General features: G+C 62.3%; 203 protein-coding genes and 11 pseudogenes (2 of these 214 only partly in view). 130 read left to right on the top strand and 84 right to left on the bottom strand.

Going from position 1 to position 230178, the window contains the following annotated elements:
* The 8 genes and pseudogenes from SKA58_RS17735 to SKA58_RS19955 form a co-directional block, all read left to right on the top strand.
* A protein-coding gene (locus SKA58_RS17735) for a nitrate/nitrite transporter (RefSeq protein WP_009823872.1) crosses the window boundary here: on the top strand, positions 1-313 show its 3' end. It extends 932 nt beyond the left edge of the window; 313 of the gene's 1245 nt are visible here — the last part of the coding sequence; its start codon lies off the left edge, out of view; it ends in the stop codon at positions 311-313.
* 79 nt (positions 314-392) lie between these two features.
* Positions 393-1600: pseudogene (locus tag SKA58_RS17730) on the top strand (hypothetical protein).
* Positions 1601-1812: 212 nt separating this feature from the next.
* A complete protein-coding gene (gene nirB, locus SKA58_RS17725) occupies positions 1813-4335 on the top strand; it encodes a nitrite reductase large subunit NirB (RefSeq protein ID WP_009823869.1) in 2523 nt (840 codons plus the stop codon).
* Positions 4336-4340: 5 nt separating this feature from the next.
* Entirely contained in the window at positions 4341-4664 is a 324-nt protein-coding gene (gene nirD, locus SKA58_RS17720; protein ID WP_037544073.1) for a nitrite reductase small subunit NirD, read from the top strand.
* Positions 4665-4677: 13 nt separating this feature from the next.
* Positions 4678-7287, top strand: a complete 2610-nt coding sequence (locus SKA58_RS17715) for a nitrate reductase (protein WP_009823867.1) — start codon at positions 4678-4680, stop codon at positions 7285-7287.
* Complete coding sequence (cobA, locus tag SKA58_RS17710; RefSeq protein ID WP_009823866.1) at positions 7274-8062, top strand: uroporphyrinogen-III C-methyltransferase; 789 nt, start codon at positions 7274-7276, stop codon at positions 8060-8062. Before SKA58_RS17715 ends, cobA begins: the two co-directional genes overlap by 14 nt.
* Positions 8063-8070: 8 nt before the next feature.
* Complete coding sequence (locus tag SKA58_RS17705; protein ID WP_009823865.1) at positions 8071-8832, top strand: molybdenum cofactor biosynthesis protein; 762 nt, start codon at positions 8071-8073, stop codon at positions 8830-8832.
* Positions 8833-8863: 31 nt separating this feature from the next.
* Positions 8864-10034, top strand: a pseudogene (locus SKA58_RS19955) (IS3 family transposase).
* A 141-nt stretch (positions 10035-10175) separates the two neighbouring features.
* Here the strand turns inward: SKA58_RS19955 and SKA58_RS17690 are convergent.
* Complete coding sequence (locus SKA58_RS17690; protein WP_009823861.1) at positions 10176-10910, bottom strand: histidine phosphatase family protein; 735 nt, start codon at positions 10908-10910, stop codon at positions 10176-10178.
* A gap of 112 nt (positions 10911-11022) precedes the next feature.
* Here SKA58_RS17690 and SKA58_RS20590 point away from each other — a divergent pair.
* The 3 genes and pseudogenes from SKA58_RS20590 to SKA58_RS17675 all read left to right on the top strand — a co-directional run.
* Positions 11023-11659, top strand: a pseudogene (locus tag SKA58_RS20590) (TCP-1/cpn60 chaperonin family protein); the annotation flags it as partial.
* Between the two features lie 162 nt (positions 11660-11821).
* Positions 11822-12460 (top strand): PAS domain-containing protein, encoded by a 639-nt coding sequence (locus SKA58_RS17680; RefSeq protein ID WP_156784259.1) that lies wholly within the window; start codon positions 11822-11824, stop codon positions 12458-12460.
* A gap of 98 nt (positions 12461-12558) precedes the next feature.
* Positions 12559-14499, top strand: coding sequence for a hybrid sensor histidine kinase/response regulator (locus tag SKA58_RS17675; protein WP_232209491.1), 1941 nt, complete (start codon positions 12559-12561; stop codon positions 14497-14499).
* Positions 14500-14637: 138 nt separating this feature from the next.
* Here the strand turns inward: SKA58_RS17675 and SKA58_RS17670 are convergent.
* A pseudogene (locus tag SKA58_RS17670) lies at positions 14638-15240 on the bottom strand (IS630 family transposase); the annotation flags it as partial.
* A gap of 73 nt (positions 15241-15313) precedes the next feature.
* Between SKA58_RS17670 and SKA58_RS17665 the strand changes: the two are divergent.
* Entirely contained in the window at positions 15314-16345 is a 1032-nt protein-coding gene (locus SKA58_RS17665; protein ID WP_009823918.1) for an IS110 family transposase, read from the top strand.
* A 309-nt stretch (positions 16346-16654) separates the two neighbouring features.
* On the opposite strand, the gene tnpC is transcribed toward SKA58_RS17665, so the two are convergent.
* The 4 genes and pseudogenes from tnpC to SKA58_RS17645 all read right to left on the bottom strand — a co-directional run.
* Positions 16655-18208 (bottom strand): IS66 family transposase, encoded by a 1554-nt coding sequence (gene tnpC, locus SKA58_RS17660; RefSeq protein ID WP_009823855.1) that lies wholly within the window; start codon positions 18206-18208, stop codon positions 16655-16657.
* 60 nt (positions 18209-18268) lie between these two features.
* Positions 18269-18616 (bottom strand): IS66 family insertion sequence element accessory protein TnpB, encoded by a 348-nt coding sequence (gene tnpB / locus SKA58_RS17655; RefSeq protein WP_006957496.1) that lies wholly within the window; start codon positions 18614-18616, stop codon positions 18269-18271.
* Positions 18613-18993: a transposase gene (locus SKA58_RS17650; RefSeq protein WP_050763066.1), complete on the bottom strand. Its 381-nt coding sequence runs from the start codon at positions 18991-18993 to the stop codon at positions 18613-18615. Before SKA58_RS17650 ends, tnpB begins: the two co-directional genes overlap by 4 nt.
* A 127-nt stretch (positions 18994-19120) precedes the next feature.
* A pseudogene (locus SKA58_RS17645) lies at positions 19121-19450 on the bottom strand (helix-turn-helix domain-containing protein); the annotation flags it as partial.
* 283 nt (positions 19451-19733) lie between these two features.
* Here SKA58_RS17645 and SKA58_RS19620 point away from each other — a divergent pair.
* Positions 19734-20515, top strand: a pseudogene (locus tag SKA58_RS19620) (IS5 family transposase).
* On the opposite strand, the gene SKA58_RS19615 reads toward SKA58_RS19620, so the two are convergent.
* The 3 genes from SKA58_RS19615 to istA (SKA58_RS17625) form a co-directional block, all read right to left on the bottom strand.
* Entirely contained in the window at positions 20512-21138 is a 627-nt protein-coding gene (locus SKA58_RS19615) for a glycosyltransferase family 2 protein (protein WP_232209488.1), read from the bottom strand. The pseudogene SKA58_RS19620 and the gene SKA58_RS19615 sit on opposite strands and share 4 nt — an antisense overlap.
* A 188-nt stretch (positions 21139-21326) precedes the next feature.
* Positions 21327-22133: an IS21-like element helper ATPase IstB gene (gene istB, locus SKA58_RS17630; RefSeq protein WP_009821099.1), complete on the bottom strand. Its 807-nt coding sequence runs from the start codon at positions 22131-22133 to the stop codon at positions 21327-21329.
* The gene (gene istA / locus SKA58_RS17625) at positions 22123-23646 is read right to left on the bottom strand and encodes an IS21 family transposase (RefSeq protein ID WP_009823850.1); all 1524 of its coding nucleotides are present in this window, start codon (positions 23644-23646) and stop codon (positions 22123-22125) included. The genes istB (SKA58_RS17630) and istA (SKA58_RS17625) overlap by 11 nt, the downstream gene beginning before the upstream one ends.
* A gap of 181 nt (positions 23647-23827) precedes the next feature.
* On the opposite strand from istA (SKA58_RS17625), the gene SKA58_RS17620 reads away from it, so the two are divergent.
* From SKA58_RS17620 to SKA58_RS17605, 4 genes are read left to right on the top strand one after another with little or no spacing between them, the layout of a single operon-like run.
* Positions 23828-24052: a hypothetical protein gene (locus tag SKA58_RS17620; protein WP_232209487.1), complete on the top strand. Its 225-nt coding sequence runs from the start codon at positions 23828-23830 to the stop codon at positions 24050-24052.
* Positions 24053-24073: 21 nt separating this feature from the next.
* Positions 24074-24916: a hypothetical protein gene (locus SKA58_RS17615; RefSeq protein WP_009823848.1), complete on the top strand. Its 843-nt coding sequence runs from the start codon at positions 24074-24076 to the stop codon at positions 24914-24916.
* Between the two features lie 60 nt (positions 24917-24976).
* Positions 24977-25231 carry an antitoxin gene (locus SKA58_RS17610; protein ID WP_009823847.1) on the top strand — a complete coding sequence of 85 codons (255 nt, stop codon included), beginning with the start codon at positions 24977-24979 and terminating at the stop codon, positions 25229-25231.
* Positions 25228-25539, top strand: coding sequence for a type II toxin-antitoxin system RelE/ParE family toxin (locus SKA58_RS17605; RefSeq protein WP_009823846.1), 312 nt, complete (start codon positions 25228-25230; stop codon positions 25537-25539). The genes SKA58_RS17610 and SKA58_RS17605 overlap by 4 nt, the downstream gene beginning before the upstream one ends.
* A 173-nt stretch (positions 25540-25712) precedes the next feature.
* On the opposite strand, the gene SKA58_RS17600 is transcribed toward SKA58_RS17605, so the two are convergent.
* From SKA58_RS17600 to SKA58_RS17590, 3 genes are all read right to left on the bottom strand, one after another.
* Positions 25713-26066: a DUF4186 domain-containing protein gene (locus tag SKA58_RS17600; protein WP_009823845.1), complete on the bottom strand. Its 354-nt coding sequence runs from the start codon at positions 26064-26066 to the stop codon at positions 25713-25715.
* A 156-nt stretch (positions 26067-26222) separates the two neighbouring features.
* Positions 26223-26498, bottom strand: a complete 276-nt coding sequence (locus tag SKA58_RS17595; RefSeq protein ID WP_009823844.1) for an HU family DNA-binding protein — start codon at positions 26496-26498, stop codon at positions 26223-26225.
* Positions 26499-26589: 91 nt separating this feature from the next.
* Positions 26590-26997: an HIRAN domain-containing protein gene (locus tag SKA58_RS17590; RefSeq protein WP_037543861.1), complete on the bottom strand. Its 408-nt coding sequence runs from the start codon at positions 26995-26997 to the stop codon at positions 26590-26592.
* A gap of 101 nt (positions 26998-27098) precedes the next feature.
* Here SKA58_RS17590 and SKA58_RS17585 point away from each other — a divergent pair, with 101 nt between their 5' ends.
* The 6 genes from SKA58_RS17585 (at position 27099) to SKA58_RS17560 (ending at position 32069) form a co-directional block, all read left to right on the top strand.
* Positions 27099-28262: a winged helix-turn-helix domain-containing protein gene (locus SKA58_RS17585; RefSeq protein WP_009823841.1), complete on the top strand. Its 1164-nt coding sequence runs from the start codon at positions 27099-27101 to the stop codon at positions 28260-28262.
* Positions 28263-28383: 121 nt separating this feature from the next.
* Complete coding sequence (locus tag SKA58_RS17580; protein ID WP_009823840.1) at positions 28384-28596, top strand: hypothetical protein; 213 nt, start codon at positions 28384-28386, stop codon at positions 28594-28596.
* A 323-nt stretch (positions 28597-28919) separates the two neighbouring features.
* Positions 28920-29381, top strand: coding sequence for a DUF736 domain-containing protein (locus tag SKA58_RS17575; RefSeq protein WP_037544061.1), 462 nt, complete (start codon positions 28920-28922; stop codon positions 29379-29381).
* A 95-nt stretch (positions 29382-29476) separates the two neighbouring features.
* Positions 29477-30529: a DUF2493 domain-containing protein gene (locus tag SKA58_RS17570; protein ID WP_009823838.1), complete on the top strand. Its 1053-nt coding sequence runs from the start codon at positions 29477-29479 to the stop codon at positions 30527-30529.
* The gene (locus tag SKA58_RS17565; protein ID WP_037543859.1) at positions 30501-30716 is read left to right on the top strand and encodes a DUF6117 family protein; all 216 of its coding nucleotides are present in this window, start codon (positions 30501-30503) and stop codon (positions 30714-30716) included. The genes SKA58_RS17570 and SKA58_RS17565 overlap by 29 nt, the downstream gene beginning before the upstream one ends.
* Before the next feature lie 414 nt (positions 30717-31130).
* Positions 31131-32069 (top strand): DUF2493 domain-containing protein, encoded by a 939-nt coding sequence (locus SKA58_RS17560; protein ID WP_371388888.1) that lies wholly within the window; start codon positions 31131-31133, stop codon positions 32067-32069.
* A gap of 151 nt (positions 32070-32220) precedes the next feature.
* On the opposite strand, the gene SKA58_RS19610 is transcribed toward SKA58_RS17560, so the two are convergent.
* Positions 32221-32550 carry a hypothetical protein gene (locus SKA58_RS19610; RefSeq protein ID WP_083784934.1) on the bottom strand — a complete coding sequence of 110 codons (330 nt, stop codon included), beginning with the start codon at positions 32548-32550 and terminating at the stop codon, positions 32221-32223.
* A 382-nt stretch (positions 32551-32932) separates the two neighbouring features.
* On the opposite strand from SKA58_RS19610, the gene SKA58_RS17550 reads away from it, so the two are divergent.
* The 5 genes from SKA58_RS17550 to SKA58_RS17530 all read left to right on the top strand — a co-directional run bounded on the left by SKA58_RS17550 (position 32933) and on the right by SKA58_RS17530 (position 39353).
* Positions 32933-33163 (top strand): hypothetical protein, encoded by a 231-nt coding sequence (locus SKA58_RS17550; RefSeq protein ID WP_009823834.1) that lies wholly within the window; start codon positions 32933-32935, stop codon positions 33161-33163.
* Positions 33164-33585: 422 nt separating this feature from the next.
* Entirely contained in the window at positions 33586-33888 is a 303-nt protein-coding gene (locus tag SKA58_RS17545) for a hypothetical protein (protein ID WP_009823833.1), read from the top strand.
* A complete protein-coding gene (locus tag SKA58_RS17540; RefSeq protein ID WP_009823832.1) occupies positions 33885-35891 on the top strand; it encodes a type IV secretion system DNA-binding domain-containing protein in 2007 nt (668 codons plus the stop codon). Before SKA58_RS17545 ends, SKA58_RS17540 begins: the two co-directional genes overlap by 4 nt.
* Positions 35888-38833 carry a MobF family relaxase gene (mobF, locus tag SKA58_RS17535; RefSeq protein WP_009823831.1) on the top strand — a complete coding sequence of 982 codons (2946 nt, stop codon included), beginning with the start codon at positions 35888-35890 and terminating at the stop codon, positions 38831-38833. The genes SKA58_RS17540 and mobF overlap by 4 nt, the downstream gene beginning before the upstream one ends.
* 151 nt (positions 38834-38984) lie before the next feature.
* A complete protein-coding gene (locus SKA58_RS17530) occupies positions 38985-39353 on the top strand; it encodes a lytic transglycosylase domain-containing protein (RefSeq protein ID WP_232209486.1) in 369 nt (122 codons plus the stop codon).
* A 130-nt stretch (positions 39354-39483) separates the two neighbouring features.
* Here the strand turns inward: SKA58_RS17530 and SKA58_RS20130 are convergent, their stop codons facing one another.
* Together SKA58_RS20130 and SKA58_RS17525 are read right to left on the bottom strand one after the other, a co-directional pair.
* Positions 39484-39645, bottom strand: coding sequence for a hypothetical protein (locus SKA58_RS20130; protein ID WP_017183519.1), 162 nt, complete (start codon positions 39643-39645; stop codon positions 39484-39486).
* A gap of 203 nt (positions 39646-39848) precedes the next feature.
* Positions 39849-41048, bottom strand: a pseudogene (locus SKA58_RS17525) (IS3 family transposase).
* A 618-nt stretch (positions 41049-41666) separates the two neighbouring features.
* Here SKA58_RS17525 and SKA58_RS20400 point away from each other — a divergent pair.
* From SKA58_RS20400 to SKA58_RS17500, 4 genes are all read left to right on the top strand, one after another.
* The gene (locus SKA58_RS20400; protein ID WP_232209485.1) at positions 41667-42560 is read left to right on the top strand and encodes a helix-turn-helix transcriptional regulator; all 894 of its coding nucleotides are present in this window, start codon (positions 41667-41669) and stop codon (positions 42558-42560) included.
* A 130-nt stretch (positions 42561-42690) separates the two neighbouring features.
* Positions 42691-43842 (top strand): sulfotransferase family protein, encoded by a 1152-nt coding sequence (locus SKA58_RS17510; protein ID WP_009823827.1) that lies wholly within the window; start codon positions 42691-42693, stop codon positions 43840-43842.
* Positions 43829-45004: a hypothetical protein gene (locus SKA58_RS17505; protein ID WP_232209484.1), complete on the top strand. Its 1176-nt coding sequence runs from the start codon at positions 43829-43831 to the stop codon at positions 45002-45004. The genes SKA58_RS17510 and SKA58_RS17505 overlap by 14 nt, the downstream gene beginning before the upstream one ends.
* A gap of 112 nt (positions 45005-45116) precedes the next feature.
* Positions 45117-45866 carry an SDR family NAD(P)-dependent oxidoreductase gene (locus tag SKA58_RS17500; protein WP_009823825.1) on the top strand — a complete coding sequence of 250 codons (750 nt, stop codon included), beginning with the start codon at positions 45117-45119 and terminating at the stop codon, positions 45864-45866.
* Positions 45867-45875: 9 nt separating this feature from the next.
* Here the strand turns inward: SKA58_RS17500 and SKA58_RS17495 are convergent, their stop codons facing one another.
* The 3 genes from SKA58_RS17495 to SKA58_RS17485 all read right to left on the bottom strand — a co-directional run bounded on the left by SKA58_RS17495 (position 45876) and on the right by SKA58_RS17485 (position 49991).
* The gene (locus tag SKA58_RS17495; protein ID WP_009823824.1) at positions 45876-47366 is read right to left on the bottom strand and encodes an aldehyde dehydrogenase family protein; all 1491 of its coding nucleotides are present in this window, start codon (positions 47364-47366) and stop codon (positions 45876-45878) included.
* Complete coding sequence (locus tag SKA58_RS17490; protein ID WP_009823823.1) at positions 47363-48985, bottom strand: GMC family oxidoreductase; 1623 nt, start codon at positions 48983-48985, stop codon at positions 47363-47365. The genes SKA58_RS17495 and SKA58_RS17490 overlap by 4 nt, the downstream gene beginning before the upstream one ends.
* Before the next feature lie 94 nt (positions 48986-49079).
* Positions 49080-49991, bottom strand: coding sequence for an SMP-30/gluconolactonase/LRE family protein (locus SKA58_RS17485; protein WP_009823822.1), 912 nt, complete (start codon positions 49989-49991; stop codon positions 49080-49082).
* Positions 49992-50339: 348 nt separating this feature from the next.
* Here SKA58_RS17485 and SKA58_RS17480 point away from each other — a divergent pair, with 348 nt between their 5' ends.
* From SKA58_RS17480 to SKA58_RS17440, 9 genes are all read left to right on the top strand, one after another.
* Positions 50340-52712, top strand: coding sequence for a TonB-dependent receptor (locus SKA58_RS17480; RefSeq protein ID WP_009823821.1), 2373 nt, complete (start codon positions 50340-50342; stop codon positions 52710-52712).
* 118 nt (positions 52713-52830) lie between these two features.
* The gene (locus tag SKA58_RS17475; protein ID WP_009823820.1) at positions 52831-54225 is read left to right on the top strand and encodes a phosphotransferase; all 1395 of its coding nucleotides are present in this window, start codon (positions 52831-52833) and stop codon (positions 54223-54225) included.
* A gap of 296 nt (positions 54226-54521) precedes the next feature.
* Positions 54522-56954, top strand: a complete 2433-nt coding sequence (locus SKA58_RS17470; RefSeq protein ID WP_009823819.1) for a TonB-dependent receptor — start codon at positions 54522-54524, stop codon at positions 56952-56954.
* 163 nt (positions 56955-57117) lie between these two features.
* Positions 57118-57366, top strand: coding sequence for a hypothetical protein (locus tag SKA58_RS17465; protein WP_009823818.1), 249 nt, complete (start codon positions 57118-57120; stop codon positions 57364-57366).
* A 377-nt stretch (positions 57367-57743) separates the two neighbouring features.
* Positions 57744-59027 (top strand): spinster family MFS transporter, encoded by a 1284-nt coding sequence (locus tag SKA58_RS17460; protein ID WP_009823817.1) that lies wholly within the window; start codon positions 57744-57746, stop codon positions 59025-59027.
* Between the two features lie 84 nt (positions 59028-59111).
* Positions 59112-59999 carry a helix-turn-helix domain-containing protein gene (locus SKA58_RS17455; protein ID WP_009823816.1) on the top strand — a complete coding sequence of 296 codons (888 nt, stop codon included), beginning with the start codon at positions 59112-59114 and terminating at the stop codon, positions 59997-59999.
* 152 nt (positions 60000-60151) lie between these two features.
* Positions 60152-61567, top strand: a complete 1416-nt coding sequence (locus SKA58_RS17450) for a hypothetical protein (RefSeq protein WP_009823815.1) — start codon at positions 60152-60154, stop codon at positions 61565-61567.
* Between the two features lie 8 nt (positions 61568-61575).
* Entirely contained in the window at positions 61576-63033 is a 1458-nt protein-coding gene (locus SKA58_RS17445; RefSeq protein WP_009823814.1) for an acyl-CoA reductase, read from the top strand.
* Between the two features lie 14 nt (positions 63034-63047).
* Positions 63048-64760, top strand: coding sequence for an N-acyl-D-amino-acid deacylase family protein (locus tag SKA58_RS17440; protein ID WP_009823813.1), 1713 nt, complete (start codon positions 63048-63050; stop codon positions 64758-64760).
* On the opposite strand, the gene SKA58_RS17435 is transcribed toward SKA58_RS17440, so the two are convergent.
* From SKA58_RS17435 to SKA58_RS17425, 3 genes are read right to left on the bottom strand one after another with little or no spacing between them, the layout of a single operon-like run.
* Positions 64761-65828, bottom strand: a complete 1068-nt coding sequence (locus tag SKA58_RS17435; RefSeq protein ID WP_232209483.1) for an aldo/keto reductase — start codon at positions 65826-65828, stop codon at positions 64761-64763.
* A gap of 8 nt (positions 65829-65836) precedes the next feature.
* Complete coding sequence (locus SKA58_RS17430) at positions 65837-67249, bottom strand: acyl-CoA reductase (RefSeq protein WP_009823811.1); 1413 nt, start codon at positions 67247-67249, stop codon at positions 65837-65839.
* A gap of 16 nt (positions 67250-67265) precedes the next feature.
* Positions 67266-68642: a hypothetical protein gene (locus SKA58_RS17425; protein ID WP_009823810.1), complete on the bottom strand. Its 1377-nt coding sequence runs from the start codon at positions 68640-68642 to the stop codon at positions 67266-67268.
* A gap of 242 nt (positions 68643-68884) precedes the next feature.
* Between SKA58_RS17425 and SKA58_RS17420 the strand changes: the two genes are divergently transcribed.
* From SKA58_RS17420 to SKA58_RS17400, 5 genes are all read left to right on the top strand, one after another.
* Positions 68885-69235 carry a limonene-1,2-epoxide hydrolase family protein gene (locus SKA58_RS17420; RefSeq protein ID WP_232209482.1) on the top strand — a complete coding sequence of 117 codons (351 nt, stop codon included), beginning with the start codon at positions 68885-68887 and terminating at the stop codon, positions 69233-69235.
* Positions 69236-69247: 12 nt separating this feature from the next.
* On the top strand, positions 69248-70270 hold the full coding sequence (locus SKA58_RS17415; protein WP_037543856.1) for an LLM class flavin-dependent oxidoreductase: 1023 nt from the start codon (positions 69248-69250) through the stop codon (positions 70268-70270).
* Positions 70263-71315 carry a hypothetical protein gene (locus SKA58_RS17410; RefSeq protein WP_009823807.1) on the top strand — a complete coding sequence of 351 codons (1053 nt, stop codon included), beginning with the start codon at positions 70263-70265 and terminating at the stop codon, positions 71313-71315. The genes SKA58_RS17415 and SKA58_RS17410 overlap by 8 nt, the downstream gene beginning before the upstream one ends.
* A gap of 71 nt (positions 71316-71386) precedes the next feature.
* The gene (locus SKA58_RS17405) at positions 71387-72193 is read left to right on the top strand and encodes an SDR family NAD(P)-dependent oxidoreductase (protein WP_009823806.1); all 807 of its coding nucleotides are present in this window, start codon (positions 71387-71389) and stop codon (positions 72191-72193) included.
* Positions 72194-72236: 43 nt separating this feature from the next.
* A complete protein-coding gene (locus tag SKA58_RS17400) occupies positions 72237-72674 on the top strand; it encodes a nuclear transport factor 2 family protein (protein ID WP_037544051.1) in 438 nt (145 codons plus the stop codon).
* 5 nt (positions 72675-72679) lie between these two features.
* On the opposite strand, the gene SKA58_RS17395 is transcribed toward SKA58_RS17400, so the two are convergent.
* From SKA58_RS17395 to SKA58_RS17385, 3 genes are read right to left on the bottom strand one after another with little or no spacing between them, the layout of a single operon-like run.
* Positions 72680-72931, bottom strand: a complete 252-nt coding sequence (locus SKA58_RS17395) for a cytochrome C oxidase subunit IV family protein (protein WP_332249914.1) — start codon at positions 72929-72931, stop codon at positions 72680-72682.
* Positions 72932-72949: 18 nt separating this feature from the next.
* Positions 72950-73531 carry a cytochrome c oxidase subunit 3 gene (locus SKA58_RS17390; RefSeq protein ID WP_009823803.1) on the bottom strand — a complete coding sequence of 194 codons (582 nt, stop codon included), beginning with the start codon at positions 73529-73531 and terminating at the stop codon, positions 72950-72952.
* The gene (locus SKA58_RS17385; protein ID WP_009823802.1) at positions 73531-74232 is read right to left on the bottom strand and encodes a hypothetical protein; all 702 of its coding nucleotides are present in this window, start codon (positions 74230-74232) and stop codon (positions 73531-73533) included. The genes SKA58_RS17390 and SKA58_RS17385 overlap by 1 nt, the downstream gene beginning before the upstream one ends.
* 161 nt (positions 74233-74393) lie before the next feature.
* Between SKA58_RS17385 and SKA58_RS17380 the strand changes: the two genes are divergently transcribed.
* From SKA58_RS17380 to SKA58_RS17365, 4 genes are all read left to right on the top strand, one after another.
* The gene (locus SKA58_RS17380) at positions 74394-74786 is read left to right on the top strand and encodes a nuclear transport factor 2 family protein (protein WP_009823801.1); all 393 of its coding nucleotides are present in this window, start codon (positions 74394-74396) and stop codon (positions 74784-74786) included.
* Positions 74783-76156: a phosphotransferase gene (locus SKA58_RS17375; protein WP_009823800.1), complete on the top strand. Its 1374-nt coding sequence runs from the start codon at positions 74783-74785 to the stop codon at positions 76154-76156. The genes SKA58_RS17380 and SKA58_RS17375 overlap by 4 nt, the downstream gene beginning before the upstream one ends.
* 79 nt (positions 76157-76235) lie before the next feature.
* Entirely contained in the window at positions 76236-77078 is an 843-nt protein-coding gene (locus SKA58_RS17370; protein ID WP_009823799.1) for a dehydrogenase/reductase SDR family member 1, read from the top strand.
* Between the two features lie 34 nt (positions 77079-77112).
* Complete coding sequence (locus tag SKA58_RS17365; RefSeq protein WP_009823798.1) at positions 77113-77868, top strand: hypothetical protein; 756 nt, start codon at positions 77113-77115, stop codon at positions 77866-77868.
* Positions 77869-77872: 4 nt separating this feature from the next.
* Here SKA58_RS17365 and SKA58_RS17360 read toward each other — a convergent pair whose 3' ends face one another.
* Positions 77873-78505, bottom strand: coding sequence for a glutathione S-transferase family protein (locus SKA58_RS17360; RefSeq protein WP_009823797.1), 633 nt, complete (start codon positions 78503-78505; stop codon positions 77873-77875).
* A 153-nt stretch (positions 78506-78658) separates the two neighbouring features.
* Between SKA58_RS17360 and SKA58_RS17355 the strand changes: the two genes are divergently transcribed.
* The 3 genes from SKA58_RS17355 to SKA58_RS17345 are packed head-to-tail and all read left to right on the top strand — an operon-like array spanning position 78659 to position 80760.
* Positions 78659-79477, top strand: a complete 819-nt coding sequence (locus SKA58_RS17355) for an SDR family NAD(P)-dependent oxidoreductase (protein WP_009823796.1) — start codon at positions 78659-78661, stop codon at positions 79475-79477.
* A gap of 16 nt (positions 79478-79493) precedes the next feature.
* A complete protein-coding gene (locus tag SKA58_RS17350) occupies positions 79494-79874 on the top strand; it encodes a VOC family protein (protein ID WP_009823795.1) in 381 nt (126 codons plus the stop codon).
* Between the two features lie 58 nt (positions 79875-79932).
* Positions 79933-80760 (top strand): SDR family NAD(P)-dependent oxidoreductase, encoded by an 828-nt coding sequence (locus tag SKA58_RS17345; protein ID WP_009823794.1) that lies wholly within the window; start codon positions 79933-79935, stop codon positions 80758-80760.
* 13 nt (positions 80761-80773) lie between these two features.
* Here the strand turns inward: SKA58_RS17345 and SKA58_RS17340 are convergent, their stop codons facing one another.
* Positions 80774-81880: an ecdysteroid 22-kinase family protein gene (locus SKA58_RS17340; RefSeq protein ID WP_232209480.1), complete on the bottom strand. Its 1107-nt coding sequence runs from the start codon at positions 81878-81880 to the stop codon at positions 80774-80776.
* Between the two features lie 127 nt (positions 81881-82007).
* On the opposite strand from SKA58_RS17340, the gene SKA58_RS17335 reads away from it, so the two are divergent.
* Positions 82008-83222: an aromatic ring-hydroxylating oxygenase subunit alpha gene (locus tag SKA58_RS17335; protein ID WP_009823792.1), complete on the top strand. Its 1215-nt coding sequence runs from the start codon at positions 82008-82010 to the stop codon at positions 83220-83222.
* A 67-nt stretch (positions 83223-83289) separates the two neighbouring features.
* On the opposite strand, the gene SKA58_RS17330 is transcribed toward SKA58_RS17335, so the two are convergent.
* From SKA58_RS17330 to SKA58_RS17310, 5 genes and pseudogenes are all read right to left on the bottom strand, one after another.
* Positions 83290-84438 carry a phosphotransferase gene (locus SKA58_RS17330; RefSeq protein WP_009823791.1) on the bottom strand — a complete coding sequence of 383 codons (1149 nt, stop codon included), beginning with the start codon at positions 84436-84438 and terminating at the stop codon, positions 83290-83292.
* Positions 84439-84575: 137 nt separating this feature from the next.
* Positions 84576-85718 (bottom strand): annotated as a pseudogene (locus SKA58_RS17325) (epoxide hydrolase family protein).
* A 15-nt stretch (positions 85719-85733) separates the two neighbouring features.
* Complete coding sequence (locus SKA58_RS17320; RefSeq protein WP_009823788.1) at positions 85734-86828, bottom strand: phosphotransferase; 1095 nt, start codon at positions 86826-86828, stop codon at positions 85734-85736.
* 3 nt (positions 86829-86831) lie between these two features.
* Positions 86832-88409: a phytoene desaturase family protein gene (locus SKA58_RS17315; protein ID WP_009823787.1), complete on the bottom strand. Its 1578-nt coding sequence runs from the start codon at positions 88407-88409 to the stop codon at positions 86832-86834.
* Positions 88410-88433: 24 nt separating this feature from the next.
* Complete coding sequence (locus tag SKA58_RS17310) at positions 88434-89270, bottom strand: SDR family NAD(P)-dependent oxidoreductase (RefSeq protein ID WP_009823786.1); 837 nt, start codon at positions 89268-89270, stop codon at positions 88434-88436.
* Positions 89271-89547: 277 nt separating this feature from the next.
* Here SKA58_RS17310 and SKA58_RS17305 point away from each other — a divergent pair, with 277 nt between their 5' ends.
* From SKA58_RS17305 to SKA58_RS17295, 3 genes are read left to right on the top strand one after another with little or no spacing between them, the layout of a single operon-like run.
* Complete coding sequence (locus SKA58_RS17305) at positions 89548-90744, top strand: acyl-CoA dehydrogenase family protein (protein WP_232209479.1); 1197 nt, start codon at positions 89548-89550, stop codon at positions 90742-90744.
* A gap of 17 nt (positions 90745-90761) precedes the next feature.
* Positions 90762-91127 carry a hypothetical protein gene (locus SKA58_RS17300; RefSeq protein WP_009823784.1) on the top strand — a complete coding sequence of 122 codons (366 nt, stop codon included), beginning with the start codon at positions 90762-90764 and terminating at the stop codon, positions 91125-91127.
* A 7-nt stretch (positions 91128-91134) separates the two neighbouring features.
* A complete protein-coding gene (locus tag SKA58_RS17295; protein ID WP_009823783.1) occupies positions 91135-91842 on the top strand; it encodes a TetR/AcrR family transcriptional regulator in 708 nt (235 codons plus the stop codon).
* A 53-nt stretch (positions 91843-91895) separates the two neighbouring features.
* On the opposite strand, the gene SKA58_RS17290 is transcribed toward SKA58_RS17295, so the two are convergent.
* Entirely contained in the window at positions 91896-92252 is a 357-nt protein-coding gene (locus SKA58_RS17290; protein WP_009823782.1) for a hypothetical protein, read from the bottom strand.
* 196 nt (positions 92253-92448) lie between these two features.
* Here SKA58_RS17290 and SKA58_RS17285 point away from each other — a divergent pair, with 196 nt between their 5' ends.
* The 3 genes from SKA58_RS17285 to SKA58_RS17275 all read left to right on the top strand — a co-directional run bounded on the left by SKA58_RS17285 (position 92449) and on the right by SKA58_RS17275 (position 95638).
* Entirely contained in the window at positions 92449-93168 is a 720-nt protein-coding gene (locus SKA58_RS17285) for a GntR family transcriptional regulator (protein ID WP_232209478.1), read from the top strand.
* 2 nt (positions 93169-93170) lie between these two features.
* The gene (locus SKA58_RS17280) at positions 93171-94334 is read left to right on the top strand and encodes an acyl-CoA dehydrogenase family protein (RefSeq protein WP_009823780.1); all 1164 of its coding nucleotides are present in this window, start codon (positions 93171-93173) and stop codon (positions 94332-94334) included.
* An 80-nt stretch (positions 94335-94414) separates the two neighbouring features.
* The gene (locus tag SKA58_RS17275) at positions 94415-95638 is read left to right on the top strand and encodes a cytochrome P450 (RefSeq protein WP_009823779.1); all 1224 of its coding nucleotides are present in this window, start codon (positions 94415-94417) and stop codon (positions 95636-95638) included.
* A gap of 43 nt (positions 95639-95681) precedes the next feature.
* Here SKA58_RS17275 and SKA58_RS17270 read toward each other — a convergent pair whose 3' ends face one another.
* From SKA58_RS17270 to SKA58_RS17230, 9 genes are all read right to left on the bottom strand, one after another.
* Positions 95682-96281, bottom strand: a complete 600-nt coding sequence (locus SKA58_RS17270; protein WP_050763065.1) for a malonic semialdehyde reductase — start codon at positions 96279-96281, stop codon at positions 95682-95684.
* Between the two features lie 10 nt (positions 96282-96291).
* Positions 96292-96876, bottom strand: a complete 585-nt coding sequence (locus SKA58_RS17265) for a gamma carbonic anhydrase family protein (RefSeq protein ID WP_009823777.1) — start codon at positions 96874-96876, stop codon at positions 96292-96294.
* Positions 96877-96880: 4 nt separating this feature from the next.
* A complete protein-coding gene (locus SKA58_RS17260) occupies positions 96881-97801 on the bottom strand; it encodes a quinone oxidoreductase family protein (RefSeq protein ID WP_009823776.1) in 921 nt (306 codons plus the stop codon).
* Between the two features lie 88 nt (positions 97802-97889).
* Positions 97890-99116, bottom strand: coding sequence for an acyl-CoA dehydrogenase family protein (locus tag SKA58_RS17255; RefSeq protein ID WP_232209477.1), 1227 nt, complete (start codon positions 99114-99116; stop codon positions 97890-97892).
* A gap of 4 nt (positions 99117-99120) precedes the next feature.
* On the bottom strand, positions 99121-99753 hold the full coding sequence (locus SKA58_RS17250) for a TetR/AcrR family transcriptional regulator (RefSeq protein WP_009823774.1): 633 nt from the start codon (positions 99751-99753) through the stop codon (positions 99121-99123).
* The gene (locus tag SKA58_RS17245; RefSeq protein WP_009823773.1) at positions 99750-100562 is read right to left on the bottom strand and encodes an SDR family NAD(P)-dependent oxidoreductase; all 813 of its coding nucleotides are present in this window, start codon (positions 100560-100562) and stop codon (positions 99750-99752) included. The genes SKA58_RS17250 and SKA58_RS17245 overlap by 4 nt, the downstream gene beginning before the upstream one ends.
* Positions 100559-101728 carry an NAD(P)/FAD-dependent oxidoreductase gene (locus tag SKA58_RS17240; protein ID WP_009823772.1) on the bottom strand — a complete coding sequence of 390 codons (1170 nt, stop codon included), beginning with the start codon at positions 101726-101728 and terminating at the stop codon, positions 100559-100561. The genes SKA58_RS17245 and SKA58_RS17240 overlap by 4 nt, the downstream gene beginning before the upstream one ends.
* Positions 101729-101742: 14 nt before the next feature.
* A complete protein-coding gene (locus SKA58_RS17235; protein ID WP_009823771.1) occupies positions 101743-102318 on the bottom strand; it encodes an aromatic-ring-hydroxylating dioxygenase subunit beta in 576 nt (191 codons plus the stop codon).
* Positions 102319-102346: 28 nt separating this feature from the next.
* Entirely contained in the window at positions 102347-103732 is a 1386-nt protein-coding gene (locus SKA58_RS17230; protein WP_009823770.1) for an aromatic ring-hydroxylating dioxygenase subunit alpha, read from the bottom strand.
* 99 nt (positions 103733-103831) lie between these two features.
* On the opposite strand from SKA58_RS17230, the gene SKA58_RS17225 reads away from it, so the two are divergent.
* Positions 103832-104038 carry a ferredoxin gene (locus SKA58_RS17225; RefSeq protein WP_009823769.1) on the top strand — a complete coding sequence of 69 codons (207 nt, stop codon included), beginning with the start codon at positions 103832-103834 and terminating at the stop codon, positions 104036-104038.
* 113 nt (positions 104039-104151) lie between these two features.
* Positions 104152-105300, top strand: a complete 1149-nt coding sequence (locus SKA58_RS17220) for an NADH:flavin oxidoreductase (RefSeq protein WP_082733537.1) — start codon at positions 104152-104154, stop codon at positions 105298-105300.
* 30 nt (positions 105301-105330) lie between these two features.
* On the opposite strand, the gene SKA58_RS17215 is transcribed toward SKA58_RS17220, so the two are convergent.
* The 5 genes from SKA58_RS17215 to SKA58_RS17195 all read right to left on the bottom strand — a co-directional run bounded on the left by SKA58_RS17215 (position 105331) and on the right by SKA58_RS17195 (position 110501).
* Positions 105331-106056, bottom strand: coding sequence for an SDR family oxidoreductase (locus tag SKA58_RS17215; RefSeq protein ID WP_009823767.1), 726 nt, complete (start codon positions 106054-106056; stop codon positions 105331-105333).
* Between the two features lie 22 nt (positions 106057-106078).
* Entirely contained in the window at positions 106079-107080 is a 1002-nt protein-coding gene (locus SKA58_RS17210; protein ID WP_009823766.1) for an NADP-dependent oxidoreductase, read from the bottom strand.
* A complete protein-coding gene (locus tag SKA58_RS17205) occupies positions 107073-107516 on the bottom strand; it encodes a nuclear transport factor 2 family protein (protein ID WP_009823765.1) in 444 nt (147 codons plus the stop codon). The genes SKA58_RS17210 and SKA58_RS17205 overlap by 8 nt, the downstream gene beginning before the upstream one ends.
* Before the next feature lie 141 nt (positions 107517-107657).
* Positions 107658-110006 (bottom strand): membrane-bound PQQ-dependent dehydrogenase, glucose/quinate/shikimate family, encoded by a 2349-nt coding sequence (locus SKA58_RS17200; protein WP_009823764.1) that lies wholly within the window; start codon positions 110004-110006, stop codon positions 107658-107660.
* A 39-nt stretch (positions 110007-110045) separates the two neighbouring features.
* The gene (locus SKA58_RS17195; protein WP_009823763.1) at positions 110046-110501 is read right to left on the bottom strand and encodes a nuclear transport factor 2 family protein; all 456 of its coding nucleotides are present in this window, start codon (positions 110499-110501) and stop codon (positions 110046-110048) included.
* 161 nt (positions 110502-110662) lie between these two features.
* On the opposite strand from SKA58_RS17195, the gene SKA58_RS17190 reads away from it, so the two are divergent.
* Entirely contained in the window at positions 110663-111187 is a 525-nt protein-coding gene (locus SKA58_RS17190) for an ester cyclase (RefSeq protein ID WP_009823762.1), read from the top strand.
* Between the two features lie 85 nt (positions 111188-111272).
* Entirely contained in the window at positions 111273-112331 is a 1059-nt protein-coding gene (locus SKA58_RS17185; protein ID WP_232209476.1) for a hypothetical protein, read from the top strand.
* Between the two features lie 15 nt (positions 112332-112346).
* On the opposite strand, the gene SKA58_RS17180 is transcribed toward SKA58_RS17185, so the two are convergent.
* The 11 genes from SKA58_RS17180 to SKA58_RS17130 form a co-directional block, all read right to left on the bottom strand.
* Positions 112347-113102, bottom strand: coding sequence for an SDR family NAD(P)-dependent oxidoreductase (locus SKA58_RS17180; RefSeq protein WP_009823760.1), 756 nt, complete (start codon positions 113100-113102; stop codon positions 112347-112349).
* The gene (locus SKA58_RS17175; protein WP_231736690.1) at positions 113099-113938 is read right to left on the bottom strand and encodes an alpha/beta fold hydrolase; all 840 of its coding nucleotides are present in this window, start codon (positions 113936-113938) and stop codon (positions 113099-113101) included. Before SKA58_RS17175 ends, SKA58_RS17180 begins: the two co-directional genes overlap by 4 nt.
* Before the next feature lie 14 nt (positions 113939-113952).
* On the bottom strand, positions 113953-114507 hold the full coding sequence (locus SKA58_RS17170; protein WP_228227159.1) for a VOC family protein: 555 nt from the start codon (positions 114505-114507) through the stop codon (positions 113953-113955).
* 20 nt (positions 114508-114527) lie between these two features.
* Complete coding sequence (locus SKA58_RS17165) at positions 114528-114917, bottom strand: MaoC family dehydratase (RefSeq protein ID WP_009823757.1); 390 nt, start codon at positions 114915-114917, stop codon at positions 114528-114530.
* The gene (locus tag SKA58_RS17160; protein ID WP_009823756.1) at positions 114914-115372 is read right to left on the bottom strand and encodes a hypothetical protein; all 459 of its coding nucleotides are present in this window, start codon (positions 115370-115372) and stop codon (positions 114914-114916) included. The genes SKA58_RS17165 and SKA58_RS17160 overlap by 4 nt, the downstream gene beginning before the upstream one ends.
* 9 nt (positions 115373-115381) lie before the next feature.
* Positions 115382-116545 (bottom strand): acyl-CoA dehydrogenase family protein, encoded by a 1164-nt coding sequence (locus SKA58_RS17155; RefSeq protein ID WP_009823755.1) that lies wholly within the window; start codon positions 116543-116545, stop codon positions 115382-115384.
* 62 nt (positions 116546-116607) lie between these two features.
* Positions 116608-117162 carry an NADPH-dependent FMN reductase gene (locus SKA58_RS17150; RefSeq protein ID WP_009823754.1) on the bottom strand — a complete coding sequence of 185 codons (555 nt, stop codon included), beginning with the start codon at positions 117160-117162 and terminating at the stop codon, positions 116608-116610.
* 1 nt (position 117163) lies between these two features.
* Entirely contained in the window at positions 117164-117940 is a 777-nt protein-coding gene (locus SKA58_RS17145; RefSeq protein ID WP_009823753.1) for an SDR family oxidoreductase, read from the bottom strand.
* Positions 117937-118677 carry an alpha/beta fold hydrolase gene (locus SKA58_RS17140; RefSeq protein ID WP_009823752.1) on the bottom strand — a complete coding sequence of 247 codons (741 nt, stop codon included), beginning with the start codon at positions 118675-118677 and terminating at the stop codon, positions 117937-117939. The genes SKA58_RS17145 and SKA58_RS17140 overlap by 4 nt, the downstream gene beginning before the upstream one ends.
* Before the next feature lie 5 nt (positions 118678-118682).
* Entirely contained in the window at positions 118683-119639 is a 957-nt protein-coding gene (locus SKA58_RS17135; RefSeq protein WP_009823751.1) for a VOC family protein, read from the bottom strand.
* A gap of 52 nt (positions 119640-119691) precedes the next feature.
* Positions 119692-120543, bottom strand: coding sequence for a fumarylacetoacetate hydrolase family protein (locus SKA58_RS17130; protein WP_009823750.1), 852 nt, complete (start codon positions 120541-120543; stop codon positions 119692-119694).
* Between the two features lie 128 nt (positions 120544-120671).
* On the opposite strand from SKA58_RS17130, the gene SKA58_RS17125 reads away from it, so the two are divergent.
* On the top strand, positions 120672-121382 hold the full coding sequence (locus SKA58_RS17125) for a GntR family transcriptional regulator (RefSeq protein WP_232209475.1): 711 nt from the start codon (positions 120672-120674) through the stop codon (positions 121380-121382).
* 7 nt (positions 121383-121389) lie between these two features.
* On the opposite strand, the gene SKA58_RS17120 is transcribed toward SKA58_RS17125, so the two are convergent.
* Positions 121390-122172: an SDR family NAD(P)-dependent oxidoreductase gene (locus SKA58_RS17120; protein ID WP_009823748.1), complete on the bottom strand. Its 783-nt coding sequence runs from the start codon at positions 122170-122172 to the stop codon at positions 121390-121392.
* A gap of 41 nt (positions 122173-122213) precedes the next feature.
* Complete coding sequence (locus tag SKA58_RS17115; RefSeq protein ID WP_009823747.1) at positions 122214-123884, bottom strand: class I adenylate-forming enzyme family protein; 1671 nt, start codon at positions 123882-123884, stop codon at positions 122214-122216.
* A 152-nt stretch (positions 123885-124036) separates the two neighbouring features.
* Here SKA58_RS17115 and SKA58_RS17110 point away from each other — a divergent pair, with 152 nt between their 5' ends.
* The 5 genes from SKA58_RS17110 to SKA58_RS17090 are packed head-to-tail and all read left to right on the top strand — an operon-like array spanning position 124037 to position 130321.
* Positions 124037-125239, top strand: coding sequence for an acetyl-CoA C-acetyltransferase (locus SKA58_RS17110; RefSeq protein ID WP_009823746.1), 1203 nt, complete (start codon positions 124037-124039; stop codon positions 125237-125239).
* Between the two features lie 33 nt (positions 125240-125272).
* On the top strand, positions 125273-127441 hold the full coding sequence (locus tag SKA58_RS17105; RefSeq protein ID WP_009823745.1) for a 3-hydroxyacyl-CoA dehydrogenase NAD-binding domain-containing protein: 2169 nt from the start codon (positions 125273-125275) through the stop codon (positions 127439-127441).
* Positions 127438-128595: an acyl-CoA dehydrogenase family protein gene (locus tag SKA58_RS17100; RefSeq protein WP_009823744.1), complete on the top strand. Its 1158-nt coding sequence runs from the start codon at positions 127438-127440 to the stop codon at positions 128593-128595. Before SKA58_RS17105 ends, SKA58_RS17100 begins: the two co-directional genes overlap by 4 nt.
* Positions 128596-128609: 14 nt before the next feature.
* Entirely contained in the window at positions 128610-129497 is an 888-nt protein-coding gene (locus SKA58_RS17095) for a MaoC/PaaZ C-terminal domain-containing protein (RefSeq protein ID WP_232209474.1), read from the top strand.
* The gene (locus SKA58_RS17090; RefSeq protein WP_009823742.1) at positions 129494-130321 is read left to right on the top strand and encodes an SDR family NAD(P)-dependent oxidoreductase; all 828 of its coding nucleotides are present in this window, start codon (positions 129494-129496) and stop codon (positions 130319-130321) included. The genes SKA58_RS17095 and SKA58_RS17090 overlap by 4 nt, the downstream gene beginning before the upstream one ends.
* A 35-nt stretch (positions 130322-130356) precedes the next feature.
* On the opposite strand, the gene SKA58_RS17085 is transcribed toward SKA58_RS17090, so the two are convergent.
* Genes SKA58_RS17085 through SKA58_RS17075 form a run of 3 tightly spaced genes read right to left on the bottom strand, consistent with a single transcriptional unit; the run spans position 130357 to position 132682 of the window.
* Positions 130357-130863 carry a nuclear transport factor 2 family protein gene (locus SKA58_RS17085; protein ID WP_009823741.1) on the bottom strand — a complete coding sequence of 169 codons (507 nt, stop codon included), beginning with the start codon at positions 130861-130863 and terminating at the stop codon, positions 130357-130359.
* Positions 130864-130907: 44 nt separating this feature from the next.
* Entirely contained in the window at positions 130908-131684 is a 777-nt protein-coding gene (locus tag SKA58_RS17080) for an SDR family oxidoreductase (RefSeq protein ID WP_009823740.1), read from the bottom strand.
* A complete protein-coding gene (locus tag SKA58_RS17075; protein ID WP_009823739.1) occupies positions 131681-132682 on the bottom strand; it encodes a quinone oxidoreductase family protein in 1002 nt (333 codons plus the stop codon). The genes SKA58_RS17080 and SKA58_RS17075 overlap by 4 nt, the downstream gene beginning before the upstream one ends.
* Before the next feature lie 215 nt (positions 132683-132897).
* Between SKA58_RS17075 and SKA58_RS17070 the strand changes: the two genes are divergently transcribed.
* From SKA58_RS17070 to SKA58_RS17015, 12 genes are all read left to right on the top strand, one after another.
* Complete coding sequence (locus SKA58_RS17070) at positions 132898-135579, top strand: LuxR C-terminal-related transcriptional regulator (protein WP_009823738.1); 2682 nt, start codon at positions 132898-132900, stop codon at positions 135577-135579.
* 83 nt (positions 135580-135662) lie between these two features.
* Positions 135663-136592 carry a 3-keto-5-aminohexanoate cleavage protein gene (locus SKA58_RS17065; RefSeq protein ID WP_037544045.1) on the top strand — a complete coding sequence of 310 codons (930 nt, stop codon included), beginning with the start codon at positions 135663-135665 and terminating at the stop codon, positions 136590-136592.
* The gene (locus tag SKA58_RS17060) at positions 136592-137686 is read left to right on the top strand and encodes a CaiB/BaiF CoA transferase family protein (RefSeq protein ID WP_009823736.1); all 1095 of its coding nucleotides are present in this window, start codon (positions 136592-136594) and stop codon (positions 137684-137686) included. Before SKA58_RS17065 ends, SKA58_RS17060 begins: the two co-directional genes overlap by 1 nt.
* Before the next feature lie 288 nt (positions 137687-137974).
* The gene (locus SKA58_RS17055) at positions 137975-140356 is read left to right on the top strand and encodes a TonB-dependent receptor (protein ID WP_009823735.1); all 2382 of its coding nucleotides are present in this window, start codon (positions 137975-137977) and stop codon (positions 140354-140356) included.
* A gap of 101 nt (positions 140357-140457) precedes the next feature.
* Entirely contained in the window at positions 140458-141465 is a 1008-nt protein-coding gene (locus SKA58_RS17050) for an LLM class flavin-dependent oxidoreductase (RefSeq protein ID WP_009823734.1), read from the top strand.
* Entirely contained in the window at positions 141462-143801 is a 2340-nt protein-coding gene (gene cofH, locus SKA58_RS17045) for a 5-amino-6-(D-ribitylamino)uracil--L-tyrosine 4-hydroxyphenyl transferase CofH (protein ID WP_009823733.1), read from the top strand. Before SKA58_RS17050 ends, cofH begins: the two co-directional genes overlap by 4 nt.
* 43 nt (positions 143802-143844) lie before the next feature.
* Positions 143845-144501, top strand: coding sequence for an NADPH-dependent F420 reductase (npdG, locus tag SKA58_RS17040; RefSeq protein WP_009823732.1), 657 nt, complete (start codon positions 143845-143847; stop codon positions 144499-144501).
* 10 nt (positions 144502-144511) lie between these two features.
* Complete coding sequence (cofE, locus tag SKA58_RS17035) at positions 144512-145249, top strand: coenzyme F420-0:L-glutamate ligase (RefSeq protein ID WP_037544043.1); 738 nt, start codon at positions 144512-144514, stop codon at positions 145247-145249.
* On the top strand, positions 145246-146172 hold the full coding sequence (cofD, locus tag SKA58_RS17030; RefSeq protein ID WP_009823730.1) for a 2-phospho-L-lactate transferase: 927 nt from the start codon (positions 145246-145248) through the stop codon (positions 146170-146172). Before cofE ends, cofD begins: the two co-directional genes overlap by 4 nt.
* Positions 146169-146744 carry a 2-phospho-L-lactate guanylyltransferase gene (gene cofC, locus SKA58_RS17025; RefSeq protein ID WP_082733356.1) on the top strand — a complete coding sequence of 192 codons (576 nt, stop codon included), beginning with the start codon at positions 146169-146171 and terminating at the stop codon, positions 146742-146744. The genes cofD and cofC overlap by 4 nt, the downstream gene beginning before the upstream one ends.
* Positions 146745-146771: 27 nt before the next feature.
* A complete protein-coding gene (locus tag SKA58_RS17020; RefSeq protein ID WP_009823728.1) occupies positions 146772-147752 on the top strand; it encodes a TIGR03619 family F420-dependent LLM class oxidoreductase in 981 nt (326 codons plus the stop codon).
* 75 nt (positions 147753-147827) lie between these two features.
* Positions 147828-149483, top strand: coding sequence for an FAD-dependent oxidoreductase (locus tag SKA58_RS17015; RefSeq protein WP_009823727.1), 1656 nt, complete (start codon positions 147828-147830; stop codon positions 149481-149483).
* 92 nt (positions 149484-149575) lie between these two features.
* Here SKA58_RS17015 and SKA58_RS17010 read toward each other — a convergent pair whose 3' ends face one another.
* The 3 genes from SKA58_RS17010 to SKA58_RS17000 are packed head-to-tail and all read right to left on the bottom strand — an operon-like array spanning position 149576 to position 152738.
* Positions 149576-150652: an LLM class flavin-dependent oxidoreductase gene (locus SKA58_RS17010; protein WP_037544038.1), complete on the bottom strand. Its 1077-nt coding sequence runs from the start codon at positions 150650-150652 to the stop codon at positions 149576-149578.
* 59 nt (positions 150653-150711) lie between these two features.
* On the bottom strand, positions 150712-151785 hold the full coding sequence (locus tag SKA58_RS17005; protein ID WP_009823725.1) for an oxygenase: 1074 nt from the start codon (positions 151783-151785) through the stop codon (positions 150712-150714).
* A 14-nt stretch (positions 151786-151799) separates the two neighbouring features.
* Positions 151800-152738 (bottom strand): Rieske (2Fe-2S) protein, encoded by a 939-nt coding sequence (locus SKA58_RS17000; protein WP_009823724.1) that lies wholly within the window; start codon positions 152736-152738, stop codon positions 151800-151802.
* Positions 152739-152816: 78 nt separating this feature from the next.
* Here SKA58_RS17000 and SKA58_RS16995 point away from each other — a divergent pair, with 78 nt between their 5' ends.
* Positions 152817-153470 (top strand): TetR/AcrR family transcriptional regulator, encoded by a 654-nt coding sequence (locus tag SKA58_RS16995; protein ID WP_231736431.1) that lies wholly within the window; start codon positions 152817-152819, stop codon positions 153468-153470.
* Between the two features lie 35 nt (positions 153471-153505).
* Here the strand turns inward: SKA58_RS16995 and SKA58_RS16990 are convergent, their stop codons facing one another.
* From SKA58_RS16990 to SKA58_RS16980, 3 genes are all read right to left on the bottom strand, one after another.
* Positions 153506-154009: an ester cyclase gene (locus SKA58_RS16990; protein ID WP_009823722.1), complete on the bottom strand. Its 504-nt coding sequence runs from the start codon at positions 154007-154009 to the stop codon at positions 153506-153508.
* A 38-nt stretch (positions 154010-154047) separates the two neighbouring features.
* Positions 154048-154365: a 2Fe-2S iron-sulfur cluster-binding protein gene (locus tag SKA58_RS16985; RefSeq protein WP_009823721.1), complete on the bottom strand. Its 318-nt coding sequence runs from the start codon at positions 154363-154365 to the stop codon at positions 154048-154050.
* Between the two features lie 90 nt (positions 154366-154455).
* On the bottom strand, positions 154456-155745 hold the full coding sequence (locus tag SKA58_RS16980) for a sulfotransferase family protein (RefSeq protein ID WP_037543846.1): 1290 nt from the start codon (positions 155743-155745) through the stop codon (positions 154456-154458).
* 151 nt (positions 155746-155896) lie between these two features.
* Here SKA58_RS16980 and SKA58_RS16975 point away from each other — a divergent pair, with 151 nt between their 5' ends.
* The 12 genes from SKA58_RS16975 (at position 155897) to SKA58_RS16920 (ending at position 166985) form a co-directional block, all read left to right on the top strand.
* Positions 155897-156775: a helix-turn-helix domain-containing protein gene (locus SKA58_RS16975; RefSeq protein WP_009823719.1), complete on the top strand. Its 879-nt coding sequence runs from the start codon at positions 155897-155899 to the stop codon at positions 156773-156775.
* A gap of 121 nt (positions 156776-156896) precedes the next feature.
* Positions 156897-157688 carry an SDR family NAD(P)-dependent oxidoreductase gene (locus SKA58_RS16970; RefSeq protein ID WP_009823718.1) on the top strand — a complete coding sequence of 264 codons (792 nt, stop codon included), beginning with the start codon at positions 156897-156899 and terminating at the stop codon, positions 157686-157688.
* 63 nt (positions 157689-157751) lie between these two features.
* Positions 157752-158264 (top strand): VOC family protein, encoded by a 513-nt coding sequence (locus SKA58_RS16965; protein WP_009823717.1) that lies wholly within the window; start codon positions 157752-157754, stop codon positions 158262-158264.
* Positions 158265-158268: 4 nt separating this feature from the next.
* Positions 158269-159033, top strand: a complete 765-nt coding sequence (locus SKA58_RS16960) for a tyrosine-protein phosphatase (protein ID WP_009823716.1) — start codon at positions 158269-158271, stop codon at positions 159031-159033.
* A gap of 106 nt (positions 159034-159139) precedes the next feature.
* On the top strand, positions 159140-160333 hold the full coding sequence (locus SKA58_RS16955) for a DUF1214 domain-containing protein (protein ID WP_037544032.1): 1194 nt from the start codon (positions 159140-159142) through the stop codon (positions 160331-160333).
* Between the two features lie 11 nt (positions 160334-160344).
* On the top strand, positions 160345-160800 hold the full coding sequence (locus SKA58_RS16950; protein WP_009823714.1) for a nuclear transport factor 2 family protein: 456 nt from the start codon (positions 160345-160347) through the stop codon (positions 160798-160800).
* A gap of 54 nt (positions 160801-160854) precedes the next feature.
* A complete protein-coding gene (locus SKA58_RS16945) occupies positions 160855-161943 on the top strand; it encodes a TIGR03857 family LLM class F420-dependent oxidoreductase (protein WP_232209472.1) in 1089 nt (362 codons plus the stop codon).
* Between the two features lie 2 nt (positions 161944-161945).
* The gene (locus SKA58_RS16940) at positions 161946-163076 is read left to right on the top strand and encodes a phosphotransferase family protein (protein WP_009823712.1); all 1131 of its coding nucleotides are present in this window, start codon (positions 161946-161948) and stop codon (positions 163074-163076) included.
* A gap of 124 nt (positions 163077-163200) precedes the next feature.
* Positions 163201-164388 carry a sulfotransferase family protein gene (locus tag SKA58_RS16935; RefSeq protein ID WP_009823711.1) on the top strand — a complete coding sequence of 396 codons (1188 nt, stop codon included), beginning with the start codon at positions 163201-163203 and terminating at the stop codon, positions 164386-164388.
* Positions 164389-164413: 25 nt separating this feature from the next.
* Positions 164414-165190 (top strand): SDR family NAD(P)-dependent oxidoreductase, encoded by a 777-nt coding sequence (locus SKA58_RS16930; RefSeq protein WP_009823710.1) that lies wholly within the window; start codon positions 164414-164416, stop codon positions 165188-165190.
* Positions 165187-166455: a hypothetical protein gene (locus SKA58_RS16925; RefSeq protein ID WP_009823709.1), complete on the top strand. Its 1269-nt coding sequence runs from the start codon at positions 165187-165189 to the stop codon at positions 166453-166455. Before SKA58_RS16930 ends, SKA58_RS16925 begins: the two co-directional genes overlap by 4 nt.
* Entirely contained in the window at positions 166452-166985 is a 534-nt protein-coding gene (locus tag SKA58_RS16920) for a VOC family protein (protein ID WP_009823708.1), read from the top strand. Before SKA58_RS16925 ends, SKA58_RS16920 begins: the two co-directional genes overlap by 4 nt.
* Positions 166986-167012: 27 nt before the next feature.
* Here SKA58_RS16920 and SKA58_RS16915 read toward each other — a convergent pair whose 3' ends face one another.
* Positions 167013-167642 (bottom strand): TetR/AcrR family transcriptional regulator, encoded by a 630-nt coding sequence (locus SKA58_RS16915; RefSeq protein WP_037543843.1) that lies wholly within the window; start codon positions 167640-167642, stop codon positions 167013-167015.
* Between the two features lie 70 nt (positions 167643-167712).
* Positions 167713-167985 carry a PRC-barrel domain-containing protein gene (locus SKA58_RS16910; RefSeq protein ID WP_009823706.1) on the bottom strand — a complete coding sequence of 91 codons (273 nt, stop codon included), beginning with the start codon at positions 167983-167985 and terminating at the stop codon, positions 167713-167715.
* A 143-nt stretch (positions 167986-168128) separates the two neighbouring features.
* Between SKA58_RS16910 and SKA58_RS16905 the strand changes: the two genes are divergently transcribed.
* The 3 genes from SKA58_RS16905 to SKA58_RS16895 all read left to right on the top strand — a co-directional run bounded on the left by SKA58_RS16905 (position 168129) and on the right by SKA58_RS16895 (position 170826).
* On the top strand, positions 168129-169457 hold the full coding sequence (locus SKA58_RS16905; RefSeq protein ID WP_009823705.1) for a spinster family MFS transporter: 1329 nt from the start codon (positions 168129-168131) through the stop codon (positions 169455-169457).
* Positions 169458-169585: 128 nt separating this feature from the next.
* Entirely contained in the window at positions 169586-170437 is an 852-nt protein-coding gene (locus SKA58_RS16900) for an NAD(P)-dependent oxidoreductase (protein ID WP_009823704.1), read from the top strand.
* Entirely contained in the window at positions 170434-170826 is a 393-nt protein-coding gene (locus tag SKA58_RS16895) for a carboxymuconolactone decarboxylase family protein (protein ID WP_009823703.1), read from the top strand. The genes SKA58_RS16900 and SKA58_RS16895 overlap by 4 nt, the downstream gene beginning before the upstream one ends.
* 53 nt (positions 170827-170879) lie before the next feature.
* On the opposite strand, the gene SKA58_RS16890 is transcribed toward SKA58_RS16895, so the two are convergent.
* Positions 170880-172226 carry an MFS transporter gene (locus tag SKA58_RS16890; protein WP_009823702.1) on the bottom strand — a complete coding sequence of 449 codons (1347 nt, stop codon included), beginning with the start codon at positions 172224-172226 and terminating at the stop codon, positions 170880-170882.
* 175 nt (positions 172227-172401) lie between these two features.
* Between SKA58_RS16890 and SKA58_RS16885 the strand changes: the two genes are divergently transcribed.
* The 3 genes from SKA58_RS16885 (at position 172402) to SKA58_RS16875 (ending at position 176699) form a co-directional block, all read left to right on the top strand.
* Positions 172402-173280: an AraC family transcriptional regulator gene (locus SKA58_RS16885; RefSeq protein ID WP_009823701.1), complete on the top strand. Its 879-nt coding sequence runs from the start codon at positions 172402-172404 to the stop codon at positions 173278-173280.
* 147 nt (positions 173281-173427) lie between these two features.
* A complete protein-coding gene (locus SKA58_RS16880; RefSeq protein ID WP_009823700.1) occupies positions 173428-175821 on the top strand; it encodes a TonB-dependent receptor in 2394 nt (797 codons plus the stop codon).
* A gap of 74 nt (positions 175822-175895) precedes the next feature.
* Positions 175896-176699 (top strand): SDR family NAD(P)-dependent oxidoreductase, encoded by an 804-nt coding sequence (locus SKA58_RS16875; protein ID WP_009823699.1) that lies wholly within the window; start codon positions 175896-175898, stop codon positions 176697-176699.
* 36 nt (positions 176700-176735) lie between these two features.
* Here SKA58_RS16875 and SKA58_RS16870 read toward each other — a convergent pair whose 3' ends face one another.
* Positions 176736-177101 carry a hypothetical protein gene (locus SKA58_RS16870; protein WP_009823698.1) on the bottom strand — a complete coding sequence of 122 codons (366 nt, stop codon included), beginning with the start codon at positions 177099-177101 and terminating at the stop codon, positions 176736-176738.
* Positions 177102-177217: 116 nt separating this feature from the next.
* Between SKA58_RS16870 and SKA58_RS16865 the strand changes: the two genes are divergently transcribed.
* Positions 177218-178441 (top strand): cytochrome P450, encoded by a 1224-nt coding sequence (locus SKA58_RS16865; RefSeq protein WP_009823697.1) that lies wholly within the window; start codon positions 177218-177220, stop codon positions 178439-178441.
* Positions 178442-178540: 99 nt separating this feature from the next.
* Here SKA58_RS16865 and SKA58_RS16860 read toward each other — a convergent pair whose 3' ends face one another.
* Positions 178541-179449: a helix-turn-helix domain-containing protein gene (locus SKA58_RS16860; RefSeq protein ID WP_009823696.1), complete on the bottom strand. Its 909-nt coding sequence runs from the start codon at positions 179447-179449 to the stop codon at positions 178541-178543.
* Positions 179450-179762: 313 nt separating this feature from the next.
* Between SKA58_RS16860 and SKA58_RS16855 the strand changes: the two genes are divergently transcribed.
* From SKA58_RS16855 to SKA58_RS20585, 12 genes and pseudogenes are all read left to right on the top strand, one after another.
* Positions 179763-182225 (top strand): TonB-dependent receptor, encoded by a 2463-nt coding sequence (locus tag SKA58_RS16855; protein ID WP_198006001.1) that lies wholly within the window; start codon positions 179763-179765, stop codon positions 182223-182225.
* 128 nt (positions 182226-182353) lie between these two features.
* A complete protein-coding gene (locus SKA58_RS16850; RefSeq protein ID WP_037543842.1) occupies positions 182354-183196 on the top strand; it encodes an NAD(P)-dependent oxidoreductase in 843 nt (280 codons plus the stop codon).
* 125 nt (positions 183197-183321) lie between these two features.
* Positions 183322-183960 (top strand): TetR/AcrR family transcriptional regulator, encoded by a 639-nt coding sequence (locus SKA58_RS19605; protein WP_083784931.1) that lies wholly within the window; start codon positions 183322-183324, stop codon positions 183958-183960.
* A 248-nt stretch (positions 183961-184208) separates the two neighbouring features.
* A pseudogene (locus SKA58_RS20395) lies at positions 184209-184481 on the top strand (transposase); the annotation flags it as partial.
* Positions 184482-184704: 223 nt separating this feature from the next.
* Positions 184705-185556 (top strand): TorF family putative porin, encoded by an 852-nt coding sequence (locus tag SKA58_RS16835; RefSeq protein WP_009823690.1) that lies wholly within the window; start codon positions 184705-184707, stop codon positions 185554-185556.
* Between the two features lie 105 nt (positions 185557-185661).
* On the top strand, positions 185662-185751 hold the full coding sequence (gene kdpF, locus SKA58_RS16830) for a K(+)-transporting ATPase subunit F (protein ID WP_009823688.1): 90 nt from the start codon (positions 185662-185664) through the stop codon (positions 185749-185751).
* A 17-nt stretch (positions 185752-185768) separates the two neighbouring features.
* The gene (gene kdpA / locus SKA58_RS16825) at positions 185769-187472 is read left to right on the top strand and encodes a potassium-transporting ATPase subunit KdpA (RefSeq protein ID WP_009823687.1); all 1704 of its coding nucleotides are present in this window, start codon (positions 185769-185771) and stop codon (positions 187470-187472) included.
* 12 nt (positions 187473-187484) lie between these two features.
* Positions 187485-189530 carry a potassium-transporting ATPase subunit KdpB gene (gene kdpB, locus SKA58_RS16820; protein WP_009823686.1) on the top strand — a complete coding sequence of 682 codons (2046 nt, stop codon included), beginning with the start codon at positions 187485-187487 and terminating at the stop codon, positions 189528-189530.
* Between the two features lie 12 nt (positions 189531-189542).
* Entirely contained in the window at positions 189543-190145 is a 603-nt protein-coding gene (gene kdpC / locus SKA58_RS16815; RefSeq protein ID WP_009823685.1) for a potassium-transporting ATPase subunit KdpC, read from the top strand.
* On the top strand, positions 190142-192820 hold the full coding sequence (locus tag SKA58_RS16810; protein WP_009823684.1) for a sensor histidine kinase: 2679 nt from the start codon (positions 190142-190144) through the stop codon (positions 192818-192820). Before kdpC ends, SKA58_RS16810 begins: the two co-directional genes overlap by 4 nt.
* Positions 192817-193506 carry a response regulator gene (locus SKA58_RS16805; protein ID WP_009823683.1) on the top strand — a complete coding sequence of 230 codons (690 nt, stop codon included), beginning with the start codon at positions 192817-192819 and terminating at the stop codon, positions 193504-193506. Before SKA58_RS16810 ends, SKA58_RS16805 begins: the two co-directional genes overlap by 4 nt.
* A 225-nt stretch (positions 193507-193731) precedes the next feature.
* Complete coding sequence (locus SKA58_RS20585) at positions 193732-193902, top strand: twin-arginine translocation signal domain-containing protein (RefSeq protein ID WP_083784930.1); 171 nt, start codon at positions 193732-193734, stop codon at positions 193900-193902.
* Here SKA58_RS20585 and SKA58_RS16800 read toward each other — a convergent pair.
* The 3 genes from SKA58_RS16800 to SKA58_RS16790 form a co-directional block, all read right to left on the bottom strand.
* The gene (locus tag SKA58_RS16800) at positions 193844-194119 is read right to left on the bottom strand and encodes a hypothetical protein (protein WP_009823681.1); all 276 of its coding nucleotides are present in this window, start codon (positions 194117-194119) and stop codon (positions 193844-193846) included. The genes SKA58_RS20585 and SKA58_RS16800 overlap by 59 nt on opposite strands.
* A 101-nt stretch (positions 194120-194220) precedes the next feature.
* On the bottom strand, positions 194221-195516 hold the full coding sequence (locus SKA58_RS16795) for a PQQ-dependent sugar dehydrogenase (protein ID WP_009823680.1): 1296 nt from the start codon (positions 195514-195516) through the stop codon (positions 194221-194223).
* Positions 195513-195941 (bottom strand): DUF2231 domain-containing protein, encoded by a 429-nt coding sequence (locus tag SKA58_RS16790; protein WP_037543840.1) that lies wholly within the window; start codon positions 195939-195941, stop codon positions 195513-195515. The genes SKA58_RS16795 and SKA58_RS16790 overlap by 4 nt, the downstream gene beginning before the upstream one ends.
* A 181-nt stretch (positions 195942-196122) precedes the next feature.
* Between SKA58_RS16790 and coxB the strand changes: the two genes are divergently transcribed.
* The 5 genes from coxB to SKA58_RS16765 are packed head-to-tail and all read left to right on the top strand — an operon-like array spanning position 196123 to position 201644.
* Positions 196123-197091 carry a cytochrome c oxidase subunit II gene (gene coxB / locus SKA58_RS16785; protein ID WP_009823678.1) on the top strand — a complete coding sequence of 323 codons (969 nt, stop codon included), beginning with the start codon at positions 196123-196125 and terminating at the stop codon, positions 197089-197091.
* Positions 197088-199610, top strand: coding sequence for a cytochrome c oxidase subunit I (ctaD, locus tag SKA58_RS16780; RefSeq protein WP_009823677.1), 2523 nt, complete (start codon positions 197088-197090; stop codon positions 199608-199610). The genes coxB and ctaD overlap by 4 nt, the downstream gene beginning before the upstream one ends.
* Positions 199607-199984, top strand: a complete 378-nt coding sequence (locus SKA58_RS16775) for a hypothetical protein (protein ID WP_009823676.1) — start codon at positions 199607-199609, stop codon at positions 199982-199984. Before ctaD ends, SKA58_RS16775 begins: the two co-directional genes overlap by 4 nt.
* The gene (locus SKA58_RS16770) at positions 199981-200571 is read left to right on the top strand and encodes a cytochrome c oxidase assembly protein (RefSeq protein WP_009823675.1); all 591 of its coding nucleotides are present in this window, start codon (positions 199981-199983) and stop codon (positions 200569-200571) included. Before SKA58_RS16775 ends, SKA58_RS16770 begins: the two co-directional genes overlap by 4 nt.
* On the top strand, positions 200568-201644 hold the full coding sequence (locus SKA58_RS16765) for a c-type cytochrome (RefSeq protein WP_009823674.1): 1077 nt from the start codon (positions 200568-200570) through the stop codon (positions 201642-201644). The genes SKA58_RS16770 and SKA58_RS16765 overlap by 4 nt, the downstream gene beginning before the upstream one ends.
* Before the next feature lie 268 nt (positions 201645-201912).
* Here SKA58_RS16765 and SKA58_RS16760 read toward each other — a convergent pair whose 3' ends face one another.
* The gene (locus SKA58_RS16760) at positions 201913-205143 is read right to left on the bottom strand and encodes a glycoside hydrolase family 2 TIM barrel-domain containing protein (protein WP_037544018.1); all 3231 of its coding nucleotides are present in this window, start codon (positions 205141-205143) and stop codon (positions 201913-201915) included.
* Positions 205144-205278: 135 nt separating this feature from the next.
* A complete protein-coding gene (locus SKA58_RS16755; RefSeq protein ID WP_037544016.1) occupies positions 205279-205746 on the bottom strand; it encodes a MarR family winged helix-turn-helix transcriptional regulator in 468 nt (155 codons plus the stop codon).
* Between the two features lie 72 nt (positions 205747-205818).
* On the opposite strand from SKA58_RS16755, the gene hmgA reads away from it, so the two are divergent.
* The 10 genes and pseudogenes from hmgA (at position 205819) to SKA58_RS16705 (ending at position 218754) form a co-directional block, all read left to right on the top strand.
* The gene (gene hmgA, locus SKA58_RS16750; protein WP_009823670.1) at positions 205819-207147 is read left to right on the top strand and encodes a homogentisate 1,2-dioxygenase; all 1329 of its coding nucleotides are present in this window, start codon (positions 205819-205821) and stop codon (positions 207145-207147) included.
* Positions 207147-208439, top strand: a complete 1293-nt coding sequence (gene fahA / locus SKA58_RS16745; protein WP_009823669.1) for a fumarylacetoacetase — start codon at positions 207147-207149, stop codon at positions 208437-208439. The genes hmgA and fahA overlap by 1 nt, the downstream gene beginning before the upstream one ends.
* A 208-nt stretch (positions 208440-208647) precedes the next feature.
* Positions 208648-208875, top strand: a pseudogene (locus tag SKA58_RS16740) (Ku protein); the annotation flags it as partial.
* A gap of 217 nt (positions 208876-209092) precedes the next feature.
* A complete protein-coding gene (gene istA / locus SKA58_RS16735) occupies positions 209093-210598 on the top strand; it encodes an IS21 family transposase (RefSeq protein ID WP_009823667.1) in 1506 nt (501 codons plus the stop codon).
* Entirely contained in the window at positions 210598-211407 is an 810-nt protein-coding gene (gene istB / locus SKA58_RS16730) for an IS21-like element helper ATPase IstB (RefSeq protein ID WP_009823666.1), read from the top strand. Before istA (SKA58_RS16735) ends, istB (SKA58_RS16730) begins: the two co-directional genes overlap by 1 nt.
* Before the next feature lie 260 nt (positions 211408-211667).
* Positions 211668-212342: pseudogene (gene ku, locus SKA58_RS16725) on the top strand (non-homologous end joining protein Ku); the annotation flags it as partial.
* A gap of 4 nt (positions 212343-212346) precedes the next feature.
* Positions 212347-212826, top strand: coding sequence for an MgtC/SapB family protein (locus tag SKA58_RS16720; RefSeq protein WP_009823664.1), 480 nt, complete (start codon positions 212347-212349; stop codon positions 212824-212826).
* Entirely contained in the window at positions 212823-215330 is a 2508-nt protein-coding gene (ligD, locus tag SKA58_RS16715; RefSeq protein WP_009823663.1) for a DNA ligase D, read from the top strand. The genes SKA58_RS16720 and ligD overlap by 4 nt, the downstream gene beginning before the upstream one ends.
* A gap of 108 nt (positions 215331-215438) precedes the next feature.
* A complete protein-coding gene (locus tag SKA58_RS16710; protein ID WP_009823662.1) occupies positions 215439-216527 on the top strand; it encodes a glycosyltransferase family 4 protein in 1089 nt (362 codons plus the stop codon).
* A 10-nt stretch (positions 216528-216537) separates the two neighbouring features.
* A complete protein-coding gene (locus SKA58_RS16705) occupies positions 216538-218754 on the top strand; it encodes an amylo-alpha-1,6-glucosidase (protein ID WP_037543837.1) in 2217 nt (738 codons plus the stop codon).
* Positions 218755-218778: 24 nt separating this feature from the next.
* On the opposite strand, the gene gloA2 is transcribed toward SKA58_RS16705, so the two are convergent.
* The 6 genes from gloA2 to SKA58_RS16675 form a co-directional block, all read right to left on the bottom strand.
* Entirely contained in the window at positions 218779-219156 is a 378-nt protein-coding gene (gene gloA2, locus SKA58_RS16700; protein ID WP_156784271.1) for an SMU1112c/YaeR family gloxylase I-like metalloprotein, read from the bottom strand.
* Positions 219157-219166: 10 nt separating this feature from the next.
* Complete coding sequence (gene ilvD / locus SKA58_RS16695) at positions 219167-221017, bottom strand: dihydroxy-acid dehydratase (protein ID WP_009823659.1); 1851 nt, start codon at positions 221015-221017, stop codon at positions 219167-219169.
* 196 nt (positions 221018-221213) lie between these two features.
* Entirely contained in the window at positions 221214-223268 is a 2055-nt protein-coding gene (locus tag SKA58_RS16690) for a glycoside hydrolase family 97 protein (RefSeq protein WP_009823658.1), read from the bottom strand.
* A 10-nt stretch (positions 223269-223278) separates the two neighbouring features.
* Positions 223279-224886, bottom strand: coding sequence for an alpha-glucosidase (locus SKA58_RS16685; RefSeq protein WP_037544009.1), 1608 nt, complete (start codon positions 224884-224886; stop codon positions 223279-223281).
* Between the two features lie 16 nt (positions 224887-224902).
* A complete protein-coding gene (locus tag SKA58_RS16680; RefSeq protein ID WP_009823656.1) occupies positions 224903-226729 on the bottom strand; it encodes an alpha-amylase family glycosyl hydrolase in 1827 nt (608 codons plus the stop codon).
* Between the two features lie 72 nt (positions 226730-226801).
* The gene (locus SKA58_RS16675; RefSeq protein ID WP_009823655.1) at positions 226802-229510 is read right to left on the bottom strand and encodes a TonB-dependent receptor; all 2709 of its coding nucleotides are present in this window, start codon (positions 229508-229510) and stop codon (positions 226802-226804) included.
* A 267-nt stretch (positions 229511-229777) separates the two neighbouring features.
* Here SKA58_RS16675 and SKA58_RS16670 point away from each other — a divergent pair, with 267 nt between their 5' ends.
* On the top strand, positions 229778-230178 hold the beginning of the coding sequence (locus tag SKA58_RS16670) for a LacI family DNA-binding transcriptional regulator (RefSeq protein WP_009823654.1). The gene runs 634 nt beyond the window's last position; only the first 401 of its 1035 coding nucleotides appear in the window; the start codon lies at positions 229778-229780; its stop codon lies off the right edge, out of view.

Genomic DNA, 230178 nt, shown 5'->3' with positions numbered 1-230178 from the left:
AACGACGCTGGCGGCGGCTCTGGCCTGTTTCGTGGTCGCGATGCTGGCACTGGGCACCGGCAATGGTTCGGTGTTCCAGCTGGTGCCCCAGCGTTTTCAGGCTGAAATCGGCATCATGACCGGCCTTGTAGGCATGGCGGGCGGCATTGGCGGCTTCTACCTCGCCAGTTCGCTGGGCCTTGCCAAGCAACTAGCCGGCAGCTTTGCACCCGGCTTCCTGATCTTTGCCGGGCTGGCGATCGTCGCCCTGCTGGGGGTGGTGCTGGTCAAGGCCAAGTGGCGCGCAACCTGGAAGACGGGCGCCCGCATCTGATCCGGAGAGGAGGGCGGCGGCAATGATCGCCGCCCCATTCGGGTCGCATCTATCTCGTCCGAGGGGGGACGTGCTTTCCATGAAATATCTTCTCGCGTCGGCGGCTGTGCTGGCCGTCGCAGGGCCCGCTTGTGCCCAGACCATCAGCCTGAAACCCGTTGCCGAGGGGCGGTTGCGCTACGAACATGCCGATCAGGAAGGATTGCCGGAGGAAAAAGCCGATGCGCTGACCGTCCGCGCCCGCGCCGGACTGACGGCCAGCAGCGGGGCGCTGTCCGCGACGATCGTGGGGCAGGGGACGCTGGCGCTGGTCGACGATTATTATGACGGCGTAAATGGTGCGGCCACCCGGCCGATCGTGGCCGACCCTGAAAATATAGCCCTCTATATCGCCCAGCTGCAATATAAGACGAAGGTGCTGACCCTGACCAGCGGGCGGCAGAAGATCGTGCTCGATGACGAGCGTTTCGTTGGCAACGTCGCCTTTCGCGATAACGGCCAGACCTTCGACGCCGTGCGCGCCGAAATTACGCCGGCCAAGGGCCTGAAGTTAGATATAGCCTATGCCTGGTCCGTGCGAACCATCTGGGGGTTTCAGGGCAAGGGGGTGCGGCAGCAGGCGGTGAGCGGCGACAATATCCTTGCCAATCTGTCTTATGCCACGCCTGTCGGCACGCTGAACGGCTTTGCCTATCTGGTCGATCAGGATGAAGCGGCGGTGCAGGCGTTTCGCCTGTCCAGCCAGAATTACGGGGTGCGACTGGGGGGGCGCAGCCTTTGTCGAAAGTGGCGAAGTTCAGCTACCAGTTCAGCTATGCCCGTCAGTCGGACTATCATCGTAATCCCAACGCTTACAGCGCCGATTACTGGCTGGCGGACGGCACGCTGGACATGAAGGGATGGAAGCTGAACGCCGGCTATGAAGTGCTGGGCGCCAGCAGCGGGGCGCCTTTCACCAGCTTTCAGACGCCATTGGGCACCAATTTCAAATTTCAGGGCTGGGCCGACAAATTCCTGACCACGCCAGTCAATGGCATTCGCGACCTCTATGTTGGTGGCGGCTATGGCTGGAAGCAGTTGGGGCCGCTGTCGGGCGTAGCACTGTCGGCCAGCTGGCATCGGTTCGACAGCGACCGGCTCGATCAGCATTATGGCAATGAGATCGATTTTCTTGCGTCCGCGAGAGTGAAGAAGATGAGCCTGTCGATCCGGTACGCCCATTATGACGCCAGGGCGATGGCGACCAACACGGAAAAGCTGTGGCTTCAGGCCGACTGGGCCATCTGATTGAAAATCTATCAGAAGAATCGCTTGAGCCATCAGGCTATTCTCCATATGCTGCACTGCAAAGGACAAGGATGTCCTCCTTCACATTGCCGGGGCGGTTCAGGGTAGAACCGGCAAGGCGCGACATGATGGCAAAGCCGCCATCCTGACTCTCGGAAGCGAAAAGCTCCGGGGGCCAGGATGGCGGCTTTTTCTTTTCTGGAGTAACGGGGATGGAATTTCAGGACGGATTGGCGCCGGCGGCAGAGTGCGAAGGGGATATGCTCGTCCCCGCCGACGACGTACGGGAACATCTGGTGGTCGTAGGCAACGGCATGGCCGGTTGCCGCGCGGTCGAGGAACTGCTGGCGCGGGATGCGGGACGCTATCGCGTCACCATCTTCGGGGCTGAGCCTTATGTGAACTATAACCGCATCATGCTCTCGCCGGTGCTGGCGGGGGAAAAGACTTTCGAGCAGATCGTCATTAACGACCGCGCCTGGTACGACGACAACAGCATTGAACTAATCGCTGGTGATCCGGTGGCGTCGATTGATCGTGACGCCAAATGCGTGACCGCACAGAGCGGTCGCACGGTTCATTATGACAAGCTGCTGATCGCGACCGGTTCCGATCCGTTCATCATTCCGGTGCCAGGCAAGGATCTGCCCGGCGTCATCAGCTTCCGCGACATGAAGGATGTCGACGCGATGCTGGCGGCGGCGGAAGCGGGCAAGGCCGCAGGCGGCGGCAGCGCGGTGGTGATCGGCGGCGGCCTGCTGGGGCTGGAGGCCGCGCATGGGCTGACGCTGCGCGGCATGAAGGTGACGGTGATCCACCTGATGGACACGCTGATGGAGCGGCAGTTGGACGAGGCCGCCGGCTGGCTGCTCAAGAGCGCGCTGGAAGGGCGTGGCCAGACCATCCTGACCGGCGCCGATACAGAAGCCATCTATGGCGACGGCAAGGTCGAGGGCGTACGCCTGAAAGATGGCCGCGAAATCCCGGCAAGCCTGGTCGTCATGGCGGTGGGCATCCGTCCTTCAACGGCTCTGGCGCGCGAGGCGGGGCTGGAGGTCAATCGCGGCATCAAGGTCGATGACCATATGGTCACCAGCGACCCCGATGTTCTGGCCGTGGGCGAATGCGTCGAGCATGACGGCAATGTCTACGGCCTTGTCGCGCCGCTGTGGGACATGTGCCGCAGCCTCGCCGATGGCCTGACGGATCAGCATAGCGGCTATATAGGGTCCGTTACTTCTACCAAGCTGAAGGTTGCCGGGCTAGACGTTTTCTCGGCCGGTGATTTTTCCGGCGGTGAAGGCTGTGAGGATATCGTGCTGCGCGATGCGTCGCGCGGCGTCTACAAGCGCGTCATCGTCAAGGACGACAGGATCGTCGGCGCGGTGCTTTATGGCGATACCGTTGATGGCGGCTGGTATTTCGACATGCTGAAGCGTGAAGAGAATGTCGCCGACATCCGCGACCTGCTGATCTTCGGTCATGCCTTCGCCTCAGGAGGAGGCGCGCTAGACCCTAAGGCGGCCGTTGCGGCGCTCTCGGACGATGCCGAGATTTGCGGCTGCAACGGCGTCAGCAAGGGTCAGGTCGTGTCTTGCATCGAAGCGGGCAATTGCAGCCTCGACGCGGTGCGCGCCACCTGCAAGGCGTCGGCCAGTTGCGGCAGTTGTACCGGTGTCGTCGAAAATCTGCTGGCGGTAGTCCTGGGTGACGACGTCAAGTCTGGGCCGAAGACGATGTGCAAATGCACCAGCTTCACCCATGACGATGTCCGTCGGGAGATTGTCGCGCAGAATATGCGCTCCATCCCCGAAGTGATGCAGTTGCTGCACTGGTCGACGCCGGATGGCTGTTCCTCCTGCCGCCCTGCGCTCAATTACTATCTGCTCTGCGCGCTACCGGGCGAATATCAGGACGACCAGCACAGCCGCTTCGTCAATGAGCGGATGCACGCCAATATCCAGAAGGACGGCACCTATTCGGTCGTCCCGCGCATGTGGGGTGGCCTCACCAACCCGCGTGAATTGCGCGCGATTGCTGACGTGGTCGAGAAGTTCAATGCGCCGATGGTAAAGGTGACGGGCGGCCAGCGGCTCGACATTTTCGGGATCAAAAAGGAAGATCTGCCCGCCGTCTGGGCCGACCTGAATGCCGCGGGCATGGTATCTGGCCACGCTTACGGCAAATCGCTGCGTACGGTGAAGACCTGCGTGGGGTCCGAATGGTGTCGCTTCGGCACGCAGGATTCCACCGGCCTTGGCGTCAAGATCGAGCGGATGACCTGGGGATCGTGGATGCCCCACAAGTTCAAGATCGCGGTGTCGGGTTGCCCCCGCAATTGCGCGGAGGCGACGATCAAGGATTTCGGCGTGGTTTGCGTGGACTCCGGCTATGAACTGCATGTCGGCGGCAATGGCGGCATCCATGTCCGCGCCACCGACCTGCTGTGCAAGGTCGCGACCGAGCAGGAGGCAATGGATCATTGCGCCGCCTTCACCCAGCTCTATCGCGAGGAAGCGCGCTATCTGGAGCGCACAGCGCCCTGGATCGAGCGGGTAGGCGTCGATTATATCAAGAGCCGAATAGTGGAGGACGATGCAGGTCGGGAAGCGCTGCGTGCCCGCTTCCTCTATTCGCAGAGCTTCTCCCAGGAAGACCCATGGGCAGAGCGTGTCGCGGGCGCACAGGCTGACCTGCACCAGCCGCTCGCCCCTATTGCCATCGCTGCGGAGTGAACGACATGACCGACTGGATCGACATCGGAACGCTGGCCGACATTCCGCAGCGCGGCGCCCGCACGGTACAGATTGGCGGGGACAAAGAAATTGCGGTGTTCCGCACCGGCGACGATCAGGTCTTCGCGCTGGTGAACGAATGTCCGCACAAGAAGGGGCCGCTCAGCCAAGGCATCGTCCATGGGCATAGCGTGGCCTGCCCGCTGCATAACTGGAACATAGCGCTCAAGACCGGCGAGGCGCAGGGCGCGGATAGCGGCTGCACGCCGACAATCGCGGTCAGGCAGGAAGGCGCACGCATCTGGATGGCGCGGCCGGTGGCGGCGTGAGGGGTGGACTATAATGTCCGAGGCGATCCGCACCACCTGTGCCTATTGCGGCGTAGGCTGTGGGATATCCGCGACGCCCAGCGGGCCGCGATCCGTTGTCATCAAAGGCGACGACGCGCATCCTGCCAATGCGGGTAAGCTCTGTTCCAAAGGCACGCATCTGGGCGAGACGGTAGGGCTGACAGGCCGCCTGCTCCACCCGATGATCGGTAGCAAGCGCGCCAGTTGGGACAAAGCGCTGGATCTGGTCGCGCGGAAATTTCGCGAGACGATCGCGCAACACGGTCCGGACAGCGTCGCCTTCTACGTATCGGGCCAGTTGCTGACCGAGGACTATTACGTCGCCAACAAGCTGATGAAGGGCTTCATCGGGTCGGCGAATATCGACACCAACAGCCGCCTGTGCATGTCGAGCGCGGTGGCGGGGCATATGCGCGCCTTTGGCGAGGACGTGGTGCCGGCCAGCTATGATGATTTGGACGCGGCGGACCTGATCATACTGGTCGGGTCGAACACCGCCTGGTGCCACCCGATCGTCTATCAGCGCATCCAGACGGCCCGCGCGGCGCGCGGTACGAAGCTGGTGGTGATCGATCCGCGCCGCACCGAAACCTGCGAGGGTGCCGACCTGCATTTGGCCGTAAAGCCGGGCACCGACGTCGCGCTGATGAACGGACTGCTGGCCTGGTGTGCGGCGGAGGGGATCACCGATCCCGCCTTCATCGCGGACCATGTGAGCGCGCCCGAAGGCTTTTGGAAGCATATCGCCACCGGCCATGACCTTTGGACGACGGCCAAGACCTGCGACATCGCGCCCGCTTTGCTGGAGCAATTCTACCGGCTGTTCGCCGCCACCCCGCGCACCGTCACCCTTTTCAGCCAGGGCATCAACCAGTCGATCCGCGGCACCGATCAGGTCAATGCGATCATCAACGTGCATCTGGCGACGGGCCGCATCGGCAAGCCGGGCGCGGCGCCTTTCTCGATCACCGGTCAGCCCAACGCCATGGGCGGGCGGGAAGTGGGTGGCCTCGCCTCGACGCTGGCGGCGCATATGGACTTTGAGCCCGAGAATGTCGCACGGGTCGGCCGTTTCTGGGCCGCGCCGACCATGGCGACCAGGCCGGGGTTGAAGGCCGTCGACCTATTCCGCGCGATCCATGAAGGGCGGATTAAGGCGCTGTGGATCATGGCGACAAACCCGGCAGTCTCGCTGCCCGACGCGGGCCGCGTGCGCGAGGCTCTGGAAGCAATCCCCTTCCTCGTCGTGTCGGACATCATGGCCGATACCGACAGCAGCACCCATGCCCATGTGCGCCTGCCCGCCGCCGGATGGGGTGAGAAGAACGGCACCGTCACCAACAGCGACCGCACGGTCAGCCGGCAGCGCCCCTTTCTGGCTCCGCCGGGAGAGGCAAAGCCCGACTGGTGGATCGTCAAGGAAGTTGGCCGCCGCATGGGATGGCGCAATGCCTTCGCCTATGATCGGCCGGCCGACATCTGGCGCGAACATGCACGCCTGACCGCCTATCAGAATGACGGGCAGCGGATGCTGAACCTGCGCGCGCAGGCGACCATGGGCAATGACGCCTATGACGCAATGCAGCCCTTCCGCTGGGGCGACCGGCCCATTGCCGATGGCCGCTTCCCCACGCCGGATGGCAAGGCGCGGTTGGTGCTGACGAAGCAGATGGACATTCAGGCGCCGCTGAAGCAATGGCCGATGACGCTTAACACCGGCCGCTATCGCGACCAGTGGCACACGATGAGCCGCACCGGCCTGTCGCCGAGACTGGCGCGCCATCGCGAGGAGCCGCTGGTTGAAATCCATCCCGCCGATGCCGCTGCACTCGGCATCGTCGATCGCGACCTCGCCCGCGTCCAGACCGCGCAGGGCAACAGCATCTTCCGCGCGAGCTTGAGCGAGGAGCAGCGTCCGGGCGAAATCTTCACGCCGATCCACTGGACCGACCAGATGTCGAGCGGCGGCCGCACCGGCCTACTGCCCCGGCCGCTGGTCGATCCCCATTCGGGTCAGCCGGGCTTCAAATCGACCCCCGCCAGCGTTGAGCGGGTCGCGGCCGAATGGAAGGGATTCCTGATCCTGCGTGGGCAAGATGCGGTGAAGCTGCCCTGTCTGTGGGCGACGAAGATCAGCGTGCCGGGTGGCGCGCTCTACGAGCTTGCGGGAAATGGCGATCCGACCCGGCTCGATGCTTTCCTGCCCAAGGGCGACCGGGTCGAGGCGATGGACATGTCGCGCGGCACTCGTCGCATTGCCACGATCAGTGGGGGCAGGCTGAACGGGGTGCTGTTCGTCACCCGCACCGGCCTGTTGCCGTCACGTGATTGGCTGATCCGCCAGTTGGAGGCCGACAATGTCGGTGGTTCTGTTCTTGCTGCGCGCGGCCCCGGCAGCCAGCCGGACAAGGGCGCGACCATCTGCGTCTGTTTCGACATCGGCCTGAACCAGATCGTTGCCGCCATTCGCGACCGGCAACTGGTCGATGTGCCCGCCGTCGGCAAAACACTAGGCGCGGGGACCAATTGCGGATCGTGCCGCCCCGCCATCGCCAATATTCTTGCTCAAACCACGCAGGAGACACTGCATGCAGCCGAATGATCTTATCGCGCCGGGCGAAGTCTGGCTGGTCGGCGCTGGTCCGGGCGACCCGGACCTGCTGACGCGAAAGGCAGAAAGGCTGATCGCGGCCGCCGACATCATCTTTTACGATGCACTGGTCGGACCGGGCGTGTTGGACCTGATCCCCCTCCACGTCGAGGCGGTGAGCGTCGGCAAGCGGTCCGGTCGGCATTCAAGGGATCAGCAGACGATCGACCAGATGCTGGTCGCCGCGTCCCTGGCAGGAAAGCGTATCGTCCGGCTGAAAGGGGGCGACCCGGCGATGTTCGCCCGCGCGACCGAGGAGATGACGGCCCTGCGTGCGATCGGCGCACATGTGCGTATCTGCCCCGGCGTGACGGCCGCCAGCGCCGTCGCAGCGTCAGCGGGTATCTCCCTCTCGCTCCGTGGCATTGCGCGCCGCGTCCAGTTCGTCACCGCGCATAGTCGGCGGGGGCAGGCGCTTGATCTCGACTGGAATGCGCTCGCCGATCCGGCCTGCACGCTTGCGGTCTATATGGGGCGGGATGCAGCGCTTGAGCTCAGTCGCGCGCTAATCGTGGCCGGCTTGCCCGGAAGGACGCCGACGCTCATTACTTGCGACGCCTCCCTGCCGCATGAACAGATGCTGCGGACCCGACTGGACCTGTTGCCCCTGGTCATCCAGTCCTTTGCTCAGGATCGCCCGACATTGATCCTGATCGGTGAGGCGGTCGCTCAGCCCGATCTGGGCATCGCCATCGGCACGATGGCCGACGCTGCACTGACGGACTGACCCGCATCATGGCATCCGCTCCGAGCATCCCCTGTGCCGCGACGATCGGCTTCGACGAAGCGCAGGACATCATTCGGGAAAGTAGCGTGCCATTGGGGACGCAGTTCGTGCCGCTGGGCGATGCGGGCCGACGTGTCCTTGCCAGAAATGTCGTCGCTAGGATTGATTCCCCCCGGCGGGACTGCGCGGCGATGGACAGATATGCCGTGCGTTCTGGCGATCTTGCGCAAGGAATCGTCCGCTTTCGCCTGTTTGGCGAAAGCTGTGCCGGTAGCGCGTCTCCGGGTCTGTTGCCTGCCGGCATGGCAGTCGGGGTATCGACGGGTGCGCCGATGCCCGCAGGCGCGGACTGCGTCGTCATGCGTGAATATGCGACGGTCGACGAGGGATATGTGATCCTGACGCACAAGGGCGGCAAGGCCCATGTCCGGCAGCGCGGCGACGATTTCGCGCAGGGGCAGATACTTCTGACAAAGGGCACGCGCATCGATGCGCGCGTCATGGTCGTCGCGGCCGCCGCCGACGTAGACGGCGTGACCGTCTGGCGCCGACCACGTGTGCACATCCTGACCAATGGTGATGAACTGGTCGAACCGGGTAAGGCCGCGATGGACGTCGATGCCGTTCCCGACAGTCTGAGCGAATCGTTGATGCTCATGGCACGGCAATGGGGAGGGAAGCCAACCGGTATGTCCCGAGCGCCCGACCTGATCGACATGGTGCGCGATGCAGCAAGTGAGGTGGTGCCAGAAATTCGGACAGGGTGTTAAGCTGGTCCCGACCTGATGGATTGGTACGGGAATGAAGACGACGAAGAAGCGCTACAGCGCGGATTTCAAGGCGAAGGTAGCGCTGGAGGCGATCCGTGGTGACCTGACGCTGGCGGAGCTGGCGGCCAAGCACGGCGTCCACCATACGATGATCGCGGCCTGGAAGCGCCAGGCGATCGAGGGGATGACGAGCACGTTCTCCGGGGCCGGTGATGCGGCCAAGGCCGTCAGCGAGAGCGAGGTGGAAAAGCTGCACGCCAAGATCGGGCAATTGGTCGTGGAGCGGGATTTTTTAGCGAAAGCCTTCGGTCGATGAGCGTGGACCGGAGGCGGGCGATGATCGAGCCTGCTCACCACCGTCTGTCGATCTCGGCGCAGTGCCGTCTTCTGGGGATCAGTCGCTCGTCGTATTACTACGCGCCGGTGCCGGAAACGCACGAGACGCTGGCGCTGATGACGGTGATCGACGCGACGTTCCTGGACTGCCCGTGGTATGGCAGCCGCCAGATGGCGCGGCACCTGCGGCGTGCTGGCCACGAAGTCGGGCGACGGCGGGCACGGCGCCTGATGGCGAAGATGGGCCTGTCACCGATCTACCAGCGGCCCCGCACCAGTGATCCACACCCGAGCACCGGGTCTATCCCTATCTGCTACGCAAGCTGGCGATCGAACGGCCCAATCATGTCTGGTGCGCCGACGTGACCTATATCCCGATGCGTCGCGGGTTCCTTTACCTGGTTGCGATCATGGACTGGGCAACCCGCAAGGTCCTGGCCTGGCGGCTGTCGAACACCATGGACGCCGGGTTCTGCGTCGCGGCGCTGGATGAAGCACTGGCGCGCTTCGGCAAGCCGGAGATCTTCAACACCGACCAAGGCAGCCAGTTCACGTCGCGGGCCTTCACCACTGTGCTGCGCGAGGCCGAGGTTCGCATCAGCATGGACGGGCGGGGCCGGTGGATGGACAATATCTTCATCGAACGCCTTTGGCGATCCCTGAAGTACGAATGCGTTTATCTCCACGCCTTCGAGACCGGCTCGGGGTTGAAAGCTGGCCTGGCCCGCTGGATCACCTATTACAATACCCAGCGTCCGCACTCGAGCCTGGCCGGAAAAACCCCGGCCGAGGCCTATCGGCGGATCGGGCAATCAGATCATGGGGGGCATGCCCCCCATGATCTGATGATCAAACAGGCGGCATGAACGACAACCGGGATTAGCTTAACTCAGCCGCCAAACTGTCCAAGAAGGCGGGACCACCTCATGTGGGACGCGCACCGCTTAGCGTGGAGAGGTGTTATTTGGATCATCCCCGAGCAACAGCAGGTAAATCCGGGGCGTCGGTCATTGGCACAGCCTGAGTATCTCCCGGCGCCACGTCATTATAGCGCTGAAGGACCAGATTGCCGCGCCGCCCCGCTTGCGGATCGAACGATATTCTGTGACCGAGCAGTTGGCGACGTCCCCGTCTTGGTCGATATCCAGAATCTGGGCTTCATCCATATTTTCGATGATGTAGCGCAGGCAGAGGACGACTACCTGATGCGCGAAGATGATGACCCTCTGCCCCGAATTATGGAGGGACACCGTGTCCATCAAAGCCCGGAGGCGGAAGATGACATCGCACCAGCTCTCGCCACCGGGCGGGCGGTGATAGAATTTCCCAAGCGTCTGGCGGAAGGCGGCTTGCTGCGGCTCAAGCTTCGCGACCCCACCCGTCGTTAGCCCGTCAAGGATGCCGAACTCCTTCTCGCGCAACCGCTCGTCAATGCAAACGGGCTCCTCCATCGCAGCGCCGCCTTCCCCCCTGAACAGCTTGGCCGTCTCCACGGCCCGGCGATAGGGTGAGGAGAGGATCACATCGGGTAGCTGGCCCATCCCGCCATGGGCGACCCAACGACCAAGCGCTCTCGCCTGCGCCTTGCCCAAGGCACTGAGCGGGACATCGACGTCCCTTCCCTCCAGTGCGATGCGATCGAGCGCAGCTTCATGCGCTGCGTCGCGGGCGACATTCCCAGCACTTTGTCCATGACGGACGATCCAGAGTTGCGAAGGCCAAGGTGCATGCTCATTATCCATAGAGGGATCAATGCCGCTCGGCATCTTGCGGTTCCTGCGATATCGCTAGCGGCGCGATCAAGCACGCCACCGCGCAGTCGCGAAAGGTCTTGCGCGGGTGTCGAGGGCGAGGCTCTGGCTGAACAAGCTGCGGTGCGGACTAAAGATCGCAGCATTAAAGGCTCCGGGCTTCGGCGATCGCCGCAAGGATATGCTCGAAGATATAGCCATAATCACCGGAGGCAACGTCACCAGCGAGGACCTTGGCGCCAAGCTCGATAACCTAATGATTCACATGCTTGCCGAGCCAAGGACGTCACTATCGACAAGGGCAACGCCACGGTCATCGACGACGTCGGCAACAAGGGCGATATAGACGCACGCGTTGCGCAGATTCGCCAGCAGATCGATGAGACGACCTCCAACTATGACCGAGGGAAGCTCCAAGAGGGGCTTGCCAAGCTCGCCGGTGGTATAGCGGTGATCCGCGCCGGCGACGCGGCCGAGGTCGAGGTGAAGGAGAAGGATGTGGCTAATAATGCGCTCCATGCCACCCGCGCCGCGGTCGAAAAGGCCATCCTGCCCGGCGGAGGCATCTCGTTGCTGCGCGCGCTCAAGGCACGGGATGGCATCAAGGCGGCCAACGACCACCAGCAGTCGGGCTCAACATCGTCCGCTGCGCACTTCGCGCCTTCGCTCACAAGATCGCCGAGAATGCCGGCGAGCATGGTGCTTGGATCGTTGGGAAGCTGCTCGAAGCCGAGGACTATATTGAGCGTGGACATAATGACTCTGTTGTTCGCTATGTGATATGAAGGCCGCCGAAAGTGCGGCCCGCCCGCCTAGCTCCTATTCGGATCGGAATGCTCTTGCCTATCGAGACTATTGACGGATGCGGCTACCATCTTGTGGCGTTTTCGTGAGCGCACCGGGTGACGACGCCCCTTGATCAGATGACAAACCCTGCGCAATCCGTTTTGCAGGGGCAACGACTGCGCGACGAGTTGATACAGTCGAGCCGGCACTCGCCCCTTGCTACTATCGTAACGGACGCAAGAGCCGAAAATGTCATCATCGCTGCCAACGAAGCTTTCGAACGGCTGAGCGGCTATGCTGAGTCGGATGTCATCGGCCAAAACTGCCGCTTGCTTTCCGGGGTTGCGACCTGCCCAACATCTCGAGCCCTGTTGCGCCAGGCTATCGAAGCTGGCCGACCGGCATTTGTCACTCTGGTCAACTATCGTAAAGACGGTCACGCATTCCACAATGCCGTGATGATTGCGCCTGTTTATGACGAAGGTGGTCTTCTTTCCTTTTTCATTGGGACCCAATTGAAGGTAGATGGCGAACTCAAAGATGTCGGAACCGCAAAGGCAAAGTTGGCTGTCTTAACCCCCCAGCAGTTGAAGGTTCTCGCGCATATGGCGCGCGGCATGCGCCACGCCGAGATCGCAAAGAACCTTTGCCTTTCCATCAAAACCATCAAGATGCATCGCGGCGCATTGGTGCATCGCCTGGGTGTGCAGACTTCGACCGAGGCGATCAGGATCGCTGTAGAAGCGGGCCTTTAACCTAGAGCAAGGCGGTTCTGAATGACCTTGCCAACCTTTCAAGATTCGATATGGACTTAAGTCCGGGGCAAGCCGGGGGGGCTTGTTGAGGATGTCGCGTGACTAATTCTGATATGCCCGACAAAGCCGGAGCAAAATTCGAGCTGCTCGTCGACGCAGTTATGGACTATGCGCTCTACATGCTGGATCCGGAAGGCCGGATCACGACATGGAATAGCGGCGCTCAGAGAGCCAAGGGCTATACTGCTGACGAAATCGTAGGGCGGCATTTTTCATGCTTCTTCACCCAGGAGGATCGCGATTCCGGTCTACCGGAAACTGCCTTGCGCGTCGCAGCGCAAGAGGGGCGTTTTGAAGCCGAGGGCTGGCGGATCAGGAAGGATGGCAGCCGTTTTTTCGCCAATTCCGTTATAGATCCCATCAGGAACGAAACCGGAGAACTGATCGGCTTTGCAAAGATCAGCCGCGACATCACCGAACGCTGTGAACGAGAACTCGCTCTCTTTCAGGCGGAACAGCGCTTTCGGCTCCTCGTCCAAGGGGTCAAGGATTGCGCGATCTACATGCTGGATACCGACGGTATCATCACCAATTGGAACACCGGGGCCGCCGCGATCAAGGGCTATGGTTCCGACGAGGTCGTGGGTAAGCATTTCTCCATTTTCTACACGCAGAATGACCGGGACGCGGGCGCACCCGAACGAGCGTTGGCGACGGCCCTCGCGGAAGGAAAATATGAGACAGAGGCCTGGCGCGTTCGCAAGGACGGCACGCTGTTTTGGGCAAATGTGCTGGTCGATCCGATTTATGACGAAGAGGGAAAGCATGTCGGCTTCGCTAAGATCACCCGTGACGCGACAGACAAACGCCAGGCACAGGAGGAGCTGGAAGAAACCCGCAGCGCGCTGCTTCAGGCGCAAAAGCTGCAGGCAATTGGCGAACTAACTGGCGGTGTGGCCCATGACTTCAACAATCTGCTGACAGTCATAGGCGGGGCGGCCGAAATGCTCCGAAAAGTCGATCTGCCGGAGGAGAAGCGGGCGCGCTATATCGACAACATAGCAGCAACCGTTGAGCGGGCTTCCACCCTTACCGGTCACCTTCTCGCATTCAGTCGGCGTCGCGCCATCCGTCCCGAGGTTATCGACCTCAATATCCATCTCGATGCCTGGGCTGAAATTCTATCCCGGTCCCTCGGGAGCGGCATCGCCCTGTCGGTGAAGGCATCGGCGAAGAACGCCCGCGTGGAAGTGGACCCGACTGAACTGGAAACAGCCGTCCTGAACGCTGCAGTAAATGCCCGCGACGCGATGCCGGGGGGTGGAGACCTCCTCATAGAGACCCGGGACGACGTCTACGAAAGGCAAGTCGCGGTGGCCATCGATATTACCGATAGCGGCACTGGTATGTCGGAGGAAACACTCGCCCGCGTATTCGAACCGTTCTTCACGACCAAACCGATCGGCGAGGGAACAGGACTGGGATTATCCCAGATTCATGGCTTTGCGGCTCAAGCAGGCGGCATCGCCCGGATAAGTTCACGCGTCGGATCGGGCACCACGCTCACCATCATCCTTCCCAGGGTCGACAAGACGCCGGCGGCGATCCAGCAGAAAGGTGAACTTGCCTCAATACCACCGGGGATAAAGGTCCTTCTGGTCGAAGATAATATTCAAGTTCTCCAATTCGCGGAGCAATTGTTAGACGATCTGGGGTGCCAGACGGTGTGCGCAAGTAACGCGACTGAAGCACTTGCGCTTATCCAGGAGCAATCGTTCGATCTCGTCTTCACAGATATCGTTATGCCAGGACTGAGCGGCATCGATCTCGCGCGACAACTGCACATTCGGGCGCCTGGCCTGCCGGTCCTCCTCGCGACAGGGCATAGTGATCAGCTTGTTGGGGAAGGAGAGGCGCATCTTTCTGTATTATCAAAACCCTATGGCGCCGAGACACTGAGCGCAGCGATTGGTCAGCTTATCGCTGCATCCGTTCTTTCGTCAGGATCGAATGTTGGAGCCAGCACCTGCGACCCGTGAGGCGCGGGTTTCGCCCACCGTGGGGGGAGTTTCACGGATTGTAAATCGGCGCGCCGAACGGCCGAGGCGCAGTGCGTCATTTTTAAGTTTCAAGCAGCCGTCCGGTTTGACGTGAGCCGACATTAGAGCGTTTTTCTTTCAGTCTGGGTCATATCCACATGAGCTGAAATAGTTCGCGCATTCCTGCGGTTGGAAGAGGTCGACCAGCTTGCCGATGAGGGACCACAGCCCGGCAACGGTCCGCTCGCCGGCCTTTCGTAGCATCGCCTTGAGACGGGCGAACGCCTTCTCGATCGGGTTGAAGTCGGGACTGTAGGGCGGAAGGAATATGAGCCGGGCGCCAGCCGCCTCGATCAGGTCGCGGACGCTGGCGCGCTTGTGGCTGGACAGGTTATCCATGATCACGACATCGCCGCGCCTGAGGTCGGGCACGAGCACTTGGTCGACATAGGCCTCGAACCAGTCACCGTTGATCGGCCCATCGAGCACCATGGGCGCGACCATGCCGGTCATGCGCAGGCCCGCGACCAGCGTCGTCGTCTTGCGATGGCCATGCGGGTAGCCCATCCTTAACCGCTCGCCACGTTGGCAGCGGCCGTGGCTGCGGGTCATGTTGGTCGCCGTCCAGGTTTCGTCGATGAACACCAGTCGCGCAGGATCGAGGTCGAGTTGGCCGTCGAACCACGCCTCGCGCTGGCTCAGGACGTCGGCACGGTCCTGCTCGATCGCGTGGCCGGTCTTTATAGGATGGCCCGCCCCTTTTCCCCGGCAGCGGGTATGATGCCGGTGCTTGAGAAGGGAAAGGAACGGACCGATGTCTATTGTGATCCTTGGCGTTGATCTGGGCAAGAACGCTTGCAGCATCGTCGGTGTGGATGCGACCGGGGCGGTTGTCCTGCGCCGGTCGATGCGCCGACAAACATTGATCGATTACGTCTCGAAGCTACCAGCATGCATTGTAGCGATGGAGGCGTGTTGCGGCGCTCATCATATGGGCCGTCTCTTCGCCGGTCATGGGCACGAGATCCGGCTGATGTCACCGGAATACGTTCGCCCTTACGTGAAAGCGCAGAAAAATGACGACCGGGATGCCGAAGGCATCGCTGAGGCAGCATCACGCCCGACGATGCGCTTCGTAGAACTCAAAAGCCAGGATCAGTTAGATATCCAGACCCTTCACCGCGTCCGGTCCCGTTTGGTGGCTGAGCGCAGGAGCCTGATCAACCAGTTGCGCGCCATCATGCTGGAGCGCGGCACGATTTTTCCGGTTGGTCGCCGCAAGCTGGAACTCGGTGTTGATGCTTTGCTCCTTCAGGGGGAGGCAGGGTTGTCCCCTCGAATTCGCCGGCTCATCGGCGATCTTCGTACAGAATGGCGACACCTCGACGAGAAAATCGAGAGCCTGAACGCCGAGTTTGTTGAACTTGCCCGCAATGATGCCGCCGCCCGGCGTCTGACATCCATCCCCGGAATCGGGGTGCTCAACGCCACCGCGCTGATCGCAGCGGTCGGCAATGCCGGTAGCTTCGCCAAGGCCCGAGATCTGGGGGCATGGCTTGGTCTTGTCCCACGCCAGCATACCACCGGAGGCAAACCACGACTGCTGGGCATCTCGAAACGCGGCAACACCTACTTGCGAACCCTGCTGATCCATGGTGCCAGGGCCAGCCTGCCCTCGATCTCTCGAAGTGACACACCGCTCGGGCGATGGCTCAAAGCGATGCTGGAACGAGGTGTTCACCGCAATGCTGCCGTGGTCGCCCTGGCCAATAAGCTGGCGCGGATCGCCTGGGCCGCTTTGCGCAAGGGCGCAACCTTCGAACGCAGCTACCCCGTCGCCGTTTGAACCGATCGGCCTGATGCTCATCTGGGCATAGGCCAACGTTGTTTGCAGGAAGGATTGGAAAGATGGCCTGACAGTCGACCAGCATCTGGAAAGCCCGGTCAAAAAAATGGCACTTGCTGCCGACGTCTTTATTGCGGCTCCAGATGCGCGGATCTCCATCTTGGCCACGGGCTTGCTCGTGAGACCGTATACGTTGACGCAGACTGATCAGATCACCTCAAAATCATGCTTGCAAACGGGGCGGGCCATACGTTTTTTGCGCGTAATCCCGTGCCGGGCGAAGAGTAAGCGTGGCCTGAGGACCGCAGTTCAGGCGGCTTCGGCGATTGCCTGATTATCGGGCTGCCAGTTCCACGGCATGAGTTCATCCCAGCGGGTAGCAGGCCAGTTGCCAGCGATCCTGGCGATGACGTCGGCGATATAGGCCTGTGGTTCGAGGCCATTGAGCTTGGCGGTCTCGATGACCGAATAGATGGCAGCGGCGCGATCGCCGCCTGCTTTTGAACCTGCGAACAACCAGTTTTTGCGACCCAGGGCCACGCAGCGCATGGCGCGCTCGGCTATGTTGTTATCGATTTCCAGACGTCCATCATCGAGAAAGCGCGTCAGAGCGACCCAGCGCTTGCGACCATAGGCAATGGCCTTGGCCATCTCGGATTTGGGCGAAAGGCGGCGCAGGGCATCGTCGAGCGCCTGGCGCAGTTCGTCGATCAGCGGCTTGGTGCGGTCCTGTCGGCTTCGTCGTCGGATATCGGGCTGGTGGCCGCGAACCTCCGCCTCGATCTCATAGAGCTGACCGATGCGTTCAAGCAGATCAGTGGTGAGCGGTGTCGGCTTGGTCGCATGAATGTCGAATATCTTGCGCCGGAAATGCGCCCAGCAGGCGACCTCGGTGACGCGGTTGGTGTCGTAGAGCTTGTCGTATCCGGCATAGCCGTCCGCCTGAAGATAGCCGGTGAAACTGGCCAGCTGCCGTTGGGGATGTGCGCCTGTCCGGTCGGTGGTGAACTCATACCAGACCAGCGGCGGGGTCATGGCACCGCAGCCCCGATCGTCGACGGCATAGGCCCAGAGCCTGCCGGTTGCCGTCTTGCCACGTCCCGGATCGAGCATGGGGACCGGTGTATCGTCGGTATGGATCTTTGAAGCGGTCAGTCCGACCTCGCGGATGCGGTTGATGATCGGATCGAGCAGGACAGATGCCTGGCCGACCCAGCCTGCCAGCGTCGAGCGGTTGATCTCGATGCCCTGCGCGGCCATAATCTCGGCCTGGCGGTATAACGGAAGGTGATGGTCGAACTTGGAGACGACGACATGGGCCAGGGTACCGAATGTCGCCTTGCCCCGCGCTATCGCCTTTACTGGTGCGGGCGCCTGCACGATCTTCTCGCAGGACCGGCAGCTATACTTGGGCCGGATGGTTCGAACGACGCGCCACTGCACCGGCACGGCATCGAGCATCTCGTCGCTATCCTGTCCCAGCGGCCGCAGTGCGCCGCCACAGTCGGGACAGCTGCAGTTGCCCTGCTCGGGCTCGATCCGCTGTTCCTCGCGCGGCAGATGAGCGGGCAGCGCGCGAACAGGCGATGGCCGATCGACGGCTGCCGGATCGGCCCGGCGCGCGGCGGCGACGATGGCCTCGCCTTCGAGTTCTTCAAGGGCCAGTTCAAGCTGGGCGATCTGGGTATCGAGCTTCTCGGACGACTTACCGAACTGCATCCGCTTGAGGCGGGCAATCTGCACGCGCAGCGTGTCGATCAGGATGTCGCGGGCGGAAATATCGGCGTGGGCAACCGCCAATGCAGCTTCAAGCTCGGCGATCCGAGCGTCTTTATCAGGGGTGAAAAGGCCTGCGTCCGACACCGGATTTACATAGCAGATCGGTAGTCACAACGCTAATGAAAGCGCCAGAAAATGGGCGTTTTACCCCGCAAGCGAAGGGGTAAAAGTGCGCTCCGGTCGCCGCCAGTCAATGCCTTCCAAGAGCATCGAAAGCTGGGCTGCAGTCATCACCACCGATCCCGTCTTGGTCGACGGCCACACAAAGCGCCCCCGGTCCATACGCTTGGAAAACAGGCACATGCCCTGGCCGTCATACCAGAGCAGCTTCACCAGATCGCCGCGCTTGCCCCTGAAGGCAAACAGCGCACCGGAATGTGGGCTCTGCTCCAGAACCTGCTGCGTCATCACCGCCAGGCCGTCGAAACCCTTACGCATGTCCGTCGCGCCGCAAGCCAGGAATATCCGCGTCGATGGCGGCAGCGGGATCATCGCGTCAGGACGCCGATCACCCGCGACAGAGCATCGGCATCGATCGCGGCATCCACCGTCACCCTGATGCCCGATGGCAGCTCGATCCCAATCAAGCCAGTGGCGAGCGATACAATCGGAGCAGGCAAAGCGGGCGGCTCGCCGATCTGGACCTCAGCGAAGGCCGGCTCGGCCAGCTTGCGAACCCCGGCAAGCTCACCGGACATCGCTTGCCGCCGCCAAGTATAGATCGAGCCGCTGCCGACGTCATGGCGCTCACAGGCCGTCCGCACGCAACCCTCAGGCCCAAATGCATCCCGCAATACGGCCAGCTTCTGTTCCACCGTCCAGCGCCGACGACCCGATACCCGGCTAACGACCTCGATCCGACTACTCATACGATTACTCGTATGACTACTCGCCCGTTCGCTTGCTGTATCCTCGATCTCGTCCGACACCCGCCACCTCGCTCAAAGAGCGACAATCATCCCGGCGAAGGGGCACCGCACAAGGCGGCCCTCAGGCCCCGCTTACGGCGAAGAAGCGGTGCAGGGTCGAAATCGCCACGCTCACGCCCGCCTTGCCCAGTTCCCGGCGCAACTCGTCCAGCGTGATGTCCCGCCGCGCCTCATGCAGCGCCAGGATCGTGTGGGCATGCGCCTCGATCCGCCGCGACCGCGTGTCTCCACCTTGCGCCTTCGCCGCATAGTCGCCCGTCCTGCGGCGCTGATCGTGCCAGCGGATCACCGTCGCATCCGCCACCCCGAACCGCCTCGCCGCAGCCCGGCAACTCATTCCCTCATCCACCGCCGCGAGCGCTCGCGACCGTAGGTCCATCGACAACGGCTTGCCCATCCATGCCGGCCTCCATCCCAGCCAGCACCGTGAATCAGATCAGCGCACCCGTGTGAATCCCTTTTGACTCACGTCGGCCGGAAATCGCTCTAAATCGTTACTGCAGACGACGTATGTTGGTCGCGAGATCCTGGAACCGGAACGTCCGCGGCTGGGGGCCTTGAAATCGAGGCTGAACGGCAAAGATGGGTCGGGACCGGAAAGCAGGGCCTAGGTCGTGTTGACAAAAGGGATTCCCAAACCGGTCGTGTTTTGATTCAAGGCTGCTCTTTGGGGAGCAGTTATGGGCCGAGGGGACTTGTCGGATGCTGAGTGGGAACTGATCGGCCCTCTGCTACCATCTAAGCGGGGGCGTTGGGCGCGACCCGCCGGCGATAACCGGCGTTTTCTCAACGGTATGCTTCATGTGCTGCGGGTAGGTTGCCCATGGCGGGACATGCATGAGCGCTACGGCAAGTGGAACTCGGTCTATGTCCGGTTTCGGCGTTGGGCCGAGCAAGGCGTCTGGGATGCCCTCCTGCAAACGCTGGTCGATCTGGGCCTGACCGACGACTGGCAGCACATGATCGACAGCACCACGGTTCGCGGCCACGTCTCGGCAGTGGGCGGAAAAGGGGGGCTTGTGCGCAGGCTCTTGGTCGATCACGCGGCGGCTTTACGAGCAAAGTCCACGCCCGCTGCGACAATCAAGGACTACCTATCGGGTTCATCCTGACCGGCGGCGAGGCTTCGGATTATGCAGCGGTCGATGACCTGATGGCCCTACGGTTGCCCAAGCCCAAGGCGCTGCTCGCGGACAAGGGCTACGACGGCGACCGATTTCGCGAGAACCTGCTCATGCGCGGCATCCTGCCCATCATCCCGCCCCGGTCGAACCGGAGAACGCCAGTCCATCCCGACTATCGGCGCTACAAGGATCGCAACCGCATTGAGCGAATGTTCGGCAAGCTGAAGCAACAGCGCCGCATCGCCACTCGATACGACAAAACCGTCCTCTCGTTCGAGAGCTTCCTCAACCTCGCCGCCGCAAGGCTGTGGTTGAAGTCTTTTGTCAACGCGACCTAGCACAAACCCGTCGTTTCATTGCGACCGCTTGAACGTCTACTTTCGTCAGAAGCTAACGTTTGGCCTTGGCTCCTGCCTGATGGTTGAGATAGGCATTGGCTAAGTGTTCGGTGTTTTTTTCTGCCGCGCACTTCTATGGTCCCGGTATCGTCACCTAGCTTGCTCCAACCTGCCGGCTCGACGCGAGAGGCAGCCATTTCGCAGTCTGTCGGCAAACGCACGAGATCCAGAGCGTTCCCCTGCCAGCGCACGAGCCCGAGCCGTTCGAAGTCTGCAAGCCAGCCTTCCATCGGCCACCGTTCCCAGCGCGCCTGGAACACCCGTGCATTACGCACAATGTCAGCGACGTGCTGCACGGGTGGCTCGTAGCTGTCATGATACTGATGACAGGCAATCGCCTGTCCGACGAATAGCAGCTTCAATCCGGCAGCAGCAGCCCGGAAACCAAAATCGGTATCTTCGGCGCCGTAACCGGTGAATCCTTCATCAAACCCGCCCAGGGCCACGAATGTCGATCGACGCAGCGCGAAGGCAAGCGACCAGAAAAGCCCGGCATTCGTTTCCTCACGCACGCCTTGGGTAGGAAACGTCCGCACGGGATGCGCCCGGCCATGCTTGAGCAAGTCGGTTTCTTCCCAAGATCCGCGCGCATCATCGGGGCCAAGATAGCGAATATCCGCGCAGAGCAGGCTGTCATGCTCGGTGAGTGTCTTGGCCAGGAGGCCAACGCAATCACGCAGTGGAATGCAATCTGTTGATTTCCACTGAGAAGTGACCCGGGTTTTCCATCGAGAAGTGACCCGTCTGCGGATTATGTTTCGGGTGTCACGGGTGGGTCAACCCGTGGTTTTCTCTTTTGGGTTCTGGCCTGCTTGGCAGAGCTGTTTTTGAAGCGGAAGCTATCGTTGCCGGTCTCCAGGATGTGGCAGTGATGGGTAAGCCGATCGAGGAGCGCCGTGGTCATTTTGGCGTCGCCGAACACGGTGGCCCATTCGCTGAAGCTCAGGTTTGTGGTGATGATGACGCTGGTGCGCTCGTAGAGTTTGCTCAGCAGGTGGAAGAGCAGCGCGCCACCTGAAGCACTGAACGGCAGATATCCAAGCTCATCCAGGATAACGAGATCGGAGTGCAGGAGGCGATTGGCGATCTGACCGGCCTTGCCCTGTGCTTTTTCCTGCTCGAGCGCATTGACCAGTTCGACCGTCGAGAAGAAGCGGACGCGCTTTCGATGATGTTCGATGGCCTGGATGCCCAGCGCCGTTGCCACATGGCTCTTGCCGGTGCCAGGACCGCCGACCAGCACGATATTGTCGGCGATGTCGATGAAGTCGCAGCGATGCAACTGACGCACCAGAGCTTCATTGACCTCGCTACTGGTAAAGTCGAAGCCGGCCAGATCGCGATAGACAGGGAAGCGCGCGATCTTGAGCTGATAGGCCACAGACCGAACCTCCCGTTCTGCTGTCTCGGCTTTGAGTAACTGGGAGAGGATCGGGATGGCGGCTTCGAACGCTGGAGATCCCTGTTCCATGAGATCGGTGACGGCCTGCGCCATGCCATGCATCTTGAGGCTGCGGAGCATGACGACGATGGCGCCGCTGGCAGGGTCATGACGCATGACGCTTCTCCTTGCGCAGATCATCATAGCGTTCGACATTGGCCATCGGTTCGCTGACCAGCTTGAGCGCCTGGGGCGCCGTCACCGGCGGCGTGGAGATCGGTTTTCCGTCGACCAGCCTATAGAGCAGATTGAGGATATGGGTCTTGGTCGGAACGCCAGCCTCCAGCGCCATGGTGACCGCCGTCAGCACCAGTTGCTCATCATGATGAAGAACCAGCGCCAGTATTTCGACCATTTCCCTGTCGCCGCCGGGATTGCGCAACAGATGTCGCTGCAGACGCTGGAACGCATCGGGTAGCTCAAGGAAGGGCGCACCGTTGCGCAGGGCGCCGGGCTTGCGCTGCACGACCGCCAGATAATGGCGCCAGTCATAAACCGTATGACCTGGACCGTCGTGAGAGCGGTTGATGATGCGCTGATGTGCGCAGATTGGCTGCCCCTCGGCGACGACCTGGAAGCGATCAGGATAGACGCGCAGGCTGACAGTGCGATTGGCGAAAGAGGCCGGTACGCTGTAGCGATTGCGCTCAAAGTGGATGAGGCACGTCGGCGATACCCGTTTGCGATATTCCACAAAACCATCGAAGGGCCTGCCCGCAACCATCAGACACTCAGATTCATCGGCCCAGGCATTGGCAACCGATCCGGGTTCGATCCCGTGAGGGATGTCCTCCCATAACGCCTTGCAGCGCTCCTCCAGCCACAGGTTCAGCGCATCAAGGCTTTCGACCTGCGGCGTGGGTTGCCACAGACGGTGCCGCGCATCCTGGACATTCTTCTCGACCTGCCCCTTTTCCCATCCCGCAGCCGGGTTACAGAACTCAGCTTCGAACAGATAGTGGCTGACCATCGTCAGGAAGCGTGCGTTGACGGTGCGTTCCTTGCCACGCCCGACCTTGTCGACGGCCGTGCGCATATTGTCATAGATACCCCGGCGCGGCACGCCGCCCAGCACGCGGAAGGCGTGATTATGGGCGTCGAACAGCATCTCATGGGTTTGCAGCAGGTAGGCGCGCACGATGAATGCCCGGCTGTAACTGAGCTTGAAATGCGCGACCTGCAGCTTGGTCCGAACCCCGGCGATGATTGCCCAGTCCTCACTCCAATCAAACTGGAAAGCTTCCCCCGGCGCGAACGACAGGGGCACGAATGTCCCACGCCCGCCAATCTGTTGCTGGCGCCGATAATCTTCGCGCCAGTCCCGAGCAAAAGCGGCAACCCGGTTGTAGGATCCTTCATAACCCAGGCTCACCAAATCGGCGTGAAACTGCTTGATCGTGCGCTTCTGCTTGCGCGATCGGCCCATATCGCGCCGCAGCCAGGCCGCCAGATGCTCAGCAAATGGGTCCAGTTTGCTTGGTCGATCAGGCACCTTGAACCGCGGATCGATCGTCTCGGACCGCAAATATTTGCGGATCGTGTTGCGTGATAGTCCGGTGCGCCGCGCTATCTCCCGGATCGGTAGATGATCGCGAAAATGCCAGCGCCGGATAACGCTCAATAACGCCATGTCCAACACTCCATATACCCTCGCTTGTCAAAGCCAGGGACGAGTTCAACATGGGTCAATTCTCAGTGGAAATTTACGCCCTACCCGGGTCACTTCTCAGTGGAAATCAACAACCATTCCCGACGATCCGCTCGTCGAGCGCTTCAATGCACGCCTCATGCAGCTCAATTCCTCCGCTCGCGTGGCCCTCACGCGCATCGCCGGGCACACCGGCATGCTGGAGCTGCGCGATGACGCGGAGAATTTCCTTGAGTTCATCCCGGCCGAGGCGTCGCCCGGAATGGCCGCGATCGCCTTCCGCCTCTATGCCCGCGGCCTCAACCGGGGCGTCCGGGCGGGCGAGGATGCCGCATGGGCGAAGCTGCGCTATCTCATCGGCGCAGCGGCCGCTCCCTCCCATTTCTGACCCTCAAGAAAGGTAGACGCCATGGCTGAGACCTATTTTTCCGCCTGCTTCACCTTCTGCTGCACCAACGCCGAAATGGCGTTGCTGGAGGAAGCGTTCAACGCGGCCGAAGATCTGAACTGTGAACTGGAACCGCCCGCACCGAGCGGCGAATTGCTGGCTGCCTTCCCGCCGACGCAGAGCAGTGACCCATGGTGCGGTTTCCTCGCCATATTCGACGATGCGAAATTTCCGATCCTGGGGGCTGTTCTCACCGGAGGGAACAGTTTCGAGGAGCCGACCGTCTCGACCCCCATGATTTCTGGCACGGTCGATTTCCAGCCCTGGCCCATCGCCGAGCTTGTCCGGCGATGCTGTCAGGCCTCGCTCGCGAAGGCGCCAGTCTGCTTTGAATGGGCGGTCACCTGTCCGCGGGCGCGGCCGGGTGAATTTGGCGGCGGCCGCTGCGTCATCTTTGCTGACCGGATCGATATCCAGTCCACCGGCGAGGCCCTGAGGGTGGCGCTGGAGCGCCCGATCAGCAGGACAGGTTTACCCGCAGCTCTGCCTGCGCCCGATCCAGCGGATCGGCCGCTGGTCGGCCGGAGCCTGCTCATCAATGCGCCGGAATATTTCCGCGATCCCGCGTTCATGGACTGGCTCGGCAATGCCCAGCCCAAATTCACATGGCATCGCGGCGGCGAGCCGGATGAATGGTCGGATGTGATCGTCATGGTCGATCCGAGCCTCAGCGGCGAAGGAAGCGACTCGGATATACCTGCACCCATCTGGGAGCGGATCCTCGATGCCTGCCGAACCCATCTCGGCTCCGACCAAGGATCTGCGCCGCATTATATGGTGCGCCTGACCAACCTCAGAGAGTGAGGTAACCACAAACCCACATTTGTGCTAACGTGGGTTTGTGGTGAAAATTGCGAGGTTCCCATGAGTCGCCTGACGATAGACATTACCGAGCAGCAGCATCAGAGCCTGAAGGCTCTGGCGGCGTTGCAGGGCAAAACGATCAAGCAATATGCGATCGAGCGCCTCTTCCCTGTCGATGCGGGCGATGATGAACCCTGGCAGGCGCTCAAGGCGCTTCTGGGCGAGCGGATCGCGCAAGGGTTGGCGGGCGGCATTTCCGACAAGGATTTCGGTTCGATTGTTGACGAGGAACTCGGAAAGGCTAGCCACGCTTGACCGCCCCCTATGTCCTGACCGTGGCAGCTGCGGACGATTTGCGCGCCATCGTCCGGTACACAAAAAAGCAGTGGGGCGACACGCAGGTGCGCTCCTATATGACCAAGCTGGAACGCGGCATCGTACGTCTTGCGATGGGCCAGGCCGCGTCCAGGGATATGAGCGATCTTCATCCGGGGCTTCGCATGTCCCATTGCGAACATCATTATGTCTTTTGCTTGCCCAGGGGAGATGAACCGGCGCTCATCGTCGCCATCTTCCATGAGCGCATGGATTTGATGGTGCAGTTGGAAAACAGGCTGACTTAGGCGGCTGCGAGGCGGAGATCGCGCGACGGTCTGCCAATGTGATCACCCCAACAGGGTATGACAGGGCCAGAGCGGGGACATACAGCGAGTCTGCGACCCGAAGGCTCGTGGCTCTGGCTGACGAGACTTCTTCCTGGCCCGATCATCCCCGCGATGATTGGGCCATTTTTCTGTCACGTATGGCGATCGCTCAGCCAGCGCCTGATGACCGCCACGATATAGCGCTGGTGCTGGGCACTGAGCCTCTGACCGGCAGCGATTCCATGCCATTTGGAGAGGCAGGTTCGGCAGCAGGTCGCCGTCGCATGCTGGGCGACAAAGACCGGATGCCCGCGCATCGGTGTCTGTTTGCCGTCATTGAGCGGCAGCGCGGGCGCCAGCCGCTGGGCGATGAACTCTTCCCCATGCGCCAGAATCGTATCGAGGCCCCGCTCGGCCAGATAGGTCTGTTCATTCGCATTCAGCCGAAAACGTGAGCGAAATGCCGATCGGCCAAGGCGGGCGAAGAGCGGGGTGAAGTCGTCCATGCCGATGGCATATAGGCAGCCTCCACGACGTTGCATCGATTCTCGATGCCGTGGGCTGCTATTTCTTGCTGGCGCTGGGCATGGTGCCGTTGGCGGTGGCGAAGGCGCGCTGGTCGAGGAGGCGCCCCGCGCTTCACGCGCGGAGCGCCGGATCGATCAGCCGTTCAATTGATCCTTGACCGCCTTGGCGGGCGTGAAGGCGAGCTTCTTCGACGCGGCGATCTGGATCGTTGCGCTGGTCGAGGGATTGCGGCCTTCGCGGGCGGGCTGATCCTTGACTTTGAACTTGCCGAACCCGTTCAGCGAAATCTCTTCGCCCTTCGCTGCTGCGTCGGCGATATTCGCGAAGACTGCGTCGACCAGCTTGCGGGCATCGGCCTTGGTGACGTCATGCTCGGCGGCCAGTGCTTCAGCCAGATCGCTATTGTTCATTGGATATCCCTCTCAGAAGTGAGGCGCCCGCAATAGCGGCGGAAAAAGCGCTGGAACAACCATTTTCATGGTTATTCCTGCAGCCAGCGCGCTAATCGTCAGGCGGGATATAGTCTGGGTAGAAGCCGCTCTCATCATCATGGGGACACGGCTGTAGTTCGCGCGGGCGCGCAGGGGGCAGGACCGGATCAATCCCTGAGAAGCTGATGCGGATGATGGCGCCGCCTTTGGTCGCTTCCTGGAAGATAGCGCGAATCTCCTCGCCCTGGGCCATGCGCGACCCGATCCAGCCGCAGCGCTCGGCCGACAGATAGCTGATCTGAACGCCGCGCATGCTCCAGACCGCGATGGCTGACGGATCGAACGGGTTCTTTGGCTCGGGTATGAGATCGACAGCTTCGCCCGGCACACAGAGCCTGATCTCGAACAGCCGATTGCTGCGGTCCTTATTCTCATGGATGGCGCCAACGACGGCGAGGTTCATGTCGGGACGACTCATGCGAGCTTCGATAGGTCGATGATCTCCTCCCGCCAAGCACCGGTGATAGCTTGCCGATCGCTGATGTCATTGTCTCCTTCGTTGGTCTAGCAACGGGCGACATGACGAACAGCATATCGCTTCGCGAGGCCCGGCGCATTGCCCTTGCCGCCCAGGGTTTCGGCCGATCCCGGCCCGCGAGCGTCGGTAAGGCGCATTTGCGGCGGACGACCGAACGCCTTGGGCTCCACCAGAACGACAGCGTCAATGTTTTGGCGCGGGCCCACTATATGCCGGCCTATTCGCGTCTGGGCGATTATGATCCAGGCTGGCTTGACCAGGCCGCCTGGGGCAAAGGCCGCGACCGTCGGCTGTTTGAATATTGGGCGCATGAAGCTTCGCTTCTACCGATGGACTATCACCCGTTGCTTCGCTGGCGGATGGCGCGCGCCGATCGGGGGGAGGCGGGATGGAAGGGCCTGCGCCTGTTTGCCGGCGAACGTCGGATTGAAGCCGAAGCGCTGCTCGCCCGGTTCAGGAGCGACGGTCCACTGGCAGCTTCCGACTTTGAGGGTTCGTGCAATCGATCGGGATGGTGGGAATGGGGCGAAGCCAAGCAGATGCTCGAATGGCTCTTCTGGGCTGGACACATCACCACGGCGACCCGCCGCGGCAGCTTCGAGCGCGTCTATGATCTGACCGAGCGGGTCATTCCGCCCGACATCCTGGCCGTCCCGACACCGGAGCCTCGCGACGCCCAGCGGGCGCTCATCGAGCGATCCGCCCGCGCGCTCGGCATCGCCACCGCCGGTGACCTGCGGGACTATTTTCGGTTGAAGCCCGATGAGGCCCGCGATGCCATCCAGGATCTGAAGGACGAAGGAACGCTCATTCCTGTGTTGGTGGACGGTATCTCGCAGGCGGTGTTCCTGCATCGCGATGCCCAGGCACCACGCCGGATAGCTGCGCGGGCGCTCCTCTCGCCCTTCGATCCCCTGATCCGGGAGCGATCCCGGACCGAAAAACTGTTCGATTTCCATTATCGGATCGGCATCTACACCCCGGCGCACAAGCGGTCCCACGGCTATTATGATCTCCCCTTCCTGCTTGGTGACCGGATCGTAGCCCGGACCGACCTCAAAGCCGACAGAAAAACCGGACGACTGCTGGTGCAGTCCGTCCATCTGGAACCGAAGGCCCCGGCGGACACGCGCGATGCGCTGGACGCGGAACTGCGACATCTCGCGCAGTGGCTCAAGCTGGAGCCGGTGTTGCCGACGATCTGACCCCGCAAGTTCTGAGCAATTTTCGGACCGGCGCGGATCGTTCGTGCCCGCGTGAAAGGCGTCGAAAGGCTGGCTGGAAAGGTTTATGAAGTGCCACGCGGGTGGGGCGGAGAAGTGCTTCATGGCTGAATTTCAAGGACGCGATCTGCACCTGGTCAAGAAGGCGCTGTGCATCGGCATTCTCACGATCGAGAGCCAGGACGACGGACCGTTCAAGGCCGGCTCGGACCTCACCGACATGAAGGCGCTGGCGGACGACCTGATGCCGGGCGGCGTTGAGCTTCATCACTATATGCGCTCGGCGCATATCGCCCTCACCGGCAGACCGGACTGACAGGCGGCCTATTCCTCTCCCGGGGTAACGTTGCCTGGCTCGGTTCCTGAATGGTTCGCCTTTTGAAAACGCGACACAGGCAATCGCCCGCCTTTGCGGCGCATGGCGCCGCGACTTCGACTTCAGATCTTGCGCCAACGGTCGATCCGTCGGTCACCCGTTCCGCGCGCTGGCGCGGAGGCGGGTGGGCGCGGCGTCGGTGAAGGCGTGCCCTCATGCGCGGGCAGCGCGAGGGGGCGCGGGAAGGGACCAGAGGGGAGGAGGATTTTGGAGGGTGTCGCTTTCGAATGGTCGAGAGCGGCATCATCCAAGGAGTTGAAGTCATGAATATCGGTGAAATCAAGCCCGTGAACGGCCGCCTGGAAGGACATATCGCGACCCGTCTGCTGGACTTGCCGAAGTTGGGATTGCGTCCCGTCCAGAGCACCAATGAGCGTGCGCCCGTCTTCGAAGTCGTCGCGCGCAATGTGGGCGGGCGCTGGGTCCAGATCGGCGCCCTTTGGGAAGCGACCGCCAATGTGAGCGGGGAGAGCTTCCTCCAGGGTTCGCTGGACGATCCGAGCCTCCCCGAACCGCTGCCGATCGCCCTGTTCGGTTCGGATCAGGAAGGCTATCGGGTCGCCTGGCGCCGGCGGGAAAACCGCGACGACTTCGGCGGCAGCCAGCGCAGCCCGCGTCGCGAAATGAGTGGCGGCGGGATGTCCGGCGGCTTTGGCGACAGCACCGCCGGCGCCGATGGTTCGCTGATGGGCAGGAATGATCTCGACGACGAGGTTCCATACTGAGAATCCAGCGAAGCCAATATGGGCCGGGAGAGCATCCGCTTTCCCGGCCTTTTTTGCGTCCAGTTTCCCTCTCTCAACCGTGAAAGGACCGTGCCATGGCCAGTGCCCCGCGCAGCAGCATCGATCGCTTTGCCGATCTGCCGACCCTCTATGCCCAGATGACCGCCACCCCTGAATTCCAGGCAGCGTTCGGCGACCCGCTTGGTCTCTCGATTTTCTCGCCGGGCGAGGAACCGGCCGAATTTGAGATGCCCGAACCCATCGCCGCGCAGGCGGAATGCGGCGGGATTGTCGCCGCCATCTTCGACCTGTTCTGCGATACCCGGCTCGAGACGCTCGCCCCGGAAATTGCCTGGGGCATCGTCAACAGCTTCCACTTCGTCGCCGGGAAGCTCGAACGGCAGGAGGACCGGCTTGCCGAGGAGATGGGTGACCTGGCCCGTCAGCCCGACGTCAGCGAGGTGTACACGACCTCTCTGGAGGAAAAGCAACTTCTCTGCCAGTCCGTCGCGGAACAGCGCCATGCGATCGAGTGCATGCGCGACTATGCCGCCGAAATGTATCGTGCCCTGTCGGGATGGCCATGGTCGCCCGCGCGCGGCACCAGGGCGTCGACCGCATCAAGCGCGAGCCAGATCGCGGCGCTCGATTTCCTGCGCGCACGCACCCTCGCCACGCGCGAGAAGCATATGCCGCAGGGACCGATCGTCGTCGTGACTGGACCTGCCGACTGGCACGACTGGAAACTCATCTGGGATCGTCTTGACCTCATCAAGGCGCGGATTCCGCACATGACCCTCATCACCACCGGACAAAGGCGGGGCGTTGACCAGATTGCGGCGGCCTGGGCGGCGCGAACGGAGATAGGCGTCCCGGTCGTGGTCTACGGCCTGTATGGCTCGGGGCGGAAAACGGCTTTCAAACGGAACCGGAAAATTCTCGAACTGAACCCCGTCGAGGCGCTGCTTTGCGAAGGATCGGGCGTGCAGGCGAACCTCTACCAGTTGCTGCGGGAGGCTGCCGTGCCAATCCACGCCTTCCACCGGGCGGACCAAGCTGTCGACACCCCCGTGCTGGCGCGGGAACGCGGTCAGGCGAGCAATCGAGGGGAGGCGGCACATGGCTATTCCCGACTATCTGCGCACTAATTTCCAGACCCTCCTGCGCGCGGCGGGGGACGGCAATCTCGCCCTCATGGAATGTCAGGATGCGCAAACGGGTGAACCGCGTTTCGTCATCTGTGCCGTCGGCCGGGATGGTCCCGAGTATGTGATGACCCCCTTCGGTCATCTGGCCGAAGGCGATCCTTATGACGCCTATGTCCCGCCGATCTGATGGGCCAGGCGCGAAACAAATATCCTCCAGGGATCGGCAGCACCCCAGCTGTCGGTCCCTTTTTTTATCCAATGGGAGAGGGCATCCCGCCCGTTACGAGCCTGTTGGGCGAGCGCCGCGCCTGGACCCAGCCTCCATGGGGCATCGAGCCCCCATGGAGGCTGCCTCTCTTCTTCTCTCAACAAGCGGGATAAGTTTACACGGGAAACCCCGGCGGCCTCAAGGACGACGGGGCCCCACCATTTTTTCTCGCGGGCGGGCGTCGGTACGCCCGTGCCACCTTCTCGCGCGCAAGAAAAAATCGTGACCCCCATCGCCGCTTCGCGGTCGTGGCTGCGCCACGATCCTTGACCCCGCCGAGGCGAGCCCGTGTCGAAGAGGAAACCTCTTGAAGAGCGAATGAAGGAGGTTCCGATGACTGACATGACCGACCGCGACGCTGCGCTGGATCGCTTCGCCAACGCCTTTATCGAAACGATTGACGGCTACCGCATCACGCCCGGGGACGACGTGACGAGCGCGCCGATGCCCGACGCCGAACTGGTCGCCCGCGCCACCGAATTGCTGGTCACGACCCTGTTCGACGCCCTGCGCGATACCCGGCTGGAGGCCATGGCGGACCGGATCGCATGGGGGATCGTGCACAGCTTTCACAAGGTCGCCGGCCAGATTGAGGGGGAAGCGGACAAGGCGGCGATGGCCGTCCGTCGGCTCATCGAACAGAATGACGGGAGCGAGATTGGCAGCGTCGAACTGGAAGAGGCACAGATGCTCTGCCAGTCACTCGACGAGACCCAGGACGCGCTGGCGTGCATGCGGGACTATGCCGCCGCGACCTATCATGCCGAAACCGGACGGCCCTGGTCAGCCCCGCGCGCTTCGCTGGTCTCCTCCAAGCGGACGGCATCGGTGCTGGCGGCGACCGACTTCCTGGCGGCGCGACGCAAGCGGCATATTGATGCGCGCGCGCCCAAGGGGCCGGTCGTGATCTTCTCCGGCGGACAGGTCTGGGAGGATCACCGGCTTCTCTATGCAGCGCTCGATAGCATCAAGGTGCGGGTGCCCACGATGGTTCTCGCGACAACAGGGCAGGATAAGGGGTGCGATGCCATCGCGGCGGCCTGGGCGGCGCGCAGCGGCTGTCACCTCATTCCCTTCAGCCTCGACCGGAAACTCGGAAATCGGGCGGGGTTCGCGCGCAATGAACAGCTGCTCCGGCTCCGTCCGGTAGAGGCGGTGGTGTGTCAGGGGTCGGGGCTGCAGAGCCATCTTGCGCGCGAGGTGCGCAGGCTCGGGGTTCCGGCGCATTTCTTCGCCCTCGCAGATCAGCACCAAAATCGCGCAACCCGATAGGAGAGGTCGCGCAAAGGAAAAAGAGGCGGTGGAGCGCGCGGCTCTGCCGCCTCTTTTTTTTTGTCGAGTGGGGGAAAGGTCGTCGCGCTCAGGGACCCGGACGGCGGTCGCAAGCGCCCTCCGTTCGCGCCCGTCGCGCAACGATGCAGGGTCAGCCAGGCTGACCCTGGCCAGCTGCGCGCGGCTCCGCCGTGCTCGCTGCCGGGACAACCCTTCGGGTTGGTTTGGCGGTGGGTTTATTGCCGGGTTCAACCGCGTCGATCGCACGCAAGGCTTCCATTGCCCGGTCGCCGCCGATGCGAATCGCGTGACCCAAAATATCGCGAAAGGCGCGCTCGCTCAGTTGCTCGACGGCGATATCTTCGATCATTGTAGCATATCTGCCGCGCAGAGCGCGGCGGGCATCCAGAACTTCTTGCGCGAGTTTGCGCTCCCTTGCTTCGAGATCGGCAAGGCGTTCACGCTCGTTCATCTTGGGCATGCGTCATCCTTCACTATTCGGAAGGTCTGCCCGCCAGGCAGGATGATCGACGAAAGACGCTGGGAAGGCAAGGGGCATGATCGCTTCTATGTCGTAGCGCAGCGCTTGGAGGCCCGGTCCTAAGAAGCCTCCTGGCGCCCATCGAGGGCGCCCGAAGGCTGCTGCCGCGATATGGAAACTCTCTCTTATGAGTCCCAACATGGCGGACGAAGCAGAGAGCCTCAAGGATCGACGGTACCCCCAATTTTGCCGATCCCGGCGCTGCGCTTGGGCGTCGACAAAATCGGCACCCCCGTCGCCCGCTGCGCGGTCGCTGCGCGATCCTTGACCCTCTCTGCTTCGCCCACCCGCGAGCGCCTTCATTGCAAGAAGGAGCCGCAAGATGAACATCGTCGACATGACCATCCAGGAACTGGAGCGCCGCTGCTCGCATCTCGAAATGATCCTCGCCAGACGCGACATGTATGCCGAGATGATCGATTGGAGCGCGATGACGCTGCAGGAACGGGAATGGGACCGATGGGAGTATAGCTTCGAAATATACACGGAACTGTGGGAGCTCGAGAACCGTCTCGAGACCTTGGTCGAACGCGAGAGCTGGATACCGCTCTGAGGGGGCTTGCCCCCCTCTTTTTTCTGGTCGCGGCGTTTGCGGCCGGGTAGAAAATCCCCTTGCGGGGAAGCCACGCCCGTACCCGGTCGAGGCTGGCGCAGCGGCAAGCCGCAGCGAAGGCAGGACGCACGGCACGAGGCCGTTTTGTAATGCACCGTACGCACGGGTGCTGCGGGCGCGAATCGCCAGCATTTGCGGGATTTTCGGGGCGAATACGCGTCGTCGCCTGATGGCACTGATTGACGCCGCCCGGCACGCTTTGGCTGCCGTTTGGCGTGGGCGCGCGGCTAAGTCCTTGTTCTGCCTTGGCACCGTTTGGCTGCCGCTCTGCTTGCATGTAATCAATTGAGAACAGGCTGAAATTCGATTATAAGGGCCGTGCTTCATCACGATTGGCCAGGCGACGAACAGGAGTTCGGCGCTTGCCCAGAATTACCATCAGGTTCAAGGACGCGCTCTTCGGGCGTCTTGTCGTCGGCGCTCAGGCGGCCGGCGCGACCGTTCCCGACTATGTCCGGGATATCCTCAATCGCTATGAAGGCATGGACGCGGCGGGCTATCATGGCCGCTTCGATGAGGTGCAGGCGACCCTCATCCAGGTCTTCGCTATCCTCGCCGCATCGGTCGGCACGCGCCGGCCCGATATCCTCCAGAAGGGGATGGAAGATGCGCGCGCCCTGCTCCTGGAGCGGGGCCTTCTCGATCCCGAGGAGGTGCGCTCATGAGCATCTTCCGAAACGACACGCTGGGTTCCTGGACGAGGGGCGGGCAGGCCATCGTCCATAATGTCCGCATGACCACGCAGGTCTTCTTCCAGACCCTGCTGGCGGGAATCGCCGTCTGGGTCGGTGGCACCATCTGGTATGTACTGGAGAACTCTACCGACTATCAGCGCTTCGTCGCGGTCAAGATCGTCGAAGCGACGCTCAAGAGCGACGTGCCCGGCGGCGCGCCGGTGCTTTTTCGAACCCCATCGGGTCGGCAATATTGGACGACGTCGGATGCTTTGCTCGGCTCCCGCATCGCCAAGAAGACCCTTCAGGCAATGGAGCATCATCTGGTTTATGGCGCGGCGCTGGCAGGCGCCTTTGCCCTGCTGATGCTCGCCTGGGCCTGGTTCTATTTTACCCGCACGGGGAGGGGTCTCGGCTCCAACCAGTTCCTGCGCGGCGCCCGTTTCGGCACGGCCCGGCAGTTGCGGCGGCTGTTGTGGCGCAGCCGAAATGGAAGCTTTGCGATCGGCGGCGTTCCCGTTCCCGATGCCTTCGAGCCCGAGCATATCCTCATCTGCGGTGCGCCCGGAACCGGCAAGACCAACATCATCGTCAAGATGCTGGATGGCATGCGCAAGCAGGGGAAGAGGGCGATCGTCTATGATACGGCCGGCACCTTCGTCGAGAAATTCTACCGACCCAATCACGACATTCTGCTGAACCCTCTCGACGCGCGCGCCGACTGCTGGTCGCCATGGGTCGATGTCCCGCGCGATTATCATTATGACCAGATCGCGGAGTCGACGATTCCCGAAAAGGGCGGCGATCCCTTCTGGGCAAAGGCGGCGCGGGGCACCCTGGTCGCGGTCCTCCGTAAGCTTGCCCGGCATGAGCGGACGCTCATCTCGGTGTTGCTGGAGACTGTGCTGCGCACCCCCCTGAAGACGCTGGCGAGCTTTGCCGAGGGGACGGATGCCGCCGCGTTCATCTCGATGGAAGGGGATCGGACGTCGGCCGGTATTCGCGCGGAGCTGGCATCGGTGATGCGCAGCTTTTCCTATCTCGACGATACCGCCGACGGCTTCTCGATCCGGGACTGGGTCGCGAACGAGGAAGATGACAGCTGGCTCTTCATTACCGTGAAGGCGGACCAGCTACCTTCCCTGCGTCCCCTTGTGACCGTCTGGCTCGATATCGCGATCAGCGCCATCATGAGCCTGCCGCCAGACCGCAAGCGGCGGCTCTACTGTGTCATTGATGAGCTACCCACCCTCCAGAAACTGCCGTCCTTGAGCGATTTCCTTGCCCGCGCGCGCAAATATGGTGGCTGCGGCATATTGGGGTTCCAGTCCTATCCGCAGCTTGAGGCGACCTATGGCATTCAGGATGCCGCGGCGATCACCGGCTATTGCTCGACCTGGGTGGCACTGCGCGCCAACGACACCCCCACCGCCAAGCATGTTTCGGAAAATCTCGGTCAGGTCGAACAGGTCGAAGCCAATGAGGGCATGTCCTATGGCGTCAACGACATGCGGGATGGGGTCAATCTTTCCCGAACGCAGGTGACCCGTCCGCTGGTGATGCATACCGAGGTCACCAACCTTCCTAATCTCGCGGGTTTCCTCCGGTTCGGCCGGAACCTCCCCGTGGTGCGCTTCACCGATCGCTACAATGTTTTGCCGAGCCCGCAGGCCGCGTTTGTCGAGCGGCTGGTGCCGCCCGTTCGACTGGACCCGGAAGCTGAAGGGGAGTCCGCCTCCAAGCCTTCTGGATCGCCACCCAAGCGGCGTCGACCGAAGAAAATGGAAGCCCCCGAACTCCCTCTTGAAGTGGACGATAGTCGCTCGCCCGCGCAGGACGAGGTCAGCCCGCAAGGTCCATCATCCGGTCCTGCGGAGGGTGACATTGGAAACGCGGACAGGGGTCTTCCCAAGCTGCTGGGACGGGCGAGCGGCTTTCGCCTCCGGCAGCATGGCCGCGCATCGGGTGACCGCAACGATGCGAGGCCGGCATGATGCATCCGCGCCGCCTGAAGGGCTCACCGGGCAATATCGCCCGCTATTATGCCATCGGGGATTATTATACGAAGGGCGAGGCCGAGCATTCCTCCTGGGGCGGCAGCCTGGCGGGCGAACTCGACCTTTCGGGCGATGTCGATCCTGAAACCTTTCGGTCCCTGTTGGCCGGCAAGGTCGCGGGCCAGCAGCTCGGCCGCCATCGCGCCGAGGGCATCGAGCATCATCCCGGCTGGGACTTCGCGATCAGCGCGCCCAAGTCCGTTTCGATGATGGCGCTGGCCATGGGCGACGAGCGGATCGTCCAGCTCCATGAACGAGCGGTCGATGTGACGCTCGCCTATCTTGAGGAGCATGCCCAGCGGAGGAAACGGGACGAGGGCAAGATCGTTCATGAGACGACCGGCCGGCTGCTCTGGGCACGGTTCACCGAACATGCCAGCCGCGAACTCGATCCCCATCTCCACACCCATGTCGTCGTCCTCAACATGACCAGTGGGCAAGAGGGCGATCCCATGGCGAGCCTTGAGACCCGGGCCATGTATGCCGTGCAGATGACCAGCGGGCAGATCTATCGCAATGAACTCGCCCATGGTCTGCGCGAGCTCGGCTATGAGATCGACTTCGATCCGCGCCGGGGTCTTTTCGAAATCAGGGGCGTTCCCAAGGCCCTCATTGAGGAAATGTCGCAGCGAGCCCAACAGATCAACGAACATGCCCAGCAGCATGGCCTTTCCGGGCAGGCGGCGCGTCGGCAATCCTTCTATGCCACCCGTGGCGCGAAGGTGAAGATCGGGATCGACGAACTGCTCATCCAATGGCGTGGACGTCTGGGCCCTCACGAAAAGCCGCTCGAAGCCGTGCGGGGAGGCGCCGAACAGGTGGGCGAACATGCTGTCCCGGTCGACCGGGTCGATGCCGCGCGTGCCGCCTTGTTCGGGATCAGGCAGTCTGAGGGAAAGGAGGCGGTCAACGCGCTTGACCGACTTTTTACCACTGGGCTGGCGTCCCATGTCGGGGAGGTTCGATTTCAGGATCTCCGGCCTCTGATCGAGGCCCATGAGGAAAGGCGCAAGCTCCTCGCGACCCGCGGGCAAACAGGGGACGAGATACTGACGCGGGGCCGGACGAGCCGCCGGACGGTGCGTCTGGAGCAGTCGCTTGCCATGCATCTTGCCCTTGCCGTTGGGGATGGTCGGCCTGTGGCGAGCGCCGATCGTCTGCTTCCTGTGCTCGAACAGGCGGGGCTTTCCCCGGAGCAGGAACGGGCGCTGGTGGACATGGCGACATCGAGGGACCGGGTTACGGGTCTTCACGGCGTTGCGGGAGCGGGCAAATCGACGCTTGTCCGTTCGCTCAAGGACGCTGCGCTGCCGGGCACCACCCTCATCGCCCTGGCGCCCACATCCGCCGCGGCGGCGGAACTGGGCGAGAAGGCGCAGATTGAGTCGCGCACCGTGGCGAGCCTTCTGGCCGGCGGCGGTTATGGGATCAGCGGCAACCATGTGCTGGTGCTCGATGAGGCAGGGCAGCTCGGAAACCGCCAGGCCTTGCGGGTCCTGGAAATCAGCCGGGCCACGGGCGCGCGCGTCATTCTCCTTGGTGACAACAAGCAAACGGGCGCAATCGAGCAGGGAAAGGCCTTCTGGCTCATGCAGAAATTGGGAATGCAGACTGCTGAGCTTACCGAGTCGCGGAGGCAGCAAACAGAGGCAATGCAGGAAGCTGTCGCGCATGCTCGGGCAGAAAATTATGCCGCCTCAATCGGTCGGCTCGATAAGGTGGTGAGCGGCGAGGATGCCGCCACGCTTGCCAAGGGCGTGGTCGCGGAGTGGACACGGCTCAGCCCCAGGAGCCGCGCTGCGACCAATATTCTCGTTCTCGACAATGCGTCCCGCCTCATCGTCAACAGCAAGATCCGGGAGGTCCTCCAGCGCGAAGGCGTCGTCGCGGCCGAGGAGACCCGTTTGTCGGTCCTGACACCGGGCGGACATAGCGGCCAGGAGAAGCGGCTGGCGCGCTTCTATTCGGGCGGCCAGGTGGTGACCTTCAGCCGCAATCAGACAGGGGCGGGCCTCGAGCGGGATGCCGAATATCGCGTTGTCGGGGTGGTGCGGGACGCGCAGGGGCGGCAACGCGTCCGATTGGTGGACGAGCAGGGACGCACTCATCTCTGGGATCCCCGCATGGCCAAATCCTCGCAGGTCAATGTGTTCGTAGACGAGCAAAGGGACCTGAGCGAAGGCGATCGCATCCAGTGGCGCCTCGCCTCAAGAGAGCTCAAGCTCAAAAATGCGGAGCGGGGGACGGTCGAGAAGATCGAGGGCAGCCTGGCGACGATCCGTTGGGATCGCGGCAAGCGGGTGCAGACGGTCGATCTGTCGAAGCACAAGACATGGGATCATGGCTATAGCGAAACCGTCTATTCGGCGCAGTCCAAGACCTATGACCGGGTTTATGTGCTGGCGCCGGTCGGGTCGCCGCTGGTGAACGGGCAGAATTTTTACACCGCGATCACCCGCGCCCGATACGGCGTAAAGCTATGGACCCAGGATCCCGAGAAACTGGTCGAGAAGCTTGAACTGCGATCGGGAGAGAAGACGTCGGGCCTCGAAGGGCTCGGACGCCTGGAGCGGGACCATCGTGATCGCCTCGCCACTCGTCATATGCGCCATCTCCAGCAGCTCAAGGAAGACCAGGAACGGGAAAGGCGTTTGCGGGCTGACCGCCAGCTTGAACGGCAGCTTCGCGCCCAAGGCTCCAGGGAACGGGGTGTGGCCGATCGCCTAGCCGATAGAGCGCAAAAGGCGTTCGAGGCGTTAGACCGCCATCTGCAATCCTTTTTGAAAGGCAGAGAGAGCGAAAGAGCCGACGCCGTCCACGCGGTCGAGCAGCGAGCAGGCGATCGGGGACAGGGGGGTGGCCGTGGCCTGGATCGCTGATCGGCGCCGCGCCTGTTTGGTCCCGCTTCTCCTGATGCTGTTGTCATGGTGCGAGCCGGCGTCAGCGGCACGGCCCCCAGAACCTGAGGTCGCACGCTGCATCCGACAAGCGGCGCGTGGGCAGCTATGGCTTGAAAAGACGCTCTGGGGATTGCGCGATCAGGAAGCCGGCTGGATCGGCGCCGAAATCCTCAACAAGGATGGAAGCCATGACCTGGGGGCCCTTCAGATCAACAGCTGGTGGGTGCCAAGGATCGCCGCGTTGCTGTCACGTCGCGAGGGCGACATCCGGCGCTGGCTGCAATTTGATCCCTGTTTCAACGCCGAGGTGGCGCGCTGGATCTTTCTCGACGCACTCAAGATGAGCGGCAATTATTGGAAGGCGGTGGGCATCTATCACAGCCCAAACGGCATTCGCCAACGCAGGTATGCAGCGTTGGTTGCGGTTCATCTGCAAAGGCGGTTTGGGACCGATGTGTTCGGGAGGCGGGCCGTCACGCTGGCGCGGCCAGTTCCCTGATTTGCCTCCTGGGGAGAGCCTCCTTGGGAACGGAGGCTGAATGTCGCAATGTGAGGCCGTGCCTTGGCGGAGAGGCAGGCGCGGTAATCTCAACGGTACGCGGCCCCCATGAGACAAGGAGGTGTCCCGCTTATTCCTCCTGATTCGCGGCGGTTCCGTTGGCAAGCGCGTCGCTGATCATCGCCGCCAATGTTTCCTCGGCGCGACCGCGAGCGGCTGCATCCCTGGATCCCAGATCGTGACGCAGCCATTGCGGCGTGCGCTCGATAACTCTTAAGATCGTAGCGTTCATTTTTTCGTTCATCCGCGAAACCTATGACGGTGGAGCGACGGCTGTGCAATGGAGCAAAGCTTGCTAGTTCCGAAGGGGCTGCTGGGGTGCTTTGGCGCTTTTGGAAAGGCGTGGGTCGTACAGGCACAGTCATTTCACCGATCTGCACACCTTTTCGTATGGATCGGCCTGATCTGCCCCCACCGAGTGGACCGATTGGTTTGTTAGTTCATTAAGCTCATCGCCGCCATATCCGGACGGAGGTGGAGCGAAGCGGAACCGGAGGCCGGATATGGCGGTGTCGCCGTTTCCGGTGCCGGCGGCCGGTAGCCCAGGCTGCTATGGGGCCGAACGGTGTTGTAATGCCGCCGCCATGCCTCGATCAGCACCCTGGCCTCGGCGAGGCTGTAGAAGATCTCGCCATTGAGCAGTTCGTCGCGAAGCGACCCGTTGAGCCGCAGGCCGGGCGAAGCCCAACCTTTCGTTATAGCCATTTTCCCATGGTGATCCCGGCGCGATGTAGAGGGTCTTCACGCCTATCTGCCCCAGCCACTTCTGGACGGCGGTCGCGATAAACTCGCTACCATTATCGGATCGTATATGCGCTGGCGGCCCACGCGAGATGAACAGGTAGGCCAGGGCCGCCAGAACATCCTCGTGTTTGAGCTTCCGTGCGACGATGAGCGCCAGACATTCCCTGCTGGCCTCGTCGATGATCGTCAGGATGCGGAACTTGCGGCCGTCATGCGTGCGCCCCTCGACGAAGTCGTAGGCCCACACGTGCCCCGGATACTCGGGCCGCAGCCGGATGCACGATCCGTCATTGAGCCATAGACGCCCGCGCTTTGGCTGGCGCTGCGGGACTTTCAGTCCTTCACGCCGCCATATCCGCTCGACCCGCTTATGGTTCACCGTCCACCCCGCATGGCACAGCAACGCTGTAACCCGGCGGTAGCCGTAACGACCATATTGCTTCGCCAATGCAATGATGTCCTCGGTCAGTGCCTGTTCGTCATCCGCCCCGCGCGGTATCTTGCGCTGCGTCGATCGATGCTGACCCAGCACCCGGCATATCCGTCGCTCGGATACACGGACTGGCAGATCCCGTCGCACCTGATCGATGCAGCGCCGCCGCCGCGCGGGGCTCAGAAGTTTCCCCGTGCAGCCTCCTGCAGGATCAGCTTGTCTAGCGTCAGGTCCGAGATCGCCCGGCGCAGCCGCTGGTTCTCCTTCTCCAGATCCTTCATCCGCCGCGCCTGATCGGTCTTCAGGCCGCCATACTCCTTGCGCCACCGATAATAGGTCTGCTCGCTGACCGCGATCCGCCGGCACGCCTCGGCAGTCGAGGCTCCCTGCGCCAGCACAATCTCAACCTCACGCAGCTTGCCGATGATCTCTTCTGGCTTGTGCTTCTTGCTCGGCATTCAATGTCCCCTTCACGGTCCAGACTATCATAGTCTCTGGGCCACTCAGCGGGGGGCAGATCAGGCCGCTGGCAGCGGCCGAGCTTTTGACTCAGTGTGTACCGCTGGACATCCATGAGCAGGAGGTCTCGTTTCACTGGGTCCCTTTTCGCTATTCACTTGGTATTCACTCAGTTTTTTTGCGCGTTAGGCAGCCGACTATCACTGGAAACTAACATTTCAAGGCTTGTGCCAAGAATTGCTGACTTAGCTTTCGCTCAGTCCTATTGCCGTGACCAGCATGACGCAGATGTCGATTTCGTTTCAGTGAGCCAATAGTCATGAAGCAGCTAATCGATCACTGACGCACCAACCCTACGATGTCGCAATCGTAGATCGCAAAAACGCAACCAAAATTATTCTTGACGCAGGTTTGGTTAAACGACTGGGAAAGGTCCGTCACCTCACCCACCGCTGGCCCTTCATCGCTTCAATCCGATGATCACGCGCCGAACCGCAAGATATTGCTCGAATTGAAGAACTTCTGAATCGGACACTAATAAATTAGCTTCTCTCGATATGATCGATATATTATTCTCGCGATCGGCTGGGAGAAAGTGAGGGGGAGCAACAGCTGATATGCTTACAAGACATTATGATTCTGACCGTCATCCTGAGGGTACAAGCCTGGACTTCATATTCCCGCAGGAATTCGAAACGTCTCTCGAAGCGGCGAGGGCTACAGTTGGTGCGCGCTTTGAAGTCCGGCGGTTTTTCTGGCGAGAACGAAACGAGATCGTCTTCACGCCGCCCTGCAGCTATTTCGAATTGACCCGCTTCCCGTCTATGGGCAGATATCTGGCATCTGCTCGCGACTTTTGCGAGCAGGGCGAGGTACGCTTTTATCCCGCCGCGTGTCCGTTCCAAATGCATTGGCAGGAACGCGAGCAAAGATCGCTATTTTGCAGAATAGATATTCCCGCGATCACTGGGTTGCCCATGGAACTTTCCAATCAACAATTGCGCGACACCATAGACATGCGCAATCCCCATGTCAGAGCACTGCTTCTAAGGGCCCAGCAGGAACTGGTGGCGCCGGGGCTGTGTTCGCAACTCATTCTGGATTCGATCAGCGTCGGCCTCGCAGCCGAAATGGTGCAGCAATTCGGTCCAGAAAGCCAACCAGAGTTCACCAGTCGCCGGACGTTCGACCAGCGCTATCTGGCTGGCCTTGCTGCACATATCCGGGAGCAGCCCGGCAGGGTCGAGATCGGGCAGTTGGCGGCGGAACGCGGCATCAGCGTCCGTCATTATGAACGCCTGTTCCGCACCGCGACGGGCGAAAGTCCCGCGGCCTTTTGTCGCCGTCATATGCTCGCTCTGGCGAAGGACCTACTGATGGACCGATCGCTTCTGGTCAAGGAGATCGCCTATCGCTGTGGTTTTGCCAATACGGCAAGCTTCAGTGTGGCGTTCCGCCAGATAGAAGGGTGTTCGCCGCGGCAGTTCCGTGACCGGCTTTTGATCCACTGAGCTTCCACTGATGTAGCCGCAATTTTCGACATCTGTTTCCGATAGGCGACATCGATGACACCTGGGCTTTTCATCGGTGTCCGGACCAGTCATCCTGCCCAAAATGGTCGTCAGACCGGTTTGAGAGAGGATGGCAATGACATTTGGATTTCCGGACGCGGATGCACTGTTGGCGCAATATCCGCTGCCCGATTATTTACGCGACAATGTGCGGCCAGGGCTGGAGCAACTGCTTGCCTCAATGGCGGAAGACCGGGCACTTAACGCCAATGGCCATGCGCGTGCGCTGCATATCATTGCCGATGACTTGTCCCGGCTGAAGGCGATCGCCGACGACCGATCGCGCTATCCTGACATTGCCGATGTCGAAATCAGGCAGCCGCTTTTCATCCTCGGCCTCCCCCGGTGCGGCACCAGTTTCCTGCACGCCCTGATGGAAGGCGACCCGCAGATCCGCACGCCGCTGATGTGGGAAGTGGCCGAACCATCGCCCCCTCCCGAAGCGGCAACCGCCGACACGGACCCGCGCATCTCCCGGTTCGACGAACATTTGCGCGCGCAATTGGGCGGTGATGCCGACGAATTGCTCAAAGCCCATCCGCTGGGCGCCAAAATCCCGCAGGAATGCGGATCGTTCATGACGACCTCCTTTCAGAGCAGCAATCCGTGCATGTTCCAGCATCTCCCGCGCTTCTACGACTGGTTCAAGGGCATCGACGCGACTTTTCGCTACGAGGTCCACAAGATGTGGCTTCAGCATCTGGGTTGGCGGCATCCCGGCAGGCATTGGGTGCTCAAGATTCAGGAGCATATGTATAAGCTCCCCGCGCTGCGTAGCGTCTATCCCGATGCGATCTTCATTCAGCCCCATCGCGACCCGACCACCGTCATCGCCTCGATCTCCCAACTGATCAGCGTCATTCGTGGGCCGTCCTACGACCAACTCGATCTGCATGCGCTGGGCGCCGAGTTCCTGCAACTCTGGTGGGATGGGGTGAAGTTCTGCATGGATTACCGCAGGGCGCATCCGGACCTGCCGATTTACGACATGCGATACAAGGACCTCGTCGCCGACCCGGTCTCGACCATCCGGGCCGCCTATGACCATTTTGGCTGGGATTTCACGCCGGAGTCGGAAAAGGGCATGCTGGGCTGGCTGCGGGAGAATCCGGCGGGCAAGCATGGGCCGCGCAGCTATAGTCTGGCCGATTACGGTCTGACCGCCGAACAGGTGAGCGACAGGTTCGCCGAATATATCGAGACCTACCATGCCTATCTCTGAAACGTCCCAGTGGCGCGCCTGGCTGGAGCGGATGGTGGGGGCGGAAGGCATGCTGGACAGGCTGGCCGATCCCGATGATCCACAGGCCCGGGCCGAGGCGCACCGCCTGTTGTTCGCTATCCTCGCCACCGGCTATCAGACGGCCTTCGCCGATCCCGATCATCCCGATTTCGTACCCTCGGTCAGCAGCATCCTCAACACGGTCGGGGTCAATCCCGATTTCATCTATGGCGCGGCGCGGATCGACGGCAGCGGCGTCTACAGGCTGTCGGGCACGCGGGGGGACGGGGTTTTCGTGTTCCTTGATCTGGTCGCGGGCGGTCTGGGACCGATGGAGGATCTCGGGCCTTCGGTGGGCATGATCGATCTGGATGCCTGCACATTGGGACCGGACGGGGCGTTCGACATCGTGTTGGGCGGGGAGCGGCCGGATCATGCGGGCGACTGGTTTCCGCTAGACCCGCGCGCGGTCACGATCGGCTTGCGCCATGCCTATTATGACTGGGGCGTGGGGCGCGATCTACGCATCGCGATCGAACGGGTCGACCGGCGCGTGGGCGGCGGTCCGGTGCCCGCAGCCGAGATCGTCCATCGGCTCGATAGCCTGTCAGCGTTCGTCGAACGCTATGCCGCATTCGCCCTGAGTTATGGCCAACGGCAGCGGGCGCAGGGCTTCGTCAACAGGCTGGAATATGATGACTGGGCCGGTCGCGGCGGCGTGGCCGGGCAGCATTATTATCAGGGCATCTTCCGGTTGGAGCCGGGGGAGGCGATGATCATCGACACGGCGGTGCCCGATCAGGTGCGTTACTGGAACGTCCAGCTCAACGATCCGCTGTGGAACACGATCGATTGGATGAACCATCAGAGCAGCCTCAACGCGGCGCAGGCGCGTCTGGACGGCGACGGCCGCTTCCGGGCCGTCATCGCACTGGACGATCCGGGCGTGCCCAACTGGCTTGATCCGGCCGGACGCAATGAAGGATCGCTGATGCTGCGCTGGACCGGCGCGAGTTCCGGGCCGGAGCCGACGCTCAGGATCGTGCCGGCTGCGGAACTCCGTTCGCATCTTCCTGCCGACACGCCGCTTGTCACGCCGGAGCAGCGGGATGAGATGATCCGTAACCGTCGGCGCGGCGCGCAATGGCGACGGCGCTGGTGAGGGGATCAACCCCATCCGGGGAAAGGTTGGCCACGCCGTAATCACCCTTATGGCAGGCATCAGCGTGGCATTCTAACCCCGCCGACGGCCCGTTTTGGAAGAGGATATGCGGATGGACTTTGCAGGCAAGGTCGTACTGGTCACCGGCGCCGGGTCGGGCCTGGGCCGCGCGGCGAGCCTCGCCTTCGCGCGGGAAGGCGCGGCACTGTGCCTTGTCGGGCGCAGCCGAGCCAAGCTGGAAGAGACCGGGCGGTTGATCCGCGACGCGGGTGGCCGGTGTGTCGAGCTGGCTTGCCATCTTGGCGAGCCGCATGGCTGTAGGGAGGCTATCGAAGGGGCGATGACGGCATTCGGCCGGCTGGATGTGCTGTGCAATATCGCCGCCGATGTCATGTTTCACCGATTGGCGGACATCAAGGAGGAGGAATGGAACCGGACCATTGCCTCCAACCTGTCCGGCCCCTTCTTTCTCATGCAGGCGGCCATGCCGCACCTGATCGAGAGCGGCGGGAATATCATCTGCGTGGCCTCCACCGCCGGTTTCATGGGGCAGGCCTATCTGGCGCCGTATACCGCCTCCAAATTCGGACTGGTCGGTTTGACGTTGTCGCTCGCGATGGAGATGATGGACAGTCCCGTGCGGATCAACATCCTCTCGCCTGGCCCGATGCGGACGGAAATGACACAGGGCATGTCCTTCCCCGATTTCGCCGATCCCCGGCTCCTCGCGCGCTACACCGGCATGCGGCCGCCCTGTCCGCCCGAGGATGTGGCCGAGCCGCTTCTGTTCCTGGCTTCCGATCGGGCGCGTCATGTGCATGGCGCCTGCTGGGCGGTCGACGGCGGCATTACCGCAGGTTAGGCAGCGGCTCTATCCGCCGATAGGATAGAAGACCGACTTCTGATTTTGATATTCGTGCAGCCAGTCGGGACCATATTCCCGGCCCACGCCCGAGCGTTTGTAGCCGCCGATGGGCGCATAGGTCATACGCCCAGTGCCACCATTGAGCATGACGCTGCCCGCACGGATATGCATCGCCATCTCATAGCCTTTGGCAGCGTCTGCGGTTTCGATGCCACCATTCAGGCCATAACGGCTGTCGTTGGCGATGCGGATCGCCTCTTCGTCGGTATCGAAGCCGATGACGCAGTCGACCGGACCGAACACCTCTTCCTGGGCGATCGTCATCTTGTTGTCGACATCGTCGAAGATCGTGATGTCGGTGAAGAAGCCCTTGTCGAGACCGGCCGGACGCCCGCCGCCATGCACGATCCGCGCGCCCTCGTCGCGGCCGATGGTGATCAGTCTTTCGACCTTTTCCCGCTGGGATTCGCGGATCAGCGGCCCCATCGCCACGGTGGGATCGGCAGGATCGCCGATTTTGAACTGGCTGGCGATGGCACAGGCGGTTTCGACGAACGCTTTCCTGATGCTGTTATGGACGACGAGGCGCGTGAGCAGGGCGCAGCCCTGGCCCGCATTGACCGAGAGCACTCCAACCGCCATGCCCGCGGCGCGGGCGATGTCGGCATCCTGGCGGACGATCAGTGCGGACTTTCCACCGAGTTCCAGATGCACGCGCTTCAATGTGGGGGCGGCCTGCGCCATGATAGCGGCGCCTACGCCTTCGGATCCGGTGAAGGTGACGAGGTCGACGCGCGGATCGCAGGTCAGGGTCGTGCCAACCTCCGGTCCGCCGGTAACGATGTTCAGCACGCCTTTGGGCAGGCCGATCTCTTCGGCGATCTCCCCGAACAGCAGCGCGGAAAAGGGTGTGAAGGGCGATGGCTTCAGCACCATCGTATTGCCGGCCAGCAGCGCGGGAACGATCTTCGCCAGATTGATGAGAAAGGGGAAATTATAGCCGGTGATGGCCGCGACCACGCCCACCGGTTCGCGCACCACGGTCGTCCCGCCTATTTTCTTCGGCCCGTCGGGATTGAAGGGATCGGGGGTGATGTCGATGGGCAGGCGAACGCTGTCGTCGCGCGTCGAATGTTCGACCGCGGCCAGCAGATGGTCGAGCGGATTGGCGACCTGCATGCCTTGGGTGATGCCCTGTGAACAGCCGACTTCCGCGATGATCAGCGCCGCGATCTGCTGCCTGCGCGCATCCAGTGCGGCATGCATCCGGCGCAGACAGGTCGCGCGTTCGGACATGGCCATGCGTGGCCAGATGCCCGTGTCGAACGCATCGCGCGCGGCTGCGATCGCAGCGTCCACGGCAGCGGCGTTACCCACCGGCGCGTGGCCGATCACCGCTTCGGTGGCGGGATTGATGATGGCGTCGCGTTCGCTCCCGCCATCGACCCAGGCGCCATCGATATAAAGCTTGTCGAACGTCGTGAACGGCACGGTCATGGCATGGTTTCCTGTCTGGGCCGCAGGATCATGTCCGCGGCGTTGAGCGCGATGGCCATGGCCGGCGCATTGGTGTTGCCCGATACGATCGTCGGCATGATGGAGGTATCGACGACGCGCGGGCCGGTGACGCCGCGCACGCGAAGCTGGGGGTCGACGACGGAGGTTTCATCCGCGCCCATGCGGCATGTCCCGCAAATGTGAAAGGATGTGCCGCCAAGGGCCATCGCGTTGGCAAGAATGTCCTCGTCCGCCTCTATGTCGACGGTCTTGCCTGTTTCCTCGACGATCCAGTCCTTGAGCGCGGGCTGTTGCGCCAGGCGACGGAGCCAGCGAAACAGGGCAACGAAATGGCTCCTGTCGGCATCGGTCGCCAGATGATTGGCGTCGATGACCGGCGGGACGTCCGGATCGGCCGAACTTATCCTGACATGGCCCTGGCTGTCGGGCCGCATATAATAAGCAATGACGGTCATGCCGGGATAGGGGTCGAGCGCCACCGCGCCCCTGTCGTCCGTGTGGAAGGAGTAGAGGCCCATGCCGACCTGCGCGTCGGGCCGGTCGAGCGTGGCATCGGTCTTGACGAAGCCGCCCACTTCATGCGCTGCATGGGTCAGCGGCCCTGTCGACCCGAAGGCATAGCGCAAAGCTGACAGGATAAGGCCGACACCGGACAGTTTCTGGTTCAGGCTGTTCCCCCGGACCCTGTAGTTGAAACCCAAATAGCGATGTTCGCGAAGGTTGGTGCCGACACCCGGCGCATCAACGACGATCGGGATGCCAAGCGATTCGAGCAAGGCGCGGGGACCGATGCCCGACAATTGCAGCAGCTTGGGGCTCTGCACCGCGCCTGCGGAAAGAATGATCTCCCGCCGGGCGGCGACCTCCTGCACGCCATCCTTGTTGCGCAGCAGGATGCCGCCCGCTCGCTGTCCGTCGAACAGGATACGCAGGGCGTCAGTCTGCGGCAAAACATCCAGATTCGGGCGGCCGCGCACGGGCTTCAGAAAGGCGCGGGAGGCGGAGAAGCGCTTGCCGCGATAGGTGGATGTCGGCTGATAGCCCATGCCGCCCTGGGTCACGGCCGGCATGTCGTTCATGTCGTCCACCCGTTGCGTGCCGGCCTGCTCGGCGGCTGTCAGGAAGGCTTCGCACAGCGGGTCGCCGGAAGGGTGGACGCTGACCTTGAGGGGGCCGCCGGCACCGCGCCACGCCTTGGCGCCCAGCGCATGGTCCTCCAGAGAGACGAAATATCGGCCTATATTCTGCCAGCCCCAGCCTGTGCAGCCTGCCGCTTCCCAGCCATCATAATCGGCCGGAGCGCCCCGCACATAGACCATGCCGTTGACCGAACTGGACCCGCCAACCGCGCGGCCCTTCAGCCATATTTCCTGGGGTGCGCTGCCGCCGGGCGATACGGCGTAATCCCACACATGGGGATTGCCCGGCGCCAGCAGTTTGCCGATACCGCGCGGCATGGCGATCAACGGACTGCTGTCGTCCGGTCCCGCCTCCACCAGCAGTACCTTGACGGTCGGGTCTGCCGACAGTCGATTGGCCAGCACGCAGCCGGAAGACCCCGCCCCGACGATGATATAGTCATAACAATCAGCTGACATGGTCGCTCTTTTCCGGGGCATGGCGCGAGAGAACAACAATGGCTGCCTTGCTTGACCTGTCGGCGGGCAGGGCGGCGCTGTTGACGATGAGAGCTCAGCCGAATGCGAGGGGCAGGCCGGGGACGTCCCAGTCGATACATATGACCTTGCCGGAACTGCCCAGCGTGACGAAGGCCACCCGCCCGTCCTTGCCGCCAAAGCAGATATTGGTCGTGAGGAAATCGCCCGTTTCGATCTGCTGAGGCGTTCCGCCCTCGGGTGGAAAAATCAATATGGCGCCTTGGCCGGGCGAGGCGCAACAGATGCGTCCGGCGCTATCGACAGCCAGGCTGTCGAGAAATTGACCAGGCCCGGCCCGACCGACGATGCTGTGCCCGTCCGGGGTCAGCGACGCCGTCGTGTCGATCATACCGGGCGCTGACAATCGATAGCGCAGCAGATGCGCTTCATAGGTGAGGGCGACGTAGAGGGTGCGTCCATCTGGCGATAGGCCGACGCCATTCGCCCCGTCCAATGGTCCGGCGGCGCGCCGAATTTCCGACCCGTCGGTCTTGGCATAATAAAGCCCACCCCGCATTCGCGCCGCGCCGCGATCCCTGCCGAAATCGGTGAACCAAAATCCGCCCGTTTCGTCGAAGATGAGGTCGTTCGGTCCCCAGAAGGGGGTCGCTTCGGTCGATGCATATAAGGTTTCGAAAGCGCCGCTGGCGGGATCGACGACCTGAATTATGCCGGGCGGCGTGTCGAGAGGCGCCTCGACCGGCAGGAGGTCGCCGTTCGGCAGGATCATCTTTTCGAAACCGCCATTGTTGCAGACATAAATCCGCCCGTCGGGACCGATCGCCGCGCCATTGGGACCGCCGCCCAGATCGGCGAGGGTGGTGCGCGCACCGTCCGGGCCAAGGCGGGACAGGCGACCGCCGAGCACCTCCACCAGCAGCAGGCCGCCATCCGGCCGCGCAATCGGTCCCTCAGGCATCAACAGCCCGTTTGCAAAGCAGGTCATCTCGTCCTCTCCCCATATGACCGAAGGTATCTGCGGACCGTCCTTATCCTCATATCTGGTGGATATTGGCGTGATCGGACATCGGACCCACCTTTCGACAGGTAATTGAAAGCGCGGATTGGCGTCTAATCCGCCGCACACCCGATCCATCGGGGAAATGCGGAGGGGATGGCGGCATATTGTCCAGACAGATCGGCATATTCAACTGCCAGAAAAGCGCGATCGTCGAGCATTGGCGCGCGGGGCAGGGCGTCAGCTATCCATCGTTGATCTCATGAACAGGACAGGCCGGCGACAGACCGGCTTTCAAAGGCAATGGTCATCCTTTGACCGCCAGGGAGAAGAAAAATGAAGATAACCGGTTTCATGCTGCCGATAGGGTTGCTGCTGACGACATCGCAAATGGCATTGGCGCAGTCGTCGAACGCCGCGCCGCAGCAGGGTGCTACCAGCGACATCGTGGTGACGGCGCGCCGCACCGCTGAGAATATTCAGGAGACGCCGGTTTCGGTCGTGGCTTTCGGCGCGGACTCGCTGCGGCAGGCCAATATCCGTGATACGCAGGATTTACTGGTCAAGACGCCGGGCGTGTTCCTAGCGGGTTCAGGCGGGCGCGAAAACACCAATTTCTCCATCCGGGGTCAGTCCAAGGCGCTGGCCGGCAACAGCGCGCCCGGCGTCATCAGCTATTTCGCGGAAGTGCCGTCTCCTACGGTCGGGTCCAGCATTCCGACCTATGATCTTTCGTCCGTTCAAGTACTCAAGGGACCGCAAGGGACGTTGTTCGGCCGCAACACGACCGGTGGCGCGATCCTCTATTATCCGGCGGCGCCGGACTATAAGCTGGGAGGATATGCCAAGGCGTCCTACGGCAATTACGACGCCCGGTTGCTGGAAGCCGCAGTCAATATACCGCTGACGTCCGACACGTTGGCCATCCGCATCGCCGGTCAGATCCAGAAGCGCGACGGCTGGACGAAGAATATCGGCATCGGCGGCGACCCGGACGATCTTAATTCGCGCGCGATTCGCGGTTCGATCCTGTTCGAGCCGAGCGCCGCGTTCCGCAACACGCTTATTGTCGATTATTATCACAATGACGCGGTCGGCGGCGCATCGGTGCTGACCGATGTGCTGCCCGGTCCCAATGGACTGACGGCGACGGGCACGGCGGCGGCGGCTCTGGCGCAGTTGGCATTGCAGCGCGCGCGCGGGCCGCGCGTGATCAATTCGGACGTCGATGCGTTTGAAAAGGTCGAGCGTTTCGGTATTACCAACCGCACGGAGTTCGATCTGTCCGATGACATCACCTTCATCAATATCTTCGGTTATCGGCGCACCAAGATCGATTATTATTCCAGTGTCGATGGACTGCCCACCTTGATCGCTGATGGAAGCGGCGCGATACCTGCCGGGCTTCCGGTGACGATCGTGGGTGGGCGCCAGACATCCGACGTCCAGCAGATCAGCGACGAAGTGCAATTGAAGGGATCGGCACTCGGCAATCGTCTCGACTGGCTGGTCGGGGCCTTCTACCTGGACAGCAAGCCGCTCGGGCCGTCGGGTACCTATATTCCGGTCTTCACCCTACCCGGTATTACCGATGCTCGCTTCAACTATAGTTTTTACAGCGAAAAGAGTCGGGCGTTGTTCGGCAATGTCAATTATGAAATCGCCGACGGCCTGCACGTCAATCTGGGCGTACGTCACACCTGGGACAAGATCGAGGCCTGCGTTGGCGGCGGCCTGAGCAATCAGCCTGTCGTTTCACCGGAAGAATGCGCGGACGGCGCGGCAACGATCCGCAATTCGAGCGTCAACAAGACCTCGTCCAAGGCGCTGACCTGGCAACTGGGCGTCGACTGGAAGGCGTCGGATGCGATCTTCCTCTATGCGATCACGCGTCGGGGCTATCGCGCTGGTGGCATTAACAGCCCGACGCTGGCCGGGCGGCTGGCGCCCTTCCAGTCCTTCGCCCCGGAAAAGGTGACGGATGTGGAGGTCGGTATCCGCTCCGACTTCACCGTGGGCGACGTCAAGCTGCAGTTTAACGCATCACCCTTTGTCGGCTGGTATAATAATGTGCAGGTGCCGATTTCGGGCCTCAACACCCAGGCGAGTTGCAGCACGATCACACCAGGCGGGACCAATCCGCCAAAATCACCGGACGGCGATTGCGACGCCAGCAACGATCCAAGCGGCGGGACGCTGCTGGTCAACGCCGGCAAGACCCGGGTAGCGGGCATCGACCTTTCGACCCGCATCCAGCCGACATCGACCTTGTCCCTCGACGCCGGTGCGACCTTCCTGGACCTCAAATCGCGGTCGCTGACGGTACCTGCGGATCTCCAATCCTATCTTGCAGCGCTCAAGGTGCCGTTCAATCTGGTTGCAAAGACGACGGTCACGGCTGGCGTGCGCTGGACGTTGCCAGTGCCGCCATCGCTGGCGGAAACCGTGTTCAGCCTGGACTATTATCATTCCAGCAAGGTACGCTCTTCCGACCAGGTCCTGCCTGCCTATGACCTAGTCAACGGACGGCTGGACCTGAACGGCGTTGGCGGCAGCAATGCCGACATCAGCTTTTTCGTGCGTAATCTGTTCGATAAGAAATATCTGGCGTCGAGCAATGTCGGATCGGCGGCGCTCGGGATATTCAGTGGTTTCTACGGCGCGCCGAGGACCTATGGCGTGGAGGTTCGCTATCGGTTTGGTGATTGAGGGCAGTCACTAAAAACGGTGCGTTAGCCCGATCTTTCCGCAACGGCCGCCCGGCCCATAAAAGGCGGATGGCGCACCGGCCATAATGGACAGAAAAAGACTATGGAGAGGACCGTCGATGGCGCAGACCGAAGCCGATCAGGATCAGGCCGAAAGCCGCGAACAGCTCAGCCGATGGCTTGAGGATGTCTTGGGTTGTTCTGAAGTCGTGCTCGAAAAACAGCGGCGCTGGCGCCCGGTCTGGCGCGCCAGCGCGCAGCAAAATGGTGTGAAGCGCGACTTTCTGCTCAAGGGCGACCGCACCTGGCCGACCCATCCCTATCCGCTTGTGTATGAAATGCGCATGCAGCGCGCACTGCATGAAAATGGCATTCCCATTCCCGCCATATTGGGCATGTGCGACCAACCCAACACCATCGTGATGGAATGGATAGAAGGCGGCCGGGATCCCGGCCTGGTCCAGGAGGCGATCGAAAGCGCGTCGGTGATGACCGAGGATCGGTGGGCCGCATCGCTGCGCTATATGGAGATATTGGCTGACATCCACAGCCTGCCAAGTCAGGCTTTCATCGAAGGCGGAGCCCATTTGCCGCAGGGTGCGCGCGAGATCGCCCTGCATAATTTCGAACGCTTTCATGCCATGACGGTCGAGCAGGGCATCACCGATCCGCTGCTGGAATTTTGCGCGCGATGGCTGCGCCGAAACTATCCCCGACATCGAGAATCCATCTCCTTCGTCACGGGCGATTGCGGCCAGTTCCTTTCGGACGGTGCCCAGGTTACCGGCATATTGGATGTGGAAATCGGTCATCTAGGCGATCCCATGCGCGATCTCGCGTGCTTCCGGGGGCGCCACCCGATCGAGAATATGGGCGACGTCGCCGCTCTGTTCCGTCACTATGAAACGGCGATCGGCGTACCGCTCGATTTTGACGCGATCGCCTATCACACCGTGTCCTTCCTCGCCGAAGCCATTTACGGCCCCCTGTTCGGGATGCACGGAAAGGGGCGCGGCGGCGATTGGGTCGAGGCAGCGGTACAGGTGTCGATGATCGGACGGCGATGTATGGAGGCGTTGGCCGAGATATTGGGCGTGGCGCTCGACAACATTGCGCTTCCGCCGCCCGCCGCCGTCGACCAGAATGATCTGGCACTTCATAAATTGCAGGCGGAGATCGAACGTCTGCCGGAAAGCGGATCGCTACAGGGCTGGCAACGTAATATCCTTGCCTCGATCCCTCACTATCTGCGGAACCAGCTGCGCTATCGCGATTGGCTGCGGGAAGAGGATGGCAAGGACGTCGAGGCGCTGCTGGGTACGGCCTATGCCGATGCCGCCGCGGGTGAGGCCGCATTGATTCGCTTCATCGAAAAGAGCACGCCTGCCGACCATGCCGCCCTGACGCGCTTCTTTCACCGGCGGATGCTGCGACAATGCCTGGTGATCGCAGGTCCCGATGCGCCTGCCGATCATCTTGTTCTGGTGCCCATGGAGCCCTTGCTACGGGGGTAAGTGCGTGGGCCTCTGGGTCAGGATACCTATCCGACGGTATGTGTCTTCTGCGTATGAAACGATAAAATTCGGAGGGTGGAATAACCGGCCACGGCGAAACAGTAAAGTACTTAATATACTGCCCAATATCGCACTGATTTAGTTTTCAAGGTCATATTCGCGGCCTTAGATCGGTGATATAATATAAGTATATAATATTTCCTCTCTTAGTACCATTAATATAAATGCATAAAAATAATAATATATATGGTAATTAAATTCCGTTATTTAATAATATTAATAGTGGAGGGGATGAAATGGTTAAAATATTCCGCGCAATCCTGATGGCCGGCACGGTATTGGGTGTCGGTGGTGCAGGCGTAAGCCACGCGGCAGAAGCGGTCGAGCAAAGTGCGAGCGGTGATGACAATAGCGGCGTGCGCGACATCATCGTGACGGCTCGCCGCACGTCGGAAAATCTTCAGACGGTTCCCGTTGCCGTCACGGCGCTCGATCCGACTGCGCTGCTTGAACGGCAGATTGTCGAAGTGGCGGATGTGGGCCGGGCGGCGCCGGGTTTGTCGGTGCAATCCGGTGGCACCGGCAACGCATCGCTCATATATCTCGCCATCCGTGGCAATGCGCAGAATAGCCCTAACTCATTTTCCGATCCTGCGGTCGGCATCTATGTCGATGGCGTCTATTATGGGCGACCTATCGCCGGGAATCTCGGACTTCTCGATCTGGCTTCGGTCGAGGTCTTGCGCGGAACCCAGGGAACCTTGTTCGGACGCAACACGACGGGTGGCGCCCTCAACATGACAACTGTGCAGCCGGACGGAAATTTCGGCGGCTATGTAACCGGACGTATCGGTAACTATGAAAGCTGGTCCATCGAATCCGCGCTGACCTTGCCGATTTCGGGCGATGAATTGTCCTTGCGCCTGGCTGGCCGCTATGGCGAGAGGGGCAAGGGTTTTGGCGACAATCCGATAAGAGGGGTCGATGCGGCCCGTATCGATCACGACATCGCGGGCCGTGCCACGCTGAACTGGGAGCCGTCCGCGATCCCGATGACTGTGTCCCTGTCGGCCGACTATGCCAATATCAAAGATACATACAATAACGTCGCTCTGCGCGGTATCAACCCGACCGGACCGGCGCTCGCACTATATTCCGGTCAATTCGACATCGCCAGCTTCCTTCAGAGCGAGAGCCGCTTTTACAGAACATATAATGATCCCGACACGGGCAACGCCAACATCGATACGCCATATAATTATAACAAGACGTGGGGTGTCCGTGCGACCATTGAATATGATCTGGGCGACGTTAAGATCAAATCGATAACGGCCTATCGCGAGGCGGATACCGGGGATGGTACCGATCTTGACGGCACGCCCGCCAAGATCGCATCTTATGCGAGCGACTATTCGCAAAAGCAGCGTAGCGAGGAACTGCAATTCTCCGGTAACCTGGGGAAGCTGGAGTTCATTTTCGGCGGTTTCTATTTCAAGGAAACGGGCGATGAGCAGTCCCAGTCGCTCGTCTTCCAGGATACCGACTTCGGTTTCAACCTGGCCCCGGCCAATACCAACCTGGCCACATACAAGTCGGAATCGAAGGCCTTGTTCGCCCAAGTCAACTACAGCCTGACCGAACGGCTGCGCGTGACCGGCGGATTCCGCTATACCTGGGACAAGCGTTCGATCAACCGCATGGGGTATATCGGAGGGATTCCGGGCTTTTCCGGTTCGTTCGTCTCCAACGGCCGACTGATCACGTTGCCCGCTACGGGGCTATGCGCCGTGGGTGCCAATGCAAATCTGGTCGCCCCCGGTCCGGATTGCACGGATCCTGTGACGGCCAAATTTGATTATCCCGCCTGGCTCGCCAGCATCGACTACGAACTGGGAGACGGCAAGCTCATCTATGCAAAGACGGGTGGCGCCGCACTGGCCGGCGGTCTCAATTCGCGTCCGACCCCGCCCGATGCGAGTTCCTTTGCGCCGGAAAAGGTGAAGGATGCCGAGATCGGCTTCAAGGGCGACTTTTTCGATCGGCATCTGCGAACTAATTTTGCTGGATTCTACATTTGGCGCAACGGCGCCCAGAATGTCGTCAATGCCCTGGTCGGCGGTAATCTGACCCAGTTCGTTCAGAATGCAGGCGATGTGAAGGCCTATGGTGTCGAGTTTGAAGGCACGCTCATTCCGTGGCAGGGCATGGAGTTGAGCGGCGCCTTGTCCTGGCTTAAGGCGAAATATGCTGCGGGATCATTCACCGCGGCGGGCTTGGGCGGTACGGTGGATCGTAGCGGGGAGGTTGTTCCGCGCGCGCCGCGCTGGACCTGGAACATCGGCGCGACGCAGCGTTTTCCGGTCAAAGGGGGGGAAATTGCGCTGCATGCCGACTATGCCTACACTTCTGCCGTTTACCAGGACTATGCCACTGCGGATTTGACGACACCGGCGCTCAACGATGGTGTCAACGACGCGGCGGAGCGTGCGGCGGCTATCAGCTTCATCGATACGCAGAACAGCTTCAGTCGGCTCAAGGCCTATGGGGTGCTGAACGGAAGCCTGAATTTCAAGCTCGACGGCGGAATGGAGTTCACCCTTTGGGGGCGCAACCTGACGCAGGCAAAATATTATAACGCCATATTCAACGGTTATGGCACCTTCGGCACCGCGATCGGCTTTACCGCAGCGCCGCGCACATGGGGCGCAACGGTTTCCTATCGATTCTGACATTGGGGCATGAGTGAAGTGGCTTCGTCCACTTCACTCATGGACCCGATCCGGCCTGCGTGAACGATCCTACCTTTCGTCAGGAGTTCCATCGCTGATCTGCTGCATAACTGCTCGGTCAAGAACGAGCAGTTATGCCGTATTTCAAGGTACAGGGTCGAAAATGGATATCAGTCAATCGGTGGACAGTGGCGACAAGGCTTTGATCATATTGCAGAGCCTGGTCTGCTATTTGCGTGAAAAGAACATTCTTTCACGATGCGATATCGAAGAATTATGCGAGCGCGTCGAGGCGCGTGAAAAGGAATTTCCCTGCGAGCAACAACAGGCCGCGGCAGCGGCGAAGGATATGCGCGATCTGGGCGAATATTGCGGGAAGAGATATGGCGGGAAACGGCGTCGCTGCCTGTAAGATACCGATCGACTGGATCATGATGCGGTCCTGCATGGCGCGACTTTGCCAAGCGATGGCCTGCAAATCGACATGGCGGGCGCGCGGAGTGCGATTATCGTAAATCCTCCCTTTGCCTGTGTTTGTTGTGCAATAACCGGGGAATCGACGGGGGAGCCATAGGGGAAGGAACATGTCTCCGGCGCGACATTTGTCGTCCCGGCGATAGTCGTGGCGGGGGCGTAGGGTGCGGTGTTGGCATAGCCTTCATCACAGTCGATAAAGATGAAATAGGATGAGTGATGCGCAATCCGTCAATAGTGGATGCAGGTCCGCAATCGATAGCGGAAAACGCATCGCTTTCCGCCGGCAGGCGATCACTGTTATCGTGGACAATTGTGGCGCTGTTTCTACTCAATTGCCTCAATTATATTGATCGACTGCTCTTCTCGGTCGCCCAGGAAATGATCAAGGTCGATCTCCATCTCAGCGATTTTCAGCTTGGCCTGATTGGCGGACCCGCATTCGCCATACTCTACACGGTCTTCAGTTTCCCGATCGCGCGCGCGGCTGACCGCGGTCGCCGGGTCAGGATCATCGCAATTTCGCTGACATTGTGGAGTGCAATGACGGCCTTTTGCGGAATTGCGGCCAATTTCGTTCAGATGCTCGTCGGGCGCGCTGCCGTCAGCATTGGCGAAGCGGGATGCACGCCGGCCTCGCATTCTCTGATCTCCGACGCATTCCCCGCGCAACGTCGAACGACCGCCATCGCCATCTTCGCGGTCGCTGGCCCCTTCGGCGCCATCGTCGCAGCGGTGGGCGGGGGCGCTCTGATCGCCGCTTATGGGTGGCGCACGGCTTTCCTCATCTGCGGGATGGCAGGCATCGTCATGGCTCTGCTGTTCCGCGCCACCGTACCGGAACCGCTGCGGAGCGAGCCCCGACCGCACCATGCCGCGTCTTTCATCGACACCGGCCGCCAGCTGCTGGCCCGGCGCAGCTTCGCCCTGGTGGCCGTCGCGGGGGGCGTCGCCGGGATCGGCAGCTATGCCAATCAACAATATATGGTGTCCTTTCTGATGCGCGGACATGGTCTGTCCCTGGCCAATGCTTCAGCACTGATGGGGTTGGTGATCGGTGGCGTCGGCATCGTCTTCACGCTGCTGGGCGGCCCGATGATGGACCTGGGCGCGCGTCGCTACCCGCGAATCAAGGCCTGGTTGCCTTCCTTCGGATTGCTCTGGTGTGGGGCGCTATATGCCTTCGCTTTTCAGATTCCGACGGTTGGCCTTGCTGTGGCGTTGATGGTGCTCGGATCCATGGGGCAGCACTTCTACATGCCTGCCATGTATGCGCACGGACAGGACGTGGCGCCCCCGCATATGCGCGCCATGGCCTCCGCCGTGATTATCGCCACAAGTTCCATATTAGGCTATGGATTGGGTCCGCCGCTGATCGGTCTTGCCAGCGACATATTGGGGGAAAGCGCGCGGGTGTCGGCAGGCATCAGCCTTGCCGAGTGCGCCAAGCGGGCAGTCGCGGCCTGTGAGGCGGCAAGCGCGCAGGGGCTGCGCCTGTCGCTCAGCCTGGGATCCTGCTTCTTCATACTGGCCGCCGGTCTGTTTGCATTGGCGAGCCGATGGGTAGTCGCGGACGTGCACGATCATGATCGACACTGACTTGCCATTCGCGATCTACAGGGAAATAATGATCCTGCGCTTTAGGATCGAGCCAAGATTTGATCGATGGCGAGGAGGTTGAGGATGCGACATGAAGCCGATCTTGGTCTGCCGCTTTGTGCCCCGCACACTGCGTCGCATTTCCATGTGGAACGGCGGTTCCATACCAATGGCATTTTCGCCGATATCCGTCACTTCGGATGGACTCAAAGCAGCCGATCGGTTTTTCAACCCGATTCCTACTATCTGGATTTTTCCATCGGCCCGCGCTGCCCCACTGCTCGTTTCTTCAACAGCGAACGCCAACTGGCAGATCCGCCAGGCGATGTCGTCTTCCTGCCCAAGGGTGGCGCATTTGCGACCCTGAGCGAACCGGGCGAACACAGCCTGCTGTGTCTGACATTTGAAAACGACCGGGCGATGCAACTGTTCGAGGATGACAGCGTCGCCGATCTGGCTGCATGTCAGGATGTTCAGATCGGTCGGGTGCGTCAGGGGCTTGCCCGTTTGGTGGAGGAATTGCGCAACCCGGGCTTTGGGCAGGATATATTGCTCGAAAGTATGGCGCTGATGCTCGTCGTCGAACTGTGCCGGCATTTTCGCCACGCCCCATATGATGATCGTAGCGCACATGGACAGATGCCCGGCTGGCGTTTGCGTCGCATCAAGGATAAGATAGAGGCCGATCTGGCCGAGATGCTTTCGGTCGCCGATCTGGCCGCCGAAATTCGTACCAGCCCGCGTCACTTGATTCGGACTTTCCGGGCCACCACCGGCATAACCCTGACCGATTATATCGCCAGCCGCCGGATCGCGCGTGCGCAAGACCTGCTTGTCCGCGACGAGGCGATGATCAAGGTAATCGCCGGCAAATGCGGCTTCCAGAGCGCCGCCGCTTTCTCGGCGGCCTTCCGGAAGGCGACCGGCATGACGCCACGCGAATATCGCGAAGAGCGTGGCGCATCGCGTTGAGCCCGCCTCTCAACCAATAGTCCATCCTCAACCCATCTAACGCGTCATGTCCGCCTGACGATGTTTGGGCGCTCCGGCTGTAGGCATCGGCATTGCGGGGAGCGCCCCGCCGCCGCCACAATCCGTCCCCGACAGAAAGGCGGATTTTCTCCATGACCAGCTATCTCGATCGACTGATCGCCGATCCCACCAGTTTCCATGACGCGCCCTATGCGCAGGCTTTCACGCTCAGCCGCGAGGAGATCGACAGGCTGCATTTGGAAGGCGCGCGCAAGCGCTTTGCCGAATTGCGGCCGGGCCTGTCGGTGCTGGACAAGCTGGCGCGAGAGCAGGGCATCGAGACCATCGAGACGATCGACGATCTGGCGCCGCTGCTGTTTCCGCACACCGTCTACAAATCCTATCCGATCAGCTATCTGGAGCGCAGCCGCTTCGACAAGCTCACCAAATGGCTCGCTGGCCTGACGACCAGCGACATTTCTCATGTCGATGCCAGCGGTATCGAGACGATCGACGACTGGATCGACCTGCTCGATGCGGAAACAAACCTGACCGTCCAGCATACGTCGGGCACCACCGGTAAGCTGAGCTTCGTCCCGCGCAGCAAGAAGCAGTGGCGCGAGACGATCGTCCATTCCGGGGTCATCATCCGCGACTGGTGGCCGGACCGAGGTCGGGACATTGTGAAGGACGGGATGCCGATCATCATTCCGGGCTATCGCTACGGCGCAGCCGCGATGCAGCGCGGTAACGGCATCCAGGTCGATCTCTATGCCAAGGGCGAGGAAAACACCTTGTTCCTCTATCCCAACGTCCGGTTCAGCGCGGACATCGCCTCGCTGGGCGGCCGCCTGCGCGCGGCGGAGGCGCGGGGTGAGGCCGGCATGATCGACATTCCGCCGGTCCTGCTGGAACGACGGGAGGCGCTGCTGGAGCTGGAGCGCCGCCGGCCCGACGATCTCAAACATTTCTTCAGCGAGGCGCAGCGGCGCTTCGGGGGGCGCGACGTCTATGTGACGGCGATGTGGGCGATCCTCTACGACTGGGCGGAGGAAGGGCTTAAGCGTGGCCTCAAGAACGTCTTCGGCAAGGGCAGCGTGCTGCTGACCGGCGGTGGCAATAAGGGCAAGGAACTGCCCGACGACTGGCGCGAGCGCGTGCTCGAGTTTCTGGGTTTCGATACCATCTATGAAATGTACGCCACATCCGAACAGATGGGTCTGTCGATGATGTGCGAGCATGGCTATTATCACATCCCGCCGATCCAGATCCCATTCCTGCTCGACCCAGCGACCGGCAAGCCCTTGCCGCGCAAGGACGGCCTGACCGGCCGCTTCGCCTCGTTCGACCTGATGCCCAATACCTATTGGGCCGGGCTGGTGACGGGGGATGAGATCACGCTGGCGGGCTGGGAAAAGCCCTGCGCCTGCGGCCGCACCGGACCACACGTCATTCCGCCGGTGCGTCGTTACAGCGAGAAAGAGGGCGGCGACGACCGCATCGTCTGCGCCGGTGCGCCCGAAGCGCATGATCGCGCCCTCGAATTTCTTGCCGAACTGTCGATGTGAGTAGAGCCATGACTGATCCATTCCGCGTGCCCCTGATCATCCGGGGCCAGATTATCGACGATGCCGACATCGACTATGGCGGCCGCCGGGGCGGTGTCAGCTTTTCGGCGCCCGACATCGCCAAGCATGTCGCGCGATTGCCGTTGCGCACGCCTTCAGCCATGGCCGATCTCTATGCACTGAGCTTCAAGGAGATACTCGATTTCCTCGTTGCCTTGGGGGAGCGGCTCGATTTCGGTCAGAACCGGCATTTGCAGGAGGCGTTTCGCCTGTCCTGCCTGACCTCCGGTCTGTCGGAGAGCATATTGCGCGTCCATTTCCAACATATCGGCGCGGCTTTCGATCGGACCGAAATGCGGCGGATGATGGAACGCTCCTGCGGCATCGACTATCTGGAAGGCTGGGTGGATCAGGGGGCTGGCAGATTTCCGGGTCTCACCGCCCGCACGCGCGCCTTCGGTGCGCGGACCGTGCACGTCATTGCCGGCAATGCGCCGATCGTGTCGATCCTGACGGTGATCCGCAATGCGCTGACCCGGTCCGACGCGATCATCAAGCTGCCGTCCAACGATCCGCTGACGGCCGCCGCGCTGGTGCGCACCATGGTCGAGATGGACCCCGACCATCCGCTGTCGAAACATGTCTCCGTCGCCTATTGGAAAGGCGGCGACGATCAGGTGGAGTCGGCAATCTACGATCCGCGCGGCGTTGAGAAGATCGTTGCCTGGGGCGGGTTCGATTCGGTCAAGCATATCACGCGCTATCTGCAACCGGGCATCGACCTCATCACCCAGGACCCCAAGCTGTCGGGGACGATCATCGGTCGCGAAGCCTTCGCCGACGAGGAGACGCTGGAGCAGGTGGCGCGCCGTCTGGCGCTCGATATCGGCGCGCAAAATCAGGAAGGCTGCGTGTCCGCACGCGTCATCTATGTCGAATGCGGCACGGACGAAGCCGGGCTGGAGTGTGCCAATCGGCTGGGGCAGATGACCTTCGACGCTCTCCAGCGCCTGCCCGATCATCTGAGCACGCCGCACAAGGCGTTTGACGGTGCGCTCAAGGCCGAGATCGACGGCATCCGCCTCAACGACGAGGATTATCGCATCTTCGGCGGCCGCACCAACGAAGGCGCGGTGATCGTGAGCCAGGAAGAATATCCGGTCGATTTTTCGCGCACGCTCGCCTGCCGGGTGGGCAATATCGTGCCCATCGACAGCCGGGAAACGGCCGTCAGTGCGGTCAACGCCTATACCCAGACGATCGGCATCTTTCCCGAAAGTCTCAAGGACGAGCTGCGCGACCGCCTCGCCTTTCAGGGCGCGCAGCGGATCGTATCGCTGGGCGGGGCTGCGACGATGCAGCATAATATGGAAAGGCAGGACGCGATCGAGCCGGTCCGCCGCATGGTGAAGTGGGTCACGGAAGAACAGGCATCGGGCGAGATGCTGGCTGCGCTGGCAGGCTGAGAGGAGCCAGGGACATGGTGAAAGCTGATCTGGTGATCCGGGGCGGCACGATCGTCGACGGGCAGGGCGGCGATCCGTTCGAGGCGGACATTGCCATCGTTGATGGACGTATCGCGAGGATCGGCGTTGACGTCGAGCGGGGGCGAGAGGAGATCGACGCCCGCGACCTCCTCGTCACGCCCGGCTTCGTCGATGTTCATACCCATTATGACGGACAGGTCACATGGACGGACAGTCTGGTGCCGTCCACCGACCATGGTGTCACCACCGTCGTTATCGGCAATTGCGGTGTCGGCTTCGCGCCGTGCCGGCCGAAGGACCGCGAAGCGCTGGTCAACGTCATGGAGGGGGTGGAGGACATTCCCGAAGCGGTGATGGCCAAGGGCCTGCCCTGGAACTGGGAGAGCTTCCCAGACTATCTGAAATCCCTGGAAGCGCGCGCATGGGACGCCGATGTCGGCGCCTATATTCCCCATTCGCCCCTGCGGGTCTATGCGATGGGCCAGCGCGGGCTGGATCGCGAGCCGGCGACGGCAGCGGATGTCGCGCGGATGGCGCAACTGGTGGCGGAGGGGATGGCGGCCGGGGCGCTTGGCTTTGCCACATCCCGTTCGCTGGTGCACCGGCGCGGCGACGGCGCGTTCATCCCGTCCTTTCAAGCGGACAGCGACGAACTGGTGGCGATCGCCCGATCGGTCGGGGATGCGGGGCGCGGCGTGCTGCAGATGATCCCCAATCTCGATACCGCCGACTGGGCCAGCGATCTCGACCTCATGAAGCGCATGACCAGCACGTCGGGGCGTCCGTTGACCTATTCGCTCGCCCAATGGTCGACCGATCCGCAGGGTTGGCGGCGCACCATGGATGCGCTCGCCGAACATAATCGCAGCGGCGCGGCGCCAGTGCTGGCGCAGGTTTTCCCCCGGCCGATGGGTGCGATGTGCGGGTTATCGACGTCGGCCAACGCGTTCAGCCATTGTGCAAGCTATCGTGCGATCGCCGACCGGCCGCTGGCGGAAAAGGTCGCCATCATGCGTGATCCCGCCTTCCGCGCCCTGCTGATCGCGGAGGAGCCCGACGAGACGCCGACGCCGCTGCATCGCTTGCTGCGGACATGGGACAATATCTATCCGCTGGGAGCCGAGCCCGATTATGAGCCGTCACCAGACCAGAGCATCGCCGCGCTGGCCGGACAGCGCGGCGTCAGCCCGGTCGAACTGGTCTATGATCTGATGCTGGAGCAGGATGGCCATGCGCTGATCCTGATGCCCTTTTCCAATTATGCGGAAAGGTCGCTCAACCCTGCCCTGGCCATGATGCGCGATCCCTACAGCATCGTGGGACTGGGCGACGGCGGCGCGCATTATGGCATCATCTGTGATGCCAGCTATCCGACCACGATGCTGGCCTATTGGACCCGCGATCGGGCTGGCGAGCAACTAACGATCCCGGCGGCGGTCAAGGTTCTGAGCGCGGACAATGCCGACTTCCTGGGACTGCGGGACCGGGGGCGGCTGAAGCCGGGATTGAAGGCCGACATCAACCTGATCGATCATGGTGCGCTGCACTTGCATGCCCCCCATGTCGTGCATGATCTGCCCGGCGGCGGGCGCCGTCTGGCGCAGCAGGCCACCGGTTATCGCGCCACGATGGTCAGCGGGGTCATCACCCGGCGGGACGGCGCCGATACCGGCGCGCGTCCCGGAAGGCTCATCCGCGCCGCCTGATCAAGCGCGCGGCCGGATATTTGTGCCGCCCGTCAGCCCATGGCGGATGAAGGGTGAGGCGAGGAAATCATGCGGAAAGCCGAGCGGCGTGCGGCTCACCGTATCCAGCCGTTCCAGTTGCGCGGGCTCCAGCCTGACGCTAAGCGCGGCGACATTGTCCGCATATTGCCGCATTGTCCGCGCGCCTAGCAGCGGCGAGACGACTGCCGGATTGGCAAGGGTCCAGGCGATCGCCACTTGCGCCGAGGTGACGCCCATCTCGTCGGCGACGGCCTTCACCGCGTCCGCAATGGCCACCACGCGCGCATCGACGCGGCCTGCCGCTTCGAGCAGGGAGCCACGGCCGCCAGCCTCGCCGGCATGGGCGCTGCCACCAGTCGCATATTTGCCCGACAACATGCCGCTCGCCAGCGGCGACCAGGGCATGACGCCGATACCCAGCGCCTTGGCGGCGGGGATAAGGTCGCGCTCGGCCGTGCGCTCAACCAGATTATATTCGGACTGCAAGGCCACCAGCTGGCTCCAGCCACGCAATTCCGACATGGTCTGCAACCGGGCCATCTGCCAGGCGGGAGTATCCGACAGTCCAAGATAGAGGATTTTCCCCTGCGTCACCAGATCGTCGAACGCGCGCAATATCTCGTCCGCCGGCGTCATGTCGTCCCAGACATGCAGGAAGAACAGGTCGATCCGGTCCGTCTTCAGTCGCTTGAGGCTGGTTTCGACCGTCTGCACCATGTTGCGGCGGCTGTTGCCGGCGGCATTGGGATCGCCGACTGAGCGGGTCAGCGAATATTTGGTGGAAAGAACCAGCCGTTCGCGCTTTGCCTCTGCGAACTTGCCCGCCAATATCTCCGACGCGCCGTCGGCATAATAGCCCGCCGTGTCGATGAAGTTGCCGCCCTGATCGACATAGCTGTCGAAGATACGGCGGGATTCCTGCTCGTCCGCACCCCATTCTTCGCCAAAGGTCATGGTTCCCAGCGCCAGCGGAGAAACGCGCAGGCCCGAGCGGCCGAGCAGGCGATAGCTGTCGAGCGACAGCGCCTGAATAGTCGTCTGTGTCATGATCTGGTTCAATCTTTCGCTGCTTCCGTGACGACCCAATGCATCATCTTGTGCACGGGCCATCCCCCATCGTGCGGCAGGCCGCCGAATTTTCCGGTGTTGATGTTGCCCAGGCCGACGATGCGCTGGGCGCCCGCCGAGGCAAGCCCGTCGCGCACCTCGGCAATGCGGGAGGGGGGATAGACGCCGACCGACTGGGTCGCGACGGTGACATGCTGGATCGCGTCCGCAAGCCGATCGACGGTGACGACATTGACGAGCTTGCCGCCCGGATTGAACGACACCGGTTCGCTGGAGCGGATGACCATGCCCCGGCCGTCGGGCCGCCCGAACAGGCGATAGATGGGCTCCAGATTGCCCAGCATGTTCAGTTCCTCGATCAGCATGGCGGGCGGCAGCGGGCCGTCGGACCCCGCGCCATAGCGGATGTCCTGGCCCATCGCCTCCACCAGCGCTTCGCAATAGCGGTCGACCTGATCGTCCGATCCCTCGATGAACTGGAAGCGGGCGCAACTGCACGCATCCTGGTTGAAGGCGATGATGTCGGCCGCGCTTCTTTCGGCGACGGTCGAGAGGGGGACGCCGTCAAAGGCTTCGCGACCGATCAGCGAGATGGACACCTTCGGATCGAAGGACATGATCTCGAAGCCCGGCGCGGCATATTGCATGGCATGGCGCACCGCCGCCTCGCCGCCCCAAACGGCGAGCTTGTCGAAATATTGCGAGCGCAGGATGTGATTTTCGATGCTGGCATCGCCGCCGCGCCAGTAAGCGGCGGAAAAGGACCGCGTCACCGGATGGTTGGGGCCGACATCCGCCATCGTCCGCAGCAGGGCGGTCGCCGTGAACATGTCGTTGGACGGCATTTTCAGCAGGTGGACGCCCTTGCTGATCGCCCCTCGGACGATCGTGACCGGCGGCACGATCGGGGCGTTGCCGGCCAGAATATGCACCATACGCGGCGGGAAGGCGCGGATGTCGAAGGCCGTGCCCTGAATGTCGCGTCGCGCCCATCCATCCAGCAGGTCAAGCGATCCCAGCGACTGTTCGGCCTCCGCCTCGACCGAGTCGCGGGTGAAGAACCAGGCGATGTCGCGGTAGCAATTCTCGAGAATGCGCGCGCCCAGGCTGTTACAGCGCAGATTATAGGCCGCGGCCTCCTGAAGATGGATATTCCGGTCGAAATCGAGCGCCTTGCCGACCTCGACGAGGAAATCCACGATCTCCGCAAGCTGCGTGTCGAAGGCGGGACCGGGCTGGCTGCGTTGCCAGATCAGCGAGTCCAGATCGATCGACGGGGTCATGACCGTCGAGCCGCTGGTCCGCGAACGATGCTCCACGGCGGCGTCGAGTTGAACCACACCCTTTATCACATGGGGAACGAGCAGCCGATCATTATCAGCGATGATTTCATGCAGCATGTCTGCCTCCTGTCGTTCAGGCCGCGACCGGCTGGGGCGCGGTGATCGATCCGCGCACGTAGGAATCGATCGATCCGGCGCAACTAAGCTTGTCCTCGCCCTCCTCCAGATCGGCGTAGCGGGCGATGGCATGGGCGACCGGCGTCTTCACGCCTTCCAGGCCGGAGCCGAATTCCACCTGCACCTTGTCGCCGGAAATGATGCCGCCCCACCGGCCGTCCGCCAATATGTCGAAGAACGCCATGCGGCCTTCCACCCGGCCCGTATCCTTGGTCGTGCCCAGCAGCGTTTCGCCAGGCTTGTCGAGGATGAGGGGGATGATCCATGGCGGCACTGCATAGGATTCGGTCGGCTGGATCTTGGCGCAGAAGCCGCTCATTTCGACCATGGCATAGGAACTGGTGATGCGGTCCGGCGTGACGCCGAAAAAGCCCATAATCTGTTCCTTATAGTCGGCTGGGACCGCTGCCCCCTTGGTGCCTCCGCCAAAGCTCATCAGCGTGTCGGGATGGAAATCGCCATCCTCGATCCCGCGTGCGCGCAGAGCCTGCACGATCTGCCAGGCGACGCCATACATGACGCCGATATAGAGCGGGCGATCCCGGCGGCTGACAAGCAGGTCCATCCAGGCGTCGAACTCGCCGGCGCGCGCCTGCTGACGGGCCTCGATCTCCGCCTCGTAGGCGGCGATCTCACCGGGACCGACCTTGCCGGCCGCCAGCAGGCGGCGCAGCTGCGCGGGGCGCATGGCGTCGAAGGCGCGCATCGGATAGTCGCTCAGGCGATGAAATTCGCCGGGCGCGGCCCAGCGCGGGAAATGGACGTTGCAGAATTCGATCATCTTATGGGTGCCGCGCGGCGGCATCATGGTGAAGACCGAGCGGCCATGATCGGGGGCATAGGCCGGTGTCGACAGGTCGGCCGCGGCCAGACAGGCGGCGAGCGACAGGTCGCGGTCCTGCGTCGACTGATTTAGGAAAGAGGATTTGCCCGACGTCCCGCTCGACGCGAAGACATGGTGGCCCGCCGCCCTGGCGCGATCCAGCCATTCGTCGATGTCGCGCACGTCCGCAACGTCGATATTGTCGGTGGCATGGCTGCTCAGCGTACCGAGCCACATGTTCATATGCTTCCACTGGCCATTGTCGACGAACGCTTCGGGATAGCTCTTATAATTGGTGTGGGCGAACAGGAGCGGGACGAGATCGGCCAGGCTGTCGATCCTGCCGATGCCAGCTTCCTTCGCCCGCTTGTCGAGCACCCTGATCTGCTGGCGGCGCTCAGCGAAGCGCTCGCGCGCCGCTTCCAGTTGCAGGTCGGCCAGATTGTCCGGGGCGTTACGGAACGGATCGGGCGACCGGGCAAGGGCGATCAATTCGTCAACGGCGCTCATCAGTGAAAACTCCTCTCAGCTTTGCCGGGAAGTATAGGCGACGCCCGATATTTGGCCGCTCGATTCACTGTTATGGGGAGGACATACTATTCTCAGCATGACCTTTCCGCCCGATGGCGTGCCGATCCCTCCATCAAAATCCAATGGCTATCTTTCGGCAGGGCAGAAGGGGGCCGCCTCGCGCCATGATGCCCGCGCAACACAGGAGCAGGGGGTGACATGCCCGGTCCACTGACGAAGCATTGGCGTTTTTTCGGGAAAGCAGCGGCTCGCGCGACGACATGCTGTCCGCCATGGAGCGCCGGTTTACGGCGGATACGCGTTGGGAAAATGTCGGCGTGGCGACGACTGTCGGGATCGATCAGGCGAGGCAGTTCGTCGAGGGCTTTTTGGGCCGGATTCCTTTCGAACGCTGCGAGGTCGTGGTCCATCATGCGGCGGCCGCTGGCAACGTGGTCCTGACCGAGCGCAGCGATATTTTCTACGGACCGGATGGGCAGGAAATGCTCTCGCTGCGGCTGATGGGTGCGCTGGAAATGGATGGGTCCCATATCGTCGCCTGGCGTGACTATTTCGACACAAGCGGCTTTTAAAGGGGGATGGGGATGACCGATCGCAAGGCTGTCTGGGCGCAGATCGTCCCGATGCCGGGCGCCGATCTGTCGGCGCTGGCACAGAGCTACGAAGCGGCGGGCGTGGAAGGGGTGTGGGCGCCCCAGATGTTCGGCGCGCCCTTTACGACGCTGGCTACCGTCGCCCCGGCTACGCAGCGCATCAAGCTGGGGACCGGCATCGCGCTGGCGTTCGTGCGCAGTCCGCTGGAAACCGCCTGCAGCGCCATCGACCTGGACCTCATCAGCAACGGCCGGGTGGTGCTGGGACTGGGATCCAGCGCGCAGAGCCAGATCGAGGGATCGTTCGGCAGCGCCTATGGCAAGCCGCTCGCCCATATGCGTGAGATCGTGGGCATGATCCGCGCCATCGTCGCACGCGGGCATACGGGCGAACTCACCGAATTGGCGGGCGACTATCATCGTCTCGACCTTTCGCACTTCCGCCTGCTGCACAAGCCGGTGCGCGGCGACATTCCCATCGTTCTGCCGGCGGTGTTTCAGAAGGCCTGCGCACAGGCGGCGGAAATCGCCGACGGGCTGCTCGGGCACCCACTGTGGAACGATGCCTGGATCGAGCGGGAAGTGGCCGCTCAAATCAAGGCCGGGCTGGATCGGGCCAGGCGGGCGCGCAAGGACTTCTCGCTCAACATCTCGATATTCACGGCGATTTCGGATGACAGGCGCGAAGCGATCGAAGATTGTCGGGGGACCGTGGCCTATTACAGCCAGTCACCCCAATATCTGCGCTATTTCGAGGAAATCGGTTTCGGCCGCGAGGCATCGGCGATCCAGGCCGCCTTCGCGCAGGGCGACATGGCGGGTATGGCGGCGGCCTGCTCCGACGAAATGGTGGAGAGCATCGCCGTGGTTGGAACGGTTGATGAGGTGCGCAGCCGGGTCGCGCGGCGCGCCGCTTTGGCCGACGCGATTACGCCGGTGATCCCCCATTATGGCCTGTCACCCGAAAAAAGCGCGATCTACACGCAGCGCATCGCGGAGACATTTTATGGCTGATCCCGCCGCTGTCGCGGCCATGGCGGGGGACGGGCTCTACAACCGCCATTCGGGTCTGCAACAGGCCAATCTGCAATCCGCGCTTCCCCTGCTGGAGGCAGCGGCGCGGGCCATTGGGGACGGTTCTGTCGGTCCCGTCACCATTGTCGATTATGGCGCGTCGCAAGGACGCAATTCGATGGCGCCGATGGCGACAGCTATCGATCTGGTTCGCGCGCACGACGCGCAGCGGCCGGTGCAGGTCGTGCATACGGATCTGCCCTCGAACGATTTCACCTCGCTGTTTGGCCTGCTGGACCGGGATCCGGCCAGCTATCTGAATGGCCGACAGGGCGTCTTTCCATCCGCGATCGGCCGATCCTATTTCGATGCGATATTGCCGCCCGGCAGCGTCGACCTGGGCTGGTCCTCCAACGCGCTGCACTGGATGAGCCGCAATCCGGTCGATGTCGCGGATCATGGCTGGGCGATCTTCAGTCGGTCCGCGCAGGCGCGTGCCGCCGTCGAGGCCGTGCTGGCGGAGGATTGGCTGGCCTTCCTGAAGGCGCGCGCTGTCGAATTGCGGCCGGGAGGACGCCTGATCTGTCAGTTCATGGGCAGGGGACCCGACAGCCACGGCTTCGAATGGATGGCCGGAAATTTCTGGCAGTCGATCGTCGACATGGAAGGCGAAGGCCTGCTCAACGCCGAGGAGACGCTAAGGATGACGGCGCCCTCCGCGGGGCGTTCGCCCGATCAGATACAAGCGCCTTTCGATGCCGGCCTGGTGCCCGAACTGGAACTGGAGCATCTCGCCGCGATCCCGTCCCCTGATCCCTATTGGGATGCTTATCAGCTATCCGGCGATGCGGCCGAACTGGGGCGGCTGTGGGCAGCCATGATGGGTGCGGCCAACGGCCCCAACTTCCTGACGCGGGTCGATGCGTCCCGCGACCGGGACGCGTTGTTGGCCAGTCTGGTGCAGCGGGTCGCGACCCGTGTCGAGGCCGATCCTCAGCGCAGCCGTGCCTTTATCCTGATCCTGTCGATCCGGAAGGCGGTTTGAAGCGCGAAGGGCGCTTATCGAAGCGGCGGGATCGCCAAAGAGCCAATGAATCATAAGGGAGAGGACGCCACATGACCCGCCTTGCCGACAAAATCTGCATCATCACCGGCAGCGGGAGCGGCATCGGACGCGCCAGCGCGCTGATGTTCGCGCGGGAAGGCGCGACGGTGATCGTCGCGGACATTCGCGCCGAAGCCGCCGAGATGACCGCGCAGGCCGTTGTCGACGCCGGCGGATCGGCGCGTGCGATGACCGTCGATGTCGGCGAACAGGCCGATCTGGAGAAGATGGTCAGCCAGACGATCGCCGACTTCGGCCGCATCGACGTGCTGTTCAACAATGCGCTATACGTCAATCAGGACCACGCCATGCGCGACATGGATTTCCTGGCCTTCGATCCCGACATCTTCCTCGCCAATCTGAGGGTGAATGTATTGGGCGCCGTTCTGGCGAGCAAGCTCGCCATTCCGCACATGCTGGAGCGCGGCGCAGGGTCGATCATCTCCACCTCATCGGGCAGTTCCATGGGCGGGGATATCACAGCCTATAGCTATGGATCGTCCAAAGCTGCGCTCAACTGGTTCGTGCAGGCGATCGCCGCCACCTATGGCAAGCGGGGCATCCGCAGCAATGCGATCTTACCCGGTCCAACGCAGACGCCGGCAAAGATGCAATGGTCCACGCCCGAGATGGATCGGCTGTTTCTGGAGGTGCTCAACACGCCATTTATTGGCGAGCCGGAAGACATTGCCGCCATGGCGCTGTTCCTCGCGTCCGACGAATCCCGCTACGTCAACGGCATGTTGTATCCGGTGGATGGCGGTCAGAGCTGCACCGTGCCGTTCATCAGCGTCACGCGGGCCTTGTCCCCCGGATGAACGGCAAAATAAGGCAGGATGAAATCAGAAAAAGGAGAGGATGATGAGCGTGGAACTGGAACGGAAGGTCGGGGAATTTTGCGATGCCTGGGGCGACGGCAGCGATGCCAGCAGGCCCGATGTCGAGAAGATCCTGTCGATGATGGCGGAGGACGCCGAATGGCAGCTCTGGGTTCCCGGCGGTCCCGTGGTGAAGGGCAAGACGGCATTGCGCGCTGAGATCGAGCGGCAAATGGCCTTCGCCACGAACAACAAGTGCAATGAGGTGAACATCCTCTCCAACGACCGGATGGTGATGCAGGAGCGGTCGGATACCGCCATCATCATGGGACGGCCGTGTCCGCACCAGATGGTCGCCATCTATGAGTTTGACGACGCCGGGCTGATTTCGCGTTGGCGCGAATATCTCGATATGGCTGACCTCACGCGCAAGATGGGCATTGACGAAGCCGCGGCAGGCGGGACGGAAGTGCCGGTCTGATCGCGTCAGGTGCGGAACAGGGCGATCAGGACCAGGCAGGTCAGGATCGCCCAGCTCTGGAATCCCCAGAGCAGCCAGCGCGGCGCGTGCCGCAAGTCCATGAACTCGCGGCCGACGAGCAGAACTTTCGTGAAGGCGATGACGAGGATCACGGAGCGAAGCAGAAAGGCATTGCCCAACGCCATCGTTTCGAATGACAGAAAGGTTGCGGCGATCAGCATCGCCCAGACCCATGTGATGCGGCTACGCCAGATCATGGCCATGAAACAGCTTTCCTAGAGCAGGTAGAGGAGCGCGAAGAGGATGATCCAGAGCAGGTCCACCAGATGCCAGAAGGCGCCGCTTCCCTCGATCAGGGCGACGCCCCCCTGCATCCGGCCGGCCCGGTCGAAGCGCGACAAGGTGAAGCACAGCACGCCTAGCCCGATCAGCACATGCACCAGATGGATGCCGGTAAACATATAATAATAAATCGAAAAACTGTTGCTGTTGAGCGTGAAGCCTTGCGCGATCTTGGCCGAATATTCGAACGCTTTGACGATGACGAAGCCGCTGCCGAGCAGGATCGCGCCTAGCAGCAACCGGCGCGCCCTGTCGTCGCCCCGGCGGACCGCCGCGACGGCCTGCGCGACGAACAGGCTGCTGGTCAGCAGCAGCAGCGTGTTGAGCAGGCCAAGGCGCCGGTCGAGCAGCGCCTGCGCACTTTCGAATAGCGCCAGTTCCTGCTGCCGGGCGAGCGCATAGGTGACGAAGAAGACGGCAAAGACGATGAGGTCGCCGCCGATGAACACCCATACGCCTTCCTCGCCCGGCACATGGCCGCGCGGAGACGAGGCAACCGCTTGCGACGCCGCCATTATTCGCCACCCAGCGCGTCGCGCTTGATCGCGCCGAGCATGGCGACAATCATCAGGTTGAACCAGATGCCGAACACGACCGCAGGCAGCCAGAAGGCCAGGGCGCCATTCCACGCGAAGGGACCGGTCTTGAACAGGCCGATCGCAAGTCCGGGCAGCAGCAGCACGCCGGTCCACAGGTTCATATAGCCCAGCCAGCGCGGCAGGATGGGTTGCGCGCGGCGATCGCCCAGAATGACGAAGCCGGTCAGCAGATTCTGTACGAAGGCAGGTACGGCCGGCATGACGAACAGCAGAAAGGCGATATCGCTCAGCGTGCTGACGACGGCGTCCGGCCGGTCGAGCCGATAGGCGGCCGCCGTGAAGATCAACCCGGCGAAGAATAGGGTGACGAAGCCGAAGGCCACGACCATCACGAAGGCCCAGGTCAAGGGCGCAATCGGCCCTTCGATCTTCTTCATGAAGGTGGCGATCGCGGCGAGGAAGGGGAAAAACAGCACGGAAGAAGAGGCGATCAGGATGGCGCCCGCCAATATGCCGATCTGGTGGCTGCGATAATAAGCTGCGACCTCTGCTGCGGGCATGGACGGGTCGAGCGGCGGGAACATGTGCGCGACCGGCCATATGCCAACGAACATCATCGTCCCGGCTATTGCGCCCATATAGGTACATAGCTTCATCGTCATGCTCTTGGTCGTCATGCGCTTTCCCCCTCCACTTTCTTGTACGAGCGAGATTGTGGAGCGATCGCGCCAGGGCCACCCGCCCATGGATAGGGTTCCTGACGGCGGTTGCGCCTGCACAAGGGCAATAGTCCGCCACGACCGTCGGCGAATTCGGCATAGAAGCATCGGAGAGGGTGATGAGCGATATCGAGGCGAACAAGGCAGTGGCCCGCCGCTATATGCGGGCCGTGGAAGAGGGCGATGTCGAGACGATCGAAGCGCTTCAGCATCCCGATTGCCAGTGGTGGATATTGGGTCACGGCGACATGAGCCGGGCCGACTTCATCGCCAGCGTGAAGGGCGGACTGCTGAGCGCGCAGAAGCGCACGGCCGAGGTGATCGCGATCACCGCTGAAGGGGATCGGGTGGCTGTGGAAGTCCGGGGCGAGATGGTCTTTCCGGACCGGGTCTATCGCAACGACTATCATAATCTGCTGATCATCCGGGACGGGCAGATCGTATCCGGCAAGGAATATATGGACACCCGCGCCGTGGCCGAGGCCTTTTCCGCCGGGGAGAGCGGGCAGTGACGACTGCCGCGCCGCTCAACAATTATGACGATGCCGGGGTCGGCCGAATCACCGCCTTTGTCGAGCAACTGACCGGCGGCAAGGTCGTCGGGCTTGAACGCCTCGTCCGCTGGCGCCCGTCCTGGTTCATCGACGTCGAAAGGGAAGGGACGGTCCGCCGCCTGCACCTGCGCGGCGACCGGGGCGGCGACGTATCGATCTTCCCCGACCTCAAGCGCGAGGCGGATGTTATCGCCGTGCTGCACGGCCAGGGGCTGCCGGTGCCGGAGATTTACGGCTATCTCGCCGATCCGCCCTGCATCGTGATGGAGGCGATCGAAGGGACGCGCGATTTCTCGGCGCTCGATGCCGCGACGAAAAGCGCTACCGGCCGCGTTTATATGCAGGCCGTCGCCGCGATGCACCGGTTGCCGGTCGAACCCTTTATGGCCGCTGGCGTGCATCGGCCCGAGGGCGCAGAGGCGATCGCGCTGGTCGGTCTGGATGCCTATATGCCGCATTATCGGCGGACGAAGAGTCGACCCGAGCCGTTGCTGGAATTCGTCATCGGCTGGCTGCGCCGCAATGTACCGCGGCACCGCGATCGCGCCAGCTTCATCCAGTTCGATTCGGGCCAATATCTGGTCGATCAGGGGGCGATGACCAAGCTCTACGATTTCGAATTTTCGATGATCGGCGATCCGCTGGTCGACATCGCCACCATGGGGATGCGCAACAGCTATGAGCCGCTGGGTGCGCCGCTGCCGGAACTGGTCCGCTATTATGAGGAAGCGACGGGCGAGCCGGTCGATCATGACGCGGTGGTTTTCCACGTCCTGCAATTCTCGCTGCTCGGCACGATGCAGTTCACCGGGACGGTCGGCAAGCCATGCCCCGGCGATCCGCATTCGGTCTATCTCATGTTCGATCTCGCGCTGCGCCGCTCCATCTTGCTGGCGCTGTCGCACCTGACCGGCGATGCGCTGCCCGAACTGCGGCCGCTGGAACAGCGCACGGGCGACAATGCGCCGCTGCTGGCCAAGCTGGTCGATACGCTCGGGACGTTGCCGGTGACGGGGGAGGCGGCGGAGACGCACAAGGCGCAGGTCGCCGAACTGATCGAATGGGTACAGCGCGCCGATGATCATGGGGCGGTCATGGTGGCGCGCAACATCGCCGATGTGTCCGCCCTGCTCGGCCGCCGCTTCGACCGCTGGGCCGACGCCGCCGAGGCGCTGGAAGCGTATATCCTTGAAGCGGGACCGGAGGAGGACGCCGCGCTCATCGCTCTGCTCGCGACCATCGAGGGTCGGCGGCTGCAACTGTTCGGACTGACCGCGCTGGGCGAGGCCGCCCGCCATGTCGTCCTGCCGGCGACGCGCTCCGACTGAAGGCGGTCGCGCCTTTGCCATTGGACAGGTCAGTCCCTGTCCCTCATGGCGACGTCAATATTGAGGAAAGGAGCAGGACATGAGCGAAAAGATAGTGCTGGTGACAGGTGCGACGCGCGGGCTGGGGCGCGGCATGGCGCGGGGCCTGGCTTCACGCGGTCATGTGGTGGCGATCACGGGACGCGATCAGGTGCAGCTTGCCGCGGTCGTGGAAGAAATCGAACAGTCGGGCGGCAAGGGCATCTCGCTGTTATGCGATCACCGGGATGATGATGCGGTCGAAAGAGCGTTCGCGCAACTGGCCGAGCGGACGGATGGTAGGCTAGACCTGCTCGTCAACAATGCCACCGCCGTTTACGGGCTCGATCTGGTCGCGCCGGGCGGCTTCTGGGAAAAGCCGCTGAGGCTCGCGGACATGATCACCATCGGCCTGCGCTCCAGCTATGTCGCGGCCTATCATGCCGCGCCGTTGATGGTGACGGCGGGCAGGGGTCTGATCGCCAGCATTTCCTTCTATGGCGCGGTATCCTATTTCCACGGGCCGGCTTATGGCGCGGCCAAGGCGGGAACGGACAAGATGACCGCCGACATGGCGGTCGATCTTGCGCCGCACGGTGTATCCGTCGTGTCTCTCTGGCCGGGCTTCATCCTGACCGACGCGGTGAAGGCCATGCCGCCCGACATGATCCCCGAAGACCTACGCGCCGCCATGCCCCATTGGGAAACGCCGGAATTTTCAGGCCTTGTCCTCGATCGCTTGGCGCAGGACCCGGACCTTGCCGCCCTTTCGGGCCAGGCGCTGATCGGCGCGGAACTGGGGGAGCGGTACGGCATCAGGGATACGGACGGGAAGCAGCCCCTGTCCTATCGGGCGACGATGGGGGCGCCGACGCCTTTCGCGCCGCCCGTCCGGCAGGACTGAGAGAACAGAAATCAGGAGAGGAAAGGCAAAAGCGATGATCGATGCCGTGCTGGTCGTGCTGACCAAAGCCGTTCCGAGCCGGGAGGCCGATATGGAGGATTGGTACAGCAACATCCATATTCGCGATGCGCTGCGTTTCCGGCTTGCCGGGGAGCAACCCTGTCGGCCCGAAGGCTTCGACTGGCAATATCTCGCCCTCTACGACGTATTCGATCCGGTGCGCTTCAGTCGCGAACATCTGGACAATGCGCTGACGTCGCGGATGCAGGTATCGGACGCCATCGATGACAGCCTGCTCTATGACTTTCATTATTATCCGCTGCTCTTTCAGGACAATGATCCGGACGTCGGGCATTCCGGCGGCGTCATCCTGGAGGAACTGAACCCGCCTGCGGACAGCGACGACCATTTCAGACGATTTTATGCGGAAAACTATTTTCGTGAAGCGGCCGTTCGACCCGGCGTCAAATCGGCTGCTTTCCTGACCTTTCGCACCTTTGGCCAGATGATCCCGATGACGCCCGACCATCGCTATGTCGCGATCTACAGGATCAACGATCCGGCGGCGGCCCTGGAAGCGTGGCGAGGCGCCGACACCCTGCTGGCGACCAACGGCCTGCTCCAGCCTGATGGGATACGCATCACTCAATGGGATCCTGCGACACCCCGCCTTACCAAGGACGATGTCCAGCATCCGACCGCCGTTGGCCTGGCGGAGGAGGAGCGTGCCCGTGCGCATATGGGAGATCGGGTACGCACGGGCGGCGCGGAAAAGCTGGCGATGCGCTGATCCGTCAGGTGATCGGGGGATGGTCGACAATGGCGCGCATCCGGCAATAGGCCGGACGCGCCGTCATCCGCCCGACATAGGCCGCGATGTTCTTATGCCCTTCCACGTCGACGGACATGAACAATCGCGTGGTGGTGAATGGAAAGGTCATCATGATGTCGGCCGCCGTGAACCGGTCGCCCGCCATATAGGGGGCATGCGTCAGCCGGTCGTCGACAAGTTTCAGCAGGCGCGCCGAATGAGCCCGACCTGCGACGCGGGAGGGATGATCCTGCGCGATGCCTGCCCGTTCTGCCATGATCTCCGTCACCAGCGCGGGCATCAGGGAGGATTCGGCGAAATGGAACCAGAAAAGATAGTCAGCATAGTCGGAGTCGCCGGGATTGGCGCGGAGCGCACCGTTCCCCTGCGTCGTGGCGAGATAGTCCATGACCGCCCCGCTTTCGGCGATGCGTTGTCCGTCGGCCTCGATCACTGGCGAAGAACCCAGCGGATGCAAAGCCTTGTAGGCCGGCTCCGCCGCGAGCATTTCCAGCCGCGCAAAGAAGCGAATGTCATAGGGACACTCCACTTCCTCCATCAACCAGACCGCACGTTCAGAGCGGGACCGGTCGAGTTGAAAGATGGTGACGCTCATAAAGGGCTCTCCGCTTGAGGAGCGCCATAGATGCGCGGCTTATCAATTCCGCCAAACCTATCTTTGTCTAGGTATCGCCGGGCACCTGCCGTGGCAGCGTCCCGCTGCGGCGGAAGCCCGATGGTGCCGCGCCCATGACAGACAGGAGAGAAGATGCCCATGACGGATTTATCGGGACGGATCGCTATCGTCACCGGATCGGGGGCCAATATCGGGGAGGCCTGCGCACGGGCCCTGGCAAGGGCCGGCGCGACGGTGATCCTGGCGGATATTGCGGCTGAACGGGCGCAAGCCGTCGCCCAGTCTATTCGGGCCTCGGGCGGGCAGGCACATGGGATGGCCCTCGATCTCGCACAGGAGGACAGCATCACGGCGCTGGTCGTAGATGTGATGCGGCAGCATCAGCGCATCGACATCCTCCACAACAATGCCGCCGACACGCGGCTGGAGCAGATGGCGGCCGATGGCTCGCTTCTCGATCTCGACGCCGCGACCTGGGATCGCGCCTTTCATGTCAATGCGCGGGGCACGATGCTGATGATCAAGGCGGTCGCGCCGCACATGATTGCGGGCGGCGGCGGCTCCATCATCAACACCTCGACCGGGGTGGCGCTGACCGGCGACATCAACAATCCGTCCTATTCCGCGTCCAAGGCAGCCGTGAACGCGCTGACCCGCAATGCGGCGGTGCAGTTCGGCCGGTTTAACATCCGGGTCAACGCGGTCGCGCCGGGCCTCGTGCTCTCCCCGCTGGCCCGGGAGATGATGACCCCTGAGCAGATCGCCATGATCCAGCGGCATGTCCTGCTCCCGCGCGAGAGCGTGCCGGAGGATATTGCCGGTGCGGTGCTGTTCCTGGCGTCGGATGGCGCGGCCTTCATCACCGGGCAGGTGATCGGCGTGGATGGCGGGATCGTTCATCATACGCCCTATGTCGCCGATATGCTGGAAGGCATGAGCCGGGCGCACTGAGCAGATAGAGGGCGGGATGGGCATCTTCACGCATATCTGCCTTGGCAGCAACGACTTGGAAAGGTCCGCCCGTTTCTTCGATGCGGTGCTTGCGCCGCTGGGGATCGTCAATCTCGGTCCGTTTCTGGATCAGGGCGTCGGCTATGGGCGACGGGTGCCCGAATTGCTGATCCTGCGCCCGCTTCAGGGCCCGGCGACATGGGGCAATGGTGCGACTTTGGGATTGAAGGCGCCGGATCGCCGCGCGGTCGATGATTTTCATCGCGCTGGTCTGGCTGCGGGCGGCGAGGATGCCGGGCCGCCGGGGCCCCGCGGCGCCGTGCCCCACGCCTATGGCGCCTATCTGCTGGACCCCGACGGCAACAAGATCTGCGCCTATTGTTTCGATCCGCCCTAGGCGGTTAGGTATCGCTGGTTGGCGCTCAGCGTTTGTCACGTGGATAGAAGGAAGCGAAATGGTGGGATCCTTGGTTGGTCGCGTAGCGATCGTGACGGGCGCGGCGCAGGGCATCGGCCTGGAGGTGGCGACCGTGCTGGCCGAGAGGGGGGCGACCGTGATCCTTTCCGACATATTGGCGGATCGGGTGGAGGCGGCGGCGGATTCGTTGCGCGGCAAGAATCTCCGTGCCGAAGCGGAGACGTTCGACCTGACCGACGAGGACAGCGTTTCCGCTGCGGTTGCGCGGATCGCGGGCCGGCACGGGCGGATCGACATACTCCACAATAATGCCGCCTATCAGACGACCGAGCAGCGCCGGCTCGATCGCGATGTCGTCCATCTCGACACCGGCGCCTGGGACAAGGCCTTTGCCGTCAATGCCCGGGGACCGATGCTGCTGTGCAAACATGCGCTGCCGGTTATGATCGCGGGGGGCGGCGGGTCGCTCATCCATTCCGCGTCCGGTTTCGGCCTGCTGGGGGAAATGACGCTCACGGCCTACGGCGCGTCCAAGGCGGCGCTCATCAACCTCAGCCGCTTCCTTGCGACCCAATATGGCAAGCAGGGCATCCGCTCCAATGTCATCGCCATCGGCTTCGTCCTCAGCGAGACGGCCGTCGAAACGACGCCGCAAGCGGTCAAGGATGTATTGCTCGACCATCATCTCAACCCGGAGCTGGGCAGCCCGCGCGACATCGCCCATGTCGTCGCCTTCCTGGCGTCGGACGAGTCCCGCTTCATCAACGGCGCAATGATCCCGGTGGACGGCGGTTTTACCGCGCATCAGCCCACGATGGTCGATTTTCAGCGACTGTTTACCGCATCGGGGAGCAATCAGTTATAGTCGGTCAGCGCCGTCAAAACAGCGCGTCGACAAGCTTTGCGGTTTCGAGATCCTCATAGGCGGTGGTCAGCCGGAGATGGTTCATGACGTTGATCTCCCAGCCATAATTGACGACGGGGGTCGTCAGCCAGCCGATATAGACGCCCCATATCAGGGTTCGCCGATATTCAGCCCAGGCATCGTCGAAGGCAGGAGGGCGTGCGACGCCTTCCTGCCCCAGGCGATCCAGATAATAGCCCAGAAGATCGCGCTCATGCGCCCGCCGGTCCGCAATGGAAAGGCCGGTGGTCACGATATAGTTGACGTCGTGCATCGCGTAGCCGCGCACCATGAGCTGCCAGTCGAGCAGGCCCGCCGTTCCGTCGGGCAGGCGGTAGCTGTTGCCGAGATGGGTGTCGCCATGCAGCAGCGTCTGAGGCAGGGTCGACTGATGTCGTTGCACCGCCTGCACCCCTGCAAGCAGCCTGTCGGGCGTCGTGCGCAACCGCTGCACCATTTCCCGTTTGAAATTTTCCGTCTCGACCTCATGCGCGATATAGGCGGGCGCGAGTTCATTCATCATCGTTGCGACCGCGCCTTCGACATGGGTTTCGACCCAGGTCAGATCCGCGCCGAAGCGGGGTGATTCCCAGAAGCGCGCGTGCAGCCGGGCCAGCTGATCCAGCAAGGCCCGCACATCGTCCGGCCCGGTCCGCATGGTGGTATTGGGGAAGGTCGCGCCCCGCACGCCCAGATCTTCGAGCAGCAGCCCGAAATGCGTGGTGGAGGCATTGAAGTCGCCACCGAAACAGCGCGGCGCCTCGATCGCGAGTTCCGGCCGAATGCCCCGGTAGAAGGCCACTTCATTGGCGTAGAAGGGGGCCATGATCTCATCGACCGCCCGGGTCAGCTTGAGCACCAGGCGGTTGGGCAGGTCAGGGGCCGTGTCATCGCTATAATCGACCTCGATTGCCACGCGCCCCGCCGTCGACACCATCTGCTCGCCATAGGTTTTGGCGTCGATGATGCGCATGTCGGTGACGGTTGCGCCCGTGCCCGCCGTGGCCAGTAGCTGATTGATATAATGGACGGTGATTCCGTCCGTGGATGTAGGATGTTTCAAGGCCATAAGCATACTCATCGGAGCAGAGGGCTATCAGCTTGCCGGGACTATGACAGTGATGACCCTATCCAATTGCAGGTTCCTTGAACCGTGATGTGGCCAGTCTGATTGAAACGGAGCCTGCGGGCTTTTACAGGAGAGAGCTATGCGTGAAGCTGCGTTGGAATTGCTCAACCGGACGATGGAGGAGCAGTTGAAGCGATCCGAGCATCCCAGCGATTTTCCGGCCCTTCCTCCGATTCCAGCCGGCCGCTACACCGACCCGCGTTTCGAAGCGTTGGAAAAAGACAGGCTTTGGAATCGCACCTGGCTGCTGGCCGGCATTGCATCCGACCTGCCGGCACCCGGTTCCTACCGCCTGTTCCAGCATCTGGACCGCTCGGTCATTCTCTCCCACGGCAAGGACGGTCGAATCCGGGCCTTTCACAATGCCTGCCGGCACCGCGGTTCCCCGCTTCTGCTTGAGCCACAGGGGCGCGCCATGCGCTTCATCTGCCCCTATCACGCCTGGGGCTACGACCTTGAAGGCACCCTCAAATCGGTTCCCAGCCAGCATGATTTCGCTTGTCTCGACAAGGCGGAAAACGGTCTGATCGAAGTGAAGTGCGATACCTATCGCGGCTTCATCTTCATCAATTTCGATGATGACGCTGAGCCGTTGCAGAATTTCCTGGGAGAATTCGTGGCGCTGACGGAAGGATATCCGCTGGAACGCATGGTGGTGAAGGATCATTTCTTCGTCGAAATGGCGTGCAACTGGAAGATTGCCTATCATAATTTCCTTGAGATCTATCATGTCAACACCGTCCATCCCACGACATTAGCGCCGCATCTGGATTCGCGCAGTTTCGTGATCGCGCTTTATGAAGGCGGTCATATGCGGTTCGGAACGCGGAAGAAGGGCGGGGAGTCGCTGTTCAAGACCCCGCCGGTCAAACCGGACGACATCGCGCCGGTTTTCCTCGAAAATACGGTTGCGCTGCCGACCTTTCCCAACACATTTTTCTCGCTCGATCCGGTAGGGTTCAACCTGCAATGCTTCTGGCCGATGGGGTCCGATCGGTCTGTCATGGAAGTGCGCCAGATGGGATGGGCGACCGACAGCGAGGAGGACAAGCTCTACTGGCAGGGGATGCGCGCGGCGACCGAGCATATCCTGTCCGAGGATTTGTGCCTGTTCGAAAATATCCAGCAATCGCTGCGCAACGGGACGATCCCTTCGATCTGGGCCGGCTATCAGGAGCGCGCGCTTTACTGGTTCGAGGAGGAAATCGATCGGCGCATCGGGCCGGACCATGTGCCGGCCGACTTGCGCGTTCAGCCGCGCATCGCGTCCTTCATGGCGCCGCGCAGCGCCTGACCGCGCCTAAACGCCGCCGTTAAATCGATGCCCCTGCCGCGGTTCGAGCGCGGCAGGGGCATGATCGTCATTGGCCCAACAATTTCCAGCTGCCCAGATCTTCGCCCGCAGCGAAGAACCGCTCGTTCATCGGAAGGCCGTTCTGGCCCCAATAGTCCATGTTCGCCACCCACGCCTGGATGCCGTACATCACCCAGCGCGGCACCTGTTCCTTCCAGATGGTGTCGAGGTCGATGACATTGGTCGCGCCTTCCCGGATCAGGCAGTCGCGGTAATGGGCGATCAGGTCGCGATGATTTTGGCGACGCTCCTCGATCGTCAGCGATCCGACGGTGAAATAGGTGAGGTCGCGCCATGGCCGCCCGCGCCGGCCCAGTTGCCAGTCGACCCACATGCGCTCGCCATTGGGCAGGATGTAAGTGTTGCCCTGATGGCAGTCGCCCAGGATGATGCAATAGGGCGCGTCGAAGGCGCGCTCGAAGGCGACCAGCCGGTCATAGGCGCGCTCGACCCTGCGCGCGTCGTCCAGATAATGTCTGGGCGCGATGGCGCGGAAATTGGGGTCTTTCAGATTCTCTTCGATCCAGTGCCACATGATGCGGACCTGGTCATAATCGACCGGCACCGCCATGGATGTCGGCAGCCAGGGCGCCGCTTCGGGCGTGATCAACGGGCTTTCCCACAGGCCCGCATGCAGCTTTGCCAGGTCCGCCAGCGCGGTCGCGACCCCGTCGACACCGGCATGCTGGGTCGAGTGGCCGAACGTGCCGCCCCGATCCATGAGGTCTTCCAGCACGATGACGCCTCGCGCCGAGCCGTCATCGTCCCAGTCGGCATAATAGCATGTGGCTGTCTTGGCTGTGAGTTTGTCCGTCAGGAAATGATAGAAGCGCGCTTCGAGCGCATGGATGTCGACATCGTCGAACATGCCCGACCAGTTCGATTTGACGCACAGATTGCGCGGCAAGCCGGCGGCCCGTCCGGCCTCGTTCCAGTCCACCGCGATGCGCAATTTGGTGGTGTGGCTGTCGAACAGCTGCACGACCTCCATCGATTGCGCGACGACGCCCGGATATTTGTTGGCCAACAACGATCCCAGCCATGCGGCGTCCGGCGTGAAGCGGCCGTGGGGCAGGGACGCGGTGCGGGCGGGATAGGGACGGGGGACAAGATGCCGATCGATGACGGCAAGGGGGGCGACGGCAGGCTTGCTCATGCATTATCCTCTCTCTTTTGGACCGCGCCGCCGCTCTGCATCTGTGCAGTCATCCGGCACGATCCCGATGCGGAGGTAGTTTTGATCGACGGAAGACGAGTCGAGCCTGCCGGGTGGTAGGGAGATTGCGGCAGGCGCTATCTTGGCATCGCGCCAAAACAGGCCCGCAATTCCGCGACGAACAGCGCCGGCTGCTCGAAGGCCGCGAAATGGCCGCCGGCATCCAGCTCATTCCAATGCATGAGGCGCGGGTAGCTGCGTTCGGCCCAGCGCCGTGATGGACGGAAAATCTCCTCCGCGAAGATGCTGACGCCGACCGGCAGGTCCAATTGACGCGCCTGAAACGCATTGGCGCTTTCCCAATAGAGCCGCGCGGACGACGCGCCGCTGTTGGTGAGCCAGTAGAGGCTGATCACATCCAGCATTTCGTCCCGTGTCAGCGCATTCTCCGGCACGCCCCGATTGTCGGTCCATGCCTGGAACTTCTCGTAGATCCAGGCGGCTTGCGCTACGGGCGAGTCCGCCAGCCCATAGCCGATCGTCTGCGGTCGGGTGCCCTGTAGCTTGGCGTAGCCGGAATCATGCTCCTGATAATATTGCATCCGCTCGACCGTTCTGGCCTCGGCCGGGGTCAGGTCGGCAAAGTCGCTTTCCTCCGGGAATACCAGCGGCATGTTGAGATGGACGCCGATACATTCGGGCGGCGCGGCCATAGCGATGGCGGTTGTGATCGCCGCGCCCCAATCGCCGCCCTGCGCGGCGAAACGGTCATAACCGAGGCGGCGCATGAGCTGGATTCAGCTTTGCGCGATCCTCTCGACGCCCCAGCCTGCGGCCGTCGGCTTGTCCGAAAAGCCGTAGCCTGGCAGCGAGGGGATGACGACATGGAAGGCTGGCGCGTCCGGCGCGCCATGGGCGGCGGGATTGGTTAGCGGGCCGAGCACCTTCAGAAACTCCAGCACCGATCCCGGCCAGCCATGGGTCAGGATCAGCGGCAGCGCGTCCGGTCGGGGACTGCGTACATGGATGAAATGGATCGAAAGATCATCGATCGCGGTGGTGAACTGGGGCAGGGCGTTGAGCGCCCCTTCGCACCGCCGCCAGTCATAGCCGTCCGCCCAATAGGCGCACAGATCGCGCAGCGCCGCCAGCGGGACGCCCTGACCCCAGTCGCTGACCGTCTCCGCCTCGGGCCAGCGCGTACGGCGCAACCTGAGGCGCAGATCGTCCAGTGCCGCCTGCGGAACATCGGCGCGGAAAGCCGTGACGGCGTCGCTCATCCGGTCATCCTTACGTCAAAATTGCACGCCGAGCGCGGCGACCGTGCCCAGATCCTCGCCCGCCACGAAGATGCGCTCGACGATGTGCATGCCCTTCTGCCCCCATTCGTCCATGTTCGCGATCCACGCCTGCATCGCATAAGGCGGCCAGCGGCGATAATATTCCCAGAGCGTGTCGTCATCCGGCACGCTCAGCGCCCCCGTTTCGACCAGGCAGTTCCGATAGTGGCGCAGCAATTCGCGGTCGTGGGCGCGCCGCTCCTCGATCGTGAGCGCTCCCAGAATGAAATAGGTGAAGTCGCGGATCGGCCGTCCCTTGCGGACCAGCTGCCAGTCGAGCCACACGCGCTCGCCATCGGGGCGGACATAGCTGTTGCCCTGATGGCTGTCGCCATGGACCAGGCACCATGGGCCCTGTTCCTTGGTCTGCGCGAAATCGATCAGCGCGTTGTAGACGCCATGCAGGCGCGAGAGATCGCCCTTGATCCAGCCCGGCAGGAAAGCCTGATAGTCCGGCTTGGCATGGTTTTGCTCGGCAAAGCCGTACATCATGGTCAGCTGCTGCGTGTCCACAGGTGTCGCCATGGAGACAGGCAGCCAGTCGGCCGCGTGAAGGACCGGACTGTCCCAGAAGGCGCCATGAATGCGCGCCAGGCTGGCGACGCCGCGCGCCGCTTCCTCCACGCCCATATGGTCGGTGCTGATGCCGAAATGACCGCCCTCGACGGTGAGATCCTCCATCACGACCAGTCCCTGACCGCTGTCGGGGCGCGGATCCCATGCCTCGAAATAGGAGCGCGGGGCGGGGAAGGCGACGTGGCGGCGGAAATCCTCGTAGAAACGCGCTTCGAGGCGACAGATGCCCTGGCTGTCGAACTGCGCCCAATTGGCTTTAAGGCAGACATTTTCGGGGATGCCGGCCGCCTTGCCGACGTCGTTGAGGGTCAGCTTCACCTGATATTTGGTGGTGTGGCTGTTGCGGAGGAATACCTTCTCCATCCCCTCGACCACGATGCCGGGATAGCGCGGTTGCATGATCTGGGTCAGCCATTGCGCCGTCACATCGTCCAGATGGGCGGGGATGCCGACAGGATTAGGTTTGCTCGACATCGCTTATTTGATCTTCTTGAGTTCGCGCAGCGCGCGGTTGGCGGCGATCCGCCCAGCAATGCCGGACACGCCCCCGCCCGGGTGCGCGCCGGCGCCGCCGATCAGGAAGCCGGGGAAGGGCGGCTTGGGACCACCGAAACCGGTGGCCGGCCGATGGACGCCCGAACGCAGCGCGCCGAAATCGATATGGGTCACGCAGCCATTGGTCACGTTGAGCCGCGTCTCGCGTTCCCGCGCGGTTTCGACGAAGCGGCCGACCTCCGTGCCCAAACCTTCATAAAATTCACCCAAATGACTGATGACAGATGTCATGGTCCGGTCCTTGAGTGCGGGCGACCAGCCCTCCCGCGCGTCCACGGCCACCCCCGGCAGATAGACATAGGCGAGCGAGCCGCCCGGAGGCGCCTGCGTCGGATCGGAATTGGACAAGGGGCTGAGCGACATGGCGTGCCGGTCGGGAATATCGCCGCGCCGCGCCATGGCGAAGGACTCGCGCACTTCCTCCGGCGTGCCGATCAGGCCCACCGCCTTGTTGAGATCGGCGTCGTCATGCCGCAGATCCTGATGCTTCTTCAGGCTGAGCGGCCCCGACATGGCGATATTGGCAAGGAAGGGCGCCGCGTTCGAGCGGTTCGCCGGGGCATGTTCGATCCGCTGGGTCAGCGCTCGCGGCACGCCACCGGGCGTCGTGAGGCGCATGGCCGTACGGGGATCGCAGGTTGCGATGACCATCTTCGCGCGGATGACCCGGCCGTCCTCCAGCCGCACCCCTTTTGCCGCGCCGTCATCGACGATGATCTCCGCCACCGGCGCATTGAGTTCGATCCTCGCGCCCGACGCCTCGATGCTGCGCGCGAGCGCGTCGGCGAAGGATTGCAGGCTGCCGATCGGCTTGCCGGTGCCATATTTGTGGGTGACGGCGAAGATCATGTAGGCGGCGGCATTGCCGTCGTCATCGACCGGGCCGGCCCCCGCCGCGATGCCCAGCAGCAGGGCGATCGTCGCCGGATGCTCGAACCGTTCGCAGGCGATCTGGTCCGCCGTCGCCTTCGACATGGCGATCAGCTCGTCCTTCAACCGGACATTGCGGACGGCGCTGCCGATCATCTTCGACAGGTTCTTGACGTCCGGCCGCCCCGGCTCCGCCATCATCAGCGGAAAGCCGATGTCCATCATAACGTTCAGTGTCTTCATGAACTCCAGATAGGCCTTGCCGTCATTGCGGTTGATGCGGGCAATATCCTCCGCCGTGCGGTGATAGTCGTAGAAGAGCGCGATCGAGCTGCCGTCGGGATGGAGATAGGCGTAGGTCGGATCGGGATCGACCGTGCGCAGGCCATATTTGGGCAGGTCGAAATCCTCGATAATGCCGGATTTACGGGCGAACAGCAGTTCGACGGCGCAGGGCGTCACCAGATGGTCGGGGGCTTCGGGGATCATATAGCCCGAACTGGTCATGCCGCCGACTTTGGCCAGACGCTCCACCACGACGACCTTCTTGCCGGCCTTTGCCAGATATCCGGCGGCGGCCATGCCGTTATGTCCTGCGCCGATGACGACGACGTCGACCTGATCCGTCATTACCTCTTCCCCTTTTTTGCCCGGTCAGCCGTTCGCCGCAGCGGTATAGGCCTTGCCCCATTCGGCCAGCGCGACGAGGCGGGTCTTGCGGTCGGCCTGGATCTGCGGGATTTTCTCCTCGTCCGGACCATCGGGAACGATCACCAACGGTTCCTTGCCCAGGCTGGCAAGGGCGAGCGCGCAGACATCGGCCGGATCATAGGCCATGGAATAATCCATTCCCAGCCCCTCGGTCGCGCGGCGCAGGGTCGGGGTATCCATGATGGGGGCCGCGATACCGACGATATCGACATTCTGTCCTTCCAGCTCGGCCCAGAGCGATTCGACGAAGTTGAGCTCGAACGCCTTGGTCGCGGAATACATGACCAGCCAGGGCTGCCCGCCAAGGCCCGCGCCGGACGACATAATGACGACGCCACCCTTGCCGCGCTTCAGGAAGCGATTGCCAAAGCCATGCACCGCTTCCAGCACATTGGCGGCATTCATGGTCAGCAGCCGCAGCGAGCGATCGACGGGTTCGCCGAAGAAACTGTTGCCTGCGCCGTCCGCGCCGGCATTGGAAATGTAGAGGCCGATGTCCAGATCGGCGGTGGCGTCTACCAATCGGCTTCCGGCGCCCTGTTCGGTGAGGTCGGCGGTGATGGCACGATATTCGACGCCATGCTCGGTTGCCAGCCGCTGACCCAGCGCATCGAGCGCTTCCTGCCGACGCGAGACCAGCACCAGATGGATGCCCATGGCGGCCAGCTGTTCCGCATAGCAGGCGCCGGTGCCTTCGGACGCGCCGGCGATGATGGCCCAGGGACCATATTTGTCGGCGAAAGCTGCGCGGTCGAAGGGCGGAAGGTCGATTTTACGCATCGGTGCAAGTCCTCTCTTGGAGCCGGCCTTATCGGCGCGGTTTGCGATTGCGCAGACCCTAGAAGAGGAGCGTTCGCCAACAGCCTATCGGGAGGCAGGGCGCGTCGAAACGAAAAGGCAACGGTCCGCAGGATGGCGGGACGGGTAGGACCGCCCGCACGTGCTTGCCATATAGTGACAATAACGTCATTATATCTGGAAACGGCGAGGAGCGATGATTCGGATGCGATCTGAAACGGTAGAAGAACCTCCGGCGCACAAGCGGCCCGTGGCCTTCGTGGCCGACCCCGTAGGCATCGCCGCGTCGCTGCGGCCCTTGCTGGAGAACCATGCCGCCGCGTGCGAACGCGAGCGGCGGATCGTTCCGGCGGTGATGGAGGCGTTGCGCGCATCCGGCCTGTTCCAAATCACGGCGCCCGAACGCGCCGGTGGGCCAGGCCACAGGCTGACCACCCATATCGAGACAGTTGCCGAACTGGCCAAGGGCTGCGTCGGCACTGCCTGGGCCTATGGTCTGCTGTCAGGAATTACCGGAACGGCGTTCGCGCTGCCGCCGGCCATGACGGAGCGGCTGTTCCAAACCGGCGAGGAACTGTTTTGCAGTGCCTCCGCGCCTTCGGGCAAAGCGGTTGCGGTGTCGGGCGGCTATCGCGTGTCGGGGCGCTGGGGTTATGGATCGGGGTGCCTGCACGCCGATTGGGCGCTGAACGGCGTCATGATCGAAACGGATGCGGGTTTTGAACCGGCTCTGGTATTTCTGGATCTGCGCGACCCTGCTTGTTCGATCGAGGACAATTGGCATGTCGCTGGCATGGCCGGTTCCGGCAGCAACATGATCGTCGCGCGGGATCTGCTCGTGCCGGAGGAACTGATCCTCTGGTCATCGCGTACGCCGCCGGCCGAGGCGATCCTGGCGATGGAGGGGTTGGAACCGCGCGACCGATGGCCGATGGAGCCGCTATTCCCGCTGGGCGTGCTCGCGCCGATGCTGGGCGCGGCGACGGCATTGCTCGAAGGCGTGGTTCAGGCGATGCCCAGGCGACAGATAGTGGGCTGGACCTATGCCGGGCAGAGCGGTTCGGAGGCTCTGGTCGGCATGACCGGCCGCGCGGCGATGGAGATCGATTCGGCCTGGTTGCATGTGCGCCGTGCCGCCGGGATGTTGGACGAAACCGCGCAGCACCGCGTACTCACCGGCTTCGACAAGGCGCGGATCCAGGCCGATTGCGGCTATGCGATGGAATTGTTGCGCGCGGCGGGCAACCGGTTGATGGATATCGCCGGGCCGGGCGCCTTCGCCCTTTCCAGCCCCTTGCAGCGGATCTGGCGCGACCTGAGCGTCGGCACCCGTCACAATGCGTTGAACGGACAGCTTTCCATCGAGCTATATGGCCGGGCAATTACCGGCCTGCGATCCAATATCGCCCTGCTGCCCGACATCACGCCGGCCCCGATCTGGGCGGAACCGAAATGACAGGAGAAGGACATATCATGACACAACCGACCGCACAGGAAATCGCGACATTCCTGAAGACCCAGGCCGAGATGTTCAGCGAGGGCCGTATCGACGATTTCATGGCGGCCTTCCGCGCAATCGCGCCGGGCGGATTCAAGGTGCAGGACCCGGCCACCGGCCCGGTGCAGGAAGGATGGGACAAGCTGGAGGCCCTGTGCGCGCAATATGTCGGATGGAAACTGTTCGTCGAGGATGTGAAGGTGAGCGGCAACGAAGCCGTCATCTATGTCCGCAACGAAGGTGAATATGACGGGCATCCTGTCTGCGTGCACAGCATCGAACATTATATATTCGGCGAGGATGGCAGCCTACTTGCGCGCTATTTCCACCCGATGCAATAGGGAAGCGATGTCCGACGCCGCGCCTGCTCCCGCTGATGTCGATCCGCGCACGGCGGCGGCTGCGATCAGGCGCACCCGGATGCGCGAGCGGCTGCTGGACGCCGTGCTCGACCTGTATCAGCCGGGGCAGGGCAGCGGTAGTCTGGTGATCGATGACGTGATTTGCGCGGCGGGCGTATCGCGCGGCAGCTTCTACAAATATTTCGAGTCCCTCGACGCTGCGGTGAATGAACTGGGCGAGCGGATGACCGCGGACCTGATAGCCGATTTCCGCAGGCTGTTCGACGATGTGACGGACCCGCTGGTCCGGGCGGTCGGCGGCGCGGTGATGGCGATGGCGCGGGCTTGGCATGATCCGCGCTGGGGCGGCTTTACCTGCCGCGTCGACTATGTCGATTATTTCGCGCGGGCGAGCATGTTCGACCTGCTGGTGCGCGATGCGCTGAAGGCCGCGCGGGATGGCGGGCAGATGCAGTTCCGGTCGATCGACGTGGCAGTGGATCTGATCGTCGGCATGACGATCGAGGCGCGGCGGCGCCTGATGCTCCGGTCGGTCGAGCCACGCGCCTATATCGACGAGATGATCGAGCGCACGTTCGCCGGTCTGGGAGCAGACCCCGCCGCCATTGCAGCGGCCAGCACGCAGGGATGGGATATGATGATGCGGGCCGCGCGCGGCCTTGGCTGGTGGCGGAGCGGGGAGGGGTTCGGCTGACCGGCCTACCCGGACTGCAATCGGAGAGCGTCAACTCAGAAAAAGCCGAGGCGCTAGAGCTGGGTCCAGCAGGGCGTCCCGGCCTTGTTCAGCGGACCACAGCTCGCGATGCGGGTCGCGCCGTTGGACGCGATCAGAACCAGCCAGTCGCCGCTATCCTCGCAGCGTAGCGCCCAGGCCGCGTTAGTGCCGATATCTCCCCTGAACAGGGATTTGGACGTGCGCGAGCATGTCTGCCCTGCATCATGCATGAGCTTGGCAAAGGCAGCGCTGCGGCCGCTCGCATTCTGGGTTTCGATGGCGTTACTGTAGCTGTTACGGCTGCTGCCCTGCCGCGTGACTTCGGCATAGCCGATTCGGGCGAGCAACAGGGCCGCGATGATCGATGTGGGTATCAACGTCCACAGCATCGCCCGGCGAACATTGCCGCCAGCATGGCCGCAAGCGCGGCACCACCCGCAATAACCGTTCTGCGGCGTTTTGCATTTCGGGCATTTCATGCAGCGACCCTATAGCGGTTCGCTGTCCCGACACCCTATCCTTGGAGAGGAACGGACCGTTTCACCGTGCTGCATTCTATAGAATATGGAATCGCAGGATACATCCATGGTCTATTGGACATCCGCTCTTGAACGGCTTGACTCGCCCGAGATTTTGCAATCCCCGGCGACGCGGCGCCAGGCCGTGGCGGCGGTGTTGCGATCGAGGATCGTGGCGGGTGTCATTCCGCCCGGCGCGCTGCTGCGGGAAACGGCGCTGGCGCAGGACCTGAATGTCAGCGCGACGCCGGTCAGGGAAGCGCTGGGCACACTGGCGTCCGAAGGGCTGGTCGAAGTCGAAACCCACCGGTTGAAGCGGGCAACGCCGATCGACCCTGACGTGACCCGTGACCTGATCCGCGTGCAGGCCGAACTGTGGCGGCTGGGTTATGCCTGGGGCATGCCCCGCATCGGCGCTGCGGATATCCGGACGCTGAAACGAGCGATCGCGCGCTATAGCGCGGCATTGGCGAGCGGCGAATATATGGCCGCGATCATGGCCGGGCTCGATTTCCACACGATCTTCATCAAGGCCTCGGAGAGCCGTGAATTGTTGCGGTCGACGCTGGACCGGCGCGGGCTGATCGCCCGCTTCATTTTTCTGCATGGCATCACGACCCTCCGCGAAAGCGGCCTCCGCGAGCATGAGGCGATACTGCAGGCCTTTCTGGCGGGCGATCAGGATGGCGTGCTGGCCTGCCTCGACCGGATGGCGGCGCGCCTGATCGCCCTGTGCGATGCCGAGGCCATGGCGGGCGGCGATCTGGACCAACTCCAAAAGGATTGACAATGGATTTCGAACTGCCCGAAGAATATCGCTCTTTCCGCGACATGGTGCGCCGCTGGGTGAACAGCGAAGTGCCCAAGGACTGGGCGCGCGCGCTGGAAAAGGACGAGCATCATTATCCCTTTGCGCTGTGGGACAAGTTCACCGAAGCGGGTTTCCACGGCGTCGGCATAGCGGAGGATTATGACGGGCAGGGCGGCGACGTCGTCATGCAGATGCTGCTGGCGCGGGAACTGGCCCGGTCGCTGGGCGGACTGGCATGGATATGGGGCATCACCAGCTTTGCAGGGTCCAAATCCATCGGGCTTTACGGGTCGGCCGAACAAAAAGCGAAATATCTCCCGCTGATCGCGACGGGCCAGCTGAAGGCTGCGATCGCCTTCACCGAGCCGGGCGGCGGCACGGACCTCCTCGGCGCGATGGCCACCACGGCTGACCGGGTCGATGGCGGGTGGAGGCTCAATGGCGAGAAGATCTGGTCCTCCTCTGCCCATGTCGCCGATTATCTGCTGGTGATCGCGCGAAGCGACAGGGGCGTCGAGAAGAAGCATCAGGGCCTGACCCTCTTCTGGGTGCCGACGAAGACGCCGGGCGTGACGATCACGCCACTGGCCAAGCTGGGTATGCGGTCGATGGGCAGCTGCTCCGTTCATTTCGAGAATGCGCTCGTCGCGGACGAGCATGTTCTGGGTGAACCCGACAAGGCCTGGTACATGCTGCTGCCCACGCTCAACAACGAGCGCATCATGGTAGGCGCCTTCTGCCTGGGCGTCATCGATGGCGTGCTGGAAGACGCGCTCGACTATATGAAACAGCGCAAGGCCTTTGGCGGGATCATCGGCCGCTTCCAGAGCCTGCAACATTATGTCGCCGACATCGCGACCATGCAGAAGACGACCGAACTGATGCTGCATTATTGCGCGCACAAGCAGAGCCGGGGCGAGAATGTCGGCGTCGAGGCCAATATGCTCAAGCTCATGGCTTCCGAAAACGCCAATGCCGCGGCGGACATGGGCATCCAGATATTGGGTGGCATGGGCTATTCGGCGGAAACCGACATGCAGCGTTACTGGCGCGACAGCCGCCTGTGGCGCATCGGTCCCATCACCAACGAAATGGTGCGCAATGGCATCGCGGAAAGCCTGGGGCTGCCGCGATCCTTCTGAAGGACAGGTGTCTGGCGCGTGGGCGGTGGCTCAATGTCCGCCCGAAATTTCCGGCAAAGACGACAAGGAGAGCAAGTGCGATGTTGTTTCCCGAGCAACCGATCCCCGATCATGTGCCGCCCGAACTGGTGAGCCAGGATTTCCCCTTCATCTTCGGCATGACGACGACAGAGGATCCGTTCGACGATCTGGCGATGCAGGTGCATAAGGGGCCTGACATCATCTACGCCACCCACGCCTATCCGGGGGGCACGCCCGCCTGGGTGCCACGCCGCATGGCGCATCTGCGCGAGATATATCTCGACACTGATCATTTCTCCTCGACCGACTTTTCGCCTTTCTCCAAGCTGGTGGGTGGGAACTGGATCAACTCGCCAGCGGAACTCGACCCGCCTGCCCACGGGCCTTTTCGCCAGATGGTCAACCCGGCCTTCACACCCAAGGCGATGGCGGCGCTGGAAGACAAGATCCGGCTCTATGCGGTGGAATATATCGATGCCTTCGCCCCGCGCGGCCAGTGCGAATTCATGGGCGATTTTGCCTTTGAATTCCCCATCAAGGTGTTCATGGAACTGATGGGCCTGCCGCACGATCGGATGAGCGAGTTCATGGAATGGGAAATGAACCTGCTCCACAATCATGACCTGTCCAAGATCGCGGAGGCGACGCGTAGCGTGCTTGCCTATCTGGGCGGAGAGATCGAGGACAGGCGGGCCAATCCACGCGAAGACCTCATCAGTTTCGGCGTAAAGGGACAGATCAATGGCCGGGCGCTGACCGACGACGAACTGCTGGGCTTCATGTTCAATCTGTTCATTGGCGGTCTGGACACGGTTTCGACCAATATGGGCCTGCATTTCCGGCATCTGGGTAGCCATCCGCAGGATCAGACCTTTCTGCGCGCCAATCCGTCGGAAATCCCGCACGCCATAGATGAGCTGATGCGGGCTTATGGCGCGGTGACCACCTTCAGAACCTGCAAGAAGGAAACCGAAGTGGCCGGCATCCGCTTCATGCCCGGCGACAAGGTGGCGATGTCGACCACGCTCGCCGGCCGTGATCCGGCCGAGTTCGACGCGCCTGCCGAGGTTCGGCTCGACCGGCGGCCACGGCATGTCGGTTTCGGCTTCGGCATCCATACCTGCGTCGGCATGCATCTGGCGCGGCGCGAGCTGCGGATCGCAATGGAGGAGTTTCTCGCCCGCATTCCCGACTTCCGCATCGCGCCCGGCCATCAGGTGGAATGCCATCTCGGGATGATCCAGCCGGTCGCGCTGCCGCTGGTGTGGACGCCCGCAAGCTGAATGGCGGGAGGCGTTCGCCTTGTGGCGGACGCCTCGCCCGACATCAGAGGTCGAGACAGGCCTCTTCGAAATCGAGCCGGGGGTTGCGGGGAAAGAGCCCGGTGGGGTCGCCATAGCCGATATTGCACAGGAAATTGCTCTTCCACCGGCCGTCCGGGAAAAATTCCGCATCGGTGCCAGCCTGATCGAAGCCGGACATCGGGCCGCAATCCAGGCCTAGCGCCCGCGCCGCCATGATGAGATAGGCGCCTTGCAGTGTCGAAGAACGCGCCACTGTGTCCGCGATCAGCGCGTCCTTGCCCTCGAACGTGCTGCGCATGTCGTGGGAGGGGAAAAGTTTGTCGTAAAATTCGTAGAACCGGGTATCGCCTGCAATGATCACGGTGCAGGGCGCCTGCATCAACTTGTCCACATTGCCCGCGCTCAGATGGGGTTTGAGGCGCGCCTTCGCGGCCTCCGAGCGGACGAAGACGAAGCGGCCCGGATTGCTGTTTGCCGTCGTAGGCCCCCATTTGGCGAGATCGTACAGGCGTCGGACGGTCTCGTCCGAAAGCGGCCGGGCGCTCCATTGATTATGGGTGCGAGCGTCGCGGAACAGCAGGTCCAGCATGGCGTCTCTGGCAATATCGGGCGTGTCCGGCATGATCGCTCTCTTATCCTGTGGTGGCTTCGCCGATGCCCCGGTCATCCCAGCCTGCAGCTTCGCGTGCAAGAATAGCATCGGCTTCGTCACCCAGCTTCGCCATGTCGGCATGCTCCCAGATGCGATGCGCCCCTGTGGCATAAGCGCGCCCATTGTCCCGATAGAGCAACGCATCGACGATGTTCGCGCGCAGCTTGTCGATGCGGCGGACAACACGGCCGGGCGTGCCCATGACAAGCGAATGGGGTGGAATCACGCTGTCTGGCGGCAGGAAACTGTGTCCGGCGACGATCGAGCCGCGCCCTATGACGCAGCGTTCCATGATGGTCGCGCCGATGCCGATCAGGCAGGCAGGTTCGATGATGCAGCCATGGACCACCGCGCGATGGCCGATGGTGCAATAGTCGCCGATGATCGTGGGATCATCCCAGCCGATATGGACCATCGCATGGTCCTGCACGCTGGCGCAGCGCCCGATCGAAACATAGGCCCGTTCGGAACGGACGACGGCATAGGGCCAGAGGCTGCAATCGTCGCCCAGCCGCACATCGCCGAACAGGCGGGCGGTGGGATCGATATAGGCGGGAGTCCTCATGGGATCAGCGGGTGATGACGATCTTGCCATGGGGACTGCCGGCCTGCGCCGCCCAGGCGTCGGCGGCATCGGCAAAGGCATAGCGGCGCGTGTCGACGGTCAGGCCCTGTGTCATCGCCATGGCGATCAGCCGGTCATAGGCGGCGCGGCGCTCGCTGGCCGGCAGTTGTCCGGTGCCGACGCCGATATGGCTGCGGAAGACGAGATCGCGCAGGGACAGCGTGACCGTTGGTCCGGCCTGCACACCGATGCTCGTCATGCGCGCGCCGGGCCGCGTGGCGCGCATTGCCGCTTGCGCGGGTGGACCATAGATGATGTCGAGCACGACGTCATAGCCGCCTTCCGAGACCGCTTTCAGCGCCGCCTCGTCATCGCCCTCGCCCAACAGGGCGATCGCATCGGCATGACCGGCGGCCTGCATGGCCTCCAGCCGTTCGCGGCCGCGCGCCGCCGCCACGACGCGGCCCGCGCCCAGCAGCCGGGCGACCTGCGCGCCGATCTGCCCGACAGGGCCGGTCGCGCCGAGAATGAGGACGGACTCGCCCTTCGCGATCCGCGCCTCTTCCAGAGGGATCAGCGCGCCGGTGCCGGAGATGGCGAGGGCGATCAGCTGGTCGTCGGAAAGGCCGTCGGGAGCAGGCCAGATTTCCTCCTCGGCCACAAGCGTGCGTTCCGCGATCGCGCCGAAGGGCGGCCTGCTATGGCCGAAGTAGACGCGGCTTCCATCATCCAGATGCCCGACACCCTCGCCGCCGGGCACATAGGGCGCATCGACGGGACCGAAAAAGCCCTTCGCGCGCATGAGGTCAGTGGGTCCGATTCCGGCGGCCGCGACGTCGATGACGCGATGGCCGGGCTGCGCGGTCGGTTCGGGATGATCGGCCAGCGCGAAGCCGCCATCGCTGTCGATCAGGGCGGCCCGCATGGCATTCCCCTATGGTAGTGATGGATGCGGCCTGGCCGCGGAAAAGAGAGGGTCGCCCACTGGGAAAGGGGCGACCCTTTTTTCGACCTCAATAGGCGCCCGGCGGAGAGATCGGATCGGCGCCGGTCAGGTTCCGGCCATAGATTTCATAGCCGATGGTCGGGATATTCTGGATGTGCCGCAGCGCCATCGAAATGTCCCGCCAGTAGCGGTTGATCGGCTTGTCCAGTGCGAAGCCCGAAGAACCGGCCTGGAACATCAGCGACTCGCTGGCGCCATGAACCAGTTCGATCATCTGCGCGCCGCCTGCGCGCTGCTTCGCCTTTTCCGCCAGGGTGAATTCTTCGCCCAGACCGACGCGATCCAACTTGGCAGTCAGGTCGAACAGGATCAGCTTTGCGGTGTCGATCATCGCCGCCGCCTCGCCCAGATCGCGCATATAGGCGCCTGACTTGGTGCGCGGGCCGATAATCGTCGTCAGCACCGGCTTTTTGGGAGCCTCGGCGGTGACGATCTCCAACATGGCCTCGACCGCGCCGATCAACTGAGCGATGCCCGTGGTGCGGACGACCGGGACGGCGGGCAGCAGATCGGAGGGCGCGCCGAAATGGCGCTTGGTCCGGTCGATCTGGCCGGCGCGTTCATCCATCAGCACCATCTGGGCTTCGGGAATGAATACATCCTTGGCGACCGCCGTGTCGGAGCCGGTGCCCTGCATGCCGGAAACGAACCATGTGTCCTGGATGGTCATGCTGTCCATCGGCAGATAGCACATGCTGATGCCCGGAACGACCGGGCCGTCATACCCCTCCAGCACGACGCCCTGTTGCGCCCAGTTCGACTGCCGCGACCCGGACATATAAGGCCATGAGCCGTTGATGATCCAGCCGCCGTCAACCTTGCGGGCCTTGCCGGGCGGGTTGTAGGCGCCACAGACCGGCTGGGGACCGTCGCCGAACACAGCGTCCTGCACGCCGTCGGGCGCAAGGCTGGTGATCCAGCTTGTGCCGTTGATGATCTGGATCACCCAGCTGATCGCCGGATCGCCCTTGGCGATTTCCATCTGCACCCGGCAGAAATCTGTCGGGGAAAGGCCCATGCCGCCCAGCCGTTGCGGCAGCAGCATGCGCAGGAAGCCTTCTTCCTTCAGCATTTTGTCGACAGCGGGCGTGGGGCTGCGCCGCTTTTCGCCCTCGGGCGCTTCGCCCTGCAGGAAAGCGCGCAAGCTGCGCGCCTTTTCCACCATCGCGTCAGCGACAGCCTTTTCGGCAAAACCGCACTGGATCTCATTATCCACCTTGGGGGCAGTAGCCATCAGTTCATCCTTTCTCATGTTCGCTATGGTGTCCGGCGATCTGCAATGCCCAGTCGCACAATCGATCGGGGGCGCTGTTCCAGATGGCCAGCCAATCCGGGGTGGCGGGAATGATGAGCGTGCTCAGTTGCAGGCGGACCATGGTGTCGCAGAAGGCGTCCCGGTTGATCCGCTGGCCGATCAGGCTGTCGAAATGGTCGAAGACGGGCGCTAGCGCACGCTGGACGGCGGCCTTGTGGCGGCCGAAATGACTGCGCAGGAAATTGAGATGGAAGGCAGGTTCGACCTCGAAAATGCCTTCGGGCGAACGCTCGATCGTAAAGCGGCCGTAAAAGCGCATCACCGCGCGAAAGCGCTCGATCGGTTCGGCGATGCCTTCGCCCGATTCCACAATGCCTTTTTCAAAGCTGCTGCAAACATATTCGCTAAAGGCCGCCAGCACTTCTTCCTTGGACGCGAAATAACGGTAGAGCGTGCCGCGCGAAACGCCGCTGCTTTCGCTGATGTCGCTCATCGACAGGCGCCGCGCGCCGATGGAGTTGATCGCGCGCAACGTGCCGTCCATGATCTTCTGGACGCTGCCGGACTGATCCGTCGCGACGATTTCACTCCAGTCGGTGTGCGGCATCAATTTCATGTCTGGGCTTCCATCTCGGCGAGGTTGTGCGGAACGCTGACATAGCCCGGTAGATGCTGACCGCCATCCACATTGATCAGCTCGCCATTGACGAAGCGCGACATCTCGGACGCCAGGAACAGGACGACCGGGCCGATGTCCTTTTCGGGATCGCCCGCGCGTTTGAGCGGGTTGCTGGCTGTCGCCATCTCAAGAAAGCCGGGGACGTTTTCCGCGAGGTCTGCAAACACCTGCCCCATGCCGGTCGGCGCGATGGCGTTGGTGCGGATGTTGAAGCGTCCCCATTCGACCGCGGCGGTCCGGGTAAGCCCCAGGATCGCACCCTTGTTCATATTATAGTCGGCGTGGAGCCAGGCGCCGGTCTGAGCGTCGATCGAATAGAAGTTGATGATTGAACCGCCGCCGCGCGCTTTCATATGCGGGAAGGCGGCGCGCATGGCCCACCAGCTGCCCCAGGTACCGATCTCCAGCGTCCGCTGGAGCATCTCGTCCGTCTTCTGTTCGAGGAGGACGTTGGGCGAAAGCTGCGACGCGTTGTTGACCAATATGTCCAGCCCGCCAAATTCGCTGACGGCGCGCTCGATCATCGCCTCTACTTCGGTCTTGACGCCCATGTCGGCGGACATGCCGACGGAGCGGACGCCGAAGCTTTGCGTGATGTCCGCGGCGACCGTTTCAGCGGCGGCGCCATCCCGGCCGGTGATCAGGAGATGCGCGCCCGCCTGTGCAAGGCAGCGGGAAATCCCGTAACCCAGCCCCTTCGCGCCGCCCGTGACGATTGCGACCTTGTCCTTCACCAATCCCGTCACGCTGCCACTCCTGTCATCTGCTCGCTCAGGGCACGGTCCATGTCCATGCGGTCCTGGCAATAGTCTTTCGTGAAAACATAGCCGCGGATCGCTCCGTCCGCGTCTTTATAATGATATTTCAGCCCGCGCTCGTCATTGGCGACTTCCTGCCATTGCCCGTCCACGCCGACAGGAGCGGGCAGCAGGACGACAGGATAGGCGGTGGTCTTGACCTGGACCGACAGCGGCGGGAAGCGGATGTCCGTCGGCGTGCCCAACGCACTGGGCGCGATGGCGCGGGCCGCCGCCATGATCGGGGTGACATAGGCCGCCAGTCCCTGCGGATATTCGGCGCAATCGCCGATGGCATAGATGGCGGGATCGCTGGTGCGGCCGGTCTGATCGACCTTGATGCCGCGCGCGACCTCCAGCCCGGCCTCCTGCGCAAGCGCGATATGCGGGCGCAACCCGACGGCGGACAGAACAGCCGCAGCCTCAATCACCAGGCCGTCGTCCAGTTCGGCTCTGATCCCCTTTCCGCCCTTGTGGATGGCCAGAACCTTGCGGCCCAGATGCCATTCAACGCCCTTTTCGGCCAGCGCGTCGCGGATCATCTGACCAACGCCCGGCGGCACGAGTTGGGCGAGGGGATGGCCGAGCATGTCGACGACCACCGGCTGATAGCCGCTTGCGGACAGATCGTTGGCAAATTCGGTGCCGACAAGGCCGCCGCCCATGACTAGCACGCGCGCGCCACCAGGCAGGGCCTCGCGAAAATCGCGATAATTGTCCAGATTGTTGACCGCGAGCGCGCGGTGCGCGGCGTCCCCATCGATCGGCGGGCGAACCGGATCGGCGCCTAACGCCAGCACCAGCCGATCGTAGAAGATCGGCCCGCCGGTCGTCAGGACGGCCTTGTCCTGCCGGTCGATCGCTTCGACGATACGGCCGGCCCGAAGGTCGAGCTTCAACTGCGCGACCATCTTTTCCGCCGGCGTGGTGATAAGCGTATCGGCAACCTTGCCCTTGGCGAGTGCGGTCGACAAAGCGGGCTTGGAGTAGAAATGCCCGTCATCCTGCGTGACCAGCGTCAGCCGGGCGTCCGGCGCGAGCTTACGAAGCTCACGCAGAACGCCATAGCCGGCAAGGCCGCTGCCGACGACCACGATATGCGGGGTTCCCGTCACCTAAGCCGCTCCGGTCAGAGGAAGATGGCGAAGTTGGACATGCCCAGCGTCGACTGGTCGACGATGATTTCACGGCTGGCCAGCTTGTAAGCACCGTCGACCAGCCGCCAGATGTCGCGGCGTTCGGCGCTGATCGTCTCGTTATCCGGATTGTCCAGGCGGCTGCGCTCGACATAGAGGTAGCTCACCACCTCGTACTCGCCAGCCGTTTCGCTCTCGGCGACGCGGACATTGGTGACGAAGCGGCGCGTGCGCGATGGTGGATCTTCGGCCCAGGCGCTCTTCGCCAGGCGACCGGTCCGCATCAGGATGGAGCCGTAATTCTCGTCGAAATGCTTCATCGTGCGCACCACGTCGCGGTCCTTGTTCGGGCCGTTGCGGGTGAGCCGAAGAGGAGCGGTGTAGCTCAGATCCTGTTCCAGATGGGCCACCCAGTCGTCGAACCGGCGTTCGTCGAGCGCGGCGGCTTCGTCATAGAGGGTTTCGAGCAGGCGGTTATAGACTTCCGACCCGAGCGGCACCCGCTTGGTGGAAACAAGACCGCGCAGCACGCTGGTCTTGTCGATGGCGGCGGTCGCGTAGTTCACCATGATATCTGTCCTCTCTCGTCGCGACGGCTCAGGCTTCGGCCATCAGATTATAATAGGCCATCCACCAGGCCCATTGCGTGTCGTCCTTGGTGAAGCCAGGATAGAGATCGCCGCCGCCGACCCAGCCTTCGGGACGCTCATGGCCGTGCAGCGCCTGATACTTAAGCGTGACGGTCTTGCTCATATGACCACGCGAGTTGCGCATGATGTGCGGCCAGGTATCGGCGTCATCCTGCTCGATCGTGCCCGATGTGCCGGTCGACCAGATGGCGTTCTGGAGCATGTCGCGCTTCACATCTTCCGGCGCATCCTTTTCCGCGAAGATGAAGTTCACGAACTCCACCTTGTCCGGCCCCTTGGGCACATAGGTGTGCAGCGACAGAGCGCCCGAGGCGCCGCCATCCGTGCGGGGGGCGAAGATGAAAGCGATCAGGATGTTGGGGAACATGCCGCCGACCTGGGGCGGGATGTTGGCCAACTGCTTGACCTGGTCCTCCGACAGATTCTTGAAAAGCTGTGGGATCAACTCCTTGGTGATGCCCGGCGGCGGCAGCAGGTGGAGCCGCTCTTCGGTCGACTTGCCTTCGAAGCTGACGTCGGCGAACATCTTGAAGGTCTGGGCCGCCTCCAGGCAACGCAGCGTATGGCCCTGCGGCACCGAAAGGTCGACGCCATACATGCCCGGCGCGGTGTCATAGATCGACTCGGCCGTGCCTCCCATGATGCCGCCTTCCATCAGCGAACGATGCAGGGTCAGGGTATGGAAGCCGTCCGATCCGGACTGTTCGCCGGGAATCTTCCAGTTGCACGGCAGCACGAAACGCTGTGGCGGGCCAAGCATCTCAAGGCCATTGTCCGTACGGCAGAAAAGCTGATCGAGATAGAATTTGGCGTCGCCCAGATAATCCTCGAACGACAGATCCTTGTTCCAGGTGGCGAAGATCAGGCCACCATAGAGATGGACCCGGGCCTTTTTGAGCCCCAGTTCATCCTTGGAGCGCTTGTTGCCGTGCATCTGCTCCTTTTCGATCGGGGCGCCGATGAAGCTGCCGTCCGCGCGGAAGGCCCAGCCATGGTAAATGCAGCGATGAGCGTGGGCATTGCCCGCTTCGGCCGTGCACACCTTCATGCCGCGATGGGGGCAGACGTTCAGCAAGACGTGGATTTCGCCGCTGCGGTCGCGCGAGACGATCACATTGTCTTCGGCCATGTCGCGCATGACATAGTCGCCGGCCTTGGGAATTTCCGATTCATGGCCAAGGAGCAGCCAAGTGCGGGCGAACACGCGCTCCATCTCCAGCTCATACAGCTCCTTGTCATTCATCACGCGCAGCGACACCTCGTTCATGTCGCGGTTGATGAGATCGTCAAGCGTCGTTCCGTCGCTCAGCGTCAGCCCGGCATTGTGCAGCATCTTGCTCTCCTGAAGAATTTCCTTGATTGAGTCGTGTTATACATATTGAACTAAATCTGTTCAAGATGTAATGTGCGATCAAGAAGAAGGAGAGGCAGGATGAGCCAGAAACTGAAAGTGGTAATCGATAAGGCGGCATGCTGCGGCTATGGCGTGTGCGCCGAAATTTGCCCCGAAGTGTACAAGCTTGACGCCAATGGCATCGTATATGTTGACGACGAAATCGTTCCCGAAGGACTGGAGGAGCAGGCCCGGGAAGGCGCCGAGGCCTGTCCGCAGTCCGCCCTTGCTGTCGAAGCCGCCTGAGTCGACCCGAGCATGCGCGGGTACTGGGCGCGGATGTCCTGTCACAGGATAGGTTTTCGGCGCCCATCCGCTGATGCACGGTCTTTTGACAAGCAGAGGAGAGGATCGCTTTGATGGGGCAGGCCGAGATTTTATACACACCGTTCACGATGGGCTCGCTGCACCTGCGCAACCGGTTCGTGATGGCGCCGATGACGCGCAATTTCTCGCCGGGCGGCATCCCCTCGGACGGCGTGGCGGGCTATTATCGACGACGGGCCGAAGCCGATGTAGGCCTGATCATTACCGAAGGGGTGGGCGTGGACCATCCCGCCGCCGTGGGACGTGAAACCATGGGGGGTGGTGCTTCGCCCGTCCTGCATGGCGACGAAGCGCTCGCGCGCTGGCGCACCATCGTGGACGGCGTGCATGCGGCGGGCGGCCTCATCATCCCTCAGTTGTGGCATCAGGGCGTCATACGCGTGCCGGGCACGGGCTATCATCCCGATGCGCCCTCGGCGCGCCCCTCGGGCATTTGGGGGCCGACCGACAGGGCGATGGTCTCTCCCGACTATCTGGAACAGGTGCGCACGCCCACCACCCCGCTGACCGAAAGCGAGATCGGCGACCTGATCGCCGCCTTCGCCCGCAGCGCAGCCAATGCGAAGGCGGTGGGCTTCGATGGCGTGGCCCTGCATGGCGCGCATGGCTATCTGATCGACAGTTTCCTGTGGCGCCATACCAATGTGCGGGACGACCGCTGGGGCGGCGGGATCGCTGAGCGGGCGCGCTTCGCGGTCGAACTGATACGGGCGATCCGGGCCGTGACCGCGCCCGACTTTCCGGTCATCTTCCGCTTCTCCCAGTGGAAGCTGCAGGATTATGACGCGCGCAATGCGGAGACGCCGGCGGAACTGGAAGCGATGCTTGCTCCGCTCGTTGAGGCGGGGGTGGATATATTCGACGCCAGCACCCGCATTTTCACGGCGCCGGCCTTCGAGGGTTCCGACATGGGGCTGGCGGGTTGGATCAGGAAGCTGACTGGCAAGCCGACCATAGCGGTCGGCGGCGTGGGCCTCAGCAAGGATCTGCAATCCTCCTTCGCGCAGCCGACCGTCATGACCAACAATCTGGCGCTGGTGGCCGACAGGATGGCGCGGGGTGAATTCGACCTGATCGCGGTCGGCCGCGCCCTCCTGATGGACGCGCAATGGGTGGCGAAGATGCGCGATGGCGGCGCGGTCAATCCGTTCCGGCTGGACGCCTACGCCACGCTTGACTGACGGAAGGACGCTCCGGCATGGGCCGGGGCGTCAATGGCTGTCCGCTGCGGCATAGACCTGGATGCGCGCGATATTGGTGCGTTCGGACTGCTGCGCGATGACGGCGACGGCTTCGGCAATGTCGCGGGGTTGCATCGGCGGGATGAAGCTGTCCCAGGACGGCTGCCCCCTGGCCTTCATATCCTCGAAAATCTCGGTGCTGGTCGTGCCCGGCGCGACGATCCCTACCTTGACGCCCGATCCGGCAAGCTCGACGCGAAGACAGTCGGTAAAGGCCTCCAGCGCGCGCTTGAGGCCGCCATAAACGCCCACGCCGGGTGCGGTGATGTTCGCCCCGATGCTGGATATATTGATGATCTGGCCTTTGCCGGCCGCCTTCATTGTCCGCGCGAAAAGGGTGCTGGCGCGCACCACTGCCTCATAGTTGATCGCGATCATGGGGCGGAGTTGGTCGAGGTCGAATGCGTCGATCGGCGCGGCATGCAGCATACCGGCATTGTTGACCAATATGTCGGCCCGGCTGAATCGACCAAAGACGAAATCGTGCAACCTTTGCGGCGCGTCCGGATCCGCCATATCGGCTGCGTAGGCCGTGCTGCCACGGCCCAGTTCATCGGCCAGTGCGGTGAGGCGATCGGCGCGGCGTGCGACCAGCACCAGGGTTGCGCCCGCTTCAGCAAGCGCACGGGCGCTGGCCGCGCCGATGCCCGACGATGCGCCGGTGACGATGGCGATTTGCCCTTCCAGATTCTCCATGACGTGGTGTCCTCTTCCCAGATCAGACGAGACGGACGAGCCGCTTGCCGTCGTTTTCGCCGCGATAAAGACCGGCCAGCGCGTCCGGGCAGGCCTCGATCCCCTCCAATATGTCCTCGCGCCATGTGAGGCGGCCCTGCGAGATCCATGTCCGCAATTGGGCCGTCGCTTCGGCATAGCGATCGAGATGGTCGAAGATGACGAAGCCCTCCATGCGGGCGCGCTTGACCAGCAGATGCCGTTCGACGCGCGGCCCCATCGGCCATGGATCCCAGCGGTCGATCGATGCCGTTCCGCACACTATGACGCGCGCGCGTTGGGCCAGATGCGGCAGAACCGAATCGCTGATCGCCCCTGCGACATTGTCGAAATAGATGTCGATGCCCTCCGGCGCGTGCTCGGCGATCGCTGCCTCCACATTCCCGGCATGATAATCGACGGCGTGGTCATAGCCATATTCCTCCACGCAGCGCCGCACCTTGGTCGGCCCGCCCGCGATTCCGATCGTGCGGCAACCCAGGATGCGGGCGATCTGGCCGACGGCCGAACCGACGGCGCCGGCCGCCGTCGATACCGCGATGGTCTCGCCCGCGCGGGGCTGGCCGACGAGTGTGAGCGCGAGATAGGCCGTCATGCCGTTGATGCCCAGAATGCCGAGCGACGCCCGCATCTCGGCCGCGGTGGTGCGCTGCACGACCTGATCGGCTGCGACGCAGGCATAGTCCTGCCAGCCGAACCAGCCGGATACATGCTCACCGACAGTATAGTCGGGATGTGCGGAGGCCACGACCTCGCCCGAGGCAAGGCTGCGCATGACCGAACCGATGGCGACGGGCGCGGCGTAATTGCCTGCATCGGCGATCCAGCCGCGCATGGCGGGTTCGATCGAGAGATAATGATTCCGCACCAGGATCTGGCCCGGCGCAGGCTGTTGGATCGGCGCATGCCCGATCGCGAAATTTTCCGCCTGCGCGATTCCCGCCGGACGCGACGTCAACAGGACCTGACGGTTGAATTCAGTCATCCAGCCCCGCCTTGACCATGGTGAATTTCCGACGGGAAATCTTCCAGCCGTCCGATGTGCGGACCAGGCAATCGTCATAATAGCCGGACGCGCGATGGGTGACGCCGCCTTGGGCCGCCTCCGGCAGGATTGCGTCGACATAGCTGCGCGCGTGCACTTGGTCGTCGCGCTTCTCTATCACGATATTGGTGATGCGGTGCAGCGTCGGCCCCATGTGGCGGTGCGCATCGGCCATATATTCGGCGATTTCGCGCGGCCCGCGCCAATGTCCGAAGCTGCCGTAATCGGTCTCGCAATCCTGGGCGAAGCAGGTCCGGAAAAGCGGCCAGTCCCGCGTGTCTATGCCGGTGGCGTAACGCAGCAGCACATGTTTGATCGCGCGTTCATCGTCGGCGCCGACGGGCAAGCGTCTCACCAGACTGCCATGTGCAGACATGTTTTCCTCCCCTTGTTTCCCGAAGAAACATAAAGCCCCTTTGGCCAATCTTGCCCGCCAAAGGATAGGATTGGGCGGCATCTTCCCGCGACTCGTCGCGTTTACTTGGCTAGTGTTGAGGCACCCGTTTCTCGCTCCCCGCTATTGCTTAGGCTTAGGCTTAGGCAGGGCATAGGCGATCAACGCATCGCTCGCACCTGACAGCATGGCGCCATGTCCGCCCGCTGCGATGACCACGAACTGTCGGCCGCTGGCATTCGACCAATAGGTGGTGGGGGAGGCGTTGCCGCCCGCCGGCAAGCGCGCCTTCCAGAGCAGCCGCCCGGTGGTGGTTTCATAGGCGCGGAACATATGTTCCTGCGTCGCGCCGATAAAGGTTAGGCCGCTCGCGGTCGCGACCGATCCGCCGATATTGGGCACGCCCATGGGGATCGGCACGAAGGTCGGCAGGGCCAGAGGGCCGCTGTCACGCGAGGTGCCGAACAGCCGGCTCCACACCAGCTTCCCTGTTTTCAGGTCGACCGCGTTGATGCGGCCATAGGGGGGCTGCTGGCACGGAATGGCGAGCGGGGAAAGGAACGGCGCGATATGGGCGGCATAGGGCACGCCCTGCTGGGCGACGGGGCCGCCGACATCGCTCATATGGGCGGCGGTCATCGGCCTGATGCCCTGCCGGTCCGCAACGGCGCGAGGGATCAGGCGGTTATAATTGCAGACCTGATTGTTGTTGACGATCATCAGGCCGCGCCGGAGATCTACCGATACGCCGCCCCAGTCGATGCCGCCCAGATAGCCGGGCCAGGTGAGGGTTGGATGCTCGGTCGACAGCGGGGTCATGTCCCCATCGAAGCGGGCCTGGCGGAAGCGGATGCGGCACATCGCCTGGTCGATCGGCGTCAGGCCCCACATCCCCTTTTCCGTCGGGCGCGGACCGCCAAAATTGGGCATGCCAACCGAATAGGGCTGGGTTTTCGAAAGGCTTTCGCCGGGAACGGCGCCCTGCGGGACGGGGCGTTCCTCCACCGGCAGAATGGGCCTGCCAGTCGCCCGGTCGAGGAAGAAAATTTCTCCGCGCTTGGTCGGCTGGAGCAGGCCGCGCACGCCGCCGGGCAGGTCGACCAGCGTGGGCTGGGCAGGCACGTCATAGTCCCAAAGGTCATGATGGGTCGTCTGGAAGGACCAGCGCACCGCCCCGCTTTCCGCGTCGAGCGCCAGCACGGCGCTGGAATAGCGATCGTCATTCGCGGTGCGATGTCCGCCGAAATAGTCCGGCGTCGCGTTTCCTGTCGGCACATAGACGAGGCCCAGCCTGTCGTCCGAACTCATCGGCGCCCAGCTATTGGGTGTGCCCGGCGTAAAGACGCCGCCGGGCGGCGGCGGGCCGTGATCGTCGGGGCGGCCGATGTCGAAGGCCCAGGAAAAATCGCCCGTGACGGCATCGAACGCCCGGATCACGCCTGAAGGCTCCCTGATTTTCTGACCGTCCATCACCCAGCCGCCCAGAACGAGGCGGCCGCGAACGAGGGCGGGGGGCGAGGTGACGAAATAATAGCCCTTGTCGACCGTGCCCAGTCCCGTTTTCAGATCGACCTGTCCGCCCTGCCCGAAGCCGGGGCATAGCCTGCCGGTGGCGGCATCGAGTGCGATCAGCCGGGCGTCGAGTGTCGCGGTGTAGATGCGTTCGGCGCAATCGCCCTGGGCTTGTGGGACGCGATAATAGGTGACGCCGCGGCAGACGAGGCCATAGACGCCGGCGAGATCGGCCTTGGGCTGGTGCCGCCATAATTGCCGGCCCGTTTCGGGATCGAGCGCGATCACATCATTATTGCCCGCGCACAGGAAAAGGCGATTGCCCACCTTCAGGGGGTTGACCTGAAAGGCAGTGCCCTGCTTGCCATCTGTCAGCTTGCCGGTGTGGTAAGTCCATGCCCTTTCGAGATTGCCGACATTCGCGGGCGTGATCTGGGCCAATGGCGAGTAGCGCGACCCGCCCCGGTCGTTGCCATAGGCGACCCAGTCGCCCTCGGCCGGGCTTGCCGGTCCCGCTCCCCAGCGCGCGCTGGCCGCTGGGGACGAACGATCCGCCCAGAAAGCGCTGCCGATCCCCCCCATGAGGAGCAGCGGAAGAGCCGGCCACAGGACGCGGCCGCCGGGCAGGGGGCGGCCAAGACCGACATGCTGCCGATAAAAGGGGGTGAGCATGTAGAAGCCCATGGCGACGGGCATGGCCAACCGAGGCGCCAGCGCCCAGCCGTCCAGTCCGACTTCCCAGAGCGACCAACCCAGATTGGCGATGAGAAAGGCCCAATAGAGGGTGATCGAGAGCGGCGAACGGCGCCAGCCGAGAAACGCGGTGACAGTCATGACGAGGCCGGACACGCAATACCAGATCGACCCGCCGAGCAGCGCGAGCTGCCCGCCCAGCCAGAGCAGCGACAGACCTGCGAGAAGCAGAAGCAGAACGAACAGCATGTTCAGAAAGCGGCGCATCGAGCTCCCCCTCGGAATCCGGAAAGGCGTGGCAGGAATTCAGGCGGGCAATTGGGCCGCCAGCCAGTCCGGCACATTCATCCGATAGCATTTCTGTTCGTAGAGGCGGCTGATCTTCCAGCCCTGCGCGGTGCGGACGAAGTCGTGATGATACCAAAGGCCGAAGACCAAAGTATCGGTCGTTTCGCCATTGCTGACCGTCATCGGATTGTAGCAGGCGGTTTTGGTCTGCGCCCGGTCGCCGGCGATTTGATATTGGGTGGTGGACACGGCATGTTGAAAGGCGAGAATTGGCGTCAGGCTTGCCGAGAGAAATGCCTTGATGTCCGCAAGGCTTCCGACGACGCCCACCATTTCGGAATAGTCGATCACAGCATCGTCGGTAAAATAGCGGTCCAGCGCGTCCCAGTCGCGCGTATCCACTGCGTAGCAATAGCCTACGATCAGGTCCTGAATTTCGAACCGGTCCGACATCTCCTGCAGGGTCAGTGTCATGGCCTCTCCTCCGTCTCACTCATTCTATAGAATCTCTGCTGGCACAGGGGAGGAGGTTCGCCGCCTTCCATTAGGTAGGTGCCGAGCGCGGTGGCTAGGGGGAAGAAACCACAGCCCTCGGGATCGATCCCGCGGACCGTTTTTTGATCAAGGAGACTATTATGGGCCTCGCCCCGTTCACGGAAGCCGATTTCGTCCTGTCCAAGGAGAAGCGGGCAGACATCACAGCCGGGCTGACCGAGCGGCAGGCGTTCATGGTCAATCACTGGATGGACCTGCATGAAGTCATCAATCGCGGCGATTGGGACGGAATGGACGCATTCTTCAATACCGACACGATGACCTACGACAACCCGAACCGGCCCGACCTTGGCACCTATCATGTGTGGAAGACCTCGCCGCAGGGCCTCTACAAGACCTTCCCGCCCAGCATCTATCGCACGCTGAAGGCGTGGGGACGCGGCGAGGACGAGATCTGCGTGCTGTGCCATCATCATGGCAAGCATACCGGCGGCCCCTATATGGGCGTCCAGCCCACCGGGAACGACCTCAACGTCCTGTGGTTCTCGTGGCTGCGTTTCCGGGGCGACAAGATCGATCACATCTATTCGATCTCCGACGTGCTGACGATGCTGAAGGATCTCGAAGTCATCAACGTTCCCCAGCCCGTCGACCCCTATAAGTGACCGACAGGCCGAACCGGCGCGGCGAGGGCGCGCCGGTTCGGCAAAGGAGGACGTCGGTGTTTGGCATGCAAGGATGAGCAAGGGCATGAAGCGCTCGGTCGAACTGAAGATCGATGTCAGCGAGGCGGCAGCCCTCGGCATGACCGCCCATGTGGCGATCACGGTTCATCTTCCGGATATGACGGCACTGGCCAATCCCATGACCGTCTGCTTCGCTTTTCCCGGCGGTGGCTATTGCCGGCGCTATTACAGCTTCGACATGCCGGATGGGTCGGGCGGCGGGGAAGCGGGTTTCCATTGCGATCGCGGGTGGATTTTCATCGCCTGCGATCATCTGGGATTTGGCGAGTCCACTATCCCGGAAGGCAATGCCCTCAATCTCGATAATGTGGCGGCGGCCAATGACGCGATGGTGCGCCAGGTCATGGCCCGGCTGGAAGCGGGCACGCTCGTCGATGGACTGGACCCGATCGTCGACGCCACATGCCTTGGCATCGGCCAGTCGATGGGCGGATGCTTCACGGTCGTCGCGCAGGGCAATCACCAGACATTCCATGGCATCGGCGTGCTGGGCTATAGCGGCGTCCATACTGTCGTGCCGACCCGGCCGGGCCAGCTGCCCGCCGCGTGGCCGTGGATTTCGCGCCGTTCATCGCTCGATGTGCCGCATGTCCTGAACGCGGCCGCGCTGGCGCAAGCGCCTGGGGTGACGCTGGGCGACGCCGAAGCGCTCCAGGCGGCGGCAAGGGCAGGCGAGCATCCTTTCCAATGGTCCTTCCATCATGATGACGAGCCTGCGGACATCGTCACGCTCGACATGATGGCGTCGGCAGGGCTGGTCGATCCGCTGCCCGAATGGCGTTCGGCGACCACGCCGCCTTGTGGCGTCTACATGGTCGCGCCGGGCGCGGTGGCGCTCGAAGCAGCGGTCATACGCGTCCCCGTGCTGATCGCGATGGGCGAGCGCGATGTCATCCCCGATCCCTTGGGCGAACCCCGGGCCTATAAGAGCGCGGAAGACATCCAGCTCTTCATATGTCCCCAAATGGCGCACATGCATAATTTCGCGCCGACCCGCGTCCGCTTCTGGGAGCGCATTCACAATTGGGGCGATGGCGTCGCGGCGCAGCGGCGACTGGGTTGAGCGCAGCCGCCGATTTCAGAGGCTGAAGCCGCCATCGACGATCAGGGTCTGGCCAGTCATATATTGCGCTTTGGCCGAAGCCAGGAAGGCCACGGCCTCGGCAATATCCTCGCCGCTGCCGAAGCGTTGCAGGGCAATGCGTTTGCGCTGCGTTTCCCAGATTTCCGGCGAATAGAGCGATGTGAGGAACTCTGCGCCAAGCCCGGCGTCGATGATTCCCGGAGCGACCATGTTCGCCCTGATGCCGTAACGGCCTTCCTCCTTGGCGATGGCGCGGCCCAGCGCTTCCATCCCGGCCTTGGGCACGGAGGACAGGGCGTCGCCGGGTGGGAAGCAGTAATTCGCGACTGAAACGACGGTGACGAAATTGCCGAACCCCTGGGCGCGGAAATATGGCAGGGTGGCGGACACGATACGGGTGAAGCCGACCAGTTCGATCTCGATGACTTCACGCCATCGCTCCTCGCTGATCTGGCTGACGAAGGGCTGGGCTATGTCGACCCCGCTGGCGAAGACCATCGTGCCGATGGCGCCGAATTGCTCGACCGTCCTGCGGATGCCGGTCTCTATCGAGGCGCGATCGGAAAGATCGCAGGCGACGGACAGCGTCTCGCAAGAACGGTTCGGCAGGGATGCCGCAACCGCCAACGCCTTGTCCCGGCTGGACCGATAGCCGATGGCGAGCTGATCCCATTCGGTCGACAGGCGTCGGCAGATCGCGCTGCCAAGCCCGCCGGTTCCGCCGACAACGAAGGCCGCGCCTTTCGTCATAGCGGCAGATGAAGTGCGAGGTGGTGGAGCAGGCGATCGGCAAAGGCGTCGTTGCGGTCGCCGGTGAACATATGGCCGACGCCGTGGGCGATCTCGACCTCCAGTTGCGGGGCGAGCGAACGAAATTGCCGGACGCTTTCGTCCGAGACAATCTCGCTCAGTTCAGCTTTCACGAGGACGAGGGGCGATTGCGCGCGGCGCGCTGCGATGATGAGCGCTTCCCCTTCCGAAGGGGGATGCAGAAATTCCGGCGCCGTCGTGCGGGGATCCCAGTGCCAGAACAGGCGTCCATCCGCTTCGCGCATCGATTTGGCGAGACCTGACACGTCAGGCAGGCGGGGCTGGCCAAGATGGGTGTGGAGGACGTCGGCCGCTTCCTCCAGCGATGCAAAACCGGAGTCGCTGGCGCGAAAGAAGCCACGAATGTCATCCACGCCGTCGTCGACCATATAGGGCGCGACGTCGGCGAGCATGATAAGGCGCACCAGATCGGCACGGCGCGACCCACCGACCAGCGCGGATTGGCCACCGCGCGAGGCCCCCACCAGCGCGATCGGCCTGTCGAAGGCCTGGATGATGGACTCGACATCGCGACCATAGGCTTCCAGCAGATAGTCGCCGTCGGCGGCCCATCCGCTGTCGCCGTGGCCGCGCAGATCGAAGGTCAGCCCGTAATAGCCCGCCTGCGCCACCCGCCTGGCAGACCCGGCCCAGGATCGGCGGCTCTGGCCGCCGCCATGGAAGAAGCAGACGGGCGGCGCGGCAGGGTCGCCATAGGCGTCCGCAACCATCTCCAGCCCGTCACCCGGCACGCTTATCCGCGTGGGAACAGTCATGCCGGGCGCCTGCATTACTCAGCGGCGACCGGCGGAACGATTTCCGCGAATGACGGATGCTCGCCGGGACCCTTATAGGCGAATTTGCCGGGTGCATGGTGCCACTTGCCGTCGTTACGGCTCTCATAGGGCGAAGCGACCTCGATCAGCGCGCCGTGCGTGCTCTTGTGGCCGACCCAGCTCCATTTCTGCCAGGTCATGTCCGGATCGTTGAAGGTCTGGCCGCCGCCGGGCAGGTGCAGCCCTTCCGCCTTCAGCTTTTCCATCGCGCCCGGCACGTCGTCGGTCGCGTAGCAGAGGTGGTGGACATGCTCGCCCACTTTCTCGAGGCGATCGCCCATGGGGGTGCCAGGGGCCGGTTGAATGAACTGGATTTCCGTGCCGCCATTGTTGACGAAGGTCGCCCACTTCATACCGGCGTCGTCGCCGCTGGAAAATTCATCATATTTGACGAGGCGCTCTTCCAGCGACGCAGGATCGAGCACGCGCAGGATCTTGGTCCAATCCTCGATAGCCTTGTCCAGATCGCGCACGACCATGCACACATGGGCAAAAGGTCCGCTAGGCATTGATATTCTCCTCTGATCTTTTAAATTTCCACCGTCGCCGTGCCCGAATTGACCGTGCCCCGGCCATCGACATCCAGCGAGAATTCGCAGGTCACCGTATCGCCTTCGATCGCCGCGATCCTGCCCGTCACCACCGCTCGGTCGCCGCCATAAACATTGTCCAGAAAGCGCGAATCCATCGATTTGATCCGCCCGCCCGGGAAGGCGCGCATCAGCATGTTCATCATATAGGCGACGTTGATCGGACCCTGGTTGATGACCCGGTCACCCAGACCCTTGGCCTTCACCACCTCGACATCGAGATGGATGGGATTGGGATCGGCGAGGAACCCCGCCCACTGCTTCATGGCTTGCGGGCTAACGCTCTCGATCGTGAAGGGCGGCAGCGTGTCTCCGACGGCCTGGCTCATGCGGCGAACTCCTTGCGGGGCAATACCCACACATTATCGGTTTCCAGCACCTGCGTTCCATCAAGCAGGTGCAGGCGGAGGCGATAGGTCAGCACGTCCATGACGCCCAGCTTGCGGCTGCGTTTGCGGACCAGGCTGAGTATCTCCCCTGTTACCTTGTAGCTTTCGCCCACCTTCAGCGGCGCATCGAGCCGTACGCCGCTGCTGCCCATCATCGGGCCATCCTCGACATCGAATTCACACGCTTCGCAGACGCCTGCCACCGTCTTGCCCATGGCGACCTGGGTGGCGATATAATAGTAGATGGGATGAGCGCTACCGTCGGTGGCTGGTTCGACGCCGGTCGACCGGCACAGGGCGGCATTCTCTTCCGCCGTGATGGTGAAGACCTTGTCGCCATCGAGCGATGTGCCGGCGGCGTCGGGAGCAGGGGGGAGATCGTCAAGATCGCTCATGGTCTGTCCTTAGAAAGAACGCGGCAGGCCGAGGCTCTCGGCAATTGTGTTGCGCACCATTTCGTTGCTGATCGGCGTCATCCGCAGGATGCGATGGTCGCGCCAGTAACGCTGCATGTCGGTTTCCGCCGAATAGCCCATGCCGCCCAATATCTGGATGCCAAGGTCCGCGGCCTTCACGGCATTCTCCGTGGCGACCATCTTGAGCATATTGGCCTCGGTTCCGCACGGCATGCCGTTGCTCTGCATCCAGGCGACGTTGTAAAGCAACAGCTCGGTCAGCTTCTGCCATGTCGCGATATCTGCGACATAATGCTGCAAAATCTGGAAGCGGCCGATAATGCCGCCGAACGCCTTGCGTTGCAGCATATATTCCAGCGCGTCTTCCAGCACCCCGTCGATCGCGCCCAGACATTGCGCGCCCACCATGATCCGCTCATTATTGAGTGTGGGCAACATCGCATACCAAGCCTGTCCAGGCTCACCCAGTACGTCCTCGTCGGGAACGAAGACATCCTCATAATGAACCTCGCACGATCCCATGGCGCGCATGCCCAGCTTGGGCAGGAGCGAGGCGGTGATGCCGGGCGATTTGGCGTCGACGAAGAACATGGTGAGGCCATGATGCTTCTTCTCGGCATTTTTATCGGTGCGGGCGAGGACGAGCAGCCTGTCGGCCGCCTTTGCCCCCGTGGTCCACATCTTGGCGCCGTTCATCTTCCAGCCGCCGTCGACCTTTTCGGCATGGGTCTTCATCGCGCCCAAAACGTCGGTGCCGCCGTCGGGTTCGGTCATCGACAGCGAGACGCGCAGCTTGCCCTGCGCCATGGGGCGCAGCCAGCGATTCTTCTGCTCCTCCGTGCCGACCGCGCCGATCGTCTTCGCCCCGCCGAAAGATGTGAGGCCCCAAACCCACAGCAGGCCGCCGGCCGTCCGCGCGAATTCGCGGGCGAAGATCATTTGCATCATGACGTCGCCGCCCAGGCCGTCATATTCCTCTGGAATGCCGATCCCGAAAAATCCCTGCTCGGCGATCTTGTCCCAGAGCGCATAGGGATAATTTTCTTCGTCGGCTTCCAGCGCGCGCATCCAGTCCTTGGGCGCTTCCGCATCGACCCAGCGGCGGACAATGTCCCTGAACGCCTGCTGTTCCTCGGTGAGTGAAAAATCCATCGTCGTTCCCGTTAGTGGCACTGCGACTAAGCGCCCGGCAGATTCATTGCGAACCTATCCAACTATAGGGCAGGCCGTCGGCAGAAACTGAACAATTGGTCCACCATCATCCCCAACTGGTCGGGGATAGGCGCGTTTTCGATCGGGTCGCCTTCGCCGCCGATGGTGTTGATGGCGATGCCCAGCGGCGTCGGCCATCCCCGCAGCGCGTGGGTAATCACCCGCAGTTGCTGGAGCGTGGCGACCGCGGCCTGCCAGCCGGCCGCAGTCGCCACGCAGCCGACGGGAAGACCATCGAAATAGCAACGCTCGTCGCGGCTCATATCCTCGACATAATCCAGCGCATTTTTCACAAAGCCGGAGATCGCTCCGTGGTAACCCGGTGAGCCGATGATGACGGCATCCGCCGACCGCAGGATGTCGACATAGCGTCTTGCCGCATCTGGACGATCCGGATTTTCGGGCGCGTAAGACGGGAAGTCGATGTCCGCGCCGGCAAGCAGCGTCGTGCGTGCGCCGCGTTCCTCTGCGATGGCAAGCGCCTTGCGAAGCGCTCGCTCAGTGGAGGAATAGGCGCGCATTGTGCCGCCAATGGCGACGAAATGAAGTTGGGTCATATCAGATCGACAATCCTCCCTCGACAGGGATGACCGATCCGGTGACATAGGCGCCCGCGCGCGAGGCGAGATAGATGGCTGCGCCCGCCAGATCTTCCGGCGTACCGACGCGGCCGCGGGGCACCATCGATTCCACCATCGTGCGCATCTCGTCGGAGGTGATGACGGTCATCTCGGATTCGAAGAATCCGGGTGCGATGACGTTAACGGTGATGTTGTCCCGGCCCAGCCGCTTGGCGAGGCCTTTCGCCATCCAGTGGATTGCGCTCTTCGACGCCTGATAGGCATAATTTTCCTTGGGCCCGACCTTGAGCGCGCCGACAGACCCGATGTTGATGATCGATGCGGGACGCTCCGCCGTGCCGCCCGCGCGGAGCAGGGGCAGAAATTTCCGAAGCGTGAAGAAAGGGGCCTTCAGGTTCAGGTCGATGACCGGATCCCATTCGTCCTCGCCATAATCGTCGATGGGCGCGTCGGCCATGGTCCCGGCGTTGTTCACCAGGACATGCACGGCCTGTTCCCGGGTGGACACCGCCGCGACCAGAGTTTCGATCCCCGCGAGCGTCGACAGATCGGCGACCATGCCGGTGCAGTGACCGCCGGTCGTAGCGGAAATCTCCGCCGCGGCCGCCGTCACCTTGGCCTGCGTGCGGGCACAGATATAGACGGTGGCACCCGCCGCGGCCAGGCCGGTCGCGATATGGCGGCCGATGCCGGCCGACCCGCCGGTGACGACGGCGACGCGGTCCTGTACCGAGAACAGCTCGGCCGCATTCATGCCGGAGCTCCCGCGCCGGAAATCTTCAGAATAAGGTCGGTCGTTCCCTCTGGATCGCCCACCAGCAGGGCGTGATCGCCCGGATGGTCATGGATGGTCCAGCCCAGCTCGCGCGCCCGGTCGTGCATCGCCGTCATCACCGTGACGGCCGCCGCGATATAGTCGACGGGCCGGTCGATCGCCTCCGCACCTACCGGGATGACGCAGGCGGTCGCCTTCATCGGCTGGTCCGACAAATTGTCGAGCAGCCATTTCTCCCGCGCCGGGTCCATGAGATGGGGATGCTCCTTGGCCGCCGCCCGCTGCATTTCATGCACGCCCGACCCTACCGGGCCTTCGCCTGCTTCGAGCATCGCATCCAGCGCGGCGAGCTGGTCTTCCGGGACATAGCCCATGAGGGACCCGATCCGTTCCCCCGAACGGGGCACGATGGCGTCAAGATAGATGATGGATGCGATGCGGTCGCCCACCTCGGCAATTACGCCGGGCGCGACCGTGCCCGCATAGCTGTGCGCGACCAGCACGACGTCGCGCAGATCCTCATATTTGAAGACATTCACGATGTCGCGCACATGAGTCGCATTGCCCACATCGCGGCCGATCAGATGTTCGCGCTCGCCAAAGCCGGTGAAGGTCGGCGTGTAGACCTTGTGGCCTCCGGCCTCCAGAATTTCGCGGACATATTTCCAGGTCCAGCCGCCCATGCCGCCGCCATGGAGAAGTAGGAATGTGGTCATGACGATCAGGCCTCCGCCGGTTCTGTGTTCTGGATGAATTCGGGGAACGGATCGGGTCCCCACAGGAACATGCTGTCCTCCGGTGCATGGTTGGCGGCCGGCCAGTCGACATCATGCGGAATGAAGTCGATATCGGCCGAATATTCGCTGAAACTGCCCCAGGGATCACGCACATAATAGAAATAATTGGCGCCCAGCACATGCTGGCCCACGCCCCAGTTGGGGCCATAGCCCGCCCGGGCCATGGTCGCGCCGCCCAGGCCCACTTCCATCACCGACCCGACGTCCCAGCTATTGTGATGCATGCCTCGCCGATCGGACAGGACGAGGGCCAGCAGGTGATGATCGCTGCCATGGGGGCCGTGCAGGAAGGCGACGGCCGGCTCGCTCTTGTCGGACAGGCGCAGGCCGAGCGTCTTCTCATAGAAGTCGATCGCGGCATTCACGTCGGTCGCGAAGATCGCGAAATGCGAAAGGCGGCGGGGGTGAACCTTGGGCGCTTTGCTGTTAGGGATCGCGCCGGATTGGCCCGGCGCCGCGCTGACGAAAGTGAAATGGCTCTTTTCCGATGGCGTCGCCTTGTCTGCGACGCGGACGTTGATCGGCAGGCCATCGAAGCCTGCGAACCAGATGCCGTCGGCTTCCGCGCCTTCGGGCGGATCGATCCGTGTGATGCCGCAGCCGTCGAGATGAGCGGCAAAGGCGTCCGCTTCGTCCGGATAGATGCCGAAGCTCAGATAGCGCAGCCGCTTGGCGTCGCCGCCCTGGCTCAGCACGGCCCAGCGATGCGGATTGCCGACCGCATATAATTCCAGCGTGTCATCCCGCTCGCGGACGTCGAGCCCGAAGAGCGTGTAGAATTTCCGCGCGGCTTCCAGATTGGGCACTTCGACCGCGAAATGATCGATGGAATGGACGCCCAAACTATTGGCGCGGCGTCCCGACGGGCTGTTTTGGTTCATCCTTCCCTCCTTGGCTGGCCAGGCGCCGACAGAACGGCGCCCGGCCTTTCGATCATGCTGCCTTGATGGGGTTCACCAACAGGCCGATCTTCTCGATTTCCACTTCGCACACATCGCCATCCTTCATGAACAGCGGAGGCTTGCGGGCAAGGCCGATGCCCGACGGGGTTCCCATGACCAGAACGTCGCCCGCTTCCAGCGTGAAGCAGGTGGAGAGGAGGGCGACCGTGTCCACGACATCGAACACCATGTCGGAGGTGTTCGCGCTCTGCACCACCTGGCCGTTGAGACGGGTTTCGATTTTGAGGCCGGCGCCGCCCGCAGGCAGCTCGTCGGCCGTTACCAGCCAGGGACCGAAGGCGCCGGTATCGTCGAAATTCTTGCCGACCGTCCACTGCGGCGTCTTGAGCTGATAGTCGCGGATCGAACCGTCGTTGAACACCGAATAGGCGACGATATGCGAGAGCGCGTCGTCCTTGCTGATATCCTTGCCGCCCTTGCCGACGACCGCGACCATTTCCGCCTCATAATCGAGTTGATCGGAACAGGGCGGTTTGATGATCGGTGCGCCATGGCCGATGAGGCTCGAATTGAAACGGCCGAATATCGTCGGGAATTCGGGCACGGTGAATCCGCCTTCAGCCGCGTGATCCTTGTAGTTGAGACCTAGGCAGAGGATCTTGGGCGCCTTGACGAGGGGCGGCAGGAAAGTGAGGTCTTCAACCTGCACTTCCTCGCCCTCTGCGCTGACTTTCGCGCCGGCATCCGTCAGGGCGCTGCCGCCGCTGGCGATCAACACATCCAGATCATAGAGGGCAGCGTCGCCGAACAGCGCCTTGACGCCCGCGCCCGTGTCCACTGCCAGACCGACCGCGCCGTTCTTCGTTACCTTGGCCAACCGCATATGCAAACCTCCTGAGAATCTGTCCCACCCACTGAACCGAAGGCATGGGATTGAATGAAATATATTTCAAGCTATAAAATACATCCTGTCGAATTGCCATGGGTGGCGAAGCTGATATAGTTGTTGCGATGATCAAAAAGCTGAGCCTGACCGAACGCGCCTACCGGCAATTGCGCGACGATCTCCTGACCTGTCGGCTGGTGCCGGGCGCGAAAATCAACATCAAGGATATTACGGAAACGCAGGGCTTCAGTCTCGGGGCGGTGCGCGAAGCCCTGTCGCGGCTTACGTCCGAGGGCTTCGTGACGCAGGACGATGCGCGGGGATTTCGGGTGACGCCGATATCGATCGGCGATTTGACCGATCTGGTCAGGGTCCGCAGCGATATTGAGGGGCAATGCCTCCGCCGCGCGATCGAGAAGGGAGGCCTGGACTGGGAAGCCTCTATCGTCAGCGCGGCCCATAAGTTGGGCAAGACCCCGACCCGCGACCCGCGAGAGGCGGCCCGTCTGAACGAGGATTATGCCGACGCCCATGCGGCCTTCCATCACGCCCTGGTCGCCGCGTGCGACAGTCCATGGTTGCTCAAGATGCGCGACTGGCTCTATGCCCAGTCGGAACGCTATCGCTATCTCACCGTGCCTTTGGCCCATGGCGACCGGGATCTGGTTCATGAACATGCGCAGATCGTCGACGCGGCGCTCGCGCGGGACGCCGACCGCGCCGAGGCGCTGCTGACGGACCATTTGATGGCGACGGCGCGGCTGCTGATCGACCCGCAGAATGCGCGGGGCGGGACCGATATCGAATGGGCGGCTGGCGCGGATCGGGCCCTCTGATCCCATATCAGCTCTGCCGGTTCTGACCGGTGCCACCGCCGCTGGCGGGCATCAGCATGTTGCTCATACCGCCATCGACCAGCAGGTCGACACCGCTGATGTGGCTTGCATGAGGGCCGATCAGAAACAGGATCGCCTGCGCGACATCCTCGGCCACGCCAAGTTTGCGCAGGGGAATATTGGCTTCCCGCTGGTCGCGCCGCGACGGATCTTCATATCCCGCAGCGGTCATCGGCGTGTAGGTGGGGCCGGGCGACACCGTATTGCATCGGATACCGTCCGGCCCCCATTCGATGCTGAGCTGGCGTATCATCATCAACAAGGCGGCCTTGCTGGAGGAATAAAAGCCAAGCGCGGGCGTAGGCTGGGTGGCCGACATGGACGCGGTCGCGACGAAGGCGCCCTTGCTCTCCTTCAGGTGCGGATGGGCGGCCTTGCCGAGCAGCCAGGACGAGCGGGTGTTGATGGCGAAGATGCGATCGAAATCGCTGATCGGCAGTTCAACCAGCGCGCCGCCCATGATGATGCCGGCATTGCTGATCACGGCGTCGATCCCATCCATATGCGCGAGCGCCGCCGCGACAATCCGGTCGCCGCAATCCGGTTCGGCCAGATCGACCACGCAGGTCGCGGCGGCGGGGCCGACCGCATCGGCCACCACCTGCAGATTGGCGGCATCCCGATCCGCGAGCAGCATCCGATGTTCACCCGGAATCATCGACCCGGCCGCCAGCAGTTCGGCGCAGGCTCTGCCGATGCCGCTTGCAGCACCCGTGATGATCACCCGCATGTCACTCTCCCTACACTTTCATGGCGTCGATGCGCCGTGTTTCAGTCCTTCAGGCCCAGTTCGTCCATCAACGCGCCGCGCAGCTTGAACTTCTGGATTTTCGATGCCGACATCGGCCATTCGTCGATGAAACGGATATGCCGCGGAACCTTGAAGGAAGCGAGGCGCTGCCGGGCATAGGCGATGAGCTCCTCCGCCTCGACCTCCACATCGCCTTCGCGTTCGATGTAGGCCGCGGGGATTTCCGCCAGCCGCTCGTCCGGCAGCCCGACGACCTGCGCGAGACGAACCGCCGGATGGGTGGCCAGCACCGCTTCGACCTCGGCCGCCGCGACATTTTCCCCGCCCACTTTCAGCATATCCTTAAACCGGCCGTGGAACATGACGTGGCCATGTTCGTCGATCGAGCCGATATCGGCGCTATGATACCAGCCATCGGCATCGAGCGCCTCTGCGGTCTTCTGCGGGTCCTTGTAATAGCCGTCGAACAGATTGTAGCCGCGAATGAGGATTTCGCCGCGTTCGTCCACGCCCTTTTCCTCGCCGGTTTCGGGATCGACGATCTTCATCTCTATGCCCGCAAGGGGGAAACCAAGTTTCTTGAAGCCCATTTCCGGTTCCATCGCATAGCCGCCCGTGGTGACGATGCCGGTCGCCTCGGTCATGCCCATGGTGCCCACTTGGAGCATGTTTGGGGCTTTCTCCCGATAGGCCTGGCCTACGCGATCAGGCATGAAGGCGAAGCAGCTATTTTGCAGGCGCACCGACGACATGTCGGTCTTGGCCCAGTCGGGATGGGTGATCATGGCCTGATGGAAAGTGACGAAGGGCAGGAACATCATCGTCACCCGTTCATCCTCGATCTGCCGCAGACTCTCCCCGGCATCGAAATGCGGCTGGCCGATGAAGGTGCCGCCCACGTCGATCGCGCCCAGCATGCAGAGCATCGCAGCGATATGGAATAAAGGCAGCGGCGACCAGGCGCGCTCGTCGGGCTGGAAGGACCAGCGATAGCGAGCGAGATTCGATGCCTCTCGAGTGACGGCCTCATGGCTGAGCAGGCATCCTTTGGGGTTGGCCGATGTCCCTGACGTATACAGGATCATCGCGGTGTCGCGGACCCTGACGGTCAGACGGGATGCATGTATCTCTGCTTCCTCCACTTCCTGCACCGCCGCATCGAAGGTTGCCTGATCGACGAAACCGGGGACCGAACGGCCACCCAGCATCACGATCCGCTTGAGCAGAGGCGCGCCCGCAAGCGTGAGTGAGGAGGAGTCCGCGGCATCGGGCAGGTCGGGGAAAGCCTCAACCAGCCGTCGACCGAAATCGATATGCTCACTGATCATATCATTGGTGATGATCGCCGCCAGATCGGCATTTTGCGCGACATAGGCCATTTCAGGCGCCTTGTACCGTGCGTTCATCAGCACTGACACGGCGCCGCACATCGCATTGGCGAACAGGGTCTCGACAAATTCGATGCTGGACGGCAACAGGATGCCGACATGGTCGCCGCGCGCGATGCCCAGCGCCTTCAGGCCGCGCGCGCGCTTCAGGACGCTCTGTACGACATCGTCATATGTCTTGCGTTCTCCCGGGAATACCAATGCTTCCTTGTCGGATGCCTTGTCCCACCCTTTGAGAAGCAGATCGCCCAGAGTGGTTGCAGAAATACGGAATGGGGCGCAATCTTCGCCTTGTGTGACCACGGATGTCCGCTCCTAAAATGCCGGTCAGCTGTCGATGATGATCAGATTGCAGCCATCGCCTCTGCCTGCGCCTTTCGTTGGATAGGTGCAGCTTTGCCTTCCGGGTCCAAGAGCAAGGGCAGAGATTTTGTATCACTGTGCGGGAATTCACGATGGAAGCCTATGTCTACGATCATGTCCGGACGCCGCGCGGGAAGGGCCGCCCCGATGGCGCGCTGCACGAGATCACCTCTGTCGAAATGGCGACGCAGCTGTTGAAGGCGCTGCAGAGCCGCAATGATCTCGACACTGGACTGCTCGACGATGTGATCATCGGCATGGCCCAGCCCGTCGGTGAACAGGGCGGCGTGCTGGCGCGCGCGGCGGTGTTGCAGGCCGGCTATGCCCAGACGGTCGCAGGCCAGCAGATCCATCGCTTCTGCGCCACCGGGCTGGACGCTGTCAGCCTGATCGCGGCGCAGGTCCATTCGGGCATGATCCAGGCCGGCATCGGCGGGGGCGTTGAGTCGATGAGCCGCACGGTCATGGGGTATGACTCGGGCGCCTGGACGTCCGATCCGTCGGTCGCCTTCAGCAATTATTACGCCCCGCAGGGCATCGGCGCCGACCTGATCGCTACCCTGGACGGCTACACGCGCGAGGATGTCGACAATTTCGCCGTCAAGAGCCAGCGCAAGGCCGCCCATGCCTGGGAAAACGGCTATTTCAAAAACTCGATCGTGCCGATCAAGGATGTGCTGGGCGACGTGGTGCTAGATCATGATGAGCATATGCGGCCCGGCACCACGCTGGAAAGCCTCGCCAAGCTCAAGCCCGCGTTCGAAGGGTTCGGCAAGGCCGGGTTCGAGGCAGTGGTGAAGGCCAAATATCCTGAAATTGAAGAGCTGAACTATGTCCATCATGGCGGCAATAGCTCCGGTATCGTCGATGGCGCCGGCCTGGTTCTTGTCGGGTCGAAGGAATTTGGGGAAAAGGCCGGCCTCAAGCCGCGCGGTCGCATCCGGTCCTATGCCAATATCGGGTCTGAGCCGACGATCATGCTGACGGCGCCGGCGGCGGTGTCGCGCAAGGCGCTCAAGGCGGCCGGCATGACCGAGAAGGACATTGATCTCTGGGAACTGAACGAAGCCTTCGCCAGCGTGGTGATGCGCTTCCAGCGGGAGCTGAACGTTCCCGACGACAAGATCAACGTCAATGGCGGGGCGATCGCGATGGGTCATCCGCTTGGCGCGACCGGCGCGATGATCCTGGGCACCGTGCTGGACGAACTGGAGCGGCGCAACGCGGAAACCGGCCTCATCACCTTGTGCGCGGCCAACGGCCTGGGCACGGCTGCCATCATCGAGCGCGTTTGAACGCGCCTACCGAACTATAGAGCGGGACATCCCATGAAGACTATGCGACTGGAAAAAGCCGAGGACGGCTTCGCGATCCTGACCCTCGATGCCGAAGGCTCGATGAACGTCGTCAACGATGCTTTCATCGCCGACATGGAAGCGGCGACGAAGCAGATTGTCGCGGACGAAAGCATCAAGGGCGTCATCCTGACGTCGGCCAAGAAGACGTTCATGGCCGGTGCGGACCTCAAGCAGTTGGTGAATGGGTTCGGCACGCTGACGCCGCAGGAAGCCTATGCTTTTTCGAAGCGCGCCACCGACATGCACCGCGCCATCGAACAATCCGGCAAGCCCTGGGTGGCGGCGATTAACGGCCTGGCGCTGGGCGGCGGTTTCGAGTTGGCGCTGGCTTGCCACCGGCGCATCCTGGTGGATGATGCCAAGGCGCAGGTCGGTTTGCCCGAAGTCAATGTCGGTCTGCTGCCCGGATCGGGCGGCACGGTGCGGTTGGGCATCATCGCGGGAATGAAGATCGCGCTAGACCTGCTGCTGTCGGGCCGCTCGGTGGGGCCGCAGGAAGCGCTCAAGCTCAAGAACGTGGACGAGGTCGTCCCGGCGGACAAGCTGATCGACGCGGCCAAGGCGTGGCTTGCGACCGTGCCTGACCCGGTCAAGCCCTGGGACGTCAAGGGTTGGACGCCGCCGCAGAAGAAGGGCCTAACCGTTCCTGAGGATTCGGCCGCCTACATGATGTATACAGGTGGCCTGGCCAAGGGGGGTTATAATCAACCCGCGCCGGCCGCGATTCTAAACTCGGTGTTCCACGGCTTGCAGTTGCCCTTTGACAAGGCGCTGGCGGTGGAGGGGAAATATTTCGCCAAGCTGCTGACCGATCCGGTGGCGCGCAACATCATCCGCACCACCTTCATTTCGAAGCAGGCGGCCGAAAAGGGCGCGCGTCGTCCCGAAGGCTTCCCGAAGTTTGAAGCGAAGAAAGTGGGTGTGCTGGGCGCGGGCATGATGGGCGCGGGCATTGCGTTCGTGTCCGCCAATGCGGGTATCGACGTCGTTCTCATCGACCGCGACACCGCGACCGCGCAGAAGGGCAAGGACTATTCGGCCAAGGTGCTGGGCAAGCTGGTCGAAAAGGGCAAGCTGACGCAGGACAAGGCGGACGCCGTGCTCGCCCGCATCACCCCGACCGACGACTTCGCGCTGCTCGATGGCTGCGACATGGTGGTCGAAGCGGTGTTCGAGGATACGGCGATCAAGGCCGAAACCACGAAGAAGGCCGAAGCGGTGCTGCCGGCACAGGCCATTTTCGCGTCCAACACCTCGACCCTGCCGATCTCGCAGCTCGCCCAGGCGTCGCGGAGCCCGGATCAGTTCATCGGCCTGCACTTCTTCTCGCCGGTCGACCGCATGGGGCTGGTCGAGGTCATCATGGGCAAGCAGACCAGCAAGGAGACGCTGGCCAAGGGCCTCGACTTCATCGCGCAGTTGCGCAAGACGCCGATCGTCGTCAACGACAGCCGTGGCTTCTACACCAGCCGCGTGTTCCAGATGCTGATCCACGAAGGCGCGGCGATGCTGGCGGAGGGCGTTCCCCCCGCGGTGATCGAAAACGCGGCCAAGGCCGTCGGCATGCCGGTCGGGCCGCTGGCGCTGCTGGACGAACTGACGCTCGACCTGCCGCTCAAGATTGTCGACCAGGCGATCGCCGAGGAAGGCGATAAATATACGCCACCCGCCGGCACTGCCGTCATGCGGCGGATGAAGGACGAGATCGGCCGGTCCGGCCGGAAGACCGGCGGGGCGTTCTATGATTATCCCGAAGGCGGCAAGAAGCATCTGTGGAAGGGCCTGGCCGATCATTTCCCGGTCAAGCAGGACTGGGATGTCGAGGAACTGAAGAAGCGCTATCTCTATGCGCAGGCGATGGAAACCGCCCGCTGCCTGGAGGAAAATGTGCTGGAAACTCCGCAGGACGCCGATCTGGGTGCGATCTACGGCTGGGGTTTCCCGGCCTGGACCGGCGGGACGATCAGCTACATTGACACGATCGGCATTAAGAAGTTCGTTGAGGAATCCGATAGGCTCGCGCAGCTTTATGGCCCGCGCTTCCTGCCGTCCGCATGGCTGCGCGACAAGGCGGCAAAGGGTGAGGATTTCTACACGCCCGCGAGCGAAACCAGGGTCAAGGAGCCGATGCCGGCATGAAGCGCCTGATTTTCGAGCAGGAGCATGAGCAGTTCCGCGACTCCGTCGTCAAGTTCATGACGACGGAGGTGGGCGCTCACGCCGAACGTTTTCGCGAGCAGGGCATGGTCGACCGTGAGCTGTTCCTGAAGGCGGGCGAGCAGGGCTTGCTGTGCACCTGGGCGGACGAGAAATATGGCGGGGCGGGGATCGACGATTTCCGCTTCGAGCAGATCATCATCGAGGAGAATATGCGCCATGGCGACATAGGCTTCTACATCAATCTGCATAATGATCTGGTCGCGCCCTATATCGCCAAGCTCGGCACCGACGAACAGAAGGACCGCTGGATGCCAGGCATCGTCAGCGGCGAGAAGATTCTGGCCGTCGCGATGACGGAACCGTCCACCGGCAGCGACTTGGCGGGTATGCGCACCAGCGCGGTGGACAAGGGCGACCATTGGCTGTTGAACGGTGCCAAGACCTATATTTCCAATGGCATTTTGGCCGATCTGGTCGTCGTGGCCGCGCGGACCGACCCCAATAGCCGCCACGGCCTGGGCCTTATGGTCGTCGAACGCGGCATGGAAGGGTTCGAACGGGGGCGCAAGCTGGCGAAGATGGGGCTTAAGGCGCAGGACACGGCCGAGCTCTTCTTCAACGATGTCAGGGTGCCCAAGGGGAATGTACTGGGCGATCCGGCCCAAGGCTTCAAATATCTCGCCCGCTTCCTGGCGCAGGAGCGGCTGGTCGCGGCCATCGGCTTCATGGCGACGGCGCAGACCGCATTCGACATCACGCTCGACTATGTGAAGGAACGCCGGGCCTTCGGAAAGCCGATTGGCGCGTTCCAGAATACGCGGTTCAAGATGGCTTCGATGCGGGCCGAACTGGACGCGCTTCAGACCTATGTCGACCAGTGCGTGATGCTGCTCAACGCGGGCGAGTTGACCGCAGAAGACGCGTCGGCGGCCAAACTGCTGACCAGCGAACTGGAAGGCCGGGTGATGGACGAATGCGTCCAGCTTCATGGCGGGGCGGGCTATATGGAAGAATATCGCATCAGCCGCATGTATACCGACGCCCGCATCAGCCGCATCTTCGCTGGAACGTCGGAAATCATGCGCGAAATCATCGGTCGCGGACTGGGCCTGGACGAGCGCAAGCTGTCCTGACCGCAAAGCCGGGGATGAGTCGAATGCTTGATGTCGAACAATTACGCGGCTTCCGGGTGCCGGAAGCGCAGGATGTCTGTGATCCGCGATCCGCTATTCTCTACGCGCTGGGTGTCGGCGCCGGGCTGGGCGCGATCGATGAACGGCATCTGGTCTTCGAACGCGATCAGGCCGTTTTGCCGACCATGGCGCTGGTTCTGGGAACACCCGGCTTCTGGCCGATGGCGCCGGAACTGGGCTGGGATTGGCCGCGCATCCTGCATGGCGAGCAGACGCTGAAACTGGTTCGGCCGCTCGAACTGGACCAGTTGGTCAACGGCCGGATCGAAATTATCGGTCTCGCGGACAAGGGTTTAGGCAAGTCCGCTCTCGTGCGGGCAAAACGTGTCATAACCACGCCGACGGACCGGCCGATCGCCGAAATGGAGGAAGTGTGGGTCTTGCGAGGCGCGGGCGGTTTTGGCGGGCCGTCAAATCTTGATGGGCCTGCGCCGATTGTCATGCCGGATGCGCCCGCAGGCGCCTGTCTCGACCTGCCGACGGCCGCCAATCAGTCGATGCTCTATCGCCTGACCGGCGACCGTAACCCCCTGCATATCGACCGGGGCACGGCGCAGGCGGCGGGCTTCGATCGGCCGATACTGCATGGCCTCGCCACCATGGGGCTGGTCGGTCGCGCGCTGATCCATCTGTGCTGCGATGGCGATCCGGGTTTGTTGACCGACATGCGGGTGCGTTTTACCGCGCCGGTCTGGCCGGGTGAAACGGTTCGGACCGAAATCTGGCGCACTGGTGACACCGTATGGTTTCGGGCCAGCGTGCCCGACAGGAATAGCATCGTTATTGATGGCGGCGAAGCCCGCATCGGTGGTTTCAAGGAAGAACGGGACGTATTGACGTGAATATATTGGATGGCAAGGTCGCACTGGTGTCCGGCTCTGGACGGGGCATAGGGAAGGCTATCGCACTGAAACTGGCAAGCGCCGGCGCCCATGTCGTGGTGAACGACCTGGACGAGGATGTGGCAAATGCGACGGCGAGTGAAATCGAAAGCCTTGGCGTCCGCGCCGTGGTGTGCGTGGGCGACGTGACGGATGCCGATTTCGGCGACAAATTTGTGGGAGCGGCGGTCGCGCATTTCGGCACGATCGACATCATCGTGAACAATGCGGGCTATGCTTGGGATTCGGTTCTTCAAAAGACGAGCGACGAGCAGTGGATGGCCATGCTCGATGTTCATCTCAATGCCCCTTTCCGTATATTGCGCGCCGCGCAACCGGTGATCGCCGCCGCGGCGAAGAAGGAGACCGCCGAACATGGTCGGGCCACACGCCGGACGGTCATCAATATATCGTCCGTGGCAGGTCTTGGCGGCAATGCCGGTCAGTCGGGCTATGCGGCGGGCAAGGCGGGGATCGTCGGTCTCACCAAGACGGTGATGAAGGAATGGGGGCGACATAATGTCACCGTCAACGCGGTGGCTTTCGGCGCCATCATGACGCGCATGACCGCGGGCGAGGCGGGCAGCACGACCATCAGCGTCAAGGGTCGGGACATCAAGGCCGGCGTCAGCGACGAAATATTGGAAGCCATGGAAAAGGGCATTCCGCTGGGCCGCGCCGGCACGCCGGAGGAAGCCGCCGGCGCCGTCTACCTGCTATGCCTGCCCGAAGCCGATTATATCACCGGCGAGGTGATCGTCGCGGGCGGGGGCTGGAAACTCTGACGATATGATGGGCGGGCCTTGGCGGCCGCCCTCGGTCAGGCGGGCCAGCCAGGCGTGCGACCCTGCATGGCCAGAAAGATGGAACGCATGGGATCGGGTACGGATCCGGCGCCGATGCCAGTGCCGAAATTGATCCCCCGCCGCTCATATATCCGCCATCCCTCGGCCGTGCGCCGCAGCCTGTCCTCATAGCCGCCCACGGCGAGAAGGTCGGTGGGGCGCAGCGGATCGGCATCGGGGATATCGAACCACTGCCATGCCATGACGCGGCTGGCTGCGCGCGCTTCGTCGCCGTTCACCTCAATCACCACATTGGTGATGTTATGCGAACAGCCCATTAGAGCGCCCTGATAACCCATGCACTGGGCATGGATGGCCTCCCGCCCCACGGAACGCGCGCTGCCAAAGTCGATCGATCCATCCTCCGTGAACACTTCCTCCGCAATGCGGTGAAACTGCATCGAATCTACCAGATGGGCGTAACGATAGAGGCATTCCTCGATCGCGAGGCGGTCCGCCAGCATGGCGAGGTCGATCATCATGGCGAATATCTTTCTTTACCGGCCGCGAGGGTGGGGGGCTTATTTCAGCCGCAGCCAACGACCCCGCCGTCAACCGGAATCTGTGCGCCGGTGACATAAGCGCCCGCGCGCGAACACAGGAAAATGACGATGCCTGCAATATCGTCCGGCGAACCTAGACGTTGGAGCGGAATATGCGCCAGCAGGGCAGGATCGACCTGATCCTCATCCCGCATATGCGCCGTCATTTTGGTTGGGAAGAAGCCGGGAATGACCGCATTGACGGTGATGTTACGCGCCGCCAAATCGCCGGCCAGATCGCGCGTCATCATATGGACTGCAGCCTTGCTCGCGGCATAGCTGTACGCGCTGAGCCGCTCTGTCTTCATCCCCGCGACCGAACCGATGTTGATCACCCGCGCCGGATCGCCAGCCTTTCCGGACGCGCTGAGTTCGGGGAGGAGTTCCCGGACCATGGTGAACGGCGTCTGGACGTTCACGGCCATCACGCCCGGCCAAGCCTTGTCGGGGAAGCTGTCGATCGGCCCGCCCCAGGTCTTACCCGCGTTGTTGACCAATATATGGCATTCTCCGACCGCTTCGCGATAACGGGCGACGAGGTCGACCGCCGCCTCGGGCGTCGACAGGTCAGCGGGGAGGGGGATGCACGATCCCAGCGTGGCCATCTCCCGGGCGGCATCTTCGCAGATGTCGGCCTTGCGGGATGTGATCGCGACTGTCGCGCCAGCCCGCAGCAGACCTTCGGCGATCATGCGGCCCAGACCTTGCGCGCCGCCGGTGACCAGCGCCTTCTTGCCGGTCAGGCTGAACAGATCGCTCACATCGTCACCACGACTTTGCCGAACTTGTGCTGGTCGCGCAGATGCAGAAGCGCCTCTTTGGCCTGGGCAAGCGGATAGGTCGCCTCGATCACCGGCTTGATTGCATGTTGCTCGGCAAAAGCGAGCATTTCCTTGAAGTCCTGCGGATCGCCGACCTGGCTGCCGACGATGCTGGCGCTCTTGAGGAAGATGTCGGTGGCGTTGAACTTGATCTCGTTGCCGGCGGTAGACCCGTAGATGACGATCCGCGCGCCCGGATTGATGGCGCGGACATAATTGGCGAAGCTGGGCGATGGCGCGCCGTCCAGCACCACGTCGATGCCGCCGGTAAGTTTGCCGACCTGCTTGCGCCAGTCGGGATCGGTGTACAGCAGACCGCCCTTGGCCCCCATTGCCACGGCACGATCGATCACGTCCTGGTTTTCACCGGTGACATAGACATTGGCGCCCTTGGCCACGGCAAAGGCCAGGCCGAACGTGGCCACGCCGCCGCCTACGCCGCTGATGAGCAGCGTCTCTCCCGCTTCCAGCCGTCCCTTGAACATAAGCGCGCGCCACGAGGTCAGCGCCGTCAGCGGCATGGCCCCGGCTTCCTCGAAACTCATGAAGGCCGGCTTGGGCGCCAGATTGTCGACCGGCACGCAGATATATTCGGCGATCGTGCCGGCGAAGGGCATACCGAGCAGGCCGAAATCGGCGGCTGGCGCGTGGCGGTTCGACCCCCAGTTGCGTGCAGGATAGAGCACAACCTCATCGCCCTCGCGGACGCCGGTGACGCCCTCGCCGATCATGTCGACGACGCCCGCACCATCACAGCCCAGCGTGATCGGCACCGTCATGCCGGGATATTGCCCGTGGGTGATGAACAGTTCACGATGGTTTATGGATGCGGCCCGCAGCGCAACACGCACCTCTCCCGGACCGGGCACTGGCGTGTCGACTTCCGCCACCACGACGGATTCAGGGCCGTCGATCCGTTCGAGATAAAGGGCCTTCATGGTCAACCTTTCCTAATATCCTGCTCGCGCCGCGGTCTGTATGGCAACGCTGGCTGCATAACGACCTCGGCTTCCTAGGTGGAAAGCTGGACATTTTTCCATCTCATTGGGAACCTATCTGCCGATAGGAAAAAGGGATTGCGTTATAGATTCATCGCGCAGAATATATTTCGCATAACAAACGAATCGCGCCAACCGCGCTAGGAGAGAAGAGCATGACCGTTGTGCCCACAGCTATCTTGCCGCCGCGTTCGACTCATATGCCGATCCGGCGTGCTGCATTGGTGGCGCTGACGGAAAGAGTGGCGCAGTCGCGCATGACCGTGGTGTCTGCGCCGGCAGGGAGCGGAAAAACCACCGCAATGCTGTTCTGGGCGGATGAACTCAGGGCGCAGGGGCGCCCCGTTTTGTGGCTCGCGGCAAGGGCAGGCATAGAAAGTAAGCGGTCCTTTCTCCAAGCGCTCAAGGCCGCAGGTATTGCCGCGGGTATGCCGTGGGATGCACTGGACAGTGACGCTGCCGACGAAAGCTGGCTATCTGCCCTCGCGACGATGGGCAGCGTAAAGCCGGTTATCATTGTGGATGACGCGCAGTTTCTGGCAAAGCCGATTCTGGAGTTTCTGGCGCAACTATCGTCGAGCGCGCGCGACGCATTGACCATCATCATCGCCGCACGCGGTACGGTCGGCCTGTCGCTGGCGCGTATGCGTGCGCTCGGATTTCTGGTCGAAGTGGGCGTCGCCGATCTGTCCTTCACCTTGGCGGAAGCGACGGAACTGGTCACGCGGTCTATCGGGACGCCGGTGGATTCGCGCGAACTTCAGGACATTGTGGGCGATACCCAAGGCTGGGTTTCCGGTATCGTTATTGCCTGCGATCTCTATCGCCGCACCAGCGACAGCGCGGCCAAGCTCCGGCTGACTGGCCTGCGCCCAGAATTTGCCGAGTATTTCCATGATGAAGTGTTAAGTTTGCAGCCGGACGACGTCCGCCGCTTCCTCGTCGACACCTCGATCCTCGATGAATTGACGCCCTCCGCTTGCGCTGCGGTAATCGGCGACGAAAATGCGCGCGCGATGCTGGACCATGTCTTTCGTGAAGGCCTGTTTCTGAACGCGATTGATCAGGAACATAGCCGCTATGCCTATCACCGGTTGTTCCGCGAAATGGTGTTGGGCCGGCTGATCGATCGGGCACCGGACCGCGCTGCTGTCATGCATCGACGGGCGAGCGAATATTTTGCCGAAGCCGGCCAGCTTGCCCTGGCGATCGAACATGCGCGGCTGAGCGGGGACAAGGCTTTTCTCGCCGACCAGTTGGATCGCTTGGCGGAGGGACTGACCTATTCGGGCTATCTCTACCGCATCGACGAACTCGGCGCGGAACTGCCCTGGCCGATCCTGGCCGAACGGCCTAATCTGCTCCTGGCGCTGGCCTGGAGACGCATCCGCCAACTGGCCTTTTCCTCGGCTGACAGGCTGATTTCCGCCGCGCGGCAGGCCTGTGAAGCGAAGCGCGAGGCCCAGTCCCTGCCCGCGCACGAAATCGAGCAACTGGACCTGCTGATCCGCCATCGCTTCGTCATGCTTGCGGCGGCGCGAGACGACATGGTCAGGGTCGAGGCCGATTCGGAGCCGCTGCTCGCCGAACTGGCCGACAGCCATGCCTATCTCAGCTGCACCTTGCTGGCGCAGCTCATGTCGGCGCGGCGCGAACTTTATCATTTTCAGGACATGCTCAAGCTGGAGGCGGAAACCAGCCGCGCGCTGTCGCGTCCCGGCTCGGCCTTCGCATCCATCGCCCTGAAGGCCTCGGTCGCGCCGACCATGATGGCGCAGGGCAAGATTCCCTTGGCGCGACGCTTTCTGGAAGAGGCCTTCGCGTTAGCTGTTGAAATCCATGGCGCAGGTTCCGGTCTGGCCGCGCTGCCCGCGTTGCCGTTGGCCGAACTGCTCTATGATGCAGGCGACCTTGAACAGGCGGCGGAACTGGCGGACCAGTATCTGCCAGTCGTGCGGCAATGGGGATTTTCCGATCAGATGGCGTCGGGCTATCTGGTCAGCGCGCGCCTGCGGGCGGCAAGGGGCGATCTGCCCAGCGCGCTGTCGACGCTTAACGATGCCCATCTCGTGGCGATCGAATGTGGGCTTGATCGTCTGCGCTCCTTCATCGTGGCTGAAGAGGTGCGGCTTTTGATCAAGGCGGGGCAGATCGACGAGGCGGAGCAGCATTTCCTGGCGGGCGATCCGCAACTGGACGGCGAACCCATTCCCACCCTGCACCCGACGCGGCGCAATGAGAATATCGCGATTGCCTGGCTCAGGATCGAGATGCAGCGCCATCGGCTGGGCCGAGCGCGCAAGGTCGCCTATCGGTGGCTGGAATTCGTCAAACGCGCGGGAGCGGTCCGGTCCGCCGTGATCTTCGAATTGCTGCTGGCGGAAATCGCGGTGCTTCAGGGCAACCGGTCCGAGGCGCGCAGGGCCGTTCGCGCTGCCGTAGAGATGGCCGAACCGGCCGCCTGGGTGCGGGTCTTCGTCGATGAGGGAGAAGTCATCGCGTCTCTCATCATCGAAGCCTATTCGCAGGGGCCGGAACTGGAAACGCCCGCTGATCGCTTCGCCGTCCGCCTTGTGTCGATGTTGAGGCGGGGACCACAGATCGAAGCGGACGAAGAAGAGGAGGATGATTTCGGCCTGACCGGGCGCCTCGCCAACCGGGAAGTCGACATTTTAACGATGGTGAGCGGAGGCCTGCGCAACCGGGAAATCGGCGACCGTCTCGGCCTGACCGAAGGCACCGTCAAATGGTATATGCAGCAAATCTACGACAAGCTGGGCGTGCGCCGTCGGCCGCAGGCGGTTCTGCGGGCGCGGCAGCTCGGCATCCTGCCCTGAAGCGCACGCCATATCCTATCGAAGGATAGATTGCACCGTTCGCGCAACCTGCGACCGGCGCAATGTGCGCGAAAGGAAATATCATGGCAAAACGCAAGGTCATCATCAGCTGCGCGATTACAGGCGCAATCCACACGCCCTCCATGTCGCTCTATCTGCCCGTGACGGCGGAGGAGATCGCGGCATCGGCGGTCGGCGCGGCGGAGGCGGGCGCCGCCATCATCCATCTCCATGCGCGCAATCCCGTCGATGGGCGGCCGGACCAGAATCCCGACCTGTTCGAACCCTTTCTTAAAGTCATTAAGCAGCGTACCGACGCCGTATTGAACCTGACAACGGGCGGGCACCCCTCCATGACGGTGCAGGAACGGATCCGTCCCGCCCAAACTTTCGCCCCGGAAGTGGCCAGCCTCAATATGGGGACTATGGGCTTTGGTCTGTTCCCGATGCTGGATCGCTACAAGTCGTTCCAGCATGACTGGGAACCCGCCGCGCTCGAAGCATCGCGCGACCTGGTGTTCAAGAACACCTATGCCGACATCGAACATCTACTGACCACATTGTCGCCGCTGGGCACGCGCTTCGAATTCGAATGCTATGACACCAGCCATCTCTATAACCTGAAATATTTTCTCGATCGCGGCCTCGTCAAGGCGCCGCTGTTCATCCAGACCTGCTTCGGCATATTGGGCGGCATCGGCAGCCACCCCGACGATATCATGCATATGAAGCGAACGGCCGACCGGCTGTTCGGCGACCAATATGAATGGTCCGTGCTGGGGGCCGGTGCGCGTCAGATGAGCATTGTCGCCATGGCGGCGTCCATGGGTGGCAATGTCCGTATCGGTCTGGAGGATTCGCTGTGGGGCGGCCCGGGCCGGCTCGCCGAGACCAATGCGGAGCAGGTGAAGACTGCGCGGCAGATCGTCGAAGGCATGGGTCTTGAAATCGCCACGCCCGATGAGGCGCGTGCCATGCTGGACCTCAAGGGCGCGGACCGGACGAATATCTGATGACGAAAAAAAACGGGCCCCTGGCCGGTATTCGCCTGCTGGAGATCGACGCGATCGGCCCCGTACCGCTCGCTGCGATGCTGTTGGCCGATATGGGCGCCGAGATCGTCCGCATCGCCCGGCCGCCATCGGTCGCGGCGGGGGACTGGGATGATGTCGGTGGGGACATCCTGCACCGCAGCCGGGTCGTGACCTATCTCGATCTCAAGCAGGACGCGGATCGGGAACGGTTGCTCGCATTGATCGAGCGGGCGGACGGGCTGATCGAGGGATACAGGCCCGGCGTCATGGAACGCCTCGGCGTTGGCCCCGATGTCTGCCTGGCGCGCAATCCGCGGTTCGTGTTCGGGCGGATGACGGGCTGGGGCCAGTCCGGGCCGCTTGCGCTGCGGGCCGGCCATGACATCAATTATCTGTCGATCACCGGCGCGCTCCACGCGATGGGAGAGCGACAGGGTACGCCGCCAGTACCGCTCAATCTGGTAGGCGATTATGGCGGCGGCGCCATGTTCCTGATCTTCGGACTGTTGAGCGCACTGCTGGCGGCGCAACGGACGGGCCGGGGGCAGGTCGTCGACGCCTGTATCACGGATGGCGTCGCGTCGTTGATGAGCTTATTTTACGCATGGCAGCCCAAGGGTTTGTGGGAAGATGCGCCCGGCTCCAATTTGCTGGATGGTGCGGCGCCCTTCTACCGCTGTTACGAATGCGCCGACGGACGGCACGTCGCGGTAGGATGTCTGGAGCCGAAATTCTTTGCCCAGATGGTGGACGGATTGGGTCTCTCCGACAGATGTTATGACCAGAACGACCGCGAAGGCTGGCCCGCGATGCAGGTTGAATTTGCCGCGGCATTTCTGGCCAAAAGCCGGGATGAGTGGGCCGCTCTATTTGCTGCGAGCGACGCTTGCGTGACGCCGGTTCTGTCAATGGAGGAAGCGCCCCGGCACGCGCATAATGAAGCGCGGGCGACTTTCGTACAGCGTCATGGAGTGGTCCAGCCATCGCCGGCGCCCCGCTTGTCTCTCGACGCGGGTGCCATTGGCGAGCCGTCCGTCGCGTCGGCGGCGGACCTGATCGCGGCTTGGTCTTAAGGCGCGGATCGCGCCAGGACAGCGGCATTCGCCTCCGTAGAAAACGTGCTCGGATCAGGGCGGGGCGTTCGCCGGGTCGCTGGCTATGTCGAACGGCAAGACCGGTGCGCGGCGGCTTGTCGCGCCACTGCGGTGCAAATACCACATCCAGATCAATTACATCCGATCCATAGAAATCCTGTCCAGCGATAGGTGGTAAATCGCGACTAATGTCGATTTTGCCACAGGCGACCAGACCTGCGCCGCACGCAGGTCGCACGGGAAAACTAATTGATTGGGAGGATTTTTATGCGATTGGCCGCACTGAAATTGGCATTGGTTGCGAGTGCCGCAGCGGTGGCATTTCCCTCATGGGCGCAGTCCGTCGCTTCGCCCGCGCCGCAGGCGGATAGTGCGAATGCCGGCGACATAGTTGTCACGGCTCGCCGCCGGGAAGAACGACTGCAGGACGTTTCGGTTTCCATTTCCGCTTTTTCATCAGAGGCGCTGGAGCGCAGCACCGTCCAGACGGTAAGCGACGTTAAAACGATCGCCCCCGGCTTCACCTTCTCCTCCGAAGGGGGCAAGGACAATGTCGCGCTGACCCTGCGCGGCATTGGCCAGTTGCCCCTGGGCGAGGTGACTCCCGGTGTTGTCATCTATCTCAACGACACCCCTTTGCCTTCGGTCGGCTCGAACGTCCCGACCTATGACATTGGCAGCATTCAGGTGCTCAAGGGGCCTCAGGGGACGCTGTTCGGCCGCAACACTTTGGGCGGCGCGGTCGTGATCGGCAGCCAGAAGCCGAGCTACGCCTTCGAAGGCTATGTCGAGGGCACCTATGGACGGTTCGATTATCGCGAACTCGAAGGCGCGGTGAATATCCCGATTATCGAGGATAAGGTCGCTTTCCGCGCTGCAGGCCAGATCCGTCGTCAAGACCCCCGGACGATCGCCTTCGACGGCGGCCCGGGATTCGACAATATCCATCAGGACGCCTACCGGTTCTCGCTGCTGGTCGAGCCGTTCGAGGGCCTCAAGAGCACCACCATCTATGAATATTTCAAAGGCGACGAACTCGCCGGCGGTCTCTATCTGCTGCGCGAGAATTTCCCCTTTGCCGCGCTGGGCCTGGGGGTTGTCGAGCCACAGGTGCAGGCAGCTTTGCAGGCACAGAAAGCCAATCGTCGCGGGTCGTTCGACGGCGGCATCAACGGCGGCGCGGCCTATCGCAAGACCAGGGCGATCACCAATGACACGTCCTTCAGCTTCGGCGATCTGACGCTACGCAACATTTTCGGTTATCGAAAGAACTACAGCTATCAGCTGATCAACACCGGCGGGCTGCCGCAACTGCAAATCCCCACGGGTCTGCCGTCTCCCGCGCCCTCGGCCGTGCCGTTTACCCTTTTCACGGCGTCTTCCGTGCTGGATCGGCAATATCTAACAAATGAAACCCAGTTGCTAGGCGATTTTGGCTCGTTCAACTTCATCGTCGGCGCCTTCTATAATAATGATAAGCCCGATGGTCCCAGTGGATCGCAGTTCACGGCATTTTCGGTGGGCGGCGTCCCGGCGCCTGCGGTGACGGCCCACGTCCGCAACAAGAACTGGGCGGTCTATGGCCAGATCGGGTATGAATTCACCGACAAGCTGAAGCTCAATCTCGGCGCTCGCTACAGCTGGGACAAGGTGTCGGCCTGCGGCGGCACCATCGGCACGACCTATGTCGACGAATCCACCTGCCTAAGCACGGCGGCCCTCAATCTGGCCGACGGCGTCGGCACCGTATCCAACAAGGGCGAGGAGCCGAGCTGGACCATCGGCCTCGACTATAAAGCGACCCCGGACTGGCTGCTCTATATCGTGTCGCGACGGGGCTATCGGGGCGTCAATGTGAACACGCCGCTGTTCGAAACACCCTTTACCACGGGCGGCACGAATCCGGCCTGCGTGGGGACCGGAGGCGTCTGCGCAGACCTTCGTCCCTTCCAGAAGACGGGTGAGGAAACAATCACCGACGTCGAGATCGGCTCCAAATATGACTATCATGTCGGGTCCGCGCGTGGGCGCCTGAATCTGGCCGCCTATTACAGCAAATATAAGAATGCACTTCAGTTCCTGAACACGCAGACGACCGTTCCGAACGGCACGCCGGATTCGCCGACCAACGGCTCCCTGGCCGCGAATGTCGCCGATCTGCGGATCTGGGGTGTCGAACTGGAGGCGTCCATCAGCCCCGTGCGCAGCCTCACCGTCGGTTTTAATGCCGCCTATACCAATGTGAAGGTGGAAAGCCTGACCGTTCCTGCCGGACTGCCTTCGACCATCGTGCTGGGCGAGGGCCAGATCAACAAATATTCGCCCAGTTTCTCCGGCACGGCCAGCGTGAGTTGGACACTGCCGATCCGCCCGGCAGACGGCGATGTGGTGGTCAACGCCGACCTGTTCATGACCGACGATTTTGGCGGTCAGAATGGCGAAAAGCTGCCGGGTTACCAACTTGCCAACGCGCGTTTGGATTGGCGCGGGATAGGCGGTACGGGCCTTGATCTGGGCATTTATGTGAAGAACCTCTTCAACGAGAAATATGTCTCGGCTTCCAGCGTTCTGCTGCCGTCCTTCCCAACCAGTTCGGTCTATGCCGGCGATCCGCGGACGTGGGGCGTCACGGCCAAATACACGTTCTGACGCGCCCGTGAGAGGGGGGGGGTGAGCGACCTGCCCGCCTTTCCCCCTCTACAAGGACAGGTTTGCAGCGAGACGACAGGTCGTAGGGAGTTCTCGAGAGGATGACCATGAAGCTCGGCATATGCAGCATGTGGGGGGATCTGCTGGACGGATTTCGCGAAGAGGTCCGTCTTGCCTCCGATCTTGGTTTTGAGCTTATCAGCGTGGGCGATTCGCCGGCGGGTTGGCATGAACTCTACGTGTCGCTGACCCTCGCCGCGCTTGACGCGCCGAAAGCGACTTTGGCGCCACTGGTCACCTCGCCTTTCATGCGACATCCGCTGGTGACGGCCTCCGCCCTCAACACCATCGACGATCTCTCCGGCGGGCGCGTGGCGCTGGGCCTGGCGACGGGCGGTAGCACGGTCATGGCGATCGGCCGCCCGCCCGCCACGCAGCGGGAAATCCGAACGGAACTGGCGGCGCTGCGGGATCTGTTCGCCGGACGGCCAACGCAGATGAACGGCATGCAGATCACACCGCTCCGTTTCGCTCGCCCGATTCCGATCTATTATTCCGCTTTCGGTCCCAAGGCGCTGGCGCTGGCGGGTGAGCAGGCCGACGGCGTCATATTGTTCGCGGGCGAACGCCATCTCGACGCGCTGAAGGACCGGATCGATACCGTCCGGGATGCCGCGCAGGCGGCGGGCCGCGATCCCCTGTCGATCGATATCTGGGTCGTATCCTTCGCCTCGATCCGCCCCACACGGGCCGAGGCCATAGACGATCTCAAGGCGTTCATCGTCGTCAACGGCATGGCCTTCCGAACGCCCGAAACCCTGGCGCGTGTCCCGACGCAGTTTCGCGGCAAGATCGACGCCTTGCACGCGCGTTATGATCCGACCGAGCATGTGGTCGTGGGCGGCAGGAATGTGGCCCTGATGGAGGAATTGGGTTTGACCGAGTTTCTGGCGGACTTCGATACGCTGGCGGGACCAATCGATGCGGCGGTGGACATGCTGCGGCGCATGGAGGCGATGGGTGTCTCGACCTTCATCGCGGCCTTGCCCGGGCACGCCGCGCCGCTAGAAACCATTCGCGGGCTTGCCCGAGCGCGGAGTATGATGTGACACTGGATCTACTGTATCTGAGCGAAGACGAAGCAGTGGCCATCGCGACGGTGCTGCGATCCCGGTCGCTCGGCGACATGATGGAGGCGGCGGAGGCGATGACGGTGGCGGCGCATGGCCGTCGCGTGACCTATTCCCGCAAGGTTTTCATTCCCCTCACCAAATTGTGCCGCGACGTGTGCCACTATTGCACCTTCGCCACCACGCCGGCCCGCGCGGGTGATGCCTATCTTGGCAGAGACGAGGTTCTGGCCATCGCCCGCGCTGGCGCGGCGTCCGGTTGCCGGGAAGCCCTCTTCACGCTCGGCGATCGGCCCGAGGCCCGCTATGCCGCCGCGCGAGAGGCTCTCAGCGGGCTCGGGCATGACTCGACCCTGTCCTATCTGGCCGAAATGGCGGAACTGGTGTTCCGCGAGACGGGCTTGCTGCCGCATCTCAATCCCGGCCTGATGATCGGCGAGGATTATGCGCAGTTGCGGCCTCATGCCGCCTCCATGGGTATCATGCTGGAGAGCAGCTCCGATCGCCTGTGCGCGCGCGGCGGCCCGCATTTCGGATCGCCCGACAAGACGCCTGCCCTGCGCTTGGCCGCCATCGAGCAAGCCGGGTGGGCGCGCGTGCCGTTCACGACCGGCCTGCTGATCGGTATCGGCGAAACGCGCGACGAACAGGTGGAGGCGCTCGTCGCCATTCGCGATCTGAATCGCCGCTACGGGCATATTCAGGAAGTCATCATCCAGAATTTCCGGGCAAAGCCGGGGACGCGCATGGCGGATCATGCCGAACCGTCGCTCGACGATCATCTCTGGTCCATCGCCGCCGCCCGGATCATCTTGGGGCCGCAGATGACGATCCAGGCGCCGCCCAATCTCCATGATCGCGTCGATCTGGCGCCGCTCATCCGGGCCGGCGTCAATGACTGGGGCGGGGTGTCGCCGGTCACTCCTGACCATGTGAACCCGGAGGCGCCCTGGCCGCATCTGGAGATATTGGAGGACGCCACAAAGGCCGCAGGCCGCATATTGATGCAGCGGCTCGCCATCGGCCCGCGTTATGCGCTTGCTGCGCGGGATTGGGCTGCGCCAGCCATTGCCACCCAGATCCTGCGCGCCATCGACGGGCGGGGCTTGCCCAAGGTGGACGAATGGTCCGCGGGGCATGGCGATCCCGCGCCCGACACCATGGTGATGGAGCCGGTTCTCGCTTCCCGATCGATCCTGTCCATCCTTGACGCTGCGGAGGAGGGTGAACGGCTGAGCGAAGCGGACATCGTGACCCTGTTCGATGCCGAGCAGGATGATTTTGCCGCCATCGTCGAGCGGGCCGACCGATTGCGGCGGCAGGCCGTGGGTGACATGCTGACCTATGCGGTCAACCGCAACATCAACTATACCAATATCTGCCTCTATAAATGCGGCTTCTGCGCTTTTTCCAAGGGCAGCACCAAGGCCATGCGCGGTCCGGCCTACAGGCTCGACATGGAAGAGGTCGGACGCCGCGCGGCCGAAGCCTGGGATCGCGGCGCGACCGAAGTCTGCCTGCAGGGCGGGATCCATCCCGATTATGACGGGCATACCTATCTCAATGTCCTCAAGACGGTGCGCGAGGCCGCGCCGGACATCCATATCCATGCCTTTTCGCCGCTCGAAGTGACGCATGGCGCCCGCACGCTCGCCCTGCCGCTGGAGGATTATCTGGCGCGGTTGAAGGAAGCGGGGCTGTCCACGCTGCCCGGTACGGCGGCGGAGATACTGGACCCCGAAGTTCGCGCCATCATCTGCCCGGACAAGGTGACAGCGGACGAATGGATCGAGGTGATGCGCGTGGCCCATGGGGTGGGCCTGCGCAGCACGGCCACGATCATGTTCGGCCATGTCGAGGAATATAAGCATTGGGCGCGCCATCTGCTGCGCATTCGCGGATTGCAGGAGGAGACGGGCGGCTTCACCGAATTCGTGCCGCTGCCCTTCGTCCATATGGAATCGCCGATATGGCGCAAAGGGCTGGCGCGATCGGGGCCCAGCTATCGCGAAGCGGTGTTGATGCACGCCGTGGCACGCATCGCGCTGCATCCGGTGATCCCCAATATCCAGGTGTCCTGGGTGAAGATGGGGCCGGAGGGCGCCGCTGCGATTCTGAAGGCGGGCGCCAATGACATGGGAGGCACGCTGATGGACGAATCGATCACCCGGGCCGCCGGTGGCGTCAATGGGCAGGAATTCGGTCCCAGGGAAATGCAGGCTCTGGCGGCATCCGTCGGGCGCCCGGTGCGCCAGCGCACAACGCTTTATGAGCCGGTGCTGCCGCGTCGCGCCGTATTGGCTGAACCATCGTGACCGACCTGCAACGTCGCTCGCCAGTTTCATTGAAGGAAAATATATGACTCTTCCCGCCATCGCCGTCGTGGGCGGCACCGGTAATCTGGGCGCTGCAATCGCCTGGCGGCTGGCGCGTGCCGGCTATCCTGTTACGATCGGATCGCGCAACGCCGAAAGTGCGGAAAAGGCCGCTCCGGAATTGGGGCATGGCCTGCGGGGCGGCGCCAATGTGGATGTCGTCGCGAATGCGGACATCATCATCGTGACGGTGCCCTTCGCAGCGCAGGAGGCGACACTTCGCGACATCGCACCGCATGTTGTTGGCAAGTTGGTCGTGGATACGACCGTTCCCCTCGTCCCGCCCAAGGTGATGCGGGTCCAGTTGCCCGACGAAGGCTCCGCCGCCCAAAAGGCGCAGGCGGTTTTGGGAGAGGGCGTGACGCTCGTGTCCGCGTTCCACAATGTCGCCGCGCACAAGCTGGCCAAGGATATCGATGTCGGCTGCGACGTACTGGTCTTCGGCGACGACAAGGATGCCCGGGGTCGCATCGTGGCGCTGGCCGATGCCATGGGATTGAGGGGGCTTCACGGCGGCGCGCTGGTAAACTCCGCCGCCGCCGAGGCGCTGACGTCGATCCTCATTTTCATGAACAAGACCTATAAGGTTGACGGCGCGGGCATTCGTATCACAGGAGATTTGATCCCGCTCGACGCTTGAGGTGTATTTGATGATCGAAATCGTACCGTTGACCGGAATTGGGGAGGTCAGACCGGGCGATGATCTGGCGGACATTCTGCATGTGGCGCTTGATCGGCGCGGCATTGAACCCCACGCCGGCGACTTTCTGGTCGTGACGCAAAAGATCGTGTCCAAGGCCGAGGGGCGTTTCATGTCGCTGGCTGATGTGGAGCCTGGAGAAGAGGCGCAGCGCCTGGCCGATATCACGCGCAAGGATGCGCGGCTGGTGCAACTGGTGCTGGATGAATCCAGCGCCATCCTGCGCGCCGTGCCCCACGTCCTGATCGCGCGGCACCGGCTGGGCCATGTCATGGCCAATGCCGGGATCGATCGGTCCAACATCGGGGCGGGGGAGGGCGATCGCGCCTTGCTCCTGCCGGTCGATCCCGATGGAACGGCGTCGCAACTGCACGCCCGACTGGGCCTGCCCGTCGTCATCTCGGACAGTTTTGGCCGACCCTGGCGGATGGGCGTGGTGGCGGTCGCCATCGGCGCCGCCGGATTGCCGGCGTTGCAGGATCGAAGGGGCGAACTGGATCGCGACGGGCGGACGCTTGAAGTTACCCAGGTCGCCCTGGCCGATATCGTCGCGACGGCCGCCTGTCTCGCCACCGGGGAAGGCGCGGAAGGCATACCGGCAGCGCTGGTGCGGGGTTGCCCGCTGACCGGCCCGGCTCGCCCCGCCGCTGATCTGGTGCGCCCCGTTCACGAAGATCTGTTCGCATGAAGCGCGTCGTTGTTCTGACCGGTGGCGTCGGCGGCGCGAAGCTGGTTCTGGGTCTGTCGCGCATCGTGGCGGGCGAGGGGCTGACGGCGATCGTCAATACCGGGGATGATTTCCGGCATATGGGGCTGCACATTTCGCCCGATATCGACACCTTGCTCTATACGTTGTCCGGCAAGGCGAATGGCGCGCAGGGTTGGGGGCGGGAAGGCGAAAGCTGGGGCTTCATGGCGGCCCTTCGCGAATTGGACGGGGAGGACTGGTTTCAGCTTGGCGACGGCGACCTGGCCCTGCATGTGGCGCGGACCCATGCCCTGACGCAAGGGCAGAGCCTGTCGCAGATCACGGCGCGATTTGCCGCCCAGTGGGGCATCGCCACCCGGATACTGCCCATGAGCGACCAGGCGCTCGCGACGATATTGGTTACGGACCAGGGACGGCTTGAGTTTCAACGCTATTTCGTCGAACAGCGTTGCGCGCCGGCCGTGCGACACATCATGTTCGAGGGCGCCACGCACGCCGTTCCAGCCCCGGGCGTCATCGAGGCGATCCAGTCGGCCGACGCTGTATTGCTGGCCCCATCAAACCCATTTCTGAGTATCGATCCGTTACTGGCGGTGCCCGGCATAGGCTCCGCGATCAAACAGACCAAGGCGCCCGTCATCGCCGTGTCTCCACTTGTCGGCGGCACGGCGGTCAAGGGCCCGACCGCCAAGCTGATGCAGGAATTGAGCATGGCGGTCGATAATGACAGCATCGCCCGGCATTATGCCGGGCTGATCGACGCCATCTTGATCGATAACGGAGACCGTTGCGAGGCGCCGGACATTGTCGTTGGGCGTTGTGCGACCCTGATGACGACTCCGGATGACAAGATTCGCGTGGCGCAGGCGGCGCTCGATCTCGCGATCAGCTTTCGTTCGTGACGGACTGGGCTGCCCTCGTCCCCTTGAAACAGGGTGTGGAAAGTAAGTCGCGACTTCGGGAAGCGCTGGAACCGGCCGAACGCATGGCGCTGGCGTCGGCGATGGCCGCGCGGGTCATGACCTGTCTGTCCAATGTGAATGCGATCAATTCCCTATACCTTCTTGCGCCGACGGAAGTATCCGAATGGCCGTCGCATTGGTTGCCCGACAGCGGCAGAGGCCTCAATCCAGAGTTGGAGAGCGCGCGGGCGCAATTGGGCAATCGCCCCTTGCTCGTGATCCATGCCGATTTGCCGCATCTGACGGTGCAAGACGTCCAGGCCTTGCTGACTGCCGCTGACGATCGCGGCTGTGCCTTCGCGCCGGATCGGCACGGCCGCGGCACAAATGCGGTGGCACTCCGGGACGCCAACCCCTTCCGCTTCGCCTTCGGACGGGACAGCCTTACGCCCCACAGGCAGCAGCGTCCGGGGGCCGCGATCGTGGAACGGGCCGCTCTTGGCTTCGATATCGACACGCCCGCCGATTTGGCTGAACTGCATGATATGTGCGCGGCAAGACTGAAATCTTGACCGGCGCTATCCTTCCCAAGGGAAGGTGTGGTCGAACCGATCCCGGCCATTCTACCTGCCGATCTGGAAATCAGGGAGGATCGGTCGATGAAACTGAACGTGGGCGTGCCCAACAGCATGCATGTCGCGGCAATGACGCAAGCTTGGGAATACAGCCTGACCGGGGACGACATCGGACAGGCGATGGCGACGGCTGATCGACTGGGCTTCAACAAGTGCATGTTGGGCGAACATTTCATCATTCCGCAAGATCATATTGGCCTGTCAGGCGACCATTATGTCCATGGCACGGTTGCCCTCTCCTTCCTGGCCGGCCGCACCAAGACGATGAAATTGAGCTCCTCGGTGTCAATCCTGCCGCTGCAGAGTCCGATCGTTCAGGCCAAGGCCTGGTCGACCCTCGACTGGCTGAGCGGCGGGCGGGCCACGGCCCTGTTCGGGGTCGGCTGGCTGAAGGAAGAGTTCGACATGCTGAATGTCGATTTCCACCAGCGCGGACGCATGGCCGACGAGTATATCGCCGCGATCATCGAATTGTGGACGTCGGAAAAGCCCGAATTTGAAGGCGAATTCGTTCGGTTCAGGAATGTCGGTTTCGCGCCCAAGCCGGTGCAGCAGCCGCGCTTGCCGATCTGGCTCGGGGGCGACGCCGAACCGGTGCTCAGGCGGGTGGCGAAATTCGGCGATGGCTGGTCGCCCTTCCGTACGCCACCGGAAAAATTCCCCGAATGCCTCGATTTCATCCGTTCGCAGCCGGAATATGACGGGCGGCCGATCGATCTGTTCTTTGCACTGGAAATGCTCAACGTCGGCGCCCATCACGAGATCATGGATGACCCGCGCGCGCCCGGAACGCGGGATGCGCAGAAGGTCATCGATCAGGTGGGCTGGTTGAAGGGATTGGGGGTCAATGAAACCATCGTTCCTCTGCCGCCGGGGATATCCGGGCTGACCGAATATCTCGATCGGCTCCAATGGGTGGCCGAGGAAATCATGCCCAAAATCTGAAAACCTGCCGGGGGAAAGGCGCGGAAGGCTGCGCTTTTCCCTCTTGGTTCTCGAAAGAAGGATCGGGAGGACTTGATGGCCGAATATGATGTTGTGGTGGTGGGATCGGGCGCGGCCGGCATGACGGCAGCGATCAGGGCCGCGTCTGCCGGGCTGTCGGTTCTGGTGTTGGAAAAGGCCGCACATTTCGGTGGCACGACTGCGGTTTCGGGCGGCGGCATCTGGATCCCCGACAGTCCGCAGGCCAGGGCGGCCGGTGTCGAGGACAGCCGCGCCGTGGCGCGCCAATATGTGCTGGACGTCATCGGACCGACGGCCGATCCCGCGCTGATCGACGCCTATCTCGATGCCGGTCCGGAAATGGTGGAATGGCTGGACCAGAACAGCCAGGTGCATTTCCTGCTCTCGCCGCCCAGTAGTGACTGGTATCCGGAAGTCCCCGGTGCGGCCGATCATGGCCGCCTGCTGTCGCCGCAGGAATATGACGGTAAGAAACTGGGCGATCATTTCGCCGATCTTCGTCCCGCGCGCGAGGAGTTCAATGCGCCGGGCGGCTTCATGATCGATATGTTCGATCTACCCTATCTGGCGGGAATGCCCTCGCCCAAGTCGCTGTTCCATTTCGGCAAGCTGGCCGCGAAGTTCGGCCTGGATAAGGTTCGTCGCTATCCGCGCGGTACGCGGCTGACCATGGGCAACGCGCTGGCGGCGCGGCTGATCCGATCGGCGATCGATACCGGCGTCACGCTCCGCAAGGACGCCGCCGTCGATCGGTTGCTGGTGAAGGCCGGCCGCGTGACCGGTGTGCGCGTTAATGGCGAGGATATCGCGGCGCGGGTCGGCGTGCTTCTGGCGTCGGGCGGCTTTTCCGCCAGCGAGCAGTTGCGCAAGGCTTACATCCCTTATGCCGAGGAGCATGTCTCGATCCTCCCCTATGAAAATACCGGCGACGGGATGAATATGGGGCTGGATGCCGGCGCTTCGCTGGACGGCGACAATCTTGTCAATGCGGTTTGGGCCGTGGTGTCGAAGATGACGCGGCCGGACGGCTATGTCGCGCGCTATGCCCATCTGATCGACATGTCGAAGCCCGGCTGCATCGCGGTCGATGCCAAGGGCGAGCGGTTCGGGAACGAGGCTTCGGTCCATTTCGTGGAGGCCATGCACAAGAGCGGCACCGTGCCCGCCCACATCATCGGCGACGCCGCCTTCATCAAGAAATATGGCATGGGCATGGTCTATCCCGGCGGTGGCGGCCTGAAAAAGTTGATCGCGGCGGGCTATGTCACGGAAGCGCCCAGCCTGCGCGAACTGGCCGGCAAGATCGGGGTGGACGTCGATGGCCTGATGGCGACGGTCGCGAAGATGAACCGCTATGCCGAGACCGGCAAGGATCCGGATTTCGGCAAGGGCGACACGCAGATCGACATCGAGATCGGCGATCCCAAGCATAAGCCCAACCCGTGCCTGGGCCGGGTGGAAACCGCGCCCTTCTATGCCATCAAAATCCATCCGGGCGACGGGTCGACGACCGTGGGCCTCAAGATCGACGCGCAGTGCCGCGTGATCGGCACCGATGGCGCGCCGGTGGAGGGATTGTTCGCCGCAGGACTCGACGCCAATTCCATTTGGCGCGGCAAGTCGCCGGCCCATGGCTGCAATGTCGGCCCGGCCATGGTGACCGGCTTCATCGCGGGCAAAGCCATGGCCGAGACACTGGTGCTGGCATGATCCTTTTCGGGCGGGTTAACGGCAAAAGCCGGGATAAGGAATATCCCGATCCCGGCTTCTGCCGTTTCAACTTCTGAGAGGGCCGCAGGCTGCTACGCCGGTTCGGCAACCATGCCCGCGCGCGCTCGGGCGGTCGCCACCAGCTTGAACAGGCCCGCATTATAGTCGGTCAACTGCTCCATGGTCAGGTCCCGATAGGGCGTCATCGGGCAAAGCGAATCCACAACATCCCAGAACGGCTCGATCTTTTCGAGCACTTCGTCCACCGGCCCGCAGGTCACGAAGGCTTCGACCATATCGTCGGAAACATTGCCGATGACCTTGCCGATGTCGCCATGCTCGCCCAGGCTGAGCTGGCAGGCGCGGGCCTGATCGCCGAAGCCGATCGCCTCGAAGAAGGGCTCATATTCCTTGTAGCCCGAATAGGCCGCAACGGTGGCGCGGCTGTCGTCGATCGCCCTCTGCTTGTCGTCATTGACCGCGATCCACGGCCAGGCGTTGATTTCGATATCCCCGCGCTTGCGGCCATATTGGGCCAGCGTGTCGGTGATGAAAGGCAGGCGGCTCTTGGTATAGGCTGCCGACCAGAGGGCATGGACCATCAGGCCGTCGCCGACCTCCAGCGCCAGCGCGGTCATCTTGTCCTGCAGTGCTGCGATCCAGATCGGGATTTCCTCCCGCACCGGCGGGGCGGTCAGCATCATTTCCTCGAAATCGGCGGAGAAATATTCCCCTGCGACCGGATCGAGCCCCTTATGCGCGTTGGCGATGACGTAGCGGATGACCTTGACGCTTTCGCGCAGGTGCGACAGCAGCTTGCGTTCCGGCTCCCCATACATGCCCGTGACGCAGCTCTTGATGCTGGAGCCCAGCCCCAGCACGAAACGGCCATTGGAAATGCGATCGACGTCCATCGCCGCATAAGCGGTCTCCACCGGACTGCGCGTTCCCGCGATGGCGACGCCCGTGCCGACCTTCAGGCTGTCGGTCAGCGCGGCGGTAGCGGCCATCGGCACGAAGGGCGGCCCGTAAATCTGCAGCGAAAAGCAGCCTTCGAAACCCGCCTGTTCCATTTGCTGGCCGATGCCCGCCATGGCGGGGGCGGGCAGGGTAGGCATGACGGCCCACCAGCGGCGTTCACCGCCGACGGCATTGACGAGCGTGGACATGGCGTCTCCGAAAAGAAAAAAGAGCGGACGCTGCCGTCCGCCCATGGGGAGAGATCAGATCAGAACTGGAACAGTTCCTTGCGCAGGCCAATGATGTCGCTGCAATCGGCGCTGACATTGTCACGATAGGCGAAATCGCCATTCGCCTGCCGGTCCGCAAGCTCCATCATCGCCATGCGATAGCGCTGCCCGGCCTGGTCGAACTTGCTGTGCAGGTCCTTGCGGTCGGTATGGCGCATGTAGCGCGGGCTTTGCGGGGACGTCATATAGCTGTCCTGCCGCGACACCTTGTAGCCTGCCTTGGGCATGACATGACGGAACATCAGTCCCGCGTTGGACGTGTTCATGACCATTTCCATCCGCGTGCGGTCCCGCGTTTCAGGCGTGCAAGGGTGGAACAGCGGCACATCGTCGCCGGGGCTGAACCGGCCATAGGCGATGGCGCAGTGCGAACGCAGATAGATGCGGATCACCTGCCGCACATTCTGGGTCGGCTGCTTGATACCGCTGAAGAACTTCATCACCGGCGCGACCGACTTGTTGACGCAGGTGCGGACCATCGTGACGGTCTCGCTGTCGTAGAAGGTTTCCACTGTCTCGCTGTCCGACCGTTCGTCGCCGACGACATCGGCGTGCAGGAAGTCGGCATGGGTGAGGTCGATCAGGTTTTCCAGGCTGATCGGCGCTGAGCTTTCGAAACGGACGGTCGCGGTCATGTGGCGCGGCAGGCCCCCCTTGGGCGGGAGGAAGGGCAGGCTGGGCAAATGGCGGGGATCGGCGGCCAGCGGATTGCCGAACCATACCCAGACGACGCCATAATGCTCCATTACCGGATAGCGGCCCTGGGCGTTGGTGAACTCGCTCTTGTCGCGGGCGATCCGCTCATTGGGATGGAACTCGCTCGCCCCGGCGACGCCATTGTCGCGCCACAGGAAGATGGGGTGTGAATAGACGGCGCGACGGACGGGCTTGCCGGTCACGGAATAATCATGCGCTACCGGAAACCAGCTGTCGCGCATCACCAGATTATGCGGCACCCAGCGGTTGATGGCATTCAGCGCGATCGGGCTGCCACCCGATGGCGCGGCGGAATTGTCGTCGTGCGAGACGGGACGATCGGCGGTTTCGAGCATCTTCAAATCCTCCTTCAGGCCGCTACGGTCTGATCATGGGTCGCTGGCGTGGTTTCCAGCATCACCTTGCGCAAATCCTCGCCATGCAGCGAGACGGTGGGCTTGGTGGCGCGCAATTTCGATCCGTCAACCGACGCGAGAACCGACAACGGATTGATCCCGCGCAGCACGGCGCCCCGCACACCTGGATGGCGCACGCCCAGTTCGGCGCGCCAGCGTACCGCCGTCACGCCCCGCGCCGAAGGCACGGGCGAGAGGACGGCATGGAGCAGATCGTTAAACTGGTCGTCACGCAGCGTCAGTTGCGTTTCGCCGGTCAGCGGATGGGTGCGCGTCAGCAGGGTGAGCGGAAATTCGGCCACGAAGTGCGACGGCCAATGCAGCGGATGCCACTGGCAGTTGCGCTCCATCACCAGCAGGCCGTTTTCCTCGTGCAGTTCCGACATCAGATAGGGGCTGAAGCGGACACCACGGATCGACAGGATCAGGCTGGGGTCATCATAGAGAGCGTTGAGATATTCCTGATGGCTGCAACTGACGTTGACGGTGCCGACATAGGTATATTTCGGGTCGGCGCTCAGCGGCGCCTGCGCCTTGGGGTTGAGGCAGACCCGCACGAAGCCGGCCTGTTCGGTCACCGCAAAGGCATTGGCCTTGTAGATCGGCGGGAATTTCTGCTGATCCTTCATGTTCGGGATTTCTTTGAGCCGCCCCGTCTCGCCGTCATAGCTCCAGCCATGATAGCCGCACTGGATCTGGCCATTGTCCCGGATGCAGCCGAGCGACAGAGGCGCGCGACGATGCGGGCAGCGATCCTCCAGCGCGCGGGCGATACCCTGATTGTCGCGCCACAACACGACCGGCTGATCGCCGATGTCGACGGACAGGGGCTTTTGAGAGGTCACTTCCTCGGACCTTGCGACAGCCCACCAAAGATCAGAATCGAGACTCATAGCGCTATCCACTCTCCTTTCGATTAAATTGACGGATGACAATTTATATGTCAACGTCTTTTCGCTATGGATTTGCTGATGCTCGATCGCCCCCAGCGCACACGCGGTCGCCCCGCGCTCAATGCCGCCCAGGCCGTGGACGAGGACAAGCTACTGGGTCTGGCCTTCGCGACCTTCGCGGAACGCGGCTATGAGGGCACGACGCTGCGTGATCTGTCGAAGCGGCTGGGGGTCAGTCACAATCTCCTGAATGTCCGATTTGGCCGGAAGGAAGATTTGTGGGTACGCGCGGTCGACTGGCGGATGGCGCAGGCCTCGCCCTTCGTCGAAGCCGCCTTTGACGAACCGGCTGATCCGGAAGTTCGGCTGCGCCATCTGATCCAGCGTTTCTGCCTCTGGGCGACGAACAATGGCGATATCGTGTCGCTGACCAATGTGGAAGGTTGCCGTTCGACCTGGCGGCTGGATCATATCGTCGAACATTTCGTGCTGCCGTTCCAGAAACGGCTCGACGGCCTGCTCGACGCGGTGCGGCTCCAGCGGCCGGTTCATGGCTTGTCGACGGCCGCATTGATGGCGTTGCTGGTGCAGGGGGTCGGCTATTATTTCTGCGCCGTGCCGATGCAGGAACGGCTGGGGGCTGGGCGGGAAGTGGATGATGTCCATGCCGCCGAACATGCGGACAGGCTGGCCGCCTTCCTGCTCGCTGCCCTCCTTCCGCCGATCGCCTGACCGGAGCGGAAGAAGAACAGTAGCACATCTGTTGTTTACTTGTAGGGGTCGACCGGCTGAGGGACTTCCACTACGCCGATGTCTTTCAGCATGGTCAGCACGTCGGAAATGCTGAAGATGCTGACGATCTTGTCGTCCTTGAACTTGACGATCGAGAACCAGTTCACCTGGAACTCGTTGCCGGTCGGCTGCACGCCCATATAGGGACCGCCGACATGCTTGCAATAGTGGGTGGCGTAGATCCAGATCTCGTCGTCGCCCTTGCCGACCGCGTCGATGGTCTTGTAAGCGGCGGGGAAGAAGGTCTTGTAGAGCGCGACCGGCGAGGTCTTCCACTCTTCATAGGTGCCCAGATCCGGCCGGTTGGGGTTGCCGTATCGGAAATCGGGATGGAAAAACCGATCCATGCCGTCAAAATCGCCGGCGTTCAGGGTTTCCTGCAGGTCGGTCCAATGCTTGACCATCTGCTTCTGCTTGTCGGTCAGCACGGTCGAATCCGACACGTCCAGCTGTTCACGAATATCTTCTTTCCAGGCCACGATAGTCCTCTCTCATACATTCAGGATTGGTGTTGTGCTCAGTCTTCAGGAGCGATGGTGATCGTAAGGCCCGATAGGGCTTCCGTCATCATGACCTGACAGGACAGGCGTGAATAGTCGTTGCGGTGCGGCGATCCATCCAGCAGATCGCTTTCGTCGTCCGATACCGGGGGCAGGGATTGAGCGAAGGCGGGGTCGACATAGACATGGCATGTCGCGCAGGAACAGCAGCCGCCACACAGCGCCAGCAACTCATCGAAACCGGAATCTCTTATGGCTTCCATTACCGAGCTATTCGCGGATGCATTGATCGTCTGCTGTGCGCCGTCACGGGTAATGACATTCAATTCGGGCATGGCATTCCTCTGGTGGAATCGAAAGTAATACCCCGTTCTAATCAGGGGGCGGTGATTTCTATCCTGTCGAAAGGCAGGTCATGAACTCTGCTATTTCACCTCGACCTGCACCGGGAACCGCTCGAAATAGAAAGCGAACGGGCGGCGCAATTCCTCGCCGGTCACATGGAAATCGCGCTCCAAATCGTAGACGATCTTGCCCTTGGCCTGCTCGCCATGTTCGGCCAGATAGTCGTGCAGGTCGGCTAGAGCCTCATCGGTCAGCGGGATGCCGGCAATGCGATAAATCTCCTTCAGGATCGGATCAGGATGCCTGATCCAGTCATGAAAATAGACGTCGATCGTCTGGTCGGGGGGCAGGATGTCGCGATCCCGCACGCAGGCGCGGAGCAGCTTTTCATAGCGGTCGGGCCAGTAGCCGAGCGGCTCTTGAATATCGATCGTCTTGCGGAACATGCGCGCCGCATAGCTGTACATGGTGAGCTGGGACCGGATGGACCCGACCGGATCGCGATGGGTCAGGACGAAGGTAGCGTCGGGAAAGGTCTTATAGAGGGCGGGCAACTGCTCCATATGCTGCGGGCATTTAATGACCCAGCGGTTCGGTCCGTTCAGGAAGGTCAGGACCTGGAGGCCCTTCTTCAGATAGGCATAGGTGCCCGACTGGTCGTGGCTCAGATAATAGTCGCGCCAGCGCGGCACATGCGCCAGCCACTCGATCAGATAGGAGGAGAAATCGACCGCCTGAAGCTCGATATCCTCGCTGATATGATCGGGCGAAAATTCGTGCATGATCGCCATATAAGGCAGGATGGATTCCATCATCCGCCAGCCCTGTTCCGCCTTGGTCCAGCGCGGATTGCTGTCCTCGTCCGTCGGGGTTTCGTCCGGGGCGGGAACCGGCGCGATCGCTTCCCACCAGGGCAGCGAGCGGAAGCGGCGATCGGCCGACAGCAGGCCGAGCAGATGCGTCGTGCCCGATCGGGGAAGGCCCGCGACGATGATCGGCCGGTCGATCTGGATGTCCAATATCTCCGGGTGGCGCTTCACCATGTCCTCGATCCGCAGGCGGGTCGCGGCGAAGCGGATCATCATCTGGAACAGGTTGGCGCGCGTGACGGCGGATGCGTTGTCGTCCTCGTCCACCGCCTGGCACCAGACGGCCAGCCGCTCGCGAAAATCCTCCGCGCCGAAATCCGACAGCCCGGTCTGCGCCTGCGCCGCAGTTAGGATTGCGGTCGGCTTCAGCACGATCTGGTCCGCCACCGCTTCGGCCCCGGCGATTACCTGCTTCTGGACATCGGTTAGCACGGGGTGATGCAGGTCGGTAATGTCGATGATGATACGGCTCGCGGCCTCTTCCTGCACGGCACTGCCCATGCTGCTCTCCTCTTTTCGATGCGCCATCTAGAAGCGCGGACCCTTTCTTCCGCAAGGTGCGTAGCCATAGCCGCTGCGCCAAATGGTCCCCAAAAGCGCCATGCTATGCAGCGATGGTATCGCGACAGGCGAAACTGTTCGGAGAGGTTGGATGAACGCTGTTTCCCACGTCTATGATCTGCCCGTCACGCCGACCATGGAATGCACGGTCCGGGGTCGGATCGCGCTGCCCGGCGTCGTAATGGAATTGCATCATTATCGCTTCCGCGGCCAGCAGGGCGGGGTCTTTTCGTCGCCGCGCAGCTTTCTCGATTTTGCGCTATCCCCTCGCCCGGGTCGTCCTTGCGGCGGTTATGGCGGGATGGAACAGGGCAGGGCCAGCGCCCTGGGCGACGTGCTGTTCGTTCCGGCGCGAAGCGAACTGCATACCGAGTGGGGCGAGGGTGAGCAGACATCCATATGCTGCGGCTTCGACGGGATGGGCTTCGATCATGACGAGCCGGACCTGTCGAGCGACGCGTTGCAGGCCTCGCTCGACGTGCGCAGCCCCGCCGTGCGCGAAGCTCTGCGGAGCATTGCGGGCGAGATTGCGCAACCCGGCTTTTGCAGCGAGATACTGACGCAGGCGATATGGCTTCAGGCCGCGATCGAATTGCAGCGCTATCTGCGCGGTTCGGTGCGCGCTAGCGATACGAGGGGAGGGGGCATGTCCCGTACTCAGCTTCAACGCATCGACGATCGCGTCGAACAGCCGGGGAAACCCCCGTCCGTCGCCGAACTCGCTGCCGAATGCGGCCTTTCCACCCGCCATTTCTTCCGCCAGTTCAAGATCGCCACAGGGCAGACGCTCACCCGCTACGTCGCCGACCGCAAGATCAGCCGGGCGAAGCAGTTGTTGCGTCAGGCTAGTCCGGCGATCAAGGTTATCGCCTGGGATTGCGGCTTCGACAGCCCGGCCGCCTTTTCGGCGGCCTTCCGCAAGGCGACCGGACTGACGCCGCGGCAATTCCGAGAGGGCGTGATGCATTGAAGCCAAGGCCGTTTCGCGATGGCATTGGCACGATCGAGAAACTGGGGCCGCTTGTTCATCGGCCCGGTCGCCAGCAATGTTGCGCCAAAGCGCCGCCGCCGTTCGAGCGGCCATCGGGAGAATGGACGTGACGGAAAATCTGTTCGATCTGAGCGGCAAGGTGGCGCTGGTCACGGGCGCTAATTCGGGGCTGGGTTTCGGCTTTGCCCGTGGCCTTGCCCGTGCCGGCAGCGACGTCATCCTCTGGGGGCGGCGGGCCGACAGGAATGAAGAGGCGGCGGCGGCGTTGCGAGCGCATGGGGTGCGGGTCTTCGCCGATGTCGTCGATGTGTCCAGCGAGCCCGCGATCGTCGCCGGCTTCGCCCGCGCGCTCGATGCCATGGGCCGGGTCGACACGGTGGTCGCCAATGCGGGCATTGCCAGCCGGGTGCCGTTCACCGACATGGACGTCGCCACCTATCGCAAGCTGATCGACGTCAATCTCGACGGCGCCGTCTTCACCCTGCGGGAGGGCGCGCGGCACATGAAGGCGCGCGCGGAAGCCGGCGACCCTGGCGGTTCGCTGATCATCTGCGGCAGCGGCTCGATCTTCCAGGGCGTGCCGACCATGGCCCATTACGGCATCGCCAAGGGCGCGCTCAACGCCCTTGGCAAGGCGCTGGCGGCCGAACTCGGTCCGATCGGCGTGCGCTGCAACGTCATCGCGCCGGGTTTCATCGAAACCGAAATGACATTTGCCGATCCGGAGGTCGGCAAGATGATCGCAGACGTGGTCTCAGCGAAGGCCCCGCTCGGGCGGGCGGGCAAGCCGTCCGATCTGGAAGGCGCGGTCGTCTATCTCGCGAGCGATATGGCGGCCTACCACACCGGCGACACACTGGTCGTGGACGGCGGCAAGATGTCCGCCAACTGACCGAGCGGCAGGTGCCGCGCCGGGCTTTTACGGCCTGACTGTCGATATTAGCAGGAGATATGCATGTTCGCCCGGCCCCACAGCCAGCATTGCCAGGTCGCCTATGTCACCAACGATCTCGACGCGGCGATGGCCACGCTCAAGGACGCTTATGGCACACCCGGCTTCTTCGAATTATCGAACATCCAGCCCGGCGAAGATCCGACCGGCAAGCCAGTGCTCAAGATCGCGCTGGCGGTGGTCGGCGGCGTCGAGGTCGAACTGATCGAGCCGGTGGGCGACACGGCCCCCTTGTTCAGCGATTTTCTGCCCGAGGGCAACGATCTGGCCATTCGCTTTCATCATGTCGCGACCCGGATCGACGGACCGCTTGCCCATTGGGACGCCCATGTCGCTTCGCTCGACCTGACGCGGCACCCGGTCGTGTTCGAAGGCGCGCTGGGCGACTCGCTGCGCTATATTTACACAGACGAGCGCGCGACGCTGGGCCATTATGTCGAGCATGTCTGGATGGCGCCCGGCCTTCTGGCGCAGATGCGTGCCGTCGTCCCTACCTATCCGCCCGTGAAGGACTGACTGTATGACCATCGCCCTGTCCCGCCTCAATTTCCGCGACATTGGAGGCCTGCCGACCGCGGACGGAGGGCAGGTCCGGTCCGGCATCCTGTTCCGCTCCGAAGGGCCGGCGAGTTTCTTCGAGGATCATCATGCGGAGCTGTCGGATCTGGGCTTCCGCTCGGTGGCGGACCTCCGATCGACGATCGAAAGGGATGCGGCGCCGCATGGCTGGTGCGGCCCGGATTGCCGTATGCTCGACCTCGACATGAACACCGACCTGCGCGCGCAGGGCGAGGACATGTGGCTGTCGCTCGGTCGTGAGCCGACCGCCGCGCGCGCCGTCGAGGTGATGACGCACAATTATGGCCTAATGCCGCAGGCCTTTCTGCCACACCTGTCGCGGATGGTCGATGCGCTGCTGGCGCAGGACACGCCGATGCTGGTCCATTGCACCGCAGGTAAGGACCGGACCGGCGTCGTCGTCGCCCTGTTTCTCGACCTGCTCGCCGTGCCGCGTCCCATGATTATGGAGGATTATCGCAAGTCCGACATATTCGGCCAGAATCTGCGCGTGTCGGGTCATCTCAAGCGCGATCTGCAAAACACCTTCGGCTTCGTGCCGCCCGACGACATGGTGGCCATCCTGATCGGCGTTCAGGATGATTTTCTCCTGAGCGCGCTCGATATGGTCGCGACGCGATGGGGCGGCATTGAAGGGTATTTCGAGGCGGCAGGCGTCGACGCGGAACGGCGTGCTGCGCTGAGGCAATTGCTTGCCACAGACTAGGCGGGAAATCTGCGCTGGGCTGCCAGCCGTCCTCGCCGGGCTTTTGCTGCCGGGCGGGATCGCCCGGGCGTCCGCCGTCGACCGGAAGAATATGGTGGAGAATGAGATGAGCGACAACGGCATTTTCGAATGGGAAGATTTGCTCGACCAGCTTCGTCCGCTGGGCCAGTTGATGCGCGATCGTATCCCGGAAAGGTTGCGCAGCGATCCCCGCGTCATGCAGGAATCGATGCGGCTGCTGTTGTCGGGCGTGCTGCGCACGAGCAACGACGCGATCATGCATGATCGCAGTCACCCGATCTTCGTACCCGAACTCAATATCTGCCAGAATATCTTTCAGCCCAATGCGGACACCATTTACAAGGCGGCGCTGATCGAAAAGGGCGGCACCTATCGCATCCGGGGCGATCGCGGCACGACACGAATGATGATCCTGGCCCAGCTCGGCCCGGACACGCTGCGCACAGGGCAGCATCATCCCGCGCAGGACGCCAATGATTTCAACGATCTGCATATCGGGGCTGACGGGACGTTCGATGTCATCCTCTCACCGACCCGTCCGGCCGACTATGATGGCGACTGGTGGGAACTGAAACCCGCGACCGAGAAGCTGATGGTTCGGATCGTCGCCTGCGACTGGGGCGTCGAGCGCGAACCGCGCTTCGGCATCGTGCGCCTGGACGCCGATCACGCCGCCAAGGGACGCCCCACGCTGGCGCAACTGGCGCATCGCTTTGCCGAAATTCCCGCCACGGCCGCCGTCTGCGCGCTGGCCTTTCCAGACAAGGTGCAGAAGCTGCGCGACGAAGGGCTGATCAATACGCTCAAGGTGGTCGACTTCTCACAGATGACCGGTCTTGCCCGACAGTCCTATTATGAGGGCGCTTACGAACTCGCCGATTACGAGGCGCTGATTACCGAGGTGAAGATCCCCAAGGAGGTCGACTACTGGTCGCTGATACTGACCAACGAACTTTATGAGACGACCGACTGGTATCATAACCAGTCCAGTCTCAACGCGGCGCAAGCCGTGCTCGATGGCGACGGCTATTTCCGTGCGGTCATTTCCGCGCGCGACCCTGGCGTCCACAATTGGCTGGACACGTCGGGTTATGCCAGCGGCGCGGTACAGGGGCGCTGGTTCAATACCGACGAGCGGCCCACACCGACGATGAAGAAAGTCAAGCTGGCCGACGTGCGCAGCCATCTGCCCGCCGATACCGCGCTGGTGACGCCGGACGCACGCGCGGAAGCGATCCGCGAACGCACCCTCCGCGCGCACACGCGCATCATCTGGTGATGGAGGACTAAATGAGCGAAGAACTGACCAGGTTGCTCGACTATGAAGCGATCCGCAACGTGAAGGCGCGCTATTGCCGCTTTCTCGATACCAAGGACTGGGACGGATTTCTCTCTCTGTTCACTCCCGATGCGGTGCTGGACGTCGAGGAGGATACCGGCAACCCGCCGATGAGCGGGCACGCCGCGATATTGGAGCAGGTGCGCTCCGCGGTCATCGATGCGCGGTCGGCGCATCAAATCCACTCCTCGGAGATCGACCTGCGCGGCGACGAGGCGGACATGATCACGGCGATGCAGGACCGGGTGGTCTGGGCGCCGGGCAAATGCCCGATCCCCGGCGGCCAGTCGATCACCGGTTTCGGCCATTATACCGAACGCTATGTGCGTCGGGACGGTCAGTGGAAAATCGCGGCGCTCAAGCTCACCCGCCTCTATGTCGAGGTGCACCCCGGACCTGTCGTTTGACAGGTTGCCAATGCTCCTCCCAACGGCAATGCAATGGCAAATATTTGAGAGGACATGGGAATGACGGAAGCGGTGGAACCGGGCGCACGGGCGCTTTTCGACAAGTTCGGCACCTATATTCTGCCAGGCCGCGTCAACGATCCGCGTCGCGGCATCGACGAAGCGAAGGAAGCGGAGCGCATCGGCCTTGGTTGCGTGTGGATTTCCGAACGCTATGCGCTCAAGGAGCCGGCGGTGCTGGCGGGCGCGGTGGCCGAGGCCACGTCGAAGATTCGCATCACCGGCACCATGTATGCGACGATGCGCCATCCGCTCGTCACCGCCAGCGTTGCCGACATGATGCAGGCGATGAGCGGGGATCGGTTCCGCCTGATGTTCGCGCGGGCCGTGCCGGCCTATATGAAAATGCTCGGTTCGCCGCCGATCACCATGGAACGGCTGGCCGATCTGATCTCGATCTGTCGGCGTCTCTGGGCGGGCGAGAAGATCAATTATGAGGGCGTGCTGGGCAAATTCCCCGCCATCAGCCTCACCGATCGTCATGGCGGCACGCCGCCGCCGATCATCTTTACCGCGATCGGTCCCAAGAGCCTGGAATTTGCCGGCGAACATTGCGACGGCGTGCTGCTGCATCCCTTCGTGTCGGCGCAGGGGGTGAAGAACAGCGCGAAGATTGTCCGCGACGCGGCCGAAAAGGCCGGCCGTGATCCCATGTCCGTGCGCATCTATCACAATATCATCGTCGCCCCGGACCTGCCCAAGGAGGAGGAGGAGGCCGTCGTCGGCGGCCGCGCCATCACTTATTTCGAACTGCCCGGCTTTGGCGACCTGATCGTCGACATCAATGGATGGGACACGAAGGTGCTGGAGGATATCCGCGCCCATCCCAAAATCGCCGGCCTCAACGGCAAGCCGGCGGATCAGGCCTATACACGGCAGGAACTGGTCGATGTCAGTCGTCTCATTCCGCAGCAATGGCTGGATGAAGGCGCTGCCGTGGGGACCGCAGCCCAGTGCGCCGACCAGCTAATGGCCTTTCTGGACGCGGGCGCCGATGAAATCCTGCTGCACGGCTCGTCGCCCAAGGATATGGGGCCGCTCACCACAGAACTGAAGCGCGCGCTGGCGGGGAAGGGGCTGTAATCATGGAATTGCTGACCCCCGATCGTCTCACCGTCCAGTTACAAGACTGGCTGGCGGGCGAAAAGCCCGAATGGCACGACATTCGCGTTCGCCCGCTCGATGTGACGCTGGGCGCAGGCTTTTCGGCGGACATCTTTTTCGTCGACGTCGACTATGTCGATCCGGCCGGTCCCCAGAGCCAGACGCTCGTGGTTCGCCGTCAACCGATGGACCTGGAAGTGGTGTTCGGCAGCAGTCTGGCGCTACAGGGCAAGATGATGGCGGCGCTCGATGCGCGGGGCGACCTGCCCGTCCCGCCCTGGATCGGCATGCATCTCGACCCCGATATTCTCGGCCTGCCTTTCCTCGTTATGGGCAAGGTGGAAGGGGAATGCGCCAAGCAGAAGCCCAACTATAATTTGGAGGGCTGGCTGGTCGAGATGAGCCCGGCGCAGCGACGGCAAAGCTTCACGAACGCCGTCAACGCCTTTGCCAGCCTGGCGAAGATCGACTGGCGCGATGGCTTTGAATTTCTCGCCCAGCCTGAAAATGGGCAGCCAGGGCTTGATCAATATGTCGGCGCGCTCGAAGCGTGGCACAAGGCGGCCGGCCGAGGCCGCGCCATGCCCATCGTGGATGCAGCCATGGCCTATGTGCGCGCCAACATGCCGGCCGTTGCGGGGGTGAATGTGCTGTGGGGCGATCCCACGCCATCGAACGTGATGTTTTCCGCCGATGGTCAGGTCAACGCGCTGATCGACTGGGAACTCGCGGCGCTGGGACCGGCCGAGCTTGACCTCGCCTGGTGGCTCTATTTCGACGATCTGTTCGGCCGTCGCTTCGGCATCACTCGGCTGGAAGGCCTGCCGACCAGGGACGAGACGATCGCCATCTGGGAAGCGGCAAGCGGCCAGAAGGCCGGGCATCTCGATTACTATGACATCGTTGCGGCGCTCCGTATGGCGCTGGTCGCCGTGGGCGCCTTCGACCGGCAGGTCGGCATCGGCAATATCCCCGCGACCAACAAATCGCTCAACGACAATTTCATGACCCTGTATCTGGCTGAAAAGCTGGGGCTGCCTATCCCCGAACTCGGACCGGATTTCGTAGTCTTCATGAAGAATCTAACGCCGGTGGAAGACAAGGCGGCCTGAAAACGGGCCGCTGCGTGTAAAAGCGAATTGCCCGCTTGACCGATGCCCCAATCAATAAATATACAGTGTGGAATAATAAAATGGAGAGGTGAGTCATGCGGCAGTGGCCGGTCGAAGGGCATTCATGAAAAGCGCTGTCGCAGAGCGCGCGCCGCTTTCCGCCGATGCACTGATCGCGGAAGCGCGCGCCGTGACCGGACTGTCGGACTTTGGATCGGACCTGTCCTTCATGACCGGCTTTCGTCGGCTGGTCGATGCAGTCGAGGCGATGGACCCGTCCGCCCAGTTACGCGAGACCGCGCATCACAAAATCGTCGGCCTGCTCGCGACCCGGCTGCGCTTCGCCGAAGACGAACGGCTGCATCCTGACATCGTGGCGCAGGATGTGGGCGACCCGCTGATCGTCTGCGGCCTGCCGCGCACCGGGACGACGATCACATACGACCTGCTTTGCCTCGATCCGGCGGCCCGGGCGCCGCGCGAATGGGAATGGTATATCCCCTGGCCGGCGCCGGAAATATCCAGTTTCGACAGCGATCCGCGCATCGCGCAGGTGCAGGCCATCTATGAAAACTGGCTGAAGCACGCGCCGCAACTGGCCGACATCCAGCGGATGGATTGCACCCAGCCGGGCGAGTGCAACCATGGCATGATGCTGCATTTCGCCAGCACCAATTTCCCGGCCGAACTGGGCGTGCCCGCCTTTGCCCGATGGCTGCAGGACGTCGTGCCAGAAGGGCAATATCGCACCCACAAGCGGATGCTCCAGCACTTCCAGTGGAAAGGGCCAAGGGGCCGTTGGACGCTGAAATCGCCGCAGCATCTCATGGACCTGCCGGGCCTGGTGGAAACCTATCCGGGCGCGATGCTGGTGTGGACGCATCGCGATCCGGTGCTGACCCTTTCTTCGCTGTCGAGCATGATCGCCGGCTTCTTGGCCGCGGTCGGCGGCGCCAATGATCTTCAGGCGATCGGCCGCTCGGTCGTCGATACCTGGTGCGCGGGGTTGGCGCGAGCGACGCAGGCCCGTGCCAACGATGCAGCGATCGAGGGCCGCATCCTGGACCTCGCCCATCGCGATATCGTCGCTGACCCGATGGCGACGATTGAGCGCATCTACGACCGGTTCGGCCTGCCATTCACCGACCCCCATCGTGACCGCATCGTGGAGTTCCTGACGAACAATCCTGCCGCCAGCCGCCTCGGTAAGCACAGGCACAGCCCCGACCAGTTCGGCATCGATCCGGGCGAGGTGCATGAACGGCTCGCCGACTATTATGCGCGCTACGGCCATCTGTTCGACCGCGCCTGACCCCCTATCTTCTGGAGTATCCAGCATGAGTGTTCTCGACCGTTTCCGCCTCGACGGGCGCACGGCCATCCTGACCGGGGTCGGGCCGGGCGTCGGCGAACATGTCGCCAAGGCCTATGCCGAATTGGGCGCCAACGTGGTTCTCTCGGCCCGCTCGCAGGACCGGCTCGACCGGATTGCGGCAGAGATCAACGCTCGCGACGGCGGCCGGGCGATCGCCATCGCCGCCGACGCGGGCGAGAAGGGCGATCTTGAACGGCTGGTGGCGGGCGCGCGCGCCGCCTTCGGTCCCATCCATATCGTGTTCAACAATGCGGCGGCGGGCGTCGTCTATGCCGCAGATGGCGGGCTCTGGGCGAACACAGATGAAGTCTGGAAGACAGCGATGGACGTCAACGTCATGGCGACCTGGCGTCTGACCGAACTGACGGAGGCCGATATGAAGGCGCATGGCAAGGGCAGCATCATTTCGGTCCAGAGCTGCGGCGGCTTCACGCCGATCCCGCCCGCCGTCGCCTATGGCGTGTCGAAGGCGGCGCTGCTTTTCCTGGTGCGCGAGTTGGCTAAGACGCAGGCGCCGCACACCAGGATCAATTGCCTGTGCGTCGGATCGATGAGCCCGGACGGGCAAGAGGCCGCGATCCACAAAGGGCTGGGCCTTGCCGAGCGCAACGCGATCAAGCGTTTCGGCGCGGCGGACGAGGCGGTCGGCGCAGCGATCTTGCTGGCGGGGGATGGTTCCAGCTACACGACCGGCAGCACCATCTTCACCGAAGGCGGCCGGGTGGGGACCATTTCATGACCGCGAACCCTCTCTGGACCGACGATCAGGCAGCGGCGGAAAAGCTGGCGCTGCGCCTCATCGAACGGCCTGACATCCGTGCCGCGCGCGAAGAAGCGCGCCTCATGCTGCTCGCGGACCCGCTCGCAGGCGCGCTCGACGGACGGTTGGGGCTGGATCGGGCGCTTGATCAGTGGGTGCTGGGACTGGCCATGCGCGAAGCCAATGGCGATCCCGCCGATCCCAGGGTCGTGTGGAATATCAGCAATGCCCCGCGGCGCTGGTTCGGCCATATCTATCCGGGCGCGGCGGTGGCGATCGACAATCCCGACAATTTCAACCGCGAGATTCCAATCGACGGCGACGGGCGCTATGCCGTCGACATCCGCTTTTCCGCCGATCCACCGCAGTTCAGCATCGTGGCCGAGGTCGAACCGGCGCATCATGCGGGACTGGGACGCAATCTGGGCGCGCTGACGCTCCAGCAACTCAAGCCCTTCTGCGATGCCGACGGGCAGGTGACTGTGACGGTCGGCCCGCAGGAGGGCGGCGCGACTCATTTACGGACCGAGCCGGGCGCACGAATCCAGGTCTATACTCGCGACAGTCAGCGCGACTGGCGGCAGGTGCCGGCGCAGGTCAGCGTCCGTCGCCTCGATCCGCCAGCCGACATGCGTCCGCGCGACGAGGAGGAGATCGCCCGGACCGTCGTCGCCGACCTGCCAGCCTGGGTCGCCTTCTGGTCGGGGTTCAAGAATGATTTTCTCGGTCATCCCGAACCCAACCGGCTGATCGGACCCAATGGCCGCGACGGGGGCTGGGGCTATCTGGCTGGCGGGCGTTTCGCCCTTGGGGAAGGGCAGGGGTTGCTGGTGACGATCGATCCGGGGGGCAGCTATTATACCGGCATCCAGATTGCCGATCCGTGGACCATCTCCCCCGATCCGATGCTGCGCCTGGTCAGCCTCAACAGCGCTCAGGTCACGCCAGCGACCGATGGCATGATCAGCTATGTGGTGGCGGGCGTCGATCCAGGCATCGCCAACTGGATCGATACGGCAGGCCTTGAAGAAGGTTGGGTGCTTCTGCGCTGGCAGGGCGTACCCGACGGCGCCGATCCCGCCCGCTTCATCCGCGACGTGCGCGTCATCGATCTTGTGGCCATTGATCGCGACTTGGACGCAAGGGTGCCCCGGGTCGACATCGCCGCGCGGGGACAGCAGTTGCGGGACCGCGCGCGCCAGCATGGCCTGCGAACCCATGGCGCGAGCTGGGGAGATGCATGATGCAGCCCAAGGGCTCTATACTGGAATTGTGCCAGGTGGTGCGCGACATGGAGCTTGCCTTGGATCACTGGACGCGGGTCATGGGCGCGGGGCCGTTTTTCGTGTTCGACGTGCCCGTGCTGCCGGGCCAGATCTATCGCGGCGCGCCAACGCAGGTGGCGATGAAGGTCGCGTTCGGCTTTTCCGGCGGATTGCTGATCGAACTGCTCCAGCAGACCAATGACGGACCTTCGGTCTTCACCGAAATGCTCGACCGTTATGGTGAGGGCTATCATCATGTCATGCTGCGCATTCCCTATGACGACGGCGTGGCGCGGCTGTCCGGCGAGGGCTATGCCATGGCCTTCAGCGGCCGGATGCCGTCGGGCGAGCGTTTCGCGTTGTTCGATACCCGCGAAGGCAATGGCGGCTATGTCGAACTGATGGAGATTTCTACCGCAATGGAGGCATTGCTCGACCGGATGCACGCCGCTCATTGCGCGTGGGACGGGATCGATCGCCCCGTCCGGTCCATCGCCGACCTCGGCTGAATCTGGGGCTGAATCTGGGGCTGGAGCTCAGGCTGCTCCCGCGACGGTACGGATCGCGGTGAGCAGCATGTCGGTCGCGCGGGTGAGGGCGGCTTCCACGACATTGCGCTGCATCGCCAGCCGGTCGTCATTGTCATCCAGGCTTTCCGACACGACGACGTTCCCCAGCACGATGACGGAGAAGATCACCAGCATCTCGTCGCTTTGCTGTTGCGTCAGCCCGGCCTCGGCCAGCGCCTCGAATATGGCGCGGCGGATCGTCAGCGCATTGGGCTGCTCCAGCCGGTTCGCGCTGCGTGACAGGATGAAGGCGGCGGAGCCCGGAAAATCCCGATAGGCCATGTGCACCGCACGGGCGATGCTGCGCAGGCGGCTTTCCCAGTCGGGCGCCGACAGGTCAGGCATCCGGCCGCGCAATATCTCGTCTGTCAGCAGGGCGAGCATCGCCTCCTTGTCGCGGACATGATGGTAGAGCAGGCGCGGGGACACACCCAGCCGCTGCGCGACAGGTCGGATGTTGAGCGCCTCGATCCCGTCGGACCGCGCCATATCCAGCAGCGTTGCGATCAGCCGCGCGCGGTCAAGCGCGGGGCCTTCGGATCGTGGTGGCCGACCCCGCCGTGAAGTCCGTGCAGGCTGTTGCTGGTTTGCGCTCATGCCTCCGCTTTAAGCGGAGGCGCGTCTTGGGTCCATGCCCCGCGGCCCGTCAAGACCGCAGGGAAAGGAGTCACAGCTTCTTCAGCTCGGCATTCGACAGGCTGGTCGTCACGCCCTTCTCGCCTGCGGTCAATGTGGTGGCGGGGATCGAGATGAACTTGCCACGATAGATGACGCGAACGGCGGATACGGCGCCGTCGGCAGCCGTCAGCACGCGATCCACCTTGCCGATTTTGGTGCCGTCGGCGGAGTAGATCGCCTCGTTGCGATTCACCGCAGGCGCTTGGGCAAATGCAGGGGCGGTCAGGCCCAGAGCGGCCAGCGCAATGATGATCGTCTTCATATGCTGAAACTCCCTTATCGAAGATGGCGATCTGTTGGCGCAGTACCACTATGGTTTCAAGAGAAAACCGATACATATCGAAAAGAATCTGTTCTATCTGTCCCACATGTAGAATGAAAGCCGCCAGATGCGGGGGAGAGAGAATGAAGGACGCAGGCGGGTTTCGGCCGCACGACAGATGGTTCCTGCTGCTGCTGGGCGCGATCTACATGTTCAATTTCATCGATCGCACGATCATCGCCGTGGTCGGCGAATCGATTCGCCACGACCTGCGCCTGAGCGATCTTCAGCTTGGCATGCTGGGTGGGCTGGCCTTCTCCATCTTCTATGCCGTGCTCGGCATCCCGCTGGCGCGGCTGGCCGAACGCTACAGCCGGGTTCGGATCATTGCCGTGGTGACCATGCTCTGGTCGCTGATGACCGCGTTGTCCGGCGCGGCGGGGAGCTATGTCCAGCTGCTGCTCTGCCGCATGGGCGTCGGCATAGGCGAAGCGGGCTTCACGCCAGCGCTCGTTTCCATGATTTCCGACCGGTTCGATGCCGGGCGCCGCGCGGTCGTCTTTTCGCTGATCGCGATAGGCGTACCACTGGGCGGCGCCGTCGCCGCGATCGCGGGCGGCGCAGTGGCGCAGGCGTTCGGCTGGCGGCTTGCGCTCGTGGCGGTTGGTGCGCCCGGCCTGCTGCTGGCGCTGCTACTGGTTGCGACCATTCCCGAACCTGAACGGAAGGATGCTGGGCAGAGTGCGGATACGCCCCCCTTCGCCATGGTGCTTCGGCGGCTCGCCCGTTCGCCTGCCTTCCTGCACCTGACCTTTGGCAGCGGCTTCGTCGGGCTGGTGGGGTTCGGCACCAATCTGTTCCTAATCCCCTTGCTGGTTCGCCGGTTCGATCTCCCGCTGGCGCATGCGGGCCTCGTGTTCGCGCTGTCGTTCAGTTTGGCGACGATGGTCGGACAGGTCAGTGGCGGCTATCTGATCGGACGGCTTATCCAGCGGGACATACGCTGGGGCGGGTGGGCGCCTGCCATCGCGGTGGGGCTGGCCCTGCCCTTCTATCTGCTGGCGATCCATCAATCGGACTGGCGGTTGCTGGTCGCCTTTCTCTTTGTCGCCACCACCCTGCTTTACGCCTTCACGCCTGCGATCATGACCATCACCCAATCGCTGGTCGAACCGCGCATGCGGGCGTCGGCTGCGGCGCTTCATGCCTTCGGCCAGACCGTCGCCGGGCTGGGGTTGGGATCGGTGGTGTTGGGCTATCTCAGCGATCGCCTCGCTGTCTTTCTCTATAAGGGCAATTATGCCGCCGACTGCCTCGTTTCGGGCAAGGCATCGCTGCCACCCGCCTGTCTCTCGGCATCGGCAAGCGGCCTGCAACTGAGTATGCAATTGTCGGCATCCGTGCTCCTGATCGCGGTTCTCCATTATTGCCTGGCCGCAAAAAATCTGCCGCTGGAAACAAATGCGTCGTGAAAGACGGTAAATCTGTCGAGGTTCGGCCACGCAGCAGTTGACGGGATGACGGCACATCCCCGGCTATGCCACCCTTGCGGTCTGGATATGACAGGACCGCGAACCAAGCGGCGGAAAGGATCGTGAGGATGGAAGAAAGAGCAGGCGTTATCGGCTTGGGGCAGATCGGCGCGGGCGTCGCCATATGCCTTGCGCGGACGCAGCAGTTGGCTGCGGTTTACGACATTCGCGCGGACGCTGCCGACATGCTGGAAGGCGTGCCGTCCGTCGTCGCCAGTCCAGCGGAACTGGCCGCGCAGTCCGATGTCGTAATCATCGCCGTCGTCAACGCAAAGCAGACGATTGATGTGCTGTCAGGCCCCGACGGCGTGCTGTCGCGCGCGCGACCGGGCATGATCGTGGTGCTGGTCGCGACCGTCTCGATCGAGGATCTGGACGCCATTCGCGCCCTGACCGACGCGGCAGGCGTGGAACTGGTCGATTGCGGCGTGACGGGCGGCCCTAAATCCCGCGAGCATGGCCTCGTTTGCCTCGTCGGCGGTACGGATGAAACAATCGCAAAGGTGCGTCCGGTGCTGGACGGCTTTGCCAAGCTGGTGGCGCATATGGGTGGCCCCGGCGCGGGCATGGCCGCGAAGATCGCCCGCAACGTCATCGTCTTCGGCTGCCTTCGCGCCGGTCATGAAGCGTCCGTCCTGTGTCGCAATGCCGGTGTGGATATCCGCCAGCTTGCGGAAGTGATCGACGCCAGTTCGGACAGCGTCGGCGGACCGTTGATGTTGGCGGTGCGCGACGATCCGTCGTCCAGCGAGCAGGAAGCGGCAGTGCGCGAATATACCCGCAGCCTGATGGTCAAGGATCTGGATGCCGCCATCGATCTGGCGCGCAGCTACGGCATCGCGCTGCCCTTGGTCGAATTGACGCGCCGAACCGATCAGACGGTCGTGGGCTTGGAAAATGTAATGGGAGAAAAGGCATGAGCATCGACGAAGCGCAGTGGCAGAAGGGGCTGGAAGTCTTCGACAAGGTCTACGGACCGGGATCGTCGGAAATGACGCTCCCGTATCGGGAATCGTCCTTCAACCAGGAAATCGTCGGTAATCAGTTCGCCAATCTGTGGGCGAGCGACATTTTCTCGATGCGAGAGAAGCGCTTGCTGGTGCTGGGCGCCACGGCCATGCTGGGCCGCGCCGATCTGGTCGAGATCCAGATGAACGGCGCCCTCATCAACGAAGAATTCACCGATGAGGAGCTGGATTTCCTGCCGCTCTTCGTGCTCTTCTATGCCGGGGCGGGCAATACGACCACCGTATTCCGGGGGATCGAAGCCGCCAAGGCACGGCGCAAGGAACGCAACGCCGCGAAGTGATGGGACGTGCAGGATGAAGGGCGGCCTGGTTGAAAGATCAGGCCGCCCTTTTCTTATGCGTCGCCGCTAGCCTTGGCGCGGCGGATCGCGCGCGACGCCAGCAGCAGCATTATGCCCCCGGCGAATGTGAACAGCATGGCGGTGCCGATTCCCCAGGCGACACCGGCCGTTCCCCCGACAAAGTCGCTGACCGCGCCGATCAGATAGGTGCCCGCGCCCACGCCGATCAGGTTCGCGCCCAACTGCACCAGCGATACCGCAAGGCCCCGCAGGCGCGGTCCGGCGATTGTCACGATGACGGCGTAGATCGGACCATTATAGGACGCGCTGAGGAAGCCGCAGGCCATCAGCAGCGCCAGCATTAGATCGACGTCGTGGAACAGGACCGTACCGACCCCGGTCACGGCCGTCAGCAAGGGTATCACCGCGCCGAACAGGGATGTCCTTGCCGGATCGAAGCCACCCCGCCGCCGATTGACGCGGTCGATCACCCAGCCCGCGAGGAATCCGCCCAGCGAACCGAGACCGCCATAGGCAATGGCGATGAGGATGCCCGCCTTCGCAATGGGCATGCCATGGACCCGGATCAGGAAAGTGGTGAGCCATGTGCTCATGCCGTAGATGCCCGCCGCGATCAGGACGATGGCAAAGATGCAGTACAGCAGTCCCGGCCGCGCCGCGAGCAGGCGGATGCGTTGCACCAGCCTCAGCGTTTCCTCCTGCTGCGGGGCCGGCCCGTCATGTGCCCCGCGCACGGGTTCCCTGACCGTGAGCAGCAGCAGCGGCGCCAGCACCAGTCCCGGCACGCCGGCGGCCACAAACGCCCAGCGCCATCCGGCGCTCTGCACGATTGCGCCGCCCACGATGAAGGCGATGGCGAGCCCGATTCCCGAACTCAGATACCAGATGCCGATGGCGGTTGCGCGCCGGTCTTCGCCGAAATAATCGCTCAGCAGCGACATGCCGGTCGGCGATCCCCCCGCTTCGGCGGTCCCTACCGCGGCCCGGCCGATGAGCAACGTCCAGAATCCTGTCGCGAGGCTGCACAAGGCGGTCGCGCCGCTCCACAATGTCAGCGCCGCGGTCATCAGGTTGCGCCGGTTCCAGCTATCCACGGCCACGCCGAAGGGCAGGGCGGCGAGCGCGAAGAATATGCCATAGGCGAAACCCGCCAATATCCCCAACTGTCCGTCGGAGAGCGCAAATTCATGTCCGACCGGCGCCAACACCAGCCCGATGATGGCGCGGTCTATGCCATGGCAGGTCTGTGCCAGCGTCAATATGCCCAGTACATACCAGGGATAATGGCTGGCGGCGGCAGGTTTGTCCGATGGCGCTCTCATGGCGTCCGCTGCTGCAAGAGCGGTGCGATGGACATTGAGCGCCTCCTGTTTGAACATAGAAACGGGGGCACGACAAATATATCGCCCATGCTCCCATGCCGCGCCTCGATCGGGCACGCGCCATGGATGTGCCTGTAGGCGGGGTCTTGACCACCTATCCGAAGATAGAGGTAAAAAGCGGGTGGCGCGCCTATCTGGCTCGCAGACAAAATATAAAATGGCAGAGGTAGAGATGTTTCGTCCGGAGAGCGATTGGACCGGCCAAGGAAGGCTTGGCGTCCAGAATTTCTACATCGAAGCGGCGGCCACCGTTCGCGACGCACATGTGGACGTGCGGCATTTCGACTGGGTCCAGCCCAGCAGCGGCGTTTTCAGTCCCGAGAAACACTATCTCGACTATTCGCTCGATGGTCAGCCGCGGCGCAGCATGGTCAGCATGGGCCGCCCGGACCGGCGCGCCGCGTCGGGGGACATCCTCTACATGCCGCCGCATCGCCAATATTTCGGCGAGCCTGCGCTCCAGGAGCGCCATCTCGTCTGCGTGGCGCTCGGAGACGAATTTTTGGAGGAGTTGTTCGACGGAGAGCAGCCGCTGAACAAGGTGGAGCCTTGCGCCGACGTCCAGAATATTTCCATGCGCCGGCTCTTTGCGGGACTGGCTGCGGAACTGCGGACGCCCGGATTTGCCAGCCAGACGCTCGTCGAATCGATGCTGATGGGTCTTGCGGTCGAACTCACCCGGCACATGGGCCCTTGCGAACGGCGCGGCCTGCACTCGCGCAGCACGCGACAGGTCCAGAACATCATTGATTATGTGATGGAGAATCTCTCCGCGCCGCTCGGCGTCGCCGATATCGCACGCGACTGCAACATGAGCGTGCGGCATGTCGCACGCGTCTTCAAGGAGGGAACGGGCTGCAGCCTGGGTGAATTCGTCGCGCGCAGCCGGATCGCCCTGGCAAAGGAATTGCTACGCAGCGACAACTCCCGCATAAAGGAAATCAGCTGGCGATGTGGCTTCAACAGCACGTCCGCCTTCTCCGCCGCCTTCCGATCAGCGACCGGCCAGACGCCGAAGGATTTCCGTTGCCATCCGACGCAGGTCCACTGACCGCGGCAGCAGGAAACTGTCGGTGAGCGGCCAAATTCTATCGCCGCGCAGTCAATCCGGGCTCGGCCACTATGGCGCAAATCGGCTCCAAGCTAAACATATTCCATACGTCAAATCGACATATGATTAAATCTAGGGGAGGAAGACATGGATAAGGCCGTCACCATGGGCGCGATCGGCATGGGCGCGCTCGTCGTCGCTCTGGCGCAGCCCGCTTTTGCGCAGCAGGCGCAATCGGGTGCAAGCGAAGGCATTCAGGATATTGTCGTCACTGCGCGCCGCACTGAAGAAAGTCTTCAGACGACCCCGATCGCTGTCACGGCGCTCACGCCCGAAGCATTGGCGACGGCCAAGGTGGAAAATGTCGTCGATCTTCAGCGCACCGCGCCGGGCCTGGTCATCGGCCGCGGTTCGGCGGGGGGCGACGGCATCGTCTTCGTGGCCATTCGTGGCCAGGGCAATCTCCAGCCGATCCTTGCCAACGATCCGGCCGTGGCCACCTATATTGACGGGATATATATCCCTCGTCCCTCAACGGGCATGACCGATATTCAGGACGTTCAGCGGCTGGAGGTTCTGCGCGGGCCGCAGGGTACGCTCTTTGGTCGCAACACGACCGGCGGCGCGATCAACATCGTCACCAACGATCCGAACGACGAGCTCAGCGGCACCTTCAAGGCGGAGTTTGGCAATTACAGCACGTTGGGTGCGCAGGCCAATATCAATGTACCGCTCGCAGAGGGGCTCGCGATCCGCCTGAGCGGCGCGATCAACGAGCGGGACGGCTATGGCGAAAATCTCGCCACCAATCGCGACTTTTCCGATAACAACAGCAAATTCTTACGCGGCAAGCTCAAATATGAAGGCAATGGCTGGGACCTGACGCTTTCGGCCGACTGGAACCGCCAGTCCAACCATGGTCAGCAGATCGCGCTTTGGGCCTTCAATCCGGCGATCGTCCCCGCCGCCTTCCAGCCGGGCCTCACGGCCGGTCTGCTGACCAAGGATCATTGGTGGGGCAACACCGCGACCGGGACATCGACCCCGGCCACGATCGGTGCGCTGACCCCGGAAGCGCAGGCTCTCTACGGTGTGAAGCCATTCAATACGCTGGAAGTATATGGGTTTTCCGGTACGCTCAACGTCGAACTGGGTGGCCTGAACTTCAAGTCGATCACGGGCTATCGCCATTCGATGAACTATGGCCAGAATGATACGGACGGTACGGCCGTCCCGTTGCTGGCGACTTTTGCAGGGTCTGGATCCTATTATATTTCTCAGGAATTCCAGCTTTCCGGCAATATTACCGATAGCCTCAGCTTCATCACGGGCGCTTATGCCGGCAAGGAAAGCGGCTATGAATTCAGCCGCTCGCAGATTTTTGGCGGACTCATCCGCGATTCCAATGCCGACGTCACCAACAAGACCTTCGGTTTGTTCGCTCAGGCCTATTATGAACTGACCCCAAAGCTGCGTGCGGTCGGCGGCTTCCGTTATACATGGGACACCCGCGACAGCGTGCTGCATAATGCGCAGGTATATGGTTTGCCCTATAACGTCGCCGTGGCGGGTACGCCGACTGGCATCAACTGCACCGTGACGCCAACCAGCCCCGTGACGGCGACCACCTGCAATCAGGAGCAGAATGCCAAATTCAACTATCCGGCCTGGAACCTGGGCATCGACTGGCAGGCTAGCGACAATATCTTCCTCTATGCTGCGACCCGCGGCGCGGCGAAGGCCGGCGGCTGGAACCTGCGTGCAGGCGGCCTGCCTGCCTTCTCTCCTGAAAAGGTGAAGGATGTGGAGGCCGGTCTGAAGGTCGATCTCTTCGACCGACGCCTGCGCTTCAACTCGGCGGTCTTCCATACCTGGAAGGATGACAATCAGGCGATCGTCAACAGCTTCGTGACCGGTATCGGTGTTACCCAATATATCCAGAACAACGGCAAGGTCCGCATCTGGGGCATAGAAAATGAAATCACCGCCGTGCCCTGGGAAGGCATGACGCTCAGCGTCAACGGCTCGCTGCAGGATGGCAAATATGCGAAGGGCAGCTTCAGCGAAATCCAGGTGGTGGCCGGCAGCGGCTGCACCAACAGCGCCGGGGTCGCCAACGGCTGCGTCGTCGATCTGAGCGGCTTGCCGCTGCTGCAATTGCCCAAGAAGCAGCTTAACGTCAGCGCCACGCAGAAGATTCCTGTCGGCGGCGGCACGCTCGCCGTCACTGGCGCCTATTCCTATGTCGGGGGTCAGCATTTCGATGCGGTCCGGGCGGCGGATCAGGCGTCGGCGGCGACAAAGGCGGCCTACGAGACGGAAAACCGCCTCGGCTTCGTACCTGGCTATGGCATTTTCAACGGGCGTATCGCGTTCCAGCTTGAAAATCCCAATGTCGAAGTGGCGGTCTATGGCCGCAACATCACGAACAAGAAATATCTGCTGCGCCGCTTCCCCGATCTCTATCGGACATTGGGAATTGCAGCCGCCTATGTTGGCCAGCCGGCTACCTATGGCGTTGAAACAACGTTTAAATTCTGATCGGATAAGCGGCTGGCGGGACAATCTGCAATCGATGCAGCTTTCTCTCGCCAGCCATCACCGGGGACGGGCGCATGATGACGAGGTTGGTAGACAGGGTAGGGATCGTCACGGGCGGCGGCGGCGGTATCGGTACCGCGGTCGCCCGACGTCTGGTCGCGGAGGGCGCGCGCGTCGTGATCGCCGACCTGTTCGAGGCTGCCGCCGTTCGCGCGGCGGAACCGCTGGGCGACAAGGCACTGCCGGTACAGTTCGATGCTGCCGATCCGCAATCGGTAAAGGCGATGGTCGATCGCACCGTAGACCATTTCGGCAGGCTGGACATATTGCACAACAACGCGGCAATGACCGATCCGGACAAAAGCCCGCAGGATACCACAGCCGTCGATATCCCGATCGGCATCTGGCGCGAAATTCTCGACGTCAATCTCACCGGCTATCTGCTCGGATGCAAATATGCCATCCCCCATATGGTCGCGGGCGGCGGCGGTTCGATCATCAACACCGCATCCAATTCGGGCAGTGCAGGGGATCTGGCGCGCATCGCCTATGGTTCGTCCAAGGCGGCGATCATCGGGCTCACCAAATATGTGGCGACCCAGCATGGGCGGGAGAATATCCGCTGCAATAGTATCGCGCCGGGTGTCGTGTTGACCGAAGCCCTCGAAAAGACCGTGCCGGGGCTGAAGGAAATCATCCATCGGCACATATTGACGCCGGAATTCGGAACGCCGGATGATATCGCGGCGCTGGTCGCGTTCCTGGCTTCGGACGAAGCGCGCTACATCACGGGCGAGAATATCTCGATTTCGGGCGGCGGCCTCGTCCACCAACCCCATTATGCCGACCTGCTGGCCTTCATGCAGGCGAAGGACTGAGCCGTGTCCAGCGCCTGCACGTCGGAACATGCAAGGTTAATGACCGGTTCGATGAAAATAGCGGATCGTCAGCCGGCCATCGGCGACCTTGTAGGTTTCGAGGCTGGGCAGAGTGACAATGCCATCTTTGGTTTGCAGGCGGTTGGCAACATAGGCGGCACCCTCGGCGCCGTTGACGATCACTTCGAGCGGTTCCGTCGTGCATTTTCCGCCATATTCCGCCCACATGTCGGCCATCGCGGCGTCGCCGTCCACGGCGGGCGATCCGACATATTCGATCGTAAACCCCTCTGGCCCCAACGCCCGGAAAAGGCGATCGAGTTCGTCGCGCTTCCCTTCGTTCCACAGCCGGTAATTGTCCCGGATCGCCTGTTCCAGATCCAGCACGTCTGCCTCACTCATGTGCATCGCCTCCTGTCATTGCGGATCGTCCGCATGCTCACCAGTCTCAGACGGACGCCCACGATCGCACCTGTCTTTGGCAGGGGTGGAATTTATCTCTTTTTGCTTCGGAGACTATGATGACCCAAGTCGCACAACAGCCCCTGCCGGATCACGTGCCGCCCGAACTGGCGATGGCGCTGCCGCTCTTTTCGCGGACGGTGATCTATGACAACCCACAGGAAGTGCTGATCCCCGCGATGCATGCGGAGCTGCCGCCGATCACCTATGTCACCAACATCTTCCCGGGCGATCAACCTGGCTGGCTGCTCAAAAATGCCGAGGATGTACAGGCGATGCTGCGCGATGCCGACAATTTCACCAAGAATGGCATGGGCAAATGGGCGCAGAATATCGGCGAGAACTGGCTGGTCATTCCGACCGAGGCCGACCCGCCAATCCACACCGGCTATCGCAAGGCGCTGAACAGTCATTTCGCACCCCAGAAGATGTTCGCGATGAAGGAACAGGTGCGCGAGCGAGCGCAGGCCTTGATCGATGCCTTCAAGGATCGCGGACAATGCGATTTCATCGATGAGTTTTCGGAAAAATTCCCGATCTTCATCGTCCTCGATCTGCTGGGCCTTCCGCAGGAAAGAATGACGCAATTCCTTAAATGGGAAAAGGAAATGCTCCATTCCAACGACTGGCAAGTGCGCGGTAACGCCGTACGCTGCGTGAAGGATTATCTGCTGGAAGAGATTGAGGCACGTCGCCAGCAGCCGCGCGACGACTATATCAGCAAGGTGCTGACCTTCGAGGTCGATGGCCGTTTGTGGAATGATGACGAGGTGTTCGGCCATTGCTTCAATCTGTACATTGGTGGCCTCGACACGGTTACGTCCCTGCTCGGCAACATCTTCAACTATCTGGCGTCGCATCCGGACAAACAGAACGAGCTGCGCGCTGATCCATCGCTGATCGTCCTGGCAGTCGAAGAATTCCTGCGCGCCTTCGCGCCGGTTACGGCCTTCCGTATCGCAACCAAGGTCATCGAGATTCATGGGCAGAAAATAATGCCCGGCGATTATGTGGCGTTTAGTTCCCCCGTGGTGGGACGCGACCCGGCTTTCTATGAAGATCCCCAAGCGATCCGCTTCGATCGCAAGGCGCCGCACATGTCGCTGGGCAGTGGCATCCACAAATGCCTGGGGATGCACCTGGCACGGCTGGAACTGCAGATCGCGGTCGAGGAATTCGTCAAGGCCATACCGGAATTCCGGATCAAAGACGGTTTCCGGGTGCCATATTATGTGGGCAATATCCTGCATGTGCCGGACCTCCACCTGCAATGGGGCTGAATATTCCCAAGGCTCTCACGCCCACCGATATGGGGAGTGAGCGCCTGAAACGGGAATCTGGAGCGGGGTCGATGGCGTCGGCCCCTGCTCTGGTGCGGTCTAGCTGTATAGTATATCCTTCCGGAATGCCCCTGGGCTGAGGCCTGTCGCCTTCCGGAAGGCGGCACTGAAGGCTGCAGCGCTTTGGAAGCCGCAATTGCCCGCGATGACCTTGATGAGAGCGCCATCCTGCATCAATTCCCGTTTGGCCCGCGCAATCCGCGCATCGGCAATGTAGCTGCCGAGCGTCTTTCCGACCGTGTTCTTGAAGATCCGCGCCAGATGCCGTGAGCTGACACCGCATTCTATCGCAAGGTCGACGACCGACAATGGTCCCGCCAGTTCCGCCTCGATCCGTTCCTGAAGACGGCGCAGGCGCCAGTCCGCCATGCGTTGATCGGTTTCAACATCGGATTTGTGTGGAATTTGAAGGTGTCGACAGAGGTCGATGACCAGTGACAACGCAATGGTCTCGACCATGATGGCGGGAGCGAAGCCGGGATGGCGCACCTCGTGTGCAAGCCGGGACATACCGTTCAGTATCCACGGTGCCTTCACATCGAAACAGGGGGGCAATGAGGAAGGTAGCGTGTCATTCTCGAAGAGTTGATCTGCTGCGTGGCTTTCAAACGTCAAACAGAAAATGCGATATTCGCTGGGTTCGCAGCGCGCCGCAAATTGGCTCCCCTTGGGCAGATAGGACACCTCGCCAAAGGGCGGCGCATGACGACGGCCGTCGGGGAACAGGCGTGAGCCGCGCGCGCGTGGGCCAAGCGAATAGTCGAGATAGTGACTGTTCGGCTCGAATATGGCGTCACAACTGCGATCCCAGGCAAAATGTCGGATGTCGGCCCGAATGCCGTTGGCAATGATGCTGTCCTCGACGTGGAAATAGGCGGTTGTGAGCGGTTGGCATGGGAGAATGGTGCCAGTCGGCTGAATCTTGGATCGTTCGCTCGCCATCGCCATTGGGTCCGCTCCCCCTTTTCAAAGCCTACTGTCGACCCTTTTTATAAGCGATGTTATGGGGCCTCATCCAAAACAGGTCGATGCTCAATCATATTGCGCAAACCGGACATCCCATCGCGAAACCGTCATCATGTTCATGGCCCGACGGTCGAAAAATTCCAAAGCATCGCGAAGCGGACATTGGTTTGATCGCAGACAGGACATGGCGCGGAAGCCGGTTTTCCGGGCTCCTTGCCAATGCTAGCCGTCGATGGGGATGGGTAGAGATAGAAAAACGTCCTGCCCGTATGCAATGGCTCTGGGAGGGGATAATATGGCTTCAGAGAAATGGTTTCGGACAAGCGCCTTGGCGAGCTTGTCGGTTTTTGTCACGGCCGCTGCGCCGGCGGTGGCGGCGGATCAGATCGGTTCTGTGGGAATAGAGGACATCGTGGTCACCGCCCGGCGGACCGAGGAAAATATCCAGACGACGCCGGTCGCCGTCACCGCTCTTTCGACTGAAATGATCAAACAGGCGCAGGTCGGCGATGTGGCTGGTCTGCAGCGCACCGCGCCCAGCCTGTCGATCGCGACCGGCGCCCCGGGCGGTTCGGGTTTCGTCTATATCTCCATTCGCGGCATGCCGGCATTGAACCCGGGCGTCGCCAACGACCCTTCGGTCGCGACCTATGTTGACGGGGTTTATATTCCGCGTCCTTCGCAGGGTTCGGCCGATCTCATCGACCTCCAGCGGGTCGAGGTCCTGCGCGGCCCCCAGGGCACGTTGTTCGGTCGCAACACCACCGGCGGCGCGCTCAACATCGTCACGGTCAATCCTACGGGCGATTTCGAAGGACAGTTCCGCATTCAAGGCGGCAACTATGATTATCGCAATATCGACGCGGTGCTCAACGTACCATTGGTGGGCGATGAATTGGCGGCGCGCTTCGTCTATGATTTCGTGGATCACGACGGCTACGCCCGCAATGTGACCTCGAACAGCGAATTGAAGGACCGTAACAGCCATTATGCCCGTGCTAAATTGCGTTGGGCGCCCGCCGGCAGCAACTGGTCCGCGACGCTCAGCGGCGACTACAATATCATCAAGGATCATGGTCAGTTCGTCGGCCTCGCAGCGGTCAATCCGGGCACCAGCGCGGCAATCGGCGCGATCAACGCCGCAACCCCTCTTGCGGCATATCTGCACAACAAAGCCCATTGGTATAATGCCTATGGCATTCCATTCAGCACCAATCCGCCGGTCGGGTCCAATTATGGGTTTCTGACCGCGGGCAGCCGGAGTGCCTATAACAGGCTGGAAGCTTATGGCGGCAATCTCACGATAGATGGCGAAATCGGTTCTGTTACGGTGAAATCCATCTCTGCCTATCGCTACAGCAACGCAATAGGTCTGAACGAACTCGATGGTACGCCTGCTCAGATTCTGGCGGCCGAAAGTGCCTACAAGTCCGATCAATACTCCCAGGAACTTCAGTTGTCCGGAGAGCTTGGCGATCGGTTCAGTTATATTCTCGGCAGCTATTATTCGACAGAAAGCGGCCGTGAATCGTCGGTGGCGCAGACGTTCGGCTCCTTTACCCCCGCAGCCCCGGCACCCAATTTCGGTTTCAGCCTGAATTACGGCAAAGTGAAGAATATCTCGGTCGGCCTGTTCGGCCAGGGCTATTACCGTCTCACCGATACGATCCGTCTTACAGGAGGCGTCCGTTGGACATGGGATAAGCGAGAGGTTGTTCTGCTGAACAGAACGAATCTGGCCGCTAATAGCTGCGCGCCTGAACTGCTCTCAAATCCGGATTTCATTGCGCCTTGCAGCCTACCGCGTTCGGTCAAATATGATTATCCCGCCTGGACGGCAGGCATCGATGTGGAGATCACCGACGGCCTGTTTGCTTATGTGAAAACGAGCGCCGCATCGAAGGCCGGCGGCTTCAACATGCGTAATGGTTCGGCCGCGACGCCGCCGTTCAAGCCGGAGAAGGTCAGGGACGTTGAACTCGGCGTCAAGTTCAGTACATCGGATAACCGTTTGCGTATCAATGCTGCGGCTTTCCATTCCTGGCAGTCTGAGGTGCAGCGCAATGCTTCCGACTGCATCACTCCACCGGGCGCGCTCGCTTGTACAACCACGCAATTCCTCCGCAACTCGGGTAACGCGCGTGTCTATGGCGGCGAACTCGAAATAAGCGCTGTTCCTTGGGGAGGAATGCTGGTCTCCGGCAATCTTGCCTTGCTCGAGGGCAAATATGTCGCCGGTACCTTCGTTGAGCAGCAGCAGTTCGTCCCCGTCGCCGGCGCCAATGTGTCCGATTGCGTCGCTGGCACCGCTGCGGGTTCAGTCCGCTGTTCGGTCGTCCGCAGCGGCGAGGCTCTGCCGCAGATGCCCAAAAAGCAGTTCGGCATCTCGGTGACCCAGAAACTCGCCACTTCGGTCGGGGAACTCTCGATCCACGTGAACTACGCCTATATCGGTCGACAGAATTTCGGTCTGTTCACCGCCGATCCGCGTCGTCCGCAGGCTTATCGTGATGCGGTCGCCATCGCCAACCGGATCAACACCATTTCGGGATACGGGCTCTTTAATGGGCGTATCGCGCTGCAGATCGAAGATCCCAATCTTGAGTTGTCGGTATTCGGCCGCAACATCGGCGGCAAGAAATATGTGACCCGCGCATTCGCCGATCAGTTGCCGACACTGGGCACGGCGATCGACTATATCGGCGATCCCTTCACATGGGGCATCGGCGCCACCTTTCGTTTCGGGCCGAAAAGCTAGGCGTGACCTGTCGGCCTTGGCGCTCCCGCAATGGTTTGGCGGTCAGGCGGACCCCGTCGGGGATTTACGAAAGACGTTCGGAGTGATTAGCTCATTCGCGAACTTGGACGAAGCCTGAGGGATATTTCATGACAGATAGTATCAGGAAAATTGGGTTCATCGGCCTCGGCAGCATGGGCGGCGATCAGGCGCGGGAGTTGGCCAAATTGCCGCTCGACCTGACTGTTTACGATGTGTTTCCCGATGCGCTTGCGAAATTCGAAGGCCGCGCGAAGCTCGCCGCCTCCATAGCGGAGGTAGGCGAGGACGCCGACGCCGTCGGGATTTGTGTCCGGGACGACACGCAGGTGCTGGAATGTGTTGATGCGCTGCTGCCTGTAATGAAGCGGGGGGCGAGCCTGCTCATCCACAGCACGATCAAGCCCAAAACTGCACAGCAGATAGCCGAACGAGCTGCCACCGTGGGTGTCGATGTTATCGATGCGCCAGTTACGCGCACTGAAATGACCAAGAACGGCCCGTTCGTCTTTTGCATGACGGGTGGCGATGAAGCCGTCGCCGCGCGCGTCCAGATCGTACTGGACGCCTTTTCGACGAACACGATGCATATCGGCCCGCTCGGATCGGCGATGGCCCTCAAGATCTGCAACAATCTCATATCTTGGTGTGGTATCATGCTGGGTGTCGAAGTCGCCAATGTGGCAGAGGCGTCCGGCGTGCCGATGGACAAGCTGCTGACCGTGATGAAGCGCAACGGCAATCTCACCCCGCCGATGGCGGGTTTCATCGATTTTCGCAATAATCCGGGAGACGCCGCCCGTCGCGCCTTTTTCGCCAGCCAGGCCGGCATCGGCGAAAAGGACCTTGCGCTGGCCGAAGAGCTGGCGGCTGGTGCCGATGCCCCGTCGCCAATCACCAGCCATACTAAGACGTTGATCAAGAAAACGCTGCTCGCAATCTGTGAGAGCTAGATTGTCAAAAATTCGCAAAAAATAAGGTTTCGAGGACAAAGCTTTACGGGCGCGATTTTGTATTGATAATTCCACTACCCGCGACCTATCCTTTCTGATCCCAGGGCGAACTTGTAGTTGTGGTTATGCCGTCCAAGATTAAGGGGGTGCCTTCTCGAAGGGAAGAGCGTCAGTCCGATCGACGGCAGTTCATCATTGCCGTGGCTTGCCGATCCTTTCTGCAGGATGGCTATGCCCGGACTACCATGTCAGGAATAGCTGCAACGCTCGGTGGCTCAAAGAGCACCTTGTGGCGCTATTTTCCTTCGAAAGAAGAGCTGTTTACCGCCGTCCTTGACCAAGCAACCTCCGAGTATCACAAACGGCTTTGCTTGATACTTGATCCCTCTGAGGATGTCGCCACGGCGGTCGAACGTTTTTTCTTTAATTTCCTGAAAACGGTAACGTCGGCAGATGCCTTATCCTTATACCGATTGGTCGTAGGCGAGGGAGCCCGATTTCCGGAGATTGGTCAAATTTATCATGCCCGAGTACAGTCAGTTACCAACAAGATACTCGCCCATTATTTCGCCAAAGCCATGAGCTGTGGTTCATTACGCGAAGGCAACCCGCTAAGATTGGCCCAGGCATTGAGAGGTCTTTGCATATCAAAAGTCGAGGATTTCTTGCTGTCTGGGGCAACCGAAATCTATCGCGCTGAAGTTATTGATTCCGATGTGAATGAGGTGCGGGATATTTTCCTCCGTGCCTTTGCTCGTGATTAATCGGCCTTCATCACCCTCATGCCCAATTAATTGATTCCTGTATAAGGTCCATTTGTTGGCCATGCTGTACTTACTGAATGGAGAAGAGTGAAGCATAATGAAAAAAAGCATTAAAGCCAGTCACGTGGTGATAGGGGTATCCATTGGGGTACCGTCGGCAAGGAGATGAATAATATGTAATAGTTTTAAATGGTTATTTGTTATTTTAAGGAGATGCCGGGCCTACCAAACTCTTGCGTCGCCACTTCGCCGGCCTGCGCCTGACGGGCATGACGGCGCCCTGGGTGCTCGACGGGCCGATGGATGGCGATACCTTCCAGGTCTACGTCCGCAACGTCCCGGCACCCACGTTCCGGCGCGGCGATGTCGTGGTGCTCGACAATCTGCCCGCCCACAAGGTCCCCGGCATCCGTGAAGCGATCACCGCCCGGCGCGCCCAGCTCTTCTACCTGCCTCCCTACAGCCGCTACATGAACCCGATCGAGATGGCCTTCGCCAAACTTAAGGCGTTGTTGCGGCAAGGACCCGCGCTTGCCCACAACCTTGTCGATCCTGCTGTTGCTGCTCCGTCATTCGTCGGCAACCCGACCCGAAATGCCGGATGTGCTGCCCCGTCATTCTATATGCAAATACTATGTAAATGGGCAGGCGCCCATCTCGATATTTAACGCCGTCAGCTAATATCTCGTCACCTCACGATTTCGCGTGCGGAACGCCTCCGCCGCCCTTCGAAGGGGAGATATCATGCATCGCTTGCCCGCTCCTGTTGCGGCATTTGTTAGTCTGCTTTCGGTCGCCCCAGCGTTCGCACAGGATGCTGCGATGCCGGCACCCGACATCGCTGTCAGCGGTTCTGCAATGCTCATATCCGATTACCGCTTCCGTGGTGTATCACAGAGCGACGATCGCATGGCCCTCCAGGGCGGCATCACCCTAACGCACAAGGATGGCGCTTATGCGGGCGCCTGGGCATCAAATTTGTCTGGATGGGGGACGTTTGGCGGCGCCAATATGGAGTTGGATCTCCTCGCCGGCTACAAACGGTCGCTCACCGGAAATTTGGCGCTCGACGTCGGTCTGACCTGGTACATGTATCCCGGCGGAGCAGACAAGTCCGACTTCGCCGAACCCTATGTCAAATTCTCTGGAACCGCCGGCCCGACGTCGCTGACGGCGGGCGTGGCCTATGCTCCGAAACAGGAAGCGCTGGGACGCTGGTATCGGACCGGCGCTGATGCTGTGTCGGGCACCTATACCCATCCAGGCTCGAGGGGAGACAATCTTTACATCTGGGGAGATGCAGCCGTCGCGCTGAAGGGCACGCCGCTCAGTACCAAAGCGCATATCGGTCATTCCGACGGCAACCGCGGGCTCGGACCCAATGCGACCAGCGTCGCGCCGACGGGCGCTTATTGGGATTGGTCGGTGGGGATGGACGCGGTCTGGCGCAACCTGACGTTGGGCGTCACCTATGTCGATACCGACATCGGGCGGCGCGAAGCAGCCTATCTGTTGCCCAGTTTCAGCAAGGGTCAGGACGGTTCGGGCTCCATCGCTGATGGCGTCATCCTCCTGTCACTTTCCACAGCATTTTGAAGGAGATGACATATGCAGGATCTGTTCTGGCTGTGTGCCATGGCGGGGCTGCTGGCGGCGACGCTGGCCTATGCCCGACTGTGCGATCATGCGTGAGGTGACGCGATGACGCTTGATCTCTGGCTCGCTGCGGTAACCGCACTTGGTCTTCTCGTCTATCTGGTGGCGGTGCTGCTCCGCCCCGAAAAATATTAGAAAGGGAGGTCAATATCATGACTTTCCAAGGCTGGATCCTGATTTTTGTCTTCGTGGGCATCCTGCTGGTGCTGACCAAGCCGGTCGGCGCTTGGCTGTTTGCGCTGTATGAAGGCCGGCGCACGCCGCTTCACTGGGTGCTTGGTCCGGTCGAGAACGGCTTCTACACACTCGCCGGCATCGATCCGACAGAGGAACAGAGCTGGCGGCGCTATGCCGTTCATATGCTGCTGTTCAATTTCGTGCTGATGATCTTCACCTATGCGGTTCTGCGGCTGCAGGGACTGCTGCCTCTCAATGAGCTGGGCTATGCTGGCATTGGCGCCGACGGCGCCTTCAACACCGCCGTCAGCTTCACGACCAATACCAACTGGCAATGGTATTCGGGTGAAGCGACACTGTCGAACCTCAGCCAGATGCTTGGCCTGACGGTCCATAATTTCCTGTCGGCAGCAACCGGGATCGCACTTGCGTTCGCGCTGTTTCGCGGCTTCGCGCGACGCGAGATGCAGTCGCTTGGCAATTTCTGGGCCGATGTGACGCGCGTCACCCTCTATCTGCTGCTGCCGATCTGTTTCGTCTACGCCTTGTTCCTGATAGCGTCTGGCGTTCCGCAGACGCTGGCCGCGTCGGTCGACGTAATGACGCTCGAAGGTGCAAAGCAGACCGTGGCACTTGGTCCGGTGGCCAGCCAGGAAGCGATCAAGATGTTGGGCACCAATGGTGGCGGCTTCTTCAATGCCAATTCGGCCCACCCGTTCGAGAACCCGACGGCGCTCACCAATCTGGTTCAGATGTTGTCGATCTTCATGATCGGTTTCGGCCTGACCTGGTGCTTCGGCAAGGCGGTCGGCAACAGCCGGCAGGGTTGGGCGATCCTGGCTGCGATGCTTGTGCTGTTCGTGGCTGGCGTCACGGTAACATATTGGCAGGAAGCTGCCGGCAACCCGGTCCTCCATGCGCTCGGCACGACCGGCGGCAATATGGAGGGCAAGGAAGTCCGCTTTGGGATCGCCGCCAGCGCCCTGTTTTCGGTCATCACGACCGCGGCCTCCTGCGGCGCGGTCAACGCGATGCACGACAGTTTCACGGCGCTGGGCGGCATGATCCCGCTGTTCAACATTCAATTGGGCGAGATCGTCATCGGCGGCGTGGGCGCGGGCATCTATGGCTTCCTGCTTTTCGCAATCCTTGCGGTGTTCGTCGCCGGATTGATGGTGGGGCGCACGCCCGAATATGTCGGCAAGAAGATCGAGGCGAGGGAGGTAAAGCTGGCGGTGCTCGCAATCGCTATCCTCCCGCTATGTATCTTGGGCTTCACAGCCGTCAGCGCAGTCCTACCCGCCGGTCTGGTCGGCCCCCTCAACGCCGGCCCGCATGGCTTTTCGGAGATCCTCTACGCGTTTAGCTCGGCTACAGGCAACAACGGTTCTGCCTTCGCCGGCCTGACTGCGGGCACACCCTTCTACAACAGCCTGCTCGGCATCGCGATGTGGTTGGGCCGCTTCTTCGTGATCGTGCCGATGCTGGCGATCGCGGGTAGTTTGGCGGCCAAGACATACACGCCGCAAAGCGCGGGGTCATTCCCCACGACCGGGCCTCTTTGGGTCGGCCTTCTGGTAGGAATCATCCTGATCGTCGGTGGCCTAACCTTTCTGCCGAGCCTCGCGCTCGGTCCCATCGCCGATCATCTCGCGATGATCGACGGGCAACTCTTTTAAGGGGGGCGTCGCATGGCTCGCGCAACCACAAAGACCCAGACGGGCAAATCCCTGTTCACTGCCGAATTGATTATCCCGGCAATCGGCGACGCGTTCAAAAAGCTTCATCCCCGCGCGTTGATCCGGAACCCCGTGATGTTCGTGACGGCTTGCGTCGCGCTGCTGATGACGATCCTGCTCGTGGTGGGAGGTGATAGCCTAGGCATCGGCTTCAAGCTGCAACTTGCCATGTGGCTGTGGCTGACGGTGCTTTTCGGAACGTTTGCCGAGGCGCTGGCGGAGGGACGCGGCAAGGCGCAGGCAGCCTCGCTCCGCGCAACCAAGGCGGAGCTTAGCGCCAAACGGCTGAAAAATGGCCATTTGCAGCAGGTGCCGGCAAGCCAGCTTTGCGCCGGCGACATCGTGCTGGTGGAAACGGGCGATCTCATCCCTGCCGATGGCGAAGTCGTCGAGGGCGTCGCCAGTGTCAATGAAGCAGCGATCACCGGCGAGTCCGCGCCGGTGATCCGTGAAGCAGGCGGGGATCGGTCGGCGGTCACCGCCGGCACCCGGGTCATCTCAGACCAGATCAAGGTGCGCATCACGGCCGAGCCGGGGCAGGGCTTTCTCGACCGCATGATCGCGCTGGTGGAAGGGGCCGAACGGCAGAAGACGCCGAACGAAATTGCCCTGACCATCCTTCTCGTCGGCCTCACGATCATCTTCCTGATCGCGGTCGGCACTATCCCCAGCTTCGCCAGCTATGCCGGCGGCGGCATACCCGTCGCTATCCTTGCAGCGCTACTGATCACGCTCATCCCGACCACCATCGCTGCCCTGTTGTCCGCGATCGGCATTGCCGGCATGGACCGCCTCGTGCGGTTCAACGTGCTCGCCAAGTCGGGGCGTGCGGTGGAGGCGGCCGGCGACGTGGATGTCCTGCTGCTCGACAAGACCGGCACGATTACGGTCGGCGACCGCCAGGCAAGCGAGTTCCGCCCGGTGGCAGGCACGACGCCGGAAACATTGGCGGAGGCGGCGTTGTTGGCCAGCCTGGCGGATGAAACTCCTGAAGGGCGCTCGATCGTTGTTCTGGCCAGGGAAAAATTCCACATCGATACGACCCGATTGCCCGAGGGCGCGGAGGTCATCCCGTTCACTGCGCAAACCCGTATCTCGGGCGTGCAGGTCGCCGGTTCGCTGGTGCAGAAGGGCGCCGTTGATTCGATTCTGAAGGCCAATCCCGGATCAAGCGAGATGGCGGCCGCGACCGAACTTCGGCGCGTGACGGATGAAATTGCCCGCGCCGGCGGCACGCCTCTGGCGGTTGCAAAGGACGGCAAGCTGCTTGGCGCGATCTTCCTCAAGGATGTGGTGAAGGCCGGCATCCGCGAGCGTTTCGCCGAACTGCGCGAAATGGGCATCCGCACGGTCATGATTACCGGCGACAATCCGCTGACCGCGGCGGCGATCGCGGCCGAGGCGGGTGTTGACGATTTCCTGGCCCAGGCAACCCCTGAGGACAAGCTTGACTTGATCCGCCAGGAACAGACGGGCGGACGCCTGGTGGCGATGTGCGGCGACGGGACCAATGACGCACCGGCGCTTGCCCAGGCCGACGTCGGCGTGGCGATGAACACCGGCACGCAGGCGGCGCGCGAAGCGGGCAATATGGTCGATCTGGACAGCGACCCGACCAAGCTCATCGAAGTCGTCGGCTTGGGCAAACAATTGCTGATGACCCGTGGGGCTCTGACGACCTTCTCGGTCGCCAATGATGTGGCGAAATATTTCGCCATCATTCCCGCGATGTTCGTTGCCCTTTATCCTGGCCTCGGCGTGCTCAACATCATGGGGCTGGCGACCCCCCAAAGCGCGATCCTGTCAGCCATCATCTTCAACGCGCTGATCATTCCGTTGCTGGTGCCGTTGGCGCTGAAGGGCGTGGCCTACAAACCCATGGGCGCCGGCCCGCTGCTGGCCCGCAATCTCGCTGTCTACGGACTGGGCGGGCTCGTCGCGCCCTTCATCGGCATCAAGCTCATCGACCTGGCCGTTGGCGGCCTGGGTCTCGCCTGAGGAGGCGCTCCAATGAATAAGGATTTCGTCACGTCATTGCGGCCTGCGATCATTCTCACGATCCTGTTCGCCCTTTTGCTCGGCATCGTCTATCCTCTGGTCATGACCGGCATCGGACAGGCTATCTTTCCTTCTCAGGCCAATGGCAGCCTGGTCCGCGACTCACAGGGCCATGTGGTCGGGTCGAGCGTGGTCGGACAGGCGTTTGTCAGCGATCGCTATTTCCAGACGCGGCCATCGGCCGCGGGGAAAGGCTATGACGGGCTTGCCTCGTCTGGTTCGAACCTGGGCCCGACGTCCAAGGCGCTGGTCGCCCGTGTCCGCGCGGACATCGATAAGCAACGGGACGCTGGCATCACCGGGCCAGTACCGATCGATCTCGTGACGGCCAGCGCATCGGGCCTCGACCCTCATCTATCGCCGGCCTCCGCTCTTGTGCAGGTGAAACGCGTGGCGCAGGCGCGCGGATTGCCCGAAACGCAGATACGCGATCTGGTGAACCGGAATGTCGACCATCCGCTGCTGGGTTTCCTGGGGGAAGACCGCGTGAATCTTTTGGCGCTCAACCGGCAGCTTGACCAACTGGCGAACCGGCGGACCGGCGGGACACGTTGACGCAGCGGGATCGACCTCCGCCCGAAGCCTTCCTGCGCGCAGCCGCGCAGGAAGGGAGGGGCAAGCTGAAAATCTTCCTTGGCGCCGCGCCCGGCGTCGGCAAGACCTTTGAGATGCTGTCGCAAGGCATGGCCCGCAGCAAGGCCGGCGTCGATGTCGTCGTGGGGATCGTCGAAACCCATGGCCGCACCGAAACCGAAGCCCTGACGCGCGGGCTCGAAATCCTGCCGCGCCGCGCGATAGACCATCAGGGTCACATGCTGACCGAAATGGATCTGGACGAACTGCTCGCGCGCCGCCCGCAACTCGCACTGGTCGATGAACTGGCGCACACCAATGCTGCCGGCAGCCGCCATCCCAAGCGCTATCAGGATGTCGAAGAACTGCTCGACGCCGGCATAGATGTCTATTCGACCGTCAACATCCAGCATATCGAGAGTCTGAACGACGTCGTTGCTTCCTTCACCCGCGTTCGCGTGCGTGAGACGGTGCCTGACACAATTCTTGACCAGGCAGAGATTGAGGTAGTGGATATCCCGCCCGCCGAACTGATCGAACGGCTGAAGGAAGGCAAGGTCTACCTGCCGCAGGAAGCGACACGCGCACTTGGTCATTTCTTCTCGCAATCGAACCTCTCCGCCCTGCGAGAACTCGCGCTCCGCCGCGCGGCGCAGGCAGTCGACGCCCAGATGCTCGATCATGTTCGCGCCAATGCGCTGGGTGGCACATGGGCGGGTAGCGAGCGGATCGTTGTGGCTGTCAGCGAAATTGCCGGCTCAACCGGCCTTGTGCGGGCGGCCAAAAGAATTGCGGACGCGCTGCATGCGCCATGGACAGCAGTGCATGTCGAAACGGCGCGCACGCGCCAGCTTGGTCCGGACGAGCATCAGCGTATCGCGGCCGTGCTTGCTCTTGCCACCCAGTTGGGTGGACAGGTTGCCACCGTGCCCGCTTCGACTGTTACCCAAGGGCTGAAAGCTTTCCTGCTCGATGCTCGCGCGACCCAGCTTATCGTCGGCAAATCCGTCCGGTCGCGCCTGTTCGAAATGCGACACGGATCGGTGGTGGACCGACTCGTGCGCGAAACGCCCGGCGTTGCCGTGCATGTGTTGCCATTCGAAGAAGAGTCGCCCAGCGCGATAGGGCGCTCGCAACTTCCAAGCTCAACAATGTCTCCCTGGGGCGCGCCATCGGGATATCTCTGGACATTCGCGTGGGTGGTGGCGGTGACGCTGATCGGGTCTGGGCTGTTCCACATCCTTGATCTTGGCAATGTCGGCATGTTGTATCTCGTCCCGGTCATGGCGGCGGCGAGCCTGTTCGGCCTGCGCACGGGCCTCTTTGCCGGGCTGGCTTCCAGTCTTGCCTATAATTTCTTCTTTCTGCCCCCGACGGGCACGCTGACGATCAGCAATCCGGAAAACATCATCTCGATCTTCGTGCTGCTGGGCGTTGCGTTCGTTACCAGCCAACTCACGTCCCACGTTCGCGTGCAGGCAGACCTTGCCGCTGCAAGCGCGCGGACCAACGCCGCTTTGGCCGGCTATCTGCGCCACCTGACATCGCTCAAGGATCCCGCAGAAGTGGCGCATGCGGCCTGCGTGGAGATTGCGCGCCTGCTGTCCCTCCGCGTCGTCATGCTCGAACAGGGGTCCGCCGGACTGTCCATAAAGGCTTCGAGCCATGCCGGACCAAATCTTGAAACGATGGAAATGGCGGCGGCGCAGTGGGTCAAGGATACTGGCCAGCCGGCAGGCCGTGGCACCGGCACGCTTACCGCGTCCGACTGGCGATTTCAGCCAGTCCAGGCAGGCGATCGTATATTGGCGGTCCTGGGCCTCGCGCAGGAAGATGGCAGGGACCCGGTTCGCTCTGACCAGTTGCCATTGCTGGGCAGTCTCATCGATCAGACTGCCCTCGCGCTTGAGCGCCTTCGGCTGGAAAGCGAGATGCGCGATATCGACGCCATGCAGGAGCGCGAACGTTTGCGGTCCGCGCTTTTGTCTTCAGTCAGTCACGACTTGCGAACGCCGCTGACATCGGTTCTGGCGGCGGCGGGCGAACTGCGCCGCAAATATCCCGATCCGCTGCTCGACACGCTGGAGGGCGAGGCGACCCGCCTCAATCGTTTCGTGGCCAATCTGCTCGATATGGCCCGCGTCGAGGCTGGCGCGCTTAAACTCCATCTCGAACTGGTCGATCTTACCGATGCGGTCAGTGGCGCCGTCCATGACACGCGCCGTTCGCTTGATGGGCATCCTATAGAACTCAATGTCGCGCCCGACCTGCCGCTGGTGATGGTGGATCCGCAGCTTTTCCATCATTGCCTGCTCAACCTGTTCGACAATGCGGGGCGCTATGGCGACCCTGGAACAGCTATCATCATCCACGCGAAGCGGACCATCGACGGGCTCGTCCTGTCGGTCATCGATTGCGGCATGGGGCTTCCGGCGGGCCGAGAGGCAGAGGTATTCGAAACCTTCCGCCGCCTGGAGGGTTCCGATCGGTCCGCCAGTGGCACGGGTCTGGGGCTGGCGATCGTCAAGGGCTTTGCCGAGGCAATGGGCATGACTGTAAAGGCGCAGAACCGCGACGATGGCCATGGCGCGTGTTTCAGCATTGATTTTCCGGAACGATTGCTCGTGCGGCCACCGGAGGAAACGCTTGATATATGACCGCAAACCGCATCCTGGTCGTCGACGATGACCTTCACATTCGCCGCCTGCTGGAAAGCGCGCTGGTGCGCGCGGGCTATGTGCCCATCGAAGCTAGGACGGCGGCCGAGGCTCTGGAGCAGGCGAAAAATGGCGCACCGGACGCCATTCTTCTCGACCTGGGGCTGCCCGATCGCGACGGCCTGGAAATCGTGACGCTCCTGCGGCAGCGATGCCCTGCGCCGATCATCATTCTGTCGGCGCGTGAATCCACGGATCAAAAGGTAGCCGCGCTCGACCTGGGCGCGCATGATTATGTAACCAAGCCTTTTGATAGCGAAGAAGTGCTTGCCCGATTGCGCGCGACCCTGCGCGCCCGCATCGAGGCGCAGGGCGCGTCACCGATCGTGCTGGCCGGCACCGTGACGATCGATCTCGCCAATCGAGAGGTTCGCCGTGATGGCAAAGAGGTGCATCTTACCCGCAAGGAGTTCGAGGTGCTTAGCCAGCTTGCTCTGCATCCCGGACGGGTCGTCACGCATCAGCGCATATTGGCGGCTGCATGGCCCCATGGGATCGACCGTCCAATCGACTATCTCCGTATCGTCGTACGCAACCTTCGCCAGAAGCTGGAGATCGATCCGTCGCGCCCTGCGCTTATCATCAACGAATTGGGGGTAGGCTATCGCTTGATGGGGGAAGCCTGAGGGCTGCTGGTGGAAAAAATGGTATCCCGTCGATCTCGGTCAAATTAAGGATAGCCCACCGCTGACTGGAAAGAGCGCGCATTGTTCGACGTTGCCAGATCATCCAGCGGCACCGTGACTGCCAGAAAATGCCGCTTGATGCGCGTAGCCAAAAAATGGATCATCGATCCATATATCGGTCAATCGTCACGCGTCATGGTGATCTCGTAGGATTGTCAAATACAGATGAGGCAGGGGGAGGGTGCAATGAAGACGACGAGGCGCCAATTGATCAAGGGTGCCGCCGCTGCTGCGACGGCTACCGCCGCTCTCTCTGACAGGAGCGCTTCTCCATTGCCTACGCCCCTTGGCGCTGGCCGCGATGTCCGCGTCCCGGCCCAAAGCGAAAATTCTTGATTGTGTAGCCGATGCTCAGACTGAGAGTGACTAGCCCTTTCTGCCGATCGGGAAAACCTGCTGGCAACGCGTCCTGACGCGTTCCATCAAGGAAGACGATGTCGTCCTCGTTGAACTGGCTTAGATAATAGGAGGATCGGTAGTTCAGTAGCGCCTGCCAATCGAGGCGTCCCGGGCCGGCGTCGAACCATTGCGACAGTCGCGCAGTGACATTCATTTTGGACGCCAGCGGCAGGCGATTGCCGACCAGGCTGATCAGCGGCGAATTTCCCCCGTCATCAAAGTCCTGCGCGCGTCAACCAGGCGCGCGCAGGGCCGTTACCGGCGATCGGGCGCGACCCGCCATATCGTGTTGGACACGTCATCGGCGACGATCAGCGCTTTGTGCACAGGGTCATAAGTGACGCCGACGGGGCGGCCCCGGGCGTGGTCGCCCTTGATGAAGCCGGTCAGGAAATCCTGCGGTTCACTGGACGGGCGACCGTTCGAAAAGGGCACCCAGACGACCTTATAGCCCGCCAGATCCTGCCGGTTCCAGCTCCCATGCTCCCCGACGAACGCGCCCTCGGAAAAGCCGCCGCCAAAACCGCCGCCAGTGGTGAAACTGACGCCAAGGGCAGCGACATGAGACCCCAGCGCATAATCCGGACGGATCGCCCGACGGACCATATCGGGCTTTTGCGGTCGAACGCGCGGATCGACATTCTGGCCCCAATAGCTGTAGGGCCAGCCGTAAAAGGCGCCAGGGCGGACGCTCGTCAGATAATCAGGGACCAACTGCGGTCCCAATTCGTCGCGTTCGTTGACAACCGCCCACAGGCGCTGCGTGCGGGGTTCGATGGCGAGGGCGGTGGGGTTACGGATTCCCGATGCATAAGTCCGATGCATGCCGCTTTGTCGGTCGATTTCCCAGATGACCGCCCGATCCTGCTCTACCCCCATGCCGCGCTCGCCGACATTGCTGTTGGAGCCGATGCCGACATACAGCCTCGATCCATCTGGTCCCGCAGTCAGCGACTTGGTCCAGTGATGATTGATGTGGGAGGGGAGCTTGAGAAGCTCGACGCCCGGGGAGGTTATGCGCGTCACACCTTCGCGGTAGGGAAAGCGCACAAGCGCATCTTGATCGGCGACATAGATCTGCCCATCGACATAGGCGAGGCCATAGGGGGCGTTCAGGCCGGTGATGAAACTGGTGCGCAACTCCGCGCGGCCATCATTGTCGGCATCGCGCAACAAGGTCACGCGATTGCCGCCCTTGACGGATGATTTTCCCATGGCCTTGATATAGGTGGCGATAACGTCCTTGGGCCGAAGCGCGGGGGCGCCGCCGCCTGACCCTTCGGCGACCAATATGTCGCCATTGGGCAGAACGAGCGTTTGCCGCGGAATGGCGAGGCCGGTGGCCAACGCCGTCACCGTGAAGCCCCTGGGTGCAGTCGGCTTTTCGCCGTCCCATCCGGCCGGCGTCGCGATCTTCATCGGCGGCAGCAAGGTCTGCCGCTGTTCGGGCAGGTCGGGCTGCGGACCGGTCTGGTCCAGTCCCGGCTCGCTTTTGCCGCATGCCGCCAGGGTCAGGAGGCTGGCGCACAGCCATAATGCATGATTTTTCAAGGCCGGTCCTCCCGATAGGCTGCATATGCGATCCAACCCGCCGCGACCGCCAGAATGCTGCTGATGATTGACAGGATGAGACCTGTTGTACCGACCGAACTCCAGCCATCACGGCTGTGCTGAAACGCGTTGATAAGGCCTGCTATCATCATCATGAGCAGCAGCACCGAAATGATGGCGAGGCGCGACCTGGCGCTGCCCTTGCGGCGCAAGAGCGCGACAATGCTCCAAATCAAGGCAAATCCCCCGCCCAGCAAGCCGCCGGTGATCAGCCAGGCGGAAAAATTGGTCCACTGGATCTCGGCACTGTTGAGATAGGTGATGTCGCTCGCCAGCGCTGCGGGAAACATCGCGACAGGCCACGCCAGGAGAAGGCCATGGAGCGGATGAAGCAAGGGTCTGAGGCGTGGCGGAGCACTGGGCAAAGGGGAAACTCCCGGTCGAAGGACTGACGATTGTGCAATCCCCGGCGAGCACTTTGGTTGCGCCGGGCGTCCGGTTGGATGCACTTGTTACGAAAGAGAAATAATTGAACCCGACCGCGCTTGAGGTGTTCGGCCTATAACGCGCACGGTCGATGCGGCATGAAAGGGGTAAAGTCGCGCTATGCGCAATCCATGGTTCTGGCTGCTGGTGCTGGCAGGCCTGACGGCCTGCAATGCAGAGCAATCGACCCTGCATGTTTTTGGCGCAGAAGCGCGCGCCGTGCGGCAGATGGCGCTCCTGTTGACCATAGGGGCGGCTATTATCGTCACGATCATGACCGTCCTCTACGTGCGCGCCGTTCGCGCGCCGGAAGGCAAGCTGAGCCATGACCGCGGCATGCGCATGGTCCTGTGGATGGGCGCCATTGGCCCGACGCTTATCCTGACAGCCTTGCTGATCTATGCGCTGCCTGCGATGCGGCCTCGCGCTACCGCCCCTGGTGATTTGGTCGTGCGGGTGGATGGCGAACAATTCTGGTGGCGGGTCGCCTACGACCCTGCTGGCGACCTGTCGCCATTGCTGTCGGCCAATGAAGTGCGCATCCCCGTCGGACGAACCGTCGTCTTTGAACTCACCGCACGCGATGTCATCCACAGCTTTTGGATTCCCGGGCTGGCCGGCAAGATGGACATGATCCCCGGACGCACCAACCGGCTCGTGGTGCAGGCGGAAAAGTCGGGCCGCTATCGCGGCGTATGCGCGGAATTTTGCGGTCTCAGCCATGCGCTGATGGCCTTTGACGTGATCGCCATGGATACCACGGATTTCGACGCCTGGCTGCGCCGGAGCAGGGCTGCAAGCGCCGGCGCGATCGCGTCGCGCGGGGCGACGTTGTTCGATGCGCATGGCTGCGGCGGTTGCCATGCGATACGCGGTACGTCCCATGACGCAAGGATCGGCCCGGATCTCAGCCGCTTTGGGGAAAGGCGGACAATGGGGGCTGGCATCATGCCGCCGACCTCCGCCAATATCGCCTCTTTCATCCGCGCGCCGCAAGATGCCAAGCCCGGCGCCCGGATGCCCGCCTTCCCGCAAATCAGCGCCGCCGATGCCCAGGCGATCGCGCAGTATCTCAAGGGGCTGAAATGAGCCTGCATGATCAGGACGATCCCGCGCTGCGCGCTGCACAGGAAGAACGGCTGCGGGCCGTATGGAAGCCGCCCCAGGGGCTGTTCCTGCGCTGGACGGACACCAACAATAATCGGGTCGGCGTCTGGTATGTGCTGACTGCATTCGGCTTCATGCTGTTTGCCGGCGTGCTGGCGCTCATCATGCGCACGCAGCTGGCCGTCCCCGACAATGAACTGGTCAGCGCGAACAGCTTCAATCAGCTGTTCACCCTGCACGGCTCGATGATGATGTTCCTCTTTGCCGTGCCGATGTTCGAGGCCGTGTCGATCATCCTGCTGCCGCAATTGCTTGGCGCGCGCGATCTGCCCTTTCCCCGGCTGTCCGCATTTGGCTACTGGTCCTTCCTGATCGGCGGCGTTTTCGTCAGCGGCTCGATTTTCTTCAATGCCGCGCCCGATGGCGGATGGTTCATGTACCCGCCGCTCACCACCCGAACCGACCTTTCAGGGCTTGGCGCGGACATATGGATGCTGGGCCTGTCTTTCATCGAAGTGTCGTCGGTCGCCGCCGCCGTCGAACTGATCGTCGGCGTGCTCAAATGCCGGCCGCCCGGCATGCGGCTCAATCTGATGCCGCTTTATGCTTGGTATATCCTGGTCGTCGCGGTGATGATCCTCTTTGCCTTCCCGCCGCTGATCGCGGGCGATATATTGTTCGAAATGGAGCGGCTGCTCGACTGGCCCTTTTTCGACGCGAACCGGGGCGGCGATCCGCTGCTGTGGCAGCATCTTTTCTGGATCTTCGGCCATCCCGAAGTCTACATCATCTTCCTGCCGTCGATCGCCCTGTTCGCCATGCTGGTGCCGACGTTCGCCAACCGACATCTGCTGGGCTATCCGTGGATCGTGCTGGCGGCGGTGGGGACGGCGTTCCTGTCCTTCGGCCTGTGGGTGCACCACATGTTCACGACCGGGTTGCCCAAGATCAGCCTGGCCTTCTTCTCGGCTGCGTCGGAAGCCGTGGCCATTCCCACCGGCGTTCAGATTTTCGTGTTCATCGCGACGCTATGGGCCGGGCGCGTCACCTGGTCGACGCCGCTGCTCTATGCCACCGGTAGCCTTGCGATCTTCGTGATCGGCGGCCTTACCGGCGTCATGGTGGCGGTTGCGCCCTTCGACTGGCAGGCGCACGACAGCTATTTCATCGTCGCGCATCTCCATTATGTCCTCATCGGCGGGACGCTGATGCCGCTCTTTGCCGGCCTTTATTATTATTGGCCGTTGATCACTGGCAAGAAACTGTCTGACCGCCTGGGCCGCATTGCGTTCTGGATGCTGTTTGCAGGCGCAAACCTGACCTTCTTTCCGATGCATCTGTCGGGCCTGATGGGCATGCCGCGCCGCGTCTTCACCTATCCGGCGGAACTGGGCCTTGGCGGTCTCAATTTGCTATCGACAATGGGCGCTTATCTGTTCGCGGCGGGCGTTGCGGTCATCTGCGTTGACCTTTGCCTGTCGCCCCGTCGATCCAAGGCGCAGCGCAATCCCTGGAATGCGGGCACGCTTGAATGGCTGGCGCATCCCGATGATGAGGATTGGGGCATCCGCTCTGTGCCCCTGATCGAAAGCCGCTACCCCATATGGGACCAGCCGAACTTTGTCAGGAAAGTGGACGAAGGACGATTTTTTCTGCCCGATGCGGAGGAGGGGCGCAGGGAAACCATCGTGACCACTGCCCTCGACGCGCGGCCGCTGGCCGTCATCCGGCTCGGAACGCCCAGCGTCAAACCGATGCTGACCGCCATCGCGCTGGGTGGGGTGTTCATCTTCACCACATATCACCTCTATTGGGCTGCGCTCGCTTGCGGTGTGGCGACCTTGGCGTGTACGCTCTGGTGGCTGTGGACGGGCACCGCCGAAATCCCCGAAAAGCCATGCAAGCCGGTGGGTCATGGCATAGAGTTGCCGCTCTATCTCTCCGGCCCCGCCGCGCCTGGCTGGTGGGCGATGTTCATCACGATGATGGCCGACGCCACGGCTTTTTCCGGCCTGGTCTTCGGCTATTTCTTCTTCTGGACGCGCCATGCCGATTTCCCTCCTGCGGATATGGCGAGCGGGCCGGGCATGATGTGGCCGATGATCGCGCTGATTGCCGGGTTGGTCGGCTGGCTTGCGACGATCGCGGCGCGTAACATCCATGCCCGCGGTGGCGTAGCACCGGCGCGCGTTCTGCTGGCGTGCGGCATTGTACTCAGCATAGCGGGGGCTGGTGCGGGATTGGCCGGGCCATGGATCAGCGGCCTTGATCCCCAGCTGCACAGCTACCCTGCGATCGTGTGGACGCTTGCGATCTGGACCAGCGCCCATGCCGGTGTGGCGGCCATCATGCAAAGCTACGCGCTCGCGCGTAGTCTGGCCGGAAAGATGGATCCGCACCATGATGCGGATCTGCGCAACGTCAGCGTCTATATGCATTTCTACGCGCTGACGGCGATCGTCACCTACGCGACCATCGGCCTGTTTCCGGAGGTCGCATGACGGAGCGGGGCAAATGGCATGAGCGCCTCCGGGTCACGCTCTGGACGCTGATCGTTCCGCCCGCCATCTGGGCCGGGCATTTCCTGATGGCGTATCTATGGGCCGCGATCTCCTGCGCAAAGGCGGGGACCTTCGCAACCTTTCCGACCCTGTTCGTGATCGGAACGCTGGTCGCTCTGGGGCTCATCTCCCTTTCCGGCTGGGTCGCCTGGAAGCAGACGCGCCGCCCGGGTGATAGCGCCCCGCACCAGGATTCCACGGATATCGACCGGCTACGCTTTCTGGCCAAATCGACATTGCTGCTGGCTGGCCTCAGTTTCGTCGGCGTCCTCTTCACAGCGCTGCCTGTCGTGTTTCTCCGGAACTGCCTGTGAAGCGGGCCTCCCTGCTTGCCGGCCTGGCGTTGCTGCCCGCGGGTTGGCTGCTGGCCGGGCTGCCACTGGGCATGATCGGGCATATGGCAGGGCATATGATCGCCGTTGCCATCGCCGCGCCGCTGCTTGCATTCGGTCTTGCCGGAACTGCGGCCGATCCTGCCCGCCGCTGGCCCCATATCGTGACGCCAATGGCGATGATGCTCGTTGAACTGATGGTCGTGTGGCTTTGGCATCTTCCAGTGCTGCGCGCGGCGGCCAGATCCTTTCCAGTCCTGGTGATCGAACAATTCTGTTTTCTCGCCGCCGGCCTGCTGCTCTGGTCGTCGGTATGCTACGCGCCGCGCCGCGCCGCGGGGATAGGCGCGCTCCTGCTCACATCCATGCATATGACCTTGCTGGGGGTCTTGATCGGCCTTGCGCCCCGGCCCCTTTATCCGATGGCACATCATGGATTGGCCGGCGTAGATGCGCTGGTCGATCAGCAACTGGGCGGCGTCATCATGTTGTTGCTGGGCGCCGCCAGCTATTTCCTGGGGGGACTCGCGTTGCTGGCCAGCCTCCTTCGTCAGCGGAGTATTGCATGACCATCCGCATCACGTGGTTGCGCGCGATTTTAACGCTTATCGGCTTGGGCACTCTCGCCATGCTCTTTGTATGGTCGGGCGCGGTGCAGATTTCAGCATCCTCTGGCCACTGGCGCATCACCGACTGGTTTCTGCACTGGGTGATGCGCAATTCGGTGCGCACCTATTCCGCGTTCCAGGCGCCGGATGATCCGCTGGCCGATACCGGCCTGGTCAGCGCGGCAGGTCATTTCCGCCAGGCCTGCCAGGTCTGTCATGGCGCCCCCGGCGTTCGACCGTCGCCCGTGATGCAAGGCGCGACGCCGCCTGCCCCGGATCTTGCACAAACCGCAGGAGAATGGCGGGATCGCGAGCTATTCTGGATCATTCGCCATGGCGTCAAATTTACGGGCATGCCCGCTTGGCCTGTGTCCGACCGTCCGGACGAAGTAAAACATATGGCAGCCTTTGTCCGTCGGCTTCCCGGTATGACGCCCCGTCAATATCGCGCCCTTACGCAAGCGGCCGGGGAAAGGCCGCTTTCGGGGGTCGCCCCTGGCACGCTCGCTGGCTGTACCGGTTGCCACGGCGTGGATGGGAAGGGGCGGGGACAGCCCGATATCCCGATTTTAGGGGGGCAGGATCCAGCCTATCTGCTGGCCAGCCTGCGCCGCTATGCGTCGGGTGAGCGGTCCAGCGCGGTCATGCAAACAGCGGTCAGCAGCTTGAGCGATGCGGAAATGCAACGGCTCGCGAACCATTTTTCCGCCCTGCCGGGACTGAAGCCGACCATTCTCTTGTCGGACTTGCCGATGCTCAAGGATCAGGCCGGCATTCCGGTCCCGGCCTGCGTCAACTGCCATGCGCCCGGAAAGGCAGGCCCTATATTGGCGGGGCAAAGATCGTCCTATGTCGCCGCGCGGCTGAAAGGCTGGCAGCAGGAAAAAGCTGTCGTTGACGCGCGTCAGTCACCGGAAACGATGGCGATGATCGCCCGGCGCATTCCGCTGTCTGACGTCGACTCGCTGGCCGCCGCTATAGGGCAATCCCGCAACAAGACGGCAAACGGTCCTCCTCACGATGCCCCCCGATGACTTACGGAATGGCCTGGCTCAACCACCATGCTGTCGGCTTCAACCGTGCATGTTCACCCATGCAAATGCCAGAAGCGCAGCCAATATGAAGGCGAAGAACAGGTAGATGGCCAGACGGGACGTCGCCTTGCGAGCGGGGCGTTCCTTGTGATGGGGCATGTTGGTCCTTTCAAACAATATCCTGCGCTCAACGCATGAGGCACTTTGAGGTGTCCCATTTTTCGCCGAAGGCGAGGGCTGACGGATCCTCTCCAGCCGGAGCCCTTCGTCATTCCTCCTGTGTGGCGCGCGCCGGTATCGCCTGATCAGGGTGCGTCCCCGATCCGGTGAAAGGGGTCAGGCGAAAGGAAAAGCGCATGGGCATGCTGGCGGTGCGATAGGCGGCCATCGGCTTGCCAAATTCGCTCCAGGCCGTGTCGCCACCCACGCCCCATTGGGCGGCGTCGATCAGCAGCGTGCCTTCGTCACGCGGACGAATGTCCGACGATTTCCAGGTTCCCGGCGCATGCCGGTCAAGGTCGCTGTAGGGAAAGGCCAGCGCGTTCATCATCATCGGCTGCGCGCCCTGCACGTGAAGCCCCGCGCCATCGCCCGACACCTCCATCCAGCGAACATCCACCTTGTTGCCGGTTTCCTGCGGCCGGATATAGTCGTGGTTCTGATCTGCGATCCCGCCGCGCCACAAGCCGATGGGTGCGGACGTCTTGCGATCGACATAGCTTTCGTGCGGGCCGCGGCCATACCATTGAACGGTGTCGATGGCGCGCGGCAGGCTGAAGGCCAGGCCGATGCGGAACGGGGGTGGCAGGTCGTCCCTGACCGGCTGAAAATCGCCAGTGACTGACACCGATCCATCGCCTGCCATATGGTAGATGCTGGTAAAGTCGGCCGCGCCTTCACCCAATATATAGCGCACCTCCACTGAACGTCCGCCATTCTCCGCTGGAAGAATTCGAATGGCGGCCACTTTACGCTGTTCGCTCATCGTCTTCCAGACCGCCAACTGTCTGGCCGTGCCAATGCCGATGTCATTGTCGGTGACCGCGCGCCAGAAATGCGGCGCACCGCCGCGCGCCAGCATACGTCCGTCCTTGCTGTAGGACCGGACTAGTCCGCTCGTCCGGTCGATCGCCAACGTTGCATCATTGGCACTAAGGCTGACGGCATCGCCCTTTTCGCTGACGGCCACGGGACCAGTGGCGACGGCGGGTAGGGCAGGGGCGTCCGATTGCAGCGCAAATTGCTCCCAGCCCATCAGCGTTTCGGCGGCCACCGACGGGATGGCGCCGGCCTTGGCCCGGGCGTTGATCGTCACGAAATATTCCGATCCGGACCTGCGAGGGATAGCGCTAATGGGCACCGTCACTGCCGCAGCACCGCGAGCAGGCACGTCCGCCATCGTCAGCGCGCCCCGGGCAATTTCCACGCCATCCTCCATCATCGCCCAATCAAAACTGAACCCGGACAAATCGATGAAATCATGGCGGTTGCGGACGGTGACGCGGCCGCTCGCCGGGTCGAACCCATCGAACTGGACCGGCGCATAGACCTTGCGCAATTCATAAAGTGCCGGATTGGGGGTTCGGTCCGACTGCAGTAACCCGTCGCCAAATTCTATGTCGCCTCCCGGGTTCGGCCCATATTCGCCGCCGTCGCCCCAGTAACGCGTGCCATCCCTGGTGTATCGATACATGGATTGATCGACCCAGTCCCAGATGAAGCCGCCCTGTAGCCGGTCGGGATGGGCATAGATGGTGTCCCAATAGTCCTTCAGATTGCCGCCGCTATTCCCCTGCATATGGGCATATTCGCACTGAATCAGCGGCTGCCCGAAATTCCAGTTGGTTGCGTAATCGACCAGCTTGGCGACCGGATCATACATGGGCGCGTAGATGTCGGCGTAGAAATTGGGCCGATGGTCGCCAATCCCGTCCCATGTGCCCCAGCCCAGATAGCTGACCAGCCGATCGGGGTCGCGCGCCTTGGCGGCGGCCGCCGCGGCCGCGAAATTGGGGCCGATTCCTGCCTCATTCCCCAGCGACCAGAAGAGGATCGATGGATGATTCTTGTCCCGCTCCACCATGTTGGTGACGCGGCTTACATGCGCGTCCTTCCACGCCGGGTCGAACCCGATCTGATATTTGGCGCGCTGATCGCCATGCCGATTGCCATAATCCATATAGGCATGGCTCTCGATATTCGCCTCATCCATCACATAGAGGCCATAGCGATCGGCCAGGTCGTAGAGACGCGGATCATTGGGATAATGGGATGTGCGGATCGCGTTGACATTGTTGCGCTTCATCAACCGGATATCGCGCTCCATTGAGGCCAGCGAAATGACATGGAAGCTTTCGGGATCATGCTCATGGCGGTTGACGCCGCGAAGGGTGATCGGCTTGCCATTCACCGTGACGACGCCATTGCGCATCGCGACCGTGCGGAAACCGATTCTGGCGTCGCTCGACTGGATGATCCGTCCGCCTGCGTCATAAAGTTCGACCAGCAGCCGGTACAGGTTGGGGGTTTCCGCCGTCCACGGTTTCACCCTGTCGATCCTGCCGGTCAGGGTCACGGTGCGTTCCGCATTTCCGGCGGCAACGGCTTGCCGTCCTTCAAGCACGATGCGCGTGCCATCCATCAGCACATAGCGGGCGCTCGTCGCCGCGCCCGGGGTTACAGTGACGTCGACCGCCAGCTGGCCCGCACCGGCCTCCGCATCGAAACCGGCATGAGCGAAAAAGTCGCGCACGCGCGTCTTGGGCGCCGCCATCAGGAACACGTCGCGCTCGATCCCCGACACGCGCCAGAAATCCTGATCCTCCAGATAGGAGCCGTCCGACCAGCGATAGACCTGGACGGCGATGCTGTTGCGGTCGGGGCGCATGAAGCGGGTCACGTCGAATTCCGACGGCAGCTTGCTATCCTGCGCATATCCGACCTTCTGGCCATTGACCCAGACATAATAAGCGGAACCTGCCGCGCCGATGTGCAGCACCATATACTGCCCGGCCCAGTCCGCCGGTATGTCGATATCGCGGCGATAGGACCCCACCGGATTTGTCGCATGGGGGATCAGCGGCCGGTTGGCGGGGAAGGGATAGGTGATATTATTGTAGCGGGGCTGGTCATAGCCTTCCGCCTGCCAGTCGGCCGGAACGGGTATCGTCTTCCAGCCCGACACATCGAAATCGGGGCGCTCGAACCCGTTCGGCAGCTTGTCGGCATTAGGCGAAAAGGCGAACTTCCATGGCCCGTTCAGTGACAGGAAGCGGCGCGATCGGGAACGGTCGCCGGCCAGCGCGGCGTCGCGGCTTTCGAAGGGAAAGGCGGTGGCGCGCGCGGGCAACTTTCCGATGGCGAAAACTGCCGGATTTTCCCAGTCCGGCCGGGCGGGATCGATCTGCACCGGCTGCACCTGTGGCGGACCCTGGGCTATGGCCCCGCCGGACAGGGCGATCAGGCTGCTCGCCGCCAGGGTCCCGATCCGTGCGCGCATGTCCATTCCCCCGACTATGCCTTCTTCAAACATCGCATATTTGATCTAGGCGTGATGTGTAAGCAAGTTTGCCCTGCCACAATGTGGACGCACCGTCCAACATATGTAGGTCATCGATGGCTGTGACCGCCCGCGCTACGCCTTGGACGCTGTCATGTGTCCGTCCAGCACGATTGCATCGATCCGGCGCAGCATCGCGTCCAGCTGTGTCCGTTCTGCCTCGGTAAAGGACCCGAAAATTTGTTCCTCCAGCGCCAGCGCCTGCGGCACGATCGCCTGATACAGCGCTATGCCGGCCGTGCTCAGCGTCAGGAGATGCGACCGCTGGTCGGCCGGGTTCGGCCCCCGGATCAAGATGTCGCGGTCGATGAGGGCGGCTGCGGCGCGGCTGACGGTTACCTTGTCCATCCGCGTCGTCCAGCCGATAGCCTGCTGCGTCACGCCGTCGGGATGCTCTGCCACCACGGCGACTACGCGCCATTCGGGAATGCGCAGCCCGAACGCCTCCTCATAAGCGCTGGCGACCGCATCGCTCACCAGATTGGTGGTGAACGACAGGCGATAGGGTAGGAACGCATCGAGCAGCAGGGAGGAGGTGGTCATGGCGAAGGCTATCATTTGACACCGATCGGGCAAAGTCTATACTGGTTGCAAATGAAACTATAGGAGAGGGCAATGCCCATTCCGGATCAAGATGGCGCAACGGCCGCGATGATACCCGGTTTTGCCAATCATGTCGTGACGGAGGCTGTGGCTGGCGCTGTCCCGATCGGCCGCAATTCGCCGCAAAAGACGCCCCTTGGCCTTTATGCCGAGCAGCTTTCCGGCACGGCCTTCACCGCGCCGCGCGCCGACAATCGCCGCAGCTGGCTCTATCGCCTGCGGCCCACGGCGCAGCATGAGGCTTACCGCCCTTATGCCGGGGCGCATCGCTTCGCCTCCGCCCCCTTTATGGACATGCCGCCCTCGCCCAATCGCCTGCGCTGGGACCCGCTACCCATGCCGTCCGAACCGGTGGATTTCCTGGACGGCATCGTCACCTATTGCGGCAATGGCGATATCGCTGCAGCTGTCGGTTTCGCCGTCCATCTTTATGCCTGCAACCGCCCGATGGACGGCCGCGCTTTTTTCAATGCCGACGGCGAAATGCTGATCGTGCCGCAACAAGGCGCACTGCGGATTACCACTGAGCTTGGCCGGTTCGACGTCGCGCCGCAGCAGGTCGCGCTCATCCCCCGTGGCGTCCGTTTTCAGGTTTCTCTCCTGGATGAATCCGCGCGCGGCTATATCTGCGAAAATTATGGCGCGCTTTTCCGCTTGCCTGAACTGGGGCCGATCGGCGCCAATGGCCTTGCCAACGCCAGGGATTTTGAAACCCCGGTGGCCTGGTTCGAGGATGTCGACGCGCCCTTTGAACTCATCCAGAAATTTCAGGGCAGTCTTTGGTCGACGACCTTGCCGCATTCACCTTTCGATGTCGTGGGTTGGCATGGGAACCTAGCCCCGTGCCGCTATGACCTGCGCCGTTTCAACACCATCAACACGGTCAGCTATGACCATCCCGACCCCTCCATCTTCACGGTGCTGACCAGTCCCAGCGATACGTCCGGCGTCGCCAATTGCGACTTCGTCATTTTCCCGCCGCGCTGGATGGTGGCCGAAGATACGTTCCGTCCGCCCTGGTTCCATCGCAATGTGATGAGTGAATTCATGGGGCTGGTGGCGGGCGTCTATGATGCGAAGGCTGGCGGTTTTGCGCCGGGCGGCGCGTCGCTGCATAATCAAATGGCCAGCCATGGTCCCGACCGGTCCAGCTACGAAACCGCCATTTCCGCCTCCCTTGCGCCGCACAAGATCGATGCGACCATGGCCTTCATGTTCGAGGGCCGGCTGCCTTTTCGCCCCACCCGTTTCGCCGCTGAGGCTGACTTCGCGCAGCGGGATTATGACGCATGCTGGTCTGGCTTCGCCAAAGCGCGCCTCCCCGTCCAAGGAGATGATTGATGACGACCATCGACGAAACCCACGCCATTGATCTTCCATGCTGGGTCGACAACGCCATGGGCCACCCCGATTTTCCGGTTCAGAATTTGCCGCTCGGCATATTTTCTCCTGCCAATGGATCGGCCCGCCCCGGCGTCGCGATCGGCGACCATATCCTCGATCTTGCCGCGATCGGCGATCATCTGCCCGATGCCGTCCGGCCCCTGCTGGGCGATGATTGCCTCAACCGCATGCTTGCGCTGCCCGCGACTGACCGGGTCGTCCTGCGCCGCACGCTCTCCCGCCTGCTATGTGATCGGGATGCGCAGCCTGTCCTTGCCGCAGCGCTTCACGCCCAGGCACATTGTACCCTCCATCTGCCCGCCCGGATCGGCGACTATACCGATTTCTATGTCGGCATTCATCATGCCACCAATGTTGGCACCTTGTTCCGCCCTGACAATCCGCTGCTGCCCAATTATAAATATGTGCCGATCGGCTATCACGGCCGCGCGTCTTCCGTGCGTCCCTCGGGGCTGCCAGTGGTTCGTCCGAACGGGCAGTCGAAGGCGCCCGATGCCACCGAACCGCGCTTTGGCCCGACCGCGCGGCTGGATTATGAACTGGAACTGGGCATCTGGATCGGGCAGGGCAATGACTTGGGCGACCCTATCCCCATCAAAGATGCGGGCAGCCATATCGGTGGTTTCTGCCTGCTCAATGATTGGTCGGCGCGCGATTTCCAGGCGTGGGAATATGTCCCGCTCGGCCCTTTCCTGGCCAAGAATTTCCATTCGACCATCTCCCCCTGGGTGATAACGCCCGAAGCCCTCGCACCCTTCCGTCAGGCTCAGCCCGCCCGGCCGCAGGGCGACCCCGCGCCCCTGCCCTATTTACTGGACCCGCAGGATCAGGAATGGGGCGGACTAGCGCTCGACCTTGGCGTCACCATCCGCACCGCGCGCATGCGGGACGCCGCTATGCCACCCTTCCGCCTCAGCCACAGTCGGGCCAGCGCCATGTATTGGACCGCGGCGCAGATTGTCGCTCATCACGCGTCCAATGGCTGCAACCTGACGCCGGGCGACCTGCTTGGCACAGGAACGATCTCCGGTCCGGACAGGGAATCGCTCGGCAGTCTTCTGGAAATGACACAGGGCGGCAAGAGCCCAATCACCCTGCCATCTGGCGAAAGCCGCACATTCCTGGAGGATGGCGACGAAGTGATGTTGGAGGCGCGTGCGCACCGGGACGGCTTTGCGTCCATTGGCTTTGGCGAATGCCGGGCCTGCATCCTGCCGGCCCGCGCTTAACAAAATGGCTCCACCGGCATAGGCCGGCGGAGCCGAGGTTCAGGGAGGGTCACTCCAAAGGGGGGAAGGAGTGACGGGATTACAATAGCCCTACAGCATGAATGTTCCATGACTGATATGGATGCTCCCATGCGGCACGCGCCAAAGATGCCCGCTGCCCCTGGAACTTTTCAAGGGCGTAGCGCGCTGTGCCGTTGGAGGTTCCCCCATGGCCGCACGCGCATATTGGCAGGGCCAGATTCGGCTGGCCCTCGTTTCTATACCGGTGGAAATCTATCCCGCCACCAAGTCTGGCGCTGCGGTTTCCTTCCGCCAGATTCATGAACCCAGTGGCAAGCCCATCAAATATGAGAAGGTCGTGACCGGCGTCGGGCCGGTCGATCCCGACGAAATCCTCAAGGGCTATGAGGTATCCAAGGGCAACTATGTCCTATTGCTGCGTGGCGACAACTACGATGGCCGGTTGAGCGGCAACTATGATGGCCGGTAGGATCGGTTGTCTGGGCTGATCGTAGGGAGGGGCGTAGCCCCGACCGGAGAGCGGACCAGACAACCGGTGGCGATCTTTTTCCCCTTCTTTCGGGGGGGCTGATCGGGGCTGTGGCGGGCGGTGGTATCGGAACACTCATCGAACAACGAGCGATGGGTTTGCGATGCCGGGCCACCACATTTCCGATCAGCAGGTATTTCTCTTCATGACCCATCGTCGCCAACACACCCAGGCCGTCGCGGCTGCCAAGGCCGGTATCAGCGAGCGCAGCGCACGCCGGATCGAGAACGATCCGCAGCTTCCGTCCCAGAAGAAGAAGGAGCGCCACTGGCGCACCCGCGCCGATCCGCTCGAGCCATTCTGGCCACGCGTCGAGGAGTTGCTCCAGATCGACGGTATCATTGCCGTCACGGTCTTCGAGACGCTCCAGGACGAGTTCGGCGAGGATGCTGTTCCCGATGCGATACGACGAACACTTGAACGCCGGATCGCCCGCTGGCGGGCACTGCACGGCGGCGAGAAGGAGATCTTCTTCCCGCAGCATCATGAGCCCGGTCGGCAGGGCCTGTCGGATTTCACGGTATGCGACAGTCTCAAGGTCACCGTTGCCGGCGAGACCCTGGCCTATCGCCTTTACCACTTCCGCTTGGCGGCGAGTGGCTGGGAGCATGCGGCTGTCGTGCTGGGCGGGGAGAGCTTTGCCGCCCTTTCGGAGCACCTGCAGGATGCCTTGTGGAAGCTGGGCGGCGCGCCGGCCGAACACCGCAGCGATTCCCTGTCAGCCGCCTACAAAAACCTCGACGCCGATGCGCAGCGGGATTTTACCCGAAGCTATGACGAGCTGTGCCGTCATTACGGCATGCTCGCTACCCGCAACAACCGCGGCGAGGCGCACGAGAACGGATCGATCGAAGGTCCCCATGCCCATCTCAAGCGACGGCTCGATCAGGCCTTACGCCGGCGGGGAAGCCGCGATTTCGTCAGCATCGAGGCCTGGCGCGAGTTCGTTGAGGCGCAGGTCGCCAGACAGAACCGGCGGCATGCTGCGCACATCGATGCAGAACGCAGGGTACTCAAGGCGCTGCCCGCAAGGCGAACCACCGATTTCGCCATGGTCACCGTCGATGTCACCCGCAACGGCACCGTCGCCATCGATCGGGTTACCTATTCGGTGCCTTCCCGCCTCGTCGGACGGCGCCTCAACGCGCATCTCTTTGACGATCGCATTGAGCTCTTCCTCGGTCCGGACAGGGTAATGTCCACGCCGCGTGTGCGGATCAGCCATCCCCACCGGGGGCACAGCATCGATTTCCGGCACATGATCGGTAACCTGCGCCGCAAGCCTGGTGCGCTGCGCAACCTCGTCTACCGCGAAGCCCTGTTCCCCGATCACGCCTACCGGCGGGCCTGGCAAGCCTTCGATGCCCAACTCGATGGACGGCAGGCCTGCCGCGATGCCGTCGCGCTGCTCGATATCGCCGCCAGGGGCGACTGTGTCGACGTGCTGGCCCGGCGGATCGATGAGGCACTCGACAGAGGGCGCTTGCCCGATGTCGATGCGCTCAGGGACGAGTTCCTGCCAACCGCAAGATCGCAGCGCGATGTCACTATCCCGCCTCCCGATCTGCACAGCTACAACAGCTTGATCGCCAGCGGGGAGGTGTACTGATGACCCGCACCAAGGACCAGGCCGCCGCCGTGCTGCCTACCCTGCTCAAGGCCTTGCGCCTGCCGAGTATCAACCGCAACTGGAAGCGCCTCACCGACACCGCCGATCGCGATGGCTGGCCGGCCGCCAACCTGCTGGCCTCGCTTCTCGAGATCGAGATGGCCGATCGCTCCTCCCGGCGCATCCAGCGCCATCGCGACCAGTCCGGCTTGCCCGCAGGCAAGACCTTCGCCACCTTCGATTTCGACGCAGCCCCCGGCATCCGCAAACCGCACCTCTTGTCCCTCGCCGCCGGTGACGACTGGATCGAGAGCGGCGGCAACCTGCTGCTGTTCGGCCAGAGCGGGACCGGCAAGACGCACGCAGTTGCTGCCATTGGTCATGCCCTCATCGACACGGGGCGGCGCGTCCTGTTCTGCTCCACCACCGACATGGTCCAGAAGCTCCAGTCCGCGCGCCGCGACCTCAGCCTACCCGCCATGCTCGACAAGCTCGACAAGTTCGATCTCATCGTGCTCGACGATCTGTCCTACGTCCGCAAGGACCAGGTCGAGACCAGCGCCTTGTTCGAGCTCATCGCCCACCGCTACGAACGCCACTCGCTCGCCATTACCGCCAACCAGCCATTTTCGGCATGGGACAACGTCTTCCCTGATCCCGCTATGACTGTCGCCGCGATCGACCGCCTCGTGCACCACTCGATCATCATCGAGATGAACGGCGAAAGCTACCGCAAACGTTCCGCCGTCGCCCGTATCAACGCCGGCGATTACGACCCGCCGAATGGCGCCCCGGACCGGCCATCATAATTGTCGCTGGCTTCGCGCTCGGGAGCACCCTTGCTGAGGCAACGGGTAATTGTCGCCAGCGGCAATTACATGCCAACCATCCCATGCGCTTCAGACCCTCGCTTCCGGCCAGCGTCAGCGACAATTACCCAGCGTCGTAATTGTCGCTCGACGGTTGCTCCCCGCAACAGCAAATGGTAGCCAGAATTCACCAACCGGCGCGGCCACCTATCGGCCATCATAATTGACGCCGACCGGACTCCGTAATCGTCGCGCTACACCTATTGCAGCAGGATGAGATCGAGGCGGTCAAGATTGAAAGTCGCAAGACGCTGGAACTGGTCCAATTCGTCGAGGCTGACGCCATTGACGTGCTTTATTATGAAAAGCCCTATTTCGTGCTGCCCGCCGATGACCTGGCCGAAGAGGCCTATGCAGTCCTGCGCGACGCGCTGCGACGCACGAAAAAGGTGGGGCTTGGCCAGTTGTCGGTGCGGGGGCGGGAGCAATTGGTCTCGCTTAAACCCTGTGGCCGCGGCCTTGTGCTCGAAGTGCTGCGCTACGCCGATGAAGTGACGCGGGCGCAAACCTATTTTCGCGGCCTCCCCGAAACGGAAGCTGACACCGACCTGCTCGATCTTGCGACCACGATCATCGACAAGAAGACAGGGCCATTCAAGCCGGAGGAATTTCATGATCGCTATGTCGATGCGCTCCATCAGCTGATCGACAAGAAGAAGAAGGCAAAGGGCAAGCGCGTCATCGAAGATGTCGAGGAGGATGCCCCGTCGCGCGGCGGAAATGTCATCGACCTGATGGCCGCGCTCAAAAAGTCGGTGGGAGACGGCGGCGCGTCTTCAAAGAAAAGTGCGACGAAAAAAACCACATCGCGCAGCACTGGCAAATCCACCACATCGCGCGGCCGCTCCACCAGCGCCGGCAAGAAGAGCGCTTGACCTAATGGTGCTGAATGCCGCCACACCCCTGCACATGATCGACGGGCCGATCCTGTTGCGGCTGGGCGCGGCGGCATTTTTGGGCCTGTTGCTTGGTCTCGACCGGGAATTGCGCGGCCATGCCGCCGGTCTGCGCACGCATGGCATATTGTGCTTCACCTGCGCGCTGATGACGATCAGTGCGATCGCGCTGCATAACCGGCTCAGCCACGACGGCAATATCGATCCGCTGCGGATATTCGAAGCGTCGGCCGCCCTCACGGGGATCATCGCGGCTGGGCTGATCGTTTTCAATCGGGGAGAGGTCAAGAACCTGACGACGGCAGCCCATATCTGGCTTGCGGCAATGATCGGTATCGCCTGTGGAGCAGGGCAGTGGCCACTTGTGATTAGCGCGGCGATCATAGCGGTGTTGATGCTGACATTGACCGGTGTAGCCGAGGATCATTGGTTCAAAAAGGCCCGCCAGAGGGATGGCCGGTGACGCGGGCCAAAGACCCACTGGCGACCTACAATGCCAAGCGCGATTTCAGGCGCACGCGCGAGCCCAAAGGTGCTGTCGGTAAAAAATCCGGAAACAGCTTCGTGGTTCAGAAACATGCCGCCACGCGACTTCATTGGGACTTCCGGCTAGAAATAGACGGTGTCCTGAAAAGCTGGGCTGTCACCAAGGGGCCGAGCCTCGACCCTGCCGACAAACGGCTTGCCGTGCGGACCGAGGATCATCCGCTGGATTATGGCGATTTTGAAGGCGTCATTCCCAAGGGTGAATATGGCGGCGGGACAGTGATGCTTTGGGACCGGGGAATTTGGCAAGCCGTCCCGGGCAAGAGTGCGAAAGATCTGGACGAGGGGCATCTGCATTTCATCCTTCATGGCGAACGGATGAAAGGGGAATGGCTGCTCGTTCGGATGAAGGGGCGTCCCGGCGAAAAGCGCGAAAATTGGCTGCTGCGCAAGATTGATGATGACGCGGCCGATCCGTCCGGCTCGCTGGTGGACCAGGCGCTGACAAGCGTCCTCACGGGCCGGTCCATGGCCCAAATCGCGGCGGACAAGCAGGCCAGCCACTCACTGTCCGGCGCGAAGAGCGATGACTTTGCAAAGTCGATGCAATCGGCGCGGGATCATAACGCCGATGTCCGGCGCAAGAACAGGCGAAAGCGCGCGCAACCCCCGGCCTTTGTCGACCCGCAACTTGCCACGCTGGTCGATGACGTGCCGACCGGCAATGACTGGCTGCACGAAATCAAGTTTGACGGCTATCGCGCGATGATCTCTGTCGCGGGGGACAAGGTGCGTGTCTTCACGCGCAATGGGCTCGACTGGACGGAAAAATTCCCTGCGCTGGTGGGCAGCCTTGCTGCGCTGGACTTGCCACCGGCGCTGATAGACGGCGAAATCGTCGCCTTCGGCCCGGACGGCAATCCCAGCTTTTCCGCGCTGCAAACGGTGCTCAAGCGTGGCCATGGCGCGGAGCGGGAAGATGCCCCGCTCAACCTCTTCGCCTTCGACCTGCTGTCGCTCGATGGTATGGATCTGCGGCCATTGTCGACGATCGAGCGGAAGGAAAGGCTTGAAGCCTTGCTGCGCGACGCCGCGCCACCTGTCCATGTTGCTGACCACGTCATCGGCGCCGGCGAAAAACTCTATCGTTCCATGTGCGATGCCCATCAGGAAGGCATCATCGCCAAACGGGCGGATGCCCCCTACCGATCGGGGCGCACACGCGCTTGGGTCAAGGTCAAGTGCACGCGCCGGCAGGAATTCGTCATCGTCGGCTGGGTCAAGAGTAGTGCAAAGGGCCGGCCGTTCCGTTCGCTTCTGCTGGCCCAGAAGGAAGGGCGCACCCTCATTTACAAGGGCAAGGTCGGCACTGGTTTCGACGCCGACACGATGGGCGATTTGGCTGAAGCCATGGCGCCTCTCGCCGTGGATAAGCCGCCACTCGACGTGCCGAAGGGCGATGCGCGCGGCGCATGCTGGATCAAACCGACGCTGGTTGCAGAGATTGCCTTTGCCGAATTCACCGGGGAAGGGCGCGTCCGCCATGCCAGCTTCCTCGGGCTGCGGGCGGACAAGAAGGCCAAGGACGTGACGCCGGAAAAACCTGCGCGCACTCCAAAGGCGCATATCGATGTGAAGATCAGCAGCGCTGATCGCGTCATTTTCCCGGACAGCGGACAAACCAAGGGAGAATTGGCCGATTATTACGCACGCGTTGCACCCCTGATGCTACCCTTTGCCGCCAATCGCCCCATCAGTCTGGTCCGCTGCCCCCAGGGCCGGGCACGCAAATGCTTTTTCCAGAAACATGACAGCGGCGGATTCGGCAAGGCAGTGCATCAGGTCCCCATCGCTGAAAAAGACGGCGGTACGGAGGACTATCTCTTTGTCGAAGATGCTGAAGGCCTGCTGACCTGCGTGCAGATGGGGACGATTGAATTTCATGCCTGGGGGAGCCGCGCTGATGCCGTGGAGCAGCCCGATCGCATGATCTTCGACCTTGATCCCGATGAAGGGATGGATTTTGGCCGGGTTCGCGACGCCGCACAGCATATTCGCGGCGCGCTCGAGGATCTTGGGCTCGTGTCCTTTGCCATGCTGTCGGGGGGAAAGGGGGTTCATGTCGTTGTGCCCCTTACGCCCGGGCATGACTGGACAGCGCACAAGGATTTTTCCTCCCGCTTTGCTCAGGCGCTCAGCACGGCCAACCCCGATACATTTGTAGCGACCATGAGCAAGGCCAAGCGGAAGAACCGCATCTTCATCGACTGGCTGCGCAACCAGCGGGGTAGCACGGCCGTACTGCCATTTTCCGCCCGCGCGCGCGCAGGAGCGCCTATTGCGGTGCCAATTGCATGGGATGAACTGGACCGGTTCAAGGACGCGCACCCATTTGACATTGGTGATGCCGACCAACTGCTGAAGCGTGCCACGCACCTTAAGGGCTGGGGGTTTGCAGCGCAATCACTGCCGGACATTTAAGGCTTTTTGCGACCAGCCGCTGGACGCTCATGCAACTTCCCGATCCGGTAGGATTTTTACCCCCGCAGGCGCGTCGGGGGCGGCGCTTCGTCGAAAAAGGATCATCGCATGAAGATTGCCCAAATCGCGCCTTTGGCCGAAAGCGTCCCTCCCAAACTTTATGGCGGGACGGAGCGTATCGTATCCTACCTTACCGAAGAGCTCGTGCAGCAGGGGCATGACGTCACGCTCTTCGCCAGCGGGGATTCCATCACTTCGGCCAAGCTCGTCCCCGTCACGAAAATGGCCCTGCGTCTTAACCCGCATGTCCGGGATACAATACCGCATCACATGATTTTGCTAGATGAGGTGCGCCGCCGGGCCGACGAATTCGATATCCTGCATTTCCATATTGACGTGCTGCATATGCCCATGGTGCGGGATATGCTGGACCGTGCTGTGACGACGCTGCACGGTCGGCTTGACCTTCCCGACCTTGTACCCCTGTACCGCGCCTTTCCGGACAGCTGCCTTGTCTCGATTTCGGATCACCAACGATTGCCGATGCCGCCGGTGAACTGGGGCGGCACCATCTATCATGGCCTACCTGCCGACCTATTGCCGCCAAGGACATCAACGAAGGATGGCTATCTCGCCTTCATTGGTAGAATATCGCCGGAAAAGCGCCCCGACCGCGCGATCCGGATCGCGGTGGAGGCCGGAATGCCGCTCAAGATGGCGGCAAAGATCGACGCGGTCGATCGCGCTTATTGGGAACAGGAGATTGAGCCGCTGGTTCGGGCGCACGACAATGTCGATTATATCGGGGAAATCAACGAGCAGCAGAAGGCTGAATTTCTGGGTAATGCCACCGCACTTCTGTTCCCGATCGATTGGCCTGAGCCATTTGGCCTGGTCATGATCGAAGCCATGGCCTGCGCCACGCCGGTTATCGCCTTCCGCTGCGGATCGGTTCCCGAAGTGATCGATCATGGCGTATCCGGCTTCATCGTCGACAGCGAAGCGGACGCCATCGCCGCCGTACACGCAGTGCGTTCACTCGACCGCGCGGGCGTACGCGCCGTGTTCGACGCACGCTTCACGGCGGCCCGGATGGCGCAAGACTATGTCAGTCTTTACGAGGATGTCATTACCGGCCGGGCATCGCCAGGTCTTGCCGCCATGGCGGGCGAAGGGCCGGACCTGACGATAGCTTGAGGGATCCCGCATGACGCCAGTCCAGCCCAATTCCCCTATGGCAGAACTCGATCCGGGGCAGATGCTCTCACAGGGCCAAACGCAATTCTTTATCCCGGCCACCGCATCGCTGGCCGAACGACGTCCCCGCACGCTCAAACATGGTGAAAGTTTCGCTGTCTTTGACCATAGCGGCGACGCGATCGCCGGGCCCGGCAGTCCCGAAGGCCTTTATTATCGTGATACCCGGCACCTGTCGCACCTGTATCTGACCATCAACGGTCTTCGTCCGATCTTGCTCAGCTCCGCTGTGCGCGATGACAATACCATGCTGACGTGCGACCTGACCAATCCGGATTTTTTCGATGAAGACGGTCGTCTCGCGGTTGAGCATGACCTGATCCATTTGCGGCGCACCCGCTTCTTGTGGCGAGGCGCCGTTTATGAGCGGGTAACAGTGCGCAATTTCGACGCAAAGGACCGCGCCATTCAGATCGACGTCGGATTTGCGGCGGATTTTGCCGACCTTTTCGAAATTCGCGGTATGACCCGCAAGCATAAGGGGACAGTGCGCGCACCGGAAATTTCGCAAGCGCAGGTGCGACTATCCTATGTGGGGCTGGATGACGTGGAGCGCTTCACGCATATCCAGTTCGACCCGGTCCCGGATAAACTGACCGAAGGCAGCGCCCATTTTGATATGACCGTTCCGGCGGGCAAGCGGTGCACCCTGTTCATGCGCATATGCAGCAACGCGGCTGAACCGGCCCAAAGCCTCCCGTTCGAATATCTCGCAACCTTGCGGGAAGCGATGCAGGGCGCCAAACAGGCACGAAAGCGGGGCGGAACCCTGCGCTCGTCCAACGCCTTGTTCAACGAAGTCGCGGGCCGCTCTGTTTCCGACATCGCCATGCTATCGACGGACACGGACTATGGTCCCTATCCCTATGCCGGTATCCCCTGGTTCAGCACGGTGTTCGGCCGCGACGCGATCATCACAGCGCTGCAAATGCTGTGGCTCGACCCAACGCTGTCGCGTGGCGTGCTGGGGTATCTTGCCGCGCATCAGGCCACCAGTTTCGACCCGGCGGCCGATGCCGAGCCAGGCAAGATCCTGCACGAAGTGCGTCGCGGTGAAATGGCTGAACTGGGCGAAGTGCCGTTCCGCCATTATTATGGCAGCATCGATTCAACCCCGCTCTTCGTCATGCTGGCCGGTGCCTATCTGGACCGTACGGGCGACATCGGCTTTCTGCGGGGTATTCTGCCGCAGATCGAAGCGGCGTTGGCGTGGATCGATGACCATGGCGACAGGGACGGGGACGGCTTCGTCGAATATGGCCGGCTGACAGATCAGGGTCTGCAAAATCAAGGCTGGAAGGACAGCCACGATTCTGTCTTCCATGCCGATGGTGAGATCGCGCGCGGGCCAATCGCGCTCGCTGAAGTTCAGGCCTATGTCTATGGTGCTTGGCGGGCAGCAGCCGATCTGTTCGAAGCGACCGGCGACATGGTCCGCGCCACGGGCTATCGCGCCCGCGCAGAGGATCTTCGCCATCGGTTCGACGCCGCCTTTTTCGACGCGAAGCTCAACAGCTATGTGCTAGCGCTGGACGGGGACAAGCGGCCCTGTCGCGTCCGTGCGTCCAATGCAGGCCATGTTCTCTATACCGGCCTGGCGCTTGATGCGCGCGCGGCAAGCGTCGTTTCGACCCTGATGGCGCCGGCGTCCTTCTCCGGCTGGGGCGTTCGAACGATCGCGTCCACCGAGGCACGATATAATCCCATGAGCTATCATAACGGGTCGATCTGGCCACATGACAATGCGCTGATCGCGGCCGGATTTTCGCGTTACGGTTTTCGCCGCGAGGCGGCGCGCATTTTCGAAGGGTTGTTCAGCGCGGCGACCTATGTCGATCTCATGCGGCTGCCGGAACTCTTTTGCGGTTTCCCCCGTCGTCGTTCGCAAGGGCCGACCTTTTATCCGGTCGCATGCAGCCCGCAAGCCTGGTCGGCGGCAACGCCGCTGTCGCTGGTTCAGTCCTGCCTCGGCCTGGGGTTCGACGTCCAGAAGGAGGAAATTTGCCTACGCGAACCGATCATGCCTGCTTTCCTGCAAAATCTGACAGTAAGCGATTTGCAAATCGGCGCGGGCGCGGTCGATATCGGTTTCGACCGAATGGACGACAAGGTCGTCGTTCGTCCGCTGGGACGTTCGGGCAGCGCGCGGATCGTGACAATCGCCTGACGGTAGCTAGTCGCCAACCGGCGCTCAATTCTCGTAAAGCTCCAACGGCAATCCGTCCGGATCGCGGAAGAAGGTGAAACGCTGCCCGGTATATTCGTCCACACGAACCGGTTCGCACGCAACGCCTCGTTCGAGCAGCCGAGCAATCTCGGCGTTCAGATCATCGACGGAAAAGGACAGATGGCGCAATCCGCACGCTTCGGGCCGCGTCGGCCTTTCAGGCGGCGAGGGGAAGGAAAACAACTCGATCTGCACGTTGCCCGCGTCGAGATCACATTTCCAGCTGTCGCGCGCCTCCCGATAGACTTCGCGCAGGATCGGCAAGCCCAGCACCTCGTGGTAGAAGGCGCGGGAGCGCGCATAGTCCGACCCGATGATCGCGATATGATGGACGCCGCGCAGAGACATTGGTTCAGTGCTCGATCTGGCTGACGTCCCGTACAGCACCCTTTGCCGCATTGGTGGTCATCGCGGCATAGGCGCGCAGCGCTGGTGACACGTCGCGCTTGCGGCCGAACGGCTTCCAAGCCTTCGCGCCGCGCGCTTCCATCTCGGCGCGGCGCTCTGCCAGGACGGCGTCGTCCAGATCGACCTTGATGACGCGTGCGGGGATGTCGATGATGACAGGATCGCCCGTCTGCACCAGCGCGATGAGGCCCCCTTCGGCCGCCTCCGGTGAGACATGGCCGATCGACAGGCCCGATGTGCCACCTGAAAAACGCCCGTCGGTGATGAGCGCGCAGGCCTTGCCCAGGCCTTTCGACTTCAGATAGCTGGTGGGATAGAGCATTTCCTGCATGCCCGGCCCGCCCTTTGGCCCTTCATAGCGAATGACGACCACATCGCCTTCCTTGACTTCATTGCCCAGGATGCCGGCGACCGCCGCGTCCTGGCTTTCATAGACCCGCGCGGTGCCGTGAAAGACCAGGATGCTTTCGTCCACGCCCGCCGTTTTGACGATACAGCCTTCGGGCGCGAGGTTGCCGAACAGCACGGCAAGGCCGCCATCCTTCGAAAAGGCGTGCTCGGCGGATCGGATCACCCCCTGTTCACGGTCGGTGTCCAGCTCTTCCCAGCGTTCCGATTGGCTGAAGGCCACTTGCGTGGGCACGCCGCCGGGCGCGGCGCGATAGAAGTTGCGCACCTCTTCGCTGTTGGTGCGGCCGACGTCCCATCGGGCGAGCGCATCGGCCATCGTGCGGCTATGGACCGTGGGAAGCGATGCGTCGATCAGGCCGGCACGTTCCAGTTCGCCCAGGATCGCCATGATCCCGCCGGCGCGATGGACATCTTCCATATGGACGTCATTCTTGGCGGGCGCGACCTTGCACAGGCACGGCACGCGGCGCGACAATCGGTCGATATCCGCCATGGTGAAATCCACGCCGCCTTCGTAGGCGGCCGCAAGCAGATGCAGCACCGTGTTCGACGATCCTCCCATGGCGATGTCCAGGCTCATGGCATTTTCAAAAGCGGCGAAGCTGGCGATGCTGCGGGGCAGGACGCTTTCGTCGTCCTGCTCATAATAGCGTTTGGTGATGTCGACGATCAGATGCCCTGCCTCGCGAAACAGCCGCTCCCGGTCGGCATGCGTGGCGAGCGTCGATCCGTTGCCGGGCAGTGAAAGGCCCAGCGCCTCGGTCAGGCAGTTCATCGAATTGGCGGTGAACATGCCCGAACAGCTGCCGCATGTGGGACAGGCGGAGCGCTCGATGGTCTGCACTTCTTCGTCAGTGTAGCTTTCATCGGCGGCGACGACCATGGCGTCGACCAGATCCAGCGCGACCTTCTTGCCGCGCATGACCGTCTTACCGGCTTCCATCGGCCCACCCGATACGAACACGACGGGTATATTGAGCCGCATCGCGGCCATCAGCATGCCCGGCGTGATCTTGTCGCAATTGGAAATGCACACGATCGCGTCCGCACAATGGGCGTTGACCATATATTCGACGCTGTCGGCGATCAGATCACGGCTGGGCAGCGAATAGAGCATGCCGCCATGACCCATGGCGATGCCGTCATCCACCGCGATTGTGTTGAATTCCTTGGCCACGCCACCGGCGGCCTCGATTTCGCGCGCGACCAGCTGACCCAGGTCCTTCAGGTGCACATGGCCTGGCACGAATTGGGTAAAACTGTTGGCGATCGCGATGATGGGCTTGCCGAAATCCCCATCCTTCATGCCCGTCGCGCGCCAAAGGCCACGCGCGCCCGCCATATTGCGGCCATGGGTGGTGGTGCGGGAACGATAGGCAGGCATGACTCAGGGTCCTTCAAAGGGGAGAGGCGGCTCCTCTACCGGCTAGGCCCGGATATTGAAACAAATTATTCCTTTTCGCGCGCGCAGGCGTCATTTTCTTACGCTTGCCCTGCCACTTTGCGAGAGAGGGTGCCGCCGGGCCAGCGTGCAGTCCAGCCCGGCGGCGGGGGAACCGACCTTCAAGGCCGGAAGCCGTTTATCGTTGTGGGGTCAGGCGGATTGCCGCGCCGCCGCCGGGAGCCAGCCACAGGTCATAGCGGTCGCCCTTGCGGATCGTTCTCGTTTCATAGGCGATGCGATGGCGCGCCTCCGTCAGATAGGTTGCGCCGTCTCCATCCTTGTAGATGGTGGCGGTATAGGCTCTGCCCGGCTCCAGATGATCGAAGCTCAGGGGCACGGTTCGCGCGGTCGCGTCGTTGACGCCGCCGACATACCAGTCGTCACTGTTGCGGTCCTTGCGCGCGAAGATCGCATAATCGCCGACTTCGCCTGCGACCAGATGGCTTTCCGACCAGTCCGCCGGCACCTGGCGGATGAAAGCCAACTCTTTGGGATATTTCGCCAATGTCTCGATGAAGTCGGCCGCCATCTGGATTGGCGAATAGAGTGCGAGATAGAGCCCCAATTGCTTGGCGAGGGTAGAGGCAAGCGGCGCTTTTTGCGCACCCTCCAGGCTCAGCACGCCCGGCGTGAAGTCCATCGGTCCCGATAGCATCCGGGTATAGACCAGGGTGGGTTCATGGTCCGGCCCGTTGGCGAAGGCGCCCCAGGCATTATATTCCATCCCCCGCGCGCCTTCGCGTCCGACCCAATTGGGATAGGTGCGGCGCAGGCCCGTATCCTTGATGGGTTCATGCGCATTCACCGCGACATGATTGCGCGCGGCGGCTTCGACGACTTTCAGGTGATGCTGCGCCATGCGCTGGCCGTCATGCCATTCCATGCGTGTTTCGCCCGGAGCATTGCCCGGCGCAATGATGCCGCCTGCGTCCGCGACATAGCCGGTCTTGACGACATCGACGCCCAACCGTCCATAAAGCGCCATCGCATTGTCCAACTGCGCCTCGTAATTGGCGATATTGCCCCCGGTTTCATGATGCCCGATCAACCGGACGCCTTTCTGCCTGGCATAGGCGGCGAGGGCGGGGAGGTCGAAATCGGGCGTCGCCTGCGTGTAGCTGAAGTCATCACCATGGCCGAACCAGTCGCCATTCCAGCCCTTGTCCCACCCTTCGACCAGCACGCCGCGGAACCCGTTCTTTGCGGCGAAGTCTATATACTGCTTCGTCCTCTCAGTGGTCGCCCCGTGCTTGGGACCTTCCGCCCATGACCAGTCTCCCCGGATCATTCCCCACCAGATGCCGATATATTTGGCCGGGGTGAACCAGCTGACATCGCCCAGCTTGTTGGGTTCGTTGAGGTTGAGTTCCAGGTCATTCTCGACCAGCCCCGCTGCATCGTCGGCAATGCGGATGGTGCGCCAAGGCGTGTTGAAGGGCAGGTTGCGCGTCACGCGCGCCGCCTGGGAAGACGGCGCGAGCGTGGTGCGGAATTTTCGGCCGTCCGCGCGTTTCAGCCAATAGCCCGCATAATCGACCAGAGCAGCCTCATGAAAACTCAGATGCGTGCCGTCGGCCAACCGCATGGTGATTGGCGTATGCGCCGTGGAAACCGCATCAATCGGGGTCTTCTGGTACACCTGTTCGTAGCGGTTCCATTCGCCGCCGGGTATCCACCAGGCCGTGCCTTCCGGCGCGATGTCGAACTCCGTCGTCTCGTCGGCGATGCGCATCGTCTTGAGGCCGGGCTGCTCGGGCAATTCATAGCGAAAGCCCACGCCGTCATCGAACAGGCGAAACCGCACATTCATCAGCCGTGCGCCCTGCACGTCGGACTGCTTGAAGCGGACCAGCAGGTCGTTGTGATTGTCGGTGACGAAGCGCCGCTCGCCCCAGGGCTGTTCCCAGCGATCCTTGCCGCTGCCTTTTTCAGACCCTGCAATGGCAAAGCCGCGCACCATGTTGAGGTCGTCGGTCAGGATGAAACCTAGCTTGGAGGGCGCGATCAGCAGCCTGCCCTTGCGCGACAGCGACCAGACGGGCCTGCTGTCACTGTCGGTGGACACTGTCAGCGCAATGCTGCCATCGGGCGAGGTTGCCGTCACCGCGGGTCGGCTGTCCTGGGCCGCTACCGGAAATGCGACCATCATGGGCAGGGCAAGCGCGCAGGCGCGCAAAGTCACGTTCAGCATGGGGGTCCTTTCATTCCTCGATCAGCAAGGCGCCATAGGCGGGCAGGGCGCCGGGCGCGGCGTCGTTGATGGTGCACAGCACATGATTGGAAGCAGCGATCTCATCCGGCCACTGCACTGGCTGGTTCGACAGGTTGAACAAACACAGCATAGATTGCCCATCTGCCGTTCGGCGAAACGCCAGGGTGCGCTCATCGGCGATGAGGATGTCCAGCGCGCCATGATGCAGCGCCGGATTGGCCTTGCGCAGCGCCAGTAAGTGGCGGGTGAGGTTCATCAGCGACGCAGGATCGGCATCCTGCGCATCCACGGCCAGCGCCAGATGATCGTCGCCATGGGGAAGCCAGGGCTCGGCGCTTGAAAAGCCAGCCTGCGCGGCCTCTGCGGTCCACGGCAGCGGTGTGCGCGCGCCATCGCGGGACAGGGTCAGCGGCCAGTTGGCGATCGCTTCAGGATCTTGCAGCCGCTCGAACGGAATATCGACCTGGGTGAGGCCCAATTCCTCGCCCTGATAGAGGATCGGATTGCCACGCAGCGCGATCAGCAGCGCCATCTTCACCCGGGCGAAGGCGGTGCGATCCTCCGGCGCGCACCAGCGCGACAGGGCGCGGGGCGCATCATGATTTTCGAACGCCCAACTCGGCCAGCCCATGCCGGCCGCATCGGGCCAGCGTTCGATCGTGTCCTTGACAAGGGCAGGCGTCAGCCGGTCAGCATAAAGGAAATTAAACCCATAGGCGCTGTTCAGGCGATTGTCGCCTGCGGTATAGGCCTTCATCTCCTTTTCCGCGAGATCGCCGCCGACCTCCGCCATGGTGAAGACCGCCCCATAGTCATCGCACAGGGCACGGATGCGCTCGACAAAGCCTACGACGTCGGGATGCGACTGGTTATAGCGCCGGATCTGGAAATCAAACGGCCGGGTGCGCGGCTTGCCATCGTCCGGCGCTGGGGGATTGTCGCGCAACTGCGGGTCGTGCATCGAATGGTTGAGCGCATCGAGGCGGAAGCCGTCGACGCCCCGGTCGAGCCAGAAGCGCATGGCGTCCAGCAGCGCATCCTGCACGGCCCGGTGGTGCACGTTGAGCTGGGGCTGGCTGGCGAGGAACTGGTGCATATAATATTGCCCGCGCCGCGCGTCCCATGTCCATGCGGGACCGCCAAAGACCGACTGCCAGTTATTGGGCGGCGTGCCATCGGCCTTGGGGTCGGCCCAGACATACCAGTCGGCCTTGTCACCGGACTGGCCAGCGCGACTGTTCACGAACCAGTCGTGCAGATCGGAAGTGTGCGCGTAAACCTGATCGATCGTGACCTTGAGGCCCAGCTCATGCGCCCGCGCCACCAGCGCATCGAAATCGGCCAGGGTGCCGAAGATAGGATCGACCCCGCAATAATCGGCAATGTCATAGCCAAAGTCGCGCATGGGGGAGGTGAAGAAGGGCGAAATCCAGATGGCGTCCGCGCCCAGGCGGGCAACATGGTCCAGCCGCTGGGTGATGCCGGCCAGATCACCAATGCCGTCGCCATTGCTGTCCTGAAAACTGCGCGGATAAATCTGGTAGATAACGGCGCCCTTCCACCAGGGCAGGTCGGTCGAACGCGGGTCAGGGGTCATGGCATATTCCAAAGGGTCAAGGTTGGGCGGCGCAAACGGCATAGCCGAAGGCGGGCAGGCGTAGGGTCAGGCTTCCCGGCGCGGTGACTGTGGCCGGGCAATCACCTGAAAGGCTTGAAAAAGTCCGGCTTGCGGGATCGATGGCGACTTGCGTCGTGACAGGGGCATCGCTGGTGTTGAAGGCAACAAGAATTTCACGGCCAGTGTCAGGGTCGAACCGGGACACTGCGAACAAGCCTGGCTGGTCCGAACTGGCCCGTACCAGAGTAGCACCCCGCGATAGGGCTGCGGTAGCGACGCGTAGGCGGGCCAGCCGCGCAATTTCCATATAAAGCGGATGGTCGGTTGCAAAATTGTCGGCGGCTGTGGTCGCGCTCGTCCCGACCAGCCGGTCCCGATTATATTCGGCAACCTGTGACGGAAACATATCCTGCCGCGCCTGCTGGTCATTGCCGGTGCCGGCAAAGCCCTGCTCGTCGCCATAATAGATGGTCGGCACGCCGCGCAGCGTCAGCAGCATCGCATGGCCCAGCATCATGCGGGCCAACTCCTCCTGGGGCGACATGGCAGGTTTCGCTTCGCGCAGGAAATAGGCGAAGCGGCCCGCATCGTGGTTGCCTAGGAATGTCGGCAATTGCAGCGCTGCCGCCTTGCCGCCTTCGTACAGAGCATCGTCATCGGTCAGCCGCGCCAGCAAATCGGTTCCGCTTTTACCGCTGGCCGCATCGACCGCTGCCCGCATGAACGCGAAATCCAGGACAGCAGGGAAAGCGGCATTGCGCGTCCAGCTCGCCAGCAAGGCCGGGTCATAATCGCCGGTAGCGACTTCGCCGAAGATATGGAAATTGGGAATGCCCCTGGCGGCCGCATGGGCACGGATGGCCGGGATGAAGGCGCGCCAGAATTCCGGGTTCACATGCTTGGCCGTGTCGATCCGATAGCCATCGATCCCGAAGCGGTCGATCCAGCCCTTGTAAATGTCGATGAAGCCCGCGACGACGCGCGGATTTTCAGTGGCAAGGTCATCGAGGCCGACAAAATCGCCATATTGCGCGCTCTCACCGCGCCAGTCGGTATCGCCCCGGTTATGATAATATATCGGGTCGTTGAGCCAGGCGGGAAGCTTGACCGTTTCCTCGCTCTTGGCGATGACCGGCGTATAGGCAAAGGATGGGTCGTTCAGCTTTGCCCAATTGCCGGCATTTGCATCCTGATCCCCGGCAAATCCTACGTTGATCGCCGCTCCTGTCACGCCGCCTTTGCGTGAAAAGGGATAGTCCGCCTTGTTGCGATAAACGGGCGCGGCGTCGCGGCTTTCCTTATATTGGATCACATCGGCTGTATGATTGGCGATGATGTCCATATAGACCTTCATGCCGCGTGCATGCGCCGCCTCGACCAAGGCCTTGAAATCGGCGTCGGTCCCAAAATGCGGGTCCACGCGCGTGAAGTCCGTCACCCAATAGCCGTGATAGCCGGCGCTTTCCTGTCCGGGGCCGCCCTGTACCGGCTTGTTCTTGAAAATCGGCGCCAGCCAGATGGCGGTCGCGCCCAGCCTCTGGATATAGTCCAGCTGGGCGGTCAGGCCCTTGAGATCCCCGCCATGATAGAAAGCGCGTGATGTCGGATCATAGCCGGTCTGGAGCGGGCCGCCACGCAGGCCCCCTTTGTCATTGCGCGGATCCCCATTGGCGAACCGGTCGGGCAGGACGAAATAGACGATTTCCCGGTCTGGCGTGCGCGCCCTTAATTTGGTGAGGGGGTCCGCGATGGCCGCCCCGCCGGCAAGGGCCGCGATCATGGTGGCGGCTGTCACGCAAATCGCCGTGGCCGTTCGTCCCATCGGGAAATCTCCCTGCTGCAAAAAGCGCCAAACGGCCCGGCGGCGCGAACACCGCCAGGCCAAGTCTACACATCAGAAGCGGTAGTTGAAGCCCGCCATGTAACGCGCGCCGTAGCTTTGATAATTGCGGATCTGGATCGACGCCCCGGTGTCGACCGACACGAACGGTTCATCGGTCAGATTCTGGCCCTGGAGGAAGAAGGACAGGCCTTCCAGTGCGCTGCCCTTCTGGAATTCATAGCCGATCTGGGCATCGACGATGGTTTCACTAAGCGCCCGGCGCAATTCCCGCTCACCGCCGAAACCAACAAACTGGCCCACGAAGGACGACCGATAGCGCACCGATCCACGCGCCGAAAAGCCCCATTTTTCAAAGAAGAGCGTTCCGTTGGCGACCCAGCGCGAATAATCGGGCAGGTCTTCGGCTGACGCCCCGACCCCCGGGCGGATGCTGGTCTTGGTATAGCCTGCGCCTCCGGTCAGACCGAAGCCTTCCAGCGCCGGCGTGATCACTTCGAACGGCACCGTGCCCGCAACTTCAAAGCCATAGAGCTTGCCACCTGAACCATTGACCGGGCGCGTGATGGTGCCTTGCAGGTCGGTGACGCCGGGCGGCAGGATGACCGGCAGGCCGGTATAGTCGAACGGCACCGTCTCCCGGTAGACGTAGCTTTGCAGCTTCTTGTAGAATAGCTGAAGGCCCACATAGCCCTTGCTGCCGAAATATTTTTCGAAATTCATGTCCGCCGCCCAAGCGCGATAGGGGCGCAGCGTGGGCGATCCGCCGGTGCCCGTTATGACGCCGCTGTTGATATTATATCCATAATCCAGGCTGACCTTCATGTCCTCGAAGCGGGGACGCTGGATTTCGCGCGCACCCGACAGGCGGATGACGAAGTCGCTGGGGAAGCGCAGCGACAGGTTGGCACTGGGCAGCACGTCCCAATAGGTCGCGCCCCGCGTCGTCGGCACCAGGTCGGCCGCCGCCAGATTCTGGAATCCGCGCGACTTCTGCTCGGTGTTCTGCGCGAGAACACCGACATTGCCGGTCAGTTCGGCCGACCCCAGGTCCGCCTTGATGTCCGCCATCAAATAGGCGGACATGACCCGTTCCGTTACCGAATAGGCCTTGGCCGGCACATCCTTGCTGGGGTTAGCCGTCAGCACATAGACACCATCCTCCAGCAGCTTGAAGGGATCATAGGACAGGATCGGCCCCACGCCGATGAAGCTTAGGTCCGTGCCGTCCATGCGATATTGTTCGGGCAGCACGAGCGACGTCGCGCCATTGGCCAGGTTTAGGAAAGATTCCTCCGGCGTCTTGGACTTGGTGCGATCGGTATAGCCCAGCCCCGCCGTGATCTTCGACAGGAAGCTGCTTTCAATTTCCTTGCCGAACTCGACCTGGTAGCTTTTCAGCTCATCGTCGATGATCCGGTCGTTATAATAGCCTTCCTGATGCCCTAGCGGCGCGCCCGCGCCCCAGCCAAGCGGATCAGTCAGCACCATCAGATTGGGGTCGCTATAGTCCAGCTGGCTGCCGGTGAAACGCGTGCCTTTTTTCGTGCTGACGAAATCCAGCGTGTCTGTCGCGCCGACGCCGGGACCATAGCCCGTGCCCGCGTTGGTCTCCAGTGACAATTCGCTGCGGTCGGTGCGCGAATAACCAAAATCGAAGCTGGCCGACCAGCCATCGTCACCGGTATATTTCGCGTTGAACCCGCCGGAGAATATCTGCGATGTGCGTTCATAGCCATGGTTGTTCACCACGGCCTCGACATTGGTAAAAGTGCCCTTGTTGATGAAATTGCCGTCGCTCATGGCACTGCCGGGGACCAGCGATGCGCTCGACCAGTAGAGCGGGAATTCAACGCCACGCTTGATCTGCTTGTCCTTGAAATCGCCGTAGAAGCCATCGAAGGTCAGCATCAGTGTATCGGTCGCCTGCATCTGCAGGCTGCCCTGAATGCCCAAGCGCTTGAGCTGCGTTGACACACCGAACGGCTTGATGCCGCCAATGATCTTCTGGCCATCGGGCGTGTCGGCATAGCCCCAGGCTTCGAACTCCTTCGACTGATAGGGTTCGTCGCTATAGGCGACCGAGAGGGCGACACCGATACGGTCGCCGGCAAACTGGTCGACATAGGTGCCGGTCAGGCGATAGCCCATGTCGTTGCTGTCGGCGTTGACCTTGCCCAGGTCTGCATAGACGCCGCGCGCGCCTACAGCGATCAACTGCTTGCCATAATCGAGAGGACGGATGGTGCGAATATCGACGGTGCCGACCAGACCCTGGTGGATCAGATTGGCCTGCGGCGTCTTATAGACGTCGACGCGGCTGACGACTTCGGCGGGATACTGGTCGAACTCGACATTGCGCTGTTCGCCGGTCGAGGTTTGCGGCCGTCCGTTCAGCGTCGTGGAGGACAGGTCGGCGCTGGCGCCGCGGATCGCGATCGAATTGGCGCGGCCGAACAGGCGCTGCGACGTCAGGCCAGGCAGGCGGGCGATGGATTCGCCGATCGACGCGTCGGGCAGTTTGCCAATATCTTCGGCCGACACGGACTCGACGATCGTCTGCGCATTCTTCTTGACGTTGACGGCGTTCTCAAGTGCGGCGCGGAAACCGGTGACGACGATGGTGCTGGCGGGATCATCCTGCGGCGCGCTGTCAGCCTGCGGAATCGCGTCCTGTGCCATGGCCGGAACGGCCGTCGCCGCGACGATGATCGCCAGCATCGAAGCGCCCAGCCAGTGGGCGCGGTCTGTGTGATTAGCCATTATCCTCTCCCCTTGTCACCGTCGGCTCTTGTCCCGGCCGGTGCAAACCCTTCTCGAATGCAGCGTGGCGATGCGGCCACCTGTATGCGTTGGCCGTTTCCTTACGCTGTGGCTGGCCAGGGTCGCCAGATGGCATACGTATACGCATATTATGCGGCCGCGGCCGGACGTGACTCACTGTGGCCATCAGGCAACGCTGCCTAATTGCCTAATCCGCATGACGGTCCTACCAAGAAACAAGCCCTTTCTTCGGGGCGGGAGGGGAATGTGGGACGTCAGCCAAGCAGCAAGCCGACAAGCTTCGATATCGCCTATCTGGCGGGCGTGTCGCAGCCGACCGTCAGCCGTGCGCTGCGCGGCTCGCGCTCGGTCAGCCTCGCGACGCGCCAGCGGGTCGAGGCGATCGCCCGCGAACTTAACTATTCCGTCGACAAGAACGCGTCATCGCTCCGATCGCAGCGGTCGAATACGATCGCGCTGCTGTTTTTCGAGGACCCGACCCCGGACGAATCCAACATCAATCCCTTTTTTCTGTCGATGCTGGGTTCGATCACGCGCCAGTGCGCCGCGCGCGGGCTTGACCTGCTGATCTCCTTCCAGAAGATGGAGGATGACTGGCACGTCCGCTATCAGGACAGTCACCGCGCCGATGGCCTTATCCTGCTCGG

The organism is Sphingomonas sp. SKA58 (assembly GCF_000153545.1).
GTDB lineage: Bacteria > Pseudomonadota > Alphaproteobacteria > Sphingomonadales > Sphingomonadaceae > Sphingobium > Sphingobium soli.
Note: the sequence above shows the minus strand (reverse complement) of the source record. Positions and strands in the feature narration are given on the sequence as shown.

Excerpts from the sequence above, each read along its gene's own strand:
- nirB (WP_009823869.1), top strand. The coding sequence starts at position 1,813 with ATGGAATTTCAGGACGGATTGGCGCCGGCGGCAGAGTGCGAAGGGGAT.
- nirD (WP_037544073.1), top strand. The coding sequence starts at position 4,341 with ATGACCGACTGGATCGACATCGGAACGCTGGCCGACATTCCGCAGCGC.
- SKA58_RS17715 (WP_009823867.1), top strand. The coding sequence starts at position 4,678 with ATGTCCGAGGCGATCCGCACCACCTGTGCCTATTGCGGCGTAGGCTGT.
- cobA (WP_009823866.1), top strand. The coding sequence starts at position 7,274 with ATGCAGCCGAATGATCTTATCGCGCCGGGCGAAGTCTGGCTGGTCGGC.
- SKA58_RS17705 (WP_009823865.1), top strand. The coding sequence starts at position 8,071 with ATGGCATCCGCTCCGAGCATCCCCTGTGCCGCGACGATCGGCTTCGAC.
- SKA58_RS17690 (WP_009823861.1), bottom strand. The coding sequence starts at position 10,910 with ATGGATAATGAGCATGCACCTTGGCCTTCGCAACTCTGGATCGTCCGT.
- SKA58_RS17665 (WP_009823918.1), top strand. The coding sequence starts at position 15,314 with ATGTCTATTGTGATCCTTGGCGTTGATCTGGGCAAGAACGCTTGCAGC.
- tnpB (WP_006957496.1), bottom strand. The coding sequence starts at position 18,616 with ATGATCCCGCTGCCGCCATCGACGCGGATATTCCTGGCTTGCGGCGCG.
- SKA58_RS17650 (WP_050763066.1), bottom strand. The coding sequence starts at position 18,993 with ATGAGTAGTCGGATCGAGGTCGTTAGCCGGGTATCGGGTCGTCGGCGC.
- istB (WP_009821099.1), bottom strand. The coding sequence starts at position 22,133 with ATGCGTCATGACCCTGCCAGCGGCGCCATCGTCGTCATGCTCCGCAGC.
- istA (WP_009823850.1), bottom strand. The coding sequence starts at position 23,646 with ATGGCGTTATTGAGCGTTATCCGGCGCTGGCATTTTCGCGATCATCTA.
- SKA58_RS17615 (WP_009823848.1), top strand. The coding sequence starts at position 24,074 with ATGGCTGAGACCTATTTTTCCGCCTGCTTCACCTTCTGCTGCACCAAC.
- SKA58_RS17610 (WP_009823847.1), top strand. The coding sequence starts at position 24,977 with ATGAGTCGCCTGACGATAGACATTACCGAGCAGCAGCATCAGAGCCTG.
- SKA58_RS17600 (WP_009823845.1), bottom strand. The coding sequence starts at position 26,066 with ATGGACGACTTCACCCCGCTCTTCGCCCGCCTTGGCCGATCGGCATTT.
- SKA58_RS17595 (WP_009823844.1), bottom strand. The coding sequence starts at position 26,498 with ATGAACAATAGCGATCTGGCTGAAGCACTGGCCGCCGAGCATGACGTC.
- SKA58_RS17590 (WP_037543861.1), bottom strand. The coding sequence starts at position 26,997 with ATGAGTCGTCCCGACATGAACCTCGCCGTCGTTGGCGCCATCCATGAG.
- SKA58_RS17585 (WP_009823841.1), top strand. The coding sequence starts at position 27,099 with ATGACGAACAGCATATCGCTTCGCGAGGCCCGGCGCATTGCCCTTGCC.
- SKA58_RS17580 (WP_009823840.1), top strand. The coding sequence starts at position 28,384 with ATGGCTGAATTTCAAGGACGCGATCTGCACCTGGTCAAGAAGGCGCTG.
- SKA58_RS17575 (WP_037544061.1), top strand. The coding sequence starts at position 28,920 with ATGAATATCGGTGAAATCAAGCCCGTGAACGGCCGCCTGGAAGGACAT.
- SKA58_RS17570 (WP_009823838.1), top strand. The coding sequence starts at position 29,477 with ATGGCCAGTGCCCCGCGCAGCAGCATCGATCGCTTTGCCGATCTGCCG.
- SKA58_RS17565 (WP_037543859.1), top strand. The coding sequence starts at position 30,501 with ATGGCTATTCCCGACTATCTGCGCACTAATTTCCAGACCCTCCTGCGC.
- SKA58_RS17560 (WP_371388888.1), top strand. The coding sequence starts at position 31,131 with ATGACTGACATGACCGACCGCGACGCTGCGCTGGATCGCTTCGCCAAC.
- SKA58_RS19610 (WP_083784934.1), bottom strand. The coding sequence starts at position 32,550 with ATGCCCAAGATGAACGAGCGTGAACGCCTTGCCGATCTCGAAGCAAGG.
- SKA58_RS17550 (WP_009823834.1), top strand. The coding sequence starts at position 32,933 with ATGAACATCGTCGACATGACCATCCAGGAACTGGAGCGCCGCTGCTCG.
- SKA58_RS17540 (WP_009823832.1), top strand. The coding sequence starts at position 33,885 with ATGAGCATCTTCCGAAACGACACGCTGGGTTCCTGGACGAGGGGCGGG.
- mobF (WP_009823831.1), top strand. The coding sequence starts at position 35,888 with ATGATGCATCCGCGCCGCCTGAAGGGCTCACCGGGCAATATCGCCCGC.
- SKA58_RS20130 (WP_017183519.1), bottom strand. The coding sequence starts at position 39,645 with ATGAACGCTACGATCTTAAGAGTTATCGAGCGCACGCCGCAATGGCTG.
- SKA58_RS20400 (WP_232209485.1), top strand. The coding sequence starts at position 41,667 with ATGCTTACAAGACATTATGATTCTGACCGTCATCCTGAGGGTACAAGC.
- SKA58_RS17510 (WP_009823827.1), top strand. The coding sequence starts at position 42,691 with ATGGCAATGACATTTGGATTTCCGGACGCGGATGCACTGTTGGCGCAA.
- SKA58_RS17505 (WP_232209484.1), top strand. The coding sequence starts at position 43,829 with ATGCCTATCTCTGAAACGTCCCAGTGGCGCGCCTGGCTGGAGCGGATG.
- SKA58_RS17500 (WP_009823825.1), top strand. The coding sequence starts at position 45,117 with ATGGACTTTGCAGGCAAGGTCGTACTGGTCACCGGCGCCGGGTCGGGC.
- SKA58_RS17495 (WP_009823824.1), bottom strand. The coding sequence starts at position 47,366 with ATGACCGTGCCGTTCACGACGTTCGACAAGCTTTATATCGATGGCGCC.
- SKA58_RS17490 (WP_009823823.1), bottom strand. The coding sequence starts at position 48,985 with ATGTCAGCTGATTGTTATGACTATATCATCGTCGGGGCGGGGTCTTCC.
- SKA58_RS17485 (WP_009823822.1), bottom strand. The coding sequence starts at position 49,991 with ATGACCTGCTTTGCAAACGGGCTGTTGATGCCTGAGGGACCGATTGCG.
- SKA58_RS17480 (WP_009823821.1), top strand. The coding sequence starts at position 50,340 with ATGAAGATAACCGGTTTCATGCTGCCGATAGGGTTGCTGCTGACGACA.
- SKA58_RS17475 (WP_009823820.1), top strand. The coding sequence starts at position 52,831 with ATGGCGCAGACCGAAGCCGATCAGGATCAGGCCGAAAGCCGCGAACAG.
- SKA58_RS17470 (WP_009823819.1), top strand. The coding sequence starts at position 54,522 with ATGGTTAAAATATTCCGCGCAATCCTGATGGCCGGCACGGTATTGGGT.
- SKA58_RS17465 (WP_009823818.1), top strand. The coding sequence starts at position 57,118 with ATGGATATCAGTCAATCGGTGGACAGTGGCGACAAGGCTTTGATCATA.
- SKA58_RS17455 (WP_009823816.1), top strand. The coding sequence starts at position 59,112 with ATGCGACATGAAGCCGATCTTGGTCTGCCGCTTTGTGCCCCGCACACT.
- SKA58_RS17450 (WP_009823815.1), top strand. The coding sequence starts at position 60,152 with ATGACCAGCTATCTCGATCGACTGATCGCCGATCCCACCAGTTTCCAT.
- SKA58_RS17445 (WP_009823814.1), top strand. The coding sequence starts at position 61,576 with ATGACTGATCCATTCCGCGTGCCCCTGATCATCCGGGGCCAGATTATC.
- SKA58_RS17440 (WP_009823813.1), top strand. The coding sequence starts at position 63,048 with ATGGTGAAAGCTGATCTGGTGATCCGGGGCGGCACGATCGTCGACGGG.
- SKA58_RS17435 (WP_232209483.1), bottom strand. The coding sequence starts at position 65,828 with ATGACACAGACGACTATTCAGGCGCTGTCGCTCGACAGCTATCGCCTG.
- SKA58_RS17430 (WP_009823811.1), bottom strand. The coding sequence starts at position 67,249 with ATGCTGCATGAAATCATCGCTGATAATGATCGGCTGCTCGTTCCCCAT.
- SKA58_RS17425 (WP_009823810.1), bottom strand. The coding sequence starts at position 68,642 with ATGAGCGCCGTTGACGAATTGATCGCCCTTGCCCGGTCGCCCGATCCG.
- SKA58_RS17415 (WP_037543856.1), top strand. The coding sequence starts at position 69,248 with ATGACCGATCGCAAGGCTGTCTGGGCGCAGATCGTCCCGATGCCGGGC.
- SKA58_RS17410 (WP_009823807.1), top strand. The coding sequence starts at position 70,263 with ATGGCTGATCCCGCCGCTGTCGCGGCCATGGCGGGGGACGGGCTCTAC.
- SKA58_RS17405 (WP_009823806.1), top strand. The coding sequence starts at position 71,387 with ATGACCCGCCTTGCCGACAAAATCTGCATCATCACCGGCAGCGGGAGC.
- SKA58_RS17400 (WP_037544051.1), top strand. The coding sequence starts at position 72,237 with ATGAGCGTGGAACTGGAACGGAAGGTCGGGGAATTTTGCGATGCCTGG.
- SKA58_RS17395 (WP_332249914.1), bottom strand. The coding sequence starts at position 72,931 with ATGATCTGGCGTAGCCGCATCACATGGGTCTGGGCGATGCTGATCGCC.
- SKA58_RS17390 (WP_009823803.1), bottom strand. The coding sequence starts at position 73,531 with ATGGCGGCGTCGCAAGCGGTTGCCTCGTCTCCGCGCGGCCATGTGCCG.
- SKA58_RS17385 (WP_009823802.1), bottom strand. The coding sequence starts at position 74,232 with ATGACGACCAAGAGCATGACGATGAAGCTATGTACCTATATGGGCGCA.
- SKA58_RS17380 (WP_009823801.1), top strand. The coding sequence starts at position 74,394 with ATGAGCGATATCGAGGCGAACAAGGCAGTGGCCCGCCGCTATATGCGG.
- SKA58_RS17370 (WP_009823799.1), top strand. The coding sequence starts at position 76,236 with ATGAGCGAAAAGATAGTGCTGGTGACAGGTGCGACGCGCGGGCTGGGG.
- SKA58_RS17365 (WP_009823798.1), top strand. The coding sequence starts at position 77,113 with ATGATCGATGCCGTGCTGGTCGTGCTGACCAAAGCCGTTCCGAGCCGG.
- SKA58_RS17360 (WP_009823797.1), bottom strand. The coding sequence starts at position 78,505 with ATGAGCGTCACCATCTTTCAACTCGACCGGTCCCGCTCTGAACGTGCG.
- SKA58_RS17355 (WP_009823796.1), top strand. The coding sequence starts at position 78,659 with ATGCCCATGACGGATTTATCGGGACGGATCGCTATCGTCACCGGATCG.
- SKA58_RS17350 (WP_009823795.1), top strand. The coding sequence starts at position 79,494 with ATGGGCATCTTCACGCATATCTGCCTTGGCAGCAACGACTTGGAAAGG.
- SKA58_RS17345 (WP_009823794.1), top strand. The coding sequence starts at position 79,933 with ATGGTGGGATCCTTGGTTGGTCGCGTAGCGATCGTGACGGGCGCGGCG.
- SKA58_RS17340 (WP_232209480.1), bottom strand. The coding sequence starts at position 81,880 with ATGAGTATGCTTATGGCCTTGAAACATCCTACATCCACGGACGGAATC.
- SKA58_RS17335 (WP_009823792.1), top strand. The coding sequence starts at position 82,008 with ATGCGTGAAGCTGCGTTGGAATTGCTCAACCGGACGATGGAGGAGCAG.
- SKA58_RS17330 (WP_009823791.1), bottom strand. The coding sequence starts at position 84,438 with ATGAGCAAGCCTGCCGTCGCCCCCCTTGCCGTCATCGATCGGCATCTT.
- SKA58_RS17320 (WP_009823788.1), bottom strand. The coding sequence starts at position 86,828 with ATGTCGAGCAAACCTAATCCTGTCGGCATCCCCGCCCATCTGGACGAT.
- SKA58_RS17315 (WP_009823787.1), bottom strand. The coding sequence starts at position 88,409 with ATGACGGATCAGGTCGACGTCGTCGTCATCGGCGCAGGACATAACGGC.
- SKA58_RS17310 (WP_009823786.1), bottom strand. The coding sequence starts at position 89,270 with ATGCGTAAAATCGACCTTCCGCCCTTCGACCGCGCAGCTTTCGCCGAC.
- SKA58_RS17300 (WP_009823784.1), top strand. The coding sequence starts at position 90,762 with ATGACACAACCGACCGCACAGGAAATCGCGACATTCCTGAAGACCCAG.
- SKA58_RS17295 (WP_009823783.1), top strand. The coding sequence starts at position 91,135 with ATGTCCGACGCCGCGCCTGCTCCCGCTGATGTCGATCCGCGCACGGCG.
- SKA58_RS17290 (WP_009823782.1), bottom strand. The coding sequence starts at position 92,252 with ATGCTGTGGACGTTGATACCCACATCGATCATCGCGGCCCTGTTGCTC.
- SKA58_RS17285 (WP_232209478.1), top strand. The coding sequence starts at position 92,449 with ATGGTCTATTGGACATCCGCTCTTGAACGGCTTGACTCGCCCGAGATT.
- SKA58_RS17280 (WP_009823780.1), top strand. The coding sequence starts at position 93,171 with ATGGATTTCGAACTGCCCGAAGAATATCGCTCTTTCCGCGACATGGTG.
- SKA58_RS17275 (WP_009823779.1), top strand. The coding sequence starts at position 94,415 with ATGTTGTTTCCCGAGCAACCGATCCCCGATCATGTGCCGCCCGAACTG.
- SKA58_RS17270 (WP_050763065.1), bottom strand. The coding sequence starts at position 96,281 with ATGCCGGACACGCCCGATATTGCCAGAGACGCCATGCTGGACCTGCTG.
- SKA58_RS17265 (WP_009823777.1), bottom strand. The coding sequence starts at position 96,876 with ATGAGGACTCCCGCCTATATCGATCCCACCGCCCGCCTGTTCGGCGAT.
- SKA58_RS17260 (WP_009823776.1), bottom strand. The coding sequence starts at position 97,801 with ATGCGGGCCGCCCTGATCGACAGCGATGGCGGCTTCGCGCTGGCCGAT.
- SKA58_RS17255 (WP_232209477.1), bottom strand. The coding sequence starts at position 99,116 with ATGGCTACTGCCCCCAAGGTGGATAATGAGATCCAGTGCGGTTTTGCC.
- SKA58_RS17250 (WP_009823774.1), bottom strand. The coding sequence starts at position 99,753 with ATGAAATTGATGCCGCACACCGACTGGAGTGAAATCGTCGCGACGGAT.
- SKA58_RS17235 (WP_009823771.1), bottom strand. The coding sequence starts at position 102,318 with ATGGTGAACTACGCGACCGCCGCCATCGACAAGACCAGCGTGCTGCGC.
- SKA58_RS17230 (WP_009823770.1), bottom strand. The coding sequence starts at position 103,732 with ATGCTGCACAATGCCGGGCTGACGCTGAGCGACGGAACGACGCTTGAC.
- SKA58_RS17225 (WP_009823769.1), top strand. The coding sequence starts at position 103,832 with ATGAGCCAGAAACTGAAAGTGGTAATCGATAAGGCGGCATGCTGCGGC.
- SKA58_RS17220 (WP_082733537.1), top strand. The coding sequence starts at position 104,152 with ATGGGGCAGGCCGAGATTTTATACACACCGTTCACGATGGGCTCGCTG.
- SKA58_RS17215 (WP_009823767.1), bottom strand. The coding sequence starts at position 106,056 with ATGGAGAATCTGGAAGGGCAAATCGCCATCGTCACCGGCGCATCGTCG.
- SKA58_RS17210 (WP_009823766.1), bottom strand. The coding sequence starts at position 107,080 with ATGACTGAATTCAACCGTCAGGTCCTGTTGACGTCGCGTCCGGCGGGA.
- SKA58_RS17205 (WP_009823765.1), bottom strand. The coding sequence starts at position 107,516 with ATGTCTGCACATGGCAGTCTGGTGAGACGCTTGCCCGTCGGCGCCGAC.
- SKA58_RS17200 (WP_009823764.1), bottom strand. The coding sequence starts at position 110,006 with ATGCGCCGCTTTCTGAACATGCTGTTCGTTCTGCTTCTGCTTCTCGCA.
- SKA58_RS17195 (WP_009823763.1), bottom strand. The coding sequence starts at position 110,501 with ATGACACTGACCCTGCAGGAGATGTCGGACCGGTTCGAAATTCAGGAC.
- SKA58_RS17190 (WP_009823762.1), top strand. The coding sequence starts at position 110,663 with ATGGGCCTCGCCCCGTTCACGGAAGCCGATTTCGTCCTGTCCAAGGAG.
- SKA58_RS17185 (WP_232209476.1), top strand. The coding sequence starts at position 111,273 with ATGAAGCGCTCGGTCGAACTGAAGATCGATGTCAGCGAGGCGGCAGCC.
- SKA58_RS17180 (WP_009823760.1), bottom strand. The coding sequence starts at position 113,102 with ATGACGAAAGGCGCGGCCTTCGTTGTCGGCGGAACCGGCGGGCTTGGC.
- SKA58_RS17175 (WP_231736690.1), bottom strand. The coding sequence starts at position 113,938 with ATGACTGTTCCCACGCGGATAAGCGTGCCGGGTGACGGGCTGGAGATG.
- SKA58_RS17170 (WP_228227159.1), bottom strand. The coding sequence starts at position 114,507 with ATGCCTAGCGGACCTTTTGCCCATGTGTGCATGGTCGTGCGCGATCTG.
- SKA58_RS17165 (WP_009823757.1), bottom strand. The coding sequence starts at position 114,917 with ATGAGCCAGGCCGTCGGAGACACGCTGCCGCCCTTCACGATCGAGAGC.
- SKA58_RS17160 (WP_009823756.1), bottom strand. The coding sequence starts at position 115,372 with ATGAGCGATCTTGACGATCTCCCCCCTGCTCCCGACGCCGCCGGCACA.
- SKA58_RS17155 (WP_009823755.1), bottom strand. The coding sequence starts at position 116,545 with ATGGATTTTTCACTCACCGAGGAACAGCAGGCGTTCAGGGACATTGTC.
- SKA58_RS17150 (WP_009823754.1), bottom strand. The coding sequence starts at position 117,162 with ATGACCCAACTTCATTTCGTCGCCATTGGCGGCACAATGCGCGCCTAT.
- SKA58_RS17145 (WP_009823753.1), bottom strand. The coding sequence starts at position 117,940 with ATGAATGCGGCCGAGCTGTTCTCGGTACAGGACCGCGTCGCCGTCGTC.
- SKA58_RS17140 (WP_009823752.1), bottom strand. The coding sequence starts at position 118,677 with ATGACCACATTCCTACTTCTCCATGGCGGCGGCATGGGCGGCTGGACC.
- SKA58_RS17135 (WP_009823751.1), bottom strand. The coding sequence starts at position 119,639 with ATGAACCAAAACAGCCCGTCGGGACGCCGCGCCAATAGTTTGGGCGTC.
- SKA58_RS17130 (WP_009823750.1), bottom strand. The coding sequence starts at position 120,543 with ATGCGGTTGGCCAAGGTAACGAAGAACGGCGCGGTCGGTCTGGCAGTG.
- SKA58_RS17125 (WP_232209475.1), top strand. The coding sequence starts at position 120,672 with ATGATCAAAAAGCTGAGCCTGACCGAACGCGCCTACCGGCAATTGCGC.
- SKA58_RS17120 (WP_009823748.1), bottom strand. The coding sequence starts at position 122,172 with ATGCGGGTGATCATCACGGGTGCTGCAAGCGGCATCGGCAGAGCCTGC.
- SKA58_RS17110 (WP_009823746.1), top strand. The coding sequence starts at position 124,037 with ATGGAAGCCTATGTCTACGATCATGTCCGGACGCCGCGCGGGAAGGGC.
- SKA58_RS17105 (WP_009823745.1), top strand. The coding sequence starts at position 125,273 with ATGAAGACTATGCGACTGGAAAAAGCCGAGGACGGCTTCGCGATCCTG.
- SKA58_RS17100 (WP_009823744.1), top strand. The coding sequence starts at position 127,438 with ATGAAGCGCCTGATTTTCGAGCAGGAGCATGAGCAGTTCCGCGACTCC.
- SKA58_RS17095 (WP_232209474.1), top strand. The coding sequence starts at position 128,610 with ATGAGTCGAATGCTTGATGTCGAACAATTACGCGGCTTCCGGGTGCCG.
- SKA58_RS17085 (WP_009823741.1), bottom strand. The coding sequence starts at position 130,863 with ATGATGATCGACCTCGCCATGCTGGCGGACCGCCTCGCGATCGAGGAA.
- SKA58_RS17075 (WP_009823739.1), bottom strand. The coding sequence starts at position 132,682 with ATGAAGGCCCTTTATCTCGAACGGATCGACGGCCCTGAATCCGTCGTG.
- SKA58_RS17070 (WP_009823738.1), top strand. The coding sequence starts at position 132,898 with ATGACCGTTGTGCCCACAGCTATCTTGCCGCCGCGTTCGACTCATATG.
- SKA58_RS17065 (WP_037544045.1), top strand. The coding sequence starts at position 135,663 with ATGGCAAAACGCAAGGTCATCATCAGCTGCGCGATTACAGGCGCAATC.
- SKA58_RS17060 (WP_009823736.1), top strand. The coding sequence starts at position 136,592 with ATGACGAAAAAAAACGGGCCCCTGGCCGGTATTCGCCTGCTGGAGATC.
- SKA58_RS17055 (WP_009823735.1), top strand. The coding sequence starts at position 137,975 with ATGCGATTGGCCGCACTGAAATTGGCATTGGTTGCGAGTGCCGCAGCG.
- SKA58_RS17050 (WP_009823734.1), top strand. The coding sequence starts at position 140,458 with ATGACCATGAAGCTCGGCATATGCAGCATGTGGGGGGATCTGCTGGAC.
- npdG (WP_009823732.1), top strand. The coding sequence starts at position 143,845 with ATGACTCTTCCCGCCATCGCCGTCGTGGGCGGCACCGGTAATCTGGGC.
- cofE (WP_037544043.1), top strand. The coding sequence starts at position 144,512 with ATGATCGAAATCGTACCGTTGACCGGAATTGGGGAGGTCAGACCGGGC.
- cofD (WP_009823730.1), top strand. The coding sequence starts at position 145,246 with ATGAAGCGCGTCGTTGTTCTGACCGGTGGCGTCGGCGGCGCGAAGCTG.
- SKA58_RS17015 (WP_009823727.1), top strand. The coding sequence starts at position 147,828 with ATGGCCGAATATGATGTTGTGGTGGTGGGATCGGGCGCGGCCGGCATG.
- SKA58_RS17010 (WP_037544038.1), bottom strand. The coding sequence starts at position 150,652 with ATGTCCACGCTCGTCAATGCCGTCGGCGGTGAACGCCGCTGGTGGGCC.
- SKA58_RS17005 (WP_009823725.1), bottom strand. The coding sequence starts at position 151,785 with ATGCTCGAAACCGCCGATCGTCCCGTCTCGCACGACGACAATTCCGCC.
- SKA58_RS17000 (WP_009823724.1), bottom strand. The coding sequence starts at position 152,738 with ATGAGTCTCGATTCTGATCTTTGGTGGGCTGTCGCAAGGTCCGAGGAA.
- SKA58_RS16995 (WP_231736431.1), top strand. The coding sequence starts at position 152,817 with ATGCTCGATCGCCCCCAGCGCACACGCGGTCGCCCCGCGCTCAATGCC.
- SKA58_RS16985 (WP_009823721.1), bottom strand. The coding sequence starts at position 154,365 with ATGCCCGAATTGAATGTCATTACCCGTGACGGCGCACAGCAGACGATC.
- SKA58_RS16980 (WP_037543846.1), bottom strand. The coding sequence starts at position 155,745 with ATGGGCAGTGCCGTGCAGGAAGAGGCCGCGAGCCGTATCATCATCGAC.
- SKA58_RS16975 (WP_009823719.1), top strand. The coding sequence starts at position 155,897 with ATGAACGCTGTTTCCCACGTCTATGATCTGCCCGTCACGCCGACCATG.
- SKA58_RS16970 (WP_009823718.1), top strand. The coding sequence starts at position 156,897 with ATGGACGTGACGGAAAATCTGTTCGATCTGAGCGGCAAGGTGGCGCTG.
- SKA58_RS16965 (WP_009823717.1), top strand. The coding sequence starts at position 157,752 with ATGTTCGCCCGGCCCCACAGCCAGCATTGCCAGGTCGCCTATGTCACC.
- SKA58_RS16960 (WP_009823716.1), top strand. The coding sequence starts at position 158,269 with ATGACCATCGCCCTGTCCCGCCTCAATTTCCGCGACATTGGAGGCCTG.
- SKA58_RS16955 (WP_037544032.1), top strand. The coding sequence starts at position 159,140 with ATGAGCGACAACGGCATTTTCGAATGGGAAGATTTGCTCGACCAGCTT.
- SKA58_RS16950 (WP_009823714.1), top strand. The coding sequence starts at position 160,345 with ATGAGCGAAGAACTGACCAGGTTGCTCGACTATGAAGCGATCCGCAAC.
- SKA58_RS16945 (WP_232209472.1), top strand. The coding sequence starts at position 160,855 with ATGGGAATGACGGAAGCGGTGGAACCGGGCGCACGGGCGCTTTTCGAC.
- SKA58_RS16940 (WP_009823712.1), top strand. The coding sequence starts at position 161,946 with ATGGAATTGCTGACCCCCGATCGTCTCACCGTCCAGTTACAAGACTGG.
- SKA58_RS16935 (WP_009823711.1), top strand. The coding sequence starts at position 163,201 with ATGAAAAGCGCTGTCGCAGAGCGCGCGCCGCTTTCCGCCGATGCACTG.
- SKA58_RS16930 (WP_009823710.1), top strand. The coding sequence starts at position 164,414 with ATGAGTGTTCTCGACCGTTTCCGCCTCGACGGGCGCACGGCCATCCTG.
- SKA58_RS16925 (WP_009823709.1), top strand. The coding sequence starts at position 165,187 with ATGACCGCGAACCCTCTCTGGACCGACGATCAGGCAGCGGCGGAAAAG.
- SKA58_RS16920 (WP_009823708.1), top strand. The coding sequence starts at position 166,452 with ATGATGCAGCCCAAGGGCTCTATACTGGAATTGTGCCAGGTGGTGCGC.
- SKA58_RS16915 (WP_037543843.1), bottom strand. The coding sequence starts at position 167,642 with ATGAGCGCAAACCAGCAACAGCCTGCACGGACTTCACGGCGGGGTCGG.
- SKA58_RS16910 (WP_009823706.1), bottom strand. The coding sequence starts at position 167,985 with ATGAAGACGATCATCATTGCGCTGGCCGCTCTGGGCCTGACCGCCCCT.
- SKA58_RS16905 (WP_009823705.1), top strand. The coding sequence starts at position 168,129 with ATGAAGGACGCAGGCGGGTTTCGGCCGCACGACAGATGGTTCCTGCTG.
- SKA58_RS16900 (WP_009823704.1), top strand. The coding sequence starts at position 169,586 with ATGGAAGAAAGAGCAGGCGTTATCGGCTTGGGGCAGATCGGCGCGGGC.
- SKA58_RS16895 (WP_009823703.1), top strand. The coding sequence starts at position 170,434 with ATGAGCATCGACGAAGCGCAGTGGCAGAAGGGGCTGGAAGTCTTCGAC.
- SKA58_RS16890 (WP_009823702.1), bottom strand. The coding sequence starts at position 172,226 with ATGTTCAAACAGGAGGCGCTCAATGTCCATCGCACCGCTCTTGCAGCA.
- SKA58_RS16885 (WP_009823701.1), top strand. The coding sequence starts at position 172,402 with ATGTTTCGTCCGGAGAGCGATTGGACCGGCCAAGGAAGGCTTGGCGTC.
- SKA58_RS16880 (WP_009823700.1), top strand. The coding sequence starts at position 173,428 with ATGGATAAGGCCGTCACCATGGGCGCGATCGGCATGGGCGCGCTCGTC.
- SKA58_RS16875 (WP_009823699.1), top strand. The coding sequence starts at position 175,896 with ATGATGACGAGGTTGGTAGACAGGGTAGGGATCGTCACGGGCGGCGGC.
- SKA58_RS16870 (WP_009823698.1), bottom strand. The coding sequence starts at position 177,101 with ATGAGTGAGGCAGACGTGCTGGATCTGGAACAGGCGATCCGGGACAAT.
- SKA58_RS16865 (WP_009823697.1), top strand. The coding sequence starts at position 177,218 with ATGATGACCCAAGTCGCACAACAGCCCCTGCCGGATCACGTGCCGCCC.
- SKA58_RS16860 (WP_009823696.1), bottom strand. The coding sequence starts at position 179,449 with ATGGCGATGGCGAGCGAACGATCCAAGATTCAGCCGACTGGCACCATT.
- SKA58_RS16855 (WP_198006001.1), top strand. The coding sequence starts at position 179,763 with ATGGCTTCAGAGAAATGGTTTCGGACAAGCGCCTTGGCGAGCTTGTCG.
- SKA58_RS16850 (WP_037543842.1), top strand. The coding sequence starts at position 182,354 with ATGACAGATAGTATCAGGAAAATTGGGTTCATCGGCCTCGGCAGCATG.
- SKA58_RS19605 (WP_083784931.1), top strand. The coding sequence starts at position 183,322 with ATGCCGTCCAAGATTAAGGGGGTGCCTTCTCGAAGGGAAGAGCGTCAG.
- SKA58_RS16835 (WP_009823690.1), top strand. The coding sequence starts at position 184,705 with ATGCATCGCTTGCCCGCTCCTGTTGCGGCATTTGTTAGTCTGCTTTCG.
- kdpF (WP_009823688.1), top strand. The coding sequence starts at position 185,662 with ATGACGCTTGATCTCTGGCTCGCTGCGGTAACCGCACTTGGTCTTCTC.
- kdpA (WP_009823687.1), top strand. The coding sequence starts at position 185,769 with ATGACTTTCCAAGGCTGGATCCTGATTTTTGTCTTCGTGGGCATCCTG.
- kdpB (WP_009823686.1), top strand. The coding sequence starts at position 187,485 with ATGGCTCGCGCAACCACAAAGACCCAGACGGGCAAATCCCTGTTCACT.
- kdpC (WP_009823685.1), top strand. The coding sequence starts at position 189,543 with ATGAATAAGGATTTCGTCACGTCATTGCGGCCTGCGATCATTCTCACG.
- SKA58_RS16805 (WP_009823683.1), top strand. The coding sequence starts at position 192,817 with ATGACCGCAAACCGCATCCTGGTCGTCGACGATGACCTTCACATTCGC.
- SKA58_RS20585 (WP_083784930.1), top strand. The coding sequence starts at position 193,732 with ATGAGGCAGGGGGAGGGTGCAATGAAGACGACGAGGCGCCAATTGATC.
- SKA58_RS16800 (WP_009823681.1), bottom strand. The coding sequence starts at position 194,119 with ATGAATGTCACTGCGCGACTGTCGCAATGGTTCGACGCCGGCCCGGGA.
- coxB (WP_009823678.1), top strand. The coding sequence starts at position 196,123 with ATGCGCAATCCATGGTTCTGGCTGCTGGTGCTGGCAGGCCTGACGGCC.
- ctaD (WP_009823677.1), top strand. The coding sequence starts at position 197,088 with ATGAGCCTGCATGATCAGGACGATCCCGCGCTGCGCGCTGCACAGGAA.
- SKA58_RS16775 (WP_009823676.1), top strand. The coding sequence starts at position 199,607 with ATGACGGAGCGGGGCAAATGGCATGAGCGCCTCCGGGTCACGCTCTGG.
- SKA58_RS16765 (WP_009823674.1), top strand. The coding sequence starts at position 200,568 with ATGACCATCCGCATCACGTGGTTGCGCGCGATTTTAACGCTTATCGGC.
- SKA58_RS16760 (WP_037544018.1), bottom strand. The coding sequence starts at position 205,143 with ATGCGCGCACGGATCGGGACCCTGGCGGCGAGCAGCCTGATCGCCCTG.
- SKA58_RS16755 (WP_037544016.1), bottom strand. The coding sequence starts at position 205,746 with ATGACCACCTCCTCCCTGCTGCTCGATGCGTTCCTACCCTATCGCCTG.
- hmgA (WP_009823670.1), top strand. The coding sequence starts at position 205,819 with ATGCCCATTCCGGATCAAGATGGCGCAACGGCCGCGATGATACCCGGT.
- fahA (WP_009823669.1), top strand. The coding sequence starts at position 207,147 with ATGACGACCATCGACGAAACCCACGCCATTGATCTTCCATGCTGGGTC.
- istA (WP_009823667.1), top strand. The coding sequence starts at position 209,093 with ATGCCGGGCCACCACATTTCCGATCAGCAGGTATTTCTCTTCATGACC.
- istB (WP_009823666.1), top strand. The coding sequence starts at position 210,598 with ATGACCCGCACCAAGGACCAGGCCGCCGCCGTGCTGCCTACCCTGCTC.
- SKA58_RS16720 (WP_009823664.1), top strand. The coding sequence starts at position 212,347 with ATGGTGCTGAATGCCGCCACACCCCTGCACATGATCGACGGGCCGATC.
- SKA58_RS16710 (WP_009823662.1), top strand. The coding sequence starts at position 215,439 with ATGAAGATTGCCCAAATCGCGCCTTTGGCCGAAAGCGTCCCTCCCAAA.
- SKA58_RS16705 (WP_037543837.1), top strand. The coding sequence starts at position 216,538 with ATGACGCCAGTCCAGCCCAATTCCCCTATGGCAGAACTCGATCCGGGG.
- ilvD (WP_009823659.1), bottom strand. The coding sequence starts at position 221,017 with ATGCCTGCCTATCGTTCCCGCACCACCACCCATGGCCGCAATATGGCG.
- SKA58_RS16690 (WP_009823658.1), bottom strand. The coding sequence starts at position 223,268 with ATGCTGAACGTGACTTTGCGCGCCTGCGCGCTTGCCCTGCCCATGATG.
- SKA58_RS16685 (WP_037544009.1), bottom strand. The coding sequence starts at position 224,886 with ATGACCCCTGACCCGCGTTCGACCGACCTGCCCTGGTGGAAGGGCGCC.
- SKA58_RS16680 (WP_009823656.1), bottom strand. The coding sequence starts at position 226,729 with ATGGGACGAACGGCCACGGCGATTTGCGTGACAGCCGCCACCATGATC.
- SKA58_RS16675 (WP_009823655.1), bottom strand. The coding sequence starts at position 229,510 with ATGGCTAATCACACAGACCGCGCCCACTGGCTGGGCGCTTCGATGCTG.